Source organism: Picosynechococcus sp. PCC 11901 (genome assembly GCF_005577135.1).
Classification (GTDB): Bacteria; Cyanobacteriota; Cyanobacteriia; order Cyanobacteriales; family MRBY01; genus MRBY01.
In genome coordinates this window covers 2,006,664-2,237,349 of sequence record NZ_CP040360.1, presented here as the reverse complement: position 1 = coordinate 2,237,349, position 230,686 = coordinate 2,006,664, and the positions used below count along the sequence as shown (strand labels likewise).

Here is a 230,686-nt window from a genome sequence, read left to right as displayed (position 1 = left end):
TGGCGGCGCGTAAACTCGCTGACAGAAGGATTGCCTTGAACAGAAATTACGCCAGTTGCCTGTTGCCATAGTTCAGGAGAGGCCAACGATAACTGATATTCGCGATCGCATTTGCGGACATGATACCATTTCGTTTCTTGACAACACTTACACCAAAAGGCTTCTAGCCACTCCCCATCTAAGGGCACAGTCGTTTTTGTTGCAACGAGTAAAAGTGCCTTGCGCCGACTGAGCCCCCGGCTTTGGAGATGATCCGGTTGGTCGGCGTAAATTCGGTGTTTCTGACTCACACTATCTAAGTAGCACTGGTGAATCGGGCAAAAGATAGCACGGCGCTTGGAACGCTTACGGTGGCGATCGCGGCGCTTGGTCGATGATTGTTTGCCTAAACTTCTATTGTCTAGGGAGACAGGATGAGAATTCCGGTTGATTGGTTTCATGACGCAGAATGAATGTAGACCCAATTGCCGAGACAACTTGATTGGTAAACAAAACGCTAAAAGGATAGTGATTGCTTGCCACTTAACACATACTACTCATCGACACTATTCCTAAGTGTCTAATTTAGAGATTGGTATCAGTCTCAACCATTAACATTAGCCTGGCTCATCTAATCGTTATACTGACAATTTTAGAATAAGCACCTATAATGTCTGGCGTCTGGATTGAATTTGCTTTCTTTTTGTCATCGGTTGCTCACTTTTAAACCTGTGCCCTATGGTAGTGAGACTTTACAGTAACTTTACAATAGGATTTAAATAAATTTTCTCCCTTTTGAATCGATCAGCATTAGCCTGCCCCTAATTTGGGGTCGTCTGTAGATAGCTGTGTTGTTAGCAGATTCTGAATCCTTGGGTCAGAATATAAATTCCAGGAGCCTTGCTCAATGCAATTTTTTATCCTGTTTTGTACGTCAGTCTTCATCCTAATTCCTGGTAGTTTCAGCGCTGCCGCTGCTGCCGACAGGTCTGATTTTTCAGAAGATGGGGCGATGCAAGCGCAAACTCCACAACGGATCCACCTATCGTCGAGTGCTTTGCCGGCAATGGGCGTTGATCGAAACTACATTCTCGGTGTGGGTGATCAGTTAGAAGTTGAAGTCTTTAATGTGCCTGAATATAGCGGTAGTCAACGGGTGCTGGCCGATGGCTCCCTTAACCTCCCGGCCATTGGTAAAGTGCCGGTTGCGGGCTTAACCATCGAAGCAGCAGAAACGGCGATCGCCACCCGCTACCAGTCAGAATTACGCTATCCCAGAATTACCCTTGTCCTGCAGCAACCCCGTTCTTTCCAAGTGACCCTCTCCGGAGAAGTCAATAGTCCCGGTGCCTATACCCTAGACGGAGGTCAGTTTCCCACCCTGGTGCAAGCCATTCAGGCCTCGGGAGGGCTCACCTATGCCGCCAATTTACGACAAGTGCAAATTCGTCGCCTCAGCCCATCTGGTGCAAGGCAGACCGTCGCCGTTGACCTCTGGGAACTGTTACAAAACGGCGATGCAAGCCAAAACATCGCCCTGCGAGATGGGGATGCAGTTTTTGTACCCGCAGTGGAAACGGTGAACTTAACCGAGTCGGCTCAACTAGCAGCCTCAAATCTAATTGGTACCCCTGAAACCTTAGACATTGGTGTTGTTGGCGAAGTATTTCGTCCAGGTATCTATCGATTAACGGGCGGCGCCTCCCAAACCAACCCCACCGTCTCCCAAGCCATTCGGGAAGCGGGTGGGATCAAGCCCTCCGCTGATATTCGTCAAATTCAGGTGCGACGTCTGACCCGCAGTGGAACATCCCAAACCATTGACATTGATTTTTGGGAACTGTTTCAATCGGGAGATTTGACCCAAGACTTAGCCCTCCAACAAGGGGATACCATTTCTATCGCCACCGCTGCGGCCCCATCCGATGCCGAGGCGGCCCAAATTGTGGCCACTAACTTGTCCCCCGATCAAATTCTCGTTAATGTGGTCGGTGAAATCGAGAGTCCTGGTGCTGTTCGCGTTCCTGCAAATACGACATTAAACCAAGCCGTGCTGGCCGCTGGAGGACTGACAGATCGCGCCCGCAACGATGTGGAATTAATCCGTCTCAATCCCAATGGCACCATTGTCCAGCAGCAGTTTGAAATTGATTTTTCTCAAAACGTCAATGCCGAATCCAACCCAATTCTTTGGAACAACGATGTCATCATCGTGGATCGGAATGCAACGGCTAGCTTTACAGATGGACTCTCACGCATTTTAAGTCCACTGCGCAATCTTTTGCCTTTCGGTTTCTTATTTTAAAGATGAATTTTTAAGAATTAAATTTATAAATTAAGCGCGAAACTACCATGGATAAACAAGATACCAATAACGCTGTTCTCGAATATCAAAATAACGGCCATAAAAAAAATGGTGCAGTCGCCCCAATACCGTATCCTGTCTCTCCTCTATTGCAACCAGTAGACTACGGCGATGACTTCGATTTCCGCCAATTTTTATCCGTGATGCGGCGGCGAGCTTGGTTAATTCTGGGGGTGATAACCGTTGGCATGGGGGCAGTTACCTTCAACACATTTTCCCAAGAAAAAATCTATTTATCGAAGTTTCGTTTGTTAGTTGAACCCGTCAATTCCGACAATAGTGTTTCTGACCTAGCCCGGAGCCTGCCCGGAAACTTTGGTAGCGGATCCGGTGAATTAGACTACGCCACTCAAATTCAGGTTTTACGCAGTCCCGAATTACTGCAAAAAGTGATTCAACCACTGCAGCAACAATATCCTAACCTTAACTACAATACTCTACTCAGTAATCTCAGTATTACCCGACCGGGAGAGACAAAAATTCTCGAAGTCAGCTATCAAAATCCAGACCCTGATCAAATTGAAGCAGTGTTAGAACAGCTTAGCTCGGTGTACCTGGAGTACAGCTTGGCCGATCGCCAAACCAACGTTAGACAAGGTCTGCAGTTCATCGATGAACAATTACCCGACCTCCAACAGGAAGTGGATACTCTGCAGGCAGAGCTTCAACAGTTTCGTCAAAACTACAATTTCACCGAGCCGGAAATTCATTTCAATCAGCTTGCCCAGAAAGCAGCAACCTTAGAGCAGCAGCGCTTCCAGTTGCAACAAGAGATGGCCCAGGCCCAAACCCGCCTCCAATCCCTCCAAGGGGACAGTGGAGCTTTAGCGGCCCTAGAAGATTCACCAGCCTATCAGCAGGTTCTTGGTCAACTGCGGTCGATCGAGGCGAACATTGCCAAAGAATCGACACGTTTCCAAGAGGGGAGCTTAAATATTCAAGTGTTGAGGGAAGAACGCCAGAATTTACTGCCGATTCTACAACAGGAGGCGGAACGGGTGGGGGCAACCCAAGTGACAGATGCCGCCAATCAACTCCGCATCTTACAAGCTCGGATTCCATCCCTTAATCAAGCTCAAGCCGAAGTCGAGCAATCTTTTCAGAATCTCGCTGTTCTAAATCGGCTATATACTGATCTCCAGCGGCGACTCGGAATTTCAACGGAAGCATTGACAGAGCTTCTAGCAAGACGCCAAGCTCTACAAGTGCAAGCGGCACAAACGGAGATTCCATGGGAAGTCATTGAAGATGCCACCCGTCCCAACTTACCGATCTCCCCTAATATTCAACGGAGTTTGATGCTGGGCTTTATTGCTAGTTCGGTATTGGGTGTCGGCGCTGCTTTGCTGCTCGACAAGCTCACTGATGTTTATTACTCCCCAGATGATCTGAAGAATCGGACAAAGCTACCACTCTTAGCCAATATTCCCTACGAAGAACAGCATGGAATGGCCGGGACAGCGGCATCGTCTTTGCCACCAATGCTGCGTGTCCAACGTTGGCTAGCTTCTTTGATTCCGGCTTCAACGACTCGGACATGGCAAAAAATGACTGGTGGAGATCAGCCCTATGGCTATGGCTATGGCTATTATGGTACGTCTGCCTTTTCTGAATCCCTACGGGTGCTACACACCAATCTAAAATTACTGAGTGCCGATCGCCCTTTACGTTCGGTGATTATTGCTTCGGCTTTGCCGGGGGATGGCAAATCAACAATTGCCCTGAACTTGGCACCAACGGCGGCGATTCTCGGTCAGAAAGTATTACTCGTTGATTCTGATATGCGGCGTCCCCAGGTTGCTCAGCGCCTCAATTTAAATCAAAAGCGGGGTCTCAGCACTGTAATTACAAACAATAGCAACGAGACTGAAATCGATAACTATTTACAGAAACCAATGCCCTTGGTAGATTTTTCGGTGCTGCCAGCGGGGGATCTGCCTCCTGATCCGGCAAAATTACTCGCCTCTCAAAAGATGCAGCATTTGGTTAAGGACTTTGAGCGTACCTTCGACCTCGTTGTCTACGATACGCCGCCAGTGCTTGGACTTGCGGATGCCAGTCTGTTGGCCTCCCATGCCGATGGTGTGATTTTAGTGGTCACTTTGAATAAAACTACGCGTTCAGCCGTTTCCCAGGCGATCGCCACCTTTAAGCAAGCCAATATTCCAATCTTAGGACTTGTTGCTAACAGCCAAACCAAAGGGACGTCCGGTAATTCCTACTCCTACTACGGCTACAAGTCCAAAAACAATTAATCATTAAATGGTTAGTAGGCGATCGCCCACTAATCTTTTAGTTCCTGTATTAACCCTCTCACACCAGGAGGGGAAATTTGTATTTCCAGCTTTTTTCTGGGGAACAGTTCTGAGGAAAGTTCTACACTTGCACTTGAGCAACACCCAAGCAAAGCAATTCACAAAACAGGGTACTACTCAACAGCGCTCAAGATTCGTTGCTGAAAACCCCCAACCGATCCATGACCCACCTATGATGGAAAAAAGAGTCATAAATACTTCTAGGCACCTTCATTCCAGTTGCTTGAGTCGTTGTGGCCCATTGCAACAGGTCATTTTTCCTTCAGGGCAAACTTTTGTCGCGTTTTACCTATGCTTGATCTCACTTCCTACAAATCCGTTGAAAAATGCCTCATTAAAGACCCTATTATGCTCGCGGCGGAGACCACCTTGCTTGAAGCGGCAAACACCATGGCGAGTTTAAAGCGCACCTGTGAGTTACAAGACAAAACAAGCGATGCCCTAGAGGTCAATAGTAGCCGCGCCAGTTGTATTCTCGTGATGGCAGGCCAGCAATTACAGGGAATTGTGACCGAACGCGACCTCTTGAAATGGGTCATCCTAGATCAAAATTGGCAGCAGATCACCCTAAAGCAAATTATGACGACCCCTGTCATCTCTCTGACTTGGGATCAGTCTTTAACACCCCTGCATATTTCTCAACTGTTGCAAAAACATCGGATTCGTCACTTACCAGTTCTAGACACAGAAGGTAAGCTATTTGGCTTAATCACCCACCGCTTACTGCGTGGTGTCATTGAACCGGTGCATTTGCTGCGCCTGCGATTTGTCACAGAAGTAATGGTGAGTCGCGTGGTCTACGGTGCCCCCCAACAATCCATGTGGCACTTGGCTAAGGTGATGATGGAATGTCGCGTGGGTTCAATTGTCATTGTTAAGCCCCATCCGACCCTCGAACAGGCTTGGTTTCCCCTGGGGATTGTCACGGAACAGGATATTTTGCATTTACGTTCCCTGGATGTGGATTTGCAAAAAATCACAGCGGAACAAACCATGACCCGGCCAATCAAAATTGCGGTGCACCGTTCTCTGATCGAGGCTAAACAACTGATGGAACGGCACCAAACCCACCGCTTGATTGTGGTTGGGGAGCACCACGAACTCCTGGGGTTGGTGACCCAATCGAATTTGCTGGAGGCGATGAACCAAAATGAGATGTACGGGCTTGTGAGTTTTTTAGAACAGCAGATCAAAGAGCGTACCCAGGAACTAGACCGCCTCAATCAAAAACTTCGTCAAGAGGTGCAGGAACGGAAAAAAGCTGAAAATCGCATTCGTCAACTGTCTCTCACGGATGAATTGACAGGCGTTTACAATCGTCGGGGTTTCTTTATGCTCGTCGAACAGGAATTATCCTTGCTGGAGCGCCAAGAGTTGCCTTTCTCGCTCTTTTTCTTCGATGTGGATAATCTAAAGATGATTAATGATCACCTGGGCCATGGGGTAGGCGATCGCGTCATTGTCGATGCAGCCCAGATTCTGCGGGACAGCTTCCGGAGGGCGGATATTCTGGCCCGGCTGGGGGGCGATGAATTTACCTGTTTTGCGCCGGTGAACCAAGCAGAAGCGGATCTGATTTGCCAACGTCTCCAGGAGGCGATCGCCAACTTCAACCAACAACAACAGCGCCCCTACCAACTTTCTATTAGTACTGGTTACACCAGTTATACCGAATTTCCAGCCAATGCTTCCCTACGCACCCTGTTGAAACAGGCTGACGAGAAAATGTATCGGAATAAGCGGCAGCGGAAACAAGGGCGACAATCTGCCGGTGACGACAACCCCCGCCCCAATACCACAAAACAGAACACAGATCCGGACTATTTGCCTAAACAATCCCTTAACTTGTAGAATTTAAAGTTCTGGAAGCTAACAGATTTCTATAGAAAAAATTATTCTGTCAATATTATGAGTAAGCGTTTACAGGTAGTCCTAAATCAGGACGTGCGCAAGCTAGGCAACAATGGTGACCTCGTTGAAGTTGCCCCCGGCTATGCCCGTAACTACCTCCTCCCCCAAGGCATTGCCTCCCTCGCCACCCCCGGCATTCTTCGCCAAGTTGAACAGCGCCGCGAAAAAGAACGTCAACGTCTGCTTGCAGAACTCCAGGACGCCGAAGCGCGTAAAGTTGCCCTCAAAACCGTGGGTAAACTCATTATCCGCAAGCAAGTTGGTGAAGAAAATCAAATTTTCGGTACCGTAACCACCCAGGATGTGGCCGACGCCATCAAAGAAAGAGCAGGCCAAGATGTAGATCGTCGTGGCATTACGCTCCCTGAAATTGGCAAAACTGGTAGCTACGAAGCCCAGGTTAAATTGCACCCCGAAGTGACCGCAACGGTTCAATTCGACGTAATCCCCCTCTAGAGAGCTTTAAACCAAAGGATTGCGGCATTTATTTTTTGTCATCCAATCAAATTGTTAACCCCAGGGGCGAATCAATAGTGATTCGCCTTTTTTTAGTCTCTGGGATGGACAATTGCTCTGTTGTCTAGGGCTTGCCATGGCAAACTCGACTACCGCCACTTGATCAGAGGCCGCTGGAGTCTAAACTCTGGGCTTCTTCGGAGGTGCTGGGAAGGTGTAAGCCACATTCTTGTTTTAGGCCCCGGAAACGGGTATCCCGTTCGCTTTCATCGCCTGCCATCAAGGGCCGACTAGAGTGCCAATCCCCAACGGTGACATAGCCTTTATCAAAATAGGGATGATAAGGAAGATCGTGGGCCATTAGATACTCATAAACGTCCTTAGAAGTCCAGGTCAAAATTGGGTGAATTTTGTACTGCTTGCCTTGTTTGGCGACGTAACCGAGGGTCTTGCGGTGGTCGGTTTGGCCTTTGCGGAGTCCGGCGAGCCAGGCTTTGGCGTTTAATTCCTTGAGGGCCCGTTGCATGGGTTCGACTTTGCGGATGTAATCGTAGCGGTTAAAGGCTTCGATGTTGTCTTGTTCCCATAGTTTGCCGTAGAGGGCTTCCATCCGCGCGGGACTGAGGGGGGACTGATAGACTTTGAGGTTGAGGTTGAGGCGATCGCCTAATTCTTCAGCAAAGCGATAGGTGGCCTCTGGGAGATAGCCGGTGTCAATCCAAACGACGGGAATATCAGGGATGACCTGGGTGACGAGGTGGAGCATTACCGCCGACTGAATCCCGAAACTGGTACTCATGATCAGCCCTTCAGGAAAGGTCTGGGACGCCCATTGGACGACTTCAACGGCATTGGCTTCGCTGAGTTTTTCGTTAACGGTCGCTAAATCAAGATCTGGCATCATCCCACCCATTTGAACATCTCCCATTGGCATTGATTGTGCTTGGGGGTTGGCGGTTTGCGCGCGGGGGTTGAGGTGGGAAAGATGCAGTTGTGGCATACTTTTACGGGTAAGTAAGGGTGATTTAGTAAAGGGTGCGGTTGACTAGGGGCGATCGCCAAAGATTCGATCCTTTGGGAATTACCAAAAATCAACGCGGCAATGTCGTTACGTCATGAATGCTGGCAAAGAATTAGCCCCATTGTAGTCGAGAAGTTCCCCAATTCTGCTGTGGATTCCCTGACGATCTAACTGGCTTGGCAGGCTTTCATCTGTTGCCGTTGTTGCCATTTTGCCTCAAAGCGCGATCGCCGTTCCGGGGTCAGAGCTTCAATACAGTAGGGACAAGACACGCCAATCTCATAATCCACCGACGTTTTATCCTCAGCATCAATGGGATGGCCACAGGCATAGCACAGTTCATAGTGACCCGTTTCTAGGCCATGTTTGACCGTGACCCGTTCATCAAACACAAAGCATTCCCCTTCCCAGAGGCTTTCTGCAACGGGGATTTCTTCGAGATATTTTAAAATACCGCCCTTGAGATGGTAAACCTCCTGAAACCCTTGGTTTAAAAGGTAGGAAGTCGCCTTTTCACAGCGAATCCCCCCCGTGCAAAACATCGCCACCTTCGCATTTTTCTGGGGGTCTAGATTTTCGGCGACATAATCGGGAAATTCGCGGAAGGATTTGGTGTTGGGGTTAATGGCCCCTTTAAACGTACCGATGCCCACTTCATAATCATTGCGGGTATCCACGAGGGTCACATCCGGATTTTGGATCAAGTCATTCCAATCCTTGGGGTCAATGTAGGTGCCGACGGTATTGTTCGGATCAACGTTCGGCTGGCCTAGGGTGACAATTTCCTGTTTGAGTTTGACCTTGAGACGTTTAAAGGGCTGCTTGGGGGCCGTTGAAACTTTGTAGGTGAGATCTGCGAGGCGAGGATCTTGATGCAAAAAGTTCACCATGGCATCGAGGGCTGTTTGGGTCCCTGCAATGGTGGCATTGATGCCTTCGTGGGCCAACAGAATAGTGCCAATGATGTTTTGTTCGTCGGCAAAGTTAAAAATGGGTTGTTGCCGTTCTTTGTAGTCAGGAAAGTCGAAAAATTTATAAAAGGTGATGACAACAAAGTCCTTCATTTGGTCGGTGCCCTCAAACAGCAGACCCTATTTTAGCCTGTGTTTTTGCGCTTTTGAACTAAAGTGCGGCAGTCTCTATCTTCTTAGGGTGGGGAAGGATAGCGCGACTGTTGAAGTGTAGCGGAAACAGTCTATCAATGCGAACTTAGAGAACGAATAAATTCCCTGATTACGTCAGTCTTGCTTCTTTGATGTTTTTTGCAGTATTGCTCCAACAGTTGCCATTCGCGATCACTAATTCGGACATTTAGGTTTTTGGTAGTCATATAATGACGTTTGCATTACAGTATGAGCATGCTAACACGCCGCGTCACTTACAAAATCTACCCAAATCGCCAGCAGGAAAAGAAGCTGCATTATTGGCGGCGTTTACATTGCAGTTTGTACAACGCAGCAATTGCCAATCGAAAAACCCAGTACCAAAAGTTCAACCATGCAGTCGATTACTTTGAGCAGCAAAATAGTCTGCCGGAGTTCAAGAAAGTGTGGCCAGAGTTTAAGGAACTAGGTTCCCATGCGTTGCAGGCAACGTTAAAGCGAGTGGACTTTGCGTTCAACCGATTTTTCAAGGGATTGGGGGGATATCCAAAGTTCAAGGCATCTCGGAGATATTCGGGGTGGACATATCCTTGTGGAGCAGGTTGGCAGGTAGAAACAGACGGTGAGCATGGCTTCCTCAAGTTAAGCAACTTAGGCAGAATGCCGATGAGAGGAAAAGCGCGTACCTGGGGGAAACCAACAACCTGTACGATATTTTGCCGTCAGGGGAAATGGTATGCCTCAATCACCGTCAAATGTGAACCCAAGCGGGAAACCGAGGGTGGGTCTGTTGGCATTGATTTGGGTTGCAAGGAAGCGATTACCCTTTCTACAGGGGAGCAAATATCAAAGCCTGACTTTATCAAAGTCGGTGAGATTGCCGTAAAGCAAGCATCCAAGCAACTCAGACGGAAGCGTGCACCAAACCGAAATAAGCGAGTTAAAGCATCGCGGCGGTGGCGGAAAGCGAGACGACAAGTGTCAATGCGGCAACGCAAAATTACCCGTCAGCGCGAAGATTGGTTGCATCAAATCACAAGCAACATAGTCAGCGGTAATAGCCTAGTTGCAGGTGAGCAGTTAAACGTCAAAAACATGACCCGCAAAGCCAAAAAAGGCAGCAAACGGAAAGCTCAAAAAACAGGGCTTAACCGCTCCATTCTCTCGGTTGGCTTCGGCATGATTGGTTCAATGCTGGAATACAAGCTGGCAGAGGCGGGTGGATTCTATGTAGAGTCTCCTACCCGGAAACTAAAGCCCTCACAGCGTTGCGCTAAATGTTGGGAGTTAACGCCAAAGACATTGGCGAATAGGGTACATATTTGCTCAAACTCGAAATGTGGCCATGTAGAAGATAGAGATATCAATGCTGCTCAGGTCAATTTAGCCTGGGCAAGGGGTCAGGAACTGGCCTCTTTAGTCGCGGAGCCGCCAAGAACTACTGATTGTGGAAGCATGAGGCAACTTGGGACGATGAAACGACGGAAACTCCATGCCTCTTAGACTGGAGTAGTTCATTTTCCCCACCCATAATCGGAGGGGGAATGATATTCTCATTAATCGTGCTTATTCTAATCGGGTTTCGTCATTGATGGTTTTGGACTCTCCCAAGGAGCGTTTAGCTGAATTTTTACGCCTTTTGCCATTTTCTGTGGCGGAATTGCCAGCGGAGGCTTGCTTGGTGGGTGGTGCCGTGCGGGATGCCCTCTTGCAGCGCCAGAGTGATTATATTGATTTTGATTTCGTCGTCCCCAAAAAGGCAGTGGAAACGGCCCGTGCCATTGCAAAAAAATATCAAGCGGGTTTTGTGGTACTCGATGAGATGCGCCAAATTGCCCGGGTGGTCTTCCGGCAGGGGACGTTGGATTTTGCCCAACAGGAAGGGGGCAGCCTAGAGCGGGATCTGCGGCGGCGGGATTATTGTGTAAATGCGATCGCCTACCATATCCGTTCTGATTGCTTAGTCGATCCCCTCAATGGCCTCGCTGATTTGGAAAATAAGGTGTTGCGGATGGTGACACCGGAAAATTTGGCCGACGACCCCCTGCGGTTATTGCGGGCCTATCGCCAGGCGGCGCAGTTGGGCTTTACCTTAGATGCGGCCACCAGGGCACAAATCCGGGAATTGGCCCCTTTGATTAAAAATATTGCAGCCGAACGAATTCAGCATGAGTTGAACTATTTGTTGCACCACCCACAAGGCGATCGCTGGCTAGAGTTGGCCTTTCGGGATGGCTTGTTGGCCCATTGGTTGCCCGCAGCGGATCAAACGAGCTTAGACCGCATGCAACGGTTAACGGCCATTGGTCAAGAATTCGCCGCAGTCTACCCCGAATTTGCCACGGAGACAGCTTGGCTCGCCCTGGGGAAATTGGCCTGTTTGGTGGGCAGCGATCCCGAAAAAGCCCAACAGGCGATCGCCCGCTTGAAATATCCCCGGTACGAACTGCGCACCGTCAGCACCGTCATTGAAATGCTCCCCCAACTGTTGGCCAGCCAAGCACAACCCCTGAGCCTGCGAGAACAATACTTTTTCTTCCAAACGGTTAAGGGCGCTTTTCCGATCCTCGCCCTGGTTGCCCGGAGTTTTGGCCTTAGTGCCGCCCCGTTAGCGCCATTACTGCAACGGTATTTCACCGCCCATGATCCCGTCGCCCATCCGGTTTCGCTTTTATCAGGGAAGGATCTCATCCGTGAGTTGCACCTTTCCCCCAGTCCCCAAATTGGCCATCTACTCACCGAAATCCAAGTGGCCCATGTCGAAGGAAAAATTCACACCAAAGCCGAAGCGATCGAGTGGGGGCGATCGCAACTGCACTAGCCACAAAACACAAAAAATGCAGCCAAGCATCATCCTGGACTGCACCTTTAGATTATGCAATTGTGGGACTGCAATCAAAAATTAAGGGGTGATGTAGCCCAGTTCAGTGAGCTTCGCCATCACTTTTTCGATACTTTCTTCGAGTTCTTCGAGGTCAGTACGGCACTCCACTTCAGGATTGGTGGGCGCTTCATAGGGATCATCAATTCCGGTAAAACCTTTAATTTCACCCGCTCTCGCCCGTTGATAAAGACCTTTAACGTCCCGTCGTTCACATTCTTCGAGGGGGGCATTGACGAAAATCTCGACGAAATCACCAATTCGTTGCCGCACTTCTTCGCGAATTTCCCGGTAAGGAGAAATGGCAGAAACAAAGACAATCACGCCGTTGCGGGTGAGCAGATGGGAAACAAAGCCAATCCGACGAATATTTTCATCGCGGTCTTCTTTGCTAAAGCCTAGGCCCTTGGTGAGATTTGTCCGGACAATGTCGCCATCCAGGATTTCTAACTTACAGCCAGCCGCTTTTAAACGTTCCGCTAGGGCATGGCTAATGGTGGTTTTCCCTGCACCACTCAGACCGGTGAACCAAACTGTGACGCCACGATGCTCCATGTGACTTTTTTCCCTCAGAAACAAAACATAAACAGTTTAATGGGAGAAGGGTTTTTTTGAAATTTATCTCCTCACTGTGGTGCGTTTTGAACCAGATCAGCCGCTTCTTTCGGGATTGTCTTTTGTTGCCGCCGACGGCCGACAGCTACTAATTGTGAAAAAAAGCAAGCTTGGGGTTGCGTCCTGGCCAAAGGGCATTAGGATTGTAGAGATATTTCCACATCTTGAACATGTGGCATCAATCTCGACGCTGCACCATGGGCTGATCGCTAATTTCGGCACGGTTAGGTGACGAGATTCTGATTACAATTAAAAGCAATTTTTCTGCCCCCCTCTTGGTGATATGAACGAACTGCGCACAACTTCCTTGGATTCCCTAGAATCTGATTCTTGGTCTGCTGAAGCAGAGGCTAACCGTCTCATGGATGATGTGTTTGCGGATATCGATCAGCTCTTAGGCGATCGCCAGCCGCCCCAATCCTTTAGGCGATCGCCAGAGCCAGAAATCAGACCGATGCAATCGGTATTAGTCACCCAGGGAGACCTCATGGGGCCGCCTCCTGAAGAACCCCCCTTTCCACCAGAAGAGATCGACGCAGAATTGGTGGTCAAACGGGGCTGGGGCTATTACACAGAGCGACTTCTATTCATTTGTTCCTGTGCCTCTTTGGTGGGCGGTATTCTGTGGTTAGCGGCGAATGATCAGTTAAAAATACCGCAATTCCTCAGTCGTTCTACCCCTGCTGCGACGGAGACAGTCCCCCCAGAAAGCCCAGAGCCGGGAACAGAATTTGCCAACTACATTCAGCGAGCGCTCGACAATATTGACCGCCAAGCGGATACAGAAGCACCAGCATCAGAGGCGAATTCCGGGCCACAGGTCATTGAACGCATTTATATTCCGGTCTATCCACCGAATGCGGGCACCAATGGCAGCGCAAACTTATCCCAGGGTTTAGCCCTCTTACCGCCACCGCCAAGTGTTGAACCCCCCGTGGCGATCGCCCCCCCACCGCCACCAAAGCAAAATTCAGCTCCCTTGGCGATCGTGCCGCCCCCTGCCCCCCGTGCGGTGACCCCAACCGTCAACGATGTACCTGCGCCCCCCGCAGCGCCAAAGACGATGTATAGCCTCGTGGGGGTTTTAGAAGCGGGCGATCGCTCCGAAGCTTTATTCAAAATCAATGGCACCACCCAACGGTTCCGTCTCGGTGAAGAGTTGGGCAGTGGCAGTTGGAAGCTGATTGGTGCCCAGAGTAACCAAGTCATCCTGGAGCGGGCTGGTCAGACGCGCACTGTTTATGTTGGTCAAGACTTCCCCAGCAATTAAACTGCTAAAGGACGTTTTTAAGTTTTTGAGGCAGAGATTGTGTTGGCGTTTGGGAATCAACAGCCGATTCGGTTCGGCACAGACGGTTGGCGTGGCATTATTGCGGCGGATTTTACCTTTGAACGGGTACAACGGGTGGCGATCGCCACAGCCCATGTTTTAAAAGAAAATTTCGCAGAACAAGCCATTGATAACACGATAATCGTCGGCTATGATCGGCGGTTTCTCGCAGACGAATTTGCCCTCGCCGCCGCCGAAGCGATCCAGGGGGAAGGATTTCACGTACTTCTAGCCAATAGTTTTGCGCCAACCCCAGCCCTGAGCTATGCCGCCCACCACCACAAGGCTCTGGGGGCGATCGCCTTAACGGCCAGCCATAATCCAGCGGGTTATTTAGGATTAAAAGTGAAAGGGGCTTTCGGCGGCTCCGTTTCCGAAGAAATTACGGCTCAGATTGAAGCGCGACTGGAGGCGGGCAGTGAATCCCAAGCTTTAACAACGGGCAGTTTAGATTATTTTGATCCCTGGCGGGACTACTGCGCCGGACTACAGCAACTGGTTGATTTAGAAAAAATTCGCCAGGCGATCGCCGCTGATCGTCTCCAGGTCTTTGCCGATGTAATGTATGGCGCAGCGGCGGGCGGTTTGACCCAACTGCTCAATGCGGCGATCCAAGAAATCCATTGTGAACCAGATCCTTTGTTCGGCGGCCGCCCACCAGAGCCTTTAGAAAAACATTTGTCTCAACTGCAACGCACCATTCGCGCCGCCCATGATCAAGATGCAGACGTAATTCAGGTGGGATTTGTCTTTGATGGTGATGGCGATCGCATTGCTGCTGTGGCTGGGGATGGTGAGTTTTTCAGTTCCCAAAAGCTAATCCCGATTTTGCTGGCCCATTTGTCCCAAAATCGCCAATATCAAGGAGAAGTGGTAAAAACCGTCAGCGGCTCTGATTTAATCCCCCGTTTGAGCGAATACTACGGTTTACCAGTCTTTGAAACACCCATCGGCTACAAATACATTGCCGAACGAATGCAACAGACCCAGGTGCTTCTTGGTGGCGAAGAATCCGGCGGCATTGGCTACGGCCACCACATTCCCGAACGGGATGCGCTGCTGGCGGCATTGTATCTCCTAGAGGCGATCGCCATTTTTGATCAAGACCTCGGCGAGATTTACCAGACCCTCCAAAGCAAAGCTAATTTTTATGGCGCCTACGACCGCATTGATTTACATTTGCGGGATTTCTCCAGCCGCGATCGCCTATTAAACATCCTCGCGACAAATCCCCCCAAGGCGATCGCCAACCGTGACGTAATTCACAGCGACCCCAAAGATGGCTATAAATTCCGCCTTGCTGATCAAAGTTGGTTGCTGATTCGCTTTAGCGGTACCGAGCCTGTACTGCGGTTATATAGTGAAGCGGCCAATCCTGAAGCCGTACGAGAAATCCTGACCTGGGCGCAAACCTGGGCTGAGGCTGCCGACCAAGCCGAAGGTTAGACTAAACAGACAGGGAAGATGAAATATTTCTCCCTGCTCTGCCTGGGTTCACTGCCGAGTTAACGCCTTTGCACTACTGAAAATATGATGTTCAATCGCTCCCTCGCCATTTATTTCACATTAATTTGCGGCAGTTTCGGGATCTGCTCCACGAAGGCGATCGCCCAACCCCAGTGCAACGCTCCCTTAACAGAAATTGTGCCCCAACTCCTGGAAGATCTACCCAGCTATGGTAATCGGGTCATTCAACGGGCGCGTAATTTAGACCGCACTGAAGATAGTTTTAGTTACATTGTCATCGCTAGTCCAGGAAATTTAACTCCTCTGCCCCTCAAAAATCGTCAATATACGCCGACGGTTCCTGATACTACGGAGCAGATTTTTTTCACCACCCTAGAAACCCAATACAACAACAGTCAAAAAATTAGCTTTGAAAACTACTATTGGTTGTTTCTAACCCCTACGAACAATGGTTGGGCGATCGCCAATGTCGTTTCTAGCCTTGCCAATCCTGATCCTAGCCAACCAGCTAACCCTCCCCGTGATGCGTCCCGAGGTTCCGTGGGCCAAGCCACCAAGCTTTGGCTCCGCGATTTCCATGCGACCTGTTCTACCTAGGACTCTTTCTAAGGCGATCGCCACGTTTCTCATCTCAATGACGACGATCATCTCCACAAGAGGTTAGATCATCATTCTTAAAGTCAAAAAAACGCTTATTTTATATAACTATAAAGTATTTTATTTATATATCTAAAGATGCTATGGCTCAGATATCTAACCAAAACTTTATTCAAGACTTATTAATTCAACAAAAAATTACTTTTTTTTAATATTGGATTCTCTTTTTTTTGAAATTTAGCCTGTAAAATGAATGTATGCAAAGACCAGTCCCTTGGTACAGTTAAAAAAAATTAATATTTCGTTTTTGGGGATCTCACTTAATTTTTGATCTAATCTGTGTTCTGAAGTTAAGTGGAAGAAAAAACGAAGGTAGCTTGTTACTTCCATACTTTGCTGCGTCTCCGAAATTAATTGACTTGATTACTCTTTATGCAATGCATTTTTTTAAGATGCAGCTTATTAGTTCGAGTACAAATAAAGGAGAATTGACATGAATAAAATGTTCTTATTTGTCGGCGCTAGTATTTTTGTTCTTTTGGGAAATATGGCACAAGCTAACGAGATGTCACGGACAAAAGAGGCAAAGGGGAAACTTCTGTATATGCAGCCTGCTGGTTATGTTTGTGTAAACAATCCCAGTCCACAATGTGCTTTCCCCATGGAAGCTCTGACAATGGGTATGGGAGGGCAAATGCATGCCTTAGACAGGGAACAAGCCGCAGAACAACATGGGCCAGGCAAGCATCGTCATTTGTCTGAAAATCATCTTTGTTTGAATAATCCAAATCCTGAGTGCGCTAATCCTGTTCAGAGTGCAGATACCCGACAAAATATTCCGCCTCGGCTTAGATAGAGTTCGGTCATCTGGGTAATAAAAAAGCGCCGTCCCTTGAGGGCGGTTTTTATGGTTGATATATGTCTTTGAAATGGTGGATTGCCCTCTGAAAAACAGACTATCCACGCATGAGGAGAAGGTGGATAGTCGAGTTGAAAAAACTTCAGAAATGTCCTATTGATTATGGTGTAAAGTGCCAGTTTTCAAAGGTTTGGGGTCGAGAATTGGGGGTAGTCGGTTCTGGTTTTGGATCACCCAAGGAGGAATCTACTTCGTGAACTGTTGCGGGGACTGGTTGCGGGTCACCACCAGGATTGGCAATGCCGCCATGATTCTCACAAAGGGCTGGCCCCACGGTGCCGAGGCCACTGGAGCTGCCTGCATAGCTGTGGAGTGTGCCGTCTGCGCATTCAATGGCCCAGATATCTCTCCCATCTTTGTTATAGAGATGATAAGCGTTCCAGGCTAAAACGGACTGCGGCATTAAGGACAAGGCTACTGCCGGAATCATTAGGAAAGTGAGTGTTTTCATCAGAGGCTACCTCTTTTTATTCAGTTGTAAAACAGTCGATACTGGGGATTAGTTGCGGCGTATTAATCCCGATGCAGTATGACCCAGCGACGAGTGGCTTCAAGGGAGCCGTCAAGTGAAAAGAACTGCTTGATGATATTTGGTGTGGGTCTGTTTCGATCATAACCGACAGGAAAAGCACTAATGGGGCGTCTGTTTCTGGGCGCTTTGCAACTCAACTTTAAATTGTTGTTTCAGTTTGCTACTGGGAAAAGTTTTTTCTTCTATCCTTTGGCCATAAGTCCTAATGCTTGGGAGAAAAATTCGATGGCGACAATTCGTGGAAAAGTTTGTGCCGGTTTTGCCTTGGCGATCGCCAGTGTGCTCACCCAGCAAGCTCTAGTCAAAGCCCATCCCCCTGAACATTTCTCCCATCCATCTGAGATTGCCCAACAAAGCACTGGTGTAGATTTACCACCGGGGCCAAATACAATGTTACGGGCACCGGTGAGCATGGCAGAAAACCTCGAAGTGATTATCTCAGACGTGATTATTCCGCCGGGGGGAAGCTTGCCCCTCCATTACCATCCCGGTGAAGAATTTATCTATCTGCTCGAAGGCTCTGTGATTCATATCGAAACCGGAAAACCCAACCAAATTCTTGTAGCAGGCGATACCTATGTGATCCCGCCCTATGCCCAGCACGCTCCCCAAGGAGGCCCAGAAGGTGGGCGAGCTATTGTCTTTCGGGTGCATGTAAAAGGAGAGCCAGAGCGTATCCTAGTAGAAAGTGAAGAATAAGTTCTCCATCCAGGGGCAAAAATAGCTTGAGATAATGAAATTATTGAATCGATTCATTGGGGGTCTGGTGCTAGTCTGGCTTGCCCAGGGGACCAAAGCCGCAGCCTTTATGACCCACTTAATTCCCGGCCACGAATACCTCACCCTTTTTGCCCTTGAACAATTACAAACAAGCCCCGATCCCCTAACGCGCAACTTCTATGGCACGCCCGTCGGCTCCATTGATCGTCAAGCCCATCCTTTATTTAATGGCAATACCCTGGTGGATTTTCCGGGGCTAGATCGTCCCTTTGCCGAGCAGTTGATGCAAATTTTAGTCGGGCCAGAAGATTGGGAAGTTCTATCTGAAGCGGAACGGGATGAATTATTAGCGGGCATGATTCGCCACGATGACAATCGCTCCCAAATTACAAACTTCACGCGAAATTATCTGGGGAACGCCCAAGAAGAATCCGTCAGCGCCCATGAATCCTGTGGGTTATCCCATAATTTCATCAAAGACACCATTATCCATGGCGTTGCTTCCATGGCCGGGCCATTGTCTCCGCCGCCAGACTCCGAAAGTTTCGAGCAGCGACACCGAAAAATGACGGGTCTCAAATTTATCGGGGCCGCCCTCCATACTCTGCAAGACTCTTTTTCTAAGGCCCATACCCAAAGACACCCGGACACATGGCTCATCGAAGATATTTGTAGTTATCGCTTTGCCTACTTTGGCCGCAATGAACCTTCTGGCTATTCGGTAGGCTGTGTCCACACCCATTTTCCCTTTGAGGAAGATTTTGGTGGTGGGTCGTTATTAATCGATGATCAGGTGTGGGACCGGGGTCAAACGGGCTGTGAAATAGGAACAGACGGTCAATTGATCAAAAGTTTTGCTTGCCTAAAGGATGAGACCAAGATGGCCGTGGTGGTCACGCGGGATTTGCTGGCATTATTAGTGCCTTTTTTGAACCACGCCCTCTGGCACCAAGAGGTTTTACAGACTGAGCTAGAAACGACCTTGATGGATTTTTTGCAGACTTATCACCCAGACCCGGTGTTAAGGGCAGCCGACCAGGGGATTATGAGCTGCGATCGCCTGGCGGATTTTTCACCCCACACCCGTTTCGATGCCCACCCCCCAGAAATTCAACCCGTTACAATCGACTTTGAACCAGTGCCGTTCCAGCAAAATTTAATGGAGATATTTTTGAATGACCTTTAAGCTCGATAGCCTGCCTTCACAACAAGGCAAAAAAGCCATCGTTACCGGCGCAAATACAGGGCTTGGCTTTGAAACAGCCCTCGGTTTGGTAAAAACAGGCTGTCATGTGATTTTGGCCTGTCGGGACATGGACAAAGCAGGGGCGGCTGCAACTGAGATCCGTCAGCAGATCCCCGACGCTAACGTGGAGACAATGGCGTTAGATCTGAGTCAATTAGCCTCTGTTAAAGAATTTGCGACGGCCTACCGTCAACGGCATCAAACTTTAAATCTCCTCATCAACAATGCGGGCATTATGTTCCCTCCCTATAGCCAAACGGTAGATGGTTTTGAAAGTCAGTTTTGTGTGAATTATTTAGGCCATTTCCTCTTAACGGCGCTCTTAATTGATCTGATGCCCGACACCGCAGAATCACGGGTTGTTTCGCTCAGTAGCAACGCCCATAAATTCGGCAAAATCAATTTTCAAGATCTACAGTCCGAGCAAAACTATTCGGCGACAGCGGCCTATGGCCAGAGCAAGTTGGCTTGCTTACTGTTTGCGGTGGAGTTGCAACGGCGGCTAGCAGCAAAAAATAAAAACATTCTCTCGGTGGCGGCTCACCCAGGCATCGCCCCCACGGAACTTGGCCGCTACATTCCGGCATTTTTAGCGGGCCTAATCCGTTTGATTTTTGTACCTTTTTTCGCAAATTCCGTCGAACAAGGCGCATTACCCACCCTGATGGCTGCCCTCGAACCCACGGCAACCGGAGGCGACTATTTTGGCCCCCAGGGCTTTGGGGAGATGTCCGGCAAACCAGGACGCGTTGAGAAATCAGACCAAGCCAAGGACGAGGCGATCGCCAAGCAATTATGGGAGACTTCTGAAATGCTGATCAACTGTCCATTGACGATCCCAGACTAACGACAATGGTCAATTCCGTGGGTCATGCTCACATAAAATGCGGTCTAGTCCTTCCAGTTGACTGCAATCGATTGTGCCGTTCCCAGCATTCCCAGTAGAACCATTGGCACTACCGAGCGAAACGCCTTTGAGCAGAGACATACCCTTAAATCCCGATTGTTGATTATTCGCCCAACTGCTCGGATGACTGTCGCCAATGGTATAGTTGCCTGCTTTGAGGGTGACATTCGGGCGCACAATCCAATAGGCATTGGGCACGCCCCCTTGACCCGGTTGGGTCGTCGCTTGCCAGGGGCCATAGGTTGTGCCGTCCTGATGGGTCAGCCACATTGTTCCAGGAGCTTGACCCCGGGCATCGTTCCAATGGTAGTTCATAAAATAGGTCAACCGTGCCGCATTCGGTAAAGAAAACTGTGTGGCACTACTTGGGCTATTACGAACACCATAAATATTATTGTTATCAAAAAGAGTTACTTCTTGAAGGGCCACTTCTGGGGAGGCGGTTGGTGCTTGGGCAGCGGAATTATTTTGATTGAGACTGAGAAGATAGTCCCCTGTTTCACCGGCTTCATAGCTATTAACAACGATGGTATATTCTCCCGTATCGGGTAGTTTAATGACTAATGTTTCCTTTTCGCCTTTCCAGTTGTCATCAATTTGTGCGATTGCTTCTCCTTGGGGATCAACCAAAATCAACAATCCATCAAAAGCTTGGGTTTCAAGGGTAATTTGAATCGTATCTCCGGCTTGCCCCGTAAATAGATGCGCATTGTAAAATGTCCCATCATCAAAAACCCGACTATTCCTCGTTAAGGTGCCTCGCCATTGCCTTGAATTTGCACCTGTTTGGGTCTGGCTCGGTGTAGAGGACTGGGTGGCGCTGTTATATTTATTTGCTGAAACGATGCAATAGGCGTAGCTGTTGCGGAACGTGTCGGTGTTTCGCACCTGTACCCAACTGGCGGTTCCTTCGACATAGTAGGGCAGCGGGCCTTCGATCATCCGCACTTGGCGCGTTTGGGGGCCAAATTCTAGCAGATAACCCTTGCCCGCCCTGAGATCAAAGGGGCCAGTAACTTCCCAGATCCCATTATTTTGAGTCCAGTTAGGCCGCATTTCTGAGGTGATCATTGAAAAAATGACGTACACAGGCCCAGGGTTTTGGGGGCCATCATTGAGAGCTTCTTGGTAGGGTGTCCATTCTAAAGGCCCCTGAAACGGTAAACCATAGTTCCCACAGGAAAGGGCCACATCACCGCCATCTTCCTGGGACGTATTTTGGGAGCCGGACTGACTACAGGGAACTTCCACAAGGCGACAGTTGTACTGGTCACAAACTTCCTCAAAACAGCGATTTTCGAGATTATCGAAGGGGTTGGCTGCGGTGAGGGTCGCCCCTTGGAACATCAGTAGGGCTCCGAGAAAAACAGTCCGACTACTAAAATTAGCAACCTGTTGAATCTTCATTTGCCTTCCCCCTGTGTTGAGAATGGGGACATTGCTTTGAGATTTAGAAAAAGCTTCTTTTTAGGAATAGTCAATCTATTTGACCACTGGCTAAATTTGTTGCGACTTTAACAATTAAATTGTTGCTTTTTTTCTAGATCTTTCCTTATTTTCATTGTATCAAAGTAATTTCAGGGCCATAGGTAATGTTTTAGACTTTACTTTAGGGTTTAATTTTTTGGTCAATAAATATTAACTTGTGTTGATAATTTTAAATTAAAGCCAATAGGGTTTTACTAGGGAACAGCGATGATTGTCGTCCTCAGGTTTTGCAAAGAGAATCCGGCCCAGAATCAGGCGATCGCCAAATAATTGATCGCAGTATGATTTAGCGAAACATTACTATACCGGGCTGATGTAAGTGGCAATGGCTACCATGGAAGTAGGCTCCCAGACTTATAACCTGACTCCATCGGTTTCATTGCGTCGTGGCCACAAACGCTGTCACATCCTCAAAAGTTTTAGACCTTCAGCTCAAACCATGGCTGTATGGTTTGGGGATCATCGCCGTTGCTGGAATTTGTGTTGTCCTCTTCCGCCCAAAACCGATTCCGGTAGAAGTGGTGACCATTAAACCGGGGCCTTTGCAAGTGATGGTCATTGAGGAAGGACAGACCTACCTTGAGGACCGCTACCTGGTGTCTACCCCCGTTGCAGGGTATGTGCCCCGACTGGATCTTGAGGTCGGTGATCCGGTGAGCCAGGATCAAATAATCGCCCAGATTGATCCCCTCGAATTTGATAATGATGTGTCGGCAATCTTGGCCCAAATCAATGCCCTCCAAGCCGAAAAAACAGGCGTTGCCACCCTCCGACCGAAGACAGAGAGTTTGACCCAAGCAGAAGCCAAGATCAAGGCGGTTGAAGCGGAAATTGCAGCGGATCAGGCGATCGCCACGGAATTGAGAATTCGTTTCATCCAAGCGCAACAGGAACAACAACGGGGAGAATTTCTCTATCGCAATGGCGCTATCTCGAAACAGGCTTTAGAAACATTGGCACTGAATACCAAGGCGATCGCCCAAAATTTAGAAGTGGCACAACAAAGACTGAACCAAGCCCAGGCGAATCTGCAAGAGGCGATCGCCGCACGGGATGAACTGCGGGCCACCCAACAGGATCCTGATTATTTGCTCGAAGTTTATGATGCCCAAATTCGCAGTTTAGAGGCAGAGCTTGCCAACCGCACCGACCAAGTCCAACGCACCGCGATCAAAGCGCCCATCAGTGGCCAAGTGCTGCGTCTCTATCAAAAAAATTACCAATATCTGGAAGCGGGACAGTCCCTGCTAGAGCTTGGAGATCTACAAAATTTAGCGGTGATGGTGGATGTGCTCTCTAGTGAAGCGACCCAGATTCAACCCGGAAATCCTGTCATCATCGACCAATGGGGTGGCGATCGCCCTTTGACGGGCCAAGTGAAACGCCTTGAACCAGCGGCTTTTACCAAAGTGTCGGCCCTCGGCGTCGAAGAACAACGGGTAAATGTGGTGGTTAGCCTCGATGACATTCCCGCCAACCTGGGCGATCAATATCGGGTCGAAACTCAGATCGTGGTTTGGCAAGCCAGAAATGTATTGCAGGTGCCCCTTAGCGCCCTATTTCGCTGCGATGAGCAATGGTGTGTGTTTCTCATGGAAGCGGGACAGGCCCAAGCAGTGGCGGTGGAGATTGGCCACAAAACGGAACAGAATGCCCAGGTCAAAAGCGGTTTAGCTGCCAATGATCAAGTGATCCTTTATCCCTCTGGAGATATTCAAACTGGGCGTCGAGTACAGCCCCAAGCAGACCGTGCAGCGCCGACAAACTAGGGGGCGATAATTATGACCGACTCACCCATCGTTCTTTTTTGGATTCAACACCTTTCCAAGACCTATTACATCGGCGATGTGGCCGTACAAGCCCTAAAAAATATCGATTTAGAATTATACGAGGGGGAATTTGTCGTGCTGTTGGGCGCTTCGGGAAGTGGTAAATCAACCTTGCTGAATATTTTGGGGGGTTTAGATATTCCGAGTACGGGCGAAATTTTTTTTCGGGGCAAAAATCTCACCACCGCCAATGAAGCGCAACTCACCCGTTACCGCCGCAACCATGTGGGCTTTGTGTTCCAATTTTATAATTTGATCCCAAGTCTGACCGCCGCCGAAAACGTGGCCCTCGTAACGGATCTGGTGGCCCATGCCATGGCACCAACGGAGGCTCTGACCTTAGTGGGTTTAGAGAATCGCCTCGATCATTTCCCGGCTCAACTATCGGGGGGCGAGCAACAACGGGTCGCGATCGCCCGGGCGATCGCCAAACAACCAGAGGTTTTGCTCTGTGATGAACCGACGGGAGCCTTAGATTTCCAAACCGGGAAACGGGTGCTGCAAGTGCTCGAACAGATTAATCGCGACCTGGGCACCACCGTCGCCGTAATTACCCACAATGCCGGGATTGCGGCTATGGCCGACCGGGTCTTGCGGATGCGCAGTGGGGAAATTGTCGCCATCGAAACGAACGCGATCAAAAAATCACCATTGCTTTTGGAGTGGTAGGGATGGTTGCATCGCTGGATCGGAAGTTATGGCGAGACCTACAGGCCCAGTGGGGTCAACTTTTGGCGATCGCCCTCGTGGTGGCCTGTGGCATTGCTTGTTTTGTGATGATGCTCAGTGCTTACCATTCCCTGGTGCTAACCCAGACAGCCTACTATGAACGCTATCGGTTTGGGGAAGTGTTTGCGGAACTGAAGCGTGCGCCCCAAAACCTACAATCACAAATCGCTGCCATCAACGCAGTTCAGGAAGTACAAACCCGGATTGTCGCTGATATCACCCTCAATGTACCAGGACTCTTAGAACCGGCCACAGCGCGGTTAATTTCCCTGCCTCCTAGACGCGAGGGGATGCTCAATGGTTTGTTTTTGCGCAGTCCAGGCACCTTTCCCGATCCCCAGCAGCCTGAGGAAGTGCTCATCAGTGAGGCCTTTGCCGAAGCCAATCAGATCCAAGTGGGCGATCGCCTGGGGGCAATTCTCAATGGTCGCTGGCAAAACCTCCGGGTCACGGGCATTGCCCTCAGCCCTGAATATATCTATGCGGTTTCCGGGGGAAATATTTACCCAGACGACAAACGTTTTGGCATCCTCTGGGCCAACGAAACCGCTTTAGGTCACGCCTTTGGTCTTGATGGTGCCTTTAATAGCGTCGTGCTCACGTTGACTCCTGGGGCTAATGAACGGGCCGTGATTACCCAGTTAGATCACCTCCTCGAACGGTATGGCGGCTTGGGGGCCTATGGTCGCCGTGATCAATTTTCTCACCGGATTGTGAGCGATGAAATTCAGAGTTTAGAAGTTTCTGCCACGATCCTACCGACAATCTTTTTGGCGATCGCCGCTTTTTTGCTGCATATTTTAATCTCCCGCCTGATCGCCATCCAAAGGGGACAAATTGCCGTGCTCAAGGCCTTTGGCTATACCAATGTCCAAGTGGGCTGGCATTACCTCAAATTCATGTTGCTGGTTTTTAGTGGTGGTGCTGTCTTGGGGTTGTCCTGCGGGCTTTGGCTCGGACAAGGTTTAACCCAACTGTATGCAGACTTTTTCCATTTTCCCTTCCTGCGCTACGAAGCCAGTGCCCTGCTGATCATCACCGCCTTGCTTATTAGTGGTGGTGCGGCCTGTATTGGCGGATTGATGGCGGTACGGGAAGCGATTCTCTTGCCCCCAGCCGAGGGCATGCGACCCAAACAACCCGTGACATTTCGCGCCACCATGGTCGAAAGATTGGGCTTACAACGGTTTTTTTCGCCAGCCGGACGGATTATTCTCCGCAATCTCGAACGTCGTCCCCTCCGCGCTAGCTTATCGATCCTCGGCATTACTGTGGCTGTGGCTATTTTACTAACGGGGTTTGGCCTGCAAGGATCCATGACGGCTTTAATGGATATCCAATTTCAAACCGTGCAGCGCGAAGACATGACCTTAACGTTTAATCAACTGTTGCCCTATCGCAGCCGCTATCACCTGCGCCACCTCCCAGGCATTCTCAAGACGGAGGTTTTTCGGTCGGTGCCAGTGCGGTTACGCCACGGCCACTATCAATATCGCCTGGCGATTACCGGCCTCGAACCCCAAGGGGAATTACGACAGCTCGTTAACCGTCAACTGCAACCCGTCTCTTTACCGCCAGGGGGCCTCGTCTTGGGCACCAAGTTGGGGGAAATCCTTCATATTCAACCTGGCGATCGCCTCGGAGTCGAAGTCCTTGAGGGGAAACGCCAACAAACACAAACCTGGGTGATGGGCTTAGTGGATGAACCGATTGGCCTATCGGCCTACATGAATTTAGCAGCGCTGAATCAAATGCTGGGTGAAGGCCAGGTCATTTCCGGGGCCTATGTCCTCATTGACTCCCACGTAAAAGAGCAACTTTACCAAGCCCTCAAACAGTTACCAGCCATTGAAGGCATTGCGTTTCGGGAAGCTCTGTTAGAAAGTTTCCAAGCCATTAGCGGCGAAAGCCTCCAGATTATGACCGGCATTATTGTCCTCTTTGCCTGCATTATCACTTTCAGTGTGGTTTACAATTCAGCGCGCCTTGCCCTGTCCGAAAGAAGCCACGAGTTAGCCACTCTGAGGGTGATGGGATTTACCCAAACCGAAATTGCTTTTATCCTCCTAGGGGAACAAACTCTGCTCACATTCATCGCCATTCCCTTGGGTTTGGGGCTGGGGGTACTGCTGCTCTGGCTGTTGGTGCAAGCTTACAATACGGAGCTTTATCGTCTACCGTTAACCCTAAACACAGGTATCTATGGGCTGACGGCTTTGATCGTCATTGTCACGTCTCTCATCTCCAATCTGCTCATTTATTCCCAGCTTCAGACCCTGAATTTAGTGACCGTCTTAAAAATCCAAGAGTAGTCCCTCAATCAATATTGGGTCAGCCAAATGGAGCCGATGGCGGCATGGTCTTCGTATTGGGTGGTCGTTTGATAGCTGTCTTGGCGATCAGGATAAATACCTGCATAATCGCTTAGGGTCCATTGATTCGAGCGGAAGAAGAGCCAGGATGTTTGGTCAGTGCTGAAAGGGGAGTCGGCAAATTGAATCAATTCTCGACTTTCATTTTCTGTGCTGTAGCTGAGGGTTGCAGGGCCATAGGCGGCGATCGCCTCGGATAAGGGAGTGCCAGGGCCAACCCCCGCCGCGGTACGGTAACTGGGATTGTCCACCATAATCCGAATAATTTTGTCCTGGTCACCGGGAAGATTGTCACCACTGTCCCCATCAAAGGCCACCACGAACTGGGCTGCACCGTAGAGATTTACTTGCCAGCCGGTGGGCAGATCGACCCCCAAAGGCACGGCTTCCAAGGTGGCCGCTTCGGGAAGTTGGGCTTTAAACTCTCTAAAAGTCATTCCTAGACGGGCAGGCCCGACCCCCTCGGCGGTAATTAGATAATCTGCACTGGGCGATCGCACGCCGAGATCGGCACAGCCATTGGGGACGCCATCGATCAAACTGGCAGAGATAAGCCGCAGGCTATAGCCATCCCAATAATATTCAGAGTCCTCTAGGCAAGTCCCTGCGCCGTTAAATTTATAGCCATTGCTGAGAACGCTAGTTTCTGGGTCAAAGGTGGGAAAGCCAGCGAGGGCCAAGCGGGAATGGGTGATGGTTTCACCGTCAACGTAAACAAATTCATAGGCTCCTTGGTAGGCCGCCATAAAGCACAGCACACTCACCAAATATTGATCTTCGCCCTGTTGATACACCGCCACATCATCGAGATTCGCAGCCAAATTATCGTTGTCCAGGCAGAGACCAAGGCTGGCTTGCTGATCCACCACCCGCTGAAAAATACTGGCTTTTTCTGATCCGGTCACCGTGCGGGCGATCGCCACGGGGATTGGTGGAGTGATCCCCGGCTCTGGGGTAGGAAGACTCGGCTCAGGTTCAGTTGGGGTTTGTTTTAAAACAGCACCAAAGCCCGGTTGGGGCGGCGAGGGCTGAATACTGGCGGTGGTGCGGTTCCCGAAAAACTGATAGGCGGCGATCGCACTGAAAACAAAGGCCGTGGCGGGGAGGGTGTAGTAGTAAAATTTTTGCATGGTGGGCAGGGCTCCTGGGTAATCACTTTAAATTTCAGTCAAACATTCCAGTCAACAAAAACGCTAGAGACAGAGTTGCGCTGAATAGGTCTGGGAACCTCGACCCGGTTGGCAGCGCCAGGTCACTTGGCGATCGCTGACCGTCCAGGTGCCATTGGCATTTTTATTGAGGGAAATCGTAAACCGTTGCCCCCGCACCGAATCATCCAACAGACCTTCTTGGGTGATCGTCACCGTAGAGCGTTGGGGGTTTTCCACCGTATCGTTTTGTCGTTCGATGCTGACCCGAAAACTCTCTGGAGTGTAACCAAGGCCTTTTGCCGTTGCCAAAGCCACCATGAGCGGATCCTGGGCCGCCCCCTGGTTGTTAGCAAATAGGAGTGGCTCGCTCGCCTGGGCCAATAACGTCGCCTGATCAAATAAATTCACCAAAGACGCCTTGTTCACGCTTTGCACCTCAACGATCCCCGGCACATCCGGCGCTTCGTACCAACCATAGGCCACATCAAACTGGCTTTGAATTTCCGCAAAAACCACATCAATGCCATTAATTGATGCCCGACTGACCTTCGGATTTGGCCCCACGGTGCGCCCCTGGGCAAATTCTTGGAGGGTTAAATTTTGGGGGTTGGGTTGCCGCCGGAGGGTCTGGGGATAAATCGCATCTGTCCCTAGCACGGGCGTTCCTTGGGCAAGGCAACGAATCAAATTAAAATCTCCCGGCCTGAGGATTGAAATGCTGCCATCATTGCGGAGCATCGTCCGAAAATTTCGGGGAATTTCCAGTTGGATACCAAATTGCTCGAACTTAACAATACGGGTTGCATCAACGGCGCTTAAATCATTCGTATTCCGACAAACCCCTTGGCTGGTGGCCGGTGGTAGCTGTCGTGAAATGCCAATTCCCCCAAGGGCGATCGCCCCAGCGATCATTAAACAATTGCCAACTAATTTTTTGTTCATCATCACACCTTTGCCGATAACCTTCTGGCTTCAACAGATTTAAAATTCGGAGATTTATTTACACCGACGATCCCAAGCCAAAAAAGTTTTTCTCGTTTACTAATGCCCCCAGCTTAAACAGGATTTTTCTGGCCTCAACGATGGTTACATTTTTTGTGACATAAATTCGAAAGCCGCAAGGCAATTGCCTACAAAAATCCGAAAGACAAGATTAAGATTTCTTAAGAGCATTTTCTGGCTCATTGAAGACTTCGATGACAAGTTGTTAACCTAAATTTATCGATTTTTTATGAATTTCTCCCCTACAACTAAACAATTAACCCCTAGAAAAAATGCAGACCTGGCGCACTTCCTGGAGTCATATTTAAAACGAATCAGCCTGACATGAAAATTTGGCTTAGAACAACCAAAAACTTCAATATTTTTTCTATACTTGATTTAGTGTGGAGCGATCTGCACAATGCTATCTGACCACGACGTAACAAATTTCAGCAAATAAGCGGACTTTGTTTACCCGGCCTTGATCAACAATTGAAGCGCAGTCGAACAAGAGGAGAAAACGATGAATTTACCCAGCAATAAAGACGAGCTAGTCACCCAACTGCACCAGCAAATTGACGAAGCCTCTCGCAATATCGATGAATTAAAGCTCCAAGCCAATCTTGCGAAGGCGGAAGCGAGATCTGCTTTTGAGGCGAACATTGCCGCCCTCGAATCCCAGAAAGTTAAGTTGCAAGAACAGGTCAATCACCTGAAACACAGTACAGATAATGCTTGGCAAGAACTCGCAGAAGGGTGTCAGAAGTCTTGGCATGAGTTTCAAAGTGCGGTGCAAAAGGCGATCGCCCAGTTCAAGGCATAACTCTCCATATTCATTGAGAACGCCTTTTAATCTCTCCCATAAAAAAACCCTAAAACCCCATCCCACCGGAGTTTTAGAGTTGATGATCACGATTGCTCGTGTAGAGGAGAATAAAACTTGGACAAACTTGTAGAAAACTATAGATAACCCTAGAGAGCATTCACGGCGATCGCCCCGATGGTACCCGTCCCGAGCAACCCTAAGATCTTCATCCCTAAGGCCCCAAGACTTGCCCCCTGCTGGGAACGGCGTTTGAGAAAACTGTAGATGTGGGGCGCACCAGCTAGGAAAAAGAGAATCGCAACAATACCCGCATTTTGAGAAGCTGGGGTTTGTTTTTTGGTGATCGGTTGACGGGACATAGTGAGTACCTAAGAATGCAACGGGGTTTAGGCCATGAAACCTAGGCGGTGGCCATTGGATTTCGCGAGGCGAATTAGATTTTGTCGCGTTTTTGCGTCGAGGCCGACGGTGTTGCAAAAGTTGGTGATTGTCTTGCAATGAAGACCAATGACCTTACCACGGGTTTTGTTAAAACGGGCTGTACCCATGACTTTGCGAATCAAGATAACCAGGGAACCAAACATTGCAACTAGCCTCGTAAAACGACAAATAACTGGGAAAAACTAAAAAATTAGAGTTGGAACAAGAGATTGATCAGGGTATCGCCACCAATCAATTCCGTTGCGATGAGCGCCACAAAACCAATCATTGCCAGGCGGCCATTTAACTTTTCGGCGTAGGCTGTCCAGCCGGCGGTATGTTCTGTATCAACGTAGACTTCAGGCTCGATTGCAAAGCTGTTGAGTTGACCGAATTCGTTGGAAGTATAACCAGTAGCCATTGAGGGAACCTCGTGCTTGCTTACATGAATAAATATAACAAAATGTAAACAAATATTGCAAGTTATTGACGAAAAAATATTTTTCTGGGGTGTGAGCCATCAAAGTCCTATTTGCCCCAAACAGTAGTAACCCCAATCCTTTCAGGGGATCGGGGTAGAGCAATAACGGTTGAAAAAATGGTGTTAAGCCCTGGGGTTTTGTTACAAAACTCTGTTACAAACCGACAATAATCTGAGCCATCGCCCAGGCGAGACCGAGACTTGTTAGGTACTGGGGCAACAGCGATTGCCAGGATTGTTTACTCATTTTTTTCGTGAGCACAAAAGTACAGAGCGTTGCAAAGATTAGAGTTGAACCCTGGAGAAAGGCAATCACGGCGGGATGGGCGACAACAATTGGCAAGGTGCTGCCCTGGAGACCGAAGGTGGCCATGGTTGCGGGTAAAATTTGACCGGCTTCCCCTAAACCGAGGCGGAGATAATGGGCGAGGCTCCCCCCCAAAACCAAGGGTAGATAACCATAGGCCAATTGTAAAAAGGGTTTTGCCTTGGGGGGAGAGTTTAAAAATTGCACCACGGCCCCTGTTAATAGGACTACTCCAGCGGGCACTCCCAAGGCGGCGATCGCCAATCCCAGGTGGGGCCAAAATTGGCTGAGGTCTAAATTTAAACCCAGGACTTGATTAATTTCTGGCAGCCGATGGAGAAAGATTCCCCCCAGGAGTAATAGTAAAAGGGCCACTTCATAGGTGCGGGGGCGGTGGGTTGTCCACAGTTCAATGGCTGGGGGGCGTAGATTTACCGCTACCGATCGATGGGGACAAGCCTTAAGACAGGTCATGCACAGTACACAATCGCGGTTGTCCTCCAGTTGGGCCGGGTGGGAATAGAGGGGACAGCCCGCCGTTTCTAAGCCTTCACCCTTTTGGGGGCCGCCTTTGTAACATTGATAGGTGCTACATTCCGCTGAACAAGTGCCCTGTTGCGCCCGCAACTCCGTCATCGAGAGTTTTGCAAAGAGGCCATTCATGCCGCCGATGGGACAAAGATAGCGACACCAAAACCGCCGTTCAAAGATCGCCGAGCAGATCATCGCCCCGGCAGTAATAATAATCAGCAACCAAGCCGAGAGATAAGCTGTATTTTGTAAATCCCACAGTTCTTCCCAGAGGAAAATCAGGGCAAATAAGCTAAAGAGAAACCAACCGCCCCATTTTTCTGCCTGCTGACGGGGCCAGGGTTTGAGGTCGCGCTTTAGGAGTTCAGTGGTAATTTTTTGGGTAATTTCCCCGTAGATCATAAACGGACAAACGGCACACCAAAGACGACCGACAAAGGGAAAGGCGAGGAGCACCAGGGGCCACCACCAAGCCCAAAAGAAATTCAACGCAAAGTTTTGGTCGCGGGTTTGGGGGGCGAGAAACAGAACGGCAATAATCAACGGAAAGGCGATCGCCGTAAAACCATAGTTAATGCGGTCGGGCCACCAAGCGCTCCGGAGAAAGCGGCGAAAGGTAGGATAGGCATTGAGTAAATTGAGGCGAAAGCGTTTTTGTTTCCCCTGGGCTGACCAAAAAATTTCTTCGGTGAGTATTGACCCTTGATCCGATTGGACAATGGCCCGTTCTACCAAGTTTTGCAGTTCGCGGATATTGTTCGGAAAGTCATAGGACTGGAGGCGACGGAGGGCTTCGGGGGTGAGGGTTGGTTTATCAAGGCCCTTCGCCCGGCAAAATAAGCTGGTGTAATATTCCACCTGGGCCGCGAGATCTGCTTTGCGCACCCGCAGCGGCGGCACTTTAATTGTTTCAGAAAAATGGCGGGCCACGGCGGGGAGTTGTCGTTCGGCGATCGCCACCAATTTTGCCGCCGTTTGTTGGGGGACAGGTTCTGGATCACCGGGGCGACTGATGGGGGTATAGGTCTGGGTTTCGATTAACGTGGCGACTTTATCGATCAGTTCCGGGGGCAATTCTTCAATTTTGTTGAGGATTAGGGTGCCTTTTCCCAGCCATGCCAAGAGACCTTTTTTACCATCGGTGCGGCCAAAGAGTTCAGCACCACTTTTTTGGAGAATGCTGCAATCGATTTTAATAATCGGCTGTCGGCGTCGGGGCGAACCGTAGTGAATCAAGGCGGCTAAATTATCTTTTTCTAAACCCGGTTCCCCAAAAATGTAAATGGATCGATCATGGGTACCCGCCTCACGAATTTGTTGCCGCAGGCGTTTAGCGTAGCGACTTTTGCCCACAACCCCCCGTTTTGCTTTGGTGACAAGGTAGGGGCGCAAAATTTCCTGCTGTTGCTGTTCCTGTTGGAGAGCTTGGGCGACTTCTGCCAGCTCCTGGGCGAGATCCTGGGAAAAGGCCTGGGTAATTTCAGGATAGTTTTGGATCAGGTCTTGCCACTGTTGGCGCGGCATAAACCACACTTCTGTGTCGGTGACGGTGGCGATCGCCTCTTGGGAAGCTTCATTAAGGAGTAAAGGCCGCAGATTGATCGTACTGCCTCTGGTTAGGGGGTTGGTCTCTGGTGCAGCCGCGCTTTTGTGGCTGATCACCTCCCCGGAAATCAGGATATACAAACCTTGGGGAGCTTGGTCGATCTCGCTGAGGGTCTGTTGGGGAGGGAGGGTTTGCCTTTGGAGTGCCGTGGCGATCGCCCCTAGGGTTTCCAGCGACAGACAACCGAGACTGGTGCGTTCTTGCAACCAAATCAAACGTTCCTGGATGGTCATGTTTATTTTCCTCCAACCCTTGCTCCCCCAGCTTATCGAATCTGACGGAGTAGATTAATTCCCCAGCGGAACAAGCTACAGTGGAACCAATGACCCGCCAGAAAAACGAGCTTATGAAAACAAGACAACTAGGCCAAAGTGCCGTCCAAATCACCCCGATTATTCTCGGTACTTGGCAAGCGGGCAAGCGCAATTGGGCGGATATTGACGACCAAGAAATTGTGGCCGGGATCCGTGCCGCCGTAGATGCAGGCATTACGACCATCGATACCGCTGAAATTTATGGCGATGGAGATTCTGAACGTCGGGTCGCCGAGGCGATCGCCCCCCAACGGGATCAAGTGACCCTATTAACGAAAGTCTTTGCCAATCACCTCCACCACGACCAGGTGATCACCGCCTGCGAAAATTCCCTCAACAGGCTCCAAACAGATTACATTGATCTCTATCAAATCCACTGGCCAGCGGGAACGTGGAATTCTGACCTGGTGCCCATCGCTGAAACCATGGCCGCCCTGAATCAATTGAAAGAACAGGGCAAAATTCGCGCCATTGGTGTGTCTAATTTTTCCTTGGCGCAACTCCAGGAAGCCATGGAACACGGCCAAATCGATAGCATTCAACCGCCCTATTCTTTATTTTGGCGGGCCATTGAACGGGAGATTCAACCTTTCTGTGCGGCCCAGCAGATTTCGATCCTCGCCTATTCTTCCTTGGCTCAGGGTCTGCTGACGGGGAAATTTGGCCCCGATCACCAGTTTGCGGCGGGGGACCACCGCTCCCACAACCGTCTCTATGCTGACCCAGAAAATTATCAACGGGTACAAACGGCCCTCGGACTCCTGAAACCGATCGCCACGACAAAGAATTGCACCTTAGCTCAACTGGCGATCGCCTGGCTGATTCGGCAGCCCCAAACCAATGCCATCGTCGGCGCGCGCAATGCCCAACAGGCGATCGCCAATGCCCAGGCCATCGATGTCGAGTTAACGGCTAAAGATCTCGAAGCCATTGACCATATCGGGCGGACAGTGACTGATCCTCTAGACGAAAATCCGCTCCTATGGAACTGGTAAGCACCAGGAAATTCAAATCCTTTGGCTATACTGAAGGCAAGTTTCAGCGCTCTGCATCAACCCAATGAAAGCTTTAATTTTGGCCCTGGGGATTTCCTGTCTGGCGATCCCCGTCGCGGCCCAGGGAACCTGTCTCCGGATTAGCGATTTTTATACCACTTGCCAAGATGGTCGAGGCAATCAATACAGTATCCAGACCTTTGGCCCCAATACCTTTATCAACGGCAATTCCTACTACTCCCGCTCGCCCTATTACCATAGCTACCCTGGGTCTAGCGCCCATCGACGACCAGGCGATCGCCCCTGGAAACCAGCCCACTACCGACGGCCGACTAGCCACCATACTTATTCTTTTAGCAATACTTTCAAAAGCAAGAAAAGTCGCCCTTGGCAATATGAACCCCATTGGCAACAGCCTTGGAAAAAAGAGCCTAGTTCATCACCCCAATTCAGCACCTATTGGCAGCGCAACCCCTGGCAACGGCCCACCTACCACAACGACCAAAATATCTACCTCGACACCCGCTGGTAAATATATTTTTAACGGCCCTAAAAGTTCGCCAATAATAAGTGTTAAGAATCAGGGCAAGAAAAAGGCGATCGCCACCGGTGATTTATTTTCTGTGTCTCCTAAACATCGAAGCACCAAAAATCCAGTACGATAAAGCGGTACTTTTGCGTCCGTTGCTATGGCACAGTTTCCTTTGTCTACCGTTTCCCTGCGCCGTTGGTTGCCCTGGGGTTTAGGTGGCCTAACAATTATCACTTCCCTTGGCATCCTCGGATTTAGGCATTATCAACGCCAACAAGTCTCTTTTATCAGCACTTCCGTCGCCATTAGCAACAGCACCCTCGCTACAATTGCCACCGATGCAGCCAAGGCGATCGCCCCCATCTCCCAAACCAAAACGACCGTCATCACCCTCAAGGCTGTTGGGGATATGGCCCCAGGGACTCGCTACTCGAAAACGCCCCAAGTCGAACAGAAAATGCAAATGTTTGCCGGGGTCGAAGGCCAGCTCGGTTGGAGCGATCTCCTTATCGGCAACCTAGAAACAACCCTTACCAATCATCCCTACGCCGCAAAAGATATCAGTCGCCCCAATGTCTTTGCTTTTCGGACGGCCCCTAGCTACGCCAATCTCCTCAAGGATGCAGGATTCCAAGCCCTTAGTATTGCAAATAACCACACCTTCGACTACGGACAAACAGGCTTTCAAGATACCCAAACGACCCTTGCAGACACTGGCATTGCCCCCATTGGCGTTAAAAACCAAATCCATTACCACCAACACAAAGACCTCACCGTCGCCCTCATCGGTTTTAGCACTTACCAATATCACAATATGGTTCAAGACCTAGATGCTGCTGTCGCTCTGGTCAAGGAAGCCGACGCCAAAGCCGACATTATCGTGATCTCTGTCCATGCTGGTGCCGAAGGTACGGGGGCAAATCGCGTCCGGCCTGGTACGGAATGGTTTTTTGGGGAAAACCGTGGCGACCTCCACAAATTTTCCCGGACTCTGATTGATGCCGGAGCAGATTTAATTGTTGGCCATGGCCCCCATGTGCTCCGGGCAGTAGAACTTTACCAAGGCCGTTTGATCGCCTATTCCCTCGGTAATTTCGTCGCCGATGGTGCCCTGTCAGTGGCCAGTACCCTCGCCGAAAGCGTTATTTTAGAGGTTTCGATGAGTAGTGAGGGGCGTTTTCTGAAGGGGAAACTTCATCCTGTGCGCCTCAACGGTCAGGGATTTCCGTTTTACGATGCCACGGGGACAGCGATTAAGCGGATGCAACAGTTGACCCAGCGGGATTTTCCGGAGACGCCTTTAACGATTCAAGCAGATGGCCAGCTTTTACCAAGAACGTTGTAACCCTTGATGGTGAAGGATTTTCAAAAAAGTTGCGCTCCAAACTGCATAAGCAAAATTTTCGGTCACTATCACCTGGCAACACACAACAATCAATCAACAGGTAACTGACCCATGACTACTTTCGCTTTCTCCCGCCCCCAGTCCCTCAAACTTGCTGCCGCTGGTGCTTTCCTTGCCCTCGGTGTCCTGAGTATCGCTCAACCCGCTAAAGCCGATAATGTTTCTAGCAGCACAATGATTTCTGAACAGACCAGTGCCGCTGTTGGCGTCGGCAACTCTACTTCTAACACCATGGGCCAATCAAATTTCCAAAACCAAAGCGGTTTCTTTAGTGGTGGTAACAACGGTGCCCAGTCAACGATTGTCGGTTCCCAGACTGCTGTGGCTGATGGCTTTTTCAACAACGTCAATAACAATCTTGGTCAATCCAGCACCCAGCTCCAATCCGACGCCTTTGGGTTCGGCAATAATGCCAGTGTCGCCCAGGTGGGTGCAAGCCAAACAGGTGCGGGAATTGGTTTCGGCAACAGCGTCAACAACAACAGTTTCCAAAATAGCTTCCAAAACCAAAGCTCTCTCTTCTCTTTCTAAACAAGGCGATCGCCAATTCTGGCCCTTGTCAGGGGATACCTGGGAAGTTTTCACCAAAATCCAATTCTTTCCAGGTATTTCTGCTTAGGGTTAAAAACAAAAATACTCCCTAAGATCAAAAAATAGCCTGAATACTCCAAAAGATTAGGAGTTAAAGATGAGACCCTTAAAATTCAAACAAATTGCTCTTTTTCTGCCTTTATTTGCGCTTATTGGACAGGTCGCTTTACCATCGATTCAAGCTCAACCTTTGGGACTAAAAGCACCCTTACTTTTAGCTCGACCTGATCTCCCTAATCCTTTTATTGACATTCAAGATATCGAAGGAGAGACTGAAATCCTTCAATTAACTCAATTAGGTGTCATCACAGCAGATAGTAATCGCTTTAACCCCAGTGAACCAATACAGCGAGATGAATTTATCGCTTGGTTAGTCAAAGCTTACAATGCCATGCATGATTCACCCATTCGGCTTTCCAGCGCTTCTGGGATTGCTTTTTCGGATGTTTCCCCTGATAATCCCCACTCTGTTTATATTCAATCCGCCTATGAAGCTGGCTTTATCTCCGGTTTTGAAGATGGGAGCTTTCGGCCGAATGATCCCCTGACGAGGGAGCAGATGATTGCGCTAAAAAGTCAATTGGATTCTAAGGGAAATTCTCGTCGTAGTCCTGAGCAGTTACGTCAATATCTTCAACACACTCGTGGCTTTCATGATGTTGCAGAAATGGATGATCGCTATTTGAGCTATATTGCTTTTGATGCGGGAAATGCGGCGGGTGGCCGAAACTTTGAGCGAGTTTATGGGACAACCCGCTTGTACCAACCAAAAGCCGCAGTGACCCGGGCAGAGGCTGCTATTTTATTGTCGAAGTTTCGCAAAGGCGACCCCATTAAAGATGCTCTAGCAAACCCTCGTTTATAAATCGACAAAACAAAAGTACTTGTCTCTCCTCCCTAATCCTATTGCGTTGGGGAGCTTTCGCTGTGGGTAGATAAATGAAATACTGCATCTGTTCTGGGACGTGGCAACTATCAAGCAGTACCACAACAGAGCAGGCCAGTCCGATGATTATCACTACTTTTTTCCGTCACCACTCCCTCAAACTCGCCCTTACCTTCGCAATCTTTGGTTTCTTATGCTGGCTTTATTGCCTTTCGCCCCTGACCCTCAACCTTAGTCAACTCCAGCAGGTCGCCATCTACATTGGCCTCGAAGTTTTGTATGATATGCTGCGCCACTGGTGTTTAAAGTTGGTACAAAGTGGTTGCGATCGCCTCCGCCATGTCTCTCCCTTTGTGAATGATTTGTTTGCAGTTGTGACCAAACTGGCAACCGATGGCCGTAATTTTAAAATTTATCTCCCCACGGTTACGGGGCAAATGTGGACGATTTATCCCCTGCGCGTTCTTTCTTAAAAAGTCAAGTCTGCTCTAAGCTTTGTGGCCTGTGGTATCGCCAACAAATTTCAAAAATAACTGTTCTTAGACTGTCGTTTCCCCCAGAAAGTTCCGCCATTTCCCGATAAATAGACCTTTCCAGACAATTCCTGCCAAAACGAAAAATACTTGCTACAGTGAGGAGGATTGTAAAGTTTTCTTTACAAAACACTACGAAAAGAAACAACTTTATTGTTCGCTCACAGACAGGAAGTATCTATGCGTTTTACAAAAACCCTCGCCCTCAGTCTAGCCCTTGGTAGCACCCTTGGCTTTAGTACCGTTGCCCAAGCAGGGGACTATGGCAGCTACGGAGACAAAACCAAGCCCATGACCGAAGCCGAAGCGCCTGCACCCGCAGCGGCAATGACAGCACCGACCATTGTGGACATTGCTGCTAGCAACGATGCTTTTTCGACCCTTGTGGCGGCAGTTTCTGCGGCTGATCTCGCCGAGACCCTTGCTGGCGAAGGCCCTTTTACTGTTTTTGCTCCCACCAATGATGCTTTTGCCGCCCTGCCCGATGGCGTGCTCGAAAGTCTTTTACTCCCTGAAAATAAGGAAATCCTCACTCAAATTTTGACCTACCACGTGGTCAGCGGTAATGTCATGTCCACTGATCTCAGTGCTGGGGCTGTCACCACCGTTGAAGGTAGTGATGTGGTAATCTCCCTCGATGATGGCGTGAAAGTCAACAATGCAAATGTTGTCATGGCAGATATCGAAGCTAGCAATGGCGTTGTCCATGTGATTGATTCCGTGATTGTGCCCCCTGCATTAATGGCAGAATTGGAAACATCTAGTGAAACTAGCGAGAATCTCTAGGTTGATCTCAGCAAAGCGATTTAGCACCATAACTATTTAGGTTATCTGTGAAACCACGGCATCGGGCTGTGGTTTTCTTTTTGACTCATTTAAAACCCAACTGTGGTTTTGCCGCTGAGGATCTGGCCTGGAAAGGGTTCTGAAATTCTCGACAGGTCTATTTATAATGTTTAGGCACTTTTCTCAAAATTGGCGATCGCCCCCCATGAGCAAATCCGACCAAATCCGCATCCGTGGCGCAAGACAGCACAACCTAAAAAATGTGGATCTCGATTTGCCGCGTAACCAGTTGATTGTGTTTACGGGGGTGTCGGGTTCGGGGAAGTCGTCCTTAGCGTTTGACACGATTTTTGCGGAGGGGCAGCGCCGTTATGTGGAATCCCTCAGCGCTTACGCCCGCCAGTTTTTGGGGCAGTTGGACAAGCCCGATGTGGATGCCATTGAAGGTTTGAGTCCAGCGATCTCCATTGACCAAAAATCCACCTCCCATAACCCCCGCTCCACCGTCGGCACGGTCACGGAAATTGCCGATTATCTGCGGTTACTCTTCGGGCGGGCGGGGGAACCCCACTGTCCCCACTGCGATCGCCCGATTGCGCCCCAGACCATCGATGAGATGTGTGATCGGGTGTTGGCACTGCCGGATCGAACGAAATTTCAGTTGCTTGCACCGATTGTGCGCCACCAAAAGGGAACCCATAAAAAGACCCTTTCTAGTATTGCCTCTGAAGGGTTTGCCCGGGTGAGAATTAATGGCGAAACCCGTGAACTCAGTGACAATATCACCCTCAATAAAAATCACTATCACACCATTGAAATTGTGGTGGATCGTCTGGTGAAAAAAGAGGGGATTCAGGAGCGTTTAGTGGATTCTTTGAGTACCTGTTTAAAACACTCCGAAGGGACAGCAATTGTTGATTTAATTGAGACGGGTGAACAGATTATTTTTTCCGAAAATTTTGCTTGCCCCGAACATGGCGCAGTCATGGAAGAGTTATCACCCCGTTTGTTCTCTTTTAACTCCCCCTATGGCGCTTGTCCCGCTTGCCACGGCCTAGGCAGTCATCGGCGCTTTTCTCCCGAACTTGTGATCCCCGACCCGAAGCAGCCTCTATACGCAGCGATCGCCCCTTGGTCGGAAAAAGAAAATACCTATTATTTATCGTTGCTGTATAACCTTGGGCAAAACTTCGGTTTTGAGATCCAAACACCCTGGGAAAAACTCAGTAAAGAACACCAAGAAATTTTACTCCATGGCACCGAAGAACCGATTTGGTTTGAGGAGGAATCTCGCTATGGCGGCGGCAAAGGTTACTATCGTCATTATTCGGGAATTTTAAAACTATTAGAACGCAATTATGAAGATACAAATTCCGATGCGATCAAAGATAAACTGGAAAAATATTTAATTAATCAACCCTGTGAAGTTTGCCACGGAAAACGCCTTAAACCAGAAGCATTATCCGTCCGTTTAGGGCAATATAATATCGACGAATTGACCAGCGTTGCCATCCGCGACTGTCTCGAACGGGTCGAAAATTTGCAGTTAAGCGATCGCCAAAAATTGATCGGGGAATTAGCCCTAAAGGAAATTCGGGCGCGGTTACAATTCCTGCTGGATGTTGGTTTAGATTACCTCACCCTTGATCGGGCGGCGATGACCCTCTCCGGCGGCGAAGCCCAGCGCATCCGCCTTGCCACCCAGATCGGCGCAGGGCTAACGGGGGTGTTGTATGTACTCGACGAACCCAGCATCGGCCTCCACCAGCGGGACAATGAGCGACTGTTGCAAACCCTCAAAAAATTACGGGATCTCGGCAATACTTTAATTGTAGTCGAACATGACGAGGACACGATCCGCACCGCCGATCACATCGTTGATATTGGGCCAAAAGCGGGGGTACATGGCGGCGAAATCGTCTTTCAGGGCAGCTTTGACAAATTTCTGAAAAATAAACAATCCCTCACCAGTGCTTATCTGTCCGGCAGACGGGCGATCGCCACGCCCCCAGAGCGACGGGAAGGCAACGGCGGCAGATTACGCCTCGAAAATTGCACGAAAAATAATCTCAAGGGCATCGATATAGAAATTCCCCTCGGCAAATTGGTGTCAGTGACGGGGGTTTCCGGTTCGGGGAAATCGACCCTGATGAATGAATTGCTTTATCCGGCGTTGCAACATAGCCTGAATCGGAATGTGCCTTTCCCGAAGGAGTTGGGCGATGTCAAAGGCTTAAAATCCATCGATAAGGTGATCGTCATTGACCAATCTCCCATCGGCAGAACCCCCCGCTCCAATCCAGCGACCTACACGGGTATTTTCGATCCGATTCGGAATCTGTTTGCGGAGACGGTAGAGGCGAAAACCAGAGGATATAAAAAAGGGCGGTTTTCGTTTAACGTGAAAGGCGGACGCTGCGAGGCTTGTGGCGGGCAAGGGGTAAATGTGATCGAGATGAATTTTTTGCCGGATGTCTATGTGCAGTGTGAGGTATGCAAGGGGGCACGCTATAACCGCGAAACGCTTCAGGTGAAATTTAAGGGCTATTCTATTTCGGATGTGTTGAATATGACGGTGGAGGAAGCTCTGGAAGTCTTTGAAAATATTACGACGGCGGCAAATCGCTTGCAAACTCTGGTGGATGTGGGCTTGGGTTATATTCGCTTGGGACAACCAGCACCGACCCTCTCCGGCGGAGAAGCACAACGGGTGAAACTGGCTTCGGAATTGTCGCGGCGGGCAACGGGTAAAACTCTCTATTTGATTGACGAACCGACGACGGGTTTATCGTTTTACGATGTGCATCACCTGTTAAATGTGTTGCAACGGCTGGTGGATAAGGGAAATTCGGTGTTGGTGATTGAGCATAATTTGGATGTAATTCGCTGTAGTGATTGGCTGATTGATCTGGGGCCAGAGGGTGGCGATCGCGGCGGCGAGATTATTGCGACGGGTACACCAGAGGATTTAATTAAAGTCAAAGAATCCTACACAGGTCAATTCCTCAAGCCGCTATTAACAAAGAAATAATAAACGGCGATCGCCAACACATTCAGTACAATAACAAGTATCACGAAAAAAAGTGTATTGCTGTCGGCAGGTGATTTTATGAAGCCCGAAATACTTAAGCAAAGTTTTGTCCTTTCTAGCCTCGAAAAACGCCGTGATCAGCTTGAAAAATTTGGGGTAAAGTCACTCGCTCTATTTGGTTCTACTGCCCGTGATGAAGCGACTATCGATAGTGATCTGGATTTTTTAGTAGAGTTTAATACTGAACTTACATTTGATATTTACATGGATTTTAAATTTTTTCTTGAGGAGCTATTTAATCGTAAAGTAGATCTTGTCATCAAAGAAGATCTCAAACCCCAAATTAGAGAAAATATCCTTAAACAAGCGATTTATGTCCCGTAGTCTTCGTCTCTATCTCACCGATATTCTCAAAAGCATTACAAAAATTCAAAACTATGCTGAAAATTTAACCTATGAAGAGCTTTGCGAGGACAGTCGAAGCCTTGATGCGATCGCTCACAATTTGCAAATTATTGGCGAAGCAACAAAACAAATTCCGGATTCTCTACGCGATCAATATCCACAAATTGAGTGAAAGAAGATTGCTGGCTTGAGAGATATTATTGCTCACACGTATTTTCGTGTAAATACCAAAATTGTTTGGAGCATTATACAGACAAAATTAAATTCTCTCCAAGCTTGCATTCGACTGATGCTTGAAAACGACGATATTTTGTAGATCAATCTTGACTCTTGACAATAGCTTAATTGCAAAAAGTATCATTTCAATACTCTTAAGATTATCTAAAGTAAACCAATGATCGCCTATTGACGACTCATTAGACTGGAAAACGCTGTATTGCTGCAATTCTAGAACCTAGTATTCAACATCTAAATCCCATAATAATAATGACTGACTCCATATTATTCCCAAGGATTTCTGTCTCCAAATGCTAGTTCACTTGTAGATAGTTTTTCAAACATTGGATGAAAAGTAAAATATGTACTTTCATCGATGTCTGGTAGTTTATCTAATTCATACGAAAAAATATATCTACTATCTGAAAGTTGCTTATACCCAATAATACCTAACTTAAATAATCTATTAACAATTTCACCAGGACTATTATCGTCAGGAAAATATGAACCCAGCCACTTAATATTTTCATAAAAATGATTAGGCTCAGGCGTAGTTAAAATTCTCTCTTTTGCCTCGATTAAAATTTCTTTAAGTTTTTTCGGAGAAATATCTTCAAGGTTTCCAGTGTTTTTTGCAATTTTTATTAAAAGCTTAACGAGAGAATCCAAATCAGGATATAGATACTTCCACTCATCTGCAAGTGCCTGTGTTCTATTCAAGGAATATTGAGATTCGGCATCAACAACATTTTTGATTGTAATCTTGCCACAACCAATTTTGCTTGTTTCTTCGATCGCATGCATACAAAAGGCTAATAAATCTCGTGGTCGATAGAGGGTTCTTTTAATCATGTAATCAACAGGAGAATTTATATTTTCTTGAGAGCTTAAATCAAAGATGTCACTCATGCCTTCAATTTTTCGAGTAGTAGAGTATCTAATAAAACGTAGTAGAAGCATGGTTTCAAGCTTAGGTTTAGTCCAAGAGATTCGTAGTATATTGTTGTCAAATTTTTCTCTTTGAGGTAAATCTAATCCCTCAAGAATATTTGTTCTCAATGCAATCAATGGTTTTACTCTTTCTCGATAAACATAGTCTTTCATAACCATGAACAAACTACCAAGAAGTAGTTGTTGATTTTCATCTTCAGGATTCCATCCAAGATCTAAATCATCGAATAGAAGATACAATTTCGCTCCACCAACTACATCCCAAAATCCATTTTTATGAAAACTTTCGGTCTCTTTAATGAGCCCATGAGTAACTTCGTAAGAAGACGATCTTGCGTCTTTCCCTGCGGAAACTGAAATATCTTTTATTTGAATTTTTATTTCCTTCAATAAATTAATTATTACGTCAGCTAACGTTTGATTTTCTCTAGATAATTGATTGACTTTATTTAGGAATTTATAAGCTTTTAGATCATTCCCAATCAATAATTTAAGTTTTCTTGCTGGACCATTATGTCCATATTTTTCTCGGAGAACCTCAATCATAATTACATATTGCCATATGAGCTTAAAAAGTATTTTTTCAAGCCCTTTTATTGTTTTCAATTCAAAGAATTCATCTGTTTGAATAATGGCTTCTAGATAGCTTTTTTCTGGTCGAATAAAAGCACAGATATAATTACTATTATCTCTAAATTTGCTGTTAATGTGTGATAATATTGCGGATTTACCTGAACCAGTACGCCCTAATAATATGTACCGATCATCATTTATGTCTTCTGAAGCTCTATAAGCTGGGGTATCTTCAACAAAATATTCGCTGAGGTTCAAGTCATTTTCTGCTGAAAAATCACCTAAAGAAATATTTAACATTGTTACCAAATTAACCTCATTTAAGCAAACAATAAAAATCTATATAGTGGATAATTGACCTTCTATTAAAAAATCATGGCCGATGGATTGAAGCTGGACATTTTCGAGGGCGATCGCCTCGTCCATCAGCGTTAAACCTAAGTTACCTACAGGGGTCGGTGCCCCTTGACCACCAATAATTTTCGGGGCGATAAAAGCCATCACTTTCTGGATACTGCCAGAGGCGATCGCCGCCGCCGCGAGGGTGCCGCCGCATTCCCATAGCACCTGCAAACAACCCCGGTCATAGAGATATTGCATCACGCCTTCAGGGGAAACTGGATCGAGGTGTGCCACTTCCACGCCCCGTTGCTGGAGGAAAGCCTGCATCTCTGGATTCGCTGTGGCCTGGGTTAAAACCACTGTCGGGGCAGCGGTCACATCCCACAAATGGCGATCGCGGGGCAGGGTTAAAGTTTGGCTCACAACAATGCGCAAAGGATTATGGTCAGCGGTACCGTGGGTCGTTAAATAGGGATTATCAAGGCGTACCGTATTGCCCCCGACAACCACCGCATCACACTGGGAACGGAGGTCATAGACCTGGTTGCGGGTTTCCTGGTGAGTAATCCAAGCACTGTGGCCCGTGGTCGTGGCAATTTTTCCATCGAGGGTCATGGCATATTTCAAAATACCAAGGGGACGCTGATGCAACATCCGCCAAATAAAACCCGCATTTAACTCTCGACAAGCAGCCTCTTCGACACCCGTTACAACTTCGATGCCCGCATCCGTGAGGGTTTTTAAACCGCCCCCCGCCACTAAAGGATTCGGATCGACCATGCCGACTACGACCTTAGAGATGCCCGCTTTAACCACCGCCTGACTACAGGGAGGTGTTCTGCCGTGGTGGTTACAGGGTTCTAGGCTGACATAGAGCGTTGCTCCTTGGGCGGCTGCCCCTGCCTCCCGGAGTGCAAACACCTCTGCATGGGGTTGACCTGCCCCCGGATGAAATCCTTCACCAATAATGTTTTGATCTTGAACGACCACAGCGCCCACCATTGGGTTTGGGGCGGTTTTTCCGGCTGCCTGCTTTGCTAACGTAATACAGCGTTGCATCATGGCACGATCAAAGTCAGTTCCAACGGGGGCAGCGTTTGAGGTCATGGGGGAAGACAACATTTAAACTTAAAAATTCTTTCCCATTGTAGGCAAGAACCGAGGGGCAAACATAGGGTCAAAGGTTAACCGATGGTGGAGAAATTCAGGTGATTTAGCTGTATTTGCGCCATTGACTCAGGTGATTTTCATAAATCATCGATATGATGATCAACACATACGCGCTGATCTGGGGTCGAAACTCACCAATGCCCGAACAAAGTATTACACCGACTTACGATGTGGAGAATGCGGTTCTCAGTCGCTACCAAGCGGGAGCCCAGACCCACGAACCCAGTCTGTGTTGCCCGACGGACTACCAGGATGTCCATTATCTGGATGTGATTCCCGATGAAATTTTGACGAAGGATTACGGCTGTGGTGATCCGACTCGCTATGCAATCCCAGGAGATACCGTCCTTGATCTGGGGTGTGGAGCTGGCAAAAATTGCTACATGGTCGCCCAAAAAGTGGGGCCGACGGGGAAGGTGATTGGCGTTGATTTTAATGATGTGATGTTAAATCTCGCCCGCAAATATCAAGGGGCGATCGCCACGAAAATTGGCTTCCAGAATACCGAATTTGTCAAAGGGAAAATCCAAGACCTTAAACTTCCCCTTGATCTGCTCCAGGCTTGGCTCCAGGCAAATCCCATTACCACCCTAGAAGATATTGCCCGCTATGAAACAGAAGGCGATCGCCTCCGGGCAGAGTCCCCCCTAATTGCCGACGAGAGCATTGACCTCGTGATCTCCAACTGTGTTTTAAACCTCGTCAAACCCAGTGATAAACAACAACTGTTCCAGGAAATCCACCGGGTTCTGAAAAAAGGGGGCCGCGCCGTTATCTCGGATATTGTCTGTGATGAGCCACCCACCGAAAAAATCCTCAATGATCCAGAGCTATGGAGTGGTTGTATTGCTGGCGCTTTTCTGGAAGCTGAATTTTTGCAAATGTTTGAGGCGGCGGGTTTTTCTAGCGTTGAAATCCTTAATTACGGGGCTGAATCCTGGCAGACCATTGATGGTATCGAATTTCGCTCTATGACCGTCCGGGCCTATAAAGGCGAAAAAGAAATTGGTCGCGAACGGCACCAAGCCGTCATTTACAAAGGCCCCTGGAAGCAGATCCAAGATGATGCAGGTCGCACCTATTTTCGAGGTGAAAGAATGGCCGTGTGCGATCAAACCTTTCAACGCCTGACGAATCCCGATGGCCCCTATGCTGGGCAATTTATCCCCGTTGCCCCCTACCAAGCAATTCCCCCGGAAACAGCCGCCCCATTTAACTGTCACCCAGAGGCTCGCCGTGATCTCCAGGAGACCAAGGGCGCAGATTACCAGCTCACCCAACTGACCGAAGACGACGCCTGTTGTCGCACTGACAGTTGTTGCTAAATTGCTCAAAACTCATCCCTGTTCTGTTATCCCAATCACCATGGTTCAAACCCCAACCCAAACTGCAATCCCAGCTTTTCAGAAAACCTTGGGTCAACCCCTAAGCAAAACCCCCATCAGCACTCTCCAAATTAACCTCGGCAAAAAATGTAACCTCGCCTGTACCCATTGCCATGTTGAGGCCGGCCCGAAGCGCACCGAGGCACTCAGCCCAGAAATTTGTGCCCAATTGATCCAACTGATTCGCACCTTTCCCCAAATTCAAACGGTGGATCTCACGGGGGGAGCACCGGAAATGCACGATGGGTTCCGGCAACTGGTGGCTGCAGCACGGGAAACAGGGAAAGATGTGATTGTGCGCTCAAACCTAACCATTTTTTTCGTGCCTGGGTACGAAAATTTACCCGCCTATTTTGCGGAAAATCAGGTACGAGTGGTGGCTTCCCTGCCCTGTTATTTAGAAGATAACGTCGATCACCAACGGGGTGCGGGAGTGTACCAAGATTGTATTGCGGCCCTACAACGATTAAATGCCTTGGGTTATGGCCGAGATCCCGCCCTAGTCTTGGATTTGGTTTACAATCCGCCCGTGCCCCGGAACCAAGACTTTTCCCTCACGCCCAATCAAGCGAACCTAGAGCAGGATTACAAAGCTTATTTAGCACGCCATTTTCAAATTCAGTTTAATCACCTGTTTACGATCACAAATTTACCCATTGGCCGCGTAAAAAATTATCTCCAGGCCCATGCGCTCTATAAACCCTATCTCAGCTTTTTGGCGGCACATCACAACGGGACGACAGTGCCTAATCTCATGTGTCGTAGTCAGCTTTCTGTGGATTATGAAGGCAATATTTTCGATTGTGATTTTAACCAGATGGAAGCTCTACCAGCCCGCACTCCCGACGGCCAACCGGTAACGGTGCGGCACCTCCTAGAGGCAGAATCTTTAGATGTCATTGAAACGGTGGCGACGAAACCCTATTGCTATGGTTGCACAGCGGGAAGTGGCTCGAGTTGTGGTGGTGCTTTGAGCTAAGAGACTATCCACTGAATCATTAGGGGTGACTGGCGAGCGGCTTGCTGGGGTAGACGAGAAAACTTGAAGATTTCGCGGCTTATTTTTCCGGTTGGTTGCGGGGGCGATACTCCAACCACAGGGGAACAATAATCCAGGCCGCGACGAGGGCAAAAACAAGGAGACCGAATTTCGCCATGAACCGCAACACATCCGCCAGGGGCATGATGCGTCCGAGAAAATAGGGGAGCGTCACCGTCACTGTTCCCCAGGCGATCGCCCCCGCTAAATTGCACAGCAGAAAGATCGGCCAGGCCATCCCCACAATGCCGGCGAAGGGAGCGGCAAAAATCCGAAAAAAGGTGATAAACCGACCAACAAAAACAGCTTTAGGGGCATTTTCTAAAAACTTTTGCTTCGTTTCGGCGAGCTTTTCGTCACTAATTTTAAAAATATGGGCCACTTTCTGGAGCAGCGGCAATCCACCCCACTTCCCTGCTAGGTAGCCGATATTATTGCCGATGAATGATCCGGCGATCGCCCCACACAAAACCCAGCGGTATTGTAGCTCGCCACTCCCGGCAAAAAAGCCCCCCAGCAAGGTTAACGCTTCTCCGGGGAGGGGGATACCCATATTTTCCAGGCCGATGCCGATAAAAACAGACCAATAGCCATACTCTGTGACGAGGGTTTGCAGGGTTTCTAGGGAAATCAACTCAAGGGTCATGGAGAAAATTTAAGACAATGTTTATATTTTGACACTCCTTTTCGGCGGACGGGGGCCGCCACTGTAACTTTCGGGGTGGGTTGTCACCCAAGTTTCTGGGGACTTCTGGCGAAAGCCACCAAATCAGCCCAAAATTTTTTAAGATAATTATTAAGCAATATTACAAATATCCCATCGTGACCCAACTCGCCCCGAAACCGGATCCGACTGATAATCCAGCGATCGCCTCTCAATCGAAGCGGCTACCCTGGCTTGGTTTGGTGGTCGGAATTTTAATCGGGGCGATCGCCACCTATGTGGGGGGGCAATTTTCCAGCTCCCAACCCGAAGAAACCTCATCCGCCCCAACGACAAATCCCAATCAAGCCCCTGGGCGAGCTGTCACGACCTTGACCCTCGAACCCCAGGCGATCGCCAAAACCATGGCGATTGTGGGCACCGTTACCCCCGCCGAGATTGTGGCAGTTACGGCGGCCCGTTCGGGTCTCCAGATTACTAATCTTTTGGTGGATGAAGGGGACAATGTTCAAGCCGGTCAACTGCTGGCCCAACTGGATAATGCCACCCTCCAGGCAGAACTCCGTCAAGCCCAAGCCCAGGTCGCCCAAGCCCAAGCCCGCCTCGCCGAACTCAGAGCCGGAGCCCGCTCCGAAGAACTTGCCCGCGCCCAGGAACAAGTGAACCAAGCCAGGGCTGCCCTCGGTCGGAGCCAAGCGGATCTCAAGCTGAGCGAACAACGCCTACAACGAAACCAAGAATTATTTGAAGCTGGGGCGATCGCCGCCGATACCCTCGATGAGACCCGCACCCGTCGCGATGGTGCCGCCGCCAGTGTCAGTCAAAATCAGGCCACATTACGGGAAGCCGAACAACGCCTGCAAGAATTGCGCCGTGGCCCCCGTCTTGAAACCCTGGCCCAGGCAGAAGCCCAACTACAACAGGCCCAGGCCCAGGTTAGCCTAGTGACCACCCGGTTACGGGAGACCCAAGTCCGAGCACCGCGCTCCGGTAAAATCCTCGAAAAATTCGCTCAACTCGGTGATCTCAGTGCTGCCAATGAGCCGTTATTTAATCTTTTAGAAGCAGGGCAATTAGAACTCGAAGCAAACATTCCCGAAACCCAACTGAATCAGGTTGAAATCGGCCAAACCGTTGAAATTACCAGCGATCGCGATCCCAATCTTCAGCTCACGGGGCAGATCCAAGAGATTGTCCCCACCGTTGACCGACAATCCCGCCAGGCGACCCTAAAAATTAGTTTGCCCCCAGGGACAGACCTCAAGCCAGGAATGTTTTTGCGGGGCAATATCATTCTGGCCCAAGCCCAGGGTTTAGGGGTGCCCACGGAGGCTGTGATTCCCCAGGATGGCGAGCAGGCGACGGTTTTCCGGGTGAATAATGACAACACCGTTACCGCCGTCACTGTCCAACTTGGGGAGCTTTTAGACGATGACCAGATTGAAGTTCTAGGGGGGTTGCAAGCGGGCGATCGCCTAGTGGTAAAAGGAGCCCCCTATCTTAAAGATGGGGACGCCATCGAAATCCAACCCTTCCAATAGGCATTTTTTAGCTAGCGAAAATCAAGGTGGTGAAATCTTAAGTTTTAATGTTTTTTTCTAAAGAAAAGTTTTCACTGAAGACGTAATTTTATATTTGTTTAAGAAATGCCAAGGGTTAGGGGAGATTAGCAGCCAAAAAGAGCTTTTCTATGGTCACAACACTGAGCAAAGCAACGCTTTAGGGAAAATTTAACCTGTTTAAAAACAGCCTTTAAAAGAATTCTTTCGTCCCGGTAATTCAGACCCCGGCCCTTGAGGTGAGGTAATCCTCACAAATTAGGTCAAGATTTTTTCAAAAAGTGAAAACTTCCTCAACAATCCCCGGCCACTTTTAAAAAGATCTTGTAAGTTGAGAGTAGTGCCCCCACGCACTGTATCAAAACATTAATACCCACTGCTTGGGGGCGATCGCCGCACACAAAAAAAGGAGTAATGACCTATGGCTACCGCAAACCCGATTATTGATATTGAAGACTATGGTCAAAGTATCTGGATGGATAACCTCAGTCGGGATTTAATCACCTCTGGGGAATTGGCACAATTGATCGACAGTCGGGGGATCCATGGGATTACCTCTAATCCAGCAATTTTTGAAAAGGCGATCGCCGGCAACGAAATTTACGACGAGGCGATCAAGCAGGGCATTGCGGCCGGAAAATCCACCCTCGAAATCTACGAATCCATTGTGTTTGAGGATATCGGTAACGCCTGCGATATTTTTGCGGGGGTCTACGAAAAAACCGACGCCCTCGATGGCTATGTGAGCATCGAAGTTCCCCCCAACATTGCCAAAGACACCGAAAGCACGATCAAAGAAGCCCGCCGCTATTTCAAGGAAATTGGTCGTCCCAACGTAATGATCAAAATCCCCGGTACCCCCGAAGGCTTGCCCGCCGTCACCCAGGCGATCGCCGAAGGCATTAACGTCAACGTCACCCTGCTATTTTCTGTACAAGCCTACATCGACACCGCTTGGGCCTACATCGAAGGACTCGAAAAACGCGCCGCTGCCGGGGAAGATATCAGCAACATTGCCTCCGTTGCCAGCTTCTTCCTCAGCCGCATTGACGTCAACATCGACAATCAACTCGATGCCAAAATTAAATCCGGGGTCAGCGAAGATGTCGCCAGCAAGCTGATCGGTCTCAAAGGAAAAGTGGCGATCGCCAACGCAAAAATTGCCTACCAACATTACCTTGAGATTTTCAGTAGCGACCGTTGGCAAGCCCTCGCTGCGAAAGGCGCGAAACCCCAACGACTCCTCTGGGCCAGCACCGGCACCAAAAATCCCGACTATAGCGATGTAATGTATGTCGATGAACTCGTCGGCGCTGACACCGTCAATACCCTGCCCCCCGACACCATCGAAGCCTGTGCCGACCACTGCGATCCCGCCAACCGCATTACTGCCAACGTCGCCCAAGCCAAACAAATCATTGCCGCCCTCGGTGACGCAGATGTGGCGATCGATCTTGACACTGTAATGGCCGAACTCCTCGAAGAAGGGATCGAAAAATTTATCAAGCCCTTCGAATCCCTCATGGACTCCCTCGAAACCAAAGTCAAACAATTGGCCACTGTCTAACCAAACCCACCCCTAAAGTCTCCTCCATAGGGGATTTTAGGGAGATGTCAAAAATCCCTTTCTGATTACCCCATTGCTCCTTCAAACCCAGCCCTATGGTTGCCTTACAAGAAAATCCCCTCAGAGTCGGACTCCGCCAAGAACGCACCCCAGACCCCCTGATCATCGTTATCTTTGGTGCTTCCGGCGATCTCACCCAGCGTAAACTCGTTCCCTCCCTCTACGCCCTCAAAAAAGATAATTTATTGCCACCGGAGATCACCATTGTCGGTGTCGCTCGGCGGGACTGGAGCCACGATTACTTCCGCGAACAAATGCGCCAGGGCATTGAGGAATTTTCCGACGGCATCGGCAGCGAAGACCTCTGGAACAACTTTGCCGAAGGGCTTTTTTATTGTTCCGGCAATATGGACGACCCCGACAGTTACCAGAAACTTAAAACCTTTTTAGACGAACTCGATCAAAAACGAGGTACCAGGGGTAATCGTGTCTTTTACCTTGCGGTCTCTCCGAAGTTTTTCCCGCCTGGCATCAAAAATCTGGGTGCGGCTGGGATGCTCAATGATCCTCTCAAACACCGCCTCGTCATTGAGAAACCTTTTGGCAAAGATCTCAGTTCTGCCCAAGTTTTAAACAATGTCGTTAAAAACGTCTGCCGTGAAGAACAGGTTTACCGTATTGACCACTACCTCGGCAAAGAAACTGTCCAAAACCTGTTGGTCTTTCGGTTTGCCAACGCCATCTTTGAACCCCTCTGGAATCGCCATTACGTCGATCACGTGCAAATTACCGTCGCCGAGACGGTGGGTGTCGAAGATCGTGCAGGTTATTACGAAACCTCCGGCGCCCTGCGGGATATGTTGCAAAATCACCTGATGCAACTGTTTTGTTTAACGGCGATGGAAGCGCCCAATGCTTTAAATGCCGACAGTATTCGCAGCGAAAAAACCAAGGTATTACAGGCTACCTACCTCGCCGATATCCATAATCTTGATAAATCAGCGATTCGAGGTCAGTACAAAGCAGGTTGGATGAAAGGCAAACCCGTCCCCGGTTACCGGGAAGAATCCGGCGTCAATCCCGAATCAACGACGCCCACCTATGTGGCGATGAAATTTATGGTAGATAATTGGCGCTGGCAAGGGGTGCCTTTCTATCTGCGTACCGGCAAGCGTTTGCCCAAGAAAGTTTCAGAAATTGCGATTCAATTTAAGCAGGTGCCCCTGGCGATCTTCCCATCGGCAGCAAAACAGGCGAATCCCAATACCCTGGCCCTGCGGATTCAACCCAATGAGGGTATTTCCCTACGCTTTGAGGCCAAAATGCCCGGCGCAGATATTAGAACCCGCAGCGTGGATATGGATTTTAGCTATGGAACATCCTTTGCCATGGCCACCCAGGATGCTTACACCCGACTGCTTTTAGATTGTATGGTCGGTGATCAAACTCTCTTTACCCGGGCCGATGAGGTGGAGGAGGCTTGGCGTGTGGTGACACCAGCTCTAGCGGCATGGGATGGGCCAGCGGATCCTAGCAATGTGCCCCAATATGAGGCGGGGACTTGGGAACCGACAGAAGCGGAATTTTTGATTAATCGGGATGGTCGCCGTTGGCGTCGGTTGTAAAGGCGAATTTCCAATTTTAGGGAACAGATATCGGCTCTCAGTGTTTGTTTATTTTTGATTTCTTAATTCTTTTCGCACGCAAATTTCGCAAAAAACTCTCTAAGCAATCTCTGGAAAAATTATGACTATTTCAGCACCCCTTGTTTCTTTGCAAGCTCCGAAGGATGTCTCGATTGAGGAGATTGAAGCGGAACTGGCACAACTCTGGCAAAATTACCGCTCCGATGAGGGCATGAGTGCCACCCGGGCCACCACCTTTAGTTTTTTGGTCTATGAGCCGGACGATTCCCAAGCATTGTTGGCAAGTTTAGGATTTTATTCGGGGCCAATCGATGGGATCGCTGGTTCGCGCACGGTGGCAGCAATCCGGGCTGCTCAAAAAGCCTATGGTTTTGAGGAAACCGGTAAGATTTCACCGGAATTACTCGCGAAGCTCCGGGAAATGTGGGAGTGCCAGAGTCAGGACCAAGGCTGCCAACCGTTGACCTATTCGGCCGATCTGAGTAGTTCTGGGGTGGCCGATGCGATCGCCGCTGCGAATCCCTGTCGAATCATTACCCTTTGTCCCACCACCGGTGAAGATGAAGGCGTTTCCGCCCAGGTTTCCGCCTATTGTCCGATTAATAAACGGGGCGGTAGCACCCTTGTTTGTTGCGAGTACATTACCCTGAGTGGCACAGCGGCAGCCCTAGAGCGCATTGGGGGCCTAATTACGGCTTTGATGGTGCGGGATTTGCCAAAATTCATCTGGTGGAAGGCAGTGCCAGATAGCAACTATGGCCTCTTTCAACGGTTGATGGCCGAAGCAGATACCCTCATCCTCGACTCCAGTGGTTTCCGGGATGCCGAAGCAGATCTCAAGGTTGTGTGCGAACTGTTGCAGCAGGGCACCAACACCGCCGATCTCAATTGGAGTCGTTTAGCAGCTTGGCAAGAGTTAACTGCCGCTGCCTTTGACCCCCCAGAACGACGGGAAGCCATCTGGGATGTAGACCATGTGACCCTCAACTACGAAAAAGGGAATGCCACCCAAGCGATTTTGTTTTTAGGCTGGCTCGCCAGTCGCCTCGGCTGGAATCCGACAGACATCGAACGGGAATCAGGGGACTATGAGATTCACCGCATTCGTTTTGGCGATCGCCACAAAAAAGCAATTACGGCTGAACTAGTAGGTCTACCCATGGCCGATGTGGGGGATATCGTCGGCGATCTCGTGAGCCTCAAACTCACCTCCAATAACCTTGATGCCGATTGTTGCACCGTGATTTGTTCAGAAACCTCTGGCTGTATGCACATGGAATCGGGTGGTGGTGCGCAATCCTGCCGCATTGAACAGGTCACCCCCTTGGCTGATCAAGCAACCGAGCATCTCCTGGGGCAACAGCTCCAACGCTGGGGCAAAGATGTTCTCTACACCGAAACCATGGAACAGGTGCGTCAAATCCTCGCCCTTTAACCCTTTAAATTTCATTTTCAGTGGCTGAGGCGAACCTGGAACCGATCCGCCTGGGTGAGTTGAATTTTATCCGCTTGCATGAGTTGTTTGAGGAGGCGATTGACCGTTACCTGGGTGGCCCCCAGAACCTCAGACAATTGCTTGCTGGTGAGGGGAAACGGAATCATCATTCCTTCCGGGGAAGGGTTGCCGTGGGTACGCCCCAACATTTCTAGGTATAGCCACAGCCGATCAATGGTTTTGCGTTGGCACAGGAGGGTCTGCTCTAGGCGCTGGTGTTGCTGCTGGTGCCGGAGCGCTTGTAATACGTTGTTTTTTAGGGTGGGCCACTGGTCGAGATCTTCCCAGTAGAGCCAAAAGACTTCTGTTTGATCCACCTGGGCGATCGCCTGGAACGAGATCATCGGACTGCGGTAGATATCAATGGGTTGATCGGCCCCGATAAACGCCAAAATTACCGGTTGCCCATCCAGGGAAAGGGAAGGCTGGAAATGCCGCAGACGACTTTCAAGGCGCACAAATCCTTTCGTGACAAAGTAGAGCAAACCGGGTCGGGTAGGAATGGTTTCTTCCTGGAAAAACGTCCGACTCCGACAGTGGGCGATCGCCCATTCTTGCAAAAACTCTGTGATTAAAGGCGAGTGGGGCTTAATTTCGTCAAGGGCAAAGAACTGAGACATTACTTACATAGATACACAAAAATACGCAAAAAAAGAGTGGATATGAGTGAGCTGATCTTGGGTCGGTTTTAGGGGCCATTAATACGGGCAAAAGCTGCGGAAAGCTCTATCATCCTAAAAGATCCCCCTAGTCCAGGCAAGCGGCAATGGCGTCCATTTCAGTCATAACCCAGGATGGCAATTTAACCAACGATCTTCGCGTACACCTCGCCCAGGCGGGAGGTCTTCCCAACGCCAGTGAAGTTCCGCTCCAGCTCTGTTTCCAACGGCAAAGCATCGGTTTTCGGTCGGCGATCGCCTTAAAATTGGCCGCCCACAGCCACCAGCCTCCCCAGACCATTGCCCAGGCATATCTCGCTCGGCTCACTGCCCCAACGCCGCAATCAGATTCAAAACACCGAACTGCAACGGCGGTATTCACCTATGAGGCGATCGCCACCCCCCAGGGTTGGTTAGAATTTTTTTTGATGCCGACGGAGATTGGCCGCTGGCTCGATCAAATATTACAGCGAGAAAACCTGATTTTCCCTCAGTTGCCCCCAGATCTTTTATTCTCTTGCCATTACCTACAGCAACGCTTCCAAAACCTCAGTCACCTCGCCACTGACTACACCGCTGATACGCCCCAATGGAATTTTGAAAAAACTCTTTTGCCCGCCTGGGAGCAAGCTCTCCTAGAGGCGATCGCCCGTTGTGTCCTAGGGAGTTTCCATCGCTCACCCAAACCCCATCTTTTTGCCGCCCTCGAACAAACTCTCTGGGAAGTACAGCGCCGTTGCCCTCTATTTTATTTTCTCCGTGAAAATCCCACCCAAGGCCGTCATTATTGGCAGTGGTTTGCCTATCTCGCCCAATTTTTAGCCCATTATCTCCCACAATTAGAAAATTAATTTATAAGACTCAAAGGCAGTGGGACGTTAGCTTTCACGCTTTTTTTAATTGGTCTATTTAAAATTTTCGACACAAAACTTGAAAAAAACATGGCAGTTTGAGAAAAGATGGTCTACACTTACAGGTGTGTGAGGAGCGAACCAGAAAGAAGACCGAGACGAAACACGGAAAGTCGCCGGTCTTTTTTCTGTGCCCAACACAAAAATATCCCAGGGTTACATCGCTACGAACAATCACCCCAGGATTCACAACAGTCTTTAGTTTTCTTAAATCAATACACCCCAGCGGCTAGTTGCAACAGGGTTCAGTCTTGGCGGTTTTGGAGGCTCTTTGGATCGAGGGCATCCCGTAGCCCGTCACCGAGCAGGTTAAAGGCCAGCACCGTCACGATAATCAAAATTGCCGGCGACCACACTAGCCAGGGTTGCAAGACCAAAATAGACGCATTGGTACTCAAAGAGAGCAGATTGCCCCAACTGGGGTCGGGCTGTTGAATGCCGAGGCCAATCAAGCTCAATACCGATTCGGCAATGATAAATCCTGGTACGGCGAGGGTTGCGGAGATAATCGCATAGCTCGCTGTTTGGGGCAGGATATGTTTGGTGATGATGTAGAGCGATCGCCCCCCCGTTGCTTGGGCCGCCTGGACAAATTCTTGGTTTTTAATTGAGAGCACTTGACCCCGGATCACCCGCGCCAGGCCAGACCAACTAATGAAAGAGGTAATCAGCACAATCAAGAGGAATCGCTGGGCACTGGTTAAACTCGCGGGCAGAATCGCCGCCAGGGAAACGAGGAGATAAATTCCCGGAATAGTCATCAACACTTCCACAAAGCGCATCAAGACCGCATCGATCCAGCCGCCAAAATAGCCGGAAATGCCACCGATGAGCATCCCCAAAGGAAAGGAAATGACAATCCCCACCAGGCCGATAAAGAGGCTAATGCGGCCCCCATGGAGTAAGCGGCTAAATTGATCACGCCCCTGTTCGTCGGTGCCAAGGAGATTAAAGCGGGCCTCGCCGACCACCCCAAATAAATGGCGATCGCCCCGGATGCCCGGAAAGATAATTTTTTCCTCGAAGGTCGGGGGCACGGGCAATTTGATCTGGAACAGTTGGTAAGGATCGCCTTTCACAAAGAGGCGCAGCGGTTGGGGGTTATCAGTATCGACAATCAGTTGGCGATCGCCCGTGTCGAGATCCGTCGGCCCCTGGCTGGTGGGATAAACATGGGGGGTGCCATTGCGCCAGTGGATCGCTGTGGGCGGCATTAAAGAACCATCTGCCTGGGACACATAGGGGTCATAAGGAGCAAAAAAATCAGCACCAATGACGAGGACATAAAAGGTGATCAGGATAATTGCGCCCAAACGCGCCAGGGTATTATTTCGAAGTTTGCGCCACCAATCCATAGTTACTGCCAGGGTTGCCAAAAATAATTGTGTCCCCTCATTCTAATGCCTGCAGATACTCGATCGCGGCGGCAAGCTGGGAGTCATAGCCCTCGGCAAAGTCCATAAACCAGAGCCCTTCATTGGAAAGGGGATCTAGTTGCTTGAGCCAAGTTTCGGCTTTGGTGCGCCAATATTTAGCCTGGGCCTGTTTTTGCTTTTCGGCGGCGGCGATCGCCTTGAGGTCTGTTTCCGGGAGGGGCTGTTGGGCTTGCTGCTGCTGTTCGGCAATCAGTCGGTTAATGTCTTGGTACAGACGGTGATTTTTTTCACAATCTTTGAGTTTGTTGGCGGTCGTTTCCTGTTCGAGGGCCTGCAACATGGACGAAAGGCGATCGCCCTGGGATGACTTTTCCCCAGTCGGCTGCGGGCGAGCTTGATATTCCTGCTGGAGCGCCGCTAGGGTTTGATCCAGGCCATTGTCCGGTGGCTGTGGTGCTGCCGCGCGATGTTGATTTTCTAAATCCCGTAGCAAATCATCAAGGGAAGCCATCGTTCAATCCATTGCCGAAGAAATCTCACCTTAATTATAAAAAGATCTTTCCCCTTCTTTAATCCGGCGCAAACTGACACCGCAAACGCACCGCCTGGGCTAACAACCGTCGATAATCCTGGTTATCAATGACATAGGAACCAAATCGCTCTAGGTGTGGATTTTGTAGCTGGGCATCAAACAGAATAAAGCCTTGCCGCCGCAGATGTTCGACTAAAAGAACCATTGCCACCTTGGAACCATTGGGAATTTGAAAAAACATCGACTCCCCGATAAAGGCTCCACCAATGGCGATGCCTAAAATCCCCCCAGCTAATTGATCCCCCCGCCAGGTTTCAAAACTGTGGGCCCACCCCGCTCGGTGCAACGCCCGATAAATGTCTAGTAATTCCGGCGAAATCCAGGTCACATCCCGGTTGGCACAGCCAGCACACACCGCCTCAAAGGCTTGGTTAATTTTGGGGGTAAAAATCTGTTGATTGAGCGATCGCCTCAGGGATTTGGGATAACGAAACCGACCATCTAGGGGAATCAAAGTCCGTTGCCGACTCGAATACCAACCCAAATGCTGTTGCTCATCCGCCATCAGAAAATAGCCCTGGGAATATCCTTCTAAAATTGCTGGCAGATTAAAACGGCTGATCATACATTGCCCACGACGGAATTTTTCAACTGTACCAGGCGATCGCCCTGGCGTTTAGGTCTTGAGGCGATAACCAATGCCCCGCACCGTCTCGATGAGATCACTGCCCAACTTTTTACGGAGATAGCCAATGTACACATCGACGATATTCGAGCCTGGATCGTAATCATAGCCCCACACCTGATCCAAGAGCTGCTGACGGCTGAGGACTTGGTCGGGATGACGGAGCAACGTTTCTAACAGGATAAATTCACGGGTGGGCAACTCTAACCAAACATCCCCTTGCCTAACCCGCCGCGCCTTGAGATCTAGCTCCAACGTCTGGGTTTTCAGACACATCGGTTCCGGGGTCGCCCTTGGGGTAAAGGTGCGTAACCGCGCTTGGACACGGGCCAGGAGTTCTTTAAAACTAAACGGTTTACCCAAGTAATCGTCGGCACCAAGGTTTAAGCCAGTTACTTTGTCATCGAGGTCATCGCGGGCCGTGAGGATAATAATTGGGGCCGTAACCCCCTGACCGCGCAGATCATGGAGCACCTCTAAACCATCGGCATCAGGCAAGCCTAAATCTAAGATCAACAGGGAAAAGGGATATTGCAAGGCCCAGTCTAGGGCTTCTTTGGCGGTGCTGGCGATGGTCACCGTAAAGCCTTCGCTTTTAAACCCCTTTTGAAGGAAGGAAGCGATTCTAGGTTCGTCTTCGATAATCAGAATCTGGGTCATAGGGAATCGTCAGGGTAAATGTACTGCCTTTGTTGAGTTCGCTTTCGACGGTAATGCTGCCACCATGGGCGATCGCCACCTGTTTAACGATGGCTAACCCCAGGCCTGAGCCTTCTGTGCCCCGTACTTGGCGGCCCCGGGCAAACCGTTCAAAAATCCGTGTTTGGTCAGCGGCGGCAATTCCCTGCCCACTATCTTGTAACCAAAATTGTAAATTTTTCCCGGTGCGAGTGACCCCTAGGCAAATTTCGTCATGGGGTTGGGTGTGTTGAACGGCGTTTTGGGCGAGGTTAATCAGTGCTTGGGTTAACCGTTGGCGATCGCCCCAGAGAATCCCCGTCACCATTCCCTGCCGTTGCCATTGGCGAGGACTAGACGTTAAAGCCGTAATTTTCGTGTAGAGCTCTTCTAAAAACGACTCTATATCAATCGGCTCATAATGCAAAAAATTAGGCCGCTCCAACTTCGCCAACAGGATCAACTCCTGCACCAGTCGGCCCATGCGATCCAGTTCATCTACAACCAATTCCACTGTTTTTTGTTCTTCGAGGGAAAGATTGGCGATCGCCATCAATTCCAAATGCCCCCGAATAATCGTGATCGGCGTACGCAGTTCATGGCCCACATCATTGAGAAACTGCCGCTGATTTTCAAAGGCCGTTTCCAGTCGGTCTAGCATCGAGTTAAAAGCCTGGGCTAAATTGGCCAATTCCCCCTGGGTGGTGATGGGAATCCGTCGCGTCAGGTTGGATTCATTAATGCTTGTTGCCGTTTTCAAAATTAAAGTTAGGGGCGCTAAAACCCGCCCTGCAATCACCGCACTCACCGCGATGGACAAACAAAAAACCCCGATCAACGTCGCAAAAACAATTTTTAAAGACGTGAGAGTTTCATTGTGTTCCCCCGCCACGGCATGGACAGCAATAAAGCGCCCCAGAATATCCCCTGTCTCATTTTCGATGGGGAGCGCCACATACAAAATGTCCCCCGTTTCCGAATTGGGACGCGGATCAACTCCCTCTTCCCAGCGGTTTACCTGGGCCAAGCGTTGCAAAAGAGAAGAATCTGCCTGGAGGGTCGGCGGTAGTGCTTCGGGGCTAGAGCGATAAAATTCCTCAGCAATCACGCCAACGATAAAAGTGTCGTCCTCCGGTACCCGACGGGCCAGATACAGATTAAACAGAGAAATCAAATCCGCCGGAGTAGAGAGGGGCAAAATCTCGGTTTCTCGGAGGGCAAGCCGTTGTTTCACTTGGGGGTCATTGTTCAGTAAACCCTCAAACAAATACACATCTTCCTTGAGATCATTTCTCACCCGCTGGTTAATGTTGCTAAATACCAAGTGCAACATCAGGGGAAAGGAAATGGCCAGGAACCCCGATAACAGCAGTAAATACCAGAAAAAAACGCGACCCCGAACCGAGAGAAAATGGATTCGCAGCAGTTTAAGCCATTGTTTGGGGGAAAAGACGACCATTAACGCTGGAATAGGGAGCGTTGGGGTAGGGGGCGTTCAATAATACCGGCCACTTGGGTCGCGGCATTGAGATTAAGACTCAGGGCTTGTTTTGCCCAAATATTACCTTGAATCACTGCGCCATTGGCAATGAGGGTTCCCCTAGGTTGGACGACGACATCACCCCGTACGGTAGTTTGCCGGAGAATGCAGGTGGCTCCGGAAGGGACTTCGAGATCCCCAATGGCGATCGCCCCTAAACTTCCTTTACATTGGGTCGCTTGGGCGAGCACGGGGAAGAGTCCGAAAACCCCCATGGCAAAGGCCACGCCCAGTCCCAATCGGCAAAACGGGGATTGTAAATAATGCTGATACTGACCCATGGGAAAATAGCTAATTTTTAAAGGATAGGGATTGTCGGGCAGATTGCTTCAACTCTAAGGATGACCTGGGGCAATGAAACAACATTGAAAATTCCATGAGAAATTTCTCATCTAACCTGTTGCAGTTGTTCGGCAAGGCGATCGCCACAAAGTTCGATCAGGGTGGGAATATTCGGGCGACGCTCTAGAATACGCCAACTAATGGCAATATGCCGCAGGAGAGTGAGGTTAGCGTAGATATCAATAGCTTGACTCAGATGGGAGCTTTCTGGGGGGTGTTTTGCCAAAAAAGCTGCCTTTAAAGCGTGTTCCTGACTGAACATGGCATTGGGATCACCCCAGGTGCGGAGGCTCTGCTCGGTCATGTGGGCGATGAAATTCCCCAGATCAACGGCGGGATCTCCCTGACAATAGAGGTCGAGATCCACCAACCAGAGGCGATCGCCATCTACCAAAATTTGGTCAGGGTAAAAATCCCGGTGAATTGTTGTTGAGGGGCGGGGATGCTGTTCTAAGCTTTGTCCTAGCCGTTCACTCTGGGCAATAAAGTGCTGAATTTGTGTTTGCCATTGGGGTTGCTGGTGGGCAAAATCCCGGAGGCGATCGCCAAGAATTTGTAATTCGTCAGCAATGGTATGGGTCTTTGGGGTGGGTACGGAATAGGTGTGGATTTTGTGGGCGAGGTCGGCAATTTTTTCCGGCAAACCTGACTGAGTAGGCAGTAACTTTGTTGCCGGTTGACCAGGCACCCACCGTTGGAGCCACATCCGCCAGGGTTCAACAATACCGAGAGGTTCCGGCACCGATAAGCCATCTTCACTATCCCCGTGGAAGCCGTTTTCCCATAATGCTCGCTGGTAGCCATAACTTTTGTAATCTGTGCCCTTGGCGCGAATTTTACCAAGGATAATCTGTTCCCCTGCGTCGGTTTCCAGGTGGTAAGCAATCAAGGCCCGGCGTCCGATTTTATGGCGTAGCAGTTCGGCCTTGATCACCCTCCGTACAGTGGGAAAAATGGTAATGAAATGCGGCTGGGCTAACTGGGGATCGAGGACAAACGGTAGCCAGGGCATTTTTGGATCAGAGGAAATTTCTGCCATGGTTAACGCCCCAAGGATTTGGTGACGGTTGCGAGGGTTTGCCGTTGGAAAAGGTCGGCATAGACGCCCTGACGAGCCAGTAATTCGGCGTGGGTGCCCTGTTCTCGGATTTGCCCCTGATCGAGGTAAAGGATTTGGTCGGCGGCGATCGCCAACTGGAGGTTATGGGTGACGAGAAAGGTGGTGCGATTTTCTGCTAACCGTTCTAGGGCTTCAAAAACCAACTGTTCATTGACTTTATCCAAACCGCTGGTGGGTTCATCCAGGATCAAAATGGGGGTTTGTCGTATGGCGGCCCTGGCGATCGCCAACCGTTGCCGTTGTCCACCGGAGAGGGTTGTGCCCCGTTCCCCCACCACTGTGTCGTAGCCCTGGGGCAGTTGCAAGATAAAGTCATGGGCATTGGCTAAACGGGCCGCTGCCTCGATATCCGCCATCGTTGCGTCCTCGATGCCATAGGCGATATTTTCCCGGATCGTTGCCGCAAACAGTAAACTCTCCTGCAACACCACCGCCATTTGGTTCCGTAAGCTCGTCAGTTGATAATCCCGCAGATCCTGACCATCGATAAGAATTTTTCCCGCTGTTGGGTCATAGAGGCGCAACAACAAACTGAGAAGCGTCGATTTTCCACTGCCGGAAGCACCAACGAGGGCAATTTTTTCGCCGGGTTGCACCGTTAAATTTAGCCCCTTAAGAATTCCTTGGTCGGGATGATAGCCAAAGGAGACATTTTTAAATTCAATCACCCCCCGGAGAGACGGCGCGACGATCGCCCCTGGTTTGTCTTGAATATCGGGGGTTTCCGCCAAAATATTTAAAATCCGTTCCCCCGAAGCCGCCGCCTTTGCCAGACGCCCAGTATATTTCGCAAAATTTTGCACGGGTTTGTAGGCATTGCGCAGATAGGTTAAAAACACCAAAACTGTTCCTGGCGTGAGGGCATCTTCGATCACCAGATGTGACCCATAGCCCATCACCAAGGCCGTACCTAGGGCAATCAACACATCCACCACCCGCTCTAGGTTTGCGGCCAATCGTTTGGTTGCAATACTCTCCTGGAGGCTCTGTTGGTTCTGGCGACTAAAAAGATCCGCAAAGGCTTGCTCTAGGGAAAGGGCTTGCACCAGTTTAATCGCGGCGAGGGATTCAGCGGCGGTGGCGGCGACGGCCCCTTCCCGGTGGCGTTGGGTGAGGGAAGCACGGCGAATTTTGGTACTTAAACGGCTGGCAGCAAACCAAAACAGCGGAAAAGTCACGAGGGATAAGAAGGTGAGTTTCAAGTCAAGCCAGGCCATTACCCCAAGCATTCCCCCCAGGGTTAACAGGCTAACCACCAGGGGCAACGCCGCCGTGAGCAAAATTTCCTGGAGACGGTTCGCATCGCTACTGACGCGGATAATCAGGTCACCACTGCGGGCTTGGTAGTGGTAGCGCAGGGAAAGCCGTTGCAAATGACTGTACAGTTGATCCCGCACCTGGGCCATGACGCGACTACCGACGATCGCCAAACTGACGGTATTCCAATAGGTGGCGATCGCCCGACTGACGGCAATGACGATCACCCCGGCAGCAATGAAAACCAAGAGCCAAACCGGATCGAGATTTGTAAAGCCGAGAAAAGCCAGGGTCGGTTGAGTTTGAGCCGGAATCAGCACCCCATCAATGAGCAGCTTGAGGGGCCAGGGTTCCAATAGCCGTAACCCCACATCCGCCAGTAAAGTCACCATCGCCACTAGCAAGAGTCGCCACTGGGCACGAATTTGGGGCCAAAAGGTGGTGATTACAGCCCAGAGGCCAGGGACAGCTTGGGTCATGGGGGAGGCACGGTGCATATTTTTCTAACTTTTAACCTTAACGTTAAAAAACGAGGCTTTGGCGATCGCCAAAATTTGGGCGGCAATATGATCCCAGGTATGGTGTTTAAGCACGAAACCACGGGCAGCCAGACCTAACTGTTCCCGGTACTGGGGCGATCGCCAAAGATGTTCGAGGGCTTGGGCCAGGGCTGTTACTTCCCCCGGTGGATATAAAATCCCCGTCACGCCATCGTCAATAATGTCCGGCAGTTGACCGATGCAACTCGCTACCACGGGCAACCCCGCCGCCATGTATTCCACCACCTTGAGGGGGGAAAAATAAAAATTTTCACTGGCGGGATAGGGGGCAACCGCCACGCTCATTTGCCCCAACCAGTGGGGGACGGCCTCTGGAGCCACGGCACCTGTCCATTGCACCTGGGCCGTTAACTTGCGCTGGGCGATCGCCTGTTCAAGGACTTGCCGTTGGGGGCCATCGCCGACGATCAACAACTGGGCTTCCGGGACAGTTTGTCGCAGTTGGGCAAAGGCTTCAATGAGGCAATCTAGGCCATGCCAAGGCTTGAGGGAACCCACAAAACCCACCGTAAACGGCTTTGCGGCGGACGGCTTGAAAACATCCGAAAATCGGTCTGGATTCACGCCATTGGGCAGCACAAAAAGGCGATCGCCCGGCACCCATTGCCGTAAATAGGCCTTCACCCCCTCGGACACGGCGATTAAAGCCGTTGCTTTCCCAAAGGCTGTCGCTGCGACCTGCAATGCTAAATCCCGGTCTATTAAACCCCGGTGGGTGGCCTGTTCTTCAATTAGGGGTGCATTCACTTCTAAAATGCCGGGAATCTGCCAGTTTCGCGCAGAGGTCATCCCCGCCTGGCTCCAGAGGGAATAACGTTCATAGACGAGATCGTAGGGAGATGCCTGGGTTAATAAATTTTGCAATGTCTGATTTTGTTGAAAGAGTCCCTGCTCACGGCTTGCCAGATCTCCTTTGGGCACTTTGGGCAAGCAGTAAACGGGTAAATCGGCCAAATCTGCGGGCGGTTCACCTCCAAGCCTCGCGGCAAACAGCGTTACCGTTGCTCCCTGGTTCTGAAAGGCACGGATCATCTCTTGCACATGGATCGAGGCCCCTTTACAGCCAAAGACCGGAATGCCTGGATCGGCGCAGACATAGGCAATTTTCATCGTTGGGCCTCCCCTTGGTGGAACAGTTGGCGGAGTTGGGCGGCATTGCGCTGGAGATCAAAGGCTTGTTCTAAACGCTGGCGGGCTGCCTGGGCGAAGTGGTGCCGTAAATCCGTTTGGTTTAAAAGAATTTGGAGGGCTTTGGCGAGTTGTTCTGGATCATTTTGGGCCACCAGCAACCCTGTCTCCTGGTGTTGAATAATTTCGGGAATTCCTGTGACGTCCGTTGCCACGCAGGGAGTCCCCAAGGCGATCGCCTCTAACAAAACTGTAGGTAAACCGTCCCGATTGCCATCTTTCCCAATGACATAGGGAGCGGCGAAAACTGTCGCCTGTTTTAGGAGTTGAAATACTTCTCCCTGGGGTTTGGGGCCAATGATCTCCACCCAAGGTTCTAGTTGGTGCTGGGCAATTTGCGATCGCAATGTCGTTTCTAGGGGGCCACTCCCCACGATGTGACAGTGAAACTCGCAACCCCAACGGCGCAGCAGATCACAGGCGGCGATCAGATAGGTCAAGCCCTTCTTTTCCACGAGGCGCGACACCGACAAAATTAACGGTGGCTGTGGATTTTCTAAATGGGGTTGGTAGGGAAGTTCCGTTAAATCCATGCCGTTGTAAATGCGTTTGACCTTAGTTGCTACTTCCCCATACTGCTGCTGTAAATAGGCACGGTTATAGTCACTGACAGTCACCACAGCGCAGGCATCTTGGAGTTTGCGGCTAAAATCTGCCGGATCGACGCTCTCGTGGAAAATGTCTTTTGCGTGGGCCGTAAAGCTGTAGGGAACCCCGGCAAAATGGGCCGCTAACCGGGTAACGCTGGTGGTGACGCTGGCAAAATGGGCATGGAGATGGGTGATCCCCTGGTGGCGGACGGCTTGGGCGAGCCAGAGGGCTTGGTACAGAACACTGGAGCGTTCTCCGGCGGCGTAGGCTAATTTTTCCCAGAGGTCGGGGATCAGGGCGGCGGTAGCTTGGATTTCTGCCCAGAGGTAACTGGCGGCGGTGGGATTTTGCCCCAATAAATCGGGGTGCGATCGCCCTTGGCTGGGTTTTTGAATGTAGGTGACAGGGGCTTTGACCCTGGCAATTTTGTCTTGAAAATGACTATCCACCGGGGGCCGCAGGGCAAAAATTTTGATGTCTAAACCCGCTGCTTCGTGGGCGAGAATTTCATTGACGATAAAAGTTTCTGAATAGCGGGGATAGCGTTTAACAACGTAGGCAATGGCCATGGCACATTGAACAAATAATAAAAATAAGATGATGGACTAGGAAGCTTGGGCAGTAAAACCGCTAGAAGTCTTGAGCATCTGAGCTAAAAGGAGGGGCAATTGTTCGGTGGCCTGGAGATTAAGACCAGCACTACACTTGGGGGATTTTGGATCACAACGGAGCCAAGCCACTAGATTCTGAGGATTAACCTGGTGGGGATGGAGCACGTCCACCAGACCTAATTTTTTTAAACGGGTCGCCCGCAGCCATTGTTCCTGGCGGGGTTTTATCCGGGGAATAATCAAAGCGGGTTTCTGGAAGGAAAGAATTTCACAGGTGGTATTGTAGCCGCCCATGGCAATCACCCGTTCGGCGGCGGCCATGAGAATCGTCGGTTCAGGACAGTAGGGAAGGATCGTCAGGTGGGGATTATGTTGGGCGATCGCCCCTAGGGTTTGGCGCACGGACTCCGGCATAAAAGGCCCCATGAGTAGCACCCCCGGATTTTCGGCGGTGAAGGGAATTTGGGCAAAGGCGATCGCCAGGGTTTCCCCATCTTGGCCGCCACCCACCGCACCGAGGACGAACTGGGCTGGTAAATCCCATGCTTTTAAGGTTTCTTGCCAGGGTTGCCCTAAATACTGGAGGCGATCGCATTGATTGAAATAACCGAGGGGCAGCATTTTTGCGACCACCTCTGGGGAAAAATCATATTCTCGCCGCAGATCGTAAACCTGGGGATCGCCGTAAATCCACACCGCATCATAGTAGCGACGAATGGCCGTTTCGTTGTCCGCCCGTTGCCAATCTCGCCGCACCGCTGCCGGGTCGTCCAACACATCCCTTAGCCCCAAAACACAGCGCATCTGGGGCTGCTTCCGGATGTATTCCAGGCTGGGGTCTAGTTCCCGTTCCGCTCCCCTGGGGACATTATCGACGATGAAAACATCCGGTTGAAATTGTTGAACGGCGTTTAAAATTAGCTGCGATCGCAACTCAATGATGTCCCGTAACGGCAAAGCTAAATGACGCGCCCGATAGGAACCATCCCGGCTTTTTTTCAAGGCTGGCAAACTTAAACAATCAATCCCCGCAGTAGCAAGCCCTTCATTGCCATCGCCCATGCCACTGATGAGCAAAATATCCAGGGGCAAGACTGATCGTTGTAGGGTCTGCGCAATCAACACATTACGCCGTTTGTGACCCAAGCCCATGGTGTCGTGGGAATATAGCACGATGCGGTGGCGAGGAGCTGACGGCCTAGATCGGGGAGCTTGTTTCCCAGAAACAGAGGTTGGGCTAGAGATTCCCTGGGGCGATCGCCATTGAACATTCCGTTGTCGTTGGGCGGGTTCCATGGGCAAAGACCTCTCCTTTGGGATCTGACCTCGACATTGATCGCCAGATTCTTGACGATTATGGATATCTTGACCCGCTTCCCTAAACCCCTGGTGAAGATTCCATGAGAAAACCTTCATGGAAAAAGCCTAGATAATAAAGTTTCTCTATGGCTTATTTGCACTGAGGATTACGGCAGCTTGGGGGAAATGTAAGGCTAAAGACCGCTGAAAAATTCAAACATCAGTAGATAATAAATCCAGGGTGAGCGTCAAAAATTTAGACAAACTGCATCAGTAAAATTTTGTGGCCACTACTTATCCCCAGCAACCTGACCTAATCGTTCCAGAATGCTTCAGTCTCTAACTTTTCTAGTTTTCCCTCACGGGAGGTTTGTTCCATGTTTCTGAAAAAAGTTTCTCTGACGGTCTTGTCTTCTCTTCTCCTGCTCGCGGGTGCCTCGATCCCCGTAAAAGCCCAGGTCTATGTCAATGGCGAATATATCCAGGGCGAAGATTTGATGATCCTTGAGTATCTGGCTGGCGGCTCGATTCCTGCGGGGAGTTACTGGCTGGATTACTACACTGGTGCGTGGGGCTATGCAGGCGATTACACGGTGCAAGGTTACCTTGGCGCTGGCAGTAATAATTACGACGGCAGCTATGGGAATGATTCTAGCGGCTATGATTCCTACTACAGCACCGGTGGGGCTGGGGGCTACGGTTCCTATGTCTCCGATGGTGACTGCGCCTATTTCTCATCGGGAGATATCTCAGTTTCTACCTGCTAAAGATCAAGAGGGCGATCGCCACAGCGATGAGCATGAACTAAACCGTTTTCCTTAGTGGCGATCTACTTACTCTTTGCCAGGGCCTCTTTATCCTCGGCAATAACCATTTCTTCGTCTCAAAGTACAGCTTTATGGTTACTAATCACTCTTATATCTTTCCTGCTGGCAATAATCTAGCATTTTGGGAAATTCCAAAAGATTCTGGATTGATTAATGTTTTTGCTGCTTATCCAGTCTATCCTGTACGTCCTCCCAACGTCGAAAAAGACTCTAATTGGGATACTTCCACAGATATTTCTGTAATGGTTCTTCTTCTTGGTTTGATTATTACTTGTGTTTTAGTCCTTTGCTTTAACCAACCAAATGGACGTTGAGATTGAAATCTCAACAATCTTCTAGATTGACTAGGTATAGGCGAAAGGTTGGGGTTTACGCGCGAAAACCTCAGCCCAAGGCCAATTTTCCTAGGTAATTCTTTAATTCTTTGAATTCTCGTGGGCGATCGCTAAACCGACGAGATTTTTATGCTGGCAATAGGCCCAGCTTCTTGGCCAACCACCGACAGTTTTTCCTCTATTGCCGAAGGTGTCATAATCAATCTCTACTAAAAAAGTTGGCACCAAAACCATGCCCAAGATCGTTACAAAAAAAAGTAAAAAATAACTTTTCTTATTTAGCTTCCCCTAGGATTTCAACGAAATTTAAACCTTCACTGATTTTTATCATTTTCTACAGCAGAACAACCCAAGACAGCAAGAAATGTCTCTAAAATTAGAAGTGTAAATATTTCCTTGATTTTCCGGATCAGACCAATCAAATTCTATTTTTTCTTATAACTTTTAGCAAGCATTTTGTTGTTAAAGTCAACAAAGTATCAGGCTCAAAAAATAGCCAACATCAATCACTTTTTCCACTGCCTCGACTCACAAAACAGATCATCACCTACGATTTCCACCCAGTCACCAGCAAAACATTAGAATTTTGAGATTATGGCTACTAACACAATTGCCACCCTCGATGCGAATGAAGCCGTCGCCAAAGTTGCTTACAAATTAAACGAAGTCATTGCCATTTATCCCATCACCCCCGCTTCACCGATGGGCGAATGGGCCGATGCCTGGGCCTCCCAAGGACAGCCAAATCTCTGGGGAACCGTGCCCAGCATCATCGAAATGCAGAGTGAAGGTGGCGCTGCCGGAGCTGTCCACGGCGCACTGCAAACGGGTTCTTTAACGACAACCTTCACCGCCTCCCAAGGGCTACTGTTAATGATCCCCAACCTCTACAAAATTGCGGGGGAATTAACCTCAGCGGTGATCCATGTCGCCGCCCGTTCTGTTGCGGCCCAAGCCCTCTCCATTTTTGGCGATCACTCCGATGTGATGTCTGTGCGGGGGACGGGATTTGCCCTGTTGTCGTCCGCTTCAGTGCAGGAAGCCCACGATATGGCGTTGATTGCCCAAGCGGCAACCATGAAAGCCCGTGTACCCTTCATTCACTTCTTTGACGGGTTCCGCACCTCCCACGAAATTCAAAAAATTGAATTACTCGATGAATCCGTTTTACGGGATTTGATCGACGATGAGGATGTATTTGCCCATCGCGCCAGAGCCTTAACCCCCGATCATCCAGTGGTGCGCGGCACAGCCCAGAACCCCGATGTCTTTTTCCAAGCGCGGGAATCGGTGAATCCGTTCTATGACAAATGCAGTGCCATTGTGCAGGAAATGATGGATCGCTTTGGGGCACTGACGGGACGCGCTTACAAATTGTTTGAATATGTGGGCGCGCCGGATGCGACACGGGTGATTATGCTGATGGGTTCCGGTTGTGAAACCGTCCATGAAACGGTGGATCACCTCAATGCCCAAGGGGAAAAAGTTGGCGTTTTAAAAGTGCGTTTATATCGTCCCTTTGATGGATCGGCATTAATTGCGGCGTTACCGAAAACCGTCGAAAAAATTGCGGTTTTAGACCGCACGAAGGAACCCGGTGCGAATGGTGAACCGCTCTATTTAGATGTGGTGTCGGCGTTGATGGAAGCTTGGGAAGGCACAATACCGAAAGTTGTTGGGGGACGTTATGGTTTGTCTTCTAAAGAGTTTAACCCGGCGATGGTAAAGGGGATTTTTGATGAATTAAATCAAGCTAAACCCAAGAATCACTTCACCGTTGGCATTAATGATGATGTTAGCCACACTTCCCTTGCCTATGATCCGAGTTTCTCTAGTGAGCCGGATAGCGTGGTACGGGCGATGTTTTATGGCTTAGGTTCCGATGGAACCGTGGGCGCGAATAAAAATTCGATCAAGATTATTGGAGAAGAAACGGATAATTATGCCCAGGGTTATTTTGTCTATGACTCGAAAAAATCAGGGGCAGTGACGGTTTCCCATCTGCGCTTTGGCCCCAATTTAATTCGCTCCACCTATTTAATTAATCAGGCGAATTTTGTGGGCTGTCACCAATGGTTATTCCTCGAAAAATTAGATGTGCTGAGTGGTGCAAAGGATGGTTCAATTTTTCTTTTAAATAGTCCCTATGCTCCGGATCAAGTGTGGGATCAATTGCCCCTTGAGGTGCAGGAACAAATTGTTCGCAAAAATTTAAAATTCTATGTGATTAATGCGAATAAGGTGGCCCGGGAAAGTGGCATGGGCGGAAGAATTAATACGGTGATGCAAACCTGTTTCTTTGCTCTCTCTGGTGTCCTGCCAAAAGAGGAGGCGATCGCCAAAATTAAGGAATATATCCAGAAGACCTACGGCAAGAAAGGCGCGGATGTGGTCACCATGAATATTCAGGCGGTGGATAACACCTTGGCGAATTTATTTGAGGTCAAGATTGGCGAGGCAAATAGCCCGATCCGTAAACCTCCCGCCGTTTCCCCCAATGCGCCCGACTTTATGCGCAATGTCCAAGCACCGATGCTGATCAAAGAAGGCGATCGCCTGCCGGTGAGTTGTCTACCCTGCGATGGCACTTATCCGACGGGGACCTCTAAATGGGAAAAACGCAACGTTGCCCAATTCATTCCAGAGTGGGATCCAGAGGTTTGTATTCAATGCGGTAAATGTGTGATGGTCTGTCCCCACGCGACGATCCGCGCCAAAATTTATGAACCCAATCTATTAGGAAATGCGCCGGAAAGTTTTAAATCCATTGATGCGAAGGACAAGAATTTTTCGGGGCAGAAATTCACGATTCAGGTGGCTCCGGAAGACTGTACCGGCTGTGGCGTTTGTGTGGATGTTTGTCCGGCAAAAAATAAGGCACAACCCGCCAAGAAAGCAATCAATATGGTGGAACAATTGCCCCTACGGGAACAGGAAAGAACGAATTGGGATTACTTCCTCAGTTTGCCCTTGCCGGAACGGCGCGAATTAAAACTCAATCAAATTCGTGAACAACAATTACAGGAGCCGCTCTTTGAATTTTCTGGTGCTTGTGCGGGCTGCGGTGAAACTCCCTACATTAAATTGGTGTCCCAACTGTTTGGCGATCGCACAGTGATTGCCAATGCGACGGGTTGTTCCTCCATCTATGGCGGCAACTTACCGACCACCCCCTACACCACCAATGCCGAAGGTCGGGGCATCGCTTGGTCGAATTCTCTGTTTGAAGATAACGCCGAATTCGGTTTAGGCTTCCGTCTTTCTATCGATAAACAAGCCCAATTTGCGGCGGAATTATTACAACGCTTAAGCGGTGAACTTGGTGATAGTTTTGTCGGTGAATTGTTAAATGCCAGCCAAGCTGATGAAGCCGACATTTGGGAACAACGGCAACGGGTGCGAGAACTGAAAAATAAACTCGCAAGCCTCAATTCCCCCGATGCGAAACAGCTAGCGTCTCTCGCCGATTACCTCGTGAAAAAATCCGTCTGGATCGTCGGTGGGGACGGTTGGGCCTATGACATCGGGTTTGGGGGTCTCGATCATGCGATCGCCAGCGGGAAAAATATCAACATTTTGGTGATGGACACCGAGGTTTATTCCAACACCGGCGGACAATCCTCCAAAGCGACCCCCCGCGCCGCCGTTGCCAAATTCGCCGCTGGTGGGAAACCCGCCCCGAAAAAAGACCTCGGTTTAATCGCCATGACCTACGGCAATGTGTATGTCGCCTCCGTTGCCATGGGAGCCAAAGACGAACACACCCTGAAAGCCTTCCTCGAAGCCGAAGCCTACGAAGGCCCCTCCCTGATCATCGCCTACAGCCACTGCATTGCCCACGGTATCAATATGCAAACCACCATGAGTCACCAAAAAGAACTCGTCGAAAGCGGACGCTGGCTACTGTACCGCTATAACCCCGACCTCAAAACAGAAGGTAAAAACCCCCTCCAACTCGATAGCCGTACCCCCAAAGGCAGCGTCGAAAGCTCCATGTACAAAGAAAATCGCTTCAAGATGCTCACCATGACCAAACCCCAAGCGGCGAAGGAACTGCTCAAACAAGCCCAGAGCGATGTCGATACCCGTTGGCGGATGTACGAATACCTTGCCAACCGTCCCGAAGCCTAACGCCTCAAGTCCCCCTTACTTCAGGGGGATTTAGGGGATGTAAAACCATTAACCTACCGGAGAACCACCATGGATTTAACCACACAATATTTAGGTCTGACCCTGCGATCGCCATTAATTGTTGGTGCAGCCGCTCCCTTAACTGAGGACATCGATAACATTAAACGGATGGAGGATGCCGGAGCCGGAGCCGTCGTTTTACATTCCCTGTTTGAAGAACAAATTCGCAAAGAAAAACTCGAATTGCACCATCACTTCACCTATGGAACGGACTCCTTTGCCGAAGCCTTAAATTATTTCCCAGAGAATGCTTCCGATGTTTTCCATGTAGGTGTTGAAACCTATTTAGAGGGTGTTTATAAAGTAAAGATAAAGAGAACAGGATTTTTGCCCGTGAAGTCGTTAAGGTCAAGCATAAGCGTAACGACACAGGAGAATAGCACCAATGTCTCAAGCTTCTTACCCCAGTGACCTGACCGATGCAGAATGGGCTTTACTAGAACCCTTGATTCCTGCTCCAAAGTCCGGCGGTCATCCACGTACTACTGATATGCGACAGGTCTGCAATGGGATTTTCTATCTCCTCAAAACCGGTTGTCAATGGGCCTATCTGCCCAAGGACTTTCCTCCCTCCTCCACGGTGTACTACTACTATCGCAAATGGCAGAGGCAGGGAGTTTGGGAAAACATCAACCATGCTTTGCGGACTCGCTGCCGTCAAGCAGTGGGGAAAACCCCAGAACCTAGCGTCCTGATTGCCGATAGCCAATCGGTCAAGACGACAGAAAAAAGGGCGATGTCTATGGCTTCGATGGCGGGAAACAGGTCAAAGGAAGACGGAGAAACTTGCTAGTCGACAGTTTAGGGTTACTTTACAAAGTGATGGTCTCCGAGGGAAATAGCTCAGAACGAACCTTTGCCCTTGCTGCAGTGATGGAGCTAAGGGAGCAGCAACAGCAGATGTTGAAGCGATTGCGGTTGATGTGGGTAGATGCTGGATATCGAGGAGGACGCTTTGCCTTAAGTCTCTGGTTAATGGTGCAAGCCAAGGTGGAAGTGATTAGCAGAAACAGTAAAGAATTCATGGTACTCCCGAAGCGTTGGATTGTTGAACGTACATTTGGTTGGTTGAATTATTATCGTCGCCTTAGTAAAGACTATGAGCAATTATCAGAAGTGTCGGAGGCAGGGATTTATGCTTCCATGAGTCGTCTGATGTTGCGTCGGCTAGTTTCCTAAAGATTTACTTTATAAATGGTCTCTTAGAACATATTCGGACTGCTAAATCCGCCGTCGATATGCCGATTATTGCCAGCCTCAACGGTTCCCACCAAGGGGAATGGGAACACACCGCCAAACTGATGGAACAAGCCGGTGCCGATGCCATTGAATTGAACATTTATTATGTCCCAACGGATATTAATAAAAACGGTTCAGAGGTGGAGTATGAATATATTCAAATCGTGCGGACAGTGCGGGAAAATTTAAATATTCCCGTTGCCGTAAAGCTGAGTCCGTTCTTTAGCAACATGGCAAATATGGCGAAACGGCTAGTTGATAATGGGGCGAGTGGCTTAGTTTTATTTAACCGTTTTTATCAGCCGGATATTGATATCGAAAACCTCGAAGTCACCCCGAATTTAATCCTCAGTAGCCCGTTGGATATGCGTCTGCCGATGCGCTGGATTGCGATGCTTTATGGGCGTTTAGATGTGGATTTTGCGGCGACCAGCGGCATTCAACGGGGAACCGATGCGATCAAAATGTTAATGGCGGGGGCAAAGGTGACGGCCTTAGTGGCAACTTTATTACGCCATGGTATTCATCACATTGAAACCATTGAAACGGAAATGGTGCAGTGGCTCGAAGAACATGAATATCTATCCCTTGATCAACTGCGGGGTAGCATGAGTCAGGTCAATTGTCCCGATGAAAGTGCCTTTGAACGGGCACAGTATATGCGAGCGATTCAATCCTACCAACCAGAACGACATACGCTTTGAGGTTTGCTATTGCTGCAATGCCTTGGCGATCGCCTTAAGGGCACGGGGGTCAGACAACATCCAAGGATGTAAAGGTACGGGTAACTGCACACCTTTGCCAATGGGGAGCTTCGTGCTCTTGGCGGGGAGAATCATGAGATCAAAGGGAGTCCATAGCCAAGTGACTTTTACAGGTTCTAGGGCAGTGGCCACATCACGGTTCAAATCCTGAAGCAAGTCACTATCCGGGCGCATCTGACGAATCCCCGGAAAGGGCAAACCATAGGCTGATAACGTGCCATTATTGGGGGCCGAAATACTCACATAACGTTCTACCCGTTGATTGCCGCCGAGCCGTTGCAAATAGTAACGGGTCACAATGCCCCCCATACTAAATCCCACGAGATCGAACCGTTGGCTCGCGCCAAAATGTTGGTGGACATAGGTTTCAATTTGGCTAGCTAAAATGGGCAGTGCCTGGCGGCCATCATTGGGTTGTAAATCAAGGGCATGAATCTCCCAACCTTGTTGACCAAGGTACCGGGTTAAAGGTTTAAACACAGTGTGGCGGTCTAAAAAGCCATGGATTAACAACACCGGATTGAGGGGATGGGTCATGGTTTATTGAAAAATCCTGAGAATCTTGATTACAATTTTATTAAGAACTTTTACAAAATTTGGTTATGTCTCACCCCAGCTTAGCGACACTTTCCCAACAACTCGAAAGTGAAAACTCCAAGGATCGCATGATTGCCCTGGCCCAATTGCGGGATGTAGCCCCCCTAGAAGCGATGCCCCTCATTGGTACCGGGTTAAAGGTTTAAACACAGTGTGGCGGTCTAAAAAGCCATGGATTAACAACACCGGATTGAGGGGATGGGTCATGGTTTATTGAAAAATCCTGAGAATCTTGATTACAATTTTATTAAGAACTTTTACAAAATTTGGTTATGTCTCACCCCAGCTTAGCGACACTTTCCCAACAACTCGAAAGTGAAAACTCCAAGGATCGCATGATTGCCCTGGCCCAATTGCGGGATGTAGCCCCCCTAGAAGCGATGCCCCTCATTAAAAAAGTATTAGATGATGAGGTGCTGCAAATTCGCTCGATGGCGGTTTTTGCCCTGGGGATTAAGCAGACAGAAGAGTCCTATCCAATTTTGATTAAGCTGCTAGAAACTGACGGCGATTATGGTATTCGGGCTGATGCAGCGGGTGCTTTAGGGTATCTCCAGGATGAGCGGGCTTTAAAACCACTGCTGCGGGCTTTTTACGAAGATACCTCTTGGTTAGTGCGTTTTAGTGCGGCGGTTTCTTTAGGGAATCTCGGTCGTCCGGAAGCGAAGGATGCCCTGGTTCAAGCCCTTGATAGTGGGGAAGCCATTTTAGAACAAGCAGCGATCGCCGCCCTGGGAGAAATTGGTGCCGTAGAAACCGTGGATCGCCTCGTCACCTTTGTTTCCTCAGACAATTGGCTAGTACGACAACGGCTCGCAGAAGCCCTAGGCGCACTTCCTTGTGAAAAGAGTCTTGCGGCGGTTAAGTTCCTCGCCAAAGATGATCATCCCCAGGTGCGAGAAGCAGCCCAATATAGCCTCGACAGACTTAGTAATTCGTAACGCGTGCGCGGCAAAATTTTACTCACCTCCTTTCAACCCTGGCTAGAACATCACACTTCCAATGCCTCGGATGATCTCCTCTGTCAGCTTAAGGCGAAGCAGTTAGCCTTTGCAGATTTTTTATTTCTGCACCATCTGCCTGTGGAAACGGCGATCGCCTCTACAAAAACCATTCAAGCCATTGCCGCTTATCAGCCGGATCTGGTGCTCTGCTGTGGCATGGCCGAAAAACGCGATCGCCTCACGGTAGAATCCCAAGCTTTTTACCAGGGGCAGCAGTTACAAACGCGCTTGGATCTCAGCGCCCTCACGGCCCCCCTAGAATTTACGGAGATTAGCGACGATGCGGGTAAATTTGTCTGTGAAGGGCTATATTTTCAAGTGTTAAAGCATCTCCAGCGGCAGCAATCTCAAGCACGGGCCTTATTTCTCCATGTGCCTCTGCTCACGGCGGCCAATCGACCCTTAATCCTGCGGGACGTTGAAACCATGCTCCACTGGCTGCTGCACAATGTTCTGGCTTTCCCCACTGACCCATGACTGCCACCAAAACCCCGAACCCGAAGACGTTAAAACGCATCCGCACCCTCAGTAAGCTACTCGACAGTGCGATCGCCATTCCGGGGACAAAGTACAAAATCGGCCTCGATCCAATTATCGGTTTGGTGCCAGCGGTGGGGGATTACCTGAGTTTGATTCTCTCTGGCTATGTGATTTTCGAGGCGGCCAAACTGGGGGCAAAACAGGATACCCTCGTCAAAATGGCCCTCAATCTTCTTGTGGATAGCGTTGTTGGGACGGTGCCCGTGGCCGGCGATCTCTTTGATGTGGCCTGGAAAGCCAACGAGGCGAATTTAAAGCTTTTAGAACAGGATTTGCCCGACCAGACTGACCTCGACAATGCCTCCATTGATTGGCGTCCCCTGATTTTAATTTTAGGGGCGATCGCCTTGGTGATTCTTTTGGGCGGTTTGTTGACCCTGTGGCTGCTGAAGCTCGTGTTTAATGCCCTTTTCTAGATCGAAATTTGGGTTACGGCAATATTTCCTGAAAAACAAACATCCACATCGGTACCAGCGGCCCGGGGGCGCTCAGGGTAGGAGCCGACATAATGGAACTGTTGATCCCGCGCTTCATAGCGCACTTGCATCGGGTCAGTGCTGCGCTCACAGAAAATAATTTCCGGGTCAGAGTCTGCCGTTAAATGGGGAAAATTCACATTCCAAAAATGCTTTTCCGGCAGTTCCTGGGTCAATAATTGCGCTAAAAGTTTTCCCGTCCAGTGGGTGACAAGATCCCAATCGATTTCTAAAGGCCGCTGGATGAAATGGGAAAAAGCGATCGCCCGCTTACCGAGGATTGTCGCTTCCCGCACTGCCGCCACCGTCCCTGAAGTGTAAATATCCACGCCGAGGTTTCCCCCTGCATTCACCCCCGACAGCACCCAATCAACATCCGCCGCAAACTGCGTGAGACCCAAGCGTGTACAATCTGCTGGCGTACCTGCCACGGCATAGGCATTTTTCGTCCGTTGCTCCACCGGGATCGGCGCATAAACCGTAAACCGATGGCCACATTCCGACATCTGTGTTTGGGGGGCCACCGTCACTACTTCTCTGGCGTGGGGGGCGATCGCCTTTTGTAAGGTTGCAATCCCAGGGGCATCAATCCCGTCGTCATTTGTTAATAAAACGCGCATTACGATCCCAAATAAGCCTCTAAAACCTGTTCATTACACTGGATATCTTCGGGGGTTCCGTCCGCCAAATTACTCCCCTCTGCCAATACCCAGATGTGGTTACACAAGGACATGATCACATCCATATTGTGCTCAATGATCAAAAAGGAAATTCCCTGTTGGTTCCAGCGGACAATGTGTTCACAAATTTGGTTGATCAAAGTGGGATTCACGCCCGCCGCAGGCTCATCCAACAAAATTAACTGGGGATCGCTCATCAATGCCCTGGCCATTTCCAGGAGTTTGCGTTGTCCCCCCGACAGAGCCCCAGCGTAATCCTGGGCTTTTTCCCCTAGACCGACGGATTCTAAGATGGCGATCGCCTTTTCCCGATTCGCCTTTTCTTGGCGACGAATTTTCCCCTGTTGCCACACCCGTAGGAAGTTTTCCCCCGTTTGCTGTTGGGCTGCCAGCAACATATTGTCTAGTACCGATAACCGTGATAACACCCGCGCCACTTGGAAGGTACGCACAAAACCCCGTGCCGCAATCTGGTGAGACGGCAAATGCTGCACTTCCTGGCCGTTAAAAATGACTGTCCCCCGATCCGGCGTAATAAAATTTGAGAGCAAATTAAACAACGTCGTTTTGCCCGCCCCATTGGGGCCAATCAACCCCGTAATCTGTCCACGGGGCACCGTAATCGAAGCATTTTGCACCGCACGGATGCCACCGAAACTTTTATGGAGACCTGATGCTTGCAGCAAAGGGGATGGTTCACTCATGGTTGCCGGGATAGGGAGTCGCCCTATATCCTAGCGGTCTCTGGGATGGGACGCTAGGGTGTAATCGGTTCTTCGTCGGCAAATTGCGGCTCTTCGTTGAGGATGCCCACGCGATTAAAGGGCCAAAAACGAATAAAGGCTTTCCCTACAAGCTTTTCACGGGGGACAAAACCCCAATAGTGGGAGTCATAGCTATTGTTGCGGTTATCGCCAAGGACAAGGTAATGATCTTCTGGAATCGTCACGGGGCCGTAGTCATATTCTGGGGCTTCGTTGATGTAGTCTTCTTCGAGGGCTTCCCCATTGATAAAGACGGTGCCGCCACTGACTTGTACGGTATCACCGGGAATCCCGATCACCCGCTTAATAAAAGCATCCCGATAGTTTTGCTGCTGGAGGATTTCTGTCGGGTTAAAGACCACCACATCGCCCCGTTGGGGATTTTTGAAGTGATAGCTAATTTTTTCGATGATTAGGCGATCGTTCACTTCTAGGGTCGGTAGCATCGACTCGGAGGGAATGTAGCGGGCCTCGGCGACGAAAGTGCGGATCCCAATGGCCAAAATACCAGCGGTCACAAGGGTCTTGATGGTCTCTACCCAGGGGTTTTCTTCGTGCTGTTGCTCCGTGCCACTGGGTTTCTGGGTCGGTTCAACGGGAGATTGAGAGTTTTCGGGCATTTCGGGCATTATCGGTTCGCGCAGAAGTGACTAAAAGAAAAATAGTGCGGCAGAATGCACGACGTGATGGTGACGACAATTGTGCCTGCCGGGGCAAAAGTGCTGATGCTTGTTTATTGTATGCTCTCCGATAGGGGATTGGGACTGGCTTAGGGGAGCTTAAGAATTCTTCTGAAAAGTCTTTGTGGGGGGAGAGCATGCTCTTTAAGCCACGGAACCCCGCTTGCGAGTTTCTTTGTAAGAGACACCTACATTAGTCAAGCCTGCTTTGAGGAGTTGTTGTTCGAGGAGCGCAAAAAATCGGGCGCGATCGCCACCCCGGATCACGGCTTGATTATGAGCTTCGGCGATCGCCACGGGATACCCAAACCCCTTTTGCACTTGGCCGAGGACAATCCCTAGGGTTTGATCGAGGAGTTGAGGATCTGCCGCGACCCAGCGGGGCATCTCGATCCGCGCCACCTCTGTTCCCACGTGGAGATAACAAAAACAAACCTGATCCGCTTCTGGATAATGATTTAAAATGCGCGCCTGACTGAGCCAAAGCCCACTGCGATCGCCCGGTTGCAACAGTTGCTCAAAAAGAGTACTATCCCGCAACGGTTCAATGGTTTGGCAGGGAAGAGTTTCGCGAAATTCTGCTTTACGTTCCTTGGTTTCGCCGTCGAGGCAATGGCTTTGACAATCGGGTTTGTCGTGGGGGCAAGCCTGGAGTCGCAGGAAATGAACCGCCTCTACACTGCGGGTGGAACTAATGTAACCAATCAGCGGAATGCGGGTTTCCCGGAGTTGTTGCCAGGCTCCCAGGAGGGGTTCGAGAATTTGTTGGCGGGCTTCGGCGGGCAAATTTTCTAAAAACCAATAGACCAGAGAGCCGTCCACCATTGCCACATTGGGAATATGGCCGTGGGCACCGGGGGGCAATACCCATTTACAGGCCATTTCAGCGAGCACTTCAGCTTCGGAGGCGGTACGGCGATAACCGAGCCATTCATCGGTGCGGATGCCCCATTTGCGGGAGGTGTACAGATCTTCGCTGCGATAAAAAATCTCCGGCAGATGATCCAGCAATGGGTGCAAGCTTTGGCCGTAATGGAGCATCACCCGACCAATATTAATCAAATAGCAGTAGGCAATTTCGTGGTGGGACGGGGCAATCTGGGAGCCATCCGTGGCAAAAACCGTGTGGGCTTGGGAAGGGGGCGAAATGGGAACGCGAGTCTCCAGGGGTTCGAGGGGAATGCCATGGTTAAAAATGAGGCGATCGCCCCAGGTTTGTTGGTGGGCCTGGAGGGTCTGGAAATCCGCCTGGGCTTCTCGGAGCAGAGAAATTCCCCGCTCGATTCGTTCTCGTCCCGTGGCAGCCTGTTCCTGGAGGTGCGCCCCCATGTCTGGCAGTTGTCCCGCAAGTTTGATTAGATCTAACATTCCCTCAAGTTTCGCCCCTATTCCACAAGGCGATCGCCCCTAGATTTAAGCGTAATTTAGCCCAAAAAGTAGGGTGTTAGTAACGAATCGTCAGGGTTACGGAAGCATTCACCGTCTGTTCACCCCCTTCTACCGGAGAAGGCGCTGCACTTTCAAAGGCGATTCGTGCCGTATCCATGGTTTTAAAAATGGGGGTTGGTGGCGTCGCTCCATTGACCTGGATTTGGACAATTTCTTGGGGACTCAAACCCAAGGCACCGAGGACAGTTTGGGCCTGGGTGCGCGCATCCTGGGCGGCTTCAGCGAGGGCAGTTTTTTCTGCTTCAGCGAGGGCGGCTTCGGTGGCCCGGAAGGAAATTCCATCAATGCGGGTTGCTCCGGCTTTGACAGCTTCATCCATTAGGCTCCCGGCTTGGGCGGTGGGCACTTCAAAGCTCACTGTATTGGTGGCCAAGTAACCGATGAGGCGGCGATCGCCATTGTTGTAATCATATTCCGGCTGGAGATTAATGCCCGTGGTGGTGAGCTTGGCGACGTTTTTAGATTTGAGGAAATCCACCACTTGGTTACTGCGCTTGGCGATATCTGCCTGGACTTGGGTTGCCGTCGCTCCCCGCACCTCGACCCCAAGGCGTACTTCAGAAAGACTCGTGGCAATGGCTTCTTCGCCGCGCCCCGTGACAGTGATCGTGCGCAATAGTTCTTCGGCGATCGCCCCGGAGGTTCCCCCCAGGAACAACATTCCCGCCAACAGTGGCACAAACAGTTTTTTCAGTTGCATTTTTTTTCATACTCCTACACACAGGTGCAAGATCACAGAGACAATTGTGTTTGACGCTCTAGAAATTTATTAGTCAATCAAATTCACATTTTTTAATATTAAACAGCCCCTGGAATCCTGCTTTGACTCTAGTTTACGACTGCTACAAGTCTCAAGGTTTTCTGTTACAAAAAAAGAAACCTTTTCGTCATCCCTGGACTTGTCTTTCATACTTTAGGCAACTTATTTCTTGCTTAGTCAGGGAGGATTTTCAATGCCCTTCAGTGATGCCCGTGATTATCAAATTGCAATTCTGACGACGTTTCTCCTGCTGGGAGTTTACACGCGAGACTGGACGTTAAATTTAACCTGGGTTTTGCTGGCGATCGCCACCTGTATTTTGACCCAATGGAGCTTCAGTGCTTGGCAAGCCTACCGTTGCCGACAAGAAACCCCTCTACAATGGTCACCGCTACTTATTTCCGGGGCGCGGAGTGCGGCGATTACTGGCTTGGGCCTTTCCCTGCTCCTGCGGGTAAATCATCCCCTTGTTTTAGTGGGGGCAGCGGTCGGGGCGATCGCCAGTAAATTTTTATTTCGTTATCAAGAAAAACATTTTTTCAACCCCGCCAATTTCGGCATCATTATGGCTCTCCTGTGGACAGATGGGGCTTGGGTTTCTCCCGGTCAATGGGGCACTGATTGGTGGTATTTATTGCTATTTTTTAGTGCGGCTGGCCTTGTACTCAACCGAGTTGGTCGCTGGGATACGTCGATTGCTTTTCTAGGGAGTTATGGCGGTTTGGAGATTCTCCGTAACTTTTGGCTGGGCTGGAGTTGGGATGTAGTTGCCCATCAGCTCACCAGCGGTTCATTGCTGCTCTTTGCATTTTTTATGCTGACCGATCCGCGCTCGATCCCCAATGGGAAACAAGGACGAATTTTTTGGGCCATTAGTATTGCCCTGCTCACCTTTGTTTTGCAACATGGCCTCTATACTTCGACGGCAATTTTCTGGGCGTTATTCTGTCTGGCTCCCAGCACCATTGTGATCGATAAAATTTGGCGATCATCCCGGTTCCAGTGGCAAGAAAAAGCTCAGGTGAAAGCCCCTATTGGCGATTCTTCTTTGACCCTACAAACTCGCCCCGTTATCTAAGGAAAATCATGTTTAAAACGATCCTGCAATATTTGCGCGGTTTGGCCATAACCTGTATTGGTTTACTACTACTGACCCAACCCGCCTGGGCCTTCTGTGGTTTCTATGTCGCCAAGGCCGATACCGATCTCTACAACCAAGCATCCCAGGTGATCATTGCCCGGGATGGCGATCGCACCGTACTCACCATGGCCAACGACTATGAAGGGGAAGTCTCAGATTTTGCCCTGGTGGTGCCCGTCCCCGTCGTTCTTAAAGAAGAACAGGTTCATGTGGGCGAAGCAAGCATTATCAAACGCCTTGATGACTTTAGCGCCCCCCGGCTGGTGGAATATTTCGACGAAAACCCTTGTGCTGTGCGGATGTTTGATGACGGCATTGGGTTCCTACAAAATGCGAGGCCGCCGATGCCCATGGCCGCAGAATCCATGCGCGAAACAGCAGCCGATCTAGGAGTCACCATTGAGGAACAATTTAGCGTCGGCGAATACGACATCCTCATTCTCAGCGCCAAAGAATCCGATGGATTGGAAACCTGGTTACGCCAAAACGATTACCAATTGCCCCAGGGGGCCAGTGAGTTACTGCGGCCCTATATCCGCAACAAGCTGAAGTTTTTTGTGGCCAAGGTGAACCTCGAAGAATTTGACCGGAGCGGCGTGAACCAATTGCGTCCCCTGATGATGGCTTTTGAATCACCGAAATATATGCTGCCGATTCGCCTAGGGATGATGAACGCCCAACAAGCCCAGGATCTCATTGTCTATATCCTTTCTCCTAAAGGCCAGGCGGAAGTGACCAACTATCGCACCGTAAAAATTCCCTCGAATGTGGAAATTCCTGAATTTGTCGAAGCAGAGTTTGGGGATTTTTATACCACCATGTTTGAGCAAGATTACCAGCGTCAGGGCCGGGATGATATTTTCTTGGAATATGCCTGGGATATGAGCAGTTGTGATCCCTGTTCTGCGCCTAATTTAACGAAGGCAGAGCTTAAACAGGCCGGAGTTTTTTGGGATGAAGATCAATATTTACCCAGGGTATTTATCACCAGACTCCATGTGCGCTATGGTCGCGACGAGTTCCCAGAAGATCTGCGCTTCCAAGAAACGGCCAATCGTCAATTTTTCCAAGGACGCTATGTGATTCGTCATCCCTATCGCGGGGAAATGACTTGTAGTGCCGCCCAGGATTACCGAGAGCGCACCTACCAGCGCCAGGAAGCGGCGGTACAAACCCTGGCAAAGTTGACAGGTTGGGAGCCAGCAGACATTCGCCGCAAGGTTGACTTTATCGAAACCAATGGCCCAACGCCAACAGATGAGGCTTGGTGGGATTCTATTTGGTAATTGGAGAGTGAAAGACTGGGGTGATCGCCAAAAGAACACAGCCTTAAAAACGCCCTTTTGGTGATTCCCCAGGCACCCGCAAAAAATCTTTACAATATAGATTGAATCTTTTACCCGAAAATTGCACCATGTCCTCCGCTCCATCCTGGAAAATTAAATTGCTCTATGACGGTCAATGCCCCCTTTGTCTGCGGGAGGTTAACTTTCTGCGGCGCAAGGATAATGGCCGTGGGTTAATTTGCTTTGTGGATGTGGCAGCCGATGATTACGACCCCAGTCGCCATGGTGGTGTGACTTTCCGGGCAGCGATGGAGCGGATTCATGGGGTGTTACCCGACGGGACAGTGCTCCAAAATGTGGCGGTTTTTCGGTATGTTTACGAAGTTCTGGGGATGGGCTGGGTCTATGGCATCACTAAACTTCCTGGCATTGGGCAATTGGCCGATTGGGTTTATGGCATCTGGGCGAAATATCGTCTCCAACTGACGGGCCGCCCCGATTTAATCACTTTGATCCAAAACCGGGAAGAACGACAAGCCTGTGGTGCTGGCGATCACTGTCGTCTCGAAACGTCAGTAACGGACACTTAAAACTTTTTCTTCAAAGGCAGTTCCCTAAGTAAATGCCTGATTTTTAGCGTCAGACATCGTAGCTCATCAGCTGTTCGACAGGTACGAAAACTTCCCTGGGCAAGAGAATAGACCGTTCACGAAAGCTGACAAATCCCTGGAGTGTTTTGGGATTTACCGAAACCCCAGTGACATATTGGGAGCGCACGGGATGAACAGCAACATATTGGTTATAGATCTGCTGGGCAGCTCGCAACACGCTGGGTTCAATTAACATGGGAGGCTGACTCCTTGGGGAACAGAATCTCCCCTTAAGATACGTCTAGTTTACTCGACAAATCAAGCCGACAATAAGAACGGTGACAGGCCATTGTTTTGGGGATTTCTAAGAGTAGAATAAAGAATGAACAGAACCTAAAAGAACGTGCAGCGTCAGGGAGGTCTTATTATGACAGTCTTAACAAAAACCCCCCAGGAAATCGCCCACATGGACGAAACGGATGTGGCTCAACTCGCCGCACGATTAGAACAGGACGATTATGGGACTCCCTTTGAAGCCCTCCAGGATTGGCATTTGTTGCGGGCGATCGCCTTTCAACGACAAGAATTAGTCGAACCCTACTGGCACCTCTTGGACATCGAAGCCTACGACGAATCGTAAATGCTCAACGAAAAAAAGATTGTCGTCGGCATTAGTGGGGGCATTGCGGCCTACAAAGTTTGTGAAGTCATTTCCCAACTGTTCCAGGCAGGGGCAGAGGTGCGGGTCGTTCTGACAGATTCGGCCCAACGTTTTATTACGCCCCTCACGGTCGCCACCCTCAGCCGTCACCCAGCCTATACAGACGAAGATTTTTGGGATAGCCACCGCCCCCGACCGGTGCATATTGACCTGGGAGAATGGGCAGATTTAATTTTGCTAGCCCCCCTAACGGCGAATACCCTCGCGAAAGTGAGTTTAGGGTTGGCCGATACGCTGCTGACGAATATTATTTTGGCCTCCACTTGCCCAGTTTTAGTTGCCCCGGCGATGAATACGGACATGTGGCAACAGCTCTCGGTGCAGTCCAATTGGCGGCGACTCCAACAGGATCAGCGCTATCATATCCTCGATCCAAATAGTGGGTTGTTGGCCTGCGATCGCCAGGGAAAAGGACGCATGGCAGAACCCATGCAGATTATTAAAGCGGTTCAAGCACTGATCCACAGTCGGGGACGAGCGGATCTCGCAGGCAAAAAAATTCTCGTCAGCGCCGGGGGAACCAGGGAACATTTTGACCCCGTGCGCTTTATTGGCAACCCTTCGACGGGGAAAATGGGTTTGGCGATCGCCGAGGCAGCAGCCTACCGGGGAGCGACGGTCACCCTCGTCCACGGGCCAATCGAAAGCCGTTTGCTGGAAAATTTACCAAACATCAACCGTTTTTCTGTTACTAGCGCCGCCGAAATGGAAAGGGCAATGTTGTCCCAGGCAGAGCAATTCGATTGGCTCATTCTGTGTGCAGCGGTCGGCGATGTGCGGCCTACAGTCAATTACGACTACAAGCTCGCTAAAGCCGAACTGCCCCAAAGCCTTGCCCTCGAAGAAATTCCGGACATTGCTGCCCAACTGGGCCAAACCAAACGCTCCAACCAAAAAATGATCGGTTTTGCAGCCCAAACGGGAGAAATTACCGCCCCAGCCCTGGCTAAATTGCAACGAAAAAATCTCGATGCGATCGCCGCCAATGCTGTCGATCAAGCCAATTCCGGTTTTGCCAGTGAAACCAATCAACTGATTTTTCTCGATAAAGAAGGCCGCAAGGCGACAATTCCCCAGGCCAGCAAGGGGGCGATCGCCCATCATCTACTAGACTTTATCAAGCAACTTTAAACAAAAATTTCTGCCCCTGCGATGAATGCCCTTTCCTTTCCCACTTGGATTGTTCACATCTCTAGCGTTTTAGAGTGGATTTTGGCCATTTGGCTGATCCAAACCTACGGCAATCTGACCCAAGACAAAAGCTGGTCGGCCCTCGCCTGGGGAATGTTGCCGTCTCTCGTTAGCGCGATGTGTGCCTGCACTTGGCACTTTTTCGACAATGCGCCCAGCCTCGAATGGCTCGTCACGATCCAAGCCGCCCTCACTCTCGTGGGTAACTGCACCCTGTGTTTAGGGGCCTGGTGGATTTGGCGATCGCCTGACCCCAAAGAATCGATCGACTAGAAATTCACAAACACTTCCGGCGTCCAACTACCATGCAGGCCATAGGGAATATGCTGCTTTAAATGTAGGGTTGCCAAAGGTTGAGCAAAATTTTGCGCATCAAAAATCACCACATCCGAGCGATGCTGGGCCGAATCATAGACCATCAAGAGAACCCAGCCTTCATCCTCTGCCGTAGCTCCTGGACGGGGTACAAAAATCGGCTCCCCCGTAAATCCATCTGGCGCAAAGGAATAAACTTGAGAATCCTCCCCTTGGTGATCCACCTTCCACACCGCCTGCAACGGTGCATTGCCTGTTTTGGCATGGGTCGCCCCGATGTAGGCATAACGATAGTCCCGTCCCACACGCTCTGGATGCACCACCGGGAATTCACAACAGCGGGTAGCCAATAGTTCTCGCGTCACTTTTTTTGTCTCTAAATCCAGAGTAAAGCGCCATAATTGCCCTGGATCTAGCGCATCAAAATCAACATTTTTATAGTTCACATCCGCCTGCACCTGGGGAATTGACTGATAGCAGACCGAATCGACGATAATTTGCTTATCTCGCTCAAAGGCATTGGCATGGTGAAACACAAAGCCGGCTTCTGCCTCTAGGGTTTGCACATCATTCCGCGCTGGATCCCTCGGAATCACAATCATCTGTGTTGGTTTATTCGCCTCGAATTTCACGCATTCACCAGCTCCCTTAAACCCCAAAACATAGGGCAAAGGATTAAATTTCACCGACGCTTGGAAAAAAATGACGTAGTTGGGCGTAATCACGAAATCATGGATAAACGCAAAGCCTTTAGCTTCATGTTCTCGATAGCGCAGTAATTTGCCTGCCGGACTAATTTCATAGATCACCAAGCGCGTCGGCAAACCTGGTTTAACGGCAAAATTGACTAAGCAAGGTTCGCCCCCATCCCAAATACTCGCCGGATCAATACGTGGATGGGCCGAGAAACTATCCCCAGGCTTGAGCGTTTCCCCTAAATAATCCAGGCCGCGCGTTTCCAAATTTTCAGGATTTAAACTGTGGGGTTCCGCCGCTTCCCAGAGGGCTAACAGTTTTTTTCCCCAATAGATCACATTTGTGTTTGCGATATTTTTCAACCGCAAGTCAAACATATTATTGAAAATGCCCCCCGGTTTTTGCGTCCCAAATACGCCTCGATAAACAGGTTGACCAGCTTTTTGTTCCGCCACAAACCCTGCTGTCTGTACAAAACGATTCTGGAAATAGGCCCGCCCTTCCTGAAAGCTGACTGAGCAGACCATTCCATCGCCATCGAAAGGATGCTTAATCGGCGTGCCACCAATGTCTAAGAGCCCAGGCCCGTTACGAAACAAGGTTCCCATCAATTCGACAGGGATCTCGCCGTCAATATCTGTGACTTCATAGGCAAGTTCCTGTCGCTGGGATTCATAGCCTTTTTGCCACGCGGCTTGATGATAGGAAAGCTGTTTTGTTGCGGAAACCATAGGGGCAATCTGTTAGCGTTAACTTTTGTAAAGTTTAGCATTTCTCGTTATCTACCCTTGCCGCTGATAAATATGTAATTTTCCCAAAGCTGGAAGTTCTACATAGTCTGATTGAATAAAATCATCTAATCTTGCTTGGGCTGTTGAATCATGTAAATAATCCTGGAGACTAGCACCAATAATCAAGACAGGTTTTTTCGCAAAAATCTTATCAATTTCTTGGGAAAGAGTTGCTTCTTGTCCGTACCAACTTTCTAAAAGGAATCGCTTATTAATATTGCTGGGGTGAGTAACTAATGGTGTGATTGGAGTCACGCCAGCAAACCAATAGGCCAGGTGTCCTCTAGTCAACCAAATATTGCCATTTAGGGGGTTATGCTCTGCCAAATAGTGTTTGACTGTTATCGATGTTCCATGGAGACAACTAGGACTATTGAGACAATAAGAACCTGTTTTATAATATTGCAAGGAAAAGTGTACAAGTAAAACAGAAAGAACAATCGCCACGAGTTGTTTTTTGAGATTGTCTTTACGATCCAAAAAATTGGCGATCGCCGGAGCCGCCAGTAAAGCAGCCATAGGTAAAAACTGAATAACATAATGTTTATAAAAAACACTTGTTCTCAAAATGGAAAATTCTATAGACAAACCAAATAAGATCCCAATTGTGTAGAATCTTTTTTCGAAAAAATTCAGCTTTTGTTCTTGTTTCTGTACCTGAATGAGCTGTGAAATTGCAAAAAATAGCGTTGGGCCAAAGACAACACTAAAAGCAATAGATATCGTCATTGCTAAAATATCTGCGACAAAACCTAGTTGATTCACAATAACATTCAGAAAATCACTTTGTTGTGAATAATTTAAAGAGGCTTTAATTAAGCCAATATTTAATGCTTCTAAGTTGTCAGTAATAAGATGAGGAAGTAAAGTAACCAAAATACTCGCTAAATTTCCCAAAGCAAAAAAAACACCGGGCAGTAAGATTAGCTTATACTTAGGAAAGTCATTTTCAATAGAGACAAATAGGATATATAGTCCTGTAAATAGACCAACATAAGCAAGGTTAAGCCTGATCATAATCGCCAACCCCATGCACAGGCCACTAACTATGAACGCGGAGTTATTTTTCGGGCAAAAGAGAATTAATGCAAAGCTGAGCATCATTGGCACTAAAGCTAGATGTTCAGACATGATGGACTGCCCACCTGGGTTTAAATCAATCAAAAAAATGACTAATATTCCAGAAATGAGCCCTGCTTTTTTATTCCAAATCCTACTAGCAATCTCATAATTAATTAAACCAATAAGAGCAACAATCATTGCTCCTAAAAAACGTAAAAATACAAATGAGTGTTGTGCCAACCAAATGATACTCGTAAAAATATACCAATGTAATGGCGGTTTGACGTCTAATAGATCTGTATACGGTAGGTGACCATCCAATACAGATTGACCTAATAAAATAAAAGTTGATTCGTCCCAGTCAATATCAGTTTCAAAAAAATAAGGTAAACGAGTTAGTATGGCGACGGTCAATATCAGAAAAAAAGAAGAAAAACCCTGTCTATTTAATCCAGTTTTTTCTAGCAATTTATTGGTCATGTTTAATCAATTAATTAGACATCTAAAGTGTTTTGTTTTTTTTGGAGAATAGCGGCAGAATTTTTGAAATAAAAATATCAACCTCTGATAAACAGCAAGACTTTTCGTTTTTTATTCATACAAAAAGTCTTTCCATGGGATGATTTATTATTTCTATAGCAAGAGTGATTTTTTATTAACTTAGGACTTTAATGCTGTTCGGAGGTTTCCTTGATGGACTTTTAATAAATGCTCTGCTTCTGAGGCATCTACATTTTTCCAATGCATTAATAATGCTATTTTGACGCGACGCTGGGATTTTTCTAGAAGGATGGCCGCTTCCTCACGGCTTAAATCTGTTAGGTCTTGAAGGATGCGGAGCGCTCGGTCATGGAGTTTATGGTTCGTGACGGCAACATCAATCATGCGGTTACCGTAAACTTTACCGAGCTTAACCATGACGCTAGTCGAGAGAATATTTAAGGCCATTTTGGTGACAGTTCCAGCCTTAAGACGGGTCGAGCCTGCCAGAATTTCGGGGCCAGTCAGTAGACGAATATCAACATCGGCAGCAAAGGGCACTTGCTCGGCCGGAACGCAACTGATGAAAATTGTTTTGGCACCCCGCTGTTGGGCGGCAATCAGGGCCCCTTGGACATAGGGAGTAGTTCCCCCCGCAGTAATACCGACGACGACATCTAATTCGGTGATCTGTCGTTGGGCGATCGCCTTTTTACCATCTTCAGCCCGGTCTTCGAGATCTTCTGAACTGCGCACGAGGGCACCGGCTCCCCCGGCAATGATGCCTTGGACGAGTTCGGGGGGTGTACAAAAGGTGGGCGGACATTCCGCAGCATCTAAAACACCGAGGCGGCCACTGGTGCCAGCCCCCACATAAAATAATCGGCCACCGCGCATCAGAGCATCGCTGGTGATCTCGATGGCTTGGGCTAGGGCCTCGCGAGCATTGGCGATCGCCTCCAGGGTTTTTTGATCCTCTTGGTTAAAGAGATCGACCAATTCCAAAGCCGACATTTGATCTAAATTTTGACTCTGGGGGTTGACCTGTTCTGTAAGTAAATGGCCGCGACTTTCGTAGGAATTCAAGGAATTGCCCTCGCACTAACGCATGATAAATAAACAAAGTTAACCATCTACTGTCCGAAGAAATCAACCACCTGAACTTTCGTCCATTTGCTCTTATGTCGCTTGAGAAATTCTTGGTGGTTGGGGTGAGGCCCATAGGTATCAAGGGCTGCATTACTTTCTAACTGCACATACAAAGCCAATTGATAATCCTTAATGTGGACATCCCGATCTGACCGGGCCTTTAACCCCAGATCAACTTTCAAAACCCCAGGGATTGCCCCCAAGAGAGTCAGGCCATCTTCAATAATCGTTTGGGTTTCAGCAGTCCCAGTTGCTGCTGCCAATTCAAACAGAACAATATGATGTACGGAATTTGCCATGGTTTTTATCGTTGTGATCAAGTTAATTCATTACAGGTTCTTCGCCCTAGGACAGAGAAATAGACATCTCCGTACTCTGGTTATCTAGCTCATCAGAAATCGGTTGGGACTTGTGGTTTCCCGCCGCTTGAATAAACCCGAAAAAGAGGGGGTGGGGATGGTTCGGACGAGATTGAAATTCGGGGTGGAACTGGGTCGCAATAAAGAACGGATGGTCAGCATATTCAATAATTTCTACCAAGCGACCATCGGGGGAAGTTCCACTCACTTGATAGCCCGTTTCTAAGAACAAACTCCGGTAGGCATTGTTAAATTCGTAGCGGTGACGGTGACGCTCGTAGATCACCTCTTGGCCATAGAGTTGATAGGTTAGGGTGTCAGGGGTAAGCCGACAGGGATATAAACCCAGGCGCATGGTGCCACCAAGATCCACCACATCCCGCTGTTCTGGCAAAAGATTAATCACGGGGTTTTTCGCTTCGGGGTTGAATTCGGCGCTGTGGGCATCCTCTAATTTGGCAACGTTACGGGCCCATTCAATCACTGAAGATTGCATCCCAAGACAAAGGCCCAGGAACGGGATTTGATTGAGCCGGGCATATTCAATGGCCGCTACTTTTCCATCAACGCCCCGTAAACCAAATCCTCCGGGAACGACGATCCCCGCCATATCCGCAAGATACATGGACGCGCCGTGTTTTTCGATATCCTCAGCGTTGACCCAATGGAGTTTGATGTCCATATCGTTGGCGATCGCCGCATGGCCGAGGGATTCCACCACGGATAAATAAGCATCATTGAGCTGGACATATTTACCGACAATGGCGATATCCATGTGGCGGCTGGGGCGCTTCATCCGTTCAATGAGATTTTGCCATTGCGCCAAATTCGGTTGCCTGGGTTCCATCCGTAGCAGTTTCAGGGTTTGTTCTGCCAAGCCTTCCCGTTCTAACATCAACGGTACCTCGTAAATACTGCTGGCATCCTGGGAGGTGATCACCTGTTCTTCGGGAACATTACAGAACTCCGAAATTTTTTCCCGTTGTCCCTGGGGTAAAGGGCGATCGCAACGGCACACCAGCACATCCGGCTGAATCCCAATAGATCGCAATTCTTTCACAGAATGTTGGGTGGGCTTGGTTTTCATTTCCCCCGCCGACGGAATCCAGGGGATCAAGGTTACGTGCATGTACAAAACATTGTCCCGGCCAGCCTCTTTGCGGAACTGACGAATCGCTTCTAGGAACGGTAAAGATTCAATGTCGCCGACGGTACCGCCAATTTCTGTGATTACAAAATCAGGATTCGTATTCTCCGCGACGCGAAAAATTCGTTCTTTAATCTCGTTGGTAATGTGGGGAATGACTTGAACCGTCCCCCCTTGATAATCGCCCCGTCGCTCTTTATTAATCACCGCTTGGTAAATGGAACCAGTGGTCACACTATTAAGGCGAGACATGGAGGTATCGGTAAATCGTTCGTAATGGCCGAGGTCGAGGTCTGTTTCTGCACCATCCTCGGTGACAAAAACTTCCCCATGTTGGAACGGGCTCATGGTGCCAGGATCGACGTTAATGTAGGGATCGAGCTTCAGGATCGACACCGAATAGTCACGGGACTTGAGTAAACGCCCCAAACTTGCTGCCACAATGCCTTTCCCGATGCTGGAGACCACACCACCGGTGACAAAGATAAATTTAGCCATTAACCGATACCCGTTCCGTTCACAATGTTTTTAACCTGTTCATTTTGCCATACTCCTTTCGATAGACAGAGGAAATTTACTGGCAAAGGCTGAACCCATGTTGAGTTGTATTGTATTTTCTTTCGTGAAAATCGGTGTAACTTACCCAGAAAATATCTGGGCGATCGCCTAAATCGAACAATCTTAGTTGGTTTTTAACTCAACAAAACAAGTTTATTCTGGCAGTTTTTAGGTAGGCTTGGGACGGCTCGAAAATACGGGTTGCGCATCAGGCCCCGCTTGACCGCGAATCATTTCTAGTACCTTTGCGGCAGTGGCAGCATCGGTCGGGGTGAGTCGCTCAAATTGATAAACACGGTAAACGCGATTCTCCGGATTTGCAGCTCGATTATCGTAATGATAAAACCGCACCGTATGGAAATTTTGGTCGCGATAAATCACGATTTCTTCATTCTCTGGTACCGGAATCCGACTAATTTGGGTTTGCCATAGATGCTGCACAATGACGGCGTGGGTTGGGGTCACGATGTAATTCGTCGCCTTGAGGGAAGAACGAACAACCTTCGGCATGACAATGAGAAAAGCAAAGGCGATCGCCAAGCTTAATCCCAAAAAAGTAAGCCAAATGCCGAGGGCTTCCCCTAGTTCATCCCAATTTGCCAGCCCAATTAATAAAAAGAAGCCAAACGCAAATAAACCAAAATAGCCAAAAGCTTGAATAATTTTCAGACTCCAGGGCGATGACCCGGCCGCCTGGGGCATGCCTTGCCAGAGAATTTTTTCTTGGGGTTCTAAAAAAACTGAAAGATCATAAATATTGCTCATTATTATTAGGTTTTTTCATGCATACCCCCATAGTTATAGCGAAATTTCGATTTTATAAAACCTAAAATAGAGGCATTTATATTACCGAGTGGAAGAATTTTCATGAAACTATCGGTTAAAATTCCCCTGGTTTTAATGGGCTTGATTGGTTGTACGGGCGCTGCCCAGATGGACAATGGTGTTCTAACAGGAACTGTGGAACGGGTCTGGGAAGATGGGTTTAGTATCAACACAGGCGATCGCAGCATCCGAGTCGATTCTTGGGGCGTATGTGGCGACAACACCAGACAGAACATCTCAGTCGGCGACGAGCTAACGCTAGAAGGAGAATTCAGTGGTGGCGAGTTTGACGCCTCAGCCATTACAAACGTGAATGATGAAAATATTTGCTCAGCAGCATCTAGCTAAAATCTCAATTTTCCTTAGCTGAAAATGCCAACAATCCGAAATTTTCTCAAAAAAAAGCAAGCAAGCAAAAACCCCCACCATCTCTGGTAGGGGCCTTCGCCAATCATTACTTATTCAGTTTTACTGTCAAAGCAATCATTTTTTTTTCAACTAAGCCCGAAGATTCAAACAGTTATTAACCGTTGATTGCGGGTGCTTGCAGAGCCACAGGTGCTTGCTCGCCAGCTGCTAAGTCTAAGGGGAAGTTGTGAGCGTTACGCTCGTGCATTACTTCAAAACCAAGGTTCGCACGGTTCAGAATGTCCGCCCAGGTGTTGATTACACGACCTTGAGAGTCAAGGATGGACTGGTTGAAGTTGAAACCGTTCAGGTTGAATGCCATGGTAGATACACCAAGAGCAGTGAACCAGATACCGACTACAGGCCATGCACCCAAGAAGAAGTGCAAGGAACGGCTGTTGTTGAAAGATGCATATTGGAAGATCAAACGACCGAAGTAGCCGTGGGCTGCAACGATGTTGTAAGTTTCTTCCTCTTGACCGAACTTGTAACCGTAGTTCTGAGATTCGGTTTCAGTGGTCTCACGTACCAAAGAAGAGGTTACGAGAGAACCGTGCATTGCGGAGAACAAAGAACCACCGAATACACCAGCCACACCAAGCATGTGGAAGGGGTGCATCAGGATGTTGTGCTCTGCCTGGAATACGATCATGAAGTTGAACGTACCAGAGATACCCAAAGGCATACCATCAGAGAAGGAACCTTGACCGATGGGGTAGATGAGGAATACTGCAGTTGCTGCTGCTACGGGAGCAGAGAATGCAACACAGATCCAGGGACGCATACCGAGGCGGTAAGAAAGTTCCCACTCACGACCCATGTAGCAGAAAACACCAATGAGGAAATGGAAAATTACCAACTGGTAAGGGCCACCGTTGTACAACCACTCATCTAAGGAAGCAGCTTCCCAGATGGGGTAGAAGTGGAGACCAATTGCGTTAGAAGAAGGTACAACTGCGCCAGAGACGATGTTGTTACCGTAGAGAAGAGAACCTGCGACGGGCTCACGGATACCGTCGATGTCAACGGGGGGAGCTGCGATGAACGCAATGATGAAGCAGGTAGTAGCAGTGAGAAGGGTAGGAATCATCAGGACGCCGAACCAACCGACATAGATGCGGTTCTCGGTGCTGGTGATCCACTGACAGAACTTCTCCCACAAGGAAGCGCTTCCGCGCTGTTGTAGTGTAGTAGTCATATCGTTATGATTGCTATGAAATTATCAAGGTGCTTAACCTTAGTAGCTATATTAATGAAACTATTGCTTTTTGTAAAGTGTTTTAAGGAAATGTTTTGATTTGCGGAGGGGCCATGCTGGATCTGTCAAGGGTTGATCGCCCGGTAGGCGGCGGCAGTAACCAGGCAAACGCTGTTGTGACCTACAGTCCAGCTTTCACCTTGGTGCCAACTTACGAATGTTTCAATCGCTGTTCATATTGCAATTTTCGCGTTGATCCAGGTCAGGATCATTGGTTGACCCTAGTGGCGGCCCAAGCTCGTCTCGAAAATCTCCGGGGGCAAGGCGTCCGAGAAATTTTGATTTTGAGTGGAGAGGTGCATCCGGCTTCAGGGCGGCGATCGCCTTTGATCCAGCTCATCTATGATCTGTGTCAGTTGGCCTTAGATTACGGTTTTATTCCCCACACCAATGCTGGCCCCCTGAGTCGTACTGAAATGGAATTGTTAAGGGATGTAAATGGTTCCATGGGGCTGATGTTAGAACAAATGCGTCCGGATCTCCCCGTCCATCGTCACGCCCCCAGCAAAGATCCCCAGGTGCGCCTACAACAATTGGTTCTAGCCGGAGAATTAAGAATCCCATTTACAACAGGGCTGCTGTTGGGCATCGGTGAAACGCCCCAGGATTGGCGGGATACATTAGAGGCGATCGCCAAAATTCAGCATCAGTATGGTCACATCCAAGAGGTGATTTTGCAGCCCCACCGTCCTGGGCAAACCCAGGACTATTTAGGTGAAGCCTTTTTGCCTGAGCAACTCCCAGTGGTTATTCAATTGGCCCGCAACATTTTGCCGCCGGAGATCACGATTCAAATTCCCCCTAATCTTGTGGCTGATCCCCAATGGCTCTTGGGTTGTCTCCAAGCTGGGGCGAGGGATCTCGGCGGTATTGTCCCCAAGGATGAAGTCAACCCCGACTATTCCCATCTCCACCTCGATCAATTGCAACTCCTGCTCGCGAATCAAGGCTGGCAATTACAACCCCGGCTCGCCGTTTATCCGGCCTATGATGGGTGGCTAGCTCCCCAGGTGAAACAGGTCGTTGAGCGCCATCGTCGAGCATTGACAGAGACCGAAGCCTTGTCCTGAAAAAATCAGAAGAAAATTAGTCTGAAGTACGTTGTGGCCAGGGAATCGTCGAAACTTTAGCTAGTTCTTGGGCCACTTGCGCCGCACCAAACTGATTGAGATGGCTCGGATCCGAAAACCATTCATAACGGCCTTGCCAGGCTTGTTGGTGGACAAAATCAACGAAATCAAGCTTGTCTCGATTAGCCAATTGACGAAAATACTGACGAAACTGCCGTTCATAATCCAGACGTACCGGATCGAGGTAGTAATCCGTCAGGGGCTGATTCAAGAAGACCAAGTGAATTTGGTGAGACTCGAAATGATCTAAAAGCGCCAGGAAAGTTTCATGTTGCATTCCCCGGAGATTAAACGCCGCATAATCCCCGTCATAATTTCCCGTTACTTGGGTGTGATTTTGGTAGTAAGTTTCTGGAATGAAGCGACGGTCGATGGGCAAAAAACCATCTAAATTAAACTGCTGCTCTGGCTCAGTAGAAGTCATTGGGGATGCTGCCTCTGCCGTAGACACCCAAGTGTGGAATGGCGCTAGGGTTTCGTCAAAAAAGCGTTCTTTGAAAAATTGTCGCTGATCATAGACCTGGGAGATTTTTCCCAGCCATTGGGTGGTGATTTGTTCTAGATCAGGAACAACAGAAGTTATTGCCTGATGTTTGGGGATATCTTGAGACAACAGTTGGGAAAATGTACCTGCTTCAAGGGCTTGGAAACCTGGGGAACGGGTCATCAGTTCGTAGGTCAAATCCTGCCGACCACTATTAAAAGCACGGGCTCCGTCGGCAAGGATAATTAACTGGGGCAGTTGCTCCGGAGGGAGAATTTGCCGCAGCAGTAGATCAAAGATCTGGACAGTGGCACCATTAATACCAAAATTAAAAATATCAAGGGGCGGATAGCCTTTCTCGGTGAGGGCCGTCTGCAAGGCCAAAGGATCAAGACCACGCAGGGCACGGGAACTACCAATAATGAGAACGTCAGGTACACCATTTTTGGCGATGCGCTTTTGGTAGAGGGCGAGTTTTTCGTCTAGGAGCGGATTATCAAAGGAAGGATAGGGGCTAGTTAGGGGAGGGGCGATCGCCTTTGGGGCCGTGGTTTGCCAATTGGTGACTGGAAGCTGGGCATCTAAGACTTCTGAGCGGGTTGCCGGATCGGTTTGGGACAGGGACACAGATTGGGGTTGAGCCAGATCCCGCTGGAGCCATTGGCCCGCCAACCAATCGGTTTGGGCCGTGACTAGAATGCCGCCCAGCAACCACAGGCAAGCCACTCGCCACCGCCGCTGCGGGGAAAAGATGCTTCGCTCGGATTCACCCTGGTGTAAAACCAGACCACAATTATCCGGTATTGGCTGCCAGAGGCGACTACGCTGGAGGAGATTACGGGCACCTTGGTTGAAGCGTTCTAGGGGAGAAAGACTGGGGTCAGTTTCGACGGGGGGAAGGGCGGTTTCCGTTGGCGTCTGTGGTGATGTCCTGGCTGGGGTAATGGTGTTGAATTTTAATGATTGTTGCCAGAGGGCTTTGCTTTGGCCCGAACGGCGGCCATAGACCTTTAGGCGACTAAAGGGGTGAGGTTCTAAATGCCGAAAAAGAGTGGCGATCGCCTTGAGCGTTGCCATTTGGGGTGGACAGGCGATCGCCTCCGTCATGATGTAGAGGGTGTCATCCTTTTGGCGGAGGGTGATGTGGATGCCGCCAGTGGCCAAACGTCTCGTCAAATCAGGATTCAGGCAACGTTGGAGCAAAAACCGCCACGCCTCCAAATCCCCCTGTTGGGCCAACTGTCCGGGAGAATCATGGTGTGCCCCTGGCTGATCCCCCGGCAACCGCCATTCACTGCGCCAGAGTTCTTCATTGTGGGAAGCTGATTTCGCCCGGATTAGCGCGCGCTGTAACCCCTGGGGCGCGAGGACGTCGAGAATGTCTTGGATGGTTTTGAGAATGTGGGCCTGGGCTAGGGAAATATTGGGGGCCAGGATGCACTCCAGGGACAACACAGCATCGGTTACAGCCGCCCGAATGGTGAGGGGGTGAGCTTGGAATGCCTGGGTCAAAATCTGGGCGATCGCCTCAGGATCTCCCCATTGGCCCCACTGCCGCAACATAACATCGGGGGGCGTCAGATCAACCCATAGCAACCATTCGGGCTTTTCTTCCCCACGAATTTGACAGCGGATTGCCCCATCGCGAAAACCTTTGATTTCCAGTTCCCGGAGTCGCTGCACCAGAGATTCTGTCAGCAAGCCATAGTCCGGGCTGTAGTCACATTCACAGGTAATCCAGAGACGCTGTTGCCCTTGGTGGGGGGCTGTATTCGCTAGGGTCTGGGTTTCAACCCGAATACTAATGCCCAACTGACTGAGATTTTGACTTAAATATTGGGCGATCGCCTGGGGATAACCGAGGCGGGCCTGATTTTTTCGATTGAGCTGGAACGTCTCCGGGTTCGACGATGGGGACGACTGGCCCAGGGGAATTAGGCTTAACCAGAGGCTTTTTTTCTCCTGGCGGAGGCGGCCATAGACAATGAGACGGTGAATGGCGATTCCAGGGGTCGGCGCTAGGAGTTGCACAGGGGGCGGTTGACGGCGCATTCTCCGTAAAATGGCTTGGGTAATCTCTTCTTTTTCCGTGGGACAACTGGTTTCACAGAGGATGTGGAGCGTATTCCCCCGCAGTCGCACCCGCAACCGCAGATACCCTCCCAGGGGCACTGCCAGACGAATGGCATCCTGGAGCCAGGGCGCTAAATGAAAGTGAAGATCCGTGGAGGTTGCAGTTGTCACAGTAACAATGGAGCGTTTTTAGGGTGGCCGGGTGGGGACAATTCACCCCTAAGATAAACGAAAGTCCCCAGAATTGTTCTCCCATAAATAGACTAGTAGGATAGGGATGCCCTGTCGTGTCTGTAGCCCGATGAAAGTTCAGTTACCTGTGCCCTCTAATCTCCTGGTTGGGCTATTCGCCCCAGCCTATTTATTGACCCACTGTTGGGGTGAAGATTTTGCCCAGACCTTAACACAGGCGGGGGTTTGGAGTGAAGAAATTTTCCGGGGCGATCGCCTACCATCTTTACCCTTTCCCGATGTTGAGACGTCCGATTAGCCCGCACCGCCACCGCCACCCCCCAAAGGCGATCGCCCGTTCCGTGTTCCACTGCACTACCCCGATCGAACCTTAACCCTTACAATCATCAAGATCTTCTTTCACAGCAGACAGCCCATTTTCCTAGCCCCAAACGTCTAAGTACCATGAACCAAGTCATGCATCCCCCCAGTGCCGAAGCTGAACTTTTGTCCACTTCCCAATCTCTCCTCCGGCAACGCCTCACGCTGGTTGAAGACATTTGGCAGGCGGTGTTGCAGAAAGAATGTGGTCAAAAACTCGTCGAACGGCTCAATCATCTCCGGGCAACCCGAACCGCCGATGGCCAAAGCCTCAATTTTTCCCCCAGTAGTATTTCGGAGCTGATCGAAACCCTAGATCTAGAAGATGCGATCCGGGCAGCGCGGGCCTTTGCCCTCTATTTCCAGCTGATCAATAGCGTCGAGCAACATTACGAACAGCGCGAACAACAACAATTTCGTCGTAATCTAGCTTCTGCCAATGCCAACGAAGCCAACGGTAACAGCGTCCACACAGAAATTGCCCCCACCCAAGCCGGCACCTTTGATTGGTTGTTTCCCCATCTCAAGCACCAAAATATGCCGCCCCAGACAATTCAGCGTCTTCTCAATCAGTTGGATATTCGACTGGTATTTACGGCCCACCCCACGGAGATTGTCCGCCACACGATTCGCAATAAACAGCGGCGGATTGCGGGGATCCTACGGCAACTGGATCAAACAGAAGAAGGGCTGAAAAGCTTGGGGACGAGCGATTCTTGGGAAATTGAAAATATTCAGCAGCAACTTACCGAAGAAATTCGGCTCTGGTGGCGCACCGATGAGCTGCACCAATTTAAACCCCAGGTGTTGGACGAGGTGGATTATGCGTTGCATTATTTTGAGGAAGTTCTGTTTGACACCCTGCCAGAATTATCGGTACGGCTCCAACAGGCCCTAAAAGCGTCTTTCCCGACGCTTAAAGTACCGACCACCAATTTTTGTAATTTTGGCTCTTGGGTCGGGGGCGATCGCGATGGCAACCCTTCTGTTACCCCTGATGTCACCTGGAAGACAGCTTGCTATCAACGGGGTTTGGTGCTGGAACGCTACATCGCCTCGGTGGAATCCCTCTCGGATGTGTTGAGCTTATCGTTGCACTGGAGTAATGTGCTGCCGGATCTGCTGGATTCGTTGGAGCAGGATCAAAATATTTTCCCCGACATCTACGAAACCCTGGCCATTCGCTACCGCCAAGAACCCTACCGCCTCAAGTTGGCCTACATCAAGCGGCGCTTGGAAAATACCTTGGAGCGCAACCGCCGTCTAGCGAATATGCCCGCCTGGGAAAACAAAGTAGAAGCGGCCGATGACAAGGTTTATATCTGTGGCCAGGAGTTTCTCGCTGACCTAAAACTGATCCGCGAAAGCCTGGTACAGACGGAAATCAACTGTGCGGCCCTGGATAAACTCATTTGCCAAGTCGAAATTTTTAGCTTTGTGCTCACTCGCCTTGATTTTCGCCAAGAATCAACGCGCCACTCCGATGCGATCGCCGAAATTGTTGACTACCTGGGGGTATTGCCCAAATCCTACAACGACCTGAGCGACGAAGAAAAAACCGCTTGGCTAGTGCAGGAACTTAAAACCCGCCGTCCCTTGATTCCGAAGGAAATGCACTTTTCGGAAAGAACCGTCGAGACGATCCAAACGCTCCAGGTGCTACGTCGTCTCCAGCAGGAATTTGGCATCGGCATTTGCCAGACCTACATCATCAGCATGACCAACGAAGTCAGTGATGTCTTAGAGGTGCTGCTCTTGGCCCAGGAAGCGGGTTTGTATGATCCCCTCACAGGGATGACCACCATCCGCATTGCCCCCCTCTTTGAGACGGTGGACGACCTGCGTAACGCCCCGGAAATCATGCAGGCGTTGTTTGAAATTCCCCTCTATCGCGCTTGTTTGGCTGGTGGCTATGAACCCCCCGCCGATGGCCGCTGTGATGAAACCTTTGGCGATCGCCTGGTGCCGAATCTCCAGGAAATTATGCTCGGCTATTCCGACAGCAACAAAGATTCCGGCTTCCTGAGTAGTAATTGGGAAATCCACAAAGCCCAGAAAAATCTCCAACAAGTGGCCGATCCCTACGGCATTGACCTCCGTATTTTCCATGGTCGCGGTGGTTCCGTTGGTCGGGGCGGCGGCCCTGCCTACGCCGCAATTTTAGCCCAACCGCCGAACACCATTAATGGCCGGATTAAAATCACCGAGCAGGGGGAAGTGCTGGCGTCTAAATATTCCCTCCCAGATTTGGCTCTGTATCACCTCGAAAGCGTCTCTACGGCGGTGATTCAATCGAGTTTGTTGGCCAGTGGCTTTGATGATATTCAGCCCTGGAACCGGATTATGGAAGACCTCTCCCAGCGATCGCGGGCGGCTTACCGGGCGTTAATTTACGAAGAACCCGACTTCCTCGACTTTTTCATGTCCGTGACGCCAATTCCAGAAATTAGCCAACTGCAAATCAGTTCCCGTCCGGCCCGCCGCAAAAAAGGCAATAAAGATTTGAGCAGTCTCCGGGCGATTCCCTGGGTCTTTAGCTGGACCCAAAGCCGTTTCCTCGTGCCCGCTTGGTATGGTGTGGGTACGGCGCTCCAGGGCTTTTTTGAGGAGGACCCCGTCGAGAACCTCAAGTTAATGCGCTATTTCTACAGTAAATGGCCCTTTTTCCGGATGGTGATCTCGAAGGTAGAAATGACCCTTTCCAAGGTGGACTTACAAATGGCGAGCCACTATGTCCACGAACTGGCGGAAAAAGAAGATATTCCCCGGTTTGAAAAGCTTCTAGAGCAGATTTCCCAGGAATACAACCTCACGAAGCGGCTAATCCTCGAAATTACTGAAAATGAAGCCCTCCTCGATGGCGATCGCCCCCTCCAGCGTTCTGTCCAATTGAGAAATGGCACCATTGTCCCCCTCGGTTTCCTGCAAGTCTCGCTCCTCAAACGGCTACGTCAATACACCAGGGAAACCCAAGCCAGTATCGTTCACTTCCGCTACAGCAAAGAAGAACTCCTGCGGGGCGCCCTTTTAACCATCAATGGCATCGCCGCCGGAATGCGGAATACGGGTTGATCTCAAACAGATCCGTCAGGTACCAAAAAGGGGTTTACTGTGGTAAACCCCTTCAGCTTTAGAGAAAGTGAAAAGCGATTTAGAAAACCTGTTCTACTTCTGCAATTTCCGGAATATTTTCCCGTAAACGCCGTTCGATGCCCATCCGTAGGGTCATGGTTGAACTGGGGCAAGACCCACAAGCGCCCTGGAGACGCAGTTTAACCACGGGGCCATCAATCTCTACCAACTCAACGTTGCCGCCGTCGGCTTTGAGGTAAGGACGTAATTCATCAAGGGTTGCTTCGACGTTTTCGGTCGTGAGTGCTAATGCCATAATTCTTTTGGTGAACGAAGGGATCGCCTTCTATTATAAAGTTTCCGTTTTATTCCTTTGCAAAGAAAATGCTCTCCAGTAGACTTTGAGGCGATAATGTTGGCGATCTCGGAGAGATCCGCTACCCACCCAACAGTTGCCCCTAGAACAACAACGGTAGTAGGGTAATTAATTATGCCAAGTCCAAACGACCTTAACCTAATTGACGAAACCTTGGGTGAACAGCCGCTTCAGGAAGGCACCCCAGACGGAGCAATGGCGGCAGAATCGATGCTCCAGATGCTTACTGCTGCCGATAAAAACCAACGCATGATCGCTGCCCGCTATTTTTGTGACCACCGGGATGCGCGCGCAGTAAATCCCCTCATTGAACTGCTCCAGGGAGATGTTTGTCCCCTCACCCGTGTCAGTGCTGCCTATGCCCTTGGTCGTAACGCCTCAGAAACAGCGGTACCGGCTCTCATCGATGTGCTTGCACAAGACTGGAATGGCTATGTACGCAAAGGGGTTGTTTGGGCCTTGGGGAATTGTGGCGATCGCCGCTCCGTTGATCCATTAGTCCATGCCCTCCAAAATGATATTTCGGCTGTCCGTTTATGGGCTGCCAGCAGCCTCGCCCAGGTGGCTAAACTCCAGTACGAAGACATTTCCCGGGCAATTCCGCCCCTGATCCGGGGGTTGCGCCGCGATAAAATGGCCGCCGTCCGCAGTAACTGCGCTTGGTCGTTGGGGCAACTTTGTCGCGAAATGCCCTCCAATGTGATCTATGCCACCGCCGTTGATGCCCTCATTGAAGCCCTTGTCGAAGATGAAGATGTCGGCGTGAAAGAAGATGCCCGGGCCGCCCTGCTACGCATTGGCGATCCCAATGGCCTGCAAATGATCGAAGCGTTAGAATTTGAAGGTTTGATTTAAAAAAACTTTACAAACCTTACAGTCAAAATTTTCTATGGATCGACCCCTCACGGTAGGTATCAGTGGTGCATCGGGGCTTATCTATGCGGTGCGGACGCTCAAATATTTGCTTGAAGCCAACTTGACGGTGGATGTCGTCGCCTCAAAAGCATCCTTTATGGTGTGGCAAGCCGAAAATGGCATTACTATGCCCGCTGATCCCGATCACCAAGCTAAGTTTTGGCGTGACCAGGCAGGGGTTCCCAAAAAAGGCATTTTGCGCTGTCACCGCTGGGGTGATGTAGGAGCAGGCATTGCCAGTGGTTCCTACCGCACCAAAGGAATGCTAGTGATTCCCTGCAGTATGAGCACAGTTGCAAAAATTGCCAATGGCCTCAGTTCTGATCTCCTTGAACGGGCGGCAGATGTCTCTATTAAAGAAGGTCGTAAAGTGGTCATTGTCCCCAGGGAAACACCTTTTAGTTTGATTCACTTGCGGAATTTGACCCAACTGGCTGAGGTGGGCGTAAAAATTGTCCCAGCGATTCCGGCTTGGTATCACCAACCACAAACGATTCATGATCTGGTAGATTTTGTCGTCGCTAGGGCCTTGGATCAGTTTGAGATTGACTGTGTTCCCCTCAAGCGTTGGAAGGAAGAGGCCGCCAGCCAAAAATCAGAGTGATGATCTACCCTAGGGATATTTCTCGCGGAGTATCTATTACCCATGAACACTCGACTTAAGCTGCTACTGACGGCCCTATGGTGGAGTGCCTTGCCTCTGGTGGGTTGTTCGTCCCAATCCGTGTCGATGCCCGATGAAACTTCACCTCTAGCCGAAGCAACGCCGACGCTCATGAGTCCCCAGGCGGAGGATTTAGCGGTGGATGCCGTGACAGTGACGCCAATTGTTGAAGGTTTGGAACGTCCCTGGGGGGTTGCGTGGTTACCCAATGGGGATATGTTGATCACAGAGCGGCCGGGACGGTTGCGCCTGGTGCGGGATGGGGTGTTAGAACCAGAGGCGATCGCCGGGGTTGCAAAAGTCTCCGCCGCTGAAGCCCAACAACTGTTTGCTTCGAGGCAGGGGGGATTGTTAGATATTGCCCTTCATCCAGACTTTGAACAAAACAATTGGGTTTACTTTACCTATGCCTTTGGCACCCAGGATGCAAACCGCACAAGGGTCGCCCGGGCCAAATTTGACGGGGAAAAATTGACGGATTGGGAAGTGATTTTTCAGGTGGCGCGCACTAAACAAGGGGGACAGCATTTCGGTTCTCGGCTGACTTGGCTCCCGGATCAAACCTTACTGATTTCTATCGGTGATGGTGGAAATCCGCCCCTAGAGCAGGATGGCGAGTTTATCCGCAACCAGGCCCAAAACCTCGATAGCCATCTGGGGAAGGTGGTTCGCATTAACGATGATGGCTCAATTCCTGACGATAATCCCTTTGTAGATGAGCCGGGTGCTTTACCGGAAATTTGGAGCTACGGCCACCGCAATATTCAGGGACTGGCCTTTGACCCAATGACTCAACGGGTTTGGGCGACGGAACATGGCTCTAGGGGCGGTGATGAAGTGAATGTAATCCAGGCAGAAGCCAATTACGGTTGGCCCAAGGTTTCCTTTAGTGCGGAATATGCGACGGGGCGACCCGTGGCTCCCGCAACGACAGCCCCAGGAATTACGGATCCCCAGCGGGTTTGGACACCTTCGATCGCCCCTTCTGGGTTAGCGATTTATACAGGCGATCGCCTTTTAGATTGGCAAGGGAATTTATTTGCAGGGGGGCTGGTTTCCCGGGATATTCGCCGCTTAGAAGTTGACGAACGGGGAAATGTGATCGCCGAGTCGCGGATTCCCATTGGCCAACGGGTGCGGGATGTGCGCCAAGGCCCCGACGGTTACCTCTATGTTTTGACGGATGCAAATTCGGGACAACTATTGCGTCTAGCCCCGCAAGGTGAAGATTCATAGAAAAACTCCCGTAAGATAGGAGGTGCATTATTCATTTTGAGTCGCCTCCTCCCATGTCTTTTGTCGGTCTCCACATCCACAGTGATTACAGTTTGCTCGATGGCGCTTCCCAGATTAAACCCCTCATTAAACGGGCTGAAGAACTGAAAATGCCGGCGATCGCCTTAACGGATCATGGGGTGATGTACGGGGCGATTGAACTGCTCAAAACCTGTCGCAATAAGCGGATCAAGCCGATCATTGGCAACGAAATGTACGTGATCAACGGCGACATCGAAGACAAAACCCAACGCTTTAAGAAGTACCATCAGGTCGTTCTGGCGAAAAATACCCAGGGCTACAAAAATCTGGTGAAACTGACCACCATTTCGCACCTCAAGGGCTTTCAAGGTAAAGGGATTTTCGCCCGCCCCTGCATTAACAAAGAACTCATTGAGCAACACCACGAAGGGCTGATTATGACCAGTGCCTGTCTCGGTGGGGAAGTGCCCCAATGTATCCTCAAGGGCGAATATCAACGGGCGCGGGAAGTGGCGAAGTGGTACAAAAATATTTTTGGCGATGACTATTACCTCGAAATCCAAGACCATGGCTCCCAGGAAGACCGCATCGTCAATGTGGAGATCGTCAAAATTGCCCAGGAACTCGACATTAAAATCATCGCCACCAACGACTCCCACTTCATTTCTTGCTACGACGTGGAAGCCCACGATGCCCTCCTATGTATCCAGACCGCAAAATTAATCACCGAAGATAAGCGCCTCCGCTACAGCGGCACCGAATATCTCAAATCCGCCGATGAGATGCGTAAACTCTTTCGGGATCACCTCGACCCAGGGATTATTGACCAGGCGATCGCCAATACCCTCGAAGTTGCCGCCAAGGTCGAACCTTACAAAATCCTAGGGGAACCCCGCATTCCCGATTACCCCGTCCCCGAGGGACACACCGCTGACAGTTACCTCGAGGCAGTCACCTGGGACGGACTCCTCAAACGACTCAAATGCAAAACCCAGGCCGAAGTCGATCCCACCTACAAAGAACGCCTCGAATACGAACTGCAAATGATGCAGCAGATGGGATTTTCCACGTACTTCCTCGTGGTATGGGATTACGTGAAATATGCCAGGGACAATGATATTCCCGTCGGGCCAGGGCGGGGTTCTGCGGCTGGTTCCCTCGTGGCCTACTCCCTCGGCATTACGAATATCGACCCAATTCACCACAGTCTGCTGTTCGAGCGGTTCCTCAACCCCGAACGAAAATCCATGCCGGACGTTGATACGGATTTTTGTATCGAGCGGCGGGACGAAATGATCAAATATGTCACCGAAAAATATGGTGAAGACCGGGTCGCACAAATTATTACTTTTAACCGCATGACCTCCAAAGCCGTGCTCAAAGATGTGGCACGGGTGCTGGATATTTCCTACGGAGAAGCGGACATGATGGCAAAAATGATCCCCGTGGCCCGGGGCAAACCGGCAAAGCTGAAGGTGATGATCTCCGACGATACGCCAGAACCAGAGTTTAAACGTCGCTACGAAACCGATCCCCAGGTGCGCCGCTGGGTCGATATGGCGATCCGCATCGAGGGCACGAACAAAACCTTTGGCGTCCATGCCGCCGGGGTGGTGATTTCTTCAACGCCCCTAGATGAAGCGGTACCACTCCAGCGTAACAATGAAGGGGCGGTGATCACCCAATATTACATGGAAGATGTGGAGGCAATGGGGCTGCTGAAAATGGATTTTCTCGGCCTAAAAAATCTCACTACCATCAAAAAAGCGGCGGATTTGATCAAGGAATATCGCCACGTAGAACTGGATCTCGATCAGTTGCCCCTCGATGAACGCAAGGCCCTAGAAATTATTAGTAAAGGCCATGCGAAAAAGTTACCGGGTGATATTGATAAAACCCATGATCTGTTTGGTCGGGGGGATCTAGAGGGGATTTTCCAGCTAGAATCCGACGGCATGAAAAAAATTGTCCAGGATTTGCGCCCTTCTGGCATTGAGGACATTTCCTCTGTTCTTGCCCTTTACCGACCTGGCCCCTTGGATGCGGGCTTAATTCCGATTTTTATTAACCGCAAACACGGCGTCGAAAAAATCGAATATCAACACGAGCTTTTGCAGTCAATTTTGAATGAAACCTATGGGGTGTTGGTTTACCAAGAACAAATTATGAAAATGGCCCAGGATTTGGCAGGCTATTCCCTCGGGGAAGCGGATCTGCTGCGGCGGGCGATGGGGAAAAAGAAAATTGACGAAATGAAAAAACACGAGGCCAAGTTCGTGGAGGGGGCGGCGACCAATGGGGTTTCGGAGGCGATCGCCAGGGATTTGTTCGACCAGATGGTGAAATTTGCGGAATATTGCCTCGCCGGGGACACACCTGTTGTTACGGTGGAATATGGGGTACTGCCAATCCAGACCATTGTGGAACAGGAATTGCTCTGCCATGTGTACAGTGTTGATGCCCAGGGCTTGATCTATACCCAACCTATCGAGCAGTGGCACCAACGGGGCGATCGCCTTTTGTATGAATATGAACTGGAAAATGGCCAAATGATTCGGGCGACCCCAGACCATAAATTCCTTACCACCACGGGAGAACTACTACCCATTGACGAGATTTTTACCCAAAATTTAGACCTAGCTGCCTGGGCAGTACCAGATTCCCTACCTAGAACTGCTTAGGTTTACGGGTTTGGCGATATTCAAACAATAGTAAAGCAGCAACGGCGATCGCAAAGGGCAATAAATAGTACAGACCCCGAAAAACAATTAAGGTGGCTAAAATGACCTCCTCTGGCTGGGTGTCTTGCAAGAAAAAGAGAATCACCGTCTCGAAAATCCCCAAACCACCGGGAATTGTACTCACTAAGCCGGCGACCATCGCTAGTACATAAACTCCGAAAAAAACAGGATAATTGAAGGGTGGCGCTAACAGAGAATGCAGTGCTAGAGCGGCAAATCCCCAATCCAAACTAAATACAAGAACCTGCTGAAGAGAAAGTTTTAATGAAGGAAATTTAAACTGATAATTACGCCACTGCAATGGCTTTTTAAATACCCAAGAACCCAGCACATATAAAGCACTAATTCCTAAACAAAGAATCCCAAATCCCTGTAATGATTTTGCAAAAAAAGGCAATTGAATCCCCGTTGGTAGGGGAAACTTAAAAATCGTAAAAATAATGCCACTAATGGGCAATAACCCGACCCACAAACTTAAATTGGTAAAGGCAATAACCTGAGCAATTTCTAAATGGGACACTTGCCACTGACGATAGAGGCGATAGCGCAACATACTCCCCGACAGAAACGCAAAACCCACGTTTGGACTAATGGCATAGGTGATCAACCCTGTAAAGGCGATTTTATAGGTATCTAAAGTTTTTTGGAGATATCGAAATGCCAAAAGATCATAATTGGCGATCGCCCCATAACTACACACCACAAAAAAGCTTGCTAGTCCTAACTGAGCTCCAGAAAGGTGATTCAAATTTTCCCAGACAAGGGGCCAATCAATACGTCGAAATTCCTGCCAAATCACCCCCACTGCCACCGCACAAATGACGAGACTTATGCCCGATAAAAAATGCTTTTTAAAAAATCTTTGACGGTCACTTTTATGATCTATCACTGGGCTAACCCAAAAATATTTTGCCAAAGTTCATTTTGTCTGCCCTCACCATTGCCAGAACTTTACCATAGCCTCCAATGGGGGAATCTCTTCCGATAGAATAAAAGATTGATCAATTAACAAAGGTTGAATTAGTAACAATGAATGTACTCGTGGTGGGTAACGGCGGCAGAGAGCATGCGATCGCCTGGAAACTGCTCCAATCTCCCAACGTCCAGAAAGTCGTTTGTACCCCCGGTAATGGCGGCACCGCTCTGTTAGAAAATTGCCAAAATCTACCTATTGCCGTGGATGACTTTGCGGGGATTGCCCAAGCCTGCTCTGACCACGACATTGCCTTTGTTGCCGTCGGCCCAGAAGTCCCCCTTTCCCTCGGCCTCGCTGATTTTCTCTCAGAACGCAAGATTTCCGTATTCGGCCCGAAAAAAGATGGCGCAATCATTGAAGCCAGTAAAGCTTGGGCCAAGGACTTAATGAACGAAGCAGGGGTTCCCACCGCCGCCGCTGGCACTTTTAACAATCCCCAAGCCGCAAAGGACTACATCAAAACCCAAGGCGCCCCCATCGTTGTCAAAGCCGATAGTCTCGCTGCTGGAAAAGGGGTGATCGTCGCGGAAACCTTAGAAGAAGCCTTAAACGCCGTTGATCGCCTCTGGGCCGAAGGGTACAAAACCTTGGTCGTCGAAGAATTTCTCGTGGGTCAGGAAGTCTCTGTCCTCGCCCTCACCGATGGGAAGACGATCCGCCCCTTGCTGCCCTCCCAAGACCACAAACAAATTGGCGAAGGAGATACCGGGGAAAATACCGGGGGCATGGGGGTTTACGCCCCAACGCCCATCGCCACCACCGAAATCATGGCCCAAGTCCAAACCGATGTTCTGGAGGCCACTCTCAAAACTTTACAAAATCGCGGCATTGATTACCGGGGGATTCTCTACGCAGGTCTCATGGTTGCACCAGATGGCGAGGTTAAGGTGCTGGAATTTAACTGTCGCTTTGGCGATCCAGAAACCCAGGCGGTTTTACCCCTCCTCGAAACACCCCTCGATGAGATTATGCTCGCCTGCATTAATCAAACCCTGGCTGAACTGCCTCCTTTGCAGTGGTATGACGGTAGTGCAGTTTGCGTCGTGGCGGCGGCGGCAGGCTATCCCGGTGCCTATGAAAAGGGCAAGATTATCACAGGTATCCAAGCAGCTGAAGCTCTAGGTGCGACAGTTTTCCATGCAGGGACTAAATTAGAAGGAGATACCCTCGTCACCAATGGGGGTCGTGTCCTTGGCATTGTTTGCCGTGGTCACAGTTTTGAGCAGGCGATCGCCAACGTATACCAGGCCGTTCCCAAGGTTCAGTTCCCAGGAATGTACTATCGTCGCGACATTGGCCATCGCCTCAAAAAAGCGTAACTTGCAACAAAACGTTACATTGTATTTAATAAAGCAAACTTGATCTGGTAAGTTCACCCCCGAAAACACCTTGCTAACCCTCATCACCAAACTCCGCAATATCCTTTCCCGCTGGTGGTCAGAATTCACATTGCAGACCAAACTGATGGCTGCAGCCACCCTCGCCGTGTCCCTGCTGATGAGTGGTTTTACCTTTTGGGCGGTGAACTCAATCCAGCAAGATGCCCGCCTGAATGACACCCGTTTCGGCAGCGATCTGGGCCTTTTACTGGCAGCAAACGTCGCGCCCCTTGTCGCCGACCACAATCTTTCTGACCTCGCCCTCTTCACCAATCGCTTTTACAACAGCACCGAAAACGTCCGCTACCTCATCTATGCCGACCCCAACGGCAAAATTGTCTACGGTATTCCCTACTCCGAAGCCGAAGTCCAAAACAGCCTCACCATCGAACGGCGCATTACCCCACCAGATGATTACAATCCCGCCGGATTTTTCCCCGTTGCCAAGCAACATTTAACCCCCAACGGCGAAATTACAGATGTCTTCGTACCCCTCCACCAAAATGACGAATACCTAGGCATTCTTGTGGTGGGCATCAATCCCAATGCCACCGTTGTTGCTTCTTCTAATCTGACGCGGGATGTCACCCTTGCCGTGTTTGTCTTTATTTGGGTCATGGTCATCCTTGGTGGTGTTTTTAACGCCCTGACCATTACGCGCCCCATTAAAGAACTCCTCGATGGCGTGAAAAATATTGCCGCCGGAAATTTCGAGCAACGGATCGATCTTCCCTTCGGTGGGGAACTTGGAGAACTGATCGTAAACTTCAACGAAATGGCCGAACGACTTGCTAGCTACGAAGAGCAAAATATCGAAGAACTCACCTCTGAAAAAGCCAAGCTCGAAACCCTCGTCACCACCATTGCCGACGGTGCCATCCTCCTCGACACAGACTTAAAAATTATTTTGGCCAACCCAACGGCCCGCAAGATTTTTCACTGGGACGAAAAATCAATCATTGGCACCACTGTCCTGCACCACTTACCCGCTTCTGTCACCACCCAAATTACCCGCCCACTCCACCAAATTGCCGCAGGTGAAAACCTAGATTCAGACTTCCTGATTGAGCACCATGCTGTCCAAGGCAATGCCGAAGAAATTATTCGGGGGAATGAATTCAAAATTACCCTCGAAGATATGGTGGACAATGTGGCAGAAGCCACAACAATTCGGATTTTGCTGACTGAAGTGCTAGACAAGAGCAAAATCAACGTGCGGGGCATTGCGATTACCGTCCAAGACATCACCAAAGAAGCGGAGCTCAATAAGGCCAAAAGCCAATTTATCAGTAACGTTTCCCACGAATTACGCACCCCACTCTTTAATATTAAGTCCTTTATTGAGACCCTCCATGAATATGGGGATGATTTGACAGAACAGCAGCGGCAAGATTTCCTCGAAACCGCCAATAACGAGACCGATCGCCTTACCCGTCTGGTGAATGATGTTTTAGATTTATCGCGCCTTGAATCTTCCCGTGTTTATCGCCTTGATGAAGTGGATATTTCCCAACCCATTGAGCAAACCCTGAGAACCCACCAACTTAACGCCCGGGATAAAGAAATCACCCTGACCCATGAGTTAGCAACTGATCTACCGATGATTTTGGGTCATTATGATTTGTTGTTACAGGTACTGACAAATCTCGTGGGGAATGCACTCAAATTCACCCAAGCAGGGGGCTGTGTCAGTGTGAGAGCCTATCCTGTTCCCCACGATCCAGAGCGGGTGCGCATTGAAATTTCAGATACAGGGATTGGCATTGATCCAGAGGATCAAGAGGCAATTTTTGACCGTTTCTTCCGGGTGGAAAATCGTGTGCATACCCTCGAAGGCACGGGGCTTGGGTTATCAATTGTGAAAAATATTATTGATAAACACAATAGTCGGATTCACCTCATCAGTGAAGTGGGCATTGGTACCACGTTTTGGTTTGAGCTGAACGTTGCCCAAGGGACACCGGAATTACAGTTGCTCGACAACCCGCACCATGTCCAGGATCAATCGATAGAAGTCAGCAGTAATTAGCGGCGCTTGAGAAAAAGCTGCGTGAAATAGTAGACACCTTCTTCATTTTTAACGACACCAATGCCCGTGAGATCGAAGTCGCCAATAATATTTTTGTGGTGGCCAGGGCTGTCAATCCAACCTTCCACGGCCACGGTGGCAAGGTCATCATAGCCTTGGAGAAGCGCCAGATTTTCGGCAACAGTGGCATATTTTAAAGCTTGTTTTTCAAGGCTAGCGGCCCGTTCGTCAAAACCATCATGGGAAAAACTGGCTTCGCCAGAGGCCATTTTGGCACTGTATTTGCGGGACTCATTTGTAATCCGGTAGTCCAACGTTAAAGGTTCTAGGCCCAGACTGACTCGATAGGCATTGATTTGGGTATGAATCTGCTGTTCGATGGTTTCGGTATTGGGATGTTTGACGGGTTGGGGGGTGAGGGGTTGTTCCTGTTGGGCGACCGGCTGATTCGCTGTGGAGGAAATGGTTGGTCGTTCTGTCTGCTGAAAGACGAAACGGGCACCGAAGTAAAACAAGATGGGAACCACAAAACGTGACCAACGCTGGTGTCTCATGGGAAAGCCTCTGGGGAAAGTTAGCTCTATTGTAAGAATTCAGAATCTAAATGCTGAATCTGGATCGGTTCTTCTTGAAATTGGCGATCGCCATCGAGTTGCCAACTGCGATAGTCAGCGACACGCCGCTGGTGGACAGAGAGAATGAGGTAAGAATAAATGTCCCAGGCGATCGCCCGGTCATATTCAGAGGGAATTGCGGCATGGTCAGGGTGTGAATGGTAGATGCCAATGATTGCTAGGTCTTGGGCGCGGGCGTATTTCTGGGCTTTGAGAATTGCGGCAGGGGCGATCGCAAAGCGGTCATGGCGCGACTGGGACTGGGGATTTTGGGGGAGCAATTCCGGCATTGCTTGGCTGAACTCCAGCGTCCAAGTATTTTCTGTCGGCCAGATTTCCCGAACTATTTTATTTTGCCCCAGTAACAGACCACAACACTCTTCCGGATAGCAGGTCTGGGCGTGGGTGATGAGTTGTTCGATTTGAGAAGGAGTCAAGCTTAACATGATGGCCTTGTTGCTTCGTTGCCGAAAAAAACGCCCAAATCCTCAGCAGATTCAGGCGCAGTTTTGTTGAAGTGATTGAATTACAGCCTAGAATCCCATTGCCTTAGCCACCGCTGCCATATTTGCAGGAATTCCGGTTTGCCCTTTTGATAAACTGTGGGCGATCGCCGCATCGGGGTCTTTCAAACCATTACCCGTCAAAACACAAACTACTGTTGCTCCCGTTGGCACTTGATCTTTGACTTTCAAAAGTCCGGCCACCGAGGCGGCACTGGCAGGTTCACAGAAAATGCCTTCGTTAGCCCCAAGCTTGCGATAAGCCTCGATAATTTCTTCGTCGGTCACCGCATTAAAAGCCCCTTGGCTAGCCGCTTGCACCCCGTGGGCTTTGTCCCAGTTTACCGGGTTACCAATGCGAATTGCCGTTGCCAGGGTTTCCGGGTTATGGACAGGCCCTCCCTGGATAAACGGTGCCGCACCAGACGCTTGAAAGCCCATCATCCGGGGGAGCTTCGTCGCTTTATTTAGTTCATGGTATTCACAAAATCCCATCCAATAGGCCGTGATATTCCCTGCATTGCCTACGGGGATACAAAGCCAATCTGGCGCTTCACCGAGGGCATCGACCACTTCAAATGCTGCGGTTTTTTGACCCTGGAGCCGGTAGGGATTCACAGAATTGACCAGTGTTACAGGGTAATTTTCCGACATTTGTCGCACGATGCTGAGGGCGTTATCAAAGTTGCCTTCAATGGCGATCACTTCAGCCCCGTATAACAAAGCCTGGGCTAATTTTCCTAAGGCCACATAACCATCGGGAATTAGGACAAATGCCCGTAGACCTGCCCGCCTAGCATAGGCAGCAGCAGCGGCAGACGTGTTACCAGTACTCGCACAAATTACGGCTTCGGCCCCTGCTTCCTTGGCTTTGGTAATTGCCATCGTCATGCCCCGGTCTTTAAAGCTCCCCGTGGGATTTAGGCCGTCATATTTAGCATAGACTTGCACCCCACGACCAATTTCTGCGGCAATACTGGGAATGGGAATCAGGGGAGTATTGCCTTCGTAGAGGGTCACCACAGGGGTACTGTCGGTTACGGGGAGATATTGGCGATACGCGTTAATCAGGCCCGGCCACTTAGCAGCATGGTGGGTCGGAAAGGGAGCAGAGGTCGGATCGGCTTTAGGAGTACTCAGAACCACAATTGTTCTCTTAAAGTTTAGAAAGTGTAGTCAAACAAACGAAATCTTCTCTAAAGGGTAGCAGCAAGGGGCTATCTGGGCTAGTCACAGGGGCGATCGCCGCCCCATTGGTACAGGGATTTTAAGAAAAGATTAACGTGGATTAACTATTTTAAGAGTTTAGGGGCATAGATGGGCGGCCACGGTCACTGCAAATTCTTCTTCAAAGATCTCCTTGTTATAGTTTAAACTCCAGAGCTCTAGTTCGCAGGCATCATCCCTATGGGTTGGGGTCAGCTTGAGGGTGAGTAGGCGTTGTTTCGCATCAAAGTCACACTGAATTTCGGCGATCGCCCCCACCTGGCGTCGGTCAAGGGCTACTGCGAGCCGCATGATCGCACTCAGCTCACTCACCATCTGTCGGTGTTCTTTGTGGATGAGATTTTGATAATTTTCGTGTTTTTTCTTCGGCTTGCTTTTGCGGTGGTAGCGGGCGAGGTTCGCGACGATTTCTAATTGGGTCTCATTGAAACCGAGGAGCTCTGCATTACGAATCAGATAGTAGGAATGTTTATGGTGGGCCGCATGGCTAATGTAAAGACCACAGTTATGGAGAATCGCCGCCGCCCAGAGCATTTCCCTCGCTTCGGTGTCCCATTGGTGCAGCCCCCCCTGGAGCTGATCAAAAAGACTCAGGGAAAATACGGCAGTGCGTTTACTGGCGACCAAATCAACGCGATATTTTTTGGCGATCGCCATCACACTCCGTTCCCGAATCGAACTTTGATATTGCAGGCGACTTTCAATCAAACCATGGGAAAGCATCCAGTCAACGATCACCCCTTCCCGTAACGCCCGTTCACAGAGGGTAATTTTCTTCAGCTGCAACAAATCCATCGCTTCTTGGAGGATGATTGCCCCTGCCAGGATAATTTCTGCGCGCTTATCGGACATCCCTGGTAAATTTGAGCGCTCCCGACAATTAAGCTCCCGCATCTGTTGGATCAATTTGCCCAAGTCTTGACGCGAGAACGTGTAGCCGTGGAGAGGACTCGGCACGCTCCCCAAATCAGCCATCGCGTGCATTGCTGCCAAGGTTTCAATGGTGCCAGAGGTGCCGATCATTTGTACCTGTTCTTCCGGCAGAAGATGCTCTTGTAGTTCTTCAATGGGACGCTCTAACATCCCCCGAATATAAGCTTGTAGGGCGGCAAATTCTCGGTTGCTAATTGGATCAGTATTTACAAAATCTTGGGTTAACCGCACCGCTCCCACCTTTGTGCTGCTGAGAAAGCGTGCTTCATGGCTTTCTACCAGGCTAATTTCTGTCGAACCGCCCCCAATATCAATTAAGACATGGGGTTGTTGGTTAAAGTCAACGGCCGATAAAACGCCGAGGTAGATACGGCGTGCTTCTTCTTGGCCGGAGATTAGATCAACTTCTAGGCCTAGTTCTGCTTCAATCCGTTGTAAAAATTCTCGACCGTTGGGGGCTTCTCGCACGGCGCTGGTTGCCACCGCTACTAAAGAATCCACCTGAAAACTCGTCGCTAGATCCTGACAACGGCGGAGGGCATTTAAAGAACGATCCATGGCGGCTTCCGTCAGGTTTCCTGTGAGGCGATCGCGATGACCGAGGCGCACCGTATCTTTTTCTCGGGCCACAATTGTAAATGCGGGCAGGCTGGGTTGAATTTTGACAATCACCATGTGAATTGAGTTGGTGCCGATATCAATCGCTGCTAGGGTACAGTCCTCCCCTTGGGTGACATTCGCAAATTGAGTGGAATTCGTTTTAAGCTGATAGACGGAAGTAGCCATAGATTTATGTCTGTCATCTTTGCTGACTTCTCTATTATTAAGGATTACCTCCGATTTACTGATTTTTTATGACATCTCTTCGTTGAACATCTATGGTTTCTGAGCCTACCTGGAAAAAAATTATCTATTTATTACGCTGGGATAAGCCGGCAGGTCGCCTAATTTTAATTATTCCTGCCCTATGGGCCGTCTTCTTAGCGGCTGAGGCCAAACCTGACTGGAAACTGGTCTTAGTGATTATCCTTGGAGCAATTACAACCAGTGCTGCGGGCTGCGTTGTGAATGATTTATGGGACCGGGATATTGATCCCCAAGTGGAACGCACAAAAGTTCGTCCCCTCGCTTCTAAAGCTCTCACGGTCAAAGTGGGAATTATTACGGCGATCGCCTTTTTTCTTTGTGCCGCTGGGTTAGCGTTTTATTTCAATCCCTGGACAAATCCCCTTAGTTTTTGGCTATGCGTCGCCGCAGTGCCCGTGATTATTGCTTATCCTCTAGCAAAACGTTTTTTCCCGGTACCGCAACTTGTTTTGGCGATCGCCTGGGGCTTTGCCGTTCTCATTAGTTGGAGTGCTGTGACCCAAAATTTAACTGCTGCAACCTGGCTGTTATGGGGTGCAACAGTTTTCTGGACTTTAGGTTTTGATACCATCTACGCTCTCTCCGACCGGGATGATGATTTAAAAATTGGCATTAATTCTAGCGCTATTTTTTTTGGTAAATTTGCCCCCGAAGCCGTCGGTATTTTCTTTGTCTTAACAGCGACTTGTCTTGCTATTCTAGGCAAAACATTGAATATTAATCTTTTGATTTACGGTATCGCCTGGGCGATCGCTGTCGGTCTTTGGTTTAAACAATATCTAAAAATTCGGAAACCCAATCTTCCCCGCAAAGCCTACAATCGACTCTTCGAAGAGAACGTTACGATTGGCTTTATTCTCCTCAGTGGAATGATTAGTAGCTTTATTTTTTAGACCTCGCAGTTACTCAGAAAATATCATAAGCTGTCTTTCCACCATGACAGCTTCACTCTAGTTCTACGCGACAAATAAAGCCCTCAACCTGAAGATTGAGTGCTTTGATTAGAATATAAAGTTGAAGAATAAGATATTCAGTTTTTCATAAAAGAGAGAAGCTTGGCATTGAGCTATTTTCCCGGTAGGCTACCCCACAGGTATCGTCGCCGCTATAGCGTTTCACATCTGAGTTCGGGATGGAATCAGTGTGGTTCCACTATGCTAGAAACACCAAGCAGTGGTGTGGTCTCACACCCTCAAGACTGCACAAAATACTTATTAGTTCATCGAAATACTTAGTCTAACCATCTGTTTAAGGACAAGCCCTCGGTCTGTTAGGACATCTCGGCTCCATATGTTGCCACACTTCCACCTAATGCCTATTAACGGGTGTTCTTCCCGTGACCTTACTGGATTAACTCCATGAGAGCACTCATCTTGAGGTGGGCTTCCCACTTAGATGCTTTCAGCGGTTATCCGCTCCGCACTTGGCTACCCTGCGTTTACCGTTGGCACGATAACAGGTACACCAGCGGTGCGTCCTTCCCGGTCCTCTCGTACTAAGGAAGACTCCTCTCAATGCTCTTACGCCTGCACCGGATATGGACCGAACTGTCTCACGACGTTCTGAACCCAGCTCACGTACCGCTTTAATGGGCGAACAGCCCAACCCTTGGGACCTACTTCAGCCCCAGGTTGCGATGAGCCGACATCGAGGTGCCAAACCTCCCCGTCGATGTGAACTCTTGGGGGAGATCAGCCTGTTATCCCTAGAGTAACTTTTATCCGTTGAGCGACGGCCCTTCCACGCAGCGCCGTCGGATCACTAAAACCGACTTTCGTCCCTGCTTGACTTGTAGGTCTCGCAGTCAAGCTCCCTTCTGCTTTTGCACTCGATGGCTGATTTCCAACCAGCCTGAGGGAACCTTTGTGCGCCTCCGTTATCATTTAGGAGGCGACCGCCCCAGTCAAACTGCCCACCTGATACTGTCCTTTCACCGGCTTCACGGTTTAAAGTTAGAATTCTAGCCTTGTTAGAGTGGTATCTCACCAGTGACTCCATTACTCCCACAAGAGTAATCTCAACGTCTCCCACCTATCCTGCGCAAACAAAGCCCGAACCCAATACCAAGCTACAGTAAAGCTTCATAGGGTCTTTCTGTCCAGGTGCAGGTAGTCCGTATCTTCACAGACAATCCTATTTCGCCGAGCCTCTCTCCGAGACAGTGCCCAGATCGTTACGCCTTTCGTGCGGGTCGGAACTTACCCGACAAGGAATTTCGCTACCTTAGGACCGTTATAGTTACGGCCGCCGTTCACCGGGGCTTCGGTCGTCAGCTTCGCCTAAGCTAACCAACTTCCTTAACCTTCCGGCACTGGGCAGGCGTCAGCCCCTATACGTCCTCTTACGAGTTTGCAGAGACCTGTGTTTTTGGTAAACAGTCGCCTGGGCCTCTTCACTGCGACCAGCTCTCGCTGGCACTCCTTCTCCCAAAGTTACGGAGCAATTTTGCCGAGTTCCTTAGAGAGAGTTACCTCGCGCCCCTCGGTATACTCTACCACCCTACCTGTGTCGGTTTCGGGTACGGGTCCTGTGCTTTCAACACATAACTAGCTTTTCTAGGCACTATCCTTTACTACGCGGAGACCGTAGTCTCCTCCCAATCCATTCAGGGTGTAGCTATCTTTCATGCGTCATAGTTATGCTCCCACACAGGAGTTGAGGAATATTAACCTCATGTCCATCGACTACGCCTTTCGGCCTCGCCTTAGGTCCCGACTAACCCTCCGCGGACGAGCCTTCCGGAGGAACCCTTAGGGTTTCGGGGTATGTGATTCTCACACATATTTTCGCTACTTAAGCCGACATTCTCACTTCTATACAGTCCACATCTGCTCACCGCTAATGCTTCACACCATATAGAACGCTCCCCTACCACTCTTTCGAGTCCGCAGCTTCGGTAACTTGCTTAGCCCCGTTCATTTTCGGCGCAGGAGCGCTTGACCAGTGAGCTATTACGCACTCTTTCAAGGATTGCTGCTTCTAGGCAAACCTCCTGGTTGTCTATGCACTCCCACCTCCTTTATCACTTAGCAAGTATTTTGGGACCTTAGCTGGCGGTCTGGGCTGTTTCCCTCTCGACGATGAAGCTTATCCCCCACCGTCTTACTGGCTGAATTTTACATGGTATTCTTAGTTTGTCTCACTTTGGTACCGCTCTCGCAGCCCGCAGCGAAACAGTGCTTTACCCCCATGCAAGGAAACCAACCGCTGCGCCTAAACACATTTCGGGGAGAACCAGCTAGCTCCGGGTTCGATTGGCATTTCACCCCTAACCACAGCTCATCCGCTCCTTTTTCAACAGAAGTCGGTTCGGACCTCCACTTGGTATTACCCAAGCTTCATCCTGGCCATGGTTAGATCACCCGGGTTCGGGTCTACAAACTGTGACTAACGCCCTTTTCAGACTCGTTTTCACTTTGGCTTCGGCTTTTCACCTTAACCTGCCACAGCCTGTAAGTCGCCGGCTCATTCTTCAACAGGCACACGGTCAGACGTTAAATCGTCCTCCCATTGCTTGTAGGCTAACGGTTTCATGTTCTATTTCACTCCCCTCCCGGGTTCTTTTCACCTTTCCCTCGCGGTACTTTTACACTATCGGTCACACAGTAGTATTTAGCCTTACGAGGTGGTCCTCGCTGATTCAACCGGAATTTCACGTGCTCCGGCCTACTCGGGATACAGTTAGGCTACTTTGATTTTCGACTACAGGACTTTCACCTTCTTTGGTGTAGCTTTCAACTACTTCGTCTAACCTCTATAGTCCACATCACTGTCCCACAACCCCAACCGCCTAAGCAGTTGGTTTAGGCTCTTCCCGCTTCGCTCGCCGCTACTAAGGGAATCGATTTTTCTTTCTCTTCCTTCAGCTAATAAGATGTTTCAATTCGCTGAGTTGGCTCATACCATCCTATATATTCAGATGGCTGTATTTAGGGTTGCCCCATTCGGAAACCTCCGGCTCAATGCTTGCTTCCAGCTCCCCGGAGTATATCGTCGGTAACCACGTCCTTCATCGCCTCTGTGTGCCTAGGTATCCACCGTTAGCCCTTTGTAGCTTGACCTTTTTTCGAGGTCAGACTCTTGGCTATTTTTGGATTGTTTGTACTTTCGTACTTTCCTACCTAGCTATTATTTCGACTATCTAATATTTTTTTGTGCAGTTTTCAAGGTGCTTTGCTGAAATCTCTTCCAGCATTCAACAACATCTTTTGTCTTTTTCTTAGACTATGGTGTTGATGCTGAGTTCGTTTCATTATTTCGTGGTTTTGGTGGAGGTAAGCGGACTCGAACCGCTGACATCCTGCTTGCAAAGCAGGCGCTCTACCAACTGAGCTATACCCCCATTGATATCAACAATTGATGATTATCAACGGTTGATAAGTGGGCCATCCTGGACTTGAACCAGGGACCTCACCCTTATCAGGGGTGCGCTCTAACCACCTGAGCTAATAGCCCATGTCCACGAACCTAAATTTGAAAGTGACTCCCGTTTCTCCCCCTCGCACGACCTTCGAGATGACCTTACTGCGTTCTATTTGCTGATTGCTTTCAAACTTCAGTAGGTTAGGTCTCCCTAAAAGGAGGTGATCCAGCCACACCTTCCGGTACGGCTACCTTGTTACGACTTCACCCCAGTCACTAGCACTGCCTTCGGCGCCCTCCTCCGCGAACGGTTAGAGTAACGACTTCGGGCGTTGCCAGCTTCCATGGTGTGACGGGCGGTGTGTACAAGGCCCGGGAACGGATTCACCGCAGTATGCTGACCTGCGATTACTAGCGATTCCTCCTTCATGCAGGCGAGTTGCAGCCTGCAATCTGAACTGAGGCCGGGTTTGATGAGATTCGCTTGCCCTCGCGGGGTTGCTGCCCTTTGTCCCGACCATTGTAGTACGTGTGTAGCCCAAAATGTAAGGGGCATGATGACTTGACGTCATCCCCACCTTCCTCCGAGTTGTCCCCGGCAGTCTCCCTAGAGTGCCCAACTTAATGCTGGCAACTAAGGACGAGGGTTGCGCTCGTTGCGGGACTTAACCCAACATCTCACGACACGAGCTGACGACAGCCATGCACCACCTGTCTCCGTGCTCCCGAAGGCACTCTCGCATCTCTGCAAGATTCACGGGATGTCAAATCTTGGTAAGGTTCTTCGCGTTGCATCGAATTAAACCACATACTCCACCGCTTGTGCGGGCCCCCGTCAATTCCTTTGAGTTTCACACTTGCGTGCGTACTCCCCAGGCGGGATACTTAACGCGTTAGCTTCGGCACTGTCCGGGTCGATACAGACAACGCCTAGTATCCATCGTTTACGGCTAAGACTACAGGGGTATCTAATCCCTTTCGCTACCTTAGCTTTCGTCCCTCAGTGTCAGTTACGGTCCAGTAGAGCGCTTTCGCCACCGGTGTTCTTCCCAATATCTACGCATTTCACCGCTACACTGGGAATTCCCTCTACCCCTACCGTACTCAAGTCACACAGTTTCCACCGCCGATCCACAGTTAAGCTGTGGGCTTTGACAGCAGACTTGCATGACCACCTACGGACTCTTTACGCCCAATAATTCCGGATAACGCTTGCACCCTCCGTATTACCGCGGCTGCTGGCACGGAGTTAGCCGGTGCTTATTCCTCAGGTACCGTCAATATTCTTCCCTGAGAAAAGAGGTTTACAATCCAAAGACCTTCCTCCCTCACGCGGTATTGCTCCGTCAGGCTTTCGCCCATTGCGGAAAATTCCCCACTGCTGCCTCCCGTAGGAGTCTGGGCCGTGTCTCAGTCCCAGTGTGGCTGCTCATCCTCTCAGACCAGCTACTGATCGTCGCCTTGGTGGTCCCTTACACCACCAACTAGCTAATCAGACGCGAGCTCATCTTCAGGCCAAAAAAGATTTCACCTCTCGGCATATCGGGTATTAGCAGTCGTTTCCAACTGTTGTCCCCGTCCTGAAGGCAGATTCTCACGCGTTACTCACCCGTCCGCCACTAAGCCCGAAGGCTTCGTTCGACTTGCATGTGTTAGGCATACCGCCAGCGTTCATCCTGAGCCAGGATCAAACTCTCCATATTAGACTCCTTACTCATTCCTTAGAATTTTCACTCGTCTTTAGCAAGAGATGTTTTTTAAGGCTCTCTTTATCCTTAACTAAGTTCCTTGGTATCGATTGTTTCAATCTCAACCAGCTCACTTGTTATAATCTTGTTCAAAACAAGGGGGTGGATAGTCACTTTCAAATTCTATTCTTTTGTCTCGGTTCGGGGCGGCGGTTCAGTGCGTCTCTCTCAACCGCGCTTAACTATATTAACCACACAACCCGGAGATGTCAACACCTTTTTTCAATCTTTTTTCGGTGTTTGAATGAAAAATCCCTGGAATGCCCTCAGAACAAGGGGTTTGGGATGAGAAAAATTTGGAACTTTAAGTCCTTAAGCCCCTCAATCTGGATTTGACAACCACCTCCCTACATTTTTGTATCGCTCTCAATTAGGTGAGGATATAAAAAAACCTCCTTCCTCATTTCACTGATGAGTACCAGAGGTCTTCTTGTTGGATTTGAAAACCAAATCCCTACGATGGCGAGCTAGATCGAGGCGATCGCCTGATTGAGTCTTTCGATATCCCAACCTTTTTGGTGGAGGAGTACCCAGGATTGCATGAGATCGGGGCCTTGGAGTTCGCCCATCAGCCCGGCACGCATGGATTTCATGACGACGCCTTTTTTGACGCCATGGGCTTTGGTGACTTGGTTAATGAGTGCTTTTGCTTCATCGGGGGTGAAATCGGTACTGGTTTGGATGTTTTGGAGGACTTCCTGGAGAATCGCTTTAACGCCCTCGGTTTGGAGTTGGGCCGTGGCTTTTTCGTCTAAGGTGATGCTGTCACCAAAAAGAAGTCGGGTTTCTTGGGTAACATCGGCCAACCGGGTGAGGCTGGGCGCAACGAGGGTGATGAGGGACTCTAACCAGGGGCGATCGCCTAGATAATCTCCGTAACCTGCTGCTTGTAAATAAGGGATAAGCAGATCAGTCAGGGCGGGGATCGGCATTTTGTGGAGGTACTGGGCGTTAATCCAATCGAGCTTGTCCCAGTCAAATTTTGCGCCGGCTTTATTGACCCGCTCTAGGGAAAATTCCTTTGCGGCTTCTTCGAGGGTAAAAATTTCTTGGGTTGAGTCGGTCGGCGTCCAGCCCAAAAGACTCATATAGTTGGCGATCGCCTGGGGAAGGAATCCCATTTGGCGAAAATCATCAATAGATGTCACCCCATCCCGCTTGGACAATTTACGTCCCTCTTGATTGAGGATTAAGGGCGTGTGGGCAAACTGAGGTACTGCCGCGCCAAGGGCTTCATATAAAAGAATTTGTTTAGCGGTATTAGCGATGTGGTCTTCCCCCCGAATCACGTGGGAGATTTGCATATCAATATCATCAACCACCACCGCAAGATTATAGAGAGGCTGACCAAAAGACTCATTCCCTTCAGGGGTGCGGGCAATCACCATGTCACCACCGAGATCACTACCTTTCCAAGTCATGGTGCCTCGGATCAGATCTTGCCAAACGATTTGCTGGGCATCGTCAATTTTGAAGCGAATCACGGGTTTACGACCTTGGGCTTCAAATTCAGCTCGCTGCGCCTCCGTTAAGTTGCGATGACGGTTGTCATAGCGGGGTGCTTGATTATTCGCTTTTTGTTGTTCCCGCATCGCCTCAAGTTCTGCGGGGGTACAGTAACAACGATAGGCAAGACCTTGATCTAAAAGGGTTTGGATTGCTGCTTTGTATTGATCCAGCCGTTGGGTTTGGAAAAAAGGGCCTTCATCCCAGTGCAAACCGAGCCATTGGAGACCCGTTTTAATGTTTTCAGTGTATTCGGGCTTAGACCGTTCCAAATCGGTATCTTCAACCCGGAGGACAAAGGTACCGCCATGGTGATGGGCAAAAAGCCAATTAAAGACAGCAGTTCTAGCTGTCCCGATGTGGAGATTTCCGGTGGGACTTGGGGCAATACGAACGCGAACAGTCACGGGGTTAATCCTTTGTTGTAGTGGTTTAATTTAATCTTCGTGGTGGCTATTTTCCCATTGTCCTTTAGGAATTTGAAGGGGCATATAAAAACACCGCCCCGCAAAGAGACGATGTTGGTTGTGTGTTTAATATCAAAAATGGGTTTTTAAAAAGAGGGACAGAGGGGCTTAGCCGACGACTTCGAGTTCATGCTCAGCGAAGTTGTTGGTGTTTAGACCACCAGCACTACCGCTAAAGCCGTTGTAGTTGACTTTGTTAAAGCGAACAATGACGGGATAGATAATACCGCTTTTATCAATGCTTGCTACTGTACCGACATCGCCGTACCAGTAGGATTCTTTCCGGAGGATTTTAACTTTGGATCCGCGTTCGATAGCCATGCTTATGTTCCTTTAAAGCGATTACTAAAGAGTGTAGTTAGACTTAGATAACAGCCTACTATCGGATAGGGGTTTTCAGGCACTTGAAGTGTTTAAGTTTTATTGCGCGTCCTGCCACCGTAATCGGACAAAATGGCTTGGATTTCCACTCTCGTCCGTGTTTTCTTGGATTTCTTCGAGGGTGAGATTGAAGGGAATCGCGGTGGTGATGTGCTGTTGGGCATATTTACCGAGATCGGGGGCGATCGCCCAAGCTGTAGCGGCAGCAGTTCCCATACCAAGGAGTTGGGTGAGGGGATCTTTGGGGAGCAACCAGGCGGCTCCACCTGCTAAGCCAGCAGTCAGCAATAGGGTGACAGAAATATTGGTGCCGCAGCGGGGATGAACAGCTAAATTCCATTCCCCAGACCGGAGGCGATCGCCTGCTGTACTGACTGCCCGGTAGAGATCAGTTTTATCCACGCCACCAAATAAATAAAAACCTTGCCCCGTGGACATCCCACTTAATTCCGCATAGTGGTGACGCCAAGCTGTTGGATAGCGTTCTGCCAATTCCGTAAGCACCCAGACCGTTCCATGTTCCAGGGCGTGGGCTTGGCGAATAAATAGCAGCTCTCTCAGACCAGGCACGAAACCCAATTGCTCGATTAAAGTTTGATCTTGACTGGCCTGCGGTGAAAACCAGTCACCATCCCAGGAAAAATTACGCGCTGTCATTGCTGTTGCTATCCTTTGCTGAAAAAATGTTGTCCATTTAAGCTTGAATTTTCCCCAAGAGATTAGGCGCCGATCCCCAATTGTCCCGCCAAGCTGGGACTCAAGGGAATTAAAGTCACCAGCATCAAAAATAAAGCGACCAATCCCAGGATCGCCCGGGTATCATTAGGTTCTAATAGTTCATTGAGGCTGGGGCGTTCTGCTTCCCGTTGTAAAAAAATAATAATTAAGGCCCAGTAGAGGGGAATGGGATTCGCTGGGTTAAACAAAGCCACTAGCCCCAATACCACGAGGGTAGCGATAGTGGTACGACGAGCTGTTTTGCGACCATAAATAGCCTGGACAATGCGGCCTCCGTCTAAACAACCTGCGGGGAGTAAGTTTAACGCCGTGATCACAAGGCCCAACCAGCCCAAAATCGTCAAGGGATGAATCGCCACAATCGCTTGTTGCAACCCATCGCCCAGGAAAATGCGCGCCAGGGTACCCACCAACACTGAACCCTGGAAAAATTGACTCGGAACTTTAAATAGACTGTCCGGGTTAGAAAGCCCAAAACCACCCAGGAGGAGAAGCAGGGAAATCAGCCCGCCCGCCGCTGGGCCAGCAAAGGCGATGTCAAAGAGTGCTGTCCGGTTCGGGAGCAGGGATTCAAAGCGGGTAATCGCCCCGAAAGAAGCAATCTGCCAGTTGGGGAGGAAAAAGGGAATGCTGAGTTTGACATTATATTTTCGGCTCGTGACCCAGTGGCCTAGTTCGTGAACCCCCAAGATGAGCCACATCCCCAGGCTGAGGGGCAGGACGTCGGTATAACGCTGCCAATCACTGAAGAAATCAAAGCCTTTGAGGACGCCAATCGCTTCTAGGGTCGTCGCCAGGGTGGCAACAAATAAGACTAAAGCGACATTTTTCTGGGCGAGACTCGTGGTTTTTGGATCATTACTGCTCGGTAAGATCACGATCACCGGTTTTCCTTCTGGATCTTCGACCAAGAAAAGGCGGTATTTATCCCCCAGGCGATCGCCTAATTTTTCCGTCAGCTTTTGGTGGGCTTCTTCGGGTTCCCCTCGCAAATTTCCCTTGAAAATGGCCCCTTCTTGGTAGGGAATTGCTTCTGTGGCAAAAAATGTGTCAATGCCAAAAATACCTTTAATAGTTTGGAGATCCTCTGGATTAATGGGTTGAATTTCGGGTTCGGTCGCCGGATCTGCTGGGGCTTGTGTCGAGGATTCCGTGGCTTGAGTCTCAGTTTGGAGGCGTTCTAGGGCCTGTTTGCGAATCATCTCCCCCTGGCCTGCTTCTCGGCGTAGATTACCCAGATAAATATAGGCTCCCGCCGAAGCCACCAAAATCAGCACCACACCAATGAGATCCAGGCTCACCCCTAAAAGAATGCAACTCAATAGCACCAACCAGGGAACCGTAATCGCGAGGGATTGTCCCCAGGCCAATAACCCTAAGCGTCCCGCTTTTTGCGATCGCCGATAGCCCCACAAAACCGTACCCAAAGCCGCGAAAATAAGCAGTATTAATGCTGAGGTTGCCGGGGAAAAATCCATAATAAAGTTGCGTTGATCGTCCAAATTTCAAGTGTTTTCCCTATTTTAGAAGGATTTCTCCAGAAAGAAATTTTGAGGCCGCCACCCGGAAGACTCGTTAAAACTAGGGTAAAAGGTCGAGTTGGGTGCTTTGTTCCACCGGGATTAAACCGAGATGCTGTCTCGCTTTTGCGCTCACTACCCGTCCCCGGGGCGTGCGGTTTAAAAAACCAATTTGGAGTAAATAAGGCTCGTAAACTTCTTCAATGGTCTTACTGTCCTCGCCAGTAGCCGCGGCGATCGCCTCTAAACCCACCGGGCCGCCCCCAAAATGATTGAGCATGGTTTCTAGGATTAGACGATCTGTCCAGTCCAATCCCAAAGCATCAACGTTGTACAGATCCAAAGCCGTTGCTGCCACCGTTTGGGAAATTTTTCCATAGCCTTTGACTTGGGCATAATCCCGGATTCGCCGTAACAGACGGTTGGCAATGCGAGGCGTCCCCCGTGCTCGACGGGCAATCTCTAAAGCGCCCTCTGGGGTAATGGGCTGCTCTAGGATTAGGGCACTGCGATGGACGATGGCAATCAATTCATCGACCTCGTAAAAACGTAACCGTTGAATCAAGCCAAAGCGATCGCGCAGGGGAGACGTTAATGCCCCCACTTTCGTCGTTGCGCCAATCAAAGTAAAAGGCTTCAGGGGAATACTACGGGTTCTGGCACTGACTCCTTTGCCAATGGTGACATCTAAGCGGCCATCTTCCATCGCTGGATAGAGCAATTCTTCGGCCATGCGATTAAGACGGTGGATTTCATCGATAAACAAAATGTCACCAGCCTCTAGGCCCACCAAGAGGCCACTAATATCACGGGGGCGTTCCAGGGCGGGGGCAGCGGTAATTTTACAATTCACCCCCATTTCTGCGGCTAAAATCAAGGACATGGTTGTCTTCCCTAATCCAGGGGGGCCATACAGCAACATGTGATCGAGGGGTTCGCGGCGGGCTTTGGCAGCGGCGATCGCAATACCCAATACTTCCTTCAGATCCCTTTGACCTAGGTAATCTCTCAGGCGTTGGGGACGAATGCGATCCTCATTGGCCGATTGTTCCTGGTCTTCGGGCAGGGCTTGACTCGTGGTGAGGGCATCTCTACCCAAAGCCGGATCACGTTTAGGCGGGAGACCATGGCCTTGGTTGCGTTTAATCGCCATTGCTGTAGACAGAAAACAACTGTCACTCCATCCTAAACTGAATCTTTTGGGAAATGCGGGCATTTAGGGAAAGGAACACCTTTCGGTAAAATAAAGACCAATCTTCCGAGGCTTTGCGCCATTTAGCCTGAAAACAGTCATTGTTCGAGGACAATACCATTCATGAAAGCCATGATTCTGGCAGCGGGTAAAGGAACCAGGGTTCGTCCGATTACCTACACCATCCCCAAGCCCCTCATCCCAATTCTGCAAAAACCCGTGATGGAATTTTTGCTGGATCTGCTCGCCCAACATGGCTTTGATCAGATTATGGTGAATGTGAGCCATCTCGCCCACGAAATTGAAGGCTACTTTAAGGATGGTCAACGCTACGGGGTACATCTGGCCTATTCCTTTGAAGGCAGTATCCAAGACGGAGAATTACAGGGGGCAGCCCTCGGTTCCGCCGGGGGGTTGCGGAAGATCCAAGATTTTCATCCATTTTTTGACGATACTTTTGTGGTGCTTTGTGGTGATGCTCTGATTGATCTAGACCTCACCGCAGCGGTGCAATGGCATCGCGAAAAAGGGGCGATCGCCACCGTAATCACGAAATCTGTCCCCAAAGAAGCGGTCTCTAGCTATGGCGTGGTGGTCACAGATGACGAAGACCGGATTCTCAGTTTCCAAGAAAAGCCCAGCGTTACCGAAGCTCTCAGCACGAAAATTAATACCGGGATCTATATTTTTGAGCCGGAAGTAATCGATTTTATTCCCCCCAACTGCGAATTCGACATTGGTGGTCAACTGTTTCCGAAGCTTGTGGCCGCCAATGCACCTTTTTACGCCCTAGATATGGACTTTGAGTGGGTAGATATTGGCAAAGTCCCTGACTATTGGCAGGCGATTCAGAGCGTGCTCCAGGGCAAGATCAAAAATGTGCCCATTCCCGGCATCGAAGTCAAACCAGGGGTTTATACGGGCCTGAATGTGGCCGTCAACTGGGATAAAGTCGATATCCAAGGCCCTGTCTATATTGGCGGCATGACCCGCATTGAAGATGGGGCAAAAATTATTGGCCCGACCATGATTGGCCCCAGTTGTTGGATTTGTGCAGGCGCGACCGTTGAAAGTAGTGTGATTTTTGAATATTCCCGCTTGGGCTCAGGGGTACGCCTCAAAGATAAATTAGTCTTTGGGCGCTACTGTGTTGATAAAACGGGGGCAACCATTGATCTGCAAAAAGCAGCCCTGGACTGGTGGATTACGGATGTACGCCATGCGCATCCCCCCACGGCGCCGGTGAAAAATCCCCATGTGGTCGAATCCTTGGAAATTGAAGAATTTTTAAATAGCTCTGGCCTAGCGGAGGACTGTCCCCAATCGCCATCATCTCGCCCCAGCAGCCTTTAAGAGCTTCACAACGGTCTTACATTGGTTAAACTGGGCAATTTTAAGGGCTGTGTCGCCCCGTTTATTTTGGGCATTGAGATCTAAATCTGGACACCGTTCGAGGAGTAGTTGAACAACGGCATGGTGATCCCGGTGGGCTGCCCACATTAAGGCTGTGGCTTGGTGTTGATCTGTGGCATTGACATCGGCCCCCGCGTTTAACAGCACTTCAATCACTGCTTGATAACCGCGATCGCCCGCTTCCATCAGGAGGGTTTTGCCGCTGGGGAGACGTTCATCAGGATTAGCTCCCCTTGCCAGAAAAAGTTCGAGGAGTTCCAGCTTGCCTTGGTTGAAGGCGATCAGGAGCGCGTTTTCTCCTCCATTTTGGTAGTGGAGGTCTGCACCTTGGTCGAGGAGAAGTTGGGCGATCGCCCTTTGCCCCTGGTAGGCAGCAACCAGGAGGGGGGTATCACCTTGGTGGTTGGCTAGGTTCACCGCAGCATTTTGGCGGAGTAAATATTCGACAATATCGTAGTGGCCTTCGAGGGTTGCTAAATGGAGGGCTGTGTCGCCTGCTGCATCGGTGCTATTGGGATTTAATTGATGCTTAAGCAAATATTGCACCAAGGCGAGATTGCCAGCAGCCCCCGCGAGAGGCAAAATATCCGGCTGAGTCAGGGTTGCCCCGGCCTGAACCAAACGTTGTGTGAGGGGCAAATTCCCCTGTTCGACGGCAAAAATAACGGCCGTATCCCCTTCGAGATCCGTGGCATTGACCACCGCCCCAGCAGCCAACAGCATATCAACGACCTCATCGTAACCCGCAATAACTGCGTGCATGAGGGGGGTCTTCCCGTCACTACTGGGGAGATTCACATTTAACCCGGCCTTGAGTAGGACTTCTAAACAGGCGATCGCCCGCTCCGACACGGCCACTGTCATCGCCCCTAAGCCTTGGTAAGGGTTAGCCCGCTGGGTCAGGAGTATCTGCACCACCACCGGGTGTTGCCCTTGAATCGCTAAATTGAGCGCCGTATCCCCATCAAAATCTTCGTGGTTAATCTTTGCCCCGGCCTTCAACAAAATTTCTACGGTGGCGATCGCCCCCCGATAGGCCGCCACCATGAGCGCGGTACTGCCGTCTTCGTTGGTGGCATTGGGATTAGCGCCGGCCCCAATCAAAAAATGTAGGACTGCCGTTTGTCCTGCTGCCGCCGCCACCATCAGCGCCGTGAGGCCATATTTTCCTCGTAATTCTAAATCTGCGCCGTGGGTAAGACAGAGCTTAACGAGATCCAAAGCCCCAACTTGACAGGCATACATCAAAGGACTCGTGCGATCGCCATCCAAAATATTGACTGGTACCCCCTGGGTGAGCAAGGCGGCCACTCGATCCACATTTTGGGCGCGAATTGCCTGGAATAACTGGGCGCGGTCCACGGGGGCTGTCATCGCGAAACATACAATAAAGGTTAATTTCTATTGTAGAAGTATCCCGGATCGATCCTGTCCCAAGCCGTCCCAGATTCTAGTTGATAATTTCCATTTACCAGGGGAATCGGTTAAGTTTTATAAAGATTTCAGCATCCTGAACGAAGGAGAAAACACCCATGAGTTTTGAAATTCCAGAGTCCGTCAAAGTCTGGTCCCAGTTTGGTCACCCCATTATGATGTGGGTCTTGTTTGGGCTTTGTATTTATGCGATGTACCTCGGCATTCAGATCCGTCGCATCCGGAGTGCCGATAAAGAAGTCCGCAAAGAATTGGTCAAAAAACAATTTAACTTCAAGCACCACCAGGTGGGTTCGGCCCTGCTGGCATTTATGGTTTTGGGCACCATTGGCGGGATGGCCGTCACCTACATCAACAACGGGAAATTATTCGTTGGCCCCCACCTCCTTGTCGGTTTAGGGATGACCGGTTTAATTGCCATCTCAGCCTCTTTAGTGCCTTTTATGCAACGGGGCAACGACTTGGCGCGGGTAACCCACATTGGCTTGAATACGTTGCTGGTGGCTCTGTTTGGTTGGCAGGCAGTGAGTGGTATGGATATTGTGACGAAAATTATTGGCCGTCTGTAGGTAGCGTCCAGGCAAAATTTTCGGGGGGGACAGGGGGACTGTCCTCTTTTTTGTGGGTTTCTGGATTGTCTTCGGGAGGACGAATGACGGTACAACCTCGACCACTCTTGAGGGGTAAGGGGAGATTGAAACAGTCGTGGAAGTCTTGCTGAACTTTTGTGGTGAGGCGCGGCGAAACCTGGGAAACAATGGTCGCGAGGAGGCGATCGCCAGTGGTTTTCAGTAGACCCTGGGGCAGCTTGTAGATAAACCGGGGAAACTGAACCAGCACCTGTAAATGCAGCTCCCAATTCACCTGGGTAATCACCGGCGGCATCGGGCGATCGCCGAGTAGTTTTCGCGCCTGGGCATCGTTGGCAAGTACCTGTTCCCAGGGGAGATGGTCGAGGCACATCAACGCATCATAATCAATGGCATAGCCCTGGGACTGGGCCTCAGGGAGGGGCACATTGTACATTCTGTAGGCATTTTCAACGGGGGGATCAAAAACCACCGCCAGTTTTGGTTCTACTTCATAGCCGAAATTGCCAAACTTGCCCACCGTCAGAATATAGCCATTCTCGGTGAGGGGTTCTACCTGCATCGGTTTTGCACAACGGTGGAACCAACCGCCATGGCGATCTAGGTAGGCCGCGACTTCCTCTAGGGGCGCGTACATTTGCATGATCCCTCGATAGTGGGTCTCAAAATGCATCGGTGGCGTTTCGGGGTTACCGTCACCAAAGGCCGTGAATAGACGAGACGATTCCGCAGGGTTCATAGCAGCAAAAGACAAGAAATAAACTTGTTGTACCTAAAATCATGCCCGCTTTTCTGTAAAGTTGCACCCCAAGACCGAGGAATTCAGGGTAATAATTGTAAATCGAAGGCAAATTTCCGCCAGCGATTTTAGGAGGTCAATGAGGATGAAAGTTTTAGTGGTCGGGGCAACGGGGGAAACGGGACGGCGCGTTGTCGAAACCCTAATCGCCCAAAATATCCCGGTGCGGGCCATGGTACGGGATCTCAACAAAGGCAAAGAAATTTTGCCCTCGGACGCGGAATTGGTCGTTGGTGATCTCCTCGATAAAAAATCCCTCCCAGGGGCGATCGCCGACTGTGACCACATCATTTGTGCCGCTGCGGCTCGACCCAGTTTGAACCCTGCCGCTTTTTTTCAAGTGGATTATGTCGGCACCAAATCGCTGATCGATGCTGCTGTGACCCAGGGAGTTAAGCAATTTGTCCTCGTCACGTCCCTTTGTGTATCTAAATTTTTCCATCCGTTGAATCTATTTGGTCTGGTGCTGTTCTGGAAAAAACAAACCGAGGCTTACCTCATCAACAGTTCCCTCAATTACACGATTGTCCGTCCCGGTGGCTTGAATGCCGAAGCCGCAGCGCCCCTTGTACTCGCCCAAGCCGATACCCTGTTTGAAGGACGAATTCCCCGGCAGCAGGTGGCAGAATTATGCGTGGCCGCCCTTGATCATCCCCAGGCAAACCGACAAATTATTGAAGCGATTACGGACAGTGACCGTGAGCCTCAGCCGATCCCTGACCTGATTCGTGCCTTGGGCTCTGCGTAATGGCGATCGCCTCGTCACCATTCATTCAGTTGCCAAATCCCCTAGAAAAATTGATCAATATTGGGTGATCAAGGATAATCTAGGGAATTCCTCTGGTCCATCGTTCGTAGAAGGCGACTATTCCTTTCGGGAAAAAGCATTTCTTAATGAGTATTCAAACCTCGGTTGTCAAACAATTATTTGAAGCCGTTCCCCATGGGCGATCGCAACTCTATTTCAAATCTTCCCTAACGGCACTCTCCCACGCGATGGAAGATCAAATCCTTGCAGGTCAAGATTCCCCCTTGGTGATCGCCAGCTTCCAGCAAGAAAGATACTACCGCCAGGAAGCAACCCGTTATCGTCGCATTGCCGATAAATCCCAACAGGTTTACGTCCTCGCGGCCCCAGAAACAGAATTTGAAAACGCTTCTGATACCTACGAGCGCATTGCCTTTACGCCAGATGATGCCCTAAGCGAAGAGTGGCACCTCGTGGTGATCGGGGAGAATTTTGCCAGTTGTCTCCTCTGCCGAGAAAAACACAACAATTCTGAAAAGGGAGATCACTTCGCCGATAATGCCCGTCGTTTTGAAGGTATTTGGACCGAAGACCGCAACATTACCGAAAAAGCAGCGGAAATCCTCCTCGATCGCATTGCCCAATATCGCCCGGAGCTCCAGGAAAAAATTCAAACGGCCAAGGAAACCTATCTCCAGAATGGTCACCAAGATCTAACGGAACATCAGCCTAATTCCACCGCCGATCCCTTTGTGCAGCGCTTGGTGAACTATCTCCAGGCGGGTCAATACAAAATCCTCAAAGCCAACCGCTCCCTGGCAAACAAAGAACAAAAGGAGCGTTTAATTAATACGGTCACAGCGGCCATTCGGCGATCGCTCGACACCGAAGACATCTTGCAATTGGCCGTCGAAAAATTAGGAGAAGGTCTCGGAGTCTGTCGCTGCATTATTTACCGTTGCAAAGAGTCAGACGAACAAGCCCAGATCCAGCATGAGTTTCTCCACGGGGATCAAATTTCTGTAAAAGGTCGCAATTGGCCCCTGAAGGATAATCCCCTCTTTCAAAAGGTGGTCTCCCTGGGGGAAGCCCTCGGCATTGATAATACCGAGCAAGATCCAGACTTCATCAAAGACCAGCTAGAAACCCTCACCCAAACCTGTTCCATTGTCTCCTGGCTGCTGGTGCCGGTACTCTACCAAGGGCGACTGATCGGCATGATCGAGCTCCATCACTGCCACCCAGAGGCGATCCACTGGCGACAGGAAGATATTGCCCTCGTGGGGGCGATCGCCATCCAAGTAGGTGTGGCCCTAATTCAGGCCGAAGCCTACAACAACCTCGAAGAACTTAACGAACAATTGGCGGCCCTCGACCGTACCCGCTCTAACCTTGTGGCGATCACAGGCCATGAACTCCGGACACCTTTATCGACGATTCAAGTCTGCCTAGAAAGCCTTGCCAATGAGCCGGATATGCCGGAGGAACTGCGCCAGGTGATGCTAGATACCGCCCTCCAGGATGCAGAACGTCTGCGCACCCTCGTCCAGGATTTTCTGACCCTGTCCCAACTCGAAAGTGGTCGGGTGGAGTGGAACATTGAACCCCTGATGCTCTATGAATGTGTGGAACTGGCCATGAGCCACGTGCGGGCCAAACGTCATCAAAGTGGCGGCCAACCCCTGCCTCAACTGATCAATCAAGTTTCGCCAGATTTGCCCCTCGTCCAAGCTGACGGGGAATGGCTTGTAGAAGTGATCGCCAAGTTACTGGACAATGCCTGTAAATTTAGCGATGCCAAGCAGGGTCAAGTGGCGATCGCCATCACCGCCGAAGATCCCCATAAACTCACCGTGAGCATTATCGACAACGGCCGGGGCATTGAACCCAAACGCCTCGAAACAGTCTTTGATCGTTTTTACCAAGAAGAAGGGGCATTGCGACGGAGCGCTGGCGGCACTGGCTTAGGATTAGCGATTTGTCGCCAGATTGTCACCGCCTGGGGGGGAGCGATCTGGGCAGAATCCGAGGGTAAAAATCAGGGGAGTCAATTTTCCTTTACGGTGCCGGTCTTTGAAGAACCCAGCCCACCAAAAACGAACCAGACCAGCAAAACAAAAACGAAAACGAAAACGAAGCGTTCCCGGCGTCGCTAACAAACGCTCACAAAACTGAGCAATTCACCTTAAGCTTTGTGAATATTCCCAACTAAATATCAGCATGGGCCTACAGAGGACTAAGGGCGCAGGACAATAAAGATAGAGGGACACCACAGAATCCACAGACTCCCTATCTGAGCGAGAGATCCCTGAGTGAAGTCCCAAGGAGGCTTTATGTTAAGCACCTATTTATTTCCAGATGGCACCCTATACATTTTAGTAAAACTGCTCGTCCTGGCCCTCGTCATTTTGCTGTGGCTGACGGTCAAGTCGTCCCCTGTGGTTTAGCCAAAATAACTGGGGGCATTGCCTGGTTTCCATTTGATATTGCAACCAAGGCTGGGCTTTTGGTTCGGATCAGGGGTTTCTTTTGCCAAAACAGCGGCGATCGCCTGGCGAAGATCGGCTCCCGTTACGGGCTTGTCATTACCGGGGCGCGCGTCGTCCAATTGGCCCCGATAAACCAGCTTTAAGTCCTGATCAAAAAGGAAAAAATCAGGGGTGCAGGCCGCTTGATAACTTTTGGCGATCGCCTGGGACTCATCATAGAGAATCGGAAAATTTAATTGGAGTGCTGCCGCCATTTCCTTGAGCTTTTCTGGGCCATCATCCGGATAATTCTCTGCATCATTGGCACTAATGGCGACAATGCCTAGCTCCTGGGGGACGAAATCTACTCCCAACCGGGCTAGCTCATCCTGGACATGGATCACAAACGGACAGTGGCGACACATAAAAATCACGAGCAAACCCGCTTTCCCCCGGAAATCTCCAAGGCTAACGGTTTTTCCGGTGGTGACATCCGGTAGGGCAAAATCAGGGGCCGGAGCACCCAGGGGAAGCATGGTGGATTCAGTGCGAGCCATAAAAAATTACCTCAATAATTGTGTATAAGTTGCTGGGACTGACGCAAACCATCAAAATCAATTTAGCGATCGCCTTCATAAACCCAAGTGAGATGAAGATGGGTCTGAAGCATCTCCAATAAATTTGAAAAATCCAGTGGTTTTTCTAAAAAAGCATCAAAATCCGAATTTATATTATGCCAACCATGATCCAAAACATCCCCGGACATGGCGAAGATGGGGATTGTCCTAAATTTTTCGAGTTGACGAATCTGGTGGGCCATGGCTTGGCCGTCCATCCGAGGCATCACCATCTCTGAAATGATGAGATCCACTGGATGGGCTTCTGCCACCATCAAACCATCTTTTCCGTTTTCGGCTTCGAGAATCTTAAAACCCAAAGGCATCAAGAAGTGTTTAATCACAGAACGATTAACCCAACGGCTATCCACAATCAGAATGGTCTGCCGGCGGCCCACATAACCAATAATTTGTAGGTGATCACGGGTCGTTTGATCATCAGCAACCAGGGGAGGACTAACGAGCACCTCCGATAGCTCCAGGTCAAAGGAAAAACAACTCCCTTTGTTCGGATAACTCGTTAACTGGAGTTCACCCCCCATCATCGCCACTAATTTTTGGCTGATCGCTAATCCTAAACCTGTACCGTGGGGCCGACTGCGGCGATCGCCTACCTGCTCGAAGGGTAAGAAAATTTTCTGATGGTTTTCGGGGTCAATGCCGCAGCCTGTATCCCGAACCGCGAAGTGTACTTTGTGCCAATGGTGCTTAGGAGATTTGGGGGGAGTCTGCGGGGGCTGGCTTAATTGAACGTCTAAAACAACGCTTCCCTGGTGGGTAAATTTAATCGCATTGCCCAATAGATTCAGCAACACTTGCCGGAGACGTTGATCATCAACCAGTAAATAATCAGGAATATTTGGATCAATATCGTAATTGAGGAGGAGTTGTTTTTCTGTGGCCTTGATCTGACAGGTTTGGATAATATCCAGAATAAAGTAATGGAATTGTACCGCCGTTGGAATTAGTTCTAGGCGTTGGGCTTCAATTTTAGAAAAGTCAAGCACATCAGCAATCAAACTCAAGAGATGATGGCCGCATTGTTCAATGATTTTGAGGCTGCTTTTTTGCTCTGTACTCAAGGATTCATCAAACATCAGAATTTGCGTATAGCCCAAAATGCCATTTAAGGGTGTGCGCAGTTCGTGGCTCATATTGGCGAGAAACAGACTTTTTGCCCGGTTTGCTTCTTCGGCTTGTTTTTTGGCGGCTTGGAGGGCGAGTTCATTGGCCTTGCGGTCCGTAACATCCATCGCCATGGTGATTTGCAGTTTACGTCCATCGGGTAAGGTACCAAGGGGAGCACTACTAAAATCCCAAATACGTTGGTCGCCGTCTTTGATCAGGATGGCGTATTCACCGTCATGGGTAGAATTTTGGATCTCATAAACTTTCTCGATCCCCTGTAGGGCCGTCAGATATGCTTCACCGTAGGCTTTTGCGGCCCAGGCTGCGATCGTGGGAATTTCCGTGATGTCATAGCCAGTTAACGCCGTCCAAGTACGATTGAGCTGCAAAATTTCACCATCACTGGCGTAGAGCAGAATGGGAAAGGGTGCGTCTTGAATGGCTCGGTAGAGACGTTGTTCACTTTCGCCGAGGGCGGCATTAGCTTGTTTTTGCTGGGTGATGTCTTGGACAAAGATAAAAAATCGGCTCTGATCTTCACTGAGGTCAGTGGTCAAACTCAGTTGCATTTCTCGGATCTGGCCTTTTTTGTGTCGCCACTGTTGATAGAGTTTCAGCCTACGGCGATCGCCCCATTCTGTGAGCAGTTGTGCGGGATCGAGGTCGTCGGTAATGAGCAGATCAAAAATTGAGCATTGCAGCAATTCATCGCAGTCATAGCCTGTCATTTCGCCCAGGGCCACGTTAACTTCGAGAAAATAGCCCCGATCATCTAAAACAGCATAACCATCAATGGCAGTTTCAATGGCCGTTAAATAACGGGAGGCACTGGCGGCACGGATCTGTGCTTTTTCAATTTCTGCTTCCCTGGCGATCGCCTCTAACTTAAAGCGCTGCAACCGCAGCATTTGGTAGCCTACCCAAAAAACAACCCCGATCAGTAAGCCCGATAGACCACTAATGGCGATCGCCAACTGGCGAATGGGAGCATTGGCTTCCCGGAGATTCACCTTATAAATCACAGTCCAGGGGGCTTGGGTCGTTTCAAAGGAAGCCCCCACAACGGGAATATTGCGGTAATCAGTGCCCCGTACCAAACGCCGAGACTGCAAAATTGCTTGGGTTGCGAGGAGAGAATCTTGATCCAGGGAACGACTTAACCGTAATGGTGGATCACTAGCGAACCGGAGAGGATTGAGGTAACGAATATTATTGCCTTCACGACGCACCAATAAGGTTTCAGCGGTGGCACTAGCATTGGCCGCTCGGTCTAATAGACTATATAGAAAATTCTGGGGATCTTTTTCTAAATATACCGCCCCAATAAGGTTATTTTGCTCATCGTAGATGTAAGCTAAAACACCATAAACGGGCAAGTCTTGATTACTAACTTTTAGGAGACTCAAGTCGATCAAACGTACTTCTCCCCCAAGACTTGTTAGATGATCCTCATCCCCAAAAGCGGCGTTAATTGCCTTAGGTAAGGGATTTTGAACCCCAGTTTGCCAAGCGACCTGTCCCTGACGGTTAAAAAAAACGATGCGGCGGTAATCGTAACTGGTTTGCACATCAAGGGCAAACTGATTAAGGCTGGCTTGTTGCTGCTGCACAATGGCAGAATTTGGATCATTCGTCGCAAAGGCTTTGAGGGCATCAATAGTCGTGGGCCTTGAGGCAAGCACCCGGGCATCACCTTTGCGTTCTAATAACCATTGATCAATTTGGGTCGCCTGGAGTTCAGCCACTCCCAAAAGATTGTCCTGTAGATCGAGTAACAGTTTTTCACTGAACCAACGAAAGCTAACAATACCACCAGCAACGACACCAACAACGGCGATCGCCAACCCCCAAGATAAATACCGGACATTGAAGCGCGCTTTGTACGGACTTTGATGTGACTGGGAATTCGGCAGCTTGGGGGAATCCTGGAACATTTGTCTGGGAAGCCGACTAGGATAACGATGATTTTTGTAATGAATAAAATCAATCTTCTAGAAGTCACCTTACCCATTCTCACCCAGTTATGAAAGATTTGTAGCGAATTTCTTACATTTGTTATCCATTCACTCGTTACGGACGTGGGCAATGCGCCAACTGAGAAAAATCACTGGAATTAGACCTACTGCTAAAATCGCCAGGGCGGGCACAGAGGCTTCGACTAACCGTTCATCGGAAGCGTATTGATAAACCTTCACGGCCAGGGTATCGAAGTTAAAGGGACGAATCACCAGGGTCGCCGGGAGTTCCTTCATCACATCCACAAACACCAACATCGCAGCGGTTAACAAACCACTCCACATCAGGGGAGTATGCACACTCACCAGGGTACGAATCGGGGTATAACCGAGGCTGCGGGAAGCGTCGTCTAGGGTGGGCTTAATTTTGCCGAGGCTCGTTTCGACGGCCCCAAAGGACACCGCCAGAAAGCGCACCAAATAGGCAAAAACCAGGGCGGTAATGGTGCCACTCAGGAGTAAACCCGTGGAGATATTGAACTGGGCTTGGAAAAAATTGGCGATCGCATTGTCGAGTTTCCCCATGGGAATCAGAATCCCCACCGCAATCACCGAGCCGGGAATGGCATAACCCAGGGACGCAATCCGCACACCCAAGGCCATCCAGAGGCTGTGATTTAACCGCTGACCGTAGGCCAAAATCAAGGCGATCGCCACCGCTAAAATTGCCGTCACACTGGCTAAGACAAAACTATGCTGGGCAAACTCCCAGAACTGTGTCCGAAACCGCGCCTGGGGGCGATTAAAGGCCATTTCCAAAAGAGTACCGACGGGCACAACAAACCCAAAAAAAACCGGAATCCCACAGGTCAGCGTGGCGACCCCAGCCCGCCATCCTTGCAATTCATAGGCCTGGGGTTTGTCGTAGTTATTACTGGTTTGGTAATACTGGGCTTGGTGCCGTGACCATTTTTCGAGAACCAACAGCCCCGCAATAAACAGCATCAATACCGCCGCCAGTTGTGCTGCTGCCTGGGGTGCCCCCAACCCAAACCAAGTGCGATAGATCCCCGTGGTGAAGGTTTCGACGCCAAAATATTGCACGGTGCCAAAATCATTCAAGGTTTCCATCAGAGCCAGGGCCAGACCCGCCGTAATCGCTGGCCGAGCTAAGGGTAAGGCGATCGCCCAAAAACTTTTCCAGGGGCCGCAGCCTAAAGCGCGACTCGCCTCTAGGGTTGTGACGGACTGCTCTAAAAAAGCCACCCGTGCCAGCAGGTAAACATAGGGGTAGAGCACCAAGATCAACATAATGATTGCCCCCCCCAGAGACCGAACCTCCGGAAACCAATAATCCTGGGCCGATTGCCAACCGAATATTAGTCGCAAAAACCGCTGCACCCAGCCGAAGTAATCCAAAATATCCGTGTAAATATAGGCCAACAGGTAAGCTGGAGCGGCGAGGGGCAAGAGTAACAATACCTCCCAAAAACCTTGGCCCCGAAAGCGACACATCGTCACCAACCAAGCCGTGGCCACCCCGACAACTGTGACCCCCACGCCGACCCCAAGCATCAACCACAGGGAATTGAACACATAACGCCCCAGCACCGTGTCGACCAGGTGACGCCAAATTTCGCCAGAATCCGTGAAAACACTCCCCAATACAGAAAAAATCGGTAGGGCAATCAAAGCGGCGATCGCCAGAGTCATCGGAGTCCAAAAATTAAGCTGTAAACGTTTCAAGGGATTCACAATCAGGAGAGGTACTAAAATCCCATTGTGGAGTGAAGGGGAAAACTAATGCAACTCATTTGCACCAAAGGTTACCCCGTCAGGACGATAAAATAGGCAACATTAATCGCTATTGCCCACAGCAAACCCCAAGCCATTAGTTATGAATCAACCCAACTTCCTCACCCCAGAAGAATCCCTCGATGTCGATGCCGCCCTCTTAAGTAGTCCAGAGAAATTTCTCGCTCGTCTGACCATTTCTTCCCAACGATTACTGGGGATCATTGCCCAAGATCTCGATTGCCCCATCGAAAACCTGAGCCACAAAGAAATTATCCAGTGGTTTGAAAAGGACGCCAAAACACGCCAGGAAAAAGGCCCAGAAGCGGCTATTTTAAAGTGGTAAATTTTGACAGATTTCCTAGTTACTGGTTTTTAACGGTTCCGTCAGCATCAATTTCGCTAGGGCCACACACAGGAGTCCATTAATCCCTAAAAATGCCTGGGCTAAAATACCCGATCCCAAACCCCAAACTGTCGATGCGGCGATCGCACTGACCCAGAGGCAACTCGCCACCCCCAAACAAAGACCAACCCCAAAGCGTTTCCCCCCCTCGGTGCCAGCAAACAAGAGCAACACCCCAAAGGGAATCAAAACACTCGCGAATAGTGGATTTAAAGCAGGATTTCCGTTGATGGCATTGCCCAATTCCGGGAGAGAACTGCCCAGAAGCCGAAAGGGGGCCTGGGGCAAATCAAAAATATAAATGCCCTTGAGGAAAAATAACCCCGAACTGCCGAACACTAAGCCACTACTGAGGGGCCAACCCCAGCCAAAGGGCAAATAGTTCCGCAGGAAAAAGGCGAGGAGATAGGAACCTAAAACCATCGCTAACTTCGGTAAAAGCGCTACTGTGCCCCCATCGATCCAGAAACGAGGATTCAAATACCCATTATCCCGGAGCCAGCGGAAGAAATCTTTGACGGTGATTTTGCCTTTAAGGGCCTCTGTTACCGCCTGACCTGCATTGAGATACCCGGCACCGTAGTGGTTCAGAGGATCTTCCGTAACCTTTTGGGCCGATTGGGTTAAGACCTGTAAAACTTCGGCTGGTTCAGTCACACCACTCGCTTTCACCATGGCCGCCACGCCAGCCACATGGGGCGCGGCCATACTGGTGCCTTTGTAGTCGATAAATTCTGGTTGCCCTGTTTTTGGGTTAAGGATTTCCTGGAGAATGCCTCCCGCTTCACTGCCCCCAGGAGCCGCAAGATCAATTCCCGCCCCGTAATTGGAATAGGGCGCTTTTTTGCCAGCCGCATCGGTGGCCGCAACGCCGATCACTTTGGGATAACGGGCTGGATAGGCAGCCGCATTTTTGTTGGCATTCCCCGCAGCGGCAATGATCACCACGTCTTTGCGATAGGCATAATCAATTGCTTCTTGCATCAGCTGGCTCGCACCAGCCCCCCCAAGGCTGAGGTTAATCACATCGGCCCCTTGATCGGTGGCAAAACGGATTCCCTCGGCGATGTCAGCGACGGTTCCCCCACCATTAGCGGCGAGGACTTTAATGGGCATAATCTTCGCTTTATAGGCAATGCCCGCAACACCGTAGTTATTGTTTGTCGACTGGGCAATTGTCCCGGCAACGTGGGTGCCATGGCCCACATCATCTAAAGCTTCCGGGCGATCGCCCACGAAATCGTAGCCCCCAGCAAAGGCGGTTTGTTCTAAATCTGGCACAGGGCTAACCCCAGTATCGATAACCGCCACGGTGATCCCTTCCCCTTGGGTTTCTGACCAGGCGGCTTCGACATTAATGCTGCGTAAATTCCATTGCTTTGGGTAATCTGGGTCGTTGGGTACCCCATAGGCCCAGTAAATGTAGTTGGGCTCGATGTATTCCGTTGCTTTTTTAATGGGGTCAGATTGGCGCAACCACTGGAGCATTTCTCGCTTGCCCTCGATGACGTAGATCTGGTCAGCAGCGGAAAATTCACTATTGAGCCGGGGGATGACGTTGAATTGTTGGGCGATCGCCTTTAACTGTTGCTCAACGACACTGGTTTCTACGGTTTCGCGAAAATCTAAGATTAAAGAATCGTATTCCCCTTGGGTCGCCAAGCTCGGCGATCGCCAAAGGCCAAACCCAAGACCAATACAGAACAGCAGCAAAATTAAAAATTTGCGCATGGGGAAGCTTTGCCAAATCTATTGCCCCAGCCTAGCTCAAACTTCTGTGAAAATGGGCCAATGTAACGGAGTTAAACCGGGGGGTTTAAGCAACAACCAGGGGTTCTCTAGTGAGGCGAATTTGGGCCAAGGTGACAATCATCGGGATAATACGCCCGTAATTAGTGGCGATCGCCCGCCAACCGAGATCGACAAGAAACCAACTCCACAAAGCCGGGACAACAGCCCCCAACACACTACGGGTGAGGCCATAACGCAGGGCAGTTTGGGTCAACATCAAAGAACCCAGACGAGTTGTGGTTGTTTTTAGGGCTTGGCCCGTCGCAAAATGTAGCGCCAATTGCCGAGCAACCTGCTTCATTAAAAATGATTTCAGCACACTACTAATCACCAAGGTGCTACTCCCTTTAAGGAAAATTCTCAGGGGATTATGTTGGAGTTGGACGGGCAAAGCTTCCGGTAAATCCGTTTGGGCCAGCGATCGCCTCACTCGATCAATCAAGGCCCGTTGTTCTTTTTGGGGGAGTTTATCCCAAGCGCGGCTGGTCAAAGCCAGAAAAATTTCTGCTTCAAGCTCAATGGTATCCAGGGCAGTCCCACAGGGAATATCGAGGAATTCCCCCACCTGAAACAGGATCTGGCGGTAAGTGAGGGTTTTGGTTTGGCGACGGAGCACCGTGACCCCATCGGCGGCTAAAAAACGGAAGCGGGTTTCGATGTGCTGAATTTGGCGATCGCGGTCTTGACTACGAATGGCGCTGGGTTGAGGCGTTTGCCAATAGTCGAGGGGATTAAATTTACGGCTAAAGAGCAGTTGAGTGAGGTGGTGCAGTTCCTCATCCGTTGCTAATTCCAGGGCTGTCCGTAGTTCATCCACAGCAAACATCATCTCCACGCTTGATGCTGCCTATTGTAATCTAGCTTTTCGCTGGTCAACTTTTTACAATGGGGCGCGGACAGAGAACGTCAGGAAATGTGATCAAATGTTGGATGTGGCGATTATTGGGGCGGGCTTAGCAGGGATTCATTGTGGCCAAAAAATTCAACAGGCAGGCCAACAGGTCGCACTTTTCGATAAATCCCGTGGTGTGGGTGGTCGCCTCGCAACCAGACGGATTGCAGCACAGCCCCTCGACCATGGTTTACCCTACTGGGAGATTTTAGGAGCCCATACAGCAGCTTTAACGGAAACTTTAGTTGCAGCCGATCTTTTAAAACCCTGGTCGGTGGCAACGACCAATCGCCTTGATCCAGAGATTTGGCAAACCCTTGCGGGGGAACAACGGTGGATGGTGCCAGCGGGAATGACGGCGATCGCCAAATATTTAGCCCAAGATTTAACGATTCATCGGAGTCAACGCCTGATCTGCCTCGAAGAACGTCCAAGCCATTGGCGGCTGATCTTTGAACAAGGGGAAACCGTCTGCGCGAGGCAGGTGGTTTTAGCGCTGCCCCTGCCCCAGGTGATCACACTCACTTATTCTTTTATTACCGTGCGCGATCGCCTTGCGGAAATTTTCTATGCGCCAGCCCTCTCTCTCATGGTTGGTTATGACCAGTTTGATTGGAGATTTCCCTGGCAAGCGCTCCGCCTCAGCCAACATCCCCGATGGCGCACGATCAGCTACGAAGGCCAAAAGCGATCGCCTGGGAATTTCACCCTAGTCTGTCAAACGACGGGAAATTTTGCCCAAAATTATTTAGAGACAGCAGATTTAACCCCCGTCGCCACCACGCTATTGGATGAATTGCAAAATCTTCTTACCCTACCGACACCCCAATGGTGGCAAATCCAGCGTTGGCGCTATGCTCTCCCTGCAACGAACTATGGCCAAGCCTATTATCGTTTTGCGACGAACTCTCCCCTGATCGCCTGTGGAGATTGGTGTTTGGGGAATGGGATCGAAGGGGCGATCGCCGCTGGTTTGGCCACTGGTGATGCGCTTTTATCTGTGTAAATTTAATTAATCCTACGGAGAGTGAGTCGCCTCGGCCATGGTTTGTTCGAGTTCCTGGGCGAGCTGTTGCTGTTGTTCGTTGACCTTGAGGAACTGATGGATTGAATTTTCTAGGGTGCGGAGGGACTGGATAATTTGTTCTAAGGTGTCCTTGAGTGGAAGTAACTCCCCTTGATAAAGCTGAACTTTTCCCTGTAATTGCGCCTGTTCCCGCTGTTTGGCTTCGTATTCGGCTTGTTTTTGCTCTAGATCCTTTTGTTGTTGCGCTAACTCCCGTTCCTGGGGCATGAGGATATTTTCAAGCTGCTGAATCGTATGGTGCATCGCCTCAATTTCTGCTTCAAGCTTCTGCTTTTGGGTTTCATCTTCCTCCTGATAATCTTCGAGGTAGGCGATCGCCGGACTCAGGTCAATATTTTGCGCTGCTTCTACTTCAATAATCCCCTGGCGACGCTTGAGAATGCGTAAATGCTGTTGTAATGCCCCTTGACGTTCCCGGAGGGTGCGTCGCTGACCCACTAAAGTCTGGTTGAGCATCCCTAATTTTTCTTCTTCGTCCCTGAGTTCTTCTTCGAGCTCTTGGAGTTCCATCACATTGTCTGGTTCAACTGTCGCCAAAGACGCTTTAATTTCTCCTACCGCTTCATGTTGGAGGGTGAGTTCTTCTTCCTGGTCATTGACAAAACGAACCAGCTTATCCAAATCGTCCCGCAGTTTCTCGACGGTGGTTTCGAGTTCTCCGAGGGGCATGGCTTCGATCGCCGCTAAATCCACCCCATAGTGCTCGATGCCCCCCATTCCGGCAGCGAGATTATTGAGCAAATCCTGCATATCTTCTTGGCGCTGACGTGACGTAGCCAATTGGTTGAGGTGGCTTTGTTTAGCCTGTAGAAGTTGCCGTTGGATCTGGAGCTGGGTTTTGGCGTTTTCTAGGGCTTGGCGTCTCTCTTCAACGTTGGTGGTTTCGGTCTGGACTTGGGTGGCGATCGCCGCGAGTTGGGTCTCTAGTTCCTGAAGCTGTTGGGGATATTGCGCGAAGGTTTGAAAAAGTTCTTTCTGTTGCGTGAGTTCGTCGAGCAACTCACCTAGTTGGATGCGTACTTCGTCTGTGGGGGCATTATTACTTTGGCACTGGACGAGAATTTGCTGAATTTTTGTGGCGATCGCCGGGCTTAATCCCTGCCCATCGGTTTCTTCCTGGAGATTGGCTAGCCGTTGTTGCTCTCCCCGGAGCTGCTGCCAGGCTCCCTCTAATTCTGCTTGCTTACGGGCAAATTCTGCTTTAATTTCGTCGGCCTCGGCCTTAAGTTTTTCAAAGGCTAGTTTTTCGTCCTGGAGCTTTTGCAGCTCGGCTTCGGTTTCTTCAATTTGGTCAAGGCGACTATTCATTTCCTCCTGGCGACGATTGAGTTCATCGGCTTGGTAGGTCAGGGACTGCCGCCATTGTTCAATTTCTTCCTCTTGGGATTTGGATTTGTCCATGAGGCGAGAAAAGTTCTGGAGCACCGTCAACAGGCGGTTTGTGGCGATTTCGGGGGAGCCTTGAATTGTCCGATTATTGCCAAGATTGACGACCACGAGGGTTCCGTCATTGAAATTACTCAATTCATCGGCAGGGACTAATTCTTCCCCAGGCACCGTGCTCCAACTGCGATCATTACGTTCACAGGCAAGCAATTTGATTTCGGTCTTGCTTCCCATGAATCCTTTCGTTTTTTTGACCTCTGCAAGGTATAGCACGTGAATGTATTCCCCCTGAAACTGCTAGTGCCTGAGCGAAGTGGTGATGAGTCATGGATAGAGTGTAGTGCGTAGGTGACCTAACTTTAAAGTCTTAGGCGATCGCCATTGGTTGGGACTGACCGGAGGACTGCCATCACGAAACATTTTTAGGATTACCCATGGTCAAGGGGGCACTTACGACTGGAGTTGACTCACCTTCAATGATTTTAGAAGATCATTGTACTGGCTTAATCTTCTTGGCTAGGAGTGTAATTTTTCGTGATTTTCTGACATAGCAACGAACGACTTGTCTTACCCTAAAGGGAAAATGATAGGCCAGTTAGTCTTGATACTTGTCCACGACAGTGAATTGCGCCTGGGTTAGTTAAGCTTTAAATCCAAGGGCGATCGCCCTGTTTCCATGATCCCAACGATCCCAAAAAAAGTATGCAAGGGACTCTCAATGAAATTGATCTCCGTAGTATTTTGCAGCTCCTTGAGCTGGGACAACGGACTGGGCAATTGTGGATCGAAGCTCGACCATCGGGGGCCGTTGATGATTTGAGTTGGCAGTTTCCACAAGCGCCGCGTTTCCAACACTCGCTGCCTTTGTCCACCTGGTTGGTCTTTTTTGTGAATGGTCAAATTGTCTACGGGACTGATGACTATTCCCCCCAGATGCACCGTTTGCAGGATTACCTTGTCCATTACCATCTCACCCACAAGCTAGAGGATCTTGATCGGGGGGCGATCGCCGAAACTACAATTCCTGAATATGCAGCCCTATGGCGACTTTTAGAAACCCAAACAATTACCGTTGATCAAGCGCGGCATATCCTCCAGGCAATGGTGCAAGAAACTTTGTTTGATCTCCTGAGTCTCCACCAGGGTCACTTTAATTTTCAGTTGGGGACTCCCTTTGGGCCACAGCTAAGCACCTATGGAGTGACTTCATTGCTGTTCGAGACAGTTAAAAAAGTCCAGAAATGGAAGCAACTCTATCCCCAGATTCAATTTCCCCAACAACGTCTACTGCTGGCCCAACCCCAAAAACTTGCCGCCGCGCTACCGGCGATCGCCTACCAAAAATTAGCCCAGTGGACTACCGGAGAAACGACCCTCCGCCAACTGGCCCGTTACCTCAATCGTGACCTCGTTGCCCTTGCGAGGGCCTTGCTTCCCTATATCCAAAAGGGTTGGCTCCAAGTTCTAGATCCTCTCCCTCCCCAAAGTTTGTCACGTCCCAGTGAAATGTCGTCTTACCAGACCTGGCGAATTCTTTGCATTGATGATGACTTCACCATCGGTAAGGCCGTAGAGCAAATCCTCAGCACCCAGGGATATCAAGTGCACCTCGTCCAAAATCCCCTAGAGGCAATTCAAGCGGCCTTTGCTGAGGTGCCCCATTTAATTCTCTGTGATATCGCCATGCCCCACCTAGATGGCCATGAAATTTGTATGATGCTGCGTCATAGTAAGCGATTTCAAAACGTTCCTATCATTATGCTGACGGGGCAAGAGCAGTTTATTAACCGAATTCAGGCAGATTTTGCGGGGGCAACGGATTATTTAACAAAACCCTTCGGCCAGCAGGAGTTGTTAACCCTGCTAGAAAAATATCTCCCAAACCATTAGCCAGCGCAGATCTCCCCAGGCGATCGCCCCCGGAGTGAAAAAACAAGCTATGATGGCGATGGCCTAACCCTTATAACCCTTAGTTCCCATCGCACCCTTGCTAAATACCAAGATTCACGGCAATTCCCCAGAAATTTCTCAAGAAATAAACATTTTGTAATCCCTCTCCCTGATAAATTAAAGTCTGTCCGTCCCAGGGCATGTTTTTGACAATGTTGATGCTACGGTGATTATTACGCCGGTGATTTTATTGCTAGGACATTTGTAATGAGTAGAATTTTGGTTGTTGAGGATAGCCTCTCTCAACGGGAAATGATTTCAGAATTACTGAAAGGCAACGGCTTGACAGTGGATGTTGCTGGTGATGGTCTTGAGGCGTTAGAAACCCTCAGTCAAATGGCTAAAAATGCGGCTGAAACCCTGCCCAATTTAATTGTGCTCGACATTGTTATGCCACGGATGAACGGCTACGAACTCTGTCGTCGTCTCAAATCCGACCCGAAAATTCAAAATATCCCCATTGTGATGTGCTCTTCAAAGGGGGAAGAATTTGACCGATATTGGGGCATGAAGCAGGGAGCCGACGCTTATATCGCGAAACCCTTTCAGCCAGCGGAGTTAATTGGCACCATCAAGCAACTCCTACGCAGCAATAAAAAATAAGTTAAGCCCTGGGGAATAGCCGTTTTTGGCGAAACCTGAATTGTCTGTTTTCTTTCGATCTATGTCTACACCTGATGACAGTTCCTTACCACAAAATCTGACGTCCTTAGAAACCCAGTTACAGGGTTTAGAAAGCCCGGAAGGGGAGTTACACCTCAAGTTTCAGCTTCCTTCAGGGACTGGGTTTGTGCTGCCGGCGTTTGGCATCCGTGAAGTGATGCAACAATCACCGGATCGGATTACCCCGATTCCCAATGTCTCGCCACTGCTGCTAGGGACGATTAATCTCCGGGGTCAGGTTATTTGGGTGGCAGATTTGGGGCAATTTTTAGGCGATAGTGCCCCCTTACGGACAGACCGTGCCGAAATTCCGGTGATTGCCATAGAGGATCAAGATATGCTCCTGGGTTTAGCCGTCGAAGAAATGCAAGGGATGCAGTGGCTTGCTGCGGAAACGTTGCAGATTCAGCTTAGTGATCTGTCGGATGTTATGGCCCCATTTGTCCGGGGGATTTGGACGGATGGTGATGATGCCAGTAAATCTTGGCATTTATTAGACCATGTGGCGATTTTAAAATCGGCCCGTTGGGCAACATAAGGGTGTTAATACTTACTGCGGTGGTGCTGTGATCTGCGAGAAAGTAGATTACATTAAAAATACGTTTTGCATCCGTTAAAAAGTTTGTGCAGCGCTCAGTAAGATAATCCTAAAAATGCGCCAGTCCAGGAGGGAACCCGATGCCGCCCAGCACCACTGATTATTCAAAGGAGTATGCTGAGGCCCAGAAGGCCTATTATCAGAATAATTTGCCTGAAGCAGAGGCGATCGCCAATCGGTTACTCAAAGATTACCCGGACGATCCCCATTTGCTCCTTTTAAGTGGCCATATTTCCCTTGGTTTACAAGATTTAGGGCGGGCTTCCGCGTTCTACCATCGGGTTTTGGATGTCACTAACCAGCGGGATTACCATGAATACGCTCGTCAAGGTTTGACCCAGGTCAATGCCTACAGCGATCAAGTCAATGGTCACCGGGAAACCAGCGGTGGACAGCCGACCTTCACCCAGCCAGAAGATTATCCGCTTGCAGCAGAATATAACTCCCCAGAAAACTTTGTCACAGCAGCGGGGGAACAACCAATTTCGGCGGATGATTATTCAGAACAATGGGCAGAACCAGAGTTGCCCTTGAGAAATTTCCCGGAAGATGAAGAAACTTTTTTAGTGCCCCACCCCGGCGATCGCTCCCCTGAACCAGGTTTAAATCAGTCCCTTAATGATCCTTTTTTCGAGGCAGAGGCTGGCGAATTCATTGAATTTAACGAAGACGAATTGGTTGAATTCGATAGTGCGGCTGGCCTAGAAGAAGACGGAGATTTCCTAGGGAGCGAAGATACATCTCCTTTCGATTTAGATTGGTCACCGACCCATGAAAATGGCAGAATTTCAGCAGATCAAGACCATTTTGATGCAGTGGATACTGCACCACTCGGCTTTGAAAGTAAGTCCCCCACTTGGCTCGAAAATCCTCCTTCAGCCGATGCAGACGCATTGACATTTGATGAGCCAGCGCACCCAAGTTTTGCACCTGACTCCCTCTCCCCTGATGAGGCGGCAGATTTTGACGATGAAATTAGCTTGGGTAGCCTTGGGGCAGAACTATTTGATGAAGAACCAGAAGCGCTACCAAAACAGGATGAAGGGGGCTTTTTAGAGGAATTTGGCATTCTTAACGAACAGGATCTAGATGATTTTGGTGATCTCGGTTCGGATATTCTCGATGATGACCAAAAAATGCCAGATACAGGTCTGTTTGAAGCGCCCCTAGAAACACCGACGACCTCAGGGGAGTTTAATTTTGATGATTTTCCCGAAGAATTGGGCCTCACCGAAGACGACAGCCTATTTATCACCCTAGGGGAGGATAGTCTCTCTGGCGGTCTAGGGACAGATTTTACTGTTTCTGATAAACCCCAGGAAATTGTCGCGGAAAACCCCAAAGGTTATTTGGCTTGGTTTGAAAATGTTCCTCTCCAGAAAAAACAATTGTTCACTGCGACTGGTGCTGCTGCCGCATCGGCGATCGCCACTTTGATTGTGACAGTGGGCGTATTTCAAACCACCCCAGCCGAACAACGGCCCCAAGCCCTCTGGCCTGTGGCCAAAACAGGTTTACTCACCAGCTTATTGGCCGGGGCAGCCAGCTTTGGTACGACCCTCTTTTTTGGAAAGTTAACAACCCGACAGATCAAACGCAGCACTGACAACCTACAAAACCAGTTCGACGCGGTTTCCCAGGGGAATCTCAATGTCAAAGCAACGGTTTTTGCGGAGGATGAGTTTGGTGCCTTAGCCACGGGCTTTAATAAAATGGCCCGGGTTATTTTAAATACCACCAGTGAGGCCCAGCGGCGAGCCGAAGAAACAGAACAGTCCAAAGAAGACCTCCAGCGCCAGGTGATCCGCCTCCTTGATGACGTGGAAGGGGCCGCCCGGGGAGACTTTACCGTCCAAGCAGAGGTTACTGCCGATGTCTTAGGGGCCGTCGCCGACGCCTTTAACCTCACCATTCAAAATCTCCGGGAAATTGTTCAACAGGTTAAACAAGCGGCGCGCCAGGTGAATAAAAACGCCGCCGATAGTGAATCCTTTGCCCGGGGTCTATCCAGTGATGCCCTCCGCCAAGCTGAAGAATTGGCCGTTACCCTCAACTCCGTACAGATGATGACCGATTCGATCCAGCGGGTTGCAGAAAATGCCCGGGAAGCGGAGGAGGTGGCCCGAACCGCTTCGAGTACGGCCCTCAAGGGGGGAGAATCCGTAGAGCACACCGTGGCGGGGATTTTACAGATTCGAGAAACGGTGGCCGAAACAGCCCGTAAGGTAAAACGTCTAGCCGAATCTTCCCAGGAAATTTCTAAAATTGTTGCAGTGGTTTCCCAAATTGCGTCCCGGACGAACCTCCTGGCATTGAATGCGTCCATTGAGGCGGCCCGGGCAGGGGAGTCTGGTAAAGGATTTGCGATTGTGGCCGATGAAGTCCGTCAGTTGGCAGACCGTTCTGCCAAAGCCCTGAAGGAAATTGAGCAAATTGTTTTACAAATCCAAAGTGAAACAAGCTCGGTAATGATTGCAATGGAGGAGGGTACCCAGCAGGTTATTGACGGGACTAAACGGGCTGAACAGGCGAAACAATCCCTAGAGGATATTATTCAGGTCTCGAACCGCATTGATGCTCTAGTGCGCTCGATTACGGCGGATACCGTTGAACAGCGGGAAAATTCCCGTGCTGTGGCCCAGGTCATGCAATCGGTGGAATTAACGGCCCAGGAAACCTCAAGAGAATCCCAACGGGTGGCTGGATCGTTACAAAAGTTGGTGGGCATCGCCCGGGATCTCCTGGCTTCTGTGGAGCGATTCCGCATAGAATCCACGGATGAGGCGTAATATGGTTTGGCAATGGCGTTAGTGCCCATAAAATTTGCATAAAGTTTGGCGATCGCCTTTTCCCTTTGCCTTTTTTTTATTTTCAGTTGTCCCATCCGATCACCTATGACCAGCCAACGCAGATCAAAAAGTTCCCTTGGGAAATGGTTTGAGCGGTTAGTTGCCGCAACCCTTCTAGGGGGGCAAGTCATCGTACATCTCCTGCGGGGGCGCTTCAACCGACGCATTACCATTGAACAGATGGCGGCGGTGGGGCCTGATTCCCTCCTCATTGCCCTAGTCACGGCTGGGTTTGTCGGTATGGTGTTTACCATCCAGGTGGCGCGGGAATTTATTTACTTCGGCGCAGGCACGGCAGTGGGGGGCGTTTTGGGTCTTTCCTTGTCCCGGGAATTAGCCCCTGTATTAACGGCGGTGGTGTTGGCGGGGCGTGTCGGCTCGGCCTTTGCAGCGGAGATTGGCACCATGCGCGTCACTGAACAAATCGATGCGTTGCATATTTTACGCACGGATCCGATTGATTATTTGGTCGTCCCCCGCTTCTTGGCCTGCTGTTTGATGTTGCCTTTATTGACTGTTTTATCGCTCCTCACGGGGATGGCTGGCGGGTTAATCATCGCCATAAATTTATATCAAATTCCCCAGTCAATTTTTATCAACTCGGCCCAGAGTTTTTTAGAATATTGGGACATTATCAGTGCAATGATTAAATCTGTTGTTTTTGGGGGCTTAATTGCCGTCATTGGCTGCAGTTGGGGCTTGACAACAACTGGAGGAGCAAAGGGCGTAGGACAATCGACAACAACGGCCGTTGTTACATCTCTACTAGCGATTTTTATTGCTAACTTTTTCCTATCTTGGTTGATGTTCCAAGGTTTAGGTAGTGCCTTAGTGGGATGAAATTCAAACTGCCACATTTTGTTTTGGGTCTAAGCATTGCCCTTGTAATCAATCTACATGGTTGTACTTTTGATAATTCTGGGCAAACTTTAGTGGTGGCGATCGCCGCTTCCTTGACCGATGTCATGGCAGAGATTCGTACCGAGTTTCAAACACAGTATCCAGACATTTCAATTCAATTTAATACCGCTGCTTCCGGGACGTTGCAAAGGCAAATCGAGCAACAAGCTCCCATTGACATTTTTGCTAGTGCGGCCTTGGAACCCGTTGAATCCTTGGCCCAAAAAGGGTTTGTCGCAGCAGAGGCAGTCCAAATTTTTGCGGAAAATCAACTCGTTCTGATTCAAAATTACCAAAGCCAACCGCAACTGAATCGTTTGGAAGATTTAGCGGGTGAGGATGTCAAAAAAATAGCCCTGGGTAATCCAAAAACAGTACCAGCGGGACGATATGCCGCCAATCTTTTAGAAAAATATCCCCAGCTTTACCAAACCCTAGAGCAGTTCCAAAAATTAGTTTTTGGAGAGAACGTGCGGCAAGTTTTAACCTATGTCCAAAATCAATCGGCAACGGCGGGGTTTGTCTACCAAACAGATATTCTCCAGCAACCTAATTTGCGAGTGATTGAATCTTTTGCACCAGAATTAACAGGGTCAATCTTGTATGCGATCGCCCCAATTAAAGTCTCACCCAAGCAAACCCAAGGGCAACTTTTTATCGATTTTATTCTGGGTCAAAAAGGTCAGGCCATTTTACAAAAATATGGCTTTCTGCCCCCTAGGGATTAACTGTTTTTTGCTGCCAAGTACCGTCGGCTGTGAGGTCATATGAAAAGCGATTTTGGGGATTACCCCGCAATTCTAGATGGTCTACTTTCGTCACCTGAAAAAGGAGAAGCACAAAGTTAACAACGGGTTCTTGATCATTCACTGCGGTTGGCTGGAAATCAGCTAAATTTTCACTGCGGCGATCGCCAGGCTGGGGCCAGAGAAATTGAGCCCGGGCCGTATCCGAAAGGGCTTGCCAGGTCTGCTGTCTAGCGCGATTTAGTCGTGATGAAGAGCTTGCTGCTGTAACCAGCTTAATCTGACCACTAAAGCGAAATTGTTCCCGGGTTTTGGTGAAATACCAAGCAATTTCGGCATCGAGGCAAGTAGCGAGGTGACTTATTTTTTCACTGCGCTGATCCGTAATAATTTTGAGGTCATTGCTTCCTTCGAGGAACCCCCGAAAAACCACCGTGCGATTCCTGGGTTTTCCTGTCGGCGTTACGGTGGCCAACTGAAAAAAGCGGTGGTGGGGCTGACTTTTATTCCGGTGTAAGGCCCGGGCTAGGGGCGATCGCCAAGGAGCCAATTCAAACGTCACAGGCATGATTGTTTACGGTAGGGCCAAGCATAATCCAGTATCGAATAATTAGGCCTCTCCTTCTAACTGACGTCGCTTTTGGGCCACTTGCCAACATTCAGAAACCAATTGGTGCCAGGGCATCAGCACCTGAACATCGACCCCAGCATTGCCATCGGTGGCTTGGAAAAGCGACTTAGTCGCCATTACCTCCCCCTGGGCCTGGCGAATGCGGGCGATTAAATCCTCCTGTTCGGCAGGGGCCATAAAACTTAAGGATTTTTTTTCGAGGGCTTTTAGGGATAGATCGAACCAGTAGAGAAAATCATCCAAAAGCGGGGCCAGCACGGCCTTTAAAAGTTGCTTTTCATCGGCGGGTTCTGGAGAAAACATAGATATTTTTGAAAATGAGACTTTCTTCACATATCTTAACATTTTGAGGCGATCGCCGCTGTCGAGGATGATTTCCTTGAATATTAAGCAACCTTAACAAACATTTCTTCACTCCCATTGCCCTGCTAAAAATAAGGGGAATTAGCTTGTATTGGGCTAGTTTATTCAAACTCTTATCAGGTAGAGTCACGGTGAAATACGAAATCCGCTATAAACCCGCCTTTGCTTGTCTATTTGTCACCCTCGAACCCGGCGAACAGGTCACAGCCGAATCCGGTGCAATGGTCAGCATGGATGCTGGAATCTCAATGAAAACTGAATTTTCGGGGGGATTTTTCCCGGCGATTCTCCGTCGGTTATTTGGGGGAGAATCCCTGTTTGTGAATGTTTATCGCAACACAAGTCAGCGGCCCCAGACCGTCATTTTAACCCAGTCAATGGTGGGTGATATCCACCGCATTGATTTGTCCCAGGGGCCGATCTGTTTTCAGCCCGGTGCTTACATTGCCCATACCCCCGGCGCAAAAATGGGAATCCGTTGGGCTGGCTTTGCCAGTTGGTTTGCGGGGGAAGGTCTCTTCAAGCTGCAATTCACAGGTAGTGGCCGGGTCTTTTACGGGTGCTATGGCGGCATCATCGAAAGACACATCAAGGGTGAATTTATCGTCGATAACAGCCACCTCGTTGCCTACGATCCGGGCATCACCATGAATATTCGGATGTCTGGAGGCTTATTTGGTTCCCTCACCTCTGGCGAAGGTCTGGTGAATAAACTCAAAGGCCGTGGCCGAATCTACCTCCAATCGCGGAGTGTGTCAGGTCTTGTGGGCTTTTTACGTCCCAAATGTCGTTAGGGGGTAGCTATGGAAATTAAACTCTTACATCAACCAGATAATGCGATCGCCCATGTCACCCTCGACGCTGGCGAAGAAATCATTGCCCAAGCCGGTGCTATGGTTGCCATGAGCGGCAATATCAATGCCAGCACGACCCTCCGCAAAGGCAAAGGGGGCGGCATCATGGGAGGACTAAAACGGATGCTTGCCGGAGAATCCCTCTTTCTGAGCGTTTTTCGAGCACCCTTACCCAATAGTGAAATTTGGTTTGCCCCCAAGCTGATGGGGGATCTCCTCCTGTACGAAATGCGGGGCGATGAATTTGTTGTCCAAGCTTCTTCCTACCTTGCCTCTGGCCCCAATGTGGATATTGATCTCGGTTGGCAAGGCTTTAAATCCTTCTTTTCAGGTGAATCTATCTTTTGGCTCAGCATCAGTGGCCAAGGGCCTTTGCTGGTGACGTCCTTTGGGGCCATTTACGAAGTGGATGTGGATGGCGAATACGTCGTGGATACAGGCCATATCGTTGCCTTTGAAAAGAGCCTGAGCTTCACCGTGGGTAAAGCAAATCCCTCTTGGATTGGGGCATTCCTCGGCGGAGAAGGGTTAGTCTGTCGCTTCCGAGGCAAGGGCAAACTGTACTGCCAAACCCACAATCCCGGAGCCTTTGGTTCCCTGGTTGGTTCCCAATTACCACCCCGTTAAGTTGTCCTTTGAAGCCAGTGCTGAAAGTGCTTAAAAATTATGTCTCAGTTTGAATTTCGCGTTGAAAATAATCCCTCCTATGCCTCGCTCATTGTGACCTTACCGCCCAACCAAACCCTGCTCGTAGAGGCGGGGGCGATGGCGGCAATGGATGCCAACATTGAGATGAAGTCGAAGATGCGGGGGGGCTTGATGAAGGGCATCGGGCGGATGTTCAGTGGAGAATCCCTATTTATCAGTGAATTTACTGCTAGAAATACTGCCGGGGAACTCTATATCTCGCCGGGGGTGCCGGGGGATGTGACCTACTACCATTTGGACGGCTCTAAAAGTTTAATGGTGCAGTCTTCGGGCTTTGTGGCTTCTAGTCCCTCGGTGGATCTTGACACCAAATTCCAGGGGCTGAAGGGTTTCTTTACGGGGGAATCGATCTTTTTCCTGCGGGCATCGGGCCAAGGGGATTTTTGGTTTAGTTCCTACGGGGCGATCATTGAAATTCCTGTAGAGGGGGATTATGTGGTGGATACGGGCTACATTGTCGCCTTTGAGGATACGCTGCAATACAACGTGGAAATGATTGGGGGCTTATCTTTCCGGAGCCTGCGCACAGGGATTCTCGGCGGAGAAGGCTTAGTTTGTCGTTTCAGTGGCAAGGGTAAGCTCTGGGTACAATCGCGGAATCTTTTCCCCCTGTTGAATTTCCTTTATCCGTTCCGCCCCGTGCCGAATAATAATTAACTGCGTTTCTAGGAAAATTGATTAGCTGCTGTGCGGTGCGCCTTCGGGGTGATTACGGTATCCTGAAGGCAAATTCCATGCACGCAACAAGAGCAACCATGGCCCAAAAAAATGATACGTTGCCCCTGATGCTGGCCCTCATCGTTACCCTAGGCATTCTGGGGGGCGGTGGTTGGTGGTTTTTAAATCGTTCTGGCTTTCAGGGTTTGGCCCCAAATGGCGCAGAAACGGGAAATAATGATGGGGCGATCGCCCCAGGTTCCCAAGCTACAGATAATCCCTTCAGTCCACCGGCAACAGTGGCCCCAGGGACGGTGGTAAAAATTTCTGGCTCTACCAGTATGGTGCAGATTAACACCGCCCTAAAAAATCGGTTCGAGTTGCAATATCCTCAGACCCGTGTCGAAACTACCGCTAATGGGTCGAGTAAGGGACTTGAAGATCTGCTGGCGGGAAATATTGACCTCGCGGCGATCTCCCGCCCCCTCCAGCCGGAGGAAATGCAACAGGGCCTCAAGGCGATCGCCGTTACCACCGATGCCATTGCCATTGTGGTCGCCAAGGAAAATCCCTTTAGTACAGGGCTGACTGGGGAACAGGTACAGGGCATTTTCCAAGGGAATCTCACCGATTGGTCAGCGATTACCGATAAAGCGACGGGAACAATTCGGGTTATTAATCGCCCTCCAGTGAGTGGTACTTACCAAACTTTCCAAGAAACGGTACTCAACGGCTCAAACTTCGGGAATGGCCCTAATTTCACCAATCTGGAACAGGACGCTACCACGCCGATTTTGCAGGCCCTGGGCGCAGACGGGATCAGTTATGCCACCTACAGCCAGATCGCCAATCAGCAAACCGTTAGAACAGTGCCCATTGATGGGGTAACCCCAGAATCAGACCTCTATCCCTACACCCGCACCCTTTATTACGCCTACCAAGAACCTGCTTCCCCCCAGGTGGAGGCTTTCCTTGGTTTCGTTGGGACTCCTGTGGGAGCAGAGTTGATCCAAGCGGCGCAGCAGTAATGTTTCAAACCACCCGTAATCGTCTGGCCCTCTGGTACACGGCGATCACCGCAGTGTTGCTTTTGGTTTTCGCGACGGGGGTTTATTTTTATGTGCGCTATACCCTTATTGAACGCATCGATGACACCCTAAAGCACGTAGTGGAAGTGGTAGAGCGATCGCTGATCATTGAGCCAGATGATCCTGTGGGCTATCACATCAATTTAGAAGCCAGCTTTCGGCAACAGTCCCCCACCGTCGAGGATGACCGCATTGACCTCGAATTTTTTAACCCCGCCGGAGAATTGCTCTGGTCTACTTTTTCTGAACCATTAGTCTTGCCCCTAGAGTGGCACCCCCGGGGGGAAACGGTACGTCTGGGTGATGATTATCTTCTGCGACAAATCACCGATCGCCTCGAAGTGGATCGCTATGTTTTAGGGTATCTACGGGTGAGCCATCCTTGGTTTGAGGTGACGCGACCAATTCGCAAATTAGTCCTTGATCTCAGTCTGGGGATCGTAATCATGATTACCTGTGGGGCGGTGATTGGCTGGTTACTGTCTGGCATTGCCATCGAACCGGTAAAGGATTCCTATCAACAATTGCGGCAATTTACGGCGGATGCATCCCACGAGTTGCGTAATCCCATTGCGATGATCCAAACCAATGTCCAAATGGCGATCGCCTACCCAGATCCCGACCAACGCCAACAAAATCTCAAGGTGATCGAGCGACTCACCCAACGGTTGGGCCGTTTAGTGAATGACCTCTTATTTCTCGCCCGCAGTGATAGTGGGGTACTTCAGGCGGAATTTGAACGATTACCCCTGGATGCTCTATTGCTGGAGGTCATTGAAGAACAACGGGCCATCTGCCGTCAGGAAAAAATTGAGTTGCAGTTGGATATTCAAGGGGATGCCACAGAAGAAGCCTATCTCATCTTGGGAGACTGGGATCAGATGGCGCGCCTCTTTACAAATCTGATCGGCAATGCGATCGCCTATGCTTTTCCAGGAGACTGGGGTGACAAACCCAAGCAAATTACCGTTACCATGGCCCTTAAGGAGAAAACAGGGCGGACAACCGGAGAAACCCTCCAAGTGACGGTTAAAGATAATGGCATCGGTATTCCTGCCGAAAATTTGACCAATATTTTCGACCGTTTTTATCGTCTTGATCCCGCCCGGACAAACCCCGGGGAAAGTAGCACTGGTTCAGGTCTGGGTCTCGCCATTGCGGCGGCGATCGCCAAAAACCATAAAGGCAAAATCACCGTTGAAAGCAAAGATCAAGGCACAACATTTTCCGTTTTTTTACCACGAGCCGCCTAAGCAAGATCGGTTGCTCCCAAAGAAAAAAGCCCCAACAGTTTTAACCTGCGGGACTCTCAATCTCCCCTTGAGGGGAGCTAGATGGGTGTTCCTGAAGAGGAGCTAAGGAGATGTAGTTACTCCCACTCGATGGTGCCAGGAGGCTTAGAAGTGATGTCATAGACCACGCGGTTAACCCCTTTCACCTCATTCACCATGCGATTAGAAATGGTTTCCAAAAGCTCATAGGGAGGGCGAGCCCAATCCGCTGTCATCCCATCTTCACTGGTAATCATCCGCAGTACGACGGGGTGAGCATAGGTGCGCTTATCACCCATCACACCCACACTACGAATCGGTAGTAAGACCGCAAAGGCTTGCCAAAAATCACTGTAAACCCCTTGCTTTTTGATTTCATCCCGCACAACCCAGTCTGCATCCCGGAGAATATTTAACCGTTCTGCGGTGACTTCGCCAATGATCCGAATCGCGAGGCCAGGGCCAGGGAAGGGGTGACGGCGAATAATTTCTTCGGGCAAACCAATGCTGGCTGCTACCTTACGCACTTCATCTTTGAAGAGTTTGCGGAGGGGTTCAACCAATTTAAAGCGCAGGTCTTCTGGTAAACCGCCGACGTTGTGGTGACTCTTAATTTTGACCGCGACCCGTTCTCCCGTTTTGGGGTCAACGTTGGTATCCGCCGATTCGATTACATCGGGATATAGAGTCCCCTGGGCGAGGTAATCAAAGGGGCCAAGGCGTTTTGATTCTTCTTCGAAGACGGCGATAAATTCGTGGCCAATGAGGCGGCGCTTTTCTTCGGGATCGGTAACCCCTTTGAGCTTGTCGATAAAGCGATCGCGGGCGTTGATATAGGCGACGGGAATGTGGAATTGCTCATCAAAAATTTCCACAAGGCGTTCCGGTTCCCCTTTCCGCATAAAGCCTTGGTCGATGAACATACAGGTCAGTTGATCGCCGATCGCTTGGTGGAGCAAAAAGGCCAAGGTAGAAGAATCAACGCCTCCAGAAAGGGCTAGGAGTACCCGTTGATCGCCGACCCGGGCCCGGATCTCACGAATTGCTTCTTCAACGAAGGCTTCTGTGGTCCAGGTGGGTTCACATTTACAAATGTGATAAACAAAGTTGCGGATCAGGGCCATACCGTCCTGGGAATGAACCACTTCTGGGTGGAACTGCACCCCGTAAAGTTGGCGGCCATGGTGGGCGATCGCCGCACAAGGAGTATTGTCCGTATGGGCTAAAATTTCAAACCCTTCGGGCAGGTGCACACAGGAGTCCCCGTGGCTCATCCACATGGTGGAGCCTTCCTCCACATTGGTCAGCAGATCGGTGGGATCATCGATAAAGATTGATGCTTTGCCATACTCTGCGTGCTTGGCGCGCTCGACGGTACCGCCGAGTTGTTTCACCATTAGCTGCATCCCGTAGCAGACCCCAAGGACAGGAATCCCAAGATTCCAAATTTCAGGGTCACAGGCCGGGGCATAGTCGTCATAGACAGAACTGGGGCCACCGGAGAGGATGATGCCGCTGGGATTAAGTTGCCGCAATTGTTCGGCGCTGGTGCGATAGGAAATGACCTCAGAGTAAACTTCCGTTTCGCGAATTCTTCTGGCAATTAGTTCAGAGTATTGGGAGCCAAAATCTAAGATAACGATGATTTGGCGTTGAAGACTATTGCCTGTATTGGTGGCGTCAATCGGTTTTTGGAGTGGAGTCGTAGTCACGTTCAGCAAAAAATCCCTAGTGGAAGTTAACAGATAAAACAAGCCAGGGAAAAATCCAAGGCCTCGTATTTCCCAGCACCAGCGATCGCTGGGTTGCTGTGGAGATTGGGGAAAATTGTGAATGCTGAAGAGAGATTAAAAACGGTATTTTATAGAGCAAATAAATATTCCGAACAAAATAACACAGATCGATATTTTTTTAAAGTCTGATCTGAACCAGACAGAGGATCGTCATCTTCTGTATCCTCAAAGGAAGCTTGTCCTTTATTTGTCGTGGTAGCAGTAAGCATGAATCCGGTAGATTATCTCCGCATTAGCTTGATTGATCGATGTAATTTTCGTTGCCATTACTGCGTCCCAGATGAAGCGAGCCTCCAATATTTGCTGACCTCAGAGCAGTTGAGCAATAGGGAAATTCTCACGCTCCTCGAACAGGTGTTTATTCCCTTGGGATTTCGTAAATTTCGCCTCACGGGGGGAGAGCCTCTCCTACGCCCCCAGTTAGTCCCCCTCGTCCGGGCGATCGCCCACTTGCCGGGGGTAGAAGATTTATCGATGACCACAAATGCTTATTTATTAGCGGATCTGGCTCAGGATTTGTATGATGCGGGTCTGAATCGTCTCAATATCAGCCTAGACTCTTTGAATCCTGAGACCTTTGATCAAATTATTGGCAATCGGGGCAAGAGTCGCTGGCAGCAAACTTGGGAGGGCATCCAAGTGGCCCATCGGGTTGGTTTTGACCCCCTCAAGCTCAATGTCGTGGTGATCCCCGGGGTCAATGATCGAGAGGTATTAGATTTAGCCGCGTTGACAGGCGATCGCCATTGGCACGTGCGCTTTATTGAGTTTATGCCCATTGGCAACGACAAATTATTTAATGAACGAGCCTGGATTCCTTCGGAAGAATTACGCCAACGGATCCGGGCAAAATGGGGCTTAGAAACGGCATTCGTTCAGGGCAATGGCCCCGCAGATATTTTTAAGATTCCCGGGGCAAAGGGGACGCTTGGGTTTATTTCCCAGATGTCTGAATGTTTTTGCGATCGCTGTAACCGGATGCGCCTCTCAGCAGATGGTTGGCTCCGGCCTTGTCTATTGAATGAAGCAGCACAAATGGATCTCAAAACATTACTCCGGACTGGGGTTCCCCCTAGGGAAATTCGGGCGGAGGTCAAAGCACTCCTCGACCAAAAACCGGAGATTAATTTCAAAATGCGCGATATGGGAACCACCACGGGTCAATATGGCCGCACCATGTCGCAAATTGGCGGCTAAAGGGCGGTATTGTCTAGGATTCATTACATTTCGCGGCACAAAACGTCAATAAACGTGAATTAGGTTCCCCAAAGGGAGCTTTTTTTTCTAGAATATTTGTAGCGAATGTTACCGAATAAATTTCGATTTGTGCATCAGTCCAAACCTATGATCAAAGAACGCCTTACTACCTGCGAAACCCTCCTCTACCGTTGGCTCCATTTTCACCAAAACCAAACGAAGCCAGAGGAGCTGAATTTACAGTATTTTCAAGTCTGGACCGCGGAATTTCTTACGGAAAAGGCCAGTGGCGAGGATATTGATCAAGCTCTGCTGCGGTTGATGCAATTGCGCCTGATTTATCTCAACGATGGCGGGACATTGGCGATCGCCCCAGAAGAGCAACCGGGCGTACAAATGGCTCCCCTCCCCCGGAAATTTTGGCAAGCGTGGTCTTGGGAGCACCACTTGGCGGCGGGCAGTTTGGCGATCGCCTCGGTGGTTTTGATGGCCGTCTCTGCCTTTGCCCTGTGGCAAAACACCAACGCGCCCTTAGACATGACAGAATCAGCAACCGTTACGGAACAGGTGCTTGGAGAAAATAACCCGGAATAACGGTACTAGAGCAAGCACAAACTGGTGCAATCCATTAGCGGCGAAGGGAACGGGGGTTGAGATATTTTGCGGCGATCGCCCCGCCGATGAGTCCGAATAAATGCCCCTCCCAAGACACCCCTGGGGTCGTCGGTAGAACACTCCAAAGCACCCCACCATAGAGAAAAAATACCAAGAGTGAAACGGCAATGGATGGGATATCTCGCCGAAAGTAGCCCCGAAACAATAGAAATCCCAAATACCCAAAAATTAAAATACTGGCCCCAATATGCACAGAATTTTGGGCACCAATCAGCCATACCCCCAGGCCACCGACAAGCATTGTGATTAAGGTGACCGTAAAAAAATCACGGATGCGGTCTAGCATCACGAGCCAACCCAACAGCGCAAAGGGGATTGAGTTGGTGACGAGGTGCTGAAAACCACCATGGAGAAAGGGCGCAAAGAAGATTCCCCTGAGTCCCAGCAGTTGTCGGGGCAGAATGCCGAATACATCTAGGCCACCCCGCCAAAGATTTTGAAAAACAAACTGATCACTAATTTCTAGGCCCCAAAAACTCGCAAGAAACAAACCCAAAATCATGATTTGCTGCTTTAATTCCTGGGCAACAGCCTGGGCTTCGGGATCGCGCTGGTGGGTCATGGATTCGGCGAAAAGTTAGTTGAAATATTCCTTCCCACGTTAACAAGTTTCGCGATCAATGGGATGACTACATTCACGAAAAGCGAAATAAGTGCAACCACTGCATGATCTGTGCCCCAGAAAGCTGCAACCGACTTTGTAAATCTGCAAAATCACGATACTGGCCCCGTTGCCGCTCTGTAATGATCCGTTGGGCTAGGGGAGTCTCGACGCCAAAATCGACTAGCGCCCCAAGGTCAGCGCGGTTTAGGTCAATTTGTACTGGGGCTAGCTCTGGGGCATAGTAAGCAAAACTGAGGATCGCGGCCAAGGGCTGGAGACGTTGACAGGGAACCCCTAGGGCCGCTGCCACATCGTCGAGGCTATAGAATTGCACCCCCTGGCTGGTGAGCTGCACGAGCGATCGCCCCTGATGAATAGAAATGCCTGGTAGACGGAGCCAATCATCGACGGTGGCTTGGTTGACATCGATCTTGATCCCCATGGCCGCAGCGAGGGCGACTTCTTCGAGGGAACGAAGGCGGTAGTAAGGATCCTGGCGTAGACGTTGCTGTAATTGCTTTTTCCGGAGAAAATTCATGGTCTTTTGCGGGCCTCAATCTTGTTTACTCTACAGGCGATCGCCTCTATTTTTTAGCATTGCCGAAAAGATCCCTTAGCCTTTACAATAGGCCGATAGACTTATTTTTATGCTTTATTCCGTAGGAATGCCTGGCCTAGTCCATCTGCTAACCTACACTATATTTCTCTTTTATTTTTATTGCGAGGGAACAACTTCCTTCCCTTTATTTAAACCCAAACTAAAACCCTATATTTAAAAAAATCACCCTATTATTTTAGGGCCAATTTTGCTATGAACTTTTATCAGCGTCGCCTGTCTATTTTTGTAGATGGGAATAATATGTTTTATGCACAACAAAAAAATAATTGGTTTTTTGACCCCCGTCGTGTTTTAGATTACTTTACCTGCGATCCCACCGTGCGCCTGATCAATGCCTTTTGGTACACAGGCCTAAAGGATTCCCAAGATCAGCGGGGTTTCCGGGATGCCTTGATCAGTCTGGGTTATACAGTACGCACAAAAATACTCAAAGAATACTATGACGATGTCTCCGGTCGCTACTCCCAGAAAGCAAATTTAGACATTGAAATTGTGGTCGATATGTTTAATACAGTCGATCAATATGATCAAGTTATTTTGTTTAGTGGCGATGGTGATTTTGAACGGGCGATCGAACTTTTGCGCTCAAAAAATACCCACATTACCGTTGTTTCGACAGAAGGGATGATCGCCCGGGAACTGAGAAATGCCACGGATTGTTACATTGATCTAAATAATCTGCGGGCCGAAATTGAAAAAACAGAACCTTAAGCAATCACAGTAGCCATAAATGCTTTAAAAATGCCTTGAATGACGCCACTATTTTTGACTGAATTAAGGCCAAAGATTTAGTGTTGTGTTCCAATAACGTAGGTGCCCTCAATCGCAAATACTCTGGATGACTGGCAACCATAACTCTCGCCTGATATTCCGACTTTTTTTAGCTACCTACAGGAGCAGTAAGCCGTTACCTCTGACCATGGGTCGTGCTTGGATAAACGCCACCCATCCTTTTTTACGGCAGAATATCTAATTCCTAAGGAATTGGTTTATCCTAGGGAGATAGCTATGGACTCTTTTAAAGTGGAGCATAGCCAGTACTTTTATTCCAATCAACATAGAGTTTTTATTTAGACTATTTTCACGCTAAGGGAGCGGGAAATGATGAACAACCAAGACGATCGCATTATTATTTTCGACACAACATTACGGGATGGTGAACAATCTCCGGGGGCAACCCTAAATGGAGACGAAAAGCTGGCGATCGCCCGTGCCCTGGCGCGACTTGGTGTAGATGTCATTGAAGCGGGTTTCCCCAGGGCGAGTCGGGGTGATTTTGATGCTGTGCAACGTATCGCCGCCGAAGTCGGCACAGAAAATGGGCCAACGATCTGTGGTCTAGCCCGGGCCACCAAAGGCGACATTGAAGCGGCAGGCAATGCCCTGAAGCCAGCTTTTAAAAATCGAATCCACACCTTTATCGCCACCTCCGATATTCACCTCGAATACAAACTCCGCAAAAGCCGCAAGGATGTGTTGGCGATCGCCCCGGAGATGGTTGCCTACGCCAAAACCTTTACTAACGATGTGGAATTTTCCCCCGAAGACGCAGGCCGCTCGGATCCTGAATTCCTCTACCAAATCCTCGAAGCCGTCATTGATGCCGGGGCAACCACCGTTAATATTCCTGACACCGTCGGCTACACAACTCCTGCTGAATTTGGCGCTCTGATCAAAGGCATCAAAGAAAACGTCCCCAATATTGACCGCGCAATTATCTCTGTCCATGGCCACAACGATTTGGGCCTAGCGGTGGCCAATTTCCTCGAAGCCGTAAAAAATGGCGCTCGGCAGTTGGAATGCACCATTAACGGCATCGGCGAACGGGCTGGGAATGCCGCCCTCGAAGAATTGGTGATGGCTCTCCATGTGCGTCGCCAGTATTACAATCCTTTCCTCGGTCGGCCTGCTGACTCAGAAGCACCTTTGACCAACATCAATACCAAAGAGATCTACAAAACATCTCGCTTGGTATCTAACTTGACGGGGCTTTCTGTCCAGGCCAATAAAGCGATTGTGGGTCTGAATGCCTTTGCCCACGAGTCAGGCATTCACCAGGATGGCGTCCTGAAAAATAAGCTCACCTACGAGATCATGGATGCCCAGTCCATCGGTTTGACCGATAATCAAATTATCTTGGGTAAACATTCTGGTCGGAATGCTTTCCGTACCCGCTTAGCAGAATTAGGGTTCGATTTGTCTGACAATGATCTCAACAAAGCCTTTTTACGCTTTAAAGATCTAGCCGATAAGAAAAAAGAAATTACTGACTGGGATCTCGAGGCGATCGTTAAGGATGAAACCCAGCAACCGCCGGAATTGTTCCGTCTGGAACTGGTACAGGTTTCCTGTGGTGACCATGCTCAACCCACAGCCACCATTACGATTCGTACTCCCGGAGGGAAAGAATTAACCGATGCGGCCATTGGTACCGGGCCTGTAGATGCCATCTATAAGGCGATCAACCGGGTCGTTCAGGTGCCCAATGAATTAATTGAATATTCCGTGCAGTCGGTAACGGCGGGCATTGATGCCATTGGTGAAGTCACAATTCGTTTGCGGCACGAGGGACGGATTTATTCTGGCCATGCTGCAAATACAGATATTGTGGTGGCGTCGGCTCGGGCGTACATCAGCGCCTTAAATCGTTTATATGCCGCTCTTCAGGAAGATGTGTCGGCTAATCCAGCGAAGGCTTCTCTGTAGTTGCTGCGACAGTTAACCCGCGCGCTTTTTCCCAGCTCTTTTTCAAGGGGACTTTTTCTCTAATTAATTGGGGAAAAGTCTCTTTATTTTATGCGTGGGATTTACACTGCGCCTCAGAGCTTATTGACACAGCCCCCCTGCCCCCAGTTGGGGGGAGATTTTTTTAGTTATGGTCTCTCAGGCTAGCTGAAGTGGGCTAAATTCAAGGTAATTCAAAGACTTCTGAACGTGCGCGTCCCTTGGCTTTGGCATGGTACATCGCTAGGTCTGCGTCGCGTAAAATGCCCGTCGCCGTCAGATAGCGATCAAGTTTAGGTAAGACACCAATGCTCACCTTTACAAATAGGGACTGGCCTGCGAGTTCAAAGGGGGTTTGTAGGGCTTTATGGATCCGCTGACTAACTTCAAAGGCGGTCTGGGGCTCGGTTATTTCTGTAAGGAGCACGACAAATTCGTCTCCCCCCAAACGGGCCAGGGTATCCACATCCCGGAGACAATGACAAATGCGTTTGGCAAAGTCTTGTAGGAGCTGGTCACCAACGAGGTGGCCGAGGCGGTCATTAATCGCTTTGAAATAATCTAAGTCAAGGAATAAGAGAGCGTTGTGGTGTTGGGGATAGCGTTGTTGTTGTTTAATGACTTGCTCGAGGCGCTCTTCTAGGAGGGAGCGATTGGGGAGGCCGGTGAGATGATCGTAGAAAGCCTCTTGGACGAGGCGCTGTTCTATTTGTTTGCGATCGCCAATGTCTACCATTTGCCGAATTACATGGAGGGGTTTGCCTTCGGCATCGCGCACGAGGGCGACTTGTTCTAGGATGTGAATTTTTTGGCCATCTTGAGCGATGTAGCGTTTTTCCCGCTGAAATTCCTGGCGATCGCCTTGCTGCAGGAGCTCATTGAGGCGTTCATCTTCGGCTTGATCATCGGGATGGGTTAACTCTAGATAGGTTTTTTCCAAGAGGGTTTCTTGATCGTAGCCAGTGATCCGACACCAGGCTTGGTTGACCCGTTCATAGTGGCCCCCCAAGGTAGTGATCGCCATGCCAATGGGGGCGAGTTGGAAGGTTTGGTGAAATTGCGCTTCTGTTTTTTGGAGGTTAGCGGCGGCGGCCTTTTCGTGGCTAATATCCGTTTGAATCCCAATAAAGTGGGTCAGATAACCAGCGGGATCTCGTACCGGAAAAATGTGGAGGGCATTCCAAAAGGGTTCACCATTTTTGCGGTAGTTGCGGAGGGTGACGTTACATTCTTGGCCCTTGAGGATCGCAGCCCGCAATTCTGTGAGGGGAGGCTGTCGGCGATCGCGGCCCTGGAGAAAATTGCAGTTACGACCGAGGATTTCATCTGCGGTGTAGCCAGTAATTTTTTCAAAACCTTGGTTGACATAAATAATTGGATTATTCTCTTCCCGGGCATCGGTGATTACCACTCCCTGGCGGATCACATTGATCGAGCGGTGTAAAAGGTTCATGTCCGCTGCCTGGCGATCGCGTTCGATACTACTAGACAGAACATGGGCGATCGCCTGGAGAAAATAAGTCTCATCCCCACTGAAATGACGTTCTTCGGTACTATAAACCGCCAGTACTCCCCAGGGGTTATCCACTGGGCCAATGGGCATACTAATTCCACTGACTACTTGATAATTGTGCAGTAACGTTTCGCCCCGAAAGCGACTTTCAACGCGCAAATCCTCGATGCTGATCGCCTGTTGTTGGGTCAGGGTATAGCCAACGTGGCTATCTGGAGTCGTACTTACTGTGACTGCACCGATGAGATCGACAGGCCAACCATAACCTGCCTCTAGGGTGCAAATAGAGGTCTTTTTTTGTTTCAGATAGAGGCAGCTATAGGGAACATCCAGGGTGCGGGCCACAAAAATTACCGCTTGACGAAATAATTTCGCTAGATCTGATGTGTTGAGGCTGATGCTCCCTAATTTGGCGATCGCCGACTGTTGGCGCACCTGTTGGCGGAGTTGTTGTTCCGTGAGGAGTTGTTCGCTCTCGTCGAGAATACACATTAAGATTTGATCCGGAGCAATAAACACATACTCCACCCGGAGGTACAAATTTAAGCGAATAAATTGCAATCGCTGACTGTTCGAGACCTCCCGTTTGAGGCAATTTTCTAGGTGGTGGTAGAGGGTGGGTAACGCAGCAAAAATTTTCTGGGGTCGTTGCCCAAGATTCAAAGAAGGCTGCTGGAGTGCTTGGCTATTGAACCGTGCCGCCGCCGGATTAAAGTCCGATAAATAAAGCTCTCCCTCAATGGCTTGCCAACGGTAGCAGGGAAGGGGCAACGAAAAATATTCTTGGTACTGTTGACTGTATTGGTGATCGTATTGCTCTTTGAGCTGATGGTATTGCTGGAGTGCCTCTCGATATTGGTTGGCGAGATGATCTTTTTCACGTTCTAAAGTTTCGATCTGGGCCGCTTGATTTTCTAACAGGGCGATCGCCTGACCATAGGCCTCAATTAACCACGCAAAACTGCCGATTCCCCTCGGTGGTTGCCCCCCTTGATTTGACGATTCATTAACCATAAAGTCTCTATTCCTAATCCAACGTTCCTTCTGTTTTTGTTACACAATCTGCTCTGATGTTGTCTATGGGGGGCACGTGCGAGAAGAGCTAAAAATGAAGCAACAAAAAGAGGACTTCTCCGTACTGGCTGTTAGCAATTGCCTAGGGGAGAAATTTGATCCCATCGCCGTTTTCTAGAGGTAGACCCTTAACCTGAGATAGAAGCAGCCTTTCTATCCTACCAAATTTCCTTTGTTTTCTCGGAAGAATCAAGGATTGATCGGCCTAAGATTACGGCTTTTCTAGGGGACTCTTTTTTGAAGGGATAATGCAGACTGAGATAATTTAAACTACTGAGGAGCGCCAATATCAACTAGATAAAATCATTTCTAAATAATTGGTGGGCTTGAGCCAAAAGGGGCGATCGCCCTATCAAAGAAATTGAGTATTTAAACTTATTAATTGCCCCATTTCCCTGCAATGACCTGGGTATAATGAAGCTAAAGAAGCAATGCCGTAACCGCCATCGGGTTCAACGTTTAAAATAGGGGATTCCGCTGTTCAACCAGCAGTTGAGTCGAAATTAACCTGGGGTGATGTGCCATGTTTTCGCTGAGCAACCGTGATCGCGTTCTGGTCGTGGATGATTCGCCGGATAATTTATTGTTGATCCAGAGCATTTTAGAAGATGAAGATTTAGACCTGGTGACGGTTAATAACGGCCAAAAAGCCCTGGAGCTTGTGGCACAGCAGCCTTTTCATCTGATCTTGCTCGATGTGATGATGCCCCACATGGATGGCTTCGAGATTACACGGCACATTCGTAACGACCCCGACATCCCTTACATTCCTATCCTGTTGATCACTGCCCATGCCCAACCGAGTGTTGCCCTAGGTTTGGATATCGGTGCTGATGATTTTATCCGCAAACCCGTGGAGATTGATGAACTGATTGCCCGGGTGCGATCGCTGCTGCGGTTTAAACATACCGTTGATGAGAAAAATATGATTGTCCGGCAGCGGGAAGACTTTGCCTCTCGGTTGACCCACGATATGCGTACTCCCTTGATTGCGGCGGATCGGATGCTCAATCTCCTTTTGCAGGGGGCTTTGGGGGAACTGTCGGAAGCAATGCAAGAGGTTTTACGCACCATGTCCCGCAGTAATGCCAATCTGTTGGAGATGGTGAACAATATTTTGGAGGTTTATCGCTACGAATCCGAGCGGAAAACATTCTATTTTAGTCGGGTGGATCTCAAGACCGTGATTACCAATGTGCTTGAGGAATTACGTCCCCTCGCCCAGGAAAAACAACTGCAACTCCAGGGGGAACTCCCCGAAGTCCCCGTGTGGCTCGAAGGCGATCGCCTGGCCGTGCATCGCGTCTTAGTGAACCTGGTGAGCAACGCCATTAAATTTACCGATCAAGGCCACGTCACTGTTAAATTGACCCCAGTTGATCAAGAGCAAGTGCAAATTCAAGTAATCGACACGGGGAGCGGCATTAGCCCGGAAGATCAATTAGAAATCTTTGAGCGATTCCGTCAAGGCAAGCATTACAACGGGGGCAGCGGTCTGGGGCTACACCTTTCAAAACTGATCCTCGAAGCCCACCAAGGCCAGATTAGTCTCACCTCCCGTCTCCAGGAAGGTAGTACCTTTACAATCACCTTGCCCCTCTCCCAAACCCCTGTCCAAAGCGAGGAAAAAAAAGTTGTATGATTGAAGCTCTGCACAGAATATTATTGGCGTACTTGAGCAATTCAGTTCTATGAGCAAAGGCACTCTTTTTGATAAGGTTTGGGACTTACACACCGTTAAAGTTTTACCCTCTGGCCAAACGCAACTATTTATCGGACTGCACCTGATCCATGAAGTGACCAGTCCCCAGGCCTTTGCCATGCTCAGAGACCGCAATCTCCAGGTCATGTATCCAGAACGCACGGTCGCTACGGTGGATCACATTGTCCCGACGGAAAATCAAGCGCGACCCTTTGCGGATCCCCTCGCCGAAGCGATGATGCAAGAACTGGAGAAAAATACGGCTACTAACAAAATTCGTTTTTATAATGTCGGCTCCGGAGGCCAGGGGATTGTCCATGTGATTGCCCCAGAACAGGGATTAACTCAACCGGGCATGACCGTTGCTTGTGGCGATTCTCACACTTCTACCCACGGCGCTTTTGGGGCGATCGCCTTTGGCATTGGGACTTCCCAAGTGCGAGATGTACTCGCCTCCCAAACCCTAGCTCTGGCAAAATTGAAAGTTCGTAAAATCGAAGTAAATGGCGATCTCCAGCCCGGAGTTTATGCAAAAGATGTAATCCTACATATTATCCGCAAACTGGGCGTTAAAGGGGGCGTCGGCTACGCCTATGAATATGCCGGGACGACCTTTGAAAAAATGTCCATGGAAGAGCGGATGACGGTTTGTAATATGTCCATCGAAGGGGGCGCCCGCTGCGGCTATGTCAACCCCGATTCAGTAACCTATGACTATTTGAAAGACCGTCCCTTTGCGCCCAAGGGAGAAGCCTGGGAAAAGGCGATCGCCTGGTGGGATAGTCTCCGCAGTGAAGCCGACGCCGAATATGACGATGTGGTCACCTTTGACGCGGCAGACATTGCCCCCACCGTCACCTGGGGGATTACGCCGGGTCAGGGCATTGGCGTTGATGAATCGGTGCCGACCCCAGAAATGATGGCCGAAGATGAACAGGCGATCGCCGCTGAAGCTTACAAGTATATGCAGCTTCAACCAGGTCAAGCGATCCAAGGCACCAAAATTGATGTCTGCTTTATTGGTAGTTGCACCAATGGTCGCTTGAGTGATCTCCAGGAAGCCGCTAAATATGCCAAAGGCCATCACGTTGCTCCGGGAGTAAAAGCCTTTGTCGTGCCCGGTTCTGAGCAAGTGAAACAACAGGCTGAGGCCGAGGGACTTGACCACATTTTTACCGAAGCAGGCTTTGAATGGCGGGAACCCGGCTGCTCCATGTGTCTCGCCATGAACCCCGATAAGCTCGAAGGCAACCAGATCAGCGCCTCTTCTTCGAACCGCAACTTTAAAGGACGACAGGGTTCTGCGACGGGGCGCACCCTACTCATGAGTCCGGCGATGGTTGTTGCTGCCGCTGTGACGGGTCAAGTCACCGATGTGCGCACCCTCAACTAAATTATTTCTTCCCCCAAGGTTACTCTTTCTCCGAAGATAATACCCTCCGCCTTCAGCACCTCCCCTCATCAAAGTCAATTTTTTAAGGGGCTAGGGGAGGGTTATTGAGTAACTGTGGAGTTAAGCAAAAAAAAGAGCCCTATCCCTACTGGAACAGGACTCAAATTCCAGCTAGCTTAGGGAATAAACCCTAAGACTGGCGGGAGTTTCAACTTAGGCGTTAACTGCAGTTTTTGCTGCGAGTTCACCGCTGGCATATTTCTTCGCAAACTCATCTAAGGGGATTTGCTTGATCTTGCTAGCGTTACCAGCACACCAGAATTGCTGATAGCGATCGCTACAAACCTGCTTCATGTACTTGATCGAGGGCTTGAGGAAGTGACGGGGATCGAAGTTCTTCGGATCCTTCATCGCTGCTTCACGAATTGCCGCAGTGATCGCCAGACGGTTGTCAGTGTCGATGTTGACTTTACGCACACCGCTCTTAATACCCTTTTGAATTTCTTCTACGGGTACACCATAGGTTTCAGGAATGGCACCACCGTACTCGTTAATCATGTCGAGCCACTCTTGGGGTACAGAGGAAGAACCGTGCATTACCAAGTGGGTGTTGGGGAGTTTCGCGTGGATTTCAGCGATCCGGCTAATGGCGAGGATTTCACCAGTGGGCTTCCGGGTAAATTTGTAAGCACCGTGGCTGGTCCCGATCGCTACAGCAAGGGCATCTACTTGGGTACGCTCAACGAATTCGACAGCTTCGTCGGGATCGGTTAGAAGTTGTTCTTTGCTGAGAGCGCCTTCAAAACCGTGGCCGTCTTCTGCTTCACCCATCCCTGTTTCGAGGGAGCCAAGGCAGCCGAGTTCCCCTTCGACGGAAGCACCAACGGAGTGGGCCACTTTCACAACTTCAGCAGTCACACTGACGTTGTAGTCAAAGCTCGCGGGGGTTTTGGCATCGGCTTCGAGGGAACCGTCCATCATCACAGAGGTGAAACCGTTACGGATCGCAGAATAACAGGTGGCAGGGCTGTTGCCGTGATCCTGGTGCATCGCAACGGGGATATGGGGGTAGGTTTCCACGGCGGCAAGCACGAGGTGACGGAGGAAGTTTTCCCCGGCATAACTACGGGCACCACGGGACGCTTGGAGAATTACGGGGCTATCGGTCTCATCAGCAGCCTGCATGATGGACAGAATCTGTTCCATGTTGTTGACGTTAAACGCAGGAATGCCATAACTATTTTCTGCAGCGTGATCTAAGAGCAAACGCATTGGGACGAGAGCCATAGATGTCCTCCTATCTTACTTGCTTATTTTATTCGTGATTTTGTCAAGAAAATTAATTCTCTTATCTGACAATCTTAAGATACATTCACCCTTTTGACGAATGCTTTTGTTGAGTTTTGGCGATCGCCTTTATTGTTTGGGATTTCTTATCACTGGGTTTAACCCCACTAATTATGCACAAGGATGACCGAAAAATATTGGTATTTCCCAGGGCGATCGCCCGACAATTCACTGTCCCATTTGATGCGACATAGAGTTTTCTTTGGGAAAACTTTCCATGGTTCAATTTGGCTTAATAACGTTTCAAGGCCCGCGCCATTTCCCGGCTATCCTGGCGACGTTTAATCGTTTCGCGTTTATCGTGGAGCTTTTTCCCACGGCCAAGCCCCAGACTGACTTTTACTAAGCTGCCCTTGAGATACATTTTTAAAGGAATCAGCGTCAATCCCTTTTGTTCTAGTTGACCGATCAAGCGGCGAATTTCTTTACGGTGCAACAGCAATTTGCGATCGCGCTTGGGTTCATGGTTAAAGTACTGGCCACTGGCAGTATATGGCGAAATATGCACATTGAGCAGCCAGGCCTCGTTATTGCGAATTAACACATAACCGTCCCCTAGGTTCACCTTGCCCGCCCGCACCGATTTAACCTCCGTTCCCTGGAGCTGAATCCCGGCCTCTAAGGTTTCGAGGATTTCATACTGGAAACGGGCTTTGCGATTATCACTAATGATTTTGATCGGTTTTTTGGTGTCTGCCATAGGGTTTTGAACAACTGCGGAACAAGAAATATGTAATCTCTAATCCTAACAAATTCCCCGAAACCCCTGATCCCTTTCCCGTTAGGCGCTTAATGAACCGCAATGGTCAGCAAAAGTGCCTGATCAGCCCATCGTTGTCGATACAAGTTTTTTAATTCGCGCAGGCAACACACCCTTCTGATCCCTCTTTAAAATCATCTTTTTGTACGGTGCGGATATAGTAAATTGCCTTGCAACCTTCAGCCCAAGCCAGCATCAAGATTTCAAAAATATCCTTTGCTTTTAAGGCCCGTTCTGGTTCGTTCGGGAAATAAATGCCTTGGTTGAGATTGAAAATCAATTCCATTGAGATGCCCGTATCGATCCACTTTTGCATCGTCGCAACGGCTTTGACCACAAGACGCTGATCCATGCTTTTGTTTTCTTGGTAGAACCAGAAAGATTTACCGATAAACGGTGGCGCAATGGGAACGGTGCCTTTTGCCCATTTGTCATAGAAAAATTTGCTGTAGGTCGGCAAAATACTGGCGCTGCAACCCTGGACGAGGGAAGAAGAAGTATTGGGGGCGATCGCTGTGATGTGGCTATTGCGGATCCCGTACTTTTGTACGTCTTCACTGAGGCGTTCCCAGCGGTCTACTGCGTGGGCATTTTCCCGATACCAAGTAATCGGTTTCGCGCCAATCAGATGTCCCTTACTCCACTCACTACCCGGAAACCCAGGGTAAGCGCCCCGTTCTTGGGCGAGGTTTACAGAGGTGCGGGTGCAGTAGTAGCCAATGTCTTCAAAGAGACGATCAATGGCCTCAATATTTTTATAGGAAAGCTTATTTTTCGCGAGCCAATCTGCCAAACCCATCGCCCCTACGCCAATGGTGCGGTAACGCTGGTTATGGATACTGCTGTCTTCAAAGGGAGTGTTGGTAATTTCGATGGTGTTATCAAGGATGCGCACCGCCACTTCGCAGGCATCGGCCAGTTCATCAGCTTCAATATTCGCCAAATTTAAAGAGTCCAGATTACAGGTATGGGCGAGCTGACCCGGCACCACATTGGAAAAAGATTCGACGCACAAATTGACCCCAGGAATGTAGCCCTCGTGTTGGTTCGGGTTGGCGCGGTTGATGGTGTCTTTAAAGGCGATGTAGGGCATCCCGGTTTCGATCTGCGATCGCATAATTTCCTTAAACAGGTGCCGGGCATCGACTTTTTTGTAGAGCTTAATGTCTTGGTCGAGGCTTGCTTCGATTTGACGGTAGGCCGCGTCGAATTTTTCGCCCCAGAGGGCCGCGAGATCAATGCCGAGATTTTCTTTAACTTCGTAGGGATCCACCAAAGTCCAAGCTTCTTTGTGTTGTACCCGCCGCATGAACTCATCGGTGACTACCAGTTGGGGAAAGACATCGTAGGCTTTGCGCCGCTGATCGCCGTTTTCGGTCTGCATTTCGAGAAATTCTGGCACATCTAAATGCCACACATCGAGGGAAACGGTAATCGCCCCGGCGCGGCGGCCCCCCTGATTAACGGCGATCGCCGTATCGTTGAGCAGTTTAATCCAAGGGATAACGCCCCCGGAAGCATTGGCCTTGCCCATCACGCGGCTACCCGTGGCGCGGATCCGACTAACATTACAGCCGACCCCGCCGCCATTTTTCGAGATCCGGGCCGCATTGGTGATTTCGCGGAAAATACTTTCGAGGTTGTCTTCCATGCCAATGATGAAGCAGGAAGAAAGGGAGCCATTGGGAATCCGCAGGTTGGCGAGGATCGGCGTTGCTAAGGAAATCTGCCGCTGGGCGATCGCCTCGTAGAATTTTTTCGCCCACTTGAGCCGATTTTCTGGTTTTTCCGGGAGAGCAAGGAGAAGGGCGCAAGTTAAAAAGGCTTCCTGGGGCAATTCATCATCCAGCAGATAACGCTTGGTGAGCAGCACCGCTCCGGCATAGTCATAGTCCATATCCCAATCGGGATTGATCCAGCCATTGGCAATTTCTAGCTCCGCCGCACTGTATTGCAATAGCCGCTCATCGTAGGCTTTTGCGGCTACTTTATCCGCCACGAGCTGGGGATATTGACCATACTGATAACCACGCGCCACGAGGGTATCTTTCCACAGACTCCAAATGTGCAACCGACCCGCCACATAACGCCAGTCCGGTTCTTCGGGACTGCACATCTCCAGGGCACATTGAATTAAATTTTCTTGAATTTCGCGGGTGGTAACCCCATCTTTGAGGCGCGTTTTTAGCCCGGCTTCCAGTTCGATGGTGTTGGCTTCTAAATCTTGACAGGCCCACTGCACCACGTTGCGAATTCTGGTGACATCGAGGGGAGCCCGTTTGCCACTCCGTTTGATCACATAGGTCTGGGGTTTCGTCGGTGTTACCGCCCTGGAAGCAGAGTAGGTAGCCGTAGCGCTGGGGGTGCTTCTGGAGAGGGCAGTATCTTGACGGAGATCCATAGGGCAGATGGGATTAATGGGGTGAAGTGACAAAAAAATCCTGTTCAGAGATAGCACCATATTTATGGTGAAAAACAGGAAGCCTGCATATACTAACACTAGATAAGCTTGGGAAACAAATAATTTTTTTACAGAAATTTTTAGTCAATTTAGGGTATCTGCGCTAGGAAACGTTAGGAGAAGATCCGCCATTTTCTGTCCTCTTTGCGGCGATCGCCAATCGCTGAGGGGACTCCCTTACAATGGCAAGGGTACAAAACTTTTTCTGACCCTGACGACTTTGTTTGACCAAGAACGCCTCCTCTTTGATCCTGTAACACCGACGGCCAACGCGATCCCCTTGATTTTTGCCTTTCCGAATACCTACACCGTGGGGATTACGAGCTTGGGCTATCAATTGGTATGGGCAAAATTTAGCCAACGGCCCGATGTGGATGTGCGTCGTTTATTCACAGATTTAGAGGAAAAACTGCCGTCTCAGCCAGAAATTGTCGGCTTTTCTTTTTCTTGGGAACTGGATTACACAAATCTCTTGAGCTTGTTAGAAAAACTAAAAATTCCGCTGCGGGCAGCCGAGCGTGACGAACAGCATCCCCTTGTGTTTGGGGGGGGGTCGGTATTGAGTGCCAACCCTGAACCCTTTGCGGACTTTTTTGACGTGATTCTCCTGGGAGACGGGGAAAATCTCCTGGATGAATTTATCGATCAGTATCAAAAAATGCGCCAAGGCGATCGCCAAAGCAAATTACGTCACCTCGCCCAAACGCCGGGGATCTATGTGCCTAGTCTGTACGAAGTAACCTACCGGGAGCCAACGGGGGAAATCGAAACCATTCGTCCCAAATATCCTGATATTCCCGAAAGTGTTGAAAAGCAAACTTACCGGGGGAATACCCTCTCGGCCTCGACGGTGGTGACGGAAAAAGCCGCCTGGGAAAATATCTACATGGTAGAAGTGGTGCGTAGTTGCCCAGAGATGTGCCGCTTTTGCCTCGCTAGCTATGTCACCTTGCCCTTCCGGACGGCCAATTTAGAGCAGTCCTTGATCCCGGCCATTGAGCGGGGCCTTAAGGTTACGGATCGCCTTGGTTTGCTCGGTGCTTCCGTGACCCAACACCCGGAATTTGAACAACTATTAGACTACCTTTCTCAACCCCAGTATGCCGATGTGCGTTTGAGTATTGCCTCGGTACGGACGAATACCGTCACAGAAAAACTGGCCCGGACTCTTGCGGCACGGGATACCCGTTCAATCACAATCGCCGTAGAAAGTGGTTCGGAACGGCTCCGGGAGATTGTCAATAAAAAGCTCACCAACGACGAAATTATTACCGCAGCAGTGAACGCAAAAGCCGGTGGCCTCAAGGGGATTAAATTCTATGGCATGGTGGGCATTCCAGGGGAAGAGATGGCCGATGTGGAAGCAACCATTGCGATGATGCAGGCTGTGAAAAAAGCGGCCCCAGGCTTGCGTTTAACCCTCGGTTGCAGCACTTTTGTCCCCAAGGCCCATACGCCTTTCCAGTGGTTTGGAGTAAACCCAGCGGCCAAAAAACGGCTGCAATTCCTCCAAAAGCATCTCCGCTCCCAGGGGATAGAGTTCCGGCCCGAAAGCTATAACTGGTCTGTGATTCAGGGGTTGCTTTCCAGAGGCGATCGCCGTCTCTCTAGCCTTTTAGAATTAACCAGGGATTACGGTGATACCCTCGGCAGCTACAAGCGGGCCTTTAAGGAACTGAAAGGCAAAATTCCCCCCCTAGATTTCTATGTGCATCAGGATTGGGCGACAACTCAGGTCTTACCCTGGCAGCATTTGAATACGGCGATCCCCAAGACCACCATCGAAAAACATTTCCAAACGGCAGCAGTGCTCCTCCAGGTTTAACCCGAATAACTAAAACTGAAGTAAGTCGGCGATCGCCTTCCCAGGATCCGGCTGTTTTACAAGGGATTCGCCGATTAACACTGCCTTGGCCCCGGCTTCTTTGACAAACTGGAGATCCAGGGGCGTATGTAAGCCCGATTCACTGACAACGCGGACACCCTTAGCCTGGAGTTCAGCGCGACGACTTTCCAGCAACATGGTGGTTGTTTCCAAATCGACGGAAAAATCTTCTAAATTGCGATTATTGATCCCCACGAGGCTCACCCCCTCGATGGCGAGGACGCGATCAAGTTCCGCGAGGGTATGGACTTCCACCAGGGCGGTCATCCCTAAGCTGCGGATAATTTTGACGAAATAGGCGAGGTCTTGGTCACTGAGGATCGCGGCGATCAAGAGAACCGCGTCGGCACCATGGCTGCGGGCCTTAAAGATTTGGTAGGGATAAATAATAAATTCTTTGCAGAGCAAGGGGAGATCTACCGCATCGCGCACGAGGCTCAGGTTTTCGAAGCTGCCCTGGAAAAACTTGTTATCGGTGAGGACTGAGAGGCAACTGGCTCCCCCGGCGGCATAACTTTTGGCGATCGCCACAGGGTCAAAATCTTCCCGAATTACCCCCTTACTAGGCGAGGCTTTTTTTACTTCGGCGATGAGGGCTGGCTGGGTCTTGCCGTGGACTAAGGCCCCCAGAAAATCTTTTGCGGGCGGCACCGTTGTGACCCGCTGGCGTAGCTCTAGCAGAGAAACCTTATCGCGTAGTTGCTCCACTTCTTTTTCTTTATGCCAAACAATTTCTTCCAGGATATGCTGGGGTTTGGCATCGGGCACCGCCACTTGGTACTGCAAGATGCTGACGTTAACGGGACGGCTGGGGTGGAGACGACGGATTTGCACAGTCATAGATTTGCTGGGGATGAAAAAGCAACCCCTAGGGGCTGCTCCTGTCAAAAACAAAGGGTAATTTACGCGAAAAGCAGTAGAGATAAAGACTTATTTCTTCGTTTGCATATTGCGGAGTTGGTTCAGGGCAGCCGCAGCAATGTTAAAGATTGCCCAAGAGCCAGCGATGATTACGGGAGCTAAAACAACAACAACTCGCCAATCCATGGTTTGATTCCTCTCAGTTAAAAAATGATGATAAACAAAGTTTTTCAATTCTATACTAATAACCCATTAAGCTCCTTTTTCCAAGGGTTGCAAGAAGATCCCCAGGGGGGTGTCTGACCGGGGCGATCGCCGCTCAAAATCGAGCAAAAGACCAGGGATCGGTTAGGGTAAATGGAGCAATTTTTCTGGAATTTAGGTGTGGTAATGGTCGCTTTGCAACAGTGGTTTACCCTGATGATCGCCCAATGGCTGATCCTTTGGCCCTGGCTTTTTGTGGGGGTATGTCTCTCGACGGTGGCTTTAATTTTTACGCCCCGTCCCTGGTGGGAAAAAGTTCTTCCCCAAAGCGCCTGGTTACAATTACTGGCTGGTCTTGGCCTCGGCTTTATCCTACCTGTGGGTCAAGTGGGTGGGCTGCCCCTCCTGCGACGGCTCCTATGGCAATCCGGCTCCTCGGCGGGGGCGATCGCCTTTTGGTTGGGGACTGTTTCCCTGAGTCCCTTTGTGCTCGCTAAATTCTGGCAGCAGCTACCTGGACGGGGGGGGCTCCTGTTGTTCTATGGCAGCCTGAGCCTAGGGATTTTGCTTTTAATTGCCAGTATTTTTGCGGGAGCGCGTCAACAGCGCAGTTACCAACAGGGAGATCTAGACACTTTTTTGTATCCGGCGATCGCCCGCCCCAGTTCCCACCGCATTCCCAATACTCAACCAGAAACCCTGGCGCCACCGACTAAACTCACGATTCTGCCCACTTCTCGCCGATTTCGATCCCTTATGGCGAGCCAAAACCTTATGCAAGAACTGCTGGAATGGTCGGTCTGGCTCCTGATCGCCTGTGGTGTGATGGCTTATGGCCAAGTCCTTTTCCCCCTAGAAACATTACTCAGCCACGGTATGACGGGTCTGTTTGGCGCGGGGATCTTGTACGCCGTTCAACCGACACAAATGGCGGCGATCGCCGATCTGATCTTAGGGAATAATAGCCCTGGTGTTGCCCTTGGCTTTCTCCTGACTGGGACTTTCTTCAATGGCATCACCCTAATTTTGTTGATTAATGTTGTCCGCTGGCGGGCCTATTTTTATCTCAGTCTGCTTTTGGGGTTGACCCTCCTGGCCCTGGATCTATGGCTGAATTTTTATGTTTTTTAATCTTTTGTAAGTGCCTACTTTTAGTGGCCCAAAGAAAAATCACGTTCCCCCAGATCTCCCAAATTGGGTGATATCGTTAGAGACAAGAAGCAAAGCGCTTCTCCTGGCAGATTAAACAGCTTAATCTAAACAATAGAAAAAAGAGGTGAAAACGCTGTTCCAAACTACGTCTGTCCATCCATATCCAAAAGCAATAATCCTCACGAACATTCGCTATTTTCCAGAGTGCTGAACAGGGGAGTTTGATCAAGGCTAGTTCTTTGGCAGCTCCAAGATTTTCTGAAATAGATTCGGAAAAGCAAGCTTGAGTATTCGGACTGGATTCTTGTTTTTGTCATGAACTCTCTGTTACACATTCGTTTATCAACTGCACATTCTCTAAGCTCACAGTTTGTGGGCTTTTTTTGTGGGGAGAAAGCCAAGGACAGATCAATTTATTGGTTGTAGCGGCGTCCCCGGAGATTTTCTTTTATCTTTAAGGATGCATTCTGTTTAGATTTTTGCGACGTAATCCATGGCCTACCCCTCGATTCATCCTGACACCATCGAAGAAATTCGCGCCAAGGTTGATATTGCGGAGGTGGTATCTGATTATGTGGTGCTTAAAAAGCGGGGCAAGGATTTACTGGGGCTTTGTCCATTCCATGATGAGAAGACCCCCAGTTTTACGGTGAGTCCGACGAAGCAATTCTATCACTGTTTTGGCTGTGGGGCAGGGGGCAATGCGATCAAGTTTTTGATGGAAATCAATAAGTCTCCCTTTGCCCAGGTGGTGCTGGACTTGGCCCAACGGTATCAAGTCCCGGTCAAAACCCTCGAACCAGAACAGCACCAAGAGATCCAGCGGGAACTGTCCCTCAAGGAGCAGCTCTACGAAATTGTGGCGATCGCCAATGATTTTTATCAATATTCCCTGCGGCAACCGGAAGGGCAAACGGCCTTAGCTTATGTCCGCGAGCAACGGCGATTAACGGAAGCAACGATTCAAAACTTCGGCCTGGGCTATGCGCCGGGGGGCTGGGATACCCTCTACCACTACCTTGTGGAACAAAAGCGCTATCCCATCGATTTGGTCGAAAAAGCAGGCTTAATTAAACCACGCCAGTCTGGGAACGGCCATTATGATCAGTTCCGCGATCGCCTGATGATCCCGATCTACGATGTCCAGGGTCGGGCGATCGCCTTTGGCAGCCGCACCCTCACGAACGAAGAACCGAAATATCTCAACTCCCCAGAAACGCCCTTATTTGATAAGAGCCGGACTTTATTCGCCCTCGACCAAGCAAAGGGGGCGATCGCCAAACAGGATGCTGCCGTGGTCGTAGAAGGCTATTTCGATGCGATCGCCCTCCACGCAGCGGGTTTTGACAATGTGGTGGCTTCCCTCGGCACTGCCTTTACCCAGGGGCAGATTAAACAACTGCTGCGCTACACCGATTCCAAGCAAATTATTTTTAACTTTGACGCGGACAAAGCGGGGATCAAAGCCACCCAACGTACCCTCACAGAAATCGAACCCCTAATTTACAGTGGCCAGGCCCAGGTGCGGATCCTCAATCTCCCTGGGGGCAAGGATGCGGACGAGTTTTTGCAAACAGACCAAGGCCCGGCGCAGTATCAAACGGCCCTTACAACGGCGCCCCTCTGGCTCGATTGGCAACTGGAGCAAATTTTGCTGGGCCAAGATGTCACCCAAGCCGACCAATTCCAAGGGGTGATTAAACAAATGATTCGCCTGATCGCCAAAATTGATCATCCGAGTTTTCGGAGCCACTACATTGCTAAAGCCAGTGAACTCATTAATCACGAAGATTCCCACTACAAAAAACAATTGGAAGCGACCCTCCTAACCCAGGTAAACCGTTTCCGCAAAGCCCAAGCCCGGAATCCGACGGCGATCCCGGAGGTGCAACCAGAGGCGATCGCCCTTTCGTCCCAAACCATTGCCCTCGCCCAGGCCGAAGAATTGCTGCTAAGGATCTATCTCCACAGTCCGGCCCAGCGTCACCCCATCGAAGCGCGCCTCGCCGAAAAGGAAGTGATGTTTAGCCTGTCCCACCACCGTTGGCTCTGGCAACAAATCCTTGAAACGCCCCTGGAAATCAAACAAAACCATGTCCATAATCAATTGTTGGGCCGGATGCTCGATATTTTGACCCACCACCCCGAACGGATGCATAGCCTTGGTTCTTTGCTCTACCTCACCGAAACCACCGAAATCGATGTGCGTCGGGCAACTTTGAATATCCATGCGGCGATCGCCACCCTCGAACACGTCAACTGGACCCAGCATCGCCGTTATTGTCAAGAGAAATGGCAAGGCCTCGATCCCCAGCACCCGGATTTTGCCTATTACCTGCGGGAATTTGAACAGGCCGACCGCAAACTGAAGGCGATCGCCCAGGAACGGCAATTTTCCCACCTGGAGATCCTCCACTACGAAACATAACTCGCCCCATTCCCACAATGGAAAGAACAGAAACTGATACCATGAGAGCTTGCAGATAGCCATGCTTTTATATCCTAAATTTTATGAGTACCCCATCCGGTCTAATTGCGCCCCACGGTGGCCAATTAATTAACCGCATCGCCTCCGACGCCGAGAAGCAAGAATTCCTCGCCCAAGGCGATCGCCTGCCCCGTATCACCCTCGATGCCCGCGCCCAATCCGACCTCGAAATGATTGCCATCGGTGGCTTCAGTCCCCTCAAGGGTTTTATGGAGCAAAAAGACTACGAACTCGTAGTTGAAGAAATGCACCTCAGCAATGGCCTGCCCTGGTCTGTGCCTGTCACCCTCTCCGTTTCCGAAGAAATTGCTGATCCCCTTAAAGAAGGCAATTGGGTACGCCTTGATGATCCCAACGGTCGCTTTATTGGTGTCCTCGAACTGACCGAAAAATACCACTACAATAAAGCCCACGAAGCGATCAACGTCTACCGCACCGACGAAGAAAAACACCCCGGTGTCAAAGTGGTCTACGAACAGGGTGCTGTAAATCTCGCTGGCCCCGTCTGGTTACTCGAACGGGATGATCACCCCCTTTTCCCCAAATATCAAATTGATCCCGCCGCCTCCCGGGCCGCTTTCCAAGAGCGCGGCTGGAAAACCGTAGTGGGCTTCCAAACCCGGAACCCGATCCACCGTGCCCACGAATACATCATCAAATGTGCCCTCGAAACCGTCGATGGTCTATTCCTCCATCCCCTCGTTGGCGCAACCAAGAGCGATGATATCCCGGCTGATGTGCGGATGCGTTGCTACGAAATCATGCTGGAAAACTATTTCCCCCAAGAGCGTGTGATTTTGGCAATTAATCCTTCAGCGATGCGTTATGCTGGCCCCCGTGAAGCCATTTTCCACGCCCTAATCCGGAAAAACTACGGTTGTACCCATTTCATCGTTGGTCGTGACCATGCCGGTGTTGGCGATTACTACGGCACCTACGATGCTCAAAAGATCTTTGATGAGTTTGATCCCCAAGCCCTGGGCATTACCCCGATGAAATTTGAACACGCCTTCTTCTGTAAGAAAACAGAACAGATGGCGACCTCGAAAACCAGTCCCAGTGGCCCCGAAGATCGGATCCACCTCTCTGGGACGAAGGTTCGGGAAATGCTCCGTCGTGGAGAATTACCACCGCCACAGTTTTCCCGTCCCCTCGTTGCGGCTGAACTTGCGAAAGCGATGCATGATTAATTGCTGAATTGCTAATTTTTTAAGAAAAAACAAAACCTCCTTTTCGTAATGATGAGGAGGCTTTTTGTCTGGTTTTGAAAATGCCAATTAAATATCGAGATCGTCCATGTTGAGTTTGGGGGCATTCATCTCGATAAATTCTCGTCGGGGGGCAACGCGATCGCCCATTAAAACCGTAAAGATTCGATCCGCTTCCGCCGCATCCTCAATTTCTACCCGCTTGAGGGTGCGAGTTTCTGGATTCATGGTGGTATCCCAAAGCTGTTGGGGCATCATTTCCCCCAGACCCTTGAAGCGCTGAATATTATATTTCGCGTTGTCAGGAAGCTGGCTAATTTGATCTTGCAGTTCGCGATCGCTGTAACAGTAGGCGTGATTTTTACCCCGTTCCAGCTTATAGAGGGGAGGGCAGGCAATGTAAATGTAACCCTGATCAACCAGTTCTCGCTGATAGCGATAGAAGAAGGTTAATAGGAGTGTCCGAATGTGCGCTCCATCCACGTCCGCGTCGGTCATGATCACCACCCGATGGTAACGGAGTTTTTCTGGGTTAAATTCTTCCCCTTTAATCCCCAAGCCCAACGCTGTGATCAGAGACTGAATTTCATTATTTTTATAGATTTTGGCGTCATCCGTTTTCTCAATATTGAGGATTTTTCCCCGCAACGGCAAAATGGCTTGGAAGGCGCGATCTCGGCCCTGTTTCGCACTACCGCCCGCAGAATCCCCTTCCACTAAATAAATTTCTGTCTTAGCCGGATCCCGCTCACTACAATCGGCTAATTTACCGGGGAGCAAAGAAGACTCTAAAACCGATTTACGGCGCACCAATTCCCGCGCCCGCCGTGCCGCTTCCGCCGCCTTAAAGGCTTGAATAGCTTTCTCTAAAATCGCATCAACGACATTTAAATTAAATTCAAAATATTCCGTTAACACCTCACCCACAAAGGAATCAACAATCCCCCGCACTTCGGAGTTGCCGAGTTTCGTTTTCGTTTGCCCTTCAAATTCTGGATCGGGCACTTTAACCGAAATTACCGCCGTTAACCCTTCGCGAATATTTTCACCCGCTAAATTTGAATCATTATCCTTAAGCTTATTGCGTTTGCGAGCAACGGTATTCATCGTGCGGGTGAGGACACTTTTTAAACCTTCGAGGTGTGTCCCGCCATCAACGGTGCGAATATTGTTGGCAAAGCCCAGGAGGTTATCGCTATAGGCATCGGTACACCATTGCAAGGCTACTTCTAGCTGGACACCGTTCTTTTCCCCGGTGACATAAATGATTTCTTCGTGGAGGGGCGATTTTTCGCGGTTCATGTAGGCGACATATTCTTTGATGCCTCCTTCATAAAAATAAGTATTGCTGGCCTGTTTTTCGGAGCGATGATCCGTAAAGACGATTCTGACGCCAGCATTTAGATATGCCAGTTCCCGCAGGCGTCCGGCGAGGGTATTGTAATCAAAAACAGTAGTTTCAGTGAAAATTTTCGCATCGGGCAAAAAGCAAACGGATGTTCCCGATAAATGCTGCGGGGCTGGGGCTTCGGCGAGTTCGCCTTGGGGGACGCCCCGTTCGTACCGTTGTTTGTAGGTGGTTTCGTCGCGCCAAACGGTAACTTCGACCCATTCGGAGAGGGCATTAACCACAGAAACGCCGACCCCATGCAGACCACCGGAGACTTTATAGCCGCCTGCGCCAAATTTTCCGCCCGCATGGAGCACGGTCATCACGGTTTCGAGGGCTGATTTTCCGGTACTGGGGTGCACATCAACGGGAATGCCACGCCCATTGTCGGTAACAGTAACGGAGCCATCAACATTAATTTCAACGTTAATTTCTGTGCAGTATCCGGCAAGGGCTTCATCGACGGAGTTATCAACCACTTCATAAACGAGGTGATGTAAGCCACGGGGACCAGTGGTGCCGATGTACATTCCGGGACGTTTGCGGACAGGTTCTAATCCTTCGAGAACCTGGATCTGCTGGGCACTGTAATTACTGGTCATGGACGAACTCCGAATTTTGGGCGTAAAAACTCTGTAGCCTGTTTTTGGGTTAAATCAGGCAAAAATTATACCATAAAAGGCTTCTGGGAGGAGTGGGCTGAATTTGCGGCAAGATTTACCAAGGGGGTGGAGCGGGGATTTTGCGGCCTAAAAAAATATATGGAAATTAAGCAAAAAATAAACTCGGGGCGATCGCCATAAAAAGACTCAATGAAGCGGGAAGAAATTAGTACGCCTATTTCACAATTTTAGCGCAGGGGCGAGGGATCAGAAAAAATGTTTGGGAGCTAGAAGATGTTGAGATGTTGGGGTTGTTCGGCGGCGGCAATAAGGCGATCGCACCCAGATTTGGGGGCGGCCCAGCGGTAATGACATTCCTTTGGGTTGCCCCAGCAGAGGGCGAGGTAAAATTCACCGTGGCCCACGTCTAATTCCGCCCATTCAGCGAGTCGACTGGCCCGCTCTAGCTCCGTAAAAGTCAAGGGAGAAAGTTGATGATCGACTAACTGCCAGAGGTTTAAACCAGTGGTGATGTAGTGCCAAAAGTCGAGGACATTTTGTTTGGCTGCCCGGAGAATCGCTTTGTCGCTGTCGATGGCAATGAGTTGTTGGTGAATTTCCGGCAGGCGCAGTTGGCGATCGCCGACGCTGATTTCCCGCCAAACGATGCCGGAAACATGATTTTCCCGTTGGTATTGATGAATCTGTTGGGTAAAGTCCTGACAGGCAAACACTTTTCCCAGTTGGTCTTGATCGAGGGCCATGGTCACGATCGGTACCCCCACCCGCGCATCGGGGGAGAGCAAAAGGCGATCGCCCCGGAGGGTTGCCTTTAACTCTTGGTTGAGGATTTCAATTAAATCTTGGGTGCTGTAGACCATGGCTTTCAGGTGGTCGCTTTCTTTTAACGATAACCTGCCCAGGGACTCACTTCGATCACGCCGTTGGGTTGAAAGACCACATTCACCTGGGTCAGCGGTTCCGTGGGCAAGATGGTTTCGCCAGGGACAATGCCCGCTGCCGCTGGTTCTACCAAGGCCGGGAGGGGGGTCTGACCAAGGGCTGTTTTCGCAGCGTTATTATCGGCGACGACAATGGCGATCGCCCCATCATTGGTCACCCCTAGGGTATAGGCCAGGGTTTGGGGGATGGTGGCATTTTCTCGGTCAAACTCAGCGGCGATGGTGTCTTTGACCTGTTGGATCAATTGTCGGAGCGTTTCTCCTTCTACTTCGCGGGAGTCAAAATCCAATTCGCTAGAACTTTGAAAGCCATCCCAGGGGCTTACTTCCAGGACATTTTCTGCAAAATTCACCCGAAATTGAGCCATGGCTTGTTCGTTGGCGATCGCCGCCACTTCTGGAGTATGACCCAACTCACCCAAGGCCGTTGTTCCCGCTGTTACCGCAGCATCAGCTAAGGGTTGCACCCCCAAAAGACGACCATCGGTTCCCAGGGCCAAGCGATAGGAAGCATTCTCTGTGGTATCGCGCTCCGTCCAGGCCGAATCCAAAGTGCCATAGAGATAAGCTTGCATTAACTGAAGATCGCGGTCTGTGGCAATGGTGGGTAAGGTTTCACCAAGGCGATCAAAATCAGCTTCCGTCCAGAGGGCCGTATCCGGTAAAGTTGCGCTGGCGAGTTGTTCCGTTTCTTCCCCAGAGCTAACTTGTTCACTGTCGGTACGTGTTGTTTCCGGCGCTGGGACAAAGAACAGTGCAAAAGCTGTTAAGGCTAACCCACTGACGCCAACCAGGGGCGGCACTGCTCGATCCGCAAAGGATTCTTCTGGTACGCAATGGCGACGACTCAGGGGCGTTAGGGGCAAAACAAAATCCGGGAGGGTCAAACCATCGGCCAGGAATTGATCAATGGCTTCGGTTAAATCAAACAACTCCGCCGTGGTTAATTCGAGGGTTTCGGCGGCGCTGCCATCGGGTTGTTGCCAATGGAGATGATGGGTATAGGTTGCCGTGGCTGTTTCTAAGCGAACTTGGCCTTTTGCATCGAGGATTTCGGGGGGGCGTTGGAGACCGCTTAAAATACCCTGGGCATATTCACTCACGGCTTGGACGAGGTGATCAAAGAAAATTTTCCCACCGCTGAGCACTTTCTGGGAGGTAGTAAAACGACATTCCACATTGGAAAGGATGGTCAGGGTGTCGAGGAGTTTGCCGCTCCCATCATCGAATCCTTCAAGGGTGAGGGTGCAGTTGGGGAGGTTATATTGGCGACGAATATTCATGGTAATTGTTTAGCTCACTTCTCCATCAAAGAGGCTGACCCATAGCCGTTGGGTGCCAACGGTGCCTGTGCAAAACAGCAGTTTTTCGAGGAGGGCGATCGCCAGTTCGTTTAAATCTTGTTTTGACTGGTTGTAGAGGGTGACGCGGACGCGCCGGGGATTCATCCGACTCCGGAAGTGGGCTCGAAACCGCTCTAGGTATTCCGAAAGGCGAAAATGACTATCTAAGGGGAGATTGCGTTCCCGGAGGTGCTGGGCGGCGGGTAAAAGTTGTCGCAATAAGGCCAGTAAATTCTTGGCGCGATCGCCAATGATCAATACCAATGCCTTTGCTTCTGTGGGGGTCAGGTGGCCATGGGTATGGGAACGTCGCCAGGGGTTGGTGCGCCGTAATCGCCAGAGGACGACCCGATTCGGGATAATTTCTGTCAATTCTAGTTTTTGGGCAGAGCGCAGCATCAGTTCTGAGCCGCCCAACTCCAACGCTTCTAGGGCCAAGAGAAGCAGGTCAATTTGCTGTTGTGCCCGGCGCGGGAACACTTTTCCCTCCGGTAACAGATCCGGCAGATTTTGCAACAGGTAGGGTTGTCCTGGGGATACCGATGGGGAACTAGGATTGGGCATTACGCTCACAGAATCATTCATACTCTCAGAAAAACAAGCTTGGTTCGCTGCAAACCCACGACGGGAGATGATTGCTATCTATCGCCAGACCATCAATGAGGCTCAAACCCGATCATACGCGATGATTAGGGGTCTCACACCAGGGCAATGGATTGTTCTCAATCAGTTTACCCCACAAGACCCGTCGTCCCAGCGAAAAAATTCCGGGCGACCGCCCCTTAAATTTCTGGGCGGTCGCCACTGATCAGCACAAAGGGCTGCACAATTAATGTCGCAAATACGAGGGTCTGAGTTGCTTGGTTCCAGCGTTCTAGTTCTTCTTTTGTGGGCTTACGCACTAGGCCACCGCTCATCCATTTGCCCACTAGGGCCGCATTATCTGTGGCGATCGCCTCTCCTACCTGCAATAAATCCAGGGAAGGATGTACCACAATCAGCGCATCACGGGCCGCATGGGGCGCGAGGTCATGCCACTCACTGTCGCCAAAACTGGACTGGAGTTGTTTAATCAAATCTGACATCAAAAAATAATGAGGTTTAAGGGCAACGGTTAAGGTTTACTGGATTTTTGGGTTTTTGACAATTATCCAGGGCCACCCAAAAAAGATTTGGTGAGACTGTTGACGCTTCCGAAAAATTGGTGTTATATTTCTAAAGGCTTAAACGCAATGGGGTGTCGCCAAGCGGTAAGGCATCGGATTTTGGTTCCGACATTCCCAGGTTCGAATCCTGGCACCCCAGTTAAATTCACTGAATTAAAATAACCCGCAAACTCTACGGCTTTTGAATCACGAATTCATAGAGATTTAGGTAGTCCTGTCTGGGTATTGGGGCGATCGCCTAATATGAGCAAATTCTTATCCCAGTTTTACGGCGGTTCCGGTGGCAGTGATCAGCAACAGAACGCCTTTATCGTCGATATTGATTGTGCCTGTGTCCATGCTAATGCCAATTACGGCATCAGCGCCGCGTTTTTTAGCATTGCTTTCTAGTTCCCGCAGCGCTTCCTGGTGGCCTTTTTCAAAGATTCGCTCGTAACTAGCGGTGCGACCGCCGATCATGTCTCGGATGCCCGCAAAAAAATCCCGGAGGGCGTTGGTGCCATAGACCACTTCAGCGGTGACGACCCCCTGATAACTGGTGATGGTTGCTCCTTCGATGGTGGTGGTGGTGCTTAGAATCATGTTTTTTATGAATATTAATGTGACAAAAATTTAGGGAGGCGATCGCCTCTGTTTCTTTCAATGTCAATTAGTCGTAGAAAGATTGCGGAATTCTTTCTTTTCAAGGATCGGGTAACTTTTGCCCATGGCTTCATCAAAGGCTTTCTCAGCGGCATTAACTGCCTCTGGGGAAACGACTTTCCGTAGAGCTTGGCTTGACCAGGAAACAACAACGGTGAGCTGATCCGGGTGGTCGGCATCTTGCCAGATTTCTTTGCGCACAAAGGCAGGCGATCGCCGATCGATGGGATTCCAGATTTCTAGTTCTTTTTCGATAAATTTTGCTTGGTCGGCCTGGGGCACGTCAAAGGTTAGCCATTCCACCACAGGCTCATCTGTTGTACCTTCAGCAAAACTCGGCCCTTGTCCCAAACCGAAAACTAAAGCCAGTACCAAGGCGATCGCCCCGAACCATCTACCCATCGGATCCTTTACTCCTAACTGAAACTGTTACCCGCTATTTTACTCTTCTCCCAAAATCCGAATCCGCACACTACTCTCGCCGGAATCATCTAAATCGACTTCCAAAACCTCGCTACTCAGGGCTTCTAGGGTGCCCAACATCGACCGTAAATAGGGATTGCTCGCCCCCGTATCCACATAAAGGCGATCGGCTAATTTTCCTAGGCGCTTCCAGGTGGTAAAGAGCTTCACCACACATTGCTCCATCTGGGTAGCCTGTTTCACCAGATCAGCGGCAGTACCCAGACAATCCAACCGTAGGGCTTCTTCTAGGGCCATTTCCAGGTCAATATTCGCCTTACGGAGGGTCTGCACCTGGGCGGCGGCATCGATATATTTCGCTAAACTCTTCGCTTCACGGGTCATCGCTTTGACGGTGTCGGTGTTGGGGGCTTCGCGGATTTCTTCTTGGATCGCTGTGACGTGGGTTTCTGGCAGCTTTTCTAATTCTTTTACCAAAGGCGAGAGAAACCGACTGGGGAGGGCACCGCTGGCGGCCTGTTCTTTTACTTCATCGGGGAGCAGCTCCGAACTCATGCTCGTCCATTCGTCGGCCAGTTGTTTTACTTCCCGTCGAGTAATGCGATCGCCTTTTTGGGCGGCATCGGCGACGAGTTTTTGAATTTCGGGGGCTGATTTCGCCGTTTCGACGAAAGCATTTTTACTGAAATTATTAATACTGTTGGGGTCTAGTTGGCCCTCGGCGAGGAGAGTATCAGCACTGTTAGCCAGTTCGATGAGGCCGTAGGCTTGACTCTTGCTAATTTCCCGTTGTTTGAGCCAGTTTAAAAAGCCTGTCCCGCGCCCGTCGCCGCCACGTTTTTCTCGATCTCGCACGGCCCGCATAATCCGGCCCCGCCAAATGTCCGTTTGCAGGTCAAAGCGATCGCAAATTTGCCAGACCCGCTCGATCTGGGTATCAAATTCCGCATCGTGGAGTTGATCGTCCTCTGGATCGGGCAGCTCCAAGTTAAAGTCAACGTCAGTGGTCAAGGCGGCGGCAAGGTCTGCCGTTGAAATGTCGGTCAAGCTGGTCATAAAGGCGATCGCGTTTAAAAACGACAGGGAGTAAAGGTTTAGCTTTCGTTAAGCCCCACTGATTTTAGAGGGAATTTTCCCACCCGACAAGGCGCGTCCTAACGGCGATGAAAGCCATGATTTGGGGTGAAATACGTTAATCTAGTCCTGAGAAAAGAGCCAAAATCTGCGCCTATTTGGTGACGCGAAACAACCGTTATGAGTCAATCTATCTTTACGCCCAACTCGATTCTGTCCCCCACCGCTAAGGTCAACGTCTCTGAGAGCAATGGCTGGCAGGATTTTTTTCAGGAAACGGTGGCCCTCACCCAACGGCTGGTGATTCAACTGCAACGGCGACCGACGACCTTGGTGGCAGGGATTATTCAACCGTTTATGTGGCTGATTTTGTTTGGGGCCTTGTTTTATAAAGCGCCCCAAGGACTGTTTGGCAACGACATCAACTATGCCCAATTTCTCGCCCCAGGGATTATCGTGTTTACGGCCTTTTCCGGGGCATTGAATGCAGGTTTACCCGTGATGTTTGACCGGGAATTTGGCTTTTTAAACCGGCTTTTGGTGGCTCCTTTAGCGACGCGCTATTCCATCGTGGCGGCTTCGACGATTTACATCATGGGCCTGACCTTGATCCAAACGGCGGTGATTGTCGGGGCTAGTGCTTTATTGGGGGCAGGTTTACCCAGTGCCTTGGGTCTGGGGGCGATCGCCTTGGTGGTGTTTTTAATCGTCTTGGCGGTAACAGCCCTCAGTTTGGGCTTGGCCTTTGCCCTGCCAGGACATATTGAATTGATCGCCGTGATTTTTGTGGTGAATTTGCCCCTGCTATTTGCCAGTACCGCTTTAGCGCCCTTGGATTTTATGGCGAACTGGTTGCAGCTTGTCGCGAGCTTAAACCCTTTGACCTATGCCATTGAGCCGATTCGCTATTTGTATATGCACAGTGATTGGACATTCCAGAGTGTGGTCTTCAGTGCCCCCTGGGGAAATTTAAACTTTGGGGCCGTGCTCGGAATTTTGACGGGCTTTGGGGCGATCGCCTTGGCGACCATTCAACCGCTCCTCAAGCGTCGTTTGGGCTAATTGCTACAAAAAAAGGAACGACCGCCGTTCCCAAATCTTTTTAAATTCTTGCTTGACCAGGGAGAACCTAAGCCAGTTGATCCTTGGTCTTTTTACGTTTTGTCCAGCGGTAGACAATGAAGCCACAGAGACCGAGGGCGAGGAAAATCATGATCGGGCTGTGAAGAATAATCGACACAATGATCGTTAACCCAGACAAAATCGCCGCCACAATGAACGTGGCAAACCCTGTGGCGGTGCGGGTTAAATCTCCTAAAAAGGGAATGACATCTAGGACAACACCGAGGGGTTCTACCACCAGATTCAGACCAATCCACATTAGCAAAAAGCCCCCAAACCGTAGGCCCCAGGTGATCAGCTTGTGTTGGTTTGCTAGGTTGGCGATCGCCTGGTCACGGGTACCGGGAAAGAGTCGATAAAAAGTCACATTTTTCCGGCCTTGGTGGGGCGTGAGTTGGTTACTGCTGACCAAATCACCGAAGACCGTCGCTTGAATATTTTTGTTTAGGGCTTGATAACTGAGGCGCAGATCGCCAATTTCTGGGCTGCCAAGGCTACCTGTCCCAAAAAATAAATAGCTGCCGTTGAGTTTGTTTTTTGATTCTGCCGGGATCTGGGCCGCCGTTAAATTAACGGGTTGGTTGATGGGAAACTGCAATTGATTTACATCCAGTTGATAATCACCCACCTGGGCCTGGGAAACCCGCAGTTCTTGACTCTCGATGCTTTTGGCTGGATTATTATGGCCCGTTGGATTCTTAAAACGAGAGGAATCATCGGGATTTTCGGCCCACTCCTTGGCGTAGGTATAGGTCGTCGTTTTCGTTTCTGAACCCCCGGCATTTTTCTTGGTGGTGGTGCGGCTATTTTCTTCCCAGGCATACATCTCTGTTTTGCGCCGGAGGGCGATGTATTCACCGGGTTCTAAATAGGGGCGATCGCCGAGGGTTTCTGGGCTGCTTAGGTTACCCGTAATTGATACAAAACTATTGGCTTTTACCGTGGTGGTGCCGGTGGCGGGAATTTCGGTGGCTGTGGCCGCAATTTTCGAGAGGTCTACCCGGCCTTCATTCCAGTAGAGCACCCCAAAGGACGCTAAAAAGAGAACAACCCCTAGGAAAATTCCCACAAGCGAATTGCCGAGGCGCTGAAAATACCCCGTTGTTTTTTGTTCAACAAATTGGTCACTCATTGGCTTTGGAACAGTACAAAACATTGCCTTTCTATCCACCTCAGCCGAGGGAAAGCTTTCGGTTAATCGGTGAATTAAGGTGCTTTCAGGATATAACTTGAGCCTCGTTTTTTTGGACTTTGTGACGCTTCTCAATCATCCTTAGAGACCATTTATAAAGTAAATCTTTAGGAAACTAGCCGACGCAACATCAGACGACTCATGGAAGCATAAATCCCTGCCTCCGACACTTCTGATAATTGCTCATAGTCTTTACTAAGGCGACGATAATAATTCAACCAACCAAATGTACGTTCAACAATCCAACGCTTCGGGAGTACCATGAATTCTTTACTGTTTCTACTAATCACTTCCACCTTGGCTTGCACCATTAACCAGAGACTTAAGGCAAAGCGTCCTCCTCGATATCCAGCATCTACCCACATCAACCGCAATCGCTTCAACATCTGCTGTTGCTGCTCCCTTAGCTCCATCACTGCAGCAAGGGCAAAGGTTCGTTCTGAGCTATTTCCCTCGGAGACTATCACTTTGTAAAGTAACCCTAAACTGTCGACTAGCAAGTTTCTCCGTCTTCCTTTGACCTGTTTCCCGCCATCGAAGCCATAGACATCGCCCTTTTTTCTGTCGTCTTGACCGATTGGCTATCGGCAATCAGGACGCTAGGTTCTGGGGTTTTCCCCACTGCTTGACGGCAGCGAGTCCGCAAAGCATGGTTGATGTTTTCCCAAACTCCCTGCCTCTGCCATTTGCGATAGTAGTAGTACACCGTGGAGGAGGGAGGAAAGTCCTTGGGCAGATAGGCCCATTGACAACCGGTTTTGAGGAGATAGAAAATCCCATTGCAGACCTGTCGCATATCAGTAGTACGTGGATGACCGCCGGACTTTGGAGCAGGAATCAAGGGTTCTAGTAAAGCCCATTCTGCATCGGTCAGGTCACTGGGGTAAGAAGCTTGAGACATTGGTGCTATTCTCCTGTGTCGTTACGCTTATGCTTGACCTTAACGACTTCACGGGCAAAAATCCTGTTCTCTTTATCTTTACTTTATAAACACCCTCTTAACGTTTTCCGTTGCTGCTCTGCGAAACTTTTGCTTTTCGTGAACAAATAGACAGCATCTCAGTGGCTTGATCTGGGCGATCGCATAGGATAGGATTTAGCTTTTGCGGAACGTCCCTAGACTTTTGGGGATTAACGGCATTTTCAATCACGGTCTAAGCGAAGGACAAACACACCATGGAAGACAAACATATGCTGATGATTCCCGGCCCGACCCCTGTGCCGGAGCAGGTTTTGCTAGCAATGGCCAAACACCCCATCGGTCACCGGAGCGCCCAGTTTAGCGAAATCATGGCCGAGGTCACTGCGCAACTCAAATGGCTCTTCCAAACTCAGAACGATGTGTATTGCCTCGCCGCTAGCGGTACCGGCGCGATGGAAGCGGGTTTGATCAACTTCATTAATGCGGGCGATAAAGTCCTCGTCGGCGATAACGGTAAATTTGGTGAACGTTGGGCGATCGTCTGTGAAACCTACGGCATGGACGTAGAACGGGTCAAAGCCCCTTGGGGTGAAGCCCTCGATCCTGAAGTTTTCCGCGCCAAACTCGAAGCCGACACCGCCAAAGAAATCAAAGCCATTGTCGTCACCCACTCAGAAACTTCTACTGGCGTCCTTAACGACCTCGAAACCATCAGCCGTTACGTCAAAGCCCACGGGGCCTTGATGATTGTCGATGCGGTGACTAGCCTAGGGGCCTGCAATGTCCCCACCGATGCATGGGGCCTTGATGTGGTCGCCTCCGGTTCCCAGAAAGGCTTTATGATTCCGCCGGGCTTGGGCTTTGTTTCCGTCAGCGATAAAGCTTGGGCGGCCTACGAAAACGCAAAAATTCCCCGTTTCTACTTTGATCTCAAGGCTGCGAAAAAGAATTTAGCGAAAAACACCACCCCCTTTACGCCCCCGGTGAATTTAATCTTTGCGCTCCAGGCAGCCCTGGGGATGATGCAACGGGAAGGCTTAGAGAATATTTTTGCCCGCCACCAACGTTTAACCGATGCCACTCGGGCCGCAGTCAAGGCTTTGGGCCTAAAGACCTTTGCCCCCGATGGGAATGCCAGTACAGCGGTGACTGCCGTTGATCCTGCCCCCATTGGCGCAGAAGATATCCGCAAGGCGATGCGCACAAACTTTGATATTGCCCTCGCGGGTGGCCAGGATGATTACAAAGGAAAAATCTTCCGCATTGGTCACCTAGGCTTTGTCCATGACCGAGATGTGATTACGGCGATCGCCGCCCTCGAAGCAACTCTCCAAGGGTTGGGTCACGGTGATTTTGAGTCTGGGGCTGGGGTGAAAGCGGCCGCTGCGGTGTTCCAAAACGCCTAGAACGATTAACTTTCTAAACTTCACACTGGAATTTTCGCCCCTGGTCTGTAGTGCCGGGGGCGAATTTTTTGGCGAGATCCCGTTTCGTGAACAAATCCTACAGGATGGCTAGGGACAGGGACAGAATTTCTAAAATTGCAGTGATTTCCTTACTTAAATCAGGATTTTTCACGCTATGGAACCGCCAACCCTCCCTCTCCATACCCAATTGCTCCAAATGGCCTCTGGCTATTGGCTTTCCCAGTGCATTTATGTGGCGGCAAAATTGGCGATCGCCGATCACCTCAAAGCCGGAGAACAATCTTGCCGTGCGTTAGCCCACCTCACCGAAACAGACGAAACAGCTTTGTATCGCATTCTCCGGGCCTTGGCCAGTGTGGGTATTTTCCAAGAAACAGCCCCCCAAACCTTTGCCCTGACACCGCTAGCCGATTTTCTCCGCAGTGATCATCCCCGATCCATGCGAGGTTCTGTGGTGATGTTGGGGGAACCAGAGCATTACGAAGCCTGGAGTAATATTCTCCACAGCGTTAAAACCGGTGAACCTGCCTTTGACCATCGCTATGGCCAGGGGGTGTTTGAATATTTCGGTAATCATCCAGAAGCGGCGGCGATTTTTGAAGAGGCGATGAACAGTTTCTCCAGGAATGAAGAGCCGGAAATTTTGGCCCATTATGATTTTTCTGCTTTTTCAACCATCGTTGATGTGGGTGGGGGCTACGGGGAATTGCTCGGCAGCATTTTGGCGAAATATCCCCAATTACAAGGTATTTTGTTCGATGAAGATTATGTAGTGGATAATGCGGCACCAACGTTAAACCGCCATGGGGTCGGCGATCGCTGTCAACGAATTGGCGGCAGTTTCTTTAACAAAATTCCTGCTGGGGGCGATGCCTATCTGCTCAAACACATTATTCACGATTGGGGTGATGACCAGGCGATCGCCATTTTGCAAAATTGTCGCGCTGTGCTGCCGGATGACGGCAAAATCTTGATCTGTGAAGCGGTGGTTCTAGAGGGAAATCAACCTAGTGGCGCAAAAATGCTCGATATCAATATGCTGGTGATGTGTCCCGGTGGCAAAGAACGCACCGCCGCTGAGTTTGAAACCCTGTTGGCAGCGGCGGACTTAAAACTGACGCGCATTGTTAGAACCACCGAAGAAATTTGCGTCATCGAAGCCTGTAAAGCTTAACAAAACCAATTCACTCAAGAGGAGATTGCTAGGGCAAATTTCTATAGAAATCAAAAAAATCCCCTGTATTGAGGGGATTCTTTAAATCGCCATGATTTGCGTTGAATTGCTTTAGATTTTGGTCTAGTTATACAAGATTAATGTCGGGGTAGTAGGTCAAAATATCGTCAGTGCTGAGGGTGTCACCAATCGCTTGGGGCGTCCATAAAACCTCAAGGGCCAAAAGGCGATCGCCACCGAGGGCACCAATTTGCCGGATTGCTTGTTCGAGGGATTGGGAATCAGTCACTTTCGGTAAATCCACTTTTCCCATGGCCCCAGCGATAATCGTTACCATGATGTATTCGTTTGGTGTGCCGTCACTTTTGACCAAATCAGCACTTGCACTCTTCCCAGCCACATCCCGTTCGTTGTCAACGTTACTAAGGGTCTCGGCGGTAAATTTACTCCGTTCGTTCAGAGCCAATTGATTAAACTTGGCTTCGGCAGCATCAACCCCAGCTTCAAGGGATTCGCTCGCGCCATAGACCCAATATTCTGGGTGGCGCAACAGGGCAAGGGTTGATTCTTGAAGAACCTTGGCGCGTCCGGCGGGGGTTCCGGTATCAGCGGTGCTCGCCAGGCGATTTAGATCCTGCTGGAGATCCCGTGCTTGGGCCAACAGCCCCACCTGTACCTTTGCCACAGAAATTTTGCTACTGGGGGCAGAGTAACCGAGACTGTCGCCCTCATTCATGCCACCCCCCATCACGTTCTGGAAGGTGCGGACAAGGAAGCCGGCGATCGCCAACATAATGAAAAGACCGAAAATGCCGCTAAAACCACCGAATCCGAAGAAAGGCAGCAGGAAGGGGAACCCAAATCCACCCCCAAATCCGTAGCCATAGCCACCCCCAACGGGAGCCCGTCGTGCTGGGCCAGGGGAAAAACTGCGGCTAGGGGCACTGCGAAAGGAACCGCCACCAATACGTCCTCCACTGCGGGCCGCCCAAGCATTATCCGCTGGGGTAAAGATCAGGGTAAAGGCCAAGACAATGGCGATCGCCCCATAAAAAAACCGTTTAATCATGATTGAGTTGTTAAATGTGCTGCGTAAAAATCCTGAGATCTATTCTATCAAGCCCCAGAATTCCGAGCATTGGCGGTTTTTCCCCTAATCAAACCAACCGATTTCCTCATCCGGGATGCTGGAGGGGGGCTGATCGGGAAATTGCAAATTTGCTTGGTAACTGGCAATGCGGGCCAGTACAAGGGCGCGGTCTTCCTCAACGGTGCGTTCTATGGCGGCTTCTTTTTCCGTCTGTTGCGCTTCGAGGCTCTGGATTTGACCGTATAACTTTTCGACGAGGCCCCGTTGTGCGTCTAATTCTTGTTCGAGCTTTGTCTTTTCAGAAGAATCTGCTTCGAGGGTCTTAATGGTTTTCTCGGCATTGGCGATCGCCTTTTGTTGGGCGGCAATTTTTTCTTCCAGGGCTTTTACTTCCCTCGCCAAGGTTTCCTTCTCCGTGAGCAATGTTTGATCAACAGAATCTGTCACGACCGTTTCCTGTTGGGCGTAGAGGGTTTCAATGTGGGCCAGTAATTGCGCCTTCGTCATCCGGGAAAGGGCCGTTGGTGAAGGTTTCTCCGGTGTATCATTAACCACTGTTTCGGGGGCAGCAGCCTTGGTTTTGTCCTGCTTTGCCTCCTGCCGTAACAAGTCCGATAAATTTTGTTTGCTGCTAGCCATAACCGTTAAGTCCAATCTCGTTGCAGTTCATCCGCGACACGACGATAATCCGTTTCCGCATCCTTAGCCTTTTTACCACGCATTTGGGTCATGGGAACGCCTGCGAGGACAGCTTGCTCATGGGCTTTATAACTGCGCACAAAGGCATGGCACACCGGAATCCCTAACTCAATCAAGGTATTTTGGGCATCAATGCTCTCCCGGAGGCTGCGGCTATCGACTTTTGTCAGGAGCACTCGGTGACTAATTTCAACGGGGTTAATAGCCGTTTGCACTGTTTCAATTAAGGCGCTTAAGTCCATCGGCGCTGGTGGTGTCGGCAAGATCACATAGTCCGCAATCCGGAGGACGGTCTTGAGGGCCTGCGATCGCAAGGCCGGAGGGGTATCAACCACGATCAAGTCATAGCCTTTAATCTGTCGGAGATTTTGAAGTAAATCTGGTTGATGTTCTCTACTGACATCCAGTTGCCATTCATCGGGGTTACGGTCTACCCACCAAGAGGCCGATCCCTGGGGATCGCTATCCACCAAGAGAACCTGCTGTTTTTCGGCAAAAATGGCCGCAAGGTTAACGGCGGTTGTTGTTTTACCAACGCCCCCTTTACCATTTACAACTGCTAAAATCCGCTGGGATGCCACGATAGATTCGTTTTTTGCTTATTAGCCTTGATTTATGGTGAGACATTATAGCGGCTCTGTTCCCACTCCCTAGTAAATGCAACGTTTCTTGAGGGAGCAGTGACGATCAAAAAGGCGATCGCTCTTCCCAATATGTTCTGGTGGTAGGGGCAAGTTCTAGATCAGCACTGAGCAAATCCAGGCCATCAATCACATCGGGCCAAAAGTCTCGTTTTATTTGAAGACTTTCAAAACATTGCTGGCGATAATCAGGGTTTGTTTGAAAGGATTTAATCGCATCACCCAGGGGACGGAGCACTTCATAGGCATTTTCTGCTTTGGCGATCGCCTCGCGGGAAAGCCCTGTGTGTAACCGTAAAACAGCCAAATCGATTAGATCGCGGGATTCAACGCTTCTATCCATGTAGCGATCAGCATTTGCTAATAATTTACTGGTTAAACAGTCGTTCAAACTCAGACAAGGGACAGGGGACCACAGAGGGAAGCGCGGCTCATCCAGTTCAAAACGGACTTCAGCAATGATTTCTAATTTAATCGGCACTTGATTGATTTCTACCAATAATCGCACGCCATACTGATCAGTGGTTGCTCGTCTAATTGTTAACGAAGAATTTTTATTTAAAAATAAACCTTGGTCCCCTGTCTGATATAAATGGGTACGCAGTTTTTTGTAACCTTGGGAAGTAACAGAGCAGATAAGATCAATGTCTTTACTCCAGCGATATTCTTTCATATCTAAAGCGAGAAGTGTTCCACCACCAAAATAAGCCTGACAATCGAGTAATAATTTTGGATCAAGGGATTTGAGAATTTCTAAAATGTAATTATGGTGGAGGATTTTAAACTTCACAGCTGAGCCTGGAGCCAGGAATGATATTGTTTTGCAAGACGTTGGACAAACTCCAACTCTTCTCCTTGAGGAGGCTGAAAAATATCTTTATAACGCCAACCTCGTTCATACCGTGACAGCATTTGTTGGGGTGTGAATCGATAAACATCTTCTGTTTGCCAGCAAATCGCCTCTAAAAATGGCAAATATTGAGGATGATCAAGATTTTGAGATCGGGTTTCTTTGGCCATAGCTTAAGTAAGAAACATGACTCATAATGTTATTTTAATCACAGTATAGCCTACCCAAAATATTCCTTTCCCTGCAATTTTATGGATGTTATTCTCTGTCACCAAACCGTTGATTTTGATGCCCTGGGGGCGGCGATCGGCTTGGCATATTTGCGGGTTGGGGCGCGGGTCGTGCTGACTGGCGGCGCACATCCAGGGGTAAAGCGGTTTCTCGCTCTCTATCGGGGGGAGTTTCCGTTTATTGAGATGCGCTCGGTGCACCCGGAGCAGTTGCGGACGATTATGGTGGTGGACAATCAGCAGCGACAACGGCTGGGTAAGGCCCAGGAATGGCTAGATCGACCCCAGGTGAAGCAGATCGAAGTTTATGATCATCACCTTGATCAGGAGCGAGATATTCCGGCGACCTACGTGGAAATTGAAGATGTGGGGGCAACGACGACGATTATTGCCGAAAAATTGCAGGTGCGGGGGGTAGAACTCGATCCCTATACGGCGACGGTGATGGCCTTGGGGATTCATGTGGATACGGGGTCACTCACCTTTGACCAAACAACGGTGCGGGATGCCCAGGCTTTGACGTGGCTAATGGGTCAGGGTGCCATGGTGAAAATTATTGCGGAGTATGCTGAACCCGGTTTTTCGCCTTTGGTGCAACATTTATTTTCGGAGGCGATCGCCAACCTGGAGCGGGAAAATATTGATGGCCATCGGGTAGCGCGAGTCTTGTTAAAAACAGCGAGTTTTGTGCCGGGACTATCGAATCTCGTCGAGCAGATGATGCAGATGACGGATCTCGATGCGCTGTTACTGGGTCATTTTTATCATCAGACCGATGCGGAAGGGAAAATGGTGATCATTGGGCGATCGCGGATTGTGGGGACAAGCCTAAATCGACTGTTTGCCCCCTATGGTGGCGGTGGTCACGATCAAGCTGCATCCCTAAGCTTGCGCCTCAACAAACCAGAGGCAATGTTACACAAAATCTATGCTGAATTCATTGCCCAGGTGCCCCCTGCCCTGACGGCGCGGGATTTAATGACGGCCCCTGTGCGCACGATTTTGCCCCAAACTTCCATCGAGGAAGCCCAGCGGGTGTTGTTTCGCTACGGCCATTCCGGGTTAGTGGTGGTGGATGATCAGCAACAACTGGTTGGGGTCATTTCGCGGCGGGATCTCGATTTGGCGATTCACCATGGCTTTCACCATGCCCCCGTTAAGGGTTATATGAGTCGAGAGGTGCGCACGATCCAGCCAGACACGACCATGCGCGACATTGAAACGATTATGGTGACGGACGATGTGGGGCGATTACCGGTGATCGAGGGTGATCAACTTTTGGGCATTGTGACGCGGACGGATGTTTTGCGACAACATCACCAGGACGAGCAGCCTCTTGATCTGTTACCCACCCCCAAGGATGACAAAAATCGCTATCCTTTGCGGGAAATTTTTGCGGAACGGCTGGCCCCTTCCCTGTGGCAGTTATTGCAGGGGGTGGCAACGGAAGCCGAAAAACGGGGCTGGCATTTGTACCTCGTCGGTGGAGCGGTGAGGGACGTATTGCTGTCAGATTCCGACGAAGAATTACTACTCCAGGATATTGATCTGGTGGTGGATGGTTTCCATACGGCGGCGGATGTGGGGGCCGGGGTAACGCTGGCAAACTATATTTGCGATCGCCAACCGAACGCGCGGTTATCGGTGCATGGGGAATTCCAAACGGCGGCGATTTTGTGGCATAAAGATCCGGTGTTGGGTTCCCTATGGCTGGACATTGCCACGGCCCGGACGGAGTTTTATCCCTATCCAGCGGCGAATCCAGAAGTGGAAGCGAGTTCGATTCGACAGGATTTGTATCGGCGCGATTTTTCGATCAATGCCCTCTGTTTACGATTGACGGAACCCCGGTCGGGGGAATTGCTGGACTTTTTTGGGGGGCTTTGGGATCTCAAAAAACGGCAAATTCGGGTGCTCCATGCCAACAGTTTCATCGAAGACCCGACGCGTATCTATCGGGCGGTGCGGTTTGCGGTGCGGTTAAATTTTCAGCTAGAAGTGCAGACGGAGGAATATATTCGCTATGCGATCGCCTCTGGCATTTACGACAAATTGCACCACGAAAAACCCCAGGCCCCAGCACTCACGACGCGATTAAGGGCGGAATTAAAATATCTTTTAACAGCAAAATATTGGAAGCCCGCATTACAATTGTTGGACGATCTGGGTGCTTTGAAATGTATCCATAAAAATCTGGCTTTAACAGATGCGGTTTGGTGGCAAATTCGCTGTGTGGATCGTTGGTTACGCTATCATGACCCCGATTATGAATTGGAACATTGGCGTCTTCGCCTGGAAGCTTTGTTGTTAAATTTGACCACAGCAGAACGCTTAAAAGTGGGCGATCGCCTGCAATTACCAAAGGATAGTTTGCAACGGTTAGAGACAATTTCCCAGCATGAAGCGCAAATTTTGCCCAAACTTTTCCAGACCACAAAGCTGAGTGAAAAAGTCTTTGCCCTTAAGCATTTATCCTTGCCAGAAATTATCTTGCTAGCCGCTATCAGCCCGAAAAAAATGCGTCACGATTTATGGCATTATCTCCGCCGCTGGCAATTTATCCAAGCACCCCTTAATGGTTTTGATTTAAAAGAATTAGGCTATAAACCAGGGCCACAATTTCGCGATATTTTATCAGATCTCCTCAAACAAACCCTCGACCAAAACATTGGCGATCGCCCCTCTGCTTTAGCTTATTTAGAAACCCACTATCCTCTCAATTAACTATTCTTCCATGAGGATTGCTTTTGGTTCCCCGACGGTCAACAGAGAAGTGGCGAGCAAAATAACTGGGTCAGGGGTTTCATTTTGGCCAAAATGTACCATTCCCTCGGATTCTGTTACCGCATCCCCAGGTTTGAGGAGGGTTTTTTGTCCCGCTGTTAAGGTTTCTTTTGTGCCATCCGTGCGGGTAATAAGTGCCGTGCCTTCGATCACTGCATAGGTCAACAAGCCAAATTCCACCCGGGCGATTTGCAAACCAGGATGGATGTGGGGTGGCAGGGTCGCAAAAGGGGGAATTTCATAACGCACCAACTCCAAAATTTGATTGGGAGCTGCTTCCGGCAACCCTTCAGCTAGAACAGTGCGAGTGACGGTTTGGGTATATTGATTTTTGGATTCTGATTCAGCTGGAGCCGCTGGGGAGACAGAAAAACAGCTACAGAGCAGGAATGAAGAAAGAAAATAATGGGGTTTCACAGCGAACGGAACTCACTTTTGTTAAAAGACGATAGTTGCAGTGTAAAAGTCCCTTTGGCGATCGCTTTCTAGGCAACATAATTCTTAAAATTCTTTGAAATAATCCCTAGCAAAAGTAAGAAATTTTGTAGCATTTTCAATTTGTTGATTCGCTTGATATTCAGAAATTGCCTGAAATTTTCCATAGTCACCTGTCTGTCGAAGAGACTGGGCATCAATAAAAAAACGATGAAATTCCCGTGGCACTTTACCTAATTTAGCAAAATCCCGACCAAAAGCAGAAATCACAGCAGCATGACTCGAAAAAGTTTTTGCTTCTCCTTCTAAAAAAGCTTCGGCTAAGTAAAACATTGTGTAGTAAGCTCGCGAAACCGAATAATCAAAGTATTGATTGTCTCGTAATAATTTGGCTGCTTCTAAACTTTCAGCTGCCTTACTCATTAAGTTTTGCTGCTGGCAATTCACAAATAAATACCTTCTCGCTGAATATTCCGAATTAGAGCACTCCGATGTTTTTCAAAATATTCATTGTCCATAAAAATACGGTTGATTAAGATGTCATATTCTAAGCAGATATCGGCAATTATGGCGCTAGTTTTTTCTAATTCTTGATCCAAATCAAAATTGTGTTTTAAAACAATGGCAATGTCAATGTCTGAGTCTTCTTTTGCCGTATTTTTCGCCTGTGACCCGAATAGGATTAAGTCTTTGAGTTCTGGCCCATAGATTCTTTCGAGAGAGTCTCGCAGTCGTTCAAGAATAGCACTAAGATCGGGATGAACCATGGCGATCGCCTGCAATGTTTACTGTTTTATTTTAATCCAAGAAAAAAAGGAGTAATCAAAAACGAATACTCCCCTGTAAAAGTTAGAAATTCAAGTTAGTTAGTAATAATTACCCACTTTGCGGTGGTGAACAGCAGTTAAACCATCGGGGTTGGAGACGCGACCCGCAGCGACTTTGCTATACACAATCCAGTGATCGCTACATTCCATCCGACTGACCACTTCGCATTCGAGGTAGGCCAGGGCATCATTCAAAATCGGGGAACCGTTTTTCGCGGTTTGCACTTTTACCCCTTCAAAGCGGTCTGCGCCGGGGGGAAAACGCTTGAGGAAATGTTTCATCAAAGGTTGGTATTTCCCTTCCTCGAGGATATTCAACACAAAGCGATCGCCCACTTGCATCAGGGATTCAATCGCTCGGTCTTTTGCTACGGCTACCGTAAAACCGGGGGGTTCAAAACTGGCTTGGGTCACCCAGGAGGCGACCATTGCCCCTTTCATGTCGCCTTTCTGGGCGGTGATGATGTACAGGCCGCCACTGATGCGTCCCATCGCTTTATCGAGTTCAGTATCGATATTTTTCCGTTGTTTGAGCTTTTCTTTTTGGGTGAGCAATTGGCCGAGGTCAGTACCAGATTCTTCACAGAGCTGATAAAGACCTTCGCTGGGTTCATCCTTGACGCGGATCGAATCAAAAGCTTTGGTCAAGCCAGCATCCCGGAAGCGCATCAGCAACGGATCAATGGGTTCGTCGTTGCCGCCGTAGGATTCAAATAGTCCGACGACTTGTTTGTCCTTTGAGGCGGCGAGAATGGTGCCCACGGCTTTGCTTAATTCGGCGTTGTAGGCGCTGTCGATGGGGGGCATGCCGATCACTAGCCCTGCGGCGCGACCAACAATTTCGTGGACATCCTGGGGATCTGCGACTTTGAGATCGACCATTTCTACGGCAACCCCGGCTTTGGTAATCCCCTTGGCGATCGCCTGGGAAATACGGTCACTGTAGCCATAATCGGAGACATAGAATACCGCCGCCATCTTATCGCCCTTGGTTTGGGCCTCACTCCACTGGCGATACCATTCCATCATTTCCTTAGTGTTGTGCTTCAGCAGGGGGCCATGGCCATTGGCAACTAAGGAGATTTCCCCGTCGAGCTTGTCCACCCGTTTCATCGCACTGAGAACGGAGCGGGCGTTGGGAGCCATCAAACATTCGTAGTAAAAACGGTAATCCGGTGTGATCGCCTGGAGATCCTCGTCGTAGGTAGCATCAGAACAATAGTGCATCCCAAAGGCATCGCAGGTAAACAGAATTTCGCTCGCCGGATCGTAGGTAAAAATCGTGTCGGGCCAGTGGAGGTTCGGTGCACTGACAAATTCAAGGTTGTGACCGTTGCCTAAATCGAGGCGATCGCCACTTTTCACTTCGATAAATTCAAAGGGATCGTGTACCAAATCCTTAAGGAACTTAATCGCAATTTTTGCGCCGACCACCACTGCTTGGGGGGCAATTTTCAAAACATCTTTAACGAGGCCACTGTGATCCGGCTCTGTGTGACTAATGATCAGGTAATCAATGGTTTTCGGGTCAATTTCGCCGGTGAGCGCATCGAGGTATCGCTGCCGAAACTTCGCGTGGGAAGTATCCACAAGGGCAACTTTTTCGCCCCGGATGATGTAGGAATTGTAGGTGGTGCCATTTTGCAAGCCGAATTCGATGTCAAAGCGATCACGGTCCCAGTCCAGTGAACGAATCGTTGTGGTGTTGTCGTTAACCTTTTCTGTCTGGATCGTTAACCGCTTTTCGGTTTTAATTGGCGTAGCAACCATAGGTAACCCTCCTACACTGTGATGCAATAGTCATCTTTCACTTATTGTGGCACGAATTTATTAGGGGTTGTGGCCTAGGCAGAGGGGGAAATGATTAAACATTTCGATAACATTCATCATGGCGCAATGGTCTGAACTGCGGGAGATTTCTCGATTATTTTTGCGATTAGGTTTTACGGCGTTTGGCGGCCCTGTGGCTCACATTGCGATGATGCACGACGAGGTGGTAAAAAAACGCCACTGGCTCACGGAACAGGAATTTCTCGACATTCTCGGCGCAACAAATTTAATTCCTGGCCCCAATTCTACGGAAATGGCAATCCACCTCAGTTTTAAGCGCGCCGGTTGGTGGGGTTTGCTCATGGGAGGCCTTAGTTTTACGGCTCCGGCGGTGGGTTTAATGCTGCTCTGTGCGATCGCCTATCAGCAGTTTGGCACAACACCCCAGGGGACATGGCTGCTCTATGGGGTCAAACCAGTGGCGATCGCCATTATTGCCCAGGCCCTATGGAAGCTTGGGAAAAAGGCAATTAAAGATAGATTTGGGATCGGCTTAGCGGTATTTAATGTGGTGCTATCCCTGGTCGGTCTCCATGAACTGTGGTTGTTGTTTCTGAGTGGCTTCATTGGCCTAGGGAAAAAACTGGGAGGCCAATGGCTAAAAACAAAACAAACCCGTAGCATTGTTCCCGCTCCGTTTCTGTTGCTATTAAATGGCACCCCTGCAAATTTCAGTTTGGGCTGGCTTTTTTTAATGTTTCTTAAGGTGGGGGCGGTGCTCTATGGCAGTGGCTACGTCCTCGTGGCTTTTTTGCGGGCAGATTTTGTGGAGCGCCTCGGTTGGCTGACGGATCAACAACTCCTCGATGCGATCGCCATTGGTCAAATCACCCCAGGGCCTTTATCTTCGACGGCGACGTTTATCGGCTATTTGCTCGGCGGAGTGCCAGGGGCCGGGGTTGCCACCTTGGGGATGTTCCTCCCTTCTTTTCTCTTTGTGGCGATTCTCAATCCAATTTTGCCGAAACTGCTCCAGGCCAAATCATTCCGGGCCTTTCTCGATGGGGTGAATATTGGTGCGCTGAGTCTCATGACCGTTGTCACCGTGTTTCTGGCGCAATCTTCTTTAGTTGATCCTCTGACCATTGGGGTGGCGATCGCCGCTTTATTCCTCTTGACCAAATACAAAATCAATTCTCTCTGGCTGGTCTTAGGTGGAATGGCGATCGGGTTACTGGCCCCCTTTGTCGTGGCGCAATAGTTTCAAAACCTTACTGGTGTTGTCTCGCATAGGCATCCACAAGATTACGAATCATCGCTTGGTAGGAAGCGTTGTGGCGTTTTGCTTCTTGTTTAAAAAATTCAATGCTTTCCTGGGTAAATTCCATCGTCACCCGCACATGGTTTTTCTTGGGAATCAATTCCTCCGGTGCCGGTAAAAAATCTCTCACCACAGTAACTTCACCAATCGGTTTAGCGGGATCCGGCGTGATATTGCTCATAAAATTTTCTCCATTGACGCCATTCAGCAGCACCAAAAATACGAATAACCTGATGGCGATAGGTAAACCGCACCGTCAAAATACGCTCTTCTACTTTACCAATGCAGAACTATCGCTCTTCCACCTCGCTATGCTGAGCATCATGGACAATTAAACGACGGGGATCAAAGAAAGCATATTGGGCCGTTTCAAAATCAACACCATGTTTTGCTTTGTTACTAATATTCCGTTGATGATGCCACTCAAACGATGAGTACATATAGCTTTACACATTTTTATCCATATTACTTTACTGATTAGCTCAGAAAAAATAAAAAGTTCTCGACCTGATTACTGGGGTAGTGGGTTTGAATTTAGGGGAGTCAAGGTAGACTAAAATCACATTCATCTGCGTATCAGTCCAAACCATGCAACTCTCGCCCCAGGAAAAAGACAAGCTGCTCATTTTCACGGCCTTTTTAGTGGCGGAACGCCGGAAAAATAAAGGACTCAAGCTCAACTATCCTGAAGCGGTGGCCTACATTTCAGGCTTAATCCTCGAAGGGGCAAGGGAAGGTAAACTGGTCGCCGAACTGATGAGCGAAGGACAGACTTGGCTGACCCGTGATGATGTCATGGCCGGGGTCGCCGAAATGGTGGATGAAGTACAGGTAGAAGCGACTTTTCCCGACGGGACAAAACTGGTAACGATCCACAATCCGATCCAATAATCAAAAAATCCAGAAACTTCCCTAAAAATTTCTGCCCTCCAACAGACGAATAAAACACCATTAAAAACCTTAGAATTGGAGCAGTCTTTTTTTTGGTGTGACCGGAGTGAGGTGCCTCGGTGAATGTTCTAGATATCCTAAACCGTGGGGGGCCAGCGATGTGGCCCTTGGTACTCTTGTCGATTATGGCTCTGAGTACGATTATTGAGCGGCTTTGGTTTTGGTGGAAAGTGATCCAACAAAGCCAGCGGGTCCAGGACAAAATTTTGGATGCGGCCCATTACCAATGGCAAGCGGTGAGTGAAATTGCCCGCACCTGCCAAAAACATCCCCTTGGTCGCTTTCTCTATGCTCCTTTGAAGCAACAGGCTACCGACCCAGAAATTTTTCACTTGGCCCTTGAAGCGGCGGCAGACGAAGAATTGGCCAATATGCGTCGCGGTGAAAAGGTCTTAGAAGCAGTCATTGCCCTCTCGCCTTTGTTGGGACTCCTGGGAACTGTTTTGGGCTTAATCAACTCCTTAGGATCAATCCAATTGAGTGATTTAGGTACAGATTCGACCACGGGGGTGACCTTGGGGATCAGTGAGTCGCTCTTTTCAACGGCGATGGGTTTGATCGTCGCGATTGTGGCCTTGGCTTTTTACCGTTTGTTCCAAGCGCTTTCGAGCAATCAGGTGCGCCTTTTCCGTCAAGCGGGCAGTGAACTAGAAATGCTCTATCGCCAAAATTATCTCGAAGGATTACCTGCTTCTGTTGACAATGTAGATGCAATGCTCATTGAAGGAGACCAAAATGAAGCGTGAGCCAATTAAGCCAGAAACTTTGGGTTTAAGGCCGTTCCAACTCTGGCAAGAAAATTCTGCGCCGGATCTGCGCATCGAAATTATTCCGCTGATCGATGTGATTTTTTGTGTGCTGACCTTTTTTATCCTGGCGGCAGTGAATTTATCGCGACAGCAAGCGATTAACTTAAATTTGCCTGTGGCGGAGAGCGCAACGACCCAAATGCCCGATATGGTCATTGTGAGTTTGACGGACTTTGGGCAAATCTATGTGGAAAAACAACTGATTGAGACCCAGGCTCAATTTTCACAAATTGTTGAGGATTATTTAGGGCGCAATCCTAATGGTGTCGTTGTGCTCAATGCGTCGGAAAAGCGGCCCTATCAGGAAGTGATTCAGGTTTTAGATTGGCTCAAATCCATTGGTGGCGAACGGGTCGCCTTGGGTACAGGCGCAGGCATCCAGGGGGAACAGGCCCTTGATTCTTTCTTTGAGGGCCAACAAACTCCGGGCTTGAATCCAGGTACGCCGACAATTCCCCAGGTGCCGGGAGTCAATCCGAATAATGATTTTCAGCTTGAGCCCCTCGACAGTGGCACGCCATTGCCGCCGCCCAATGGGAATGGGTTTGATTTGGAGTTGCAGCCCCTAGAGGAGTTCGGGACGCCACCTAGTCCGACCCAGATTCAGGAGCAGTTACAAAATAATCAGCAATAGTCTGAAGAATTTTCTGGTGGATGGTTTCAGGGGGTTGGGTGGCGTCGAGTTGTTGCCAATTCCCTGGATAGGTTTGAAAAATTTGTTGATAGTTTTGGCGCACTTGGGTAAGTTTGGTTTTGGTTTCGTAGATTTCTTGGTGCGATCGCCTTTGGACGCGCTCTAGGGCCACCTCCACGGGAAGATCGAAGTAAAACACCAGATCGGGATTGGGAAAATCTTGATTGAGACGGTAAATAAATTCGTATTCGGCGGCATTGCTGGCGTTGTAGGCGAGGGAAGAAAAATAATAGCGGGTCGTAATCACCTGGATCCCAGCGGCAAGTTGTTTGAAGACGCCGTCAATTTCGTTGTAAAGGTGATCATGGCGATCGCCAGCGAAGAGATAGGCCAGTTGCCGATTTAGTTGGGTTGGATCGGTGGTAAAGCGCAGCCGTTGCCGCAGAGTTTCTCGAACGAGGTTGCCGATAATGCCATTGGAGGGTTCGGGACTGAGGACGGCGGGGATCTTTTGTCGCTGAAAATATTGGTACAAAAGCTCGGCTTGGGTTGAACTACCGGAACCGTCAATCCCTTCAAAAACGATAAATTTTGCCTGGGTTTTACGCTGCATCACCACACCATCTCCGCCAAAAGGCCCGCATTTTCTAGGAGATTGTCCCATGTCTGGAAAGGTTTTTTAGTTTGAATCAAATCACGGCAATGGTAAATCAGTTTGCCGGAGCGATCGCCGAGGATGGTGGCCCCCAACAGTTGATCCTGGCCATCGAGCCACAATTTGAGCGTTAAGTCTTGGGGAAATTGCAGTTGATCAACGCGATCGATCATTAGAGTCTTACTCAGGATTTTTGCGTCGGGGGGCAGATTTTGACCTTGGGCACCCACATGATCAAAAGGTAGCGGTTCAAACAAACGATAGGGAATTTCGCCGTAGACACAGGGCATTTTCCGGCGCTGGGCCATATTGTTCACGAGGGTTGTCGCTTCGGCGATCGCCAATTCCGGCAAAGCATAACCGCCAAGCACTGGCCCGACCCCATAAATATTGCTGCGGGGCGTTCTAAGCTCAGGATCAACCCGTAGCCACATCTGGGGCGGCTGACAAAAATCGGGGGGCAAATTCAGTTGCGTCGTTAAACCCCGGCGCTCTTTGGCCCAAATGACGGCTTTATTTTCCTGGTTAAAAAGGTCTGGGATGATCCCAAACTGGAGCGTTACCCCCGCCACTTCGAGGCAAGTCTGTAACCGTTGGACGCAGTCAGGATCTTCCGTGGGCAATAGGCTTTTTTCGCTAGTTAACGTGACTGTTTTTCCCAATTTTGCGAGGCAGTAGGCAAGGGTAAGGCAATAGGGATCGTGACCGACAAGGACAATTTTTTCTGGCAGGGTGCGCCAAATTTCTGGATTTAAGAGGTCAGTGGGGCTTAAAAAGCCATCCTGGGGAGGGGTAACCCAAGTGGTGCCCGTGGCGATCGCATAATGTTTGCTTTGGAGGCGACGGGTTGCGGTGACAAAACAGGTGCTGGGTTTCCAGACAAAATTGCCCATTTCTGGAATCACATCAACGCCCGCTTCTGCCAGACGTGCCAAGGGTTCATAGAAATCATCAGGGGCGATCGCCCCCTTGACCCAAGCGGCAATATCCATTGGTTGAGATTGTTCGGCTAGGTGTAGCAAGGTTTTTTCGAGGGCGAGTACCTGTTGATCCTGGAGTGGCTCCCCTGTTTGCTGCACTAAAGCAACTTTTTTACCAGAGGCGATCGCCCGTTTTGCCGTTGCGATGCCGGCCCCCGTTGCCCCAATCACCACCAAGTCGTAGTCCACTGCCATACCAACCCCAATCACGTTCAAAAGGGATATCATAACCCAGGTTTCGGATCGTCCTAAAGCTGCTGCAATACAGGCTCGGCTGTCGCTTTTTCCTGGGGAACAGGGCCGGTGATTTTTTGCACATTCACGGCACAGGCTTTTAATTCCGGCTGTAATGAATCGGGACAGGCTTCGGCGTGGCTCAGGGCATTAGCTTCGGTATCTTCTCCCCACAAAGCGCCCCAGTGCATCGGCGCAAAAACGGTGCCAGGGGTGATATTTTTCGTGATCAGCGCTGGAAATCGGGCCATACCGCGCGGCGATCGCACTTCCACCATTTCCCCATCGGTAATGCTGAGACGGTCTGCATCGCGGGGGTGAATTTCCAGGAAAGGATTTGGGTGCATTTTTTGGATTTTTTTGATTCGTCCCGTGCGGGTCATCGTATGCCAATGGCCATAAAGTCGTCCAATGGTCAGCACAAAAGGATAGTCGGTGTTTGGCGGCTCTGCCAGACCCCGGGAGTGGTACGCCGCAAATCTGGCCCGGCCATCGGGGGTATGGAACCGTCGGTCGGTGTAAAGCCGTTTGCCCTTGAGGGGTTCGTCCTGGTGGAATAATTTTTGCAATAAACCCCGGTTGTCAGCTGTTGTTTCTGGATCGCTCTTGGTCTCACCAGCGGGACAGGGCCATTGGATCGGCCCTTCGGTGGCCAAACGTTGGTGACTTAGCCCCGTCATATCACAGGGGCGATCGCCCGTGAGCTGCACGAATTCGGCGTAAACCTCTGCTGAAGATACCGCCCGGAACTGTTGCTGAAATCCGAGGCGGCGTCCTACCTCGGCGAAAATCTCCCAATCAGCCCAGGCTTCACCGGGGCGATCGCGGAACTGGGGACAATAGGTCACAACTCGCTCCGAATTGGTCATTGCGCCTGTTTTCTCGCCCCACTGCAACGCTGGCAAGAGGAGATGGGCGTAGTTCGATGTTTCCGTGGGGTAATAGGCATCCTGGCAAATGGTAAAAGGGGATTTTAACAATGCGGCCTTGGTGCGTTCCAAGTCGGGCATACTCACCGCTGGATTCGTCGCCACCACCCACAACAAACCCACTGTTCCCCTGTCTAGCCCCTCGATCATTGCCCAGGCATCTTTTCCGGGTAGTGGAGAAATGGTTCCTGGGGGTAATTGCCAGGCTTTTTCTAAGGTGGCGCGGTGCTCTGGATTTTTGACGAGGCGATATCCCGGCAGTAAATGGGCCAGTCCCCCCGCTTCTCTGCCCCCCATGGCATTGGGTTGACCCGTGAGGGAAAAAGGCCCGGCCCCCGGCTTGCCAATTTCTCCGGTCATTAGGTGCAAATTAATTAGGGTGCGTACCTTGGCTGTACCCTCGGCGGATTGGTTCATCCCCATCGACCACAGGGACAGAACATTGTCCGCATTGGCCCAATATTTTGCGGCTTGTTCGAGGTGATCAATGCGAATCCCACAGCGTCGGGCCACCGTTTCGGGAGTATAGCTCTGGATGAGCATCGCATATTTAGAAAAGCCCTTGGTACATTCATCGATGAAGAGGGTATCGATTTTGCCCCATTTCAGTAACAGATGCGCAATGCCGTTGAGTAAATCAATATCGGTGCCGGGTTTGATCGCCAGGTGGAGATCGGCCACTTCGGCGGTTTTGGTGCGGCGGGGATCAACGACAATTAATTTTGCTTTAGAGCGTTTGTGGTGTTCGCGTAGGCGGTTAAACACAATCGGGTGACATTCGGCGGTATTGCTGCCGATAATAAAGGCGCAATCGGTTAATTCTAGGTCTTCGTAGCAGGGGGGCGGCCCATCGGCCCCAAAGCTCTGGATATAGCCCGCCACGGCGGAGGACATACAAAGGCGGGAGTTGGCATCGAAATTGTTGGTACCGAGGCAGCCCTTGAGGAGTTTTTGGGCAGTGTAATAGTCTTCGGTTTGGAGTTGTCCGGAGCCATACATGGCAATGCCTTCAACGCCGAGGGTTGCCTTTACCGTTTTGATCTGTTCCACGATTAGCTCAAAGGCGTCATCCCAACTAATGCGCTGGAATTGATCCTGTAGCGATCGCCGATACATGGGGTAAAGTAAGCGGTCTTGATCGAGGGATTCGGCAATGGTCGCGCCTTTAACACAGACTTTACCGAGGCTGGATGGATGTTGGCGATCGCCCATGACTTTGAGGGTGGGTTGTTCATTTTTGATCACCTCAGAAACTTCGAGGCCACAACCAACACCACAATAGGGACAAAGGGTTTTCGTTTTGCGTTGATCCATTGCTAAACCGCTAACTTTAAGACTTCAATAATAGAGTTAAAAAATGCCAGAAAATTAAATGGCATTAGTTAAGGAAAAAATCCCCTGGGGCGATGATCAAGAGAGACTTACCATGGCCCCAAAGCGCGTAATAGAAAAAACCTGTAAAACGCCATTACTTGCCATGACTTTTGTTTTACAGGTTGTGCCTAAACTAATCTCAAAAACCTAATAGGTTGCTTCTTCCTCAACGGGAGGAGTCGCTGTCATTTCCGTTTCGCCTTCATGGAACTCAGCAAAGGAACCCTTGGGTTCTTTGAGGAAAAAAGCACAGAGGAAAGCAACAATTAAACCCGTAATCCCCAACACTTGGAAGAAACCGGCATTCACCGCTGCCATCACGGGTTCGCCCCCATTGGCCCCTGCCGAAGCTTCGGTGAGCAACAATAGCACTGTCAAATAGGCTACTGCTCCCACATTGCCGTAGGCGCCAACGTTTCCTGCAATTTGTCCGGTAATGCGTCGTTTGACGAGGGGAACAATCGCAAAGGTTGAACCCTCTGCGGCTTGCACAAAGAAAGAACAGGCCATCGTTAACAAAACGGCGATCGCCAAGGGCCAAGTCCCCGCCACCGAACTCATCAGGAGATAACCAATCCCCATACCCACCGTGAGGACAACCATTGTCCATTTCCGGCTGCCCATCTTATCGGAGATCAAGCCTCCCCCTGGGCGAGACATCAAGTTCATAAACGCATAGCTAGAAGCAATAATCCCCGCCGTTGCCTTGTCTAAACTAAAGGTGCCTTCAAAGAAAGCCGGCAACATGGTCACCACCGCAAGCTCAGAACCGAAATTCACAATATAGGTCAGTTCTAAAATGGCCACTTGGCTAAAGTCATAGCGGTCTTCCGGGGCATAGCGTTTTTTCCCGGTCATTAAGTCCTTATTCACAGTCCAGCAGTTGTAGGTCTGGAACAGGTAGAGGCCCACTAGCGCCAGGATGGCGATCGCCAAGCCAGTGCCATTTAAAAAATTCACCTTTTGCAAACGCCAAGCCAGCACCATCAAAATCAGGGTCAAAGGCAAATTCATGGCCAACAGGAACCAGAAATCCTTCTTGGTGGTGACTTCCATGCCCCGGGCGCTCTTCGGGCGGTGGTACGTTTTCCCAGGGGGGGTATCACTCACGCTGAAGTAATACAACATCCCATACAAAGCCGCGATAATCCCTGTACCGGCGATCGCCGCCCGCCAATTCAAAATAGCCGTATTAAATTCCGGGAAAAAGAGAATCTTAAAACTTTCCGGCTGGCCGAAATTAAACGCACCAGGGAGGAAGGCCAAAATGATCCCAAAAATCACCATGGTAAAGGCCGAAAATGCCGAGCCAAAGTTACCCCAGCCCCCGTAAATGCCTTCTGCCGTACCCACATCTTTGGGGGGAAACCATTCTGCGACCATCCGAATCCCGATCACAAAACCAGCCCCAACAATCCCCATTAAGAGGCGTCCTAATACCAGTTGATTAAAGCTCTGGGCCGTCGCGAAAATTAAACAGGGAACCGCAGCGTAGATCAACAATAATGAGTAGGTTAACCGGGGGCCGTATTTATCTAACAGCATGCCGATAATGATCCGTGCGGGCACCGTCAAAGCAACATTACACAACCCGATTGTGCCTAGTTGAGCGTTGTCTAAGCCAAAGTCCTGGGCGATGGTGGTTGCGAAAGGTGGAAAATTAAACCACACCACGAACGACAGGAAAAAAGCAAACCAGGTCATGTGCAGGATCTTATACCTGCCATTAAATGACCACATTTCTCCAAGCATTGTTTACCATCCTAAAAAGAGTATTCTCAAGCTGCAGGTCAGACTGTCAATTTTCGACCTTATGGGAGTTCGAACTAATCAATTAATTATGAATATCAAGAAAATAAACGAGGAAATTATTCTTTCCCATTGTGAGGAGACCAATATTATTTGATTCCGACAATTGTTTATTTTCCTGCTGATAGTTCGAATGGCCTAAAAATCTCTCGCCACCGCAAGAAGTTGTGATAAAGAATCACATTCTTTCTTCGCTAAATTCGTAACCGCTGATACTCTTTATGGGGATCGATGCGCTTTTGGGATGACAAGGGGCTTGATCCTGCATCCTAGGCTTCCGAATCTGTTTCTGATGCTAATGGAGATGGTTCATCGGACGTTTCAGCACTTTCACCATAGGCAAAGCCATGTTCATCGGCGTAGCGGTGCATGAAACGCATGAATCTTTCCCAGTGGTCAGCATTGTCAATTTCAAAGCGACAAATGACACCCCGCAGTTCGTCTCCTTCTTCGCCACCAAAGACGATGCGGCAACTGGAGGGGGTAACGGCGATGTCTCCTTCTTCGTCGATCAGTCGGACAATGCCATTAGAACCAGCGGTAAAGCTCTGGAAACGGTCGAGGGCATTGAGTTGGGCAAAGGTCATGGAGACGGATTTAACGCCTGTTTTGGGGTTGCGTTGCAGGCTAACGTTGCTGAGTTCTTCGCTGATGCCGTTGAAAAATTCGATCCGTGGTGTTGGGTCTTGCGGTGGGGGCGGGGCGGCTGGTTCGGTTTGCTTATTTTTAAAAAAGTTAAACATGATTGTGAGGGGCGATCGCCAGTGAGGGAGGGATATAAGGCTATACCCCTATCCTAACAATCGCGCGCTGAACCTATTCGGCTTTGCCTGCTTTATTTTGGATTTTGAGGATCAAAAATCCCCAAGCTACACCAAAGAGGACTGCGGTGATGGCAATGATAAAGCCGTTGAACATCATGCTTTCTGCGCTCATGGAAATACTCCTTATGTCTGGTTGTAATGGGTTGATTTTAAAGCGATTTGGCTACAAACGGTATTTTAAAGCAGGGAGTATTTTTTGGCGGTTGGGGGATTCCGGGGGCGCGGTTGGGATATTCCAGGGGCGATCGCCTAGCCGTAGGCCTATAAATTTGTAAGCAGTTGTGGGAATATATAATGTCTGATTTTTGCCGTAGGGAACATGCTGAAAAACGATATTTGGATCCTCGAACAAGCCCAACAGGGGATGATTTCTCCCTTTGAAGCCTCACTGATCCGCCAGATCCAACTGTCCCCCCAGCAGACTGTACCAGCCCTCAGCTACGGCCTGTCTAGCTATGGCTACGATATTCGCCTCAGCCCCGAAGAATTTCTTATTTTCCGCCACATCCCTGGCACCGTTGTAAACCCCAAAGCTTTCAGCCCGGAAAACCTTGAACGGGTTGACCTCAAGCGCGATGAATACGGTGACTACTTTATTATTCCGGCTAATTCCTATGGTTTGGGCGTGTCCCTCGAAAAAATTCAGATGCCCCCCAACGTCACCGCGATCTGTCTTGGTAAGTCCACCTATGCCCGTGTCGGTCTGATTGCGAACACAACTCCCCTAGAGGCTTCCTGGTGCGGTGCAATCACCCTTGAATTTAGCAATGCCTCTAGTACCGACTGCCGTATTTATGCCAATGAAGGGGTTGTGCAGCTACTTTTCTTTGAAGGAGATCCTTGCAATACCACCTATTCTGATCGGGGGGGCAAATACCAAAACCAAGCCGGAAAAGTCACTTTGCCCAGGGTCTAGATAGATTCTGAATGTGTTTGGCGATCGCCCCAATTTTTATTACAACCCCCATGGACATCGCTTATTTTTGTCTATGGTGAAATCAAATCTTTTCTTTCCCTACATCTCCATTTGCTCCTGAGTTTGAATTGTCATGGATAAATTTCGCGTTGAAGTGCTCCGCTCTACCCCCAACCCCCAACAAACCATCTGGAGTGCCATGCACCAGGACTACTGCGAGGAATTTGTGTGGGAACAACAGAGTAATTTTCCAGACGAACAAAAAGCAGGGGAGTTAATTGTCAAACATCTTTTGGCAGGTGGTCGCGGTCACTATGGCCCCCTGGAACATCCCCAGATTGTTTTTAATGTGGGCTACTTTCCCCACTCGATGATGCAGCAAATCCGGACTCATCGCGTGGGCGTCTCCTTTGATGTACAGTGCCTCGCCGGAGATACAGAAATCACCTTTGTTCAAGCCTCTGGATCTCTCCGCAAAATTAAAATTAGCGATCTCCATGACCTCTGGCACAACGGAGAAAAAGCCATACGGGAACGCAAAATTCGTGGTCGCAAAGGTGAACAACCGGGCTTTTACCGCCGCGACTGCAAAACTCGCTTGCGAAAAATGTCACTAAGGGTGCTGAATGAGGACACTGGTAATTTTGAAATTGGCCATCTCCAAGATGTAATGAGTAGCGGTGAGCAGCCCGTTTATCGCCTGACCTTAGCCGATGGAAAAACCCTTGACTGCACCGTTAATCATCGTCTCTACACGACCCAAGGCTGGCAACGTATGGGAGAAGCTCTGGGTTTAATGACCGATGAAGATCATCAAGTCCTAGCAGTGACAAAAACCTGTGAAGTCATGACCAACGGCGTTGTCCGTCCCGATGCTCTCTACAGTCAGCAATCTTGGTTAGCCGCACAGGTAAAACAAGGGTTAACAGCTCAGCAAATTGCTATTATTTGTGACTGCTCCCCAGACGTGATTCGCCATTGGGCCAAGAAATTTCAATTAAAACTTCCTGCGGGTCATCGACAGCATCTAGAGATTGTCGTTAATAATTCTCGTCGTAATGATCGAGTATGTTCACAAAAGCTCCTTCGTTTTCAGATCGAGTCAAAAGATAGCGGTCCCCGCTTAAAAGCGCATCCGGTGAAGGTGGTTGCCGTGGAATATCTTGGGATCCAGCCCACCTACGATCTGGAAGTACAAGGGCCTTGGCATAATTTTGTGGCGAATGGTGTTGTTGTGCACAATTCTTTCCGCTATACAGGACAGCGGATTATTGACGTTGCAGAAGGCAAGCGGGACGTAGAAGAGGTCTTTTACCTGCGGCCTGTGGGTAAGTATGACAATCGTCAAGGGAAAAAATATTTTTACTCAGAAGAACAACGCCAGGCGGATAAGGAATGGTGTCTGGCTGCCTGCGATCGCTATCGGCAACGGATTGAAGAAGGCTTGGCAGAGGAGCACGCTCGGAGTTTGATTCCTTTTGATGCACGGCAACACTTTGTTATGAGTTGTAATGTGCGATCGCTGATGCATTTGTTAGATTTGCGTTGGAAAAAAGACGCCCAACTAGAAGCCCAACAACTTTGTGAATTATTATTTGTTCACTTTGAAACTTGGTGTCCAGAAATTGCAGCTTGGTACCATAAGAATCGCGCCCAAAAAGCACGCTTGTCGCCTTAAGATTTTCTTTAGATTTTTGAGGCTGAGTGCCGATAAATTTACGCAAAAGTTAACATTGCTTGGTAATCTGTAATGTTCTTTCTAAATAGATCGGGCAGGTGAAACCTTTGAAAATCAAAGAATAAGGCTGATTATCCATAAATTTTGATTGTCATGACCGGGGAATTTTGTGAAAATTCCTTAATCCTTTTGAATTTTCCTTTTAAGATAGAAGCAGTTGCTTTAGCTTGGTTGTGATGCCTCGAATTTTAATTATTGATGATGATCCGGCGATCGCCGAATTGGTTGCGATAAACCTTGAAATGGCGGGTTATGACGTCAGTCGTGCCGAAGACGGTATTAAAGGTCAGGCATTGGCGGTGCAGCTACAACCCGATTTGGTCATGCTGGATCTGATGTTGCCGAAAGTGGACGGGTTTACCGTTTGTCAACGGATCCGGCGGGAAGAACGCACAGCAGATATCCCCATTTTGATGTTAACCGCCCTGGGACAGACCCAAGATAAGGTGGATGGCTTTAATGCCGGGGCCGATGATTACCTCACGAAGCCCTTTGAAGTCGAAGATAATGTTGGTGCGGGTGCGGGCTTTATTGCGACGGAGCGATCGCATTCCCCAGGCCGCCAAACACACAGAAATTTTGAACTACGGCCCGTTAACGTTAATCCCAGAGCGATTCGAGGCGATTTGGTTTGATCAGACTATCAAATTGACTCACCTTGAATTTGAATTGCTCCACTGTCTCCTGCAACGCCATGGTCAGACCATTTCTCCCAGCGAAATCCTCAAGGAAGTGTGGGGCTATGATCCTTCCGATGATATCGAGACCATCCGGGTACACGTTCGCCACCTGCGCACGAAGTTAGAACCGGAGCCCCGTCGTCCCCAGTACATCAAAACGGTTTATGGGGCGGGTTACTGCCTGGAGTTGCCGTCGCGGGTAAACCACGGGGAGACAACTCAGGTCTCGGAGCCAATGAACTCCTAGGCCCAAGTTTGCTTTAGCGTTAATTGATCAGCGATCAAAGGTAATGGAGCCAGCGGAGTCCCCAATTTCTCAGGCGATCGCGCTGGGCAAAGCGATCATAAAGTACCTGGGAAAACAACCAGCGTTTTAGGGGATATCGCCATTGTCGTAATAAGGTCTGCAATCCCCAGCCGAGCAGACCCAAGACGATGGGAACGAGGATCCACAGTAGGGGTTGCGTCATCAGCGTTGACCAACCCAAGATCACAGAGATGAATACAAAGGCGATCGCCAAGGGCCAGGCAAGATAACTGAAACCATACTTTCGTTGTCGCCAGGGTAATTGCGTCAATAATTGCCCAATAAACCACCCTTGAATTTCTGCTAACTGTTGATAGAGGGAAGGCGACGGCAGTAGATCCGCTACTACTTGGTGCAACACACCGCCATCAAGTCCAATTTGGGTCTTTAAAACGTTGATCCCTTCGTAACGCAACAGAAAAGAGAGGGACGCCTGGGGCCAGTCACCTTCTCGAAAAAGCACATATTTTCGCCAAGCGAGGTTGAACTCATCGGTAAACGTTAGGGTTTGCCCTTGGTTTTTGAGCGCTAGGAGCTGCAAAAGGTCATCGTGATCCAACACAAATAAAACCCCGTGGCAGAGTGTGGACTGCGGTGGCGGCGTTAGCTGTTCTTGATCCAGTTGGATGTAGGGGTGGGCGGAAACAGTCACGGGAGGAAAGGCAAAAAGCTTAAATGACAGAGAAAACTATTGGGGCTTAACAAGGGGCGCTCTGGGGAGGCTTGGTCGGGCTTTGGACGTTTGTGAACTCGGTTTGGGTTGTCGTTTGAACGTGCCTTGAATGAGACTGATAAAAAATCTTAAGAGTCCCTGCCATTGCTGTTCGCTGGTTTGGATATTGTGCTGGTGGGCCTGGAGGATTGTCGTGCAGTGGGGATGACTCATCAGGGCTTCGGTGTAGGTATTCGCAATGGTGCCATCCAGTTGCAGGATTGTTTTCGCGTAAATAATGCCTTCGGGGAGGGGCTGTTTCGCTTGTTGGTGCTGTCGTTTGCGTTGGTCAAGGGCAATTTTTAGTTCTCCTAGTTTGCGTAGGCAACAGAGAAATTGGCGATCGCCAAGCAGATTTTGAATTTGCCGCTGATCTTGGGCATCGCCCGTGGGATTGGGGAGTGGGGGTAGAGGGCCGGAGTTTTCACCATGATACAAAGGGTGTGTCGGTTCCCTGAGGAGGGCGTGGTATTGTCGCGCCAGTTGCGATCGCAAATTGCCGTAGGCCGCCTGTAAATCGGGGGAATAATGCTGCTGGCTGAGCGTATCCTCCCTGAGATAATACAAATCTTGGTAAACCTCCTGGGGAATAAATCGCTGACCATCAATGGCATCGACCACCATCGTACTGACCTCTAGGGTGGTTGCATCCAGAAAAACCTGATTTAGAGCCTGGATAAATGGGTTCATAGCAGCAGGCTGGGGCTGAGGGGATTTGGCTTCGGGAGCAGAACGATTCATGGGAGACCAAAAAAGTGGGATGAAACAATTGGGAGCGTCGTTAGCAGTAACACCTAGGACTCTTCTTCTAGAAAAAGAGGCGCTTCGTCTCCAAAATCAAAATCATCAAAGTCCTTGCTATCAAAGGCACTCAGTTCTTCTAAATCTGCTAGCGCTTCTTCTAAATCTAGATCCCCATCGGGGGCGATCGCCGCATCGCTGGCGGATAGATCAATGGCACTGTCTTGATCCAGATTATCGAGGCTGGTGATATCTATCGCTGAATTTTCGTCATCAAGGGCAAGATCGAAATCAGGATCTAGTTCACCCGATAGATCAAGTTCCTCTAACCAACTATCATCGCTGAAATCATTGGTCGGAGCGGCTGTTGCGTCATGGTGATGATTGGCCTCGCTGGTGCCGTTGCTTTCATCTCCTAGGGAAGGGAGATCGGCTGTAAGGTCAAGATCATCATCCCAAAGGGCCATGGCCTCCGGTGGTAAAGTCTGGGGGTCAAGGTCAAGGTCTAAGTCGTCAAAATCCAGGGCTGCAGCATCTTGCGGACTAAGATCATCTGACTGTTGAAAATCTGCCTGAATCACAGTCTCTTTGCTGAACTCACTGGCCTCAAAGTCGTGGGAATTTTCCTGGTGATCAAGGGCTTCGATTTCAAGTTCGGAGAGATGGTCTTGATCGAGATCAAAGTCAAGCAGTGCTGCCTCATCGAGTTCCCCTAGGTTAAAGATATCGGCATCTTCTTCCTCTGGGTCGGCTCTCTCTGACAGCCAAGCGTCGGAATCCGTCGTGGATTCTGGTGGGGCATCAGGATCAGCCGGGGCGATGTGAATATCCTCGGTGAAGTCTTGTTGTTCTAGATCTAAATCAAAGGATGCATCGAGGGGATCAAGGGCCATTTCCCCAGAGAGATCCATCTGGTCGAGGTCAAACTCAAAATCGTCAAATTGCTCAAAATCTTCTTCAGATAGAGCTTCTGGAGCTTCTAGGGAATCGGTATCTGACCCAGAATCATCACTAATATTGTTGGAATGATCAATGGGTTCGAGATCAAGCTCAAAATCACTGGGCAGATCGAAGTCTTCCTCGGCTAGGGGATCTGCCGTTGCCAAGGGATCAGCCCCAAGCTCAAAATCGGCATCAAAAGCATCGGGATCGAGGTCTAGGTCTCCGTTGTCATCTAATTCTAGATCCAAGGCTAAGTCTGAACTGCCAAGGTCTGGGGCATTTAAGGGGCCGAGGGTATTTTCGTCTAAATCTGTGGGGAAGAGGTTGAAATCAAAGGCGTCCAAATCCTCTAGATCCGTGGGTAGGTCTTGGTGATCTGCAATGGTTTCTTCGGGGGCGATCGCCGCATCTGCTTCGGTGGTTTCAATGAGCGTTTCTTCATTACTCCCCAGAAGATCGTCCAAGTCAGCGGCGGCCAAAGTCTCTAAACGTTCTAAGTCAGAGTCCGTAAAGTCTAATTCTTCTTCGCTGAATTCCTCGCTGGGCAAGGCATCATCTGCCGTCAACTCTGATGAAGCTTCCGGGTCACTGTCAAAATCGGCGGTGGTGACATCCGGGAAGGCTTGGCTTAGGCGATCGCCAAGTTCATCTTCCGGGAGTTCGCCGAGGGCCAGATCCTCGATGAAAATATCCTCCCCAAAGTCAGCGATGGTTTCATTGAAGTCCCCTAAGTCTGCTTCACTATCACCATCATTAGCTTCGGACTCTGCCAGATCAGGTAAAGCCTCTGCTTCTGCGACCAGTTCCTGCTCCAACCAATTTTCCGGAAGGGGAGGTAAAGGCAATCGGTCTGTCTCCGGCCCATCGAGGGACGTGATCTCTGTGACGCCTGGGTGATTGTGCCAATCCTGATTCAAAAATGCAAATAAAGTCTCATCATCGACCGCATCTAGATCCGTGGTTTCTAACGATGTCGCTGTCTCTGCTACGGGAGTTTCGGGGTCTTCAAGTAAATCTTCTAATTCTAAAGCGTCTACTGCCTCATCTCCGAAGGGATCGCTGTCTACTTCAAAATCTGCCAAATTGGGGACATAGGCATCGGGGCGATCGTCGTTAGCCCGTTCTGCCGCCGTGCTATCAACGGGGGTTTCCCAATCTTCAATTTCTGGGGCCTCATGGATCGTCAGAGATGCCTCTGGCGTTTCATCCAGGGCAATTTCCGCAAAATTATCTAAAAAGTTGAGAGAATCAGCATCCGCTAGATCCTTCGCCTCGTTCTTTTCTGCGACAAAGCTGGGCTGAGGTTCCGCAGCTGATTCGGTCGGGGCATCTGGGGCTACCGTTGGCAGGGAGTTATGGGGCAGAGGGGGAATTTTGTCACTCTCCGGCGGCGTTTCCGAAAAAGGCTCAACAACCTTCACCGTTGCAGCCATGAGCGTTTGGTTAGGAATTTCAAGGAACTTCAAATCTAGGGGTTCCTCGGCATTCATCAAGCGGTCGTATTGCTGCAGGGTCACGAGCAACTGAAATAGCTGCTGCAAACCCTGGAAATTTTCTTGAATTTTACGGTGACCCAGGGCAACCTGCTGTTGGTGAAAATGCTGGAGATTTTGGTACTGAGCAGTATTGAGTACGGCCTCGCCGACATCATTTTCGACGGTGCCATTAATGAGATCGACTTGGGTATGGAGACTCGTATCGGGAGGGTAGGGCTCACCCTGGTCAGGATGACGGACAATGCGAGTCGTAATATTTAGGGTTGCTGCCTTACTCGCCACCATCGTAAAGGCTTTGGAAAGGTCGCCGCTGCGGAGAGCTTGCTTAAATTCATCGCTTAAGGACATGGTGGAATCTCCTTGGTCACTGGGTTGGCGCAAAAATGGGGGCGCGGTATGGATAAAAGCCTGGGGATGGTGGCTGGGCGGATGTTATTTCTTCTCAGAATATCCCATCCCTAAAATGTCGTTGGTAAAATGCCAGTAAGTGTAACATTGCCCTATTTGTTTGACATTGCCGCTGATCCTAGGGCCACAGGTGCTGAACGGTATAGCCGAGGTGGGTCAGCATTTCCCGTAATAGCGGCAGGCTCAAGCCAATAACATTACTATGGCAGCCTTCAATTTTTTCGATAAAAAGTCCCCCTTTTCCTTCAAGGGCAAAACACCCCGCACATTGTAGGGGTTCACCGCTGCGCACATAGGCCGCAATGGTGTCATCGTCAATGGCCGCGAAATAGACTTTGGTGACTCCGTGGCGTACGAGCAGTTGGTTTTGGGTTTGATCCACGAGGGCATGGCCTGTATAGAGCAAACCGTAATGGCCCCGCATGGTTTGCCACCGGGCGATCGCCTCAGTAGGGGAGGCCGGTTTCCCCAGGATTTCGCCCCGGACATGGAGCACCGAATCGCAGCCGAGGATTAAAGCATCTTGACGATGTTGGGCCACGGTTTTTGCTTTGGCCGCAGCGAGGGCTTCGACCAACTGGGCCGGATCATCATGGTGAATTTGGGATTCATCAAAGTGACTCACGTGGACAATGGGGTTGATCCCAATGCCTTGGAGTAAACGACGACGGGCTGGGGAAGCGGACGCAAGGACAAATTCCATGGTGTTTTGAGGTAAGGCGGCGCAAACAAAGGCAATTACAGCATACCCAGGTGGATGCACTGGCGGATCAAGGTGTCAAAAATATTGCTTCAATATGGCTCATCAATTAGACCTTAAAGGAATTGACCATCGCGTTAAAGAGTTTCTCCACTTGGGGCCAACGGCTTTCGCGGGTCGAGAGATTAAAGGTATAGAGTTTCCCTAGCTTGACGGCAACGGTGGCGAGGTCATGGCGCATTTGACCTTCAGGGAGGGTGACGCGATATTCGAGGGTGTAATAGGTTTGGCCCTTGTCGGTGCGGCTTTCGGCCCGGATCAATTCAGGTTGGCGATCGCTATTTTGGCTTGCTTCTTTCATGAACCGATAGCCAACGTCGGTGGGGGTGCCGAGATCGTTTAAGGCTTTATCGGCGGGAACATCACTGATAATGACGCTCAAATTTTCGGAATATTCCACCAAATCCCGAAACACCACATCTACGCCAGTATCGCTCTTGCTGACGTCAACGGGAATCCAACCATTGGGATAGAGAAACTGATAGCCATAGGTGCCATTGCTATAGCCCTGGAGGCTACCAACGCCACCACAAGCAGCCAACGTACAACTAATCACGATCAACAAACTGGCGATCGCCTTTTTCCATCGATTTTGGCGCATTTATTTACCTCAGAAATTTAAAAGAAATTAAAAAATAAACTTACAGAGCCGGAGTCTCCGCGTTCATCATCCTAGCGAAAACACCGGCTCAAACCGAAATTTATTGGGTTTAATAATGCCTTAGGCTCTTGCTAAATCGCCTCTTC

The 230,686-nt window shown here is 49.7% G+C and carries 201 protein-coding genes, 3 tRNA genes, 3 rRNA genes and 4 pseudogenes (2 of these 211 only partly in view); 100 read left to right on the top strand and 111 right to left on the bottom strand.

Translation table 11 applies throughout. The annotated features are described in order from the left end of the window. A protein-coding gene (locus tag FEK30_RS11745) for a hypothetical protein (protein WP_072008006.1) crosses the window boundary here: on the bottom strand, positions 1–440 show its 5' portion. It extends 52 nt beyond the left edge of the window; 440 of the gene's 492 nt are visible here — the first part of the coding sequence; the start codon lies at positions 438–440; the stop codon falls past the left edge of the window. Between the two features lie 446 nt (positions 441–886). Between FEK30_RS11745 and FEK30_RS11740 the strand changes: the two genes are divergently transcribed. From FEK30_RS11740 to rplI, 4 genes are all read left to right on the top strand, one after another. Beyond that, positions 887–2,284, top strand: a complete 1,398-nt coding sequence (locus FEK30_RS11740) for an SLBB domain-containing protein (RefSeq protein WP_255447868.1) — start codon at positions 887–889, stop codon at positions 2,282–2,284. Between the two features lie 47 nt (positions 2,285–2,331). Further along, positions 2,332–4,599, top strand: a complete 2,268-nt coding sequence (locus tag FEK30_RS11735; protein ID WP_138073282.1) for a GumC family protein — start codon at positions 2,332–2,334, stop codon at positions 4,597–4,599. A 351-nt stretch (positions 4,600–4,950) separates the two neighbouring features. Then, positions 4,951–6,510, top strand: coding sequence for a diguanylate cyclase (locus FEK30_RS11730; protein WP_138073281.1), 1,560 nt, complete (start codon positions 4,951–4,953; stop codon positions 6,508–6,510). A gap of 57 nt (positions 6,511–6,567) precedes the next feature. After that, a complete protein-coding gene (gene rplI / locus FEK30_RS11725; RefSeq protein WP_012307112.1) occupies positions 6,568–7,026 on the top strand; it encodes a 50S ribosomal protein L9 in 459 nt (152 codons plus the stop codon). A 163-nt stretch (positions 7,027–7,189) separates the two neighbouring features. Here rplI and cysH read toward each other — a convergent pair whose 3' ends face one another. Next, entirely contained in the window at positions 7,190–7,939 is a 750-nt protein-coding gene (gene cysH, locus FEK30_RS11720) for a phosphoadenosine phosphosulfate reductase (protein ID WP_012307111.1), read from the bottom strand. A gap of 275 nt (positions 7,940–8,214) precedes the next feature. Further along, positions 8,215–9,111: an oxygen-dependent tRNA uridine(34) hydroxylase TrhO gene (gene trhO, locus FEK30_RS11715; RefSeq protein WP_030007133.1), complete on the bottom strand. Its 897-nt coding sequence runs from the start codon at positions 9,109–9,111 to the stop codon at positions 8,215–8,217. A gap of 288 nt (positions 9,112–9,399) precedes the next feature. Between trhO and FEK30_RS11705 the strand changes: the two genes are divergently transcribed. After that, positions 9,400–10,653: an RNA-guided endonuclease InsQ/TnpB family protein gene (locus FEK30_RS11705; protein WP_255447867.1), complete on the top strand. Its 1,254-nt coding sequence runs from the start codon at positions 9,400–9,402 to the stop codon at positions 10,651–10,653. Positions 10,654–10,741: 88 nt separating this feature from the next. After that, positions 10,742–11,971, top strand: a complete 1,230-nt coding sequence (locus tag FEK30_RS11700; protein ID WP_168191146.1) for a tRNA nucleotidyltransferase/poly(A) polymerase-related protein — start codon at positions 10,742–10,744, stop codon at positions 11,969–11,971. A gap of 81 nt (positions 11,972–12,052) precedes the next feature. On the opposite strand, the gene cysC is transcribed toward FEK30_RS11700, so the two are convergent. Further along, positions 12,053–12,586, bottom strand: a complete 534-nt coding sequence (gene cysC / locus FEK30_RS11695; protein WP_030007136.1) for an adenylyl-sulfate kinase — start codon at positions 12,584–12,586, stop codon at positions 12,053–12,055. 343 nt (positions 12,587–12,929) lie between these two features. Here cysC and FEK30_RS11690 point away from each other — a divergent pair, with 343 nt between their 5' ends. From FEK30_RS11690 to FEK30_RS11675, 4 genes are all read left to right on the top strand, one after another. Next, entirely contained in the window at positions 12,930–13,916 is a 987-nt protein-coding gene (locus tag FEK30_RS11690) for a hypothetical protein (protein ID WP_138073280.1), read from the top strand. Positions 13,917–13,958: 42 nt separating this feature from the next. After that, on the top strand, positions 13,959–15,422 hold the full coding sequence (locus FEK30_RS11685; RefSeq protein ID WP_138073800.1) for a phosphoglucomutase/phosphomannomutase family protein: 1,464 nt from the start codon (positions 13,959–13,961) through the stop codon (positions 15,420–15,422). An 84-nt stretch (positions 15,423–15,506) separates the two neighbouring features. Then, the gene (locus FEK30_RS11680) at positions 15,507–16,040 is read left to right on the top strand and encodes a hypothetical protein (protein WP_071884912.1); all 534 of its coding nucleotides are present in this window, start codon (positions 15,507–15,509) and stop codon (positions 16,038–16,040) included. 493 nt (positions 16,041–16,533) lie between these two features. Next, the gene (locus tag FEK30_RS11675) at positions 16,534–16,896 is read left to right on the top strand and encodes a hypothetical protein (protein ID WP_030007142.1); all 363 of its coding nucleotides are present in this window, start codon (positions 16,534–16,536) and stop codon (positions 16,894–16,896) included. Positions 16,897–17,059: 163 nt separating this feature from the next. Here FEK30_RS11675 and FEK30_RS11670 read toward each other — a convergent pair whose 3' ends face one another. After that, positions 17,060–17,410 (bottom strand): hypothetical protein, encoded by a 351-nt coding sequence (locus tag FEK30_RS11670; RefSeq protein WP_138073279.1) that lies wholly within the window; start codon positions 17,408–17,410, stop codon positions 17,060–17,062. Between the two features lie 306 nt (positions 17,411–17,716). On the opposite strand from FEK30_RS11670, the gene FEK30_RS11665 reads away from it, so the two are divergent. From FEK30_RS11665 to FEK30_RS11655, 3 genes are read left to right on the top strand one after another with little or no spacing between them, the layout of a single operon-like run. Further along, on the top strand, positions 17,717–18,190 hold the full coding sequence (locus FEK30_RS11665; protein ID WP_084449040.1) for a cupin domain-containing protein: 474 nt from the start codon (positions 17,717–17,719) through the stop codon (positions 18,188–18,190). Between the two features lie 34 nt (positions 18,191–18,224). Further along, entirely contained in the window at positions 18,225–19,397 is a 1,173-nt protein-coding gene (locus tag FEK30_RS11660; protein WP_138073278.1) for a hypothetical protein, read from the top strand. After that, a complete protein-coding gene (locus tag FEK30_RS11655) occupies positions 19,387–20,304 on the top strand; it encodes an oxidoreductase (protein ID WP_138073277.1) in 918 nt (305 codons plus the stop codon). Before FEK30_RS11660 ends, FEK30_RS11655 begins: the two co-directional genes overlap by 11 nt. A gap of 9 nt (positions 20,305–20,313) precedes the next feature. Here FEK30_RS11655 and FEK30_RS11650 read toward each other — a convergent pair whose 3' ends face one another. Further along, positions 20,314–21,771, bottom strand: a complete 1,458-nt coding sequence (locus tag FEK30_RS11650; protein WP_138073276.1) for a PPC domain-containing protein — start codon at positions 21,769–21,771, stop codon at positions 20,314–20,316. 467 nt (positions 21,772–22,238) lie between these two features. On the opposite strand from FEK30_RS11650, the gene FEK30_RS11645 reads away from it, so the two are divergent. Genes FEK30_RS11645 through FEK30_RS11635 form a run of 3 tightly spaced genes read left to right on the top strand, consistent with a single transcriptional unit; the run spans position 22,239 to position 26,722 of the window. Further along, positions 22,239–23,621, top strand: a complete 1,383-nt coding sequence (locus tag FEK30_RS11645; RefSeq protein WP_138073275.1) for an efflux RND transporter periplasmic adaptor subunit — start codon at positions 22,239–22,241, stop codon at positions 23,619–23,621. A gap of 12 nt (positions 23,622–23,633) precedes the next feature. Beyond that, complete coding sequence (locus FEK30_RS11640; protein WP_138073274.1) at positions 23,634–24,350, top strand: ABC transporter ATP-binding protein; 717 nt, start codon at positions 23,634–23,636, stop codon at positions 24,348–24,350. Positions 24,351–24,352: 2 nt separating this feature from the next. Beyond that, positions 24,353–26,722 carry an ABC transporter permease gene (locus tag FEK30_RS11635; RefSeq protein ID WP_138073273.1) on the top strand — a complete coding sequence of 790 codons (2,370 nt, stop codon included), beginning with the start codon at positions 24,353–24,355 and terminating at the stop codon, positions 26,720–26,722. Between the two features lie 8 nt (positions 26,723–26,730). Here FEK30_RS11635 and FEK30_RS11630 read toward each other — a convergent pair whose 3' ends face one another. Next, on the bottom strand, positions 26,731–27,912 hold the full coding sequence (locus tag FEK30_RS11630) for a DUF1176 domain-containing protein (RefSeq protein WP_138073272.1): 1,182 nt from the start codon (positions 27,910–27,912) through the stop codon (positions 26,731–26,733). A gap of 63 nt (positions 27,913–27,975) precedes the next feature. Then, positions 27,976–28,878: a hypothetical protein gene (locus FEK30_RS11625; protein ID WP_138073271.1), complete on the bottom strand. Its 903-nt coding sequence runs from the start codon at positions 28,876–28,878 to the stop codon at positions 27,976–27,978. A 559-nt stretch (positions 28,879–29,437) separates the two neighbouring features. Between FEK30_RS11625 and FEK30_RS11620 the strand changes: the two genes are divergently transcribed. Beyond that, on the top strand, positions 29,438–29,737 hold the full coding sequence (locus FEK30_RS11620; RefSeq protein WP_030007153.1) for a sll1863 family stress response protein: 300 nt from the start codon (positions 29,438–29,440) through the stop codon (positions 29,735–29,737). A gap of 149 nt (positions 29,738–29,886) precedes the next feature. Here the strand turns inward: FEK30_RS11620 and FEK30_RS11615 are convergent, their stop codons facing one another. The 4 genes from FEK30_RS11615 to FEK30_RS11600 all read right to left on the bottom strand — a co-directional run bounded on the left by FEK30_RS11615 (position 29,887) and on the right by FEK30_RS11600 (position 33,318). Beyond that, a complete protein-coding gene (locus tag FEK30_RS11615; protein WP_030007154.1) occupies positions 29,887–30,099 on the bottom strand; it encodes a hypothetical protein in 213 nt (70 codons plus the stop codon). Positions 30,100–30,126: 27 nt separating this feature from the next. Further along, the gene (gene pgr5, locus FEK30_RS11610; RefSeq protein WP_012307091.1) at positions 30,127–30,324 is read right to left on the bottom strand and encodes a cyclic electron transport protein PGR5; all 198 of its coding nucleotides are present in this window, start codon (positions 30,322–30,324) and stop codon (positions 30,127–30,129) included. A 47-nt stretch (positions 30,325–30,371) separates the two neighbouring features. After that, the gene (locus FEK30_RS11605; protein WP_012307090.1) at positions 30,372–30,581 is read right to left on the bottom strand and encodes a chlorophyll a/b-binding protein; all 210 of its coding nucleotides are present in this window, start codon (positions 30,579–30,581) and stop codon (positions 30,372–30,374) included. 214 nt (positions 30,582–30,795) lie between these two features. After that, complete coding sequence (locus FEK30_RS11600; RefSeq protein ID WP_138073270.1) at positions 30,796–33,318, bottom strand: sigma 54-interacting transcriptional regulator; 2,523 nt, start codon at positions 33,316–33,318, stop codon at positions 30,796–30,798. 113 nt (positions 33,319–33,431) lie between these two features. Between FEK30_RS11600 and FEK30_RS11595 the strand changes: the two genes are divergently transcribed. From FEK30_RS11595 to FEK30_RS11550, 10 genes and pseudogenes are all read left to right on the top strand, one after another. Next, positions 33,432–34,394 (top strand): aldo/keto reductase, encoded by a 963-nt coding sequence (locus FEK30_RS11595; RefSeq protein ID WP_012307088.1) that lies wholly within the window; start codon positions 33,432–33,434, stop codon positions 34,392–34,394. A gap of 64 nt (positions 34,395–34,458) precedes the next feature. Then, positions 34,459–34,926 (top strand): hypothetical protein, encoded by a 468-nt coding sequence (locus tag FEK30_RS11590; RefSeq protein WP_138073269.1) that lies wholly within the window; start codon positions 34,459–34,461, stop codon positions 34,924–34,926. A gap of 157 nt (positions 34,927–35,083) precedes the next feature. Then, a complete protein-coding gene (locus tag FEK30_RS11585) occupies positions 35,084–36,271 on the top strand; it encodes a CapA family protein (RefSeq protein WP_255447866.1) in 1,188 nt (395 codons plus the stop codon). A gap of 111 nt (positions 36,272–36,382) precedes the next feature. Beyond that, complete coding sequence (locus FEK30_RS11580; protein WP_138073268.1) at positions 36,383–36,862, top strand: hypothetical protein; 480 nt, start codon at positions 36,383–36,385, stop codon at positions 36,860–36,862. Between the two features lie 157 nt (positions 36,863–37,019). Beyond that, positions 37,020–37,787 carry an S-layer homology domain-containing protein gene (locus FEK30_RS11575; protein ID WP_138073267.1) on the top strand — a complete coding sequence of 256 codons (768 nt, stop codon included), beginning with the start codon at positions 37,020–37,022 and terminating at the stop codon, positions 37,785–37,787. A 74-nt stretch (positions 37,788–37,861) separates the two neighbouring features. Further along, positions 37,862–38,281 (top strand): hypothetical protein, encoded by a 420-nt coding sequence (locus tag FEK30_RS11570; protein WP_138073266.1) that lies wholly within the window; start codon positions 37,862–37,864, stop codon positions 38,279–38,281. Between the two features lie 240 nt (positions 38,282–38,521). After that, positions 38,522–39,127, top strand: coding sequence for a fasciclin domain-containing protein (locus FEK30_RS11565; RefSeq protein WP_138073265.1), 606 nt, complete (start codon positions 38,522–38,524; stop codon positions 39,125–39,127). Positions 39,128–39,332: 205 nt separating this feature from the next. Further along, entirely contained in the window at positions 39,333–42,158 is a 2,826-nt protein-coding gene (gene uvrA, locus FEK30_RS11560) for an excinuclease ABC subunit UvrA (RefSeq protein WP_138073798.1), read from the top strand. A 78-nt stretch (positions 42,159–42,236) separates the two neighbouring features. Then, on the top strand, positions 42,237–42,542 hold the full coding sequence (locus tag FEK30_RS11555; protein ID WP_138073264.1) for a nucleotidyltransferase family protein: 306 nt from the start codon (positions 42,237–42,239) through the stop codon (positions 42,540–42,542). Continuing rightward, a pseudogene (locus FEK30_RS11550) lies at positions 42,532–42,879 on the top strand (HepT-like ribonuclease domain-containing protein). The gene FEK30_RS11555 and the pseudogene FEK30_RS11550 overlap by 11 nt, the downstream one beginning before the upstream one ends. A gap of 185 nt (positions 42,880–43,064) precedes the next feature. Here FEK30_RS11550 and FEK30_RS11545 read toward each other — a convergent pair. Continuing rightward, on the bottom strand, positions 43,065–44,603 hold the full coding sequence (locus tag FEK30_RS11545) for a P-loop ATPase, Sll1717 family (RefSeq protein WP_138073263.1): 1,539 nt from the start codon (positions 44,601–44,603) through the stop codon (positions 43,065–43,067). Positions 44,604–44,642: 39 nt separating this feature from the next. Next, positions 44,643–45,752: a bifunctional diaminohydroxyphosphoribosylaminopyrimidine deaminase/5-amino-6-(5-phosphoribosylamino)uracil reductase RibD gene (gene ribD, locus FEK30_RS11540; RefSeq protein WP_138073262.1), complete on the bottom strand. Its 1,110-nt coding sequence runs from the start codon at positions 45,750–45,752 to the stop codon at positions 44,643–44,645. Between the two features lie 200 nt (positions 45,753–45,952). Between ribD and FEK30_RS11535 the strand changes: the two genes are divergently transcribed. Both FEK30_RS11535 and arsS read left to right on the top strand, forming a co-directional pair. Then, positions 45,953–47,140 (top strand): DUF8838 domain-containing protein, encoded by a 1,188-nt coding sequence (locus FEK30_RS11535; protein ID WP_138073261.1) that lies wholly within the window; start codon positions 45,953–45,955, stop codon positions 47,138–47,140. Between the two features lie 40 nt (positions 47,141–47,180). After that, a complete protein-coding gene (gene arsS, locus FEK30_RS11530) occupies positions 47,181–48,179 on the top strand; it encodes an arsenosugar biosynthesis radical SAM (seleno)protein ArsS (RefSeq protein WP_138073260.1) in 999 nt (332 codons plus the stop codon). 79 nt (positions 48,180–48,258) lie between these two features. Here arsS and FEK30_RS11525 read toward each other — a convergent pair whose 3' ends face one another. Further along, on the bottom strand, positions 48,259–48,885 hold the full coding sequence (locus tag FEK30_RS11525) for a DedA family protein (protein WP_138073259.1): 627 nt from the start codon (positions 48,883–48,885) through the stop codon (positions 48,259–48,261). Between the two features lie 176 nt (positions 48,886–49,061). Between FEK30_RS11525 and FEK30_RS11520 the strand changes: the two genes are divergently transcribed. The 4 genes from FEK30_RS11520 to opcA all read left to right on the top strand — a co-directional run bounded on the left by FEK30_RS11520 (position 49,062) and on the right by opcA (position 55,110). Continuing rightward, positions 49,062–50,444: an efflux RND transporter periplasmic adaptor subunit gene (locus tag FEK30_RS11520; RefSeq protein WP_138073258.1), complete on the top strand. Its 1,383-nt coding sequence runs from the start codon at positions 49,062–49,064 to the stop codon at positions 50,442–50,444. 439 nt (positions 50,445–50,883) lie between these two features. Beyond that, a complete protein-coding gene (gene tal, locus FEK30_RS11515; RefSeq protein WP_030007169.1) occupies positions 50,884–52,029 on the top strand; it encodes a transaldolase in 1,146 nt (381 codons plus the stop codon). Between the two features lie 95 nt (positions 52,030–52,124). Continuing rightward, positions 52,125–53,654 carry a glucose-6-phosphate dehydrogenase gene (gene zwf, locus FEK30_RS11510; protein WP_030007170.1) on the top strand — a complete coding sequence of 510 codons (1,530 nt, stop codon included), beginning with the start codon at positions 52,125–52,127 and terminating at the stop codon, positions 53,652–53,654. Between the two features lie 118 nt (positions 53,655–53,772). After that, a complete protein-coding gene (gene opcA / locus FEK30_RS11505; RefSeq protein ID WP_065710675.1) occupies positions 53,773–55,110 on the top strand; it encodes a glucose-6-phosphate dehydrogenase assembly protein OpcA in 1,338 nt (445 codons plus the stop codon). A 17-nt stretch (positions 55,111–55,127) separates the two neighbouring features. On the opposite strand, the gene FEK30_RS11500 is transcribed toward opcA, so the two are convergent. After that, a complete protein-coding gene (locus FEK30_RS11500) occupies positions 55,128–55,790 on the bottom strand; it encodes a Crp/Fnr family transcriptional regulator (protein ID WP_012307071.1) in 663 nt (220 codons plus the stop codon). 146 nt (positions 55,791–55,936) lie between these two features. On the opposite strand from FEK30_RS11500, the gene FEK30_RS11495 reads away from it, so the two are divergent. Beyond that, a complete protein-coding gene (locus tag FEK30_RS11495; protein WP_138073257.1) occupies positions 55,937–56,680 on the top strand; it encodes a hypothetical protein in 744 nt (247 codons plus the stop codon). A gap of 305 nt (positions 56,681–56,985) precedes the next feature. On the opposite strand, the gene FEK30_RS11490 is transcribed toward FEK30_RS11495, so the two are convergent. The 11 genes from FEK30_RS11490 to FEK30_RS11440 form a co-directional block, all read right to left on the bottom strand. Then, complete coding sequence (locus FEK30_RS11490; protein WP_030007174.1) at positions 56,986–58,095, bottom strand: ABC transporter permease; 1,110 nt, start codon at positions 58,093–58,095, stop codon at positions 56,986–56,988. A 37-nt stretch (positions 58,096–58,132) separates the two neighbouring features. Next, a complete protein-coding gene (locus tag FEK30_RS11485) occupies positions 58,133–58,627 on the bottom strand; it encodes a salt stress protein, Slr1339 family (protein WP_138073256.1) in 495 nt (164 codons plus the stop codon). 58 nt (positions 58,628–58,685) lie between these two features. After that, positions 58,686–59,273, bottom strand: a complete 588-nt coding sequence (aat, locus tag FEK30_RS11480) for a leucyl/phenylalanyl-tRNA--protein transferase (RefSeq protein WP_012307067.1) — start codon at positions 59,271–59,273, stop codon at positions 58,686–58,688. A gap of 51 nt (positions 59,274–59,324) precedes the next feature. Next, entirely contained in the window at positions 59,325–59,993 is a 669-nt protein-coding gene (locus FEK30_RS11475; RefSeq protein ID WP_030007176.1) for a response regulator transcription factor, read from the bottom strand. Next, positions 59,959–61,470: a sensor histidine kinase gene (locus FEK30_RS11470; protein WP_030007177.1), complete on the bottom strand. Its 1,512-nt coding sequence runs from the start codon at positions 61,468–61,470 to the stop codon at positions 59,959–59,961. The genes FEK30_RS11475 and FEK30_RS11470 overlap by 35 nt, the downstream gene beginning before the upstream one ends. Further along, the gene (locus tag FEK30_RS11465; RefSeq protein ID WP_012307064.1) at positions 61,470–61,832 is read right to left on the bottom strand and encodes a hypothetical protein; all 363 of its coding nucleotides are present in this window, start codon (positions 61,830–61,832) and stop codon (positions 61,470–61,472) included. The genes FEK30_RS11470 and FEK30_RS11465 overlap by 1 nt, the downstream gene beginning before the upstream one ends. 107 nt (positions 61,833–61,939) lie before the next feature. Beyond that, on the bottom strand, positions 61,940–62,932 hold the full coding sequence (locus FEK30_RS11460) for a phosphotransferase family protein (protein ID WP_138073255.1): 993 nt from the start codon (positions 62,930–62,932) through the stop codon (positions 61,940–61,942). A 2-nt stretch (positions 62,933–62,934) separates the two neighbouring features. Beyond that, on the bottom strand, positions 62,935–64,749 hold the full coding sequence (locus tag FEK30_RS11455; protein WP_255447865.1) for an ABC transporter ATP-binding protein: 1,815 nt from the start codon (positions 64,747–64,749) through the stop codon (positions 62,935–62,937). 24 nt (positions 64,750–64,773) lie between these two features. Beyond that, positions 64,774–65,940, bottom strand: a complete 1,167-nt coding sequence (locus tag FEK30_RS11450) for a glycosyltransferase family 4 protein (RefSeq protein WP_138073253.1) — start codon at positions 65,938–65,940, stop codon at positions 64,774–64,776. Continuing rightward, positions 65,937–67,178 carry a glycosyltransferase family 4 protein gene (locus FEK30_RS11445; RefSeq protein ID WP_138073252.1) on the bottom strand — a complete coding sequence of 414 codons (1,242 nt, stop codon included), beginning with the start codon at positions 67,176–67,178 and terminating at the stop codon, positions 65,937–65,939. Before FEK30_RS11445 ends, FEK30_RS11450 begins: the two co-directional genes overlap by 4 nt. Before the next feature lie 36 nt (positions 67,179–67,214). Further along, positions 67,215–68,636 carry a glycosyltransferase family protein gene (locus tag FEK30_RS11440; protein WP_255447864.1) on the bottom strand — a complete coding sequence of 474 codons (1,422 nt, stop codon included), beginning with the start codon at positions 68,634–68,636 and terminating at the stop codon, positions 67,215–67,217. 260 nt (positions 68,637–68,896) lie between these two features. On the opposite strand from FEK30_RS11440, the gene FEK30_RS11435 reads away from it, so the two are divergent. Together FEK30_RS11435 and FEK30_RS11430 are read left to right on the top strand one after the other, a co-directional pair. Then, the gene (locus FEK30_RS11435; protein WP_012307058.1) at positions 68,897–69,286 is read left to right on the top strand and encodes a hypothetical protein; all 390 of its coding nucleotides are present in this window, start codon (positions 68,897–68,899) and stop codon (positions 69,284–69,286) included. A 131-nt stretch (positions 69,287–69,417) separates the two neighbouring features. Then, complete coding sequence (locus FEK30_RS11430; protein ID WP_138073250.1) at positions 69,418–69,660, top strand: hypothetical protein; 243 nt, start codon at positions 69,418–69,420, stop codon at positions 69,658–69,660. Positions 69,661–69,762: 102 nt separating this feature from the next. On the opposite strand, the gene FEK30_RS16775 is transcribed toward FEK30_RS11430, so the two are convergent. Continuing rightward, positions 69,763–69,906 (bottom strand): hypothetical protein, encoded by a 144-nt coding sequence (locus FEK30_RS16775; RefSeq protein WP_168191145.1) that lies wholly within the window; start codon positions 69,904–69,906, stop codon positions 69,763–69,765. A gap of 369 nt (positions 69,907–70,275) precedes the next feature. On the opposite strand from FEK30_RS16775, the gene nifJ reads away from it, so the two are divergent. From nifJ to FEK30_RS11410, 4 genes and pseudogenes are all read left to right on the top strand, one after another. Next, positions 70,276–73,812: a pyruvate:ferredoxin (flavodoxin) oxidoreductase gene (gene nifJ / locus FEK30_RS11425; protein WP_138073249.1), complete on the top strand. Its 3,537-nt coding sequence runs from the start codon at positions 70,276–70,278 to the stop codon at positions 73,810–73,812. A gap of 69 nt (positions 73,813–73,881) precedes the next feature. Beyond that, positions 73,882–74,181: pseudogene (locus FEK30_RS11420) on the top strand (dihydroorotate dehydrogenase-like protein); the annotation flags it as partial. A gap of 76 nt (positions 74,182–74,257) precedes the next feature. After that, positions 74,258–75,051, top strand: a protein-coding gene (locus FEK30_RS11415; RefSeq protein WP_138073045.1) for an IS5 family transposase whose coding sequence is annotated in 2 segments (ribosomal slippage) — positions 74,258–74,591 and positions 74,591–75,051 — 795 coding nt in all. Because the reading frame shifts where the segments join, the coding sequence is not laid out codon by codon here. Between the two features lie 23 nt (positions 75,052–75,074). Beyond that, positions 75,075–75,815 (top strand): annotated as a pseudogene (locus FEK30_RS11410) (dihydroorotate dehydrogenase-like protein); the annotation flags it as partial. Between the two features lie 6 nt (positions 75,816–75,821). On the opposite strand, the gene FEK30_RS11405 reads toward FEK30_RS11410, so the two are convergent. Next, positions 75,822–76,412: an esterase/lipase family protein gene (locus tag FEK30_RS11405; protein WP_138073248.1), complete on the bottom strand. Its 591-nt coding sequence runs from the start codon at positions 76,410–76,412 to the stop codon at positions 75,822–75,824. 65 nt (positions 76,413–76,477) lie between these two features. Here FEK30_RS11405 and FEK30_RS11400 point away from each other — a divergent pair, with 65 nt between their 5' ends. The 4 genes from FEK30_RS11400 (at position 76,478) to FEK30_RS11380 (ending at position 78,432) form a co-directional block, all read left to right on the top strand. After that, a complete protein-coding gene (locus FEK30_RS11400; RefSeq protein ID WP_255447862.1) occupies positions 76,478–76,618 on the top strand; it encodes a hypothetical protein in 141 nt (46 codons plus the stop codon). Between the two features lie 126 nt (positions 76,619–76,744). Then, entirely contained in the window at positions 76,745–77,413 is a 669-nt protein-coding gene (locus FEK30_RS11390) for a HEAT repeat domain-containing protein (protein ID WP_065710659.1), read from the top strand. 3 nt (positions 77,414–77,416) lie between these two features. Next, the gene (locus tag FEK30_RS11385) at positions 77,417–77,953 is read left to right on the top strand and encodes a pyroglutamyl-peptidase I family protein (RefSeq protein WP_138073247.1); all 537 of its coding nucleotides are present in this window, start codon (positions 77,417–77,419) and stop codon (positions 77,951–77,953) included. Continuing rightward, on the top strand, positions 77,950–78,432 hold the full coding sequence (locus FEK30_RS11380; protein ID WP_138073246.1) for a DUF4112 domain-containing protein: 483 nt from the start codon (positions 77,950–77,952) through the stop codon (positions 78,430–78,432). The genes FEK30_RS11385 and FEK30_RS11380 overlap by 4 nt, the downstream gene beginning before the upstream one ends. Here FEK30_RS11380 and surE read toward each other — a convergent pair. From surE to FEK30_RS11355, 5 genes are all read right to left on the bottom strand, one after another. Next, positions 78,429–79,112 (bottom strand): 5'/3'-nucleotidase SurE, encoded by a 684-nt coding sequence (gene surE / locus FEK30_RS11375; RefSeq protein WP_065710656.1) that lies wholly within the window; start codon positions 79,110–79,112, stop codon positions 78,429–78,431. The two genes, FEK30_RS11380 and surE, sit on opposite strands and share 4 nt — an antisense overlap. Continuing rightward, the gene (locus tag FEK30_RS11370; protein ID WP_012307050.1) at positions 79,112–79,876 is read right to left on the bottom strand and encodes an ABC transporter ATP-binding protein; all 765 of its coding nucleotides are present in this window, start codon (positions 79,874–79,876) and stop codon (positions 79,112–79,114) included. Before FEK30_RS11370 ends, surE begins: the two co-directional genes overlap by 1 nt. Before the next feature lie 53 nt (positions 79,877–79,929). Continuing rightward, complete coding sequence (gene lepB, locus FEK30_RS11365; protein WP_138073797.1) at positions 79,930–80,556, bottom strand: signal peptidase I; 627 nt, start codon at positions 80,554–80,556, stop codon at positions 79,930–79,932. Between the two features lie 204 nt (positions 80,557–80,760). After that, the gene (locus FEK30_RS11360; protein ID WP_138073245.1) at positions 80,761–81,984 is read right to left on the bottom strand and encodes a DNA double-strand break repair nuclease NurA; all 1,224 of its coding nucleotides are present in this window, start codon (positions 81,982–81,984) and stop codon (positions 80,761–80,763) included. 76 nt (positions 81,985–82,060) lie between these two features. Next, the gene (locus FEK30_RS11355; RefSeq protein ID WP_065716399.1) at positions 82,061–82,765 is read right to left on the bottom strand and encodes an SIMPL domain-containing protein; all 705 of its coding nucleotides are present in this window, start codon (positions 82,763–82,765) and stop codon (positions 82,061–82,063) included. 253 nt (positions 82,766–83,018) lie between these two features. Between FEK30_RS11355 and FEK30_RS11350 the strand changes: the two genes are divergently transcribed. The 3 genes from FEK30_RS11350 to FEK30_RS11340 all read left to right on the top strand — a co-directional run bounded on the left by FEK30_RS11350 (position 83,019) and on the right by FEK30_RS11340 (position 85,842). Further along, a complete protein-coding gene (locus FEK30_RS11350) occupies positions 83,019–83,903 on the top strand; it encodes an RnfABCDGE type electron transport complex subunit D (protein ID WP_138073244.1) in 885 nt (294 codons plus the stop codon). 8 nt (positions 83,904–83,911) lie between these two features. Then, a complete protein-coding gene (locus FEK30_RS11345; RefSeq protein WP_138073243.1) occupies positions 83,912–85,252 on the top strand; it encodes a DUF2330 domain-containing protein in 1,341 nt (446 codons plus the stop codon). Between the two features lie 128 nt (positions 85,253–85,380). Further along, complete coding sequence (locus FEK30_RS11340) at positions 85,381–85,842, top strand: thiol-disulfide oxidoreductase DCC family protein (protein ID WP_138073242.1); 462 nt, start codon at positions 85,381–85,383, stop codon at positions 85,840–85,842. A gap of 49 nt (positions 85,843–85,891) precedes the next feature. Here FEK30_RS11340 and FEK30_RS11335 read toward each other — a convergent pair whose 3' ends face one another. Beyond that, entirely contained in the window at positions 85,892–86,098 is a 207-nt protein-coding gene (locus FEK30_RS11335) for a hypothetical protein (RefSeq protein ID WP_012307043.1), read from the bottom strand. Between the two features lie 171 nt (positions 86,099–86,269). Here FEK30_RS11335 and isiD point away from each other — a divergent pair, with 171 nt between their 5' ends. The 3 genes from isiD to FEK30_RS11320 are packed head-to-tail and all read left to right on the top strand — an operon-like array spanning position 86,270 to position 88,027. After that, entirely contained in the window at positions 86,270–86,482 is a 213-nt protein-coding gene (gene isiD / locus FEK30_RS11330; protein ID WP_012307042.1) for a protein IsiD, read from the top strand. Beyond that, positions 86,483–87,694, top strand: coding sequence for a bifunctional phosphopantothenoylcysteine decarboxylase/phosphopantothenate--cysteine ligase CoaBC (gene coaBC, locus FEK30_RS11325; protein WP_138073241.1), 1,212 nt, complete (start codon positions 86,483–86,485; stop codon positions 87,692–87,694). 21 nt (positions 87,695–87,715) lie between these two features. Further along, on the top strand, positions 87,716–88,027 hold the full coding sequence (locus FEK30_RS11320; protein ID WP_138073240.1) for a DUF2499 domain-containing protein: 312 nt from the start codon (positions 87,716–87,718) through the stop codon (positions 88,025–88,027). Here the strand turns inward: FEK30_RS11320 and FEK30_RS11315 are convergent. The 6 genes from FEK30_RS11315 to FEK30_RS11290 form a co-directional block, all read right to left on the bottom strand. Beyond that, complete coding sequence (locus tag FEK30_RS11315; protein WP_138073239.1) at positions 88,024–89,496, bottom strand: carotenoid oxygenase family protein; 1,473 nt, start codon at positions 89,494–89,496, stop codon at positions 88,024–88,026. The genes FEK30_RS11320 and FEK30_RS11315 overlap by 4 nt on opposite strands. A gap of 51 nt (positions 89,497–89,547) precedes the next feature. Further along, positions 89,548–91,098, bottom strand: coding sequence for an ArnT family glycosyltransferase (locus FEK30_RS11310; RefSeq protein WP_138073238.1), 1,551 nt, complete (start codon positions 91,096–91,098; stop codon positions 89,548–89,550). A 180-nt stretch (positions 91,099–91,278) separates the two neighbouring features. Further along, on the bottom strand, positions 91,279–92,184 hold the full coding sequence (gene murQ / locus FEK30_RS11305; protein ID WP_138073237.1) for an N-acetylmuramic acid 6-phosphate etherase: 906 nt from the start codon (positions 92,182–92,184) through the stop codon (positions 91,279–91,281). A gap of 47 nt (positions 92,185–92,231) precedes the next feature. Continuing rightward, positions 92,232–92,546, bottom strand: a complete 315-nt coding sequence (locus FEK30_RS11300; protein WP_012307035.1) for a Dabb family protein — start codon at positions 92,544–92,546, stop codon at positions 92,232–92,234. A 46-nt stretch (positions 92,547–92,592) separates the two neighbouring features. Beyond that, the gene (gene pyrG, locus FEK30_RS11295; protein WP_138073236.1) at positions 92,593–94,251 is read right to left on the bottom strand and encodes a CTP synthase; all 1,659 of its coding nucleotides are present in this window, start codon (positions 94,249–94,251) and stop codon (positions 92,593–92,595) included. 228 nt (positions 94,252–94,479) lie between these two features. Further along, positions 94,480–95,076, bottom strand: a complete 597-nt coding sequence (locus FEK30_RS11290; protein ID WP_138073235.1) for a hypothetical protein — start codon at positions 95,074–95,076, stop codon at positions 94,480–94,482. Between the two features lie 102 nt (positions 95,077–95,178). On the opposite strand from FEK30_RS11290, the gene FEK30_RS11285 reads away from it, so the two are divergent. Beyond that, positions 95,179–95,484, top strand: a complete 306-nt coding sequence (locus FEK30_RS11285; protein ID WP_138073234.1) for a hypothetical protein — start codon at positions 95,179–95,181, stop codon at positions 95,482–95,484. A gap of 175 nt (positions 95,485–95,659) precedes the next feature. Here FEK30_RS11285 and psbA read toward each other — a convergent pair whose 3' ends face one another. Then, entirely contained in the window at positions 95,660–96,742 is a 1,083-nt protein-coding gene (gene psbA, locus FEK30_RS11280; protein WP_012307032.1) for a photosystem II q(b) protein, read from the bottom strand. A 113-nt stretch (positions 96,743–96,855) separates the two neighbouring features. Here psbA and cofG point away from each other — a divergent pair, with 113 nt between their 5' ends. Next, positions 96,856–97,872: a 7,8-didemethyl-8-hydroxy-5-deazariboflavin synthase subunit CofG gene (cofG, locus tag FEK30_RS11275; protein WP_181445659.1), complete on the top strand. Its 1,017-nt coding sequence runs from the start codon at positions 96,856–96,858 to the stop codon at positions 97,870–97,872. A 16-nt stretch (positions 97,873–97,888) separates the two neighbouring features. Here cofG and FEK30_RS11270 read toward each other — a convergent pair whose 3' ends face one another. Further along, positions 97,889–100,660, bottom strand: a complete 2,772-nt coding sequence (locus FEK30_RS11270; protein WP_138073233.1) for an SGNH/GDSL hydrolase family protein — start codon at positions 100,658–100,660, stop codon at positions 97,889–97,891. Positions 100,661–100,790: 130 nt separating this feature from the next. On the opposite strand from FEK30_RS11270, the gene FEK30_RS11265 reads away from it, so the two are divergent. Then, the gene (locus FEK30_RS11265) at positions 100,791–100,979 is read left to right on the top strand and encodes a hypothetical protein (protein WP_255447861.1); all 189 of its coding nucleotides are present in this window, start codon (positions 100,791–100,793) and stop codon (positions 100,977–100,979) included. 146 nt (positions 100,980–101,125) lie between these two features. Continuing rightward, positions 101,126–104,113, top strand: coding sequence for a phosphoenolpyruvate carboxylase (gene ppc / locus FEK30_RS11260; protein ID WP_138073231.1), 2,988 nt, complete (start codon positions 101,126–101,128; stop codon positions 104,111–104,113). Between the two features lie 79 nt (positions 104,114–104,192). Here ppc and FEK30_RS11255 read toward each other — a convergent pair whose 3' ends face one another. After that, positions 104,193–104,429, bottom strand: a complete 237-nt coding sequence (locus tag FEK30_RS11255) for a NifU family protein (RefSeq protein WP_012307027.1) — start codon at positions 104,427–104,429, stop codon at positions 104,193–104,195. 174 nt (positions 104,430–104,603) lie between these two features. On the opposite strand from FEK30_RS11255, the gene FEK30_RS11250 reads away from it, so the two are divergent. The 4 genes from FEK30_RS11250 (at position 104,604) to FEK30_RS11235 (ending at position 110,006) form a co-directional block, all read left to right on the top strand. Further along, entirely contained in the window at positions 104,604–105,344 is a 741-nt protein-coding gene (locus FEK30_RS11250) for a HEAT repeat domain-containing protein (RefSeq protein WP_099239252.1), read from the top strand. A gap of 34 nt (positions 105,345–105,378) precedes the next feature. Beyond that, positions 105,379–106,008 carry a flavin prenyltransferase UbiX gene (locus tag FEK30_RS11245; protein ID WP_138073230.1) on the top strand — a complete coding sequence of 210 codons (630 nt, stop codon included), beginning with the start codon at positions 105,379–105,381 and terminating at the stop codon, positions 106,006–106,008. A gap of 171 nt (positions 106,009–106,179) precedes the next feature. Beyond that, positions 106,180–107,304: a PQQ-dependent sugar dehydrogenase gene (locus tag FEK30_RS11240; protein ID WP_255448022.1), complete on the top strand. Its 1,125-nt coding sequence runs from the start codon at positions 106,180–106,182 to the stop codon at positions 107,302–107,304. Positions 107,305–107,357: 53 nt separating this feature from the next. Further along, positions 107,358–110,006, top strand: a complete 2,649-nt coding sequence (locus FEK30_RS11235) for a DNA polymerase III subunit alpha (RefSeq protein ID WP_138073228.1) — start codon at positions 107,358–107,360, stop codon at positions 110,004–110,006. Here FEK30_RS11235 and FEK30_RS11230 read toward each other — a convergent pair. Next, positions 109,993–110,955, bottom strand: a complete 963-nt coding sequence (locus FEK30_RS11230) for a putative bifunctional lysylphosphatidylglycerol flippase/synthetase (protein WP_138073227.1) — start codon at positions 110,953–110,955, stop codon at positions 109,993–109,995. The two genes, FEK30_RS11235 and FEK30_RS11230, sit on opposite strands and share 14 nt — an antisense overlap. A 140-nt stretch (positions 110,956–111,095) precedes the next feature. Here FEK30_RS11230 and purD point away from each other — a divergent pair, with 140 nt between their 5' ends. Beyond that, positions 111,096–112,361, top strand: coding sequence for a phosphoribosylamine--glycine ligase (purD, locus tag FEK30_RS11225; protein ID WP_030007214.1), 1,266 nt, complete (start codon positions 111,096–111,098; stop codon positions 112,359–112,361). Between the two features lie 70 nt (positions 112,362–112,431). Continuing rightward, positions 112,432–114,450 (top strand): two-component system sensor histidine kinase NblS, encoded by a 2,019-nt coding sequence (gene nblS / locus FEK30_RS11220; protein WP_012307019.1) that lies wholly within the window; start codon positions 112,432–112,434, stop codon positions 114,448–114,450. On the opposite strand, the gene FEK30_RS11215 is transcribed toward nblS, so the two are convergent. From FEK30_RS11215 to FEK30_RS11200, 4 genes are all read right to left on the bottom strand, one after another. Beyond that, a complete protein-coding gene (locus FEK30_RS11215) occupies positions 114,447–115,004 on the bottom strand; it encodes a CAP domain-containing protein (RefSeq protein WP_138073226.1) in 558 nt (185 codons plus the stop codon). The genes nblS and FEK30_RS11215 overlap by 4 nt on opposite strands. A gap of 26 nt (positions 115,005–115,030) precedes the next feature. Then, the gene (locus tag FEK30_RS11210) at positions 115,031–115,510 is read right to left on the bottom strand and encodes a M67 family metallopeptidase (protein WP_138073225.1); all 480 of its coding nucleotides are present in this window, start codon (positions 115,508–115,510) and stop codon (positions 115,031–115,033) included. 87 nt (positions 115,511–115,597) lie between these two features. After that, a complete protein-coding gene (gene thrC, locus FEK30_RS11205) occupies positions 115,598–116,707 on the bottom strand; it encodes a threonine synthase (protein WP_045442698.1) in 1,110 nt (369 codons plus the stop codon). Between the two features lie 165 nt (positions 116,708–116,872). Further along, positions 116,873–118,513, bottom strand: a complete 1,641-nt coding sequence (locus FEK30_RS11200) for a Ppx/GppA phosphatase family protein (RefSeq protein WP_138073224.1) — start codon at positions 118,511–118,513, stop codon at positions 116,873–116,875. A 92-nt stretch (positions 118,514–118,605) separates the two neighbouring features. On the opposite strand from FEK30_RS11200, the gene FEK30_RS11195 reads away from it, so the two are divergent. After that, positions 118,606–119,487 carry a 4-hydroxybenzoate solanesyltransferase gene (locus FEK30_RS11195; protein ID WP_012307014.1) on the top strand — a complete coding sequence of 294 codons (882 nt, stop codon included), beginning with the start codon at positions 118,606–118,608 and terminating at the stop codon, positions 119,485–119,487. 160 nt (positions 119,488–119,647) lie between these two features. On the opposite strand, the gene rrf is transcribed toward FEK30_RS11195, so the two are convergent. The 10 genes from rrf to ruvB all read right to left on the bottom strand — a co-directional run bounded on the left by rrf (position 119,648) and on the right by ruvB (position 130,469). Further along, positions 119,648–119,765 (bottom strand): 5S ribosomal RNA (gene rrf / locus FEK30_RS11190). Between the two features lie 79 nt (positions 119,766–119,844). Beyond that, positions 119,845–122,655: ribosomal RNA gene (locus FEK30_RS11185) — 23S ribosomal RNA — on the bottom strand. Positions 122,656–122,860: 205 nt separating this feature from the next. Then, positions 122,861–122,936 (bottom strand) — tRNA-Ala (locus FEK30_RS11180). A gap of 39 nt (positions 122,937–122,975) precedes the next feature. Then, positions 122,976–123,049: transfer RNA gene (locus FEK30_RS11175), tRNA-Ile, on the bottom strand. A 121-nt stretch (positions 123,050–123,170) separates the two neighbouring features. After that, positions 123,171–124,659 (bottom strand): 16S ribosomal RNA (locus FEK30_RS11170). The 16S, 23S and 5S rRNA genes sit together here with 2 tRNA genes alongside, the layout of an rRNA operon. 512 nt (positions 124,660–125,171) lie before the next feature. After that, positions 125,172–126,617, bottom strand: coding sequence for a glutamate--tRNA ligase (gene gltX, locus FEK30_RS11165; RefSeq protein WP_138073223.1), 1,446 nt, complete (start codon positions 126,615–126,617; stop codon positions 125,172–125,174). Positions 126,618–126,785: 168 nt separating this feature from the next. Further along, a complete protein-coding gene (locus FEK30_RS11160; protein WP_012307012.1) occupies positions 126,786–126,998 on the bottom strand; it encodes a photosystem I reaction center subunit IV in 213 nt (70 codons plus the stop codon). Between the two features lie 99 nt (positions 126,999–127,097). Beyond that, on the bottom strand, positions 127,098–127,715 hold the full coding sequence (locus FEK30_RS11155) for a DUF6391 domain-containing protein (protein WP_138073222.1): 618 nt from the start codon (positions 127,713–127,715) through the stop codon (positions 127,098–127,100). Positions 127,716–127,777: 62 nt separating this feature from the next. After that, on the bottom strand, positions 127,778–129,274 hold the full coding sequence (locus FEK30_RS11150) for a site-2 protease family protein (protein WP_138073221.1): 1,497 nt from the start codon (positions 129,272–129,274) through the stop codon (positions 127,778–127,780). A 103-nt stretch (positions 129,275–129,377) separates the two neighbouring features. Next, a complete protein-coding gene (gene ruvB, locus FEK30_RS11145) occupies positions 129,378–130,469 on the bottom strand; it encodes a Holliday junction branch migration DNA helicase RuvB (RefSeq protein WP_138073220.1) in 1,092 nt (363 codons plus the stop codon). 162 nt (positions 130,470–130,631) lie between these two features. Here ruvB and FEK30_RS11140 point away from each other — a divergent pair, with 162 nt between their 5' ends. Beyond that, positions 130,632–131,861, top strand: a complete 1,230-nt coding sequence (locus FEK30_RS11140; protein ID WP_030006585.1) for a nucleotidyltransferase family protein — start codon at positions 130,632–130,634, stop codon at positions 131,859–131,861. On the opposite strand, the gene FEK30_RS11135 is transcribed toward FEK30_RS11140, so the two are convergent. Continuing rightward, entirely contained in the window at positions 131,838–133,295 is a 1,458-nt protein-coding gene (locus FEK30_RS11135; RefSeq protein ID WP_255447860.1) for an ankyrin repeat domain-containing protein, read from the bottom strand. The genes FEK30_RS11140 and FEK30_RS11135 overlap by 24 nt on opposite strands. Positions 133,296–133,453: 158 nt before the next feature. Between FEK30_RS11135 and FEK30_RS11130 the strand changes: the two genes are divergently transcribed. Continuing rightward, positions 133,454–133,924 carry a DUF4079 domain-containing protein gene (locus FEK30_RS11130; RefSeq protein ID WP_012307006.1) on the top strand — a complete coding sequence of 157 codons (471 nt, stop codon included), beginning with the start codon at positions 133,454–133,456 and terminating at the stop codon, positions 133,922–133,924. Here FEK30_RS11130 and FEK30_RS11125 read toward each other — a convergent pair. Next, on the bottom strand, positions 133,908–134,684 hold the full coding sequence (locus tag FEK30_RS11125; protein WP_232308984.1) for a DUF1997 domain-containing protein: 777 nt from the start codon (positions 134,682–134,684) through the stop codon (positions 133,908–133,910). The genes FEK30_RS11130 and FEK30_RS11125 overlap by 17 nt on opposite strands. 145 nt (positions 134,685–134,829) lie before the next feature. Between FEK30_RS11125 and FEK30_RS11120 the strand changes: the two genes are divergently transcribed. Continuing rightward, complete coding sequence (locus FEK30_RS11120; RefSeq protein ID WP_099237631.1) at positions 134,830–135,492, top strand: SDR family oxidoreductase; 663 nt, start codon at positions 134,830–134,832, stop codon at positions 135,490–135,492. Positions 135,493–135,638: 146 nt separating this feature from the next. Continuing rightward, on the top strand, positions 135,639–137,648 hold the full coding sequence (locus tag FEK30_RS11115; protein WP_138073219.1) for a DICT sensory domain-containing protein: 2,010 nt from the start codon (positions 135,639–135,641) through the stop codon (positions 137,646–137,648). Positions 137,649–137,935: 287 nt separating this feature from the next. Here the strand turns inward: FEK30_RS11115 and FEK30_RS11110 are convergent, their stop codons facing one another. From FEK30_RS11110 to FEK30_RS11100, 3 genes are all read right to left on the bottom strand, one after another. Continuing rightward, entirely contained in the window at positions 137,936–138,517 is a 582-nt protein-coding gene (locus tag FEK30_RS11110) for a thioredoxin family protein (RefSeq protein WP_065710618.1), read from the bottom strand. A gap of 62 nt (positions 138,518–138,579) precedes the next feature. Further along, a complete protein-coding gene (locus tag FEK30_RS11105) occupies positions 138,580–141,639 on the bottom strand; it encodes a PAS domain S-box protein (RefSeq protein ID WP_138073218.1) in 3,060 nt (1,019 codons plus the stop codon). A gap of 129 nt (positions 141,640–141,768) precedes the next feature. Further along, positions 141,769–143,373: an ABC transporter permease gene (locus tag FEK30_RS11100; protein ID WP_181445696.1), complete on the bottom strand. Its 1,605-nt coding sequence runs from the start codon at positions 143,371–143,373 to the stop codon at positions 141,769–141,771. A 184-nt stretch (positions 143,374–143,557) separates the two neighbouring features. On the opposite strand from FEK30_RS11100, the gene FEK30_RS11095 reads away from it, so the two are divergent. After that, the gene (locus tag FEK30_RS11095) at positions 143,558–143,800 is read left to right on the top strand and encodes an NDH complex assembly factor CRR9 (RefSeq protein ID WP_030006577.1); all 243 of its coding nucleotides are present in this window, start codon (positions 143,558–143,560) and stop codon (positions 143,798–143,800) included. A gap of 15 nt (positions 143,801–143,815) precedes the next feature. Here the strand turns inward: FEK30_RS11095 and FEK30_RS11090 are convergent, their stop codons facing one another. Together FEK30_RS11090 and FEK30_RS11085 are read right to left on the bottom strand one after the other, a co-directional pair. After that, a complete protein-coding gene (locus tag FEK30_RS11090; RefSeq protein WP_138073216.1) occupies positions 143,816–145,591 on the bottom strand; it encodes a S8 family peptidase in 1,776 nt (591 codons plus the stop codon). 85 nt (positions 145,592–145,676) lie between these two features. Further along, positions 145,677–146,468, bottom strand: a complete 792-nt coding sequence (locus FEK30_RS11085) for a YaaW family protein (RefSeq protein WP_030006575.1) — start codon at positions 146,466–146,468, stop codon at positions 145,677–145,679. A 106-nt stretch (positions 146,469–146,574) separates the two neighbouring features. Between FEK30_RS11085 and FEK30_RS11080 the strand changes: the two genes are divergently transcribed. Further along, positions 146,575–147,549 (top strand): NAD(P)/FAD-dependent oxidoreductase, encoded by a 975-nt coding sequence (locus FEK30_RS11080; RefSeq protein ID WP_138073215.1) that lies wholly within the window; start codon positions 146,575–146,577, stop codon positions 147,547–147,549. Positions 147,550–147,561: 12 nt separating this feature from the next. Here FEK30_RS11080 and hmpF read toward each other — a convergent pair whose 3' ends face one another. Continuing rightward, positions 147,562–149,289, bottom strand: coding sequence for a pilus motility taxis protein HmpF (hmpF, locus tag FEK30_RS11075; RefSeq protein WP_138073214.1), 1,728 nt, complete (start codon positions 149,287–149,289; stop codon positions 147,562–147,564). A 429-nt stretch (positions 149,290–149,718) separates the two neighbouring features. Between hmpF and FEK30_RS11070 the strand changes: the two genes are divergently transcribed. The 6 genes from FEK30_RS11070 to modA all read left to right on the top strand — a co-directional run bounded on the left by FEK30_RS11070 (position 149,719) and on the right by modA (position 156,704). Beyond that, positions 149,719–150,906 (top strand): response regulator, encoded by a 1,188-nt coding sequence (locus FEK30_RS11070; RefSeq protein ID WP_138073213.1) that lies wholly within the window; start codon positions 149,719–149,721, stop codon positions 150,904–150,906. 267 nt (positions 150,907–151,173) lie between these two features. Continuing rightward, positions 151,174–151,569 carry a response regulator transcription factor gene (locus FEK30_RS11065; RefSeq protein ID WP_012306993.1) on the top strand — a complete coding sequence of 132 codons (396 nt, stop codon included), beginning with the start codon at positions 151,174–151,176 and terminating at the stop codon, positions 151,567–151,569. A gap of 61 nt (positions 151,570–151,630) precedes the next feature. Continuing rightward, positions 151,631–152,167, top strand: a complete 537-nt coding sequence (locus tag FEK30_RS11060; protein ID WP_012306992.1) for a chemotaxis protein CheW — start codon at positions 151,631–151,633, stop codon at positions 152,165–152,167. A 140-nt stretch (positions 152,168–152,307) separates the two neighbouring features. Next, positions 152,308–155,016, top strand: coding sequence for a methyl-accepting chemotaxis protein (locus FEK30_RS11055; RefSeq protein WP_138073212.1), 2,709 nt, complete (start codon positions 152,308–152,310; stop codon positions 155,014–155,016). Positions 155,017–155,121: 105 nt separating this feature from the next. Beyond that, a complete protein-coding gene (locus FEK30_RS11050; protein WP_012306990.1) occupies positions 155,122–155,916 on the top strand; it encodes an MlaE family lipid ABC transporter permease subunit in 795 nt (264 codons plus the stop codon). 23 nt (positions 155,917–155,939) lie between these two features. Further along, positions 155,940–156,704, top strand: a complete 765-nt coding sequence (modA, locus tag FEK30_RS11045) for a molybdate ABC transporter substrate-binding protein (RefSeq protein ID WP_168191144.1) — start codon at positions 155,940–155,942, stop codon at positions 156,702–156,704. Here the strand turns inward: modA and FEK30_RS11040 are convergent. Both FEK30_RS11040 and FEK30_RS11035 read right to left on the bottom strand, forming a co-directional pair. Next, the gene (locus FEK30_RS11040) at positions 156,694–157,290 is read right to left on the bottom strand and encodes an Npun_F5749 family FMN-dependent PPOX-type flavoprotein (protein ID WP_138073210.1); all 597 of its coding nucleotides are present in this window, start codon (positions 157,288–157,290) and stop codon (positions 156,694–156,696) included. The two genes, modA and FEK30_RS11040, sit on opposite strands and share 11 nt — an antisense overlap. Positions 157,291–157,332: 42 nt before the next feature. Continuing rightward, positions 157,333–157,656, bottom strand: a complete 324-nt coding sequence (locus FEK30_RS11035) for a DUF2605 domain-containing protein (RefSeq protein ID WP_138073209.1) — start codon at positions 157,654–157,656, stop codon at positions 157,333–157,335. A 191-nt stretch (positions 157,657–157,847) separates the two neighbouring features. Here FEK30_RS11035 and FEK30_RS11030 point away from each other — a divergent pair, with 191 nt between their 5' ends. The 5 genes from FEK30_RS11030 to FEK30_RS11010 all read left to right on the top strand — a co-directional run bounded on the left by FEK30_RS11030 (position 157,848) and on the right by FEK30_RS11010 (position 162,276). Beyond that, positions 157,848–158,510 (top strand): TIGR00266 family protein, encoded by a 663-nt coding sequence (locus FEK30_RS11030; protein WP_099237651.1) that lies wholly within the window; start codon positions 157,848–157,850, stop codon positions 158,508–158,510. A 9-nt stretch (positions 158,511–158,519) separates the two neighbouring features. Continuing rightward, on the top strand, positions 158,520–159,197 hold the full coding sequence (locus tag FEK30_RS11025; protein WP_012306985.1) for a TIGR00266 family protein: 678 nt from the start codon (positions 158,520–158,522) through the stop codon (positions 159,195–159,197). Positions 159,198–159,236: 39 nt separating this feature from the next. Further along, entirely contained in the window at positions 159,237–159,935 is a 699-nt protein-coding gene (locus tag FEK30_RS11020) for a TIGR00266 family protein (protein ID WP_062433810.1), read from the top strand. A gap of 98 nt (positions 159,936–160,033) precedes the next feature. After that, the gene (locus tag FEK30_RS11015) at positions 160,034–160,963 is read left to right on the top strand and encodes a substrate-binding domain-containing protein (RefSeq protein ID WP_138073208.1); all 930 of its coding nucleotides are present in this window, start codon (positions 160,034–160,036) and stop codon (positions 160,961–160,963) included. Then, entirely contained in the window at positions 160,963–162,276 is a 1,314-nt protein-coding gene (locus FEK30_RS11010) for a sensor histidine kinase (protein WP_138073207.1), read from the top strand. Before FEK30_RS11015 ends, FEK30_RS11010 begins: the two co-directional genes overlap by 1 nt. Positions 162,277–162,392: 116 nt before the next feature. Here FEK30_RS11010 and guaA read toward each other — a convergent pair whose 3' ends face one another. Further along, positions 162,393–164,015: a glutamine-hydrolyzing GMP synthase gene (guaA, locus tag FEK30_RS11005; protein WP_012306981.1), complete on the bottom strand. Its 1,623-nt coding sequence runs from the start codon at positions 164,013–164,015 to the stop codon at positions 162,393–162,395. A 279-nt stretch (positions 164,016–164,294) separates the two neighbouring features. On the opposite strand from guaA, the gene moaA reads away from it, so the two are divergent. Together moaA and FEK30_RS10995 are read left to right on the top strand one after the other, a co-directional pair. After that, positions 164,295–165,284 carry a GTP 3',8-cyclase MoaA gene (gene moaA / locus FEK30_RS11000; RefSeq protein WP_138073206.1) on the top strand — a complete coding sequence of 330 codons (990 nt, stop codon included), beginning with the start codon at positions 164,295–164,297 and terminating at the stop codon, positions 165,282–165,284. 147 nt (positions 165,285–165,431) lie between these two features. Next, the gene (locus FEK30_RS10995) at positions 165,432–165,878 is read left to right on the top strand and encodes a hypothetical protein (RefSeq protein WP_138073205.1); all 447 of its coding nucleotides are present in this window, start codon (positions 165,432–165,434) and stop codon (positions 165,876–165,878) included. Positions 165,879–165,912: 34 nt separating this feature from the next. On the opposite strand, the gene FEK30_RS10990 is transcribed toward FEK30_RS10995, so the two are convergent. Together FEK30_RS10990 and FEK30_RS10985 are read right to left on the bottom strand one after the other, a co-directional pair. After that, on the bottom strand, positions 165,913–166,521 hold the full coding sequence (locus FEK30_RS10990) for a rhomboid family intramembrane serine protease (protein WP_012306978.1): 609 nt from the start codon (positions 166,519–166,521) through the stop codon (positions 165,913–165,915). Between the two features lie 73 nt (positions 166,522–166,594). Continuing rightward, positions 166,595–167,101: a ComEA family DNA-binding protein gene (locus tag FEK30_RS10985; protein ID WP_138073204.1), complete on the bottom strand. Its 507-nt coding sequence runs from the start codon at positions 167,099–167,101 to the stop codon at positions 166,595–166,597. A gap of 273 nt (positions 167,102–167,374) precedes the next feature. Between FEK30_RS10985 and labA the strand changes: the two genes are divergently transcribed. Together labA and FEK30_RS10975 are read left to right on the top strand one after the other, a co-directional pair. Continuing rightward, on the top strand, positions 167,375–167,893 hold the full coding sequence (gene labA / locus FEK30_RS10980) for a low amplitude/bright protein LabA (RefSeq protein ID WP_012306976.1): 519 nt from the start codon (positions 167,375–167,377) through the stop codon (positions 167,891–167,893). A gap of 393 nt (positions 167,894–168,286) precedes the next feature. Next, the gene (locus FEK30_RS10975; RefSeq protein WP_062433790.1) at positions 168,287–169,888 is read left to right on the top strand and encodes a 2-isopropylmalate synthase; all 1,602 of its coding nucleotides are present in this window, start codon (positions 168,287–168,289) and stop codon (positions 169,886–169,888) included. Between the two features lie 202 nt (positions 169,889–170,090). Here the strand turns inward: FEK30_RS10975 and FEK30_RS10970 are convergent, their stop codons facing one another. Beyond that, a complete protein-coding gene (locus FEK30_RS10970) occupies positions 170,091–172,433 on the bottom strand; it encodes a sensor domain-containing diguanylate cyclase (RefSeq protein WP_138073203.1) in 2,343 nt (780 codons plus the stop codon). Positions 172,434–173,016: 583 nt separating this feature from the next. On the opposite strand from FEK30_RS10970, the gene FEK30_RS10965 reads away from it, so the two are divergent. Continuing rightward, positions 173,017–174,135 (top strand): sensor histidine kinase, encoded by a 1,119-nt coding sequence (locus FEK30_RS10965; RefSeq protein WP_138073202.1) that lies wholly within the window; start codon positions 173,017–173,019, stop codon positions 174,133–174,135. A gap of 49 nt (positions 174,136–174,184) precedes the next feature. Further along, positions 174,185–175,588: a 3-isopropylmalate dehydratase large subunit gene (leuC, locus tag FEK30_RS10960; protein ID WP_138073201.1), complete on the top strand. Its 1,404-nt coding sequence runs from the start codon at positions 174,185–174,187 to the stop codon at positions 175,586–175,588. A gap of 213 nt (positions 175,589–175,801) precedes the next feature. Here the strand turns inward: leuC and fba are convergent, their stop codons facing one another. The 3 genes from fba to FEK30_RS10945 all read right to left on the bottom strand — a co-directional run bounded on the left by fba (position 175,802) and on the right by FEK30_RS10945 (position 180,096). Further along, positions 175,802–176,875, bottom strand: coding sequence for a class II fructose-bisphosphate aldolase (gene fba, locus FEK30_RS10955; protein ID WP_030006557.1), 1,074 nt, complete (start codon positions 176,873–176,875; stop codon positions 175,802–175,804). Positions 176,876–177,167: 292 nt separating this feature from the next. After that, complete coding sequence (gene smpB / locus FEK30_RS10950) at positions 177,168–177,635, bottom strand: SsrA-binding protein SmpB (protein ID WP_012306970.1); 468 nt, start codon at positions 177,633–177,635, stop codon at positions 177,168–177,170. Positions 177,636–177,786: 151 nt separating this feature from the next. Beyond that, the gene (locus tag FEK30_RS10945; RefSeq protein WP_255447859.1) at positions 177,787–180,096 is read right to left on the bottom strand and encodes a ribonucleoside-diphosphate reductase subunit alpha; all 2,310 of its coding nucleotides are present in this window, start codon (positions 180,094–180,096) and stop codon (positions 177,787–177,789) included. A 280-nt stretch (positions 180,097–180,376) separates the two neighbouring features. Here FEK30_RS10945 and FEK30_RS10940 point away from each other — a divergent pair, with 280 nt between their 5' ends. Beyond that, positions 180,377–181,981 (top strand): B12-binding domain-containing radical SAM protein, encoded by a 1,605-nt coding sequence (locus tag FEK30_RS10940; protein ID WP_138073200.1) that lies wholly within the window; start codon positions 180,377–180,379, stop codon positions 181,979–181,981. A 9-nt stretch (positions 181,982–181,990) separates the two neighbouring features. On the opposite strand, the gene trpC is transcribed toward FEK30_RS10940, so the two are convergent. Both trpC and FEK30_RS10930 read right to left on the bottom strand, forming a co-directional pair. Next, entirely contained in the window at positions 181,991–182,875 is an 885-nt protein-coding gene (gene trpC, locus FEK30_RS10935) for an indole-3-glycerol phosphate synthase TrpC (RefSeq protein WP_138073792.1), read from the bottom strand. Positions 182,876–182,971: 96 nt separating this feature from the next. Further along, positions 182,972–183,088, bottom strand: a complete 117-nt coding sequence (locus FEK30_RS10930; RefSeq protein WP_012306966.1) for a photosystem II protein Y — start codon at positions 183,086–183,088, stop codon at positions 182,972–182,974. 171 nt (positions 183,089–183,259) lie between these two features. On the opposite strand from FEK30_RS10930, the gene FEK30_RS10925 reads away from it, so the two are divergent. From FEK30_RS10925 to sat, 3 genes are all read left to right on the top strand, one after another. Further along, positions 183,260–184,237, top strand: coding sequence for a permease (locus tag FEK30_RS10925; RefSeq protein ID WP_138073199.1), 978 nt, complete (start codon positions 183,260–183,262; stop codon positions 184,235–184,237). Between the two features lie 514 nt (positions 184,238–184,751). Beyond that, on the top strand, positions 184,752–186,686 hold the full coding sequence (gene dnaG, locus FEK30_RS10920; protein ID WP_138073198.1) for a DNA primase: 1,935 nt from the start codon (positions 184,752–184,754) through the stop codon (positions 186,684–186,686). Positions 186,687–186,769: 83 nt separating this feature from the next. Next, positions 186,770–187,936: a sulfate adenylyltransferase gene (sat, locus tag FEK30_RS10915; protein ID WP_062433772.1), complete on the top strand. Its 1,167-nt coding sequence runs from the start codon at positions 186,770–186,772 to the stop codon at positions 187,934–187,936. A gap of 87 nt (positions 187,937–188,023) precedes the next feature. Here sat and gyrB read toward each other — a convergent pair whose 3' ends face one another. From gyrB to FEK30_RS10890, 5 genes are all read right to left on the bottom strand, one after another. After that, positions 188,024–189,946 carry a DNA topoisomerase (ATP-hydrolyzing) subunit B gene (gene gyrB / locus FEK30_RS10910; RefSeq protein WP_030006550.1) on the bottom strand — a complete coding sequence of 641 codons (1,923 nt, stop codon included), beginning with the start codon at positions 189,944–189,946 and terminating at the stop codon, positions 188,024–188,026. Positions 189,947–190,233: 287 nt separating this feature from the next. Continuing rightward, positions 190,234–190,827, bottom strand: coding sequence for a hypothetical protein (locus tag FEK30_RS10905; protein ID WP_138073197.1), 594 nt, complete (start codon positions 190,825–190,827; stop codon positions 190,234–190,236). Positions 190,828–190,850: 23 nt separating this feature from the next. Next, positions 190,851–192,191, bottom strand: a complete 1,341-nt coding sequence (locus tag FEK30_RS10900) for a DUF4335 domain-containing protein (RefSeq protein ID WP_138073196.1) — start codon at positions 192,189–192,191, stop codon at positions 190,851–190,853. A 9-nt stretch (positions 192,192–192,200) separates the two neighbouring features. Further along, positions 192,201–192,836, bottom strand: coding sequence for a DUF3038 domain-containing protein (locus FEK30_RS10895; protein WP_012306959.1), 636 nt, complete (start codon positions 192,834–192,836; stop codon positions 192,201–192,203). Positions 192,837–193,033: 197 nt separating this feature from the next. Then, on the bottom strand, positions 193,034–193,336 hold the full coding sequence (locus tag FEK30_RS10890) for a DUF2288 domain-containing protein (protein ID WP_062436565.1): 303 nt from the start codon (positions 193,334–193,336) through the stop codon (positions 193,034–193,036). A 148-nt stretch (positions 193,337–193,484) separates the two neighbouring features. Between FEK30_RS10890 and FEK30_RS10885 the strand changes: the two genes are divergently transcribed. Continuing rightward, positions 193,485–193,556 (top strand) — tRNA-Gln (locus FEK30_RS10885). A gap of 116 nt (positions 193,557–193,672) precedes the next feature. Here the strand turns inward: FEK30_RS10885 and FEK30_RS10880 are convergent. The 3 genes from FEK30_RS10880 to FEK30_RS10870 all read right to left on the bottom strand — a co-directional run bounded on the left by FEK30_RS10880 (position 193,673) and on the right by FEK30_RS10870 (position 195,538). Then, a complete protein-coding gene (locus FEK30_RS10880) occupies positions 193,673–193,999 on the bottom strand; it encodes a YbjQ family protein (protein WP_138073195.1) in 327 nt (108 codons plus the stop codon). A gap of 63 nt (positions 194,000–194,062) precedes the next feature. Continuing rightward, the gene (locus tag FEK30_RS10875) at positions 194,063–194,461 is read right to left on the bottom strand and encodes a TIGR03792 family protein (RefSeq protein ID WP_065710594.1); all 399 of its coding nucleotides are present in this window, start codon (positions 194,459–194,461) and stop codon (positions 194,063–194,065) included. Positions 194,462–194,500: 39 nt separating this feature from the next. Then, complete coding sequence (locus FEK30_RS10870) at positions 194,501–195,538, bottom strand: hypothetical protein (protein WP_062433759.1); 1,038 nt, start codon at positions 195,536–195,538, stop codon at positions 194,501–194,503. 198 nt (positions 195,539–195,736) lie between these two features. Here FEK30_RS10870 and FEK30_RS10865 point away from each other — a divergent pair, with 198 nt between their 5' ends. Then, positions 195,737–196,618 (top strand): ABC transporter permease, encoded by an 882-nt coding sequence (locus tag FEK30_RS10865; RefSeq protein WP_030006543.1) that lies wholly within the window; start codon positions 195,737–195,739, stop codon positions 196,616–196,618. A 67-nt stretch (positions 196,619–196,685) separates the two neighbouring features. On the opposite strand, the gene FEK30_RS10860 is transcribed toward FEK30_RS10865, so the two are convergent. Beyond that, positions 196,686–197,810 (bottom strand): TMEM43 family protein, encoded by a 1,125-nt coding sequence (locus tag FEK30_RS10860; RefSeq protein WP_255447858.1) that lies wholly within the window; start codon positions 197,808–197,810, stop codon positions 196,686–196,688. Between the two features lie 167 nt (positions 197,811–197,977). Then, a protein-coding gene (locus tag FEK30_RS10855) for an IS5 family transposase (protein ID WP_138072138.1) occupies positions 197,978–198,771 on the bottom strand; the annotation gives its coding sequence in 2 pieces (ribosomal slippage) (positions 197,978–198,438 and positions 198,438–198,771; 795 coding nt in all). Positions 198,772–199,046: 275 nt separating this feature from the next. On the opposite strand from FEK30_RS10855, the gene FEK30_RS10850 reads away from it, so the two are divergent. Further along, on the top strand, positions 199,047–200,198 hold the full coding sequence (locus FEK30_RS10850) for a pyridoxal-phosphate-dependent aminotransferase family protein (protein WP_138073193.1): 1,152 nt from the start codon (positions 199,047–199,049) through the stop codon (positions 200,196–200,198). A 175-nt stretch (positions 200,199–200,373) separates the two neighbouring features. Then, positions 200,374–201,393, top strand: a complete 1,020-nt coding sequence (locus FEK30_RS10845) for a methyltransferase (RefSeq protein ID WP_138073192.1) — start codon at positions 200,374–200,376, stop codon at positions 201,391–201,393. A gap of 127 nt (positions 201,394–201,520) precedes the next feature. Here FEK30_RS10845 and FEK30_RS10840 read toward each other — a convergent pair whose 3' ends face one another. From FEK30_RS10840 to FEK30_RS16900, 5 genes are all read right to left on the bottom strand, one after another. Further along, on the bottom strand, positions 201,521–202,462 hold the full coding sequence (locus tag FEK30_RS10840) for a DUF1517 domain-containing protein (protein WP_099237567.1): 942 nt from the start codon (positions 202,460–202,462) through the stop codon (positions 201,521–201,523). 84 nt (positions 202,463–202,546) lie between these two features. Further along, positions 202,547–203,122, bottom strand: coding sequence for a hypothetical protein (locus FEK30_RS10835; RefSeq protein WP_255447857.1), 576 nt, complete (start codon positions 203,120–203,122; stop codon positions 202,547–202,549). 5 nt (positions 203,123–203,127) lie between these two features. After that, the gene (locus tag FEK30_RS10830) at positions 203,128–203,763 is read right to left on the bottom strand and encodes a ParA family protein (protein ID WP_012306948.1); all 636 of its coding nucleotides are present in this window, start codon (positions 203,761–203,763) and stop codon (positions 203,128–203,130) included. A gap of 106 nt (positions 203,764–203,869) precedes the next feature. Continuing rightward, the gene (locus FEK30_RS10825; protein ID WP_220094720.1) at positions 203,870–204,613 is read right to left on the bottom strand and encodes a nucleotidyl transferase AbiEii/AbiGii toxin family protein; all 744 of its coding nucleotides are present in this window, start codon (positions 204,611–204,613) and stop codon (positions 203,870–203,872) included. After that, entirely contained in the window at positions 204,610–204,843 is a 234-nt protein-coding gene (locus tag FEK30_RS16900; RefSeq protein WP_062433740.1) for a hypothetical protein, read from the bottom strand. Before FEK30_RS16900 ends, FEK30_RS10825 begins: the two co-directional genes overlap by 4 nt. A gap of 81 nt (positions 204,844–204,924) precedes the next feature. Between FEK30_RS16900 and FEK30_RS10820 the strand changes: the two genes are divergently transcribed. Beyond that, a complete protein-coding gene (locus FEK30_RS10820; protein ID WP_138073190.1) occupies positions 204,925–207,627 on the top strand; it encodes a CBS domain-containing protein in 2,703 nt (900 codons plus the stop codon). On the opposite strand, the gene FEK30_RS10815 is transcribed toward FEK30_RS10820, so the two are convergent. The 4 genes from FEK30_RS10815 to FEK30_RS10800 all read right to left on the bottom strand — a co-directional run bounded on the left by FEK30_RS10815 (position 207,628) and on the right by FEK30_RS10800 (position 210,719). After that, entirely contained in the window at positions 207,628–208,104 is a 477-nt protein-coding gene (locus FEK30_RS10815) for a cupin domain-containing protein (RefSeq protein ID WP_138073189.1), read from the bottom strand. A gap of 84 nt (positions 208,105–208,188) precedes the next feature. After that, entirely contained in the window at positions 208,189–208,569 is a 381-nt protein-coding gene (locus FEK30_RS10810; protein WP_138073188.1) for a HEPN domain-containing protein, read from the bottom strand. Continuing rightward, positions 208,566–208,889, bottom strand: a complete 324-nt coding sequence (locus FEK30_RS10805; protein WP_138073187.1) for a nucleotidyltransferase domain-containing protein — start codon at positions 208,887–208,889, stop codon at positions 208,566–208,568. The genes FEK30_RS10810 and FEK30_RS10805 overlap by 4 nt, the downstream gene beginning before the upstream one ends. Before the next feature lie 99 nt (positions 208,890–208,988). Then, positions 208,989–210,719: a diflavin flavoprotein gene (locus tag FEK30_RS10800; RefSeq protein ID WP_138073186.1), complete on the bottom strand. Its 1,731-nt coding sequence runs from the start codon at positions 210,717–210,719 to the stop codon at positions 208,989–208,991. 118 nt (positions 210,720–210,837) lie between these two features. On the opposite strand from FEK30_RS10800, the gene chrA reads away from it, so the two are divergent. Then, the gene (chrA, locus tag FEK30_RS10795; RefSeq protein ID WP_138073185.1) at positions 210,838–211,980 is read left to right on the top strand and encodes a chromate efflux transporter; all 1,143 of its coding nucleotides are present in this window, start codon (positions 210,838–210,840) and stop codon (positions 211,978–211,980) included. Positions 211,981–211,990: 10 nt separating this feature from the next. Here chrA and FEK30_RS10790 read toward each other — a convergent pair whose 3' ends face one another. Continuing rightward, positions 211,991–212,221 carry a hypothetical protein gene (locus FEK30_RS10790; RefSeq protein WP_065711658.1) on the bottom strand — a complete coding sequence of 77 codons (231 nt, stop codon included), beginning with the start codon at positions 212,219–212,221 and terminating at the stop codon, positions 211,991–211,993. 109 nt (positions 212,222–212,330) lie between these two features. Then, positions 212,331–212,480, bottom strand: coding sequence for a BrnT family toxin (locus tag FEK30_RS16895; RefSeq protein ID WP_220094719.1), 150 nt, complete (start codon positions 212,478–212,480; stop codon positions 212,331–212,333). A 148-nt stretch (positions 212,481–212,628) separates the two neighbouring features. On the opposite strand from FEK30_RS16895, the gene ureA reads away from it, so the two are divergent. The 3 genes from ureA to FEK30_RS10770 all read left to right on the top strand — a co-directional run bounded on the left by ureA (position 212,629) and on the right by FEK30_RS10770 (position 214,434). Next, complete coding sequence (ureA, locus tag FEK30_RS10780; RefSeq protein ID WP_012306939.1) at positions 212,629–212,931, top strand: urease subunit gamma; 303 nt, start codon at positions 212,629–212,631, stop codon at positions 212,929–212,931. 158 nt (positions 212,932–213,089) lie between these two features. After that, positions 213,090–213,737 carry a MotA/TolQ/ExbB proton channel family protein gene (locus tag FEK30_RS10775; protein WP_012306938.1) on the top strand — a complete coding sequence of 216 codons (648 nt, stop codon included), beginning with the start codon at positions 213,090–213,092 and terminating at the stop codon, positions 213,735–213,737. Continuing rightward, positions 213,727–214,434: an ExbD/TolR family protein gene (locus FEK30_RS10770; RefSeq protein ID WP_138073184.1), complete on the top strand. Its 708-nt coding sequence runs from the start codon at positions 213,727–213,729 to the stop codon at positions 214,432–214,434. The genes FEK30_RS10775 and FEK30_RS10770 overlap by 11 nt, the downstream gene beginning before the upstream one ends. On the opposite strand, the gene tmk is transcribed toward FEK30_RS10770, so the two are convergent. The 6 genes from tmk to petM all read right to left on the bottom strand — a co-directional run bounded on the left by tmk (position 214,388) and on the right by petM (position 221,351). Next, positions 214,388–215,047: a dTMP kinase gene (tmk, locus tag FEK30_RS10765; RefSeq protein WP_138073183.1), complete on the bottom strand. Its 660-nt coding sequence runs from the start codon at positions 215,045–215,047 to the stop codon at positions 214,388–214,390. The genes FEK30_RS10770 and tmk overlap by 47 nt on opposite strands. Next, a complete protein-coding gene (locus FEK30_RS10760; protein WP_138073182.1) occupies positions 215,047–216,297 on the bottom strand; it encodes an FAD-dependent oxidoreductase in 1,251 nt (416 codons plus the stop codon). Before FEK30_RS10760 ends, tmk begins: the two co-directional genes overlap by 1 nt. Before the next feature lie 20 nt (positions 216,298–216,317). Continuing rightward, positions 216,318–218,546, bottom strand: coding sequence for a molybdopterin oxidoreductase family protein (locus FEK30_RS10755; protein ID WP_138073181.1), 2,229 nt, complete (start codon positions 218,544–218,546; stop codon positions 216,318–216,320). Positions 218,547–218,753: 207 nt separating this feature from the next. Beyond that, positions 218,754–220,358 (bottom strand): MFS transporter, encoded by a 1,605-nt coding sequence (locus FEK30_RS10750; protein WP_065710572.1) that lies wholly within the window; start codon positions 220,356–220,358, stop codon positions 218,754–218,756. Positions 220,359–220,684: 326 nt separating this feature from the next. Further along, positions 220,685–221,158, bottom strand: coding sequence for a photosystem II reaction center protein Psb28 (gene psb28, locus FEK30_RS10745; RefSeq protein WP_065716329.1), 474 nt, complete (start codon positions 221,156–221,158; stop codon positions 220,685–220,687). A 73-nt stretch (positions 221,159–221,231) separates the two neighbouring features. Further along, entirely contained in the window at positions 221,232–221,351 is a 120-nt protein-coding gene (gene petM, locus FEK30_RS10740) for a cytochrome b6-f complex subunit PetM (protein ID WP_012306931.1), read from the bottom strand. Positions 221,352–221,558: 207 nt separating this feature from the next. Between petM and dcd the strand changes: the two genes are divergently transcribed. From dcd to FEK30_RS10725, 3 genes and pseudogenes are all read left to right on the top strand, one after another. After that, positions 221,559–222,155 carry a dCTP deaminase gene (gene dcd / locus FEK30_RS10735; protein WP_030006523.1) on the top strand — a complete coding sequence of 199 codons (597 nt, stop codon included), beginning with the start codon at positions 221,559–221,561 and terminating at the stop codon, positions 222,153–222,155. 133 nt (positions 222,156–222,288) lie between these two features. Further along, positions 222,289–223,833, top strand: coding sequence for an FAD-dependent thymidylate synthase (gene thyX, locus FEK30_RS17230; protein WP_030006522.1), 1,545 nt, complete (start codon positions 222,289–222,291; stop codon positions 223,831–223,833). A gap of 236 nt (positions 223,834–224,069) precedes the next feature. Further along, positions 224,070–224,820: pseudogene (locus FEK30_RS10725) on the top strand (response regulator transcription factor). A 34-nt stretch (positions 224,821–224,854) separates the two neighbouring features. On the opposite strand, the gene FEK30_RS10720 reads toward FEK30_RS10725, so the two are convergent. The 6 genes from FEK30_RS10720 to FEK30_RS10695 form a co-directional block, all read right to left on the bottom strand. After that, positions 224,855–225,532 (bottom strand): hypothetical protein, encoded by a 678-nt coding sequence (locus tag FEK30_RS10720; protein ID WP_138073180.1) that lies wholly within the window; start codon positions 225,530–225,532, stop codon positions 224,855–224,857. Positions 225,533–225,568: 36 nt separating this feature from the next. Continuing rightward, positions 225,569–226,333, bottom strand: coding sequence for a DUF8581 family protein (locus tag FEK30_RS10715; RefSeq protein WP_138073179.1), 765 nt, complete (start codon positions 226,331–226,333; stop codon positions 225,569–225,571). 53 nt (positions 226,334–226,386) lie between these two features. After that, positions 226,387–229,119 (bottom strand): hypothetical protein, encoded by a 2,733-nt coding sequence (locus FEK30_RS10710; RefSeq protein ID WP_138073178.1) that lies wholly within the window; start codon positions 229,117–229,119, stop codon positions 226,387–226,389. A 178-nt stretch (positions 229,120–229,297) separates the two neighbouring features. Further along, complete coding sequence (locus tag FEK30_RS10705; RefSeq protein WP_030006517.1) at positions 229,298–229,882, bottom strand: Maf family protein; 585 nt, start codon at positions 229,880–229,882, stop codon at positions 229,298–229,300. Positions 229,883–229,988: 106 nt separating this feature from the next. Further along, positions 229,989–230,540 carry a photosystem II reaction center PsbP gene (psbP, locus tag FEK30_RS10700; protein WP_012306923.1) on the bottom strand — a complete coding sequence of 184 codons (552 nt, stop codon included), beginning with the start codon at positions 230,538–230,540 and terminating at the stop codon, positions 229,989–229,991. A 131-nt stretch (positions 230,541–230,671) separates the two neighbouring features. After that, on the bottom strand, positions 230,672–230,686 hold the 3' end of the coding sequence (locus FEK30_RS10695; protein WP_012306922.1) for a glutamyl-tRNA reductase. Its footprint extends 1,263 nt past the window's final position; 15 of the gene's 1,278 nt are visible here — the last part of the coding sequence; its start codon lies off the right edge, out of view — the gene reads right to left on this strand; it ends in the stop codon at positions 230,672–230,674.

Bases quoted from the DNA above. Each gene is read 5' to 3' on its own strand.
- uvrA (WP_138073798.1), top strand. From the start codon at position 39,333: ATGAGCAAATCCGACCAAATCCGCATCCGTGGCGCAAGACAGCACAAC.
- FEK30_RS11215 (WP_138073226.1), bottom strand. From the start codon at position 115,004: ATGAGACACCAGCGTTGGTCACGTTTTGTGGTTCCCATCTTGTTTTAC.
- FEK30_RS11020 (WP_062433810.1), top strand. From the start codon at position 159,237: ATGTCTCAGTTTGAATTTCGCGTTGAAAATAATCCCTCCTATGCCTCG.
- FEK30_RS10805 (WP_138073187.1), bottom strand. From the start codon at position 208,889: ATGGTTCATCCCGATCTTAGTGCTATTCTTGAACGACTGCGAGACTCT.
- FEK30_RS11065 (WP_012306993.1), top strand. From the start codon at position 151,174: ATGAGTAGAATTTTGGTTGTTGAGGATAGCCTCTCTCAACGGGAAATG.
- FEK30_RS11120 (WP_099237631.1), top strand. From the start codon at position 134,830: ATGAAAGTTTTAGTGGTCGGGGCAACGGGGGAAACGGGACGGCGCGTT.
- FEK30_RS16895 (WP_220094719.1), bottom strand. From the start codon at position 212,480: ATGTACTCATCGTTTGAGTGGCATCATCAACGGAATATTAGTAACAAA.
- FEK30_RS11340 (WP_138073242.1), top strand. From the start codon at position 85,381: ATGTCCTCCGCTCCATCCTGGAAAATTAAATTGCTCTATGACGGTCAA.
- gyrB (WP_030006550.1), bottom strand. From the start codon at position 189,946: ATGACCAGTAATTACAGTGCCCAGCAGATCCAGGTTCTCGAAGGATTA.
- FEK30_RS10860 (WP_255447858.1), bottom strand. From the start codon at position 197,810: ATGAGTGACCAATTTGTTGAACAAAAAACAACGGGGTATTTTCAGCGC.
- FEK30_RS11050 (WP_012306990.1), top strand. From the start codon at position 155,122: ATGACCAGCCAACGCAGATCAAAAAGTTCCCTTGGGAAATGGTTTGAG.
- FEK30_RS11495 (WP_138073257.1), top strand. From the start codon at position 55,937: ATGGCGTCCATTTCAGTCATAACCCAGGATGGCAATTTAACCAACGAT.
- FEK30_RS11630 (WP_138073272.1), bottom strand. From the start codon at position 27,912: ATGCAAAAATTTTACTACTACACCCTCCCCGCCACGGCCTTTGTTTTC.
- FEK30_RS11255 (WP_012307027.1), bottom strand. From the start codon at position 104,429: ATGGCATTAGCACTCACGACCGAAAACGTCGAAGCAACCCTTGATGAA.
- leuC (WP_138073201.1), top strand. From the start codon at position 174,185: ATGAGCAAAGGCACTCTTTTTGATAAGGTTTGGGACTTACACACCGTT.
- FEK30_RS11360 (WP_138073245.1), bottom strand. From the start codon at position 81,984: ATGTTAGATCTAATCAAACTTGCGGGACAACTGCCAGACATGGGGGCG.
- FEK30_RS11555 (WP_138073264.1), top strand. From the start codon at position 42,237: ATGAAGCCCGAAATACTTAAGCAAAGTTTTGTCCTTTCTAGCCTCGAA.
- FEK30_RS11320 (WP_138073240.1), top strand. From the start codon at position 87,716: ATGAATGCCCTTTCCTTTCCCACTTGGATTGTTCACATCTCTAGCGTT.
- FEK30_RS11380 (WP_138073246.1), top strand. From the start codon at position 77,950: ATGACTGCCACCAAAACCCCGAACCCGAAGACGTTAAAACGCATCCGC.
- FEK30_RS11485 (WP_138073256.1), bottom strand. From the start codon at position 58,627: ATGGCTTCCCTTGATGATTTGCTACGGGATTTAGAAAATCAACATCGC.
- FEK30_RS10875 (WP_065710594.1), bottom strand. From the start codon at position 194,461: ATGGGTAGATGGTTCGGGGCGATCGCCTTGGTACTGGCTTTAGTTTTC.
- FEK30_RS11730 (WP_138073281.1), top strand. From the start codon at position 4,951: ATGCTTGATCTCACTTCCTACAAATCCGTTGAAAAATGCCTCATTAAA.
- zwf (WP_030007170.1), top strand. From the start codon at position 52,125: ATGGTTGCCTTACAAGAAAATCCCCTCAGAGTCGGACTCCGCCAAGAA.
- FEK30_RS10820 (WP_138073190.1), top strand. From the start codon at position 204,925: ATGGATGTTATTCTCTGTCACCAAACCGTTGATTTTGATGCCCTGGGG.
- dcd (WP_030006523.1), top strand. From the start codon at position 221,559: ATGCTGAAAAACGATATTTGGATCCTCGAACAAGCCCAACAGGGGATG.
- sat (WP_062433772.1), top strand. From the start codon at position 186,770: ATGAGTACCCCATCCGGTCTAATTGCGCCCCACGGTGGCCAATTAATT.
- FEK30_RS10770 (WP_138073184.1), top strand. From the start codon at position 213,727: ATGAAGCGTGAGCCAATTAAGCCAGAAACTTTGGGTTTAAGGCCGTTC.
- coaBC (WP_138073241.1), top strand. From the start codon at position 86,483: ATGCTCAACGAAAAAAAGATTGTCGTCGGCATTAGTGGGGGCATTGCG.
- smpB (WP_012306970.1), bottom strand. From the start codon at position 177,635: ATGGCAGACACCAAAAAACCGATCAAAATCATTAGTGATAATCGCAAA.
- FEK30_RS11080 (WP_138073215.1), top strand. From the start codon at position 146,575: ATGTTGGATGTGGCGATTATTGGGGCGGGCTTAGCAGGGATTCATTGT.
- rplI (WP_012307112.1), top strand. From the start codon at position 6,568: ATGAGTAAGCGTTTACAGGTAGTCCTAAATCAGGACGTGCGCAAGCTA.
- FEK30_RS10845 (WP_138073192.1), top strand. From the start codon at position 200,374: ATGGAACCGCCAACCCTCCCTCTCCATACCCAATTGCTCCAAATGGCC.
- FEK30_RS10850 (WP_138073193.1), top strand. From the start codon at position 199,047: ATGGAAGACAAACATATGCTGATGATTCCCGGCCCGACCCCTGTGCCG.
- psbP (WP_012306923.1), bottom strand. From the start codon at position 230,540: ATGCGCCAAAATCGATGGAAAAAGGCGATCGCCAGTTTGTTGATCGTG.
- FEK30_RS10945 (WP_255447859.1), bottom strand. From the start codon at position 180,096: ATGGATCTCCGTCAAGATACTGCCCTCTCCAGAAGCACCCCCAGCGCT.
- FEK30_RS11640 (WP_138073274.1), top strand. From the start codon at position 23,634: ATGACCGACTCACCCATCGTTCTTTTTTGGATTCAACACCTTTCCAAG.
- FEK30_RS11160 (WP_012307012.1), bottom strand. From the start codon at position 126,998: ATGGCTATCGAACGCGGATCCAAAGTTAAAATCCTCCGGAAAGAATCC.
- FEK30_RS10890 (WP_062436565.1), bottom strand. From the start codon at position 193,336: ATGTCAGATTTGATTAAACAACTCCAGTCCAGTTTTGGCGACAGTGAG.
- FEK30_RS11235 (WP_138073228.1), top strand. From the start codon at position 107,358: ATGTCTTTTGTCGGTCTCCACATCCACAGTGATTACAGTTTGCTCGAT.
- FEK30_RS11535 (WP_138073261.1), top strand. From the start codon at position 45,953: ATGCCCGAACAAAGTATTACACCGACTTACGATGTGGAGAATGCGGTT.
- FEK30_RS11195 (WP_012307014.1), top strand. From the start codon at position 118,606: ATGGTTTCTGAGCCTACCTGGAAAAAAATTATCTATTTATTACGCTGG.
- FEK30_RS11460 (WP_138073255.1), bottom strand. From the start codon at position 62,932: ATGGCAGAAATTTCCTCTGATCCAAAAATGCCCTGGCTACCGTTTGTC.
- FEK30_RS11025 (WP_012306985.1), top strand. From the start codon at position 158,520: ATGGAAATTAAACTCTTACATCAACCAGATAATGCGATCGCCCATGTC.
- FEK30_RS16900 (WP_062433740.1), bottom strand. From the start codon at position 204,843: ATGGCCAAAGAAACCCGATCTCAAAATCTTGATCATCCTCAATATTTG.
- FEK30_RS11670 (WP_138073279.1), bottom strand. From the start codon at position 17,410: ATGAAAACACTCACTTTCCTAATGATTCCGGCAGTAGCCTTGTCCTTA.
- FEK30_RS11570 (WP_138073266.1), top strand. From the start codon at position 37,862: ATGAAATACTGCATCTGTTCTGGGACGTGGCAACTATCAAGCAGTACC.
- FEK30_RS11345 (WP_138073243.1), top strand. From the start codon at position 83,912: ATGTTTAAAACGATCCTGCAATATTTGCGCGGTTTGGCCATAACCTGT.
- nifJ (WP_138073249.1), top strand. From the start codon at position 70,276: ATGGCTACTAACACAATTGCCACCCTCGATGCGAATGAAGCCGTCGCC.
- FEK30_RS11665 (WP_084449040.1), top strand. From the start codon at position 17,717: ATGGCGACAATTCGTGGAAAAGTTTGTGCCGGTTTTGCCTTGGCGATC.
- FEK30_RS11690 (WP_138073280.1), top strand. From the start codon at position 12,930: ATGAACGAACTGCGCACAACTTCCTTGGATTCCCTAGAATCTGATTCT.
- pyrG (WP_138073236.1), bottom strand. From the start codon at position 94,251: ATGGCTAAATTTATCTTTGTCACCGGTGGTGTGGTCTCCAGCATCGGG.
- psb28 (WP_065716329.1), bottom strand. From the start codon at position 221,158: ATGTTTAACTTTTTTAAAAATAAGCAAACCGAACCAGCCGCCCCGCCC.
- chrA (WP_138073185.1), top strand. From the start codon at position 210,838: ATGGCGCAATGGTCTGAACTGCGGGAGATTTCTCGATTATTTTTGCGA.
- FEK30_RS10865 (WP_030006543.1), top strand. From the start codon at position 195,737: ATGAGTCAATCTATCTTTACGCCCAACTCGATTCTGTCCCCCACCGCT.
- FEK30_RS11595 (WP_012307088.1), top strand. From the start codon at position 33,432: ATGAAAACAAGACAACTAGGCCAAAGTGCCGTCCAAATCACCCCGATT.
- FEK30_RS10985 (WP_138073204.1), bottom strand. From the start codon at position 167,101: ATGAATTTTCTCCGGAAAAAGCAATTACAGCAACGTCTACGCCAGGAT.
- FEK30_RS11350 (WP_138073244.1), top strand. From the start codon at position 83,019: ATGCCCTTCAGTGATGCCCGTGATTATCAAATTGCAATTCTGACGACG.
- FEK30_RS11450 (WP_138073253.1), bottom strand. From the start codon at position 65,940: ATGAAAATTGCCTATGTCTGCGCCGATCCAGGCATTCCGGTCTTTGGC.
- FEK30_RS10755 (WP_138073181.1), bottom strand. From the start codon at position 218,546: ATGGATCAACGCAAAACGAAAACCCTTTGTCCCTATTGTGGTGTTGGT.
- FEK30_RS11525 (WP_138073259.1), bottom strand. From the start codon at position 48,885: ATGACCCTTGAGTTGATTTCCCTAGAAACCCTGCAAACCCTCGTCACA.
- FEK30_RS11290 (WP_138073235.1), bottom strand. From the start codon at position 95,076: ATGAGCAATATTTATGATCTTTCAGTTTTTTTAGAACCCCAAGAAAAA.
- FEK30_RS11620 (WP_030007153.1), top strand. From the start codon at position 29,438: ATGAATTTACCCAGCAATAAAGACGAGCTAGTCACCCAACTGCACCAG.
- FEK30_RS10895 (WP_012306959.1), bottom strand. From the start codon at position 192,836: ATGAATGATTCTGTGAGCGTAATGCCCAATCCTAGTTCCCCATCGGTA.
- FEK30_RS11010 (WP_138073207.1), top strand. From the start codon at position 160,963: ATGTTTCAAACCACCCGTAATCGTCTGGCCCTCTGGTACACGGCGATC.
- FEK30_RS11040 (WP_138073210.1), bottom strand. From the start codon at position 157,290: ATGCCTGTGACGTTTGAATTGGCTCCTTGGCGATCGCCCCTAGCCCGG.
- FEK30_RS11565 (WP_138073265.1), top strand. From the start codon at position 38,522: ATGCGTTTTACAAAAACCCTCGCCCTCAGTCTAGCCCTTGGTAGCACC.
- FEK30_RS10870 (WP_062433759.1), bottom strand. From the start codon at position 195,538: ATGACCAGCTTGACCGACATTTCAACGGCAGACCTTGCCGCCGCCTTG.
- FEK30_RS11130 (WP_012307006.1), top strand. From the start codon at position 133,454: ATGAGTTTTGAAATTCCAGAGTCCGTCAAAGTCTGGTCCCAGTTTGGT.
- FEK30_RS11135 (WP_255447860.1), bottom strand. From the start codon at position 133,295: ATGACAGCCCCCGTGGACCGCGCCCAGTTATTCCAGGCAATTCGCGCC.
- FEK30_RS11585 (WP_255447866.1), top strand. From the start codon at position 35,084: ATGGCACAGTTTCCTTTGTCTACCGTTTCCCTGCGCCGTTGGTTGCCC.
- FEK30_RS11035 (WP_138073209.1), bottom strand. From the start codon at position 157,656: ATGTTTTCTCCAGAACCCGCCGATGAAAAGCAACTTTTAAAGGCCGTG.
- cysH (WP_012307111.1), bottom strand. From the start codon at position 7,939: ATGGGTGGGATGATGCCAGATCTTGATTTAGCGACCGTTAACGAAAAA.
- ppc (WP_138073231.1), top strand. From the start codon at position 101,126: ATGAACCAAGTCATGCATCCCCCCAGTGCCGAAGCTGAACTTTTGTCC.
- FEK30_RS11060 (WP_012306992.1), top strand. From the start codon at position 151,631: ATGTCTACACCTGATGACAGTTCCTTACCACAAAATCTGACGTCCTTA.
- FEK30_RS11655 (WP_138073277.1), top strand. From the start codon at position 19,387: ATGACCTTTAAGCTCGATAGCCTGCCTTCACAACAAGGCAAAAAAGCC.
- isiD (WP_012307042.1), top strand. From the start codon at position 86,270: ATGACAGTCTTAACAAAAACCCCCCAGGAAATCGCCCACATGGACGAA.
- FEK30_RS11445 (WP_138073252.1), bottom strand. From the start codon at position 67,178: ATGGCCATTGCCTACGTTGTTAAACGCTATCCCCGCTATTCAGAAACT.
- FEK30_RS11500 (WP_012307071.1), bottom strand. From the start codon at position 55,790: ATGTCTCAGTTCTTTGCCCTTGACGAAATTAAGCCCCACTCGCCTTTA.
- FEK30_RS11735 (WP_138073282.1), top strand. From the start codon at position 2,332: ATGGATAAACAAGATACCAATAACGCTGTTCTCGAATATCAAAATAAC.
- FEK30_RS11545 (WP_138073263.1), bottom strand. From the start codon at position 44,603: ATGTTAAATATTTCTTTAGGTGATTTTTCAGCAGAAAATGACTTGAAC.
- arsS (WP_138073260.1), top strand. From the start codon at position 47,181: ATGGTTCAAACCCCAACCCAAACTGCAATCCCAGCTTTTCAGAAAACC.
- FEK30_RS10750 (WP_065710572.1), bottom strand. From the start codon at position 220,358: ATGCTTGGAGAAATGTGGTCATTTAATGGCAGGTATAAGATCCTGCAC.
- FEK30_RS10930 (WP_012306966.1), bottom strand. From the start codon at position 183,088: ATGGATTGGCGAGTTGTTGTTGTTTTAGCTCCCGTAATCATCGCTGGC.
- FEK30_RS11070 (WP_138073213.1), top strand. From the start codon at position 149,719: ATGCAAGGGACTCTCAATGAAATTGATCTCCGTAGTATTTTGCAGCTC.
- FEK30_RS10900 (WP_138073196.1), bottom strand. From the start codon at position 192,191: ATGAATATTCGTCGCCAATATAACCTCCCCAACTGCACCCTCACCCTT.
- FEK30_RS10835 (WP_255447857.1), bottom strand. From the start codon at position 203,122: ATGGCTAGCAGCAAACAAAATTTATCGGACTTGTTACGGCAGGAGGCA.
- FEK30_RS11615 (WP_030007154.1), bottom strand. From the start codon at position 30,099: ATGTCCCGTCAACCGATCACCAAAAAACAAACCCCAGCTTCTCAAAAT.
- FEK30_RS11440 (WP_255447864.1), bottom strand. From the start codon at position 68,636: ATGAAGGTTTTCTCATGGAATCTTCACCAGGGGTTTAGGGAAGCGGGT.
- cysC (WP_030007136.1), bottom strand. From the start codon at position 12,586: ATGGAGCATCGTGGCGTCACAGTTTGGTTCACCGGTCTGAGTGGTGCA.
- FEK30_RS11210 (WP_138073225.1), bottom strand. From the start codon at position 115,510: ATGTTAAGCTTGACTCCTTCTCAAATCGAACAACTCATCACCCACGCC.
- surE (WP_065710656.1), bottom strand. From the start codon at position 79,112: ATGCGCGTTTTATTAACAAATGACGACGGGATTGATGCCCCTGGGATT.
- FEK30_RS10775 (WP_012306938.1), top strand. From the start codon at position 213,090: ATGTGGCCCTTGGTACTCTTGTCGATTATGGCTCTGAGTACGATTATT.
- FEK30_RS11125 (WP_232308984.1), bottom strand. From the start codon at position 134,684: ATGAACCCTGCGGAATCGTCTCGTCTATTCACGGCCTTTGGTGACGGT.
- FEK30_RS11155 (WP_138073222.1), bottom strand. From the start codon at position 127,715: ATGACAGCGCGTAATTTTTCCTGGGATGGTGACTGGTTTTCACCGCAG.
- FEK30_RS11455 (WP_255447865.1), bottom strand. From the start codon at position 64,749: ATGACCCAAGCTGTCCCTGGCCTCTGGGCTGTAATCACCACCTTTTGG.
- FEK30_RS11405 (WP_138073248.1), bottom strand. From the start codon at position 76,412: ATGACCCATCCCCTCAATCCGGTGTTGTTAATCCATGGCTTTTTAGAC.
- FEK30_RS11355 (WP_065716399.1), bottom strand. From the start codon at position 82,765: ATGCAACTGAAAAAACTGTTTGTGCCACTGTTGGCGGGAATGTTGTTC.
- FEK30_RS11090 (WP_138073216.1), bottom strand. From the start codon at position 145,591: ATGCGCAAATTTTTAATTTTGCTGCTGTTCTGTATTGGTCTTGGGTTT.
- FEK30_RS11240 (WP_255448022.1), top strand. From the start codon at position 106,180: ATGAGTCCCCAGGCGGAGGATTTAGCGGTGGATGCCGTGACAGTGACG.
- FEK30_RS11335 (WP_012307043.1), bottom strand. From the start codon at position 86,098: ATGTTAATTGAACCCAGCGTGTTGCGAGCTGCCCAGCAGATCTATAAC.
- lepB (WP_138073797.1), bottom strand. From the start codon at position 80,556: ATGCCCGAAAACTCTCAATCTCCCGTTGAACCGACCCAGAAACCCAGT.
- FEK30_RS11605 (WP_012307090.1), bottom strand. From the start codon at position 30,581: ATGGCTACTGGTTATACTTCCAACGAATTCGGTCAACTCAACAGCTTT.
- FEK30_RS11055 (WP_138073212.1), top strand. From the start codon at position 152,308: ATGCCGCCCAGCACCACTGATTATTCAAAGGAGTATGCTGAGGCCCAG.
- FEK30_RS11285 (WP_138073234.1), top strand. From the start codon at position 95,179: ATGAAACTATCGGTTAAAATTCCCCTGGTTTTAATGGGCTTGATTGGT.
- ruvB (WP_138073220.1), bottom strand. From the start codon at position 130,469: ATGGCGATTAAACGCAACCAAGGCCATGGTCTCCCGCCTAAACGTGAT.
- FEK30_RS11475 (WP_030007176.1), bottom strand. From the start codon at position 59,993: ATGACCCAGATTCTGATTATCGAAGACGAACCTAGAATCGCTTCCTTC.
- FEK30_RS11105 (WP_138073218.1), bottom strand. From the start codon at position 141,639: ATGTTCCAGGATTCCCCCAAGCTGCCGAATTCCCAGTCACATCAAAGT.
- FEK30_RS11675 (WP_030007142.1), top strand. From the start codon at position 16,534: ATGAATAAAATGTTCTTATTTGTCGGCGCTAGTATTTTTGTTCTTTTG.
- FEK30_RS11435 (WP_012307058.1), top strand. From the start codon at position 68,897: ATGTTTCTGAAAAAAGTTTCTCTGACGGTCTTGTCTTCTCTTCTCCTG.
- FEK30_RS11470 (WP_030007177.1), bottom strand. From the start codon at position 61,470: ATGGTCGTCTTTTCCCCCAAACAATGGCTTAAACTGCTGCGAATCCAT.
- FEK30_RS11115 (WP_138073219.1), top strand. From the start codon at position 135,639: ATGAGTATTCAAACCTCGGTTGTCAAACAATTATTTGAAGCCGTTCCC.
- FEK30_RS11705 (WP_255447867.1), top strand. From the start codon at position 9,400: ATGAGCATGCTAACACGCCGCGTCACTTACAAAATCTACCCAAATCGC.
- FEK30_RS11310 (WP_138073238.1), bottom strand. From the start codon at position 91,098: ATGACCAATAAATTGCTAGAAAAAACTGGATTAAATAGACAGGGTTTT.
- FEK30_RS11400 (WP_255447862.1), top strand. From the start codon at position 76,478: ATGTCTCACCCCAGCTTAGCGACACTTTCCCAACAACTCGAAAGTGAA.
- ribD (WP_138073262.1), bottom strand. From the start codon at position 45,752: ATGACCTCAAACGCTGCCCCCGTTGGAACTGACTTTGATCGTGCCATG.
- pgr5 (WP_012307091.1), bottom strand. From the start codon at position 30,324: ATGTTTGGTTCCCTGGTTATCTTGATTCGCAAAGTCATGGGTACAGCC.
- FEK30_RS10970 (WP_138073203.1), bottom strand. From the start codon at position 172,433: ATGGTTAATGAATCGTCAAATCAAGGGGGGCAACCACCGAGGGGAATC.
- FEK30_RS10760 (WP_138073182.1), bottom strand. From the start codon at position 216,297: ATGATATCCCTTTTGAACGTGATTGGGGTTGGTATGGCAGTGGACTAC.
- FEK30_RS10880 (WP_138073195.1), bottom strand. From the start codon at position 193,999: ATGATTCTAAGCACCACCACCACCATCGAAGGAGCAACCATCACCAGT.
- cofG (WP_181445659.1), top strand. From the start codon at position 96,856: ATGCTGGATCTGTCAAGGGTTGATCGCCCGGTAGGCGGCGGCAGTAAC.
- FEK30_RS10715 (WP_138073179.1), bottom strand. From the start codon at position 226,333: ATGAATCGTTCTGCTCCCGAAGCCAAATCCCCTCAGCCCCAGCCTGCT.
- petM (WP_012306931.1), bottom strand. From the start codon at position 221,351: ATGAGCGCAGAAAGCATGATGTTCAACGGCTTTATCATTGCCATCACC.
- FEK30_RS11650 (WP_138073276.1), bottom strand. From the start codon at position 21,771: ATGAAGATTCAACAGGTTGCTAATTTTAGTAGTCGGACTGTTTTTCTC.
- purD (WP_030007214.1), top strand. From the start codon at position 111,096: ATGAATGTACTCGTGGTGGGTAACGGCGGCAGAGAGCATGCGATCGCC.
- FEK30_RS11250 (WP_099239252.1), top strand. From the start codon at position 104,604: ATGCCAAGTCCAAACGACCTTAACCTAATTGACGAAACCTTGGGTGAA.
- fba (WP_030006557.1), bottom strand. From the start codon at position 176,875: ATGGCTCTCGTCCCAATGCGTTTGCTCTTAGATCACGCTGCAGAAAAT.
- FEK30_RS10905 (WP_138073197.1), bottom strand. From the start codon at position 190,827: ATGGTCTACAGCACCCAAGATTTAATTGAAATCCTCAACCAAGAGTTA.
- FEK30_RS10975 (WP_062433790.1), top strand. From the start codon at position 168,287: ATGAACAACCAAGACGATCGCATTATTATTTTCGACACAACATTACGG.
- FEK30_RS10790 (WP_065711658.1), bottom strand. From the start codon at position 212,221: ATGAGCAATATCACGCCGGATCCCGCTAAACCGATTGGTGAAGTTACT.
- FEK30_RS11150 (WP_138073221.1), bottom strand. From the start codon at position 129,274: ATGGATTTTTCCCCGGCAACCTCAGCATTAATACTGCTTATTTTCGCG.
- FEK30_RS11600 (WP_138073270.1), bottom strand. From the start codon at position 33,318: ATGACCATCCAGGAACGTTTGATTTGGTTGCAAGAACGCACCAGTCTC.
- ureA (WP_012306939.1), top strand. From the start codon at position 212,629: ATGCAACTCTCGCCCCAGGAAAAAGACAAGCTGCTCATTTTCACGGCC.
- FEK30_RS11465 (WP_012307064.1), bottom strand. From the start codon at position 61,832: ATGGGTCAGTATCAGCATTATTTACAATCCCCGTTTTGCCGATTGGGA.
- tal (WP_030007169.1), top strand. From the start codon at position 50,884: ATGGCTACCGCAAACCCGATTATTGATATTGAAGACTATGGTCAAAGT.
- FEK30_RS10925 (WP_138073199.1), top strand. From the start codon at position 183,260: ATGGAGCAATTTTTCTGGAATTTAGGTGTGGTAATGGTCGCTTTGCAA.
- FEK30_RS10990 (WP_012306978.1), bottom strand. From the start codon at position 166,521: ATGACCCACCAGCGCGATCCCGAAGCCCAGGCTGTTGCCCAGGAATTA.
- FEK30_RS11370 (WP_012307050.1), bottom strand. From the start codon at position 79,876: ATGAGTGAACCATCCCCTTTGCTGCAAGCATCAGGTCTCCATAAAAGT.
- FEK30_RS11100 (WP_181445696.1), bottom strand. From the start codon at position 143,373: ATGACTCTGGCGATCGCCGCTTTGATTGCCCTACCGATTTTTTCTGTA.
- FEK30_RS11590 (WP_138073269.1), top strand. From the start codon at position 34,459: ATGAAAGCTTTAATTTTGGCCCTGGGGATTTCCTGTCTGGCGATCCCC.
- FEK30_RS11660 (WP_138073278.1), top strand. From the start codon at position 18,225: ATGAAATTATTGAATCGATTCATTGGGGGTCTGGTGCTAGTCTGGCTT.
- FEK30_RS11700 (WP_168191146.1), top strand. From the start codon at position 10,742: ATGGTTTTGGACTCTCCCAAGGAGCGTTTAGCTGAATTTTTACGCCTT.
- FEK30_RS11200 (WP_138073224.1), bottom strand. From the start codon at position 118,513: ATGGCTACTTCCGTCTATCAGCTTAAAACGAATTCCACTCAATTTGCG.
- FEK30_RS11740 (WP_255447868.1), top strand. From the start codon at position 887: ATGCAATTTTTTATCCTGTTTTGTACGTCAGTCTTCATCCTAATTCCT.
- FEK30_RS11300 (WP_012307035.1), bottom strand. From the start codon at position 92,546: ATGGCAAATTCCGTACATCATATTGTTCTGTTTGAATTGGCAGCAGCA.
- moaA (WP_138073206.1), top strand. From the start codon at position 164,295: ATGAATCCGGTAGATTATCTCCGCATTAGCTTGATTGATCGATGTAAT.
- FEK30_RS11140 (WP_030006585.1), top strand. From the start codon at position 130,632: ATGAAAGCCATGATTCTGGCAGCGGGTAAAGGAACCAGGGTTCGTCCG.
- FEK30_RS11430 (WP_138073250.1), top strand. From the start codon at position 69,418: ATGGTTACTAATCACTCTTATATCTTTCCTGCTGGCAATAATCTAGCA.
- psbA (WP_012307032.1), bottom strand. From the start codon at position 96,742: ATGACTACTACACTACAACAGCGCGGAAGCGCTTCCTTGTGGGAGAAG.
- FEK30_RS11015 (WP_138073208.1), top strand. From the start codon at position 160,034: ATGGCCCAAAAAAATGATACGTTGCCCCTGATGCTGGCCCTCATCGTT.
- aat (WP_012307067.1), bottom strand. From the start codon at position 59,273: ATGATCAGCCGTTTTAATCTGCCAGCAATTTTAGAAGGATATTCCCAG.
- FEK30_RS11625 (WP_138073271.1), bottom strand. From the start codon at position 28,878: ATGATGAACAAAAAATTAGTTGGCAATTGTTTAATGATCGCTGGGGCG.
- trhO (WP_030007133.1), bottom strand. From the start codon at position 9,111: ATGAAGGACTTTGTTGTCATCACCTTTTATAAATTTTTCGACTTTCCT.
- FEK30_RS11580 (WP_138073268.1), top strand. From the start codon at position 36,383: ATGACTACTTTCGCTTTCTCCCGCCCCCAGTCCCTCAAACTTGCTGCC.
- FEK30_RS11390 (WP_065710659.1), top strand. From the start codon at position 76,745: ATGTCTCACCCCAGCTTAGCGACACTTTCCCAACAACTCGAAAGTGAA.
- FEK30_RS11635 (WP_138073273.1), top strand. From the start codon at position 24,353: ATGGTTGCATCGCTGGATCGGAAGTTATGGCGAGACCTACAGGCCCAG.
- tmk (WP_138073183.1), bottom strand. From the start codon at position 215,047: ATGCAGCGTAAAACCCAGGCAAAATTTATCGTTTTTGAAGGGATTGAC.
- FEK30_RS10710 (WP_138073178.1), bottom strand. From the start codon at position 229,119: ATGTCCTTAAGCGATGAATTTAAGCAAGCTCTCCGCAGCGGCGACCTT.
- labA (WP_012306976.1), top strand. From the start codon at position 167,375: ATGAACTTTTATCAGCGTCGCCTGTCTATTTTTGTAGATGGGAATAAT.
- FEK30_RS10995 (WP_138073205.1), top strand. From the start codon at position 165,432: ATGATCAAAGAACGCCTTACTACCTGCGAAACCCTCCTCTACCGTTGG.
- FEK30_RS11245 (WP_138073230.1), top strand. From the start codon at position 105,379: ATGGATCGACCCCTCACGGTAGGTATCAGTGGTGCATCGGGGCTTATC.
- FEK30_RS11490 (WP_030007174.1), bottom strand. From the start codon at position 58,095: ATGGATTGGTGGCGCAAACTTCGAAATAATACCCTGGCGCGTTTGGGC.
- FEK30_RS11265 (WP_255447861.1), top strand. From the start codon at position 100,791: ATGAAAGTTCAGTTACCTGTGCCCTCTAATCTCCTGGTTGGGCTATTC.
- FEK30_RS11315 (WP_138073239.1), bottom strand. From the start codon at position 89,496: ATGGTTTCCGCAACAAAACAGCTTTCCTATCATCAAGCCGCGTGGCAA.
- FEK30_RS10840 (WP_099237567.1), bottom strand. From the start codon at position 202,462: ATGATTAAACGGTTTTTTTATGGGGCGATCGCCATTGTCTTGGCCTTT.
- FEK30_RS10705 (WP_030006517.1), bottom strand. From the start codon at position 229,882: ATGGAATTTGTCCTTGCGTCCGCTTCCCCAGCCCGTCGTCGTTTACTC.
- dnaG (WP_138073198.1), top strand. From the start codon at position 184,752: ATGGCCTACCCCTCGATTCATCCTGACACCATCGAAGAAATTCGCGCC.
- FEK30_RS11575 (WP_138073267.1), top strand. From the start codon at position 37,020: ATGAGACCCTTAAAATTCAAACAAATTGCTCTTTTTCTGCCTTTATTT.
- FEK30_RS10800 (WP_138073186.1), bottom strand. From the start codon at position 210,719: ATGGTTGCTACGCCAATTAAAACCGAAAAGCGGTTAACGATCCAGACA.
- FEK30_RS11110 (WP_065710618.1), bottom strand. From the start codon at position 138,517: ATGGCTCGCACTGAATCCACCATGCTTCCCCTGGGTGCTCCGGCCCCT.
- FEK30_RS11095 (WP_030006577.1), top strand. From the start codon at position 143,558: ATGAATCAACCCAACTTCCTCACCCCAGAAGAATCCCTCGATGTCGAT.
- FEK30_RS11680 (WP_071884912.1), top strand. From the start codon at position 15,507: ATGATGTTCAATCGCTCCCTCGCCATTTATTTCACATTAATTTGCGGC.
- thyX (WP_030006522.1), top strand. From the start codon at position 222,289: ATGGATAAATTTCGCGTTGAAGTGCTCCGCTCTACCCCCAACCCCCAA.
- FEK30_RS10965 (WP_138073202.1), top strand. From the start codon at position 173,017: ATGTTTTCGCTGAGCAACCGTGATCGCGTTCTGGTCGTGGATGATTCG.